The sequence below is a fragment of the Lactococcus lactis genome (genome assembly GCF_029023865.1).
GTDB lineage: Bacteria > Bacillota > Bacilli > Lactobacillales > Streptococcaceae > Lactococcus > Lactococcus lactis.
Genome location: NZ_CP118969.1, coordinates 461,187 through 691,872, shown reverse-complemented (window position 1 = coordinate 691,872; position 230,686 = coordinate 461,187). Strand labels below are relative to the sequence as shown.

Genomic DNA, 230,686 nt, shown 5'->3' with positions numbered 1-230,686 from the left:
GTTCTATGATTTTCGGAGAGCAAGAAAAAGTACAAGTTGTTACTTTTATGCCTAGCGAAGGACCAACTGATTTGCATGCTAAAATCGAAGCTGCCATCGCAACATTTGATGCTGAAGATGAAGTACTTGTCCTTGCTGACTTATGGAGCGGTTCTCCATTTAATCAAGCAAGTGCAGTGATGGGTGAAAATCCAGAGCGCAAGATTGCTATCATCACAGGCCTCAACCTGCCTATGCTTATCCAAGCCTACACAGAACGCATGATGGATGCGTCTGCCGGGGTGGATAAAGTCGTAGCAAATATTATGAAAGAAGCCAAAGGCGGTATTAAAGTACTACCTGAAGAACTTCAACCTGCTGAAGAAACTGCTGTTGCAGCTGCTCCGGCTGCTGTTCAAGGTGCGATTCCTGAAGGAACAGTCATCGGTGATGGTAAAATTAAAATTAACCTCGCTCGTATTGACTCACGTTTGCTTCACGGACAAGTTGCAACTGCTTGGACTCCAGACTCAAGAGCAAACCGCATCATCGTTGTTTCTGACACCGTTTCTAAAGATGAACTTCGTAAGAAGCTCATTGAACAAGCGGCTCCAACTGGTGTAAAAGCTAACGTTATACCAATTAAGAAAATGATTGAAGTTGCTAAAGACCCACGTTTTGGTGACACTAAAGCCCTTCTTCTTTTCGAAACTCCACAAGACGCTCTTGCAACAATCGAAGGTGGCGTACCAATTGAAACATTGAACGTTGGTTCTATGGCTCACTCAACTGGTAAAACAATGCTCAACAAAGTTCTTTCTATGGACAAAGATGACGTTGCTACTTTTGAAAAATTGCGTGACCTCGGAGTTAAATTCGACGTACGTAAAGTTCCAGCTGACTCTAAATCTGACCTCTTTGGTTTGATTAACAAAGCTGACGTACAATAATCAGAATATGCTCGTCTGATATTCTGATTACTAAAATTGAATATTAGGCAGCCAAATAATTAAGGAGATATAAAAAACATGGAATACGGTGTTTTATCTGTAATCTTGGTCATTGTTGTTGCCTTCCTTGCTGGTCTTGAAGGTATCCTTGACCAATGGCAATTCCACCAACCAATTATCGCCTGCTCGCTCATCGGTATTGTTACCGGTCATGCTTCTGCAGGGATTATCCTAGGTGGTTCACTTCAATTGATCGCTCTTGGTTGGGCTAACGTTGGTGCCGCTGTCGCACCCGATGCTGCCCTTGCCTCTATCGCATCATCTATCTTGATGGTTCAATCAAATAACTTTGACTTGACTCACATCATGGGTACTATCGTTCCTGCTGCTATCTTGCTTGCAACTGCTGGTCTTGTATTGACTACTCTTGTACGTATGCTTTCAGTTGTGCTCGTTCACCAAGCTGACCGTGCTGCTGAAAATGGTTCATACTCAGGTGTTGAAATGTGGCACTTCATCGCGCTTATCTGTCAAGGTTTGCGTATTGCTATCCCTGCTGGACTTCTTTTGGTTATCTCACCAGATGCTATCCAAAAAGCTCTTGCTGCTATTCCTCCAGTTATCTCTGGCGGTCTTGCTGTCGGTGGTGGGATGGTTGTTGCCGTTGGTTATGCTATGGTTATCAACCTTATGGCTACTCGTGAAGTATGGCCATTCTTCTTCCTTGGTTTCGCTCTCGCACCAATCTCTGAATTAACATTGATTGCAACTGGTGTCCTCGGTGTTGTTATCGCTATCGTTTACCTTAACCTCCAAGCTTCTGGTGGTTCTGGAAATGGTACTGCATCTTCATCAGGTGACCCAATTGGCGACATCTTGAACGACTACTAAGAAAGGAGGATCTAAAAAATGTCTGAAAATAAAGTAACTCTTGATAAGAAAATCCGTCGTAGCGTTATGTGGCGTTCAATGTTCCTCCAAGGTTCTTGGAACTACGAACGTATGCAAAATGGTGGTTGGGCTTACTCGCTCATTCCAGCATTGAAAAAACTCTACCCTTCTGGCGAAGAAGCTAAAGAAGCTTTGAAACGTCACTTGGAATTCTTTAATACTCACCCATACGTTGCCGCTCCTATCATCGGTGTAACTCTTGCCCTTGAAGAAGAACGTGCTAACGGTGCTGATATCGATGATGCCGCTATTCAAGGGGTTAAAGTTGGTATGATGGGTCCTCTTGCCGGTATCGGTGACCCTGTCTTCTGGTTTACAGTACGTCCTATCGTTGGTGCGATTGCAGCTTCATTGGCTACTGGTGGATCAATTATCGCTCCACTCTTCTTCTTCATCGTGTGGAACGCTATCCGTATCGCTTTCTTGTGGTACACTCAAGAATTTGGTTATAAATCAGGTTCTGCAATCACTAAAGACCTTGGTGGAGGACTTCTCCAAACTATTACTAAAGGTGCATCTATCCTTGGTATGTTCGTCCTTGGTGTATTGATTCAACGTTGGGTAACAATTAACTTTAATGGTCCTAACGCTGTTGTTTCAAAAATTCCTTTACAAAAAGGTGCTTATGTAGAATTCCCTAAAGGTTCTGTATCTGGTACACAACTTCATGATATTCTTGGTCAAGTTGGTAACAAACTTTCTCTTGATCCTACAAAAGTAACTTATCTTCAAGATAACTTGAATCAATTGATTCCTGGTCTTGCTGGTTTACTTATCACATTCCTTTGCATGTGGTTGCTTAAGAAAAAAGTTTCTCCAATCGTTATTATCTTTGGTCTCTTCGTCGTGGGTATCCTCGGTCGTTGGGCTCAAATCATGTAATCGATTTGGTATAAAAAAATCAATCTTTGGATTGGTTTTTTTATTTTATTTTTCTCTAATAAATTGAAGTATTTAAGGCAAGTAAAGTGTTTTTATGGTATAATGGTTTTTAGATTATTAATCTAGGAAATGGAGAGAATCTGTGGCTCAATCACTAAATACTAAGGCTGATTATTCAACAGAAGGAATTGCTTATTTAGGTTTTGCTGAATATGGAAAAATTCTGATTGGTGATGTTGCTTTTGAGTTTTATAATGACCGAAATGTTGAAAAAAATATGACTTTTCCTTGGACGGCAGTGGCTCGTGTTGAGGGTGATGTTTCAAAATCCCTCAAAGGTGAGGTAAAAGTTGGTCGACAATTTTCAATCGTTTTACAAAATGGCTCTAAGGTTCGATTCTCATCGAAAAACTCAGGAACTGTTTTAAAATGGATTCGTCATTATTTAGGAAACGATAAAGTGGTTAAATCCCCTAGTTTCCTCGGAACTTTTAAAAATGCTTTTAAGAGAAAGAAGAAAAAATAAAAATCCCAATCTGGGATTTTTTTGTTAGTTAGAGCAAGAACATTCATTAGTTGTGCAAGAACAGCTTGACTCATTTTTTATTAATCCAACTTTTTGTAAAATTTGTTGGCGGTATGAGGGTCGTCCGATGAAACGTGTGACTTTACTGAAGATGTAACAAGATAAGAGTGTGACAAAAAAATTTGGAAGGGCAAGATAAGTCACGACTGCTAATAGCATAACTACAATATCAATACCAAAGAGCGTTTTATCTATTTGCACTTTCCACTTGTTTTCAAAAAGCCGCGCAAGTAGAATAGAGCCTCCAAATGTTCCTTGTGATAGAACAACTAAACCTGCACCAATTCCTGAGAGGATTCCGTCTATAATTCCCACAGTAATCAATGAGTCCATTTGAAAGCCAGTAATTCCTATTGCTTCATAAATCATCATCCATCCGCTCATGGCCAGCGCTCCAGGAATGGTCAGTAACAATTCCCGCTGCTCAAGTAGTTTCCAACTCAAAAGAAAGAGTGGAATATTGACTGCAAAAAAAGTCAAAGCTGGATTCATTCCGAAAACAAAATGAATAAATACTGAAAATCCTGCGATTCCATTGCTAGCCATCGCGTTAGGAACGACAAAAAGTTGAATAGAGAGGATATAAAGGCCTATACCAACTAGTAGTATGAATAGATCTCTGAGAAATAGTCTATCAATTTTTACTCCGATTAAAGTCATTTTACCTCCTTTATTAGTTTTTTCTTATAATCTAATGATAACATTTTTATATTTATTCTTTAAACCATATCCCTCGTTGGGCCTATTTTTATTATCTTCTTTAGTTCTTGATATAATATAGATATGTTATAATACAGGTATAAACGAAATGAGGACGATTTTGGCAACTAATAATTCTGAAATATTTTATGAAACAAAAGGAACAGCCTATTTAGGTGTGGTTGAAAATGGAAATATTATCTTGGGTGATGCTGGTTTTGAATTTGAATATAAAAATCCACGCCGAGGACAAAATATTTTCTTTACTTGGTCAAGTATTAAAAGCGCCGAAGTTGATGTTTCAATCAGTGGAAAACTTGGTCAGCAGTTTTCTTTGATTTTAGACACTCAAGCTAAGGTACGATTTTCTTCTAAGGATTCCGGTTCTATTTTGAAAAAAGTTGCTGAATATGTGGGTAAAGAAAATATTGTCAGAGCACCTAGTTTGCTTGACCCTTTCCGTCGCGCTTTCAAAAAGTAATGATTGATTTTAAAATGATGATTTTAAAAATTTTTGACAAAGTAATTCACAAAATGGTAAAATAAATCTAGAAATGGGTCTTATTAAATTTTTTTAGAGAGCTTGTGGTGCTGAAAACAAGTAAAATGAAATAATGACTTTCTACTTCTGTTAATTTTCTCATGAAAATGAGAACGTCTGCTTACGTTACAAGTGACTTGAGTTCTATTTTTACTGACAGCTTGAATATCAGTTTTCGTCAGTAAATAAATAGATAATTTAGGTGGAACCGTGCGATTACCGCGCCCTAATTCTTTTTGAATTTGGGCGCTTTTTTTCTACTGACAGAACTTTTTCTAAAATATTCTTGTCAGTAAGTTTTATATAAAAATAAAGGAGAGCTTATGCTTGATATTAAAAAAATTCGTGCTGATTTTGACGGTGTTGCTGCAAAATTAGCCACTCGTGGTGTTGAAAAAGAGAAACTTGAAAAACTTCATGACTTAGACATTAAACGTCGTGAACTCATTGTAAAATCTGAGGCTTTGAAAGCTGAACGTAATAGCGTTTCTGATGAAATTTCTCAAGTAAAACGTGCAAAAGGCGATGCCAGCGCACAAATTGCTGCAATGCAAAAAGTTTCTGCTGAAATCAAAGCCATTGATGCTGAACTTGCTGAAATCGAAGAAAACTTGAATGAAATCATTATCATGTTGCCAAATCTTCCTCATGAAAGTACACCAATTGGTGCTGATGAAGATGATAATGTTGAGGTTCGTCGTGTTGGTCAAACTCCAACTTTCAATTTTGAACCTAAAGCTCACTGGGATTTGGGTGAAGATTTAGGAATTTTGGATTGGGAACGTGGTGGTAAAGTCACTGGTTCACGCTTCCTATTCTACAAAGGTGCTGGCGCAAGACTTGAACGTGCACTCTATAACTTCATGCTTGATGAGCACGGTAAAGAAGGTTATACTGAAATGATTACTCCTTATATGGTTAATCAAGAGTCAATGTTTGGAACGGGTCAATATCCTAAATTTAAAGAAGATACTTTTGAATTGAAAGATGACCGTGGTTTTGTTTTAATTCCAACTGCTGAAGTTCCTTTGACTAACTACTATCGTGGGGAAATTTTGGATGGCGCAGAATTGCCAATCAAATTCACAGCAATGAGTCCTTCTTTCCGTTCTGAAGCTGGTTCTGCTGGTCGTGATACTCGTGGTTTGATTCGTTTGCACCAATTCCATAAAGTTGAAATGGTTAAATTTGCTAAACCTGACCAATCTTATGATGAACTTGAAAAAATGACAGCAAACGCTGAAAATATTCTGCAAAAATTGGGTCTTGCATACCGTGTCGTGGCTTTGTCAACTGGTGACATGGGATTCTCTGCTGCTAAAACTTATGATTTAGAAGTTTGGATTCCTGCACAAAATACTTACCGTGAAATTTCTTCATGTTCAAACTGTGAAGATTTCCAAGCCCGTCGTGCCCAAATTCGTTATCGTGACGAAGAGGGTAAAGTTCAACTCCTTCACACTTTGAATGGTTCTGGACTTGCTGTTGGACGTACTGTGGCTGCTATTCTTGAAAATTATCAAAATGAAGATGGCTCAATCACTGTTCCTGAAGTCCTTCGTCCTTATATGGGTGGACTTGAAGTAATTAAATAATTAAAAAATCTACTGACAGAAATTTTTTTGGCTTGTTAGTAGATTTTTTTGTTTAATATTACTGACAGAAATTTCTGTCAGTAACTTTCAAAATATAATCCTAAATTAAAATCTTTAAATATTTTTGATGACAATGCTGTCAGTAAATGCTATAATTAGTTCAATTTACTGACGGAGGGCTTTGATAAATGAATAAAATATTTCCTAAAAAATTACAAGAGGGGGATGAAATCCGTGTGATTTCACCTAGTTCTTCTTTGACTCGGACTGGAAAATTTGAAGATAAATTAAAAGCAAAAGCTCGTCTTGAAGCACTTGGTTATCAGGTTACTTTTGGTCAGCATATTTTAGAAAATGATTTGCTTGAATCAAGTTCGATTAATTCACGTCTTGCAGATTTCCATGCAGCATTTTCAGACCCGAATGTTAAAGCTGTTTTATGTACAATTGGTGGCTTTAACTCTAATGAACTTCTTCCTTATATTGATTGGAACGTTGTAAAAAATAATCCTAAAATTTTCTGTGGATTTTCTGATATCACTGTTCTTCACCAAGCGATTTTCGCTAAAACTGGCTTGGTCACTTACTATGGTCCAGGTTATATCGCCTTTTTAATGGATGAATTACAAGACTTTCAAACTAATTCTTGGAAAAATGCAGTCGCTGGTCAGTCAACTTATTCTTTAAATGCCAGCGATTTTTACACGAGTGATGCTTGGTATGACCCCACTCAAGCTCGTCATCTTCTGCCTGCTGCTTGGAAAATATATAACCATGGCAAAGCGACAGGGGAAATTATTGGCGGAAATCTAAATACCTTGATGCTTGTGACAGGAACCAGTGCTCAAGTCAAATCCAGTCACCCAATTGCTTTTTTAGAAAATGCGGAGCAGGAAGATTTCTATGATTGGGACCGAGAATTAGCTCATTTTCTGCAAATTTATCCAGATATTGCTGGGCTTGTCATCGGTCGTTTTCCTAAGGAAGAGGGGATGACTGAGGAAATTTTACACTTTATTTTAGATAAATATCCCCACTTAAAAACAATTCCAGTCGTCTATGATGTCGATTTTGGACATACTCAACCTATTTTTACTTTTCCTCTGGGAGGGCAAGCAGAAATTTCCACACAGCCTTTAAGAATTGAAATCTTAGAAGGCTAGAACATCAAAAAGGAGAGTCACATGACTGAAGTTTATTTTATTCGACATTCGCTTAGAGATAATGCAGCCTATGACGATATGGATGTTCCGCTGACTGCCGAGGGTGAAAAACGCGCACTTATCTTGGCTGATGCTTTTGCAAATGTATCAATCGAGCAAATTTTTTCCAGTCCATTTCAACGTTCTGTTCGTACCCTGAATCCTCTTGCTCACTCTAAAAATCTTGAAATTCAACTCATTTCTGATTTTAGAGAAAGAAATGTTGGCCATGAAATAGCTGATTTTTGGCCCTTTGCTAAGCGACAATGGAATGATTTTGATTATAAATTTGCTGACGGAGAATCATTACGTGAAGTTCAAAATCGTAATATTTCAGCCCTTGAACAGATTTTAACAACTTCTAAAAATCAAAAAGTTGCAATCGGAACACATGGTACTTCTCTTTCTACCATTTTAAATTTTTATCAACCAGACTTTCAGTTTCAAGATTTTCAATCTTTAGCTGGAAAGATGCCCTATGTCATCAAAATGGACTTTGCTGAAAATAAATATCTGACCCACCAAGTCATTGAAATTGATTATGAGCAATAAAAAAAGTTACTGATAGAACTGCCAGGATATTCGTAATGTACTAAAGTACAAACGACTATCCTATGACAGCAATTCTTGTCAGTAACTTTTTATTTTACAGTTCAATAATGTTTCCAGAATTCAAGTAAACAATCCACTCACAGAGATTGACCGCATAACCGGTAATTCGTTCTAAGTAAACCAGTGTCAACAAGTATTCTTTACCTGTTGTTACTGTTTCAGAGTTTTCTTTCATTCCGTCAAGAATTTTTTCTTGAATTTCATGACTCATACTTTTGATGACATATTGTTGTTCAGCAATTTCATGAGCCCGTTTATCATTGCCTTGAATATAAGCATTGAGTGAAGCATCAACGATAGATTTAACTTTTTCACCGAGTAAGCTAATATCTTCTTCAACCACGTGAATTCTTTCTTCACCTTTAAGTGAAATGGTTGCCTTAGCAATAGATGCAACGTGGTCACCCATTCTCTCAAGGTCAGATGATGCTTTTAGAACGGTGATGATTGTTCTTAAATCGCTAGAAACCGGTTGTTGAAGTGCAATCATTTCTAATGATTGATTTTCAAGACTTTTTTCTTGGTCATTAATGGCATGGTCGCCTTCAATGACTTGTTCAGCCAAATCACGATCATGGCTAACAAAGGCACGAACGGCCTTATTCAATTGAGCAGAAACTTGCGTGCCCATTGAGTAAAATTGATTATGAAGTTTATTAAGATCTTCTTCAAATTGTGTACGCAACATAATTACCCCTCTTTGTTTTTATAGTAATGTTATTATGATACATTCATTTAAATCAACGCTATTTCGCTTTCTTTAATGAATGCTAATGAAATGTCTCGCTTCGCCTTTTGGCTAGACGGTCCATTCCATTTTAAAGTCAGCATCAAAGGCTGTCAGTAAAATTTATCCAAATTTACCAGAAATATAATCAGAAGTTTCTTGTTTTTCTGGATTTAAGAAAATACTTTTCGTATCATTATACTCAATCAGATTTCCGTCTAACATAAAGGCGGTACGGTCTGAAATTCGTGATGCTTGTTGCATACTATGTGTAACAATCGCGATTGTATAATCTTTTTTAAGTTCAAGCATGGTTTCTTCGACACGAGCCGCTGAAATTGGGTCAAGGGCTGATGTTGGTTCGTCCATTAGGATAATTTCGGGATTGACAGCAAGGACACGTGCGATACAAACCCTTTGTTGTTGCCCACCTGAAAGTCCAAGTGCTGAACTGTGCAAAATATCCTTAACTTCATCCCAAATATTTGCTGCTTTGAGTGAGTTTTCCACCACTTCATCAAGGAGTGCCTTATCTTTCACTCCTTTTAAACGCAATCCATAAACCACATTTTCATAAATTGAAAATGGAAAAGGATTGGGTTGTTGGAAAACCATGCCAATTTCTTTACGTAAATCCACAGTATCAACTTTAGGACTGTAAATATTTTTACCTTTATAATCAATGGCTCCAGTAATTGTTACTGTTGGAATCAAATCATTCATTCGATTGATTGAACGTAAAAGCGTTGATTTTCCACATCCTGAGGGACCAATGAGCGCTGTAATTTCATTCTTGTAGAATGTCATGTTTATCGTATTCAACGCTTTTTTCTTGCTGTAATAAAGCGATAAGTCGCTGACGGTTAAAACTGCTTCTTTTTCCATATTTTACCTTTTTATAAGTTACTGATACAACTACTAGCACATTCGTAATGTACTAAAGTACAAACGACTGTCCTATGACGGACAAGTTTTTCGACAAATCAAGAATCCGTCAGTAGTTTTTTTACTAACGAAAATTCCGTCAGTAATTTTAAACTTTATTTTCTCTTAACCAAAGTGACCAGAGACATAATCTTCTGTTGATTGCAAACTAGGTTGAGTAAAAATTGTGCTTGTTTTATCATACTCAATCAAATCTCCTGAATAGAAGAAAGCTGTATTGTCAGAGGCCCGAGAAGCCTGAGCCATATTGTGAGTCACAATGATAATCGTATAATTTTCTTTAAGTTCCATCATTGTTTCTTCAATTTGCATTGTTGAAATTGGGTCAAGAGCTGACGCTGGTTCATCCATCAAAATAATTTCTGGTTTTACTGACAATGCTCTTGCAATACATAAGCGCTGTGCTTGTCCACCGGACATGGCAAGTGCTGATTGATTAAGATTATCTTTTACTTGATCCCACAAAGCAGCTTGCTTCAATGAAGTTTCAACAATCTCATCCAGTTTTTTCCTGTCTCTCACGCCATCACGACGATGAATGAAGGCAATATTTTCATAAATTGATTTTGGAAATGGATTAGGTCTTTGGAAAACCATCCCAATTTGCTTACGAACTTCAAAAACATTCACTTTATTTTCGTTAATATTGACCCCTTCATAATTGATTTCGCCAGTCACCCGAGCGCCATCAATCGTGTCATTCATGCGATTCAAAGCACGTAAATAGGTTGATTTACCAGAACCTGAAGGGCCAATAAGTGCTGTGATTTCATTTTTAGGAAAAGACATTGTCACGCCATGGATTGCTTCTTTTGTTCCGTTATAGAAAACACGCAAATCATTTGTTGATAATGCAATTTCTTCTTTCTCAGGCACCATAATTTTGCGCTGAGACCAGTCATATGTTGTTGCCATAATTATTCTTTCTCTATAAAATCTTTGATTTTCTTAGTTAGAAGATGTTAACTTCTTGTGAATTCGATTTCCAAGGAAACGTGCCCCCAAGTTAAAGAGGAGAACAAAGATAATCAATACTGCTGAAGCTCCTGCAGAAATTTGTTGTGCTGTTGAAATCGTTCCTTCGGTATTAAGTGCCCAGATATGAACAGCCAAAGTTTCAGCTGGTCTGAAAAGTGAGAGTGGCGAAGTCAAGCTCATCGGATTCCAGTTTGCCCAGTTAATTGGTAAGTTCGTTTGTCCAGCAGTGTAAATCAAAGCCGCAGCTTCACCAAAAACGCGTCCTGAAGATAAGATAACCCCAGTAATGATTCCGGGCACAGCAGCTGGTAAAATGACTTGTGTTGCCGTTTCCCAACGTGACATTCCGAGTGCCAAACCACCCTCACGTTGTGAAGTTGGAATTGCTCGAAGTGATTCTTCAACATTCCGAGTCATCAATGGTAAGTTGAACACAGTCAGTGCCAAGGCACCTGATAAAACTGAGAATCCAAGACCAAATTGTAATACAAAAATTAACATCCCGAAAAGTCCAACAACGATTGAAGGAAGTGAAGATAAAACTTCAATAGCTGAGCGAACAACACCAGTTAACCAATGTTTTTGATTCGCATACTCAGACAGATAAATTCCTGCGCCAAGTGATAAAGGAACAGAAATAATCAAAGTGACAATCAAAAGATAAACAGAGTTAAAAAGTTGGACTGCAATCCCACCACCTGTCAATGGATTTGACGCGGTGATGATAAATTTAGGATCTTTAAAGATAACTGGCAAACCTTTAATTAAAATATAAGCCAGTAAAAAAGCGAGGATAAGGACAATGATGCCAGAAAGGACGTAAAGGACACCAGTGGCAATCTTGTCAGAGCGTTTAGCGTTCATTATTTAAGACTTCCTTTCTTAGCAATAGCACGCATTGCGAGGTTGAAAAAGAGTGACATAATCAAAAGGAGTAAGGCAAGTGACCAAAGTGCATTCAATTGAATACCAGGTGTTGCATTTGGAATTCCTGATGTCAAGATTGAAGTCAAGGTTGAAGCTGGTGAAATCAAATCTTTTGGCATCATTACAGCATTACCTACCACCATTTGAATAGCAAGAGCTTCACCAAAAGCACGCGCCATTCCAAAGATAACAGCGGTCAAAATCCCTGGTGTTGCGGCTCTTAGAAGAACACGCCAAATTGTTTGCCAACGCGTTGCACCAAGACCGAGTGACGCTTCTTTATAATAAGAAGGGACAGCTTTCATAGCATCCACAGTCATTGAAGTTACAGTCGGTAAAATCATGACAAAGAGTACAAACACACCTGACAAGAGACCCAAACCAGTTCCACCAAAAACATTACGAATGGCTGGAACAACAACAGTCAAACCAATGAAGCCATAAACAACTGAAGGAATACCAACAAGAAGTTCAATGACAGGTTGCAAAATTTTCTTACCATACTTTGGTGAAATTTCTGTCATATAAATTCCCGCACCAATCGCAAATGGAGTGGCAACAAGGGCTGAAAGTACAGTAACAATCAATGACCCCGTAAACATCGGCAATGCGCCAACTGCAGGTTTACCGTCAGGGCCAAGATTACCCGGTGACCAATTTGTTCCAAAAAGGAAACGGAAAGGATTAACACCATCTGAATAGAAAGTTGACAGACCTTTTTGAGCAACAAAGACAAGAATTGCACCTACAACGAAGACAATAAGGGCAATACATAAGAAAGTTAAACTCTTACCAAATTTTTCAAGTCTTGAATTTTTATTGCTTGAAAGCAATTTTTCTTTGATTTTTGAATTTTCCATAGGGACCTAACTATTTTTGTTAATTTGCATCTATCTGATTAATGCAAATGAAGTTATTGATTAAACTTATTTTGACTAATTTTTTTACTGACGGAGGATAAGTTTAATTTCCATCAGTAATTATTTAATTTTTTCAACATTTCCTTTAGCATCACGGTCAACCTTCATTTCAGAAACACGGATATAACCAAGCTGCTCTAGGGTTTTCTTATCATTTTGAACGTATTCGATAAATTTATTTTCGATTGTGTTCTTACGAGATTTGTTGGTGTACATATGCTCATATGACCAAATTTTCCATGCATTAGTTTTTACATTGTCATAATTTGGCGCAACACCATCAACATTAACCGCCTTTACACCGGGTTTATTGGTGTAACTGAAAGCAACATATGAAATAGCCCCTGGCGTTTGCCCAACTAATTGAACAACAGAACCTGAAGCATCTTGGGTTGGACCATTCACTTCTGTGGCACCATTCAAAGCATATTTATCAAAATTTACTCGCGTTCCTGAACCAGCAGTACGACCAATGACCGTAATTTTTTGGTCTTGACCTCCTACTTCTTTCCAGTTGGTAATTTTACCAGTGAAAATATCAATCAGTTCTTGTTGAGTCAAATTTGAAACTTTTAACTTTTTGTTGATAATTGGTGCGAAACCAATGACAGCAACTTTATGGTCAATAATTTTATCAACTGCTATTCCTGATTTTTCTTCAGCGAAAATATCAGAATTCCCAATCTGGAAAGAACCAGCCGCAACTTGAGCCAATCCGACACCAGAACCACCACCTTGAACCATAATAATTTCATCAGGATTTTGCTTCATATATGCCATAGAAGCATGTTCAACCATGGGTTGCAAGGCAGTTGAGCCACCTGCTGTGACCTGTTTATTTCCAGAACCACAAGCTGCCAATGCAAACAAACTCACACTGGCCATCAAAGCAATAAAAATTTTCTTCTTCATAGCTTAATTATACCATAATGGCCTATCAATGAGCGGTTGATGATAGCGTTCTTATGTAAATGTTTTGTAAATAATACGGGAAAATGCCCAACTCTGAAAAAGAGTGAGCAATTTCCTGTCTTTTAGGGAAAGAATTATGAAGAAAAATTTAAAGATAGTCTCTCATCAGTTCATCCTGTTTATGTTCACTGATAAAATTTTTATAAAAAAGGAGTCAAACTTTTAAATTTTAATTTATGAAGAAGAAAATTTTTATTGCTTTGAATCCTATGGTTATAAACTAATTTATTAATTGTTAAATTTACTGACAGACATAAATTATTTTGAACTTGACTTACTGTCAGTATTATTTTTTAGTGATATTTCCGTCAGCGTCACGTTCAACTTTCATGTCACTGATTGGAATGTATCCCAATTTTTTGATATCTTTGTTGTTTTCTGCCACATATTTAATGAAAGCTTTATCTGCTGCAGTTTCTTTCTTAGTATTGGTGTACATATGTTCGTAAGACCAAACTTTGTAGTCATTAGTTACAACATTTGCTTCTGTTGGCTCAACACCATCAATTGAAATATCTTTGATGTCTTTACTTGTATCAACATAAGAAAGTGCCACATATGAAATCGCTCCTGGTGTTTGACCTACCATTTGAACAACTGAACCTGAAGCATCTTGTGTTGGGCCTTTAACCTCTGTTGCTCCACCAAGTGCGAATTTATCAAAGTTTACGCGAGTTCCAGAACCCTCAGTCCGTCCGATAACCGTAATTTTTTGGTCTGAACCGCCCACATCTTTCCAGTTTGTCACCTTACCTGTGAAGACATCTTGCAATTGTTGAGAAGTTAAGTTTTTAACATCAATTTTTGCGTTAACAATCGGTGCAAAACCAACAACCGCTACTTTATGGTCAGTAATTGCAGAAGCATCAATTCCTGATTTTTCTTCAGCAAAAATATCAGAGTTCCCAATCTGGAAAGAACCAGCTGCAACTTGTGTCAAACCAACACCAGAACCACCACCTTGCACAGTCACTTGAACACCAGTATTTTTTGCCATAAATTCTGTTGACGATTGTTGTGCTAATGGTTGAAGAGCAGTTGAACCTCCAGCAATAATTTTTCCTGACAGAGCTTTGTCAGAAGAACTTGAGCTACTAGATGATGAGCCGTTTGATGAACCACAAGCTGCCAAAGTTAACAATGCACCAGCAGTAATAAGACCAACAAGAATTTTCTTTTTCATGAGAAGTTTCTCCAATTAATTTCTAAATAAGTTGTTAAGCGTTTTTGCTTACAAAACTATTCTATCATCGAAAGAAGGCACTGGGTGTAAACACTTAGTAAATACAAGGTAAATGGATTGTAAACGATATTTTTATCTTGAAACTTTTTTACTGACGGTAAATCTGTCAATAAAATATGACAAAGAAGGCATATTTTCGCTGTAAATAAAAGAATTATCAGCAAGCTGACAATTCTGTCAGTAAAAAAATCACTGACAGATTTATCAGTGATTTCTTTAACGGTTGTAAGCTTTAATTTGTCTTGCAATATCCCGATTTTGTTCTTTACGTTTGAGCGTTTCACGTTTATCGTAATCTTTCTTACCACGGGCAAGCCCCATCAAAACCTTAGCAAAGCCATTTTTCAAATAAACTTTTAAAGGAATAAAAGTAATTCCTGTCCCTGATAATTCCTTATCAATCTTAGCAATTTCTTTTTTATTTAGTAATAGTTTTCGCGTACGCAATTCTTCAACATTAAAAATATTGCCCTGCTCAAAAGGAGCAATATGAACATTTGATAACCAAACTTCTCCATTACGAACTCTGGCAAATCCATCTTTTAATTGAATTTTTGCCTGACGAACAGACTTAATCTCCGTTCCTGTCAGCACAATTCCTGCTTCAAAAGTTTCGTAAATTTCATAATCATGCCGAGCCTTTTTGTTCTGAGCTAAAGGCTTATCTTCTGTATTTTTTACCATGCCCTCATTTTACCACAAAATGAACATTTATTTAAGGATTTTTAATGACAGATAAAATCTCTCTGACCAACAACTCATAAGCCCTTGATGTAAAATGTAAACCATCAGCTCTCAACAAATTTTTAGGATTTTCAGACCTCTTCATTATCTGAAAAATATCAATCACCTTAAGCGATTTTTCTTTGCCTAAATTTAATATGACTTCTCTAAAAAGTTCAACCTCGGAAAGCTTACTATAATGTGTCGGTTCATCATCATTATAAAAAGGAGGAGTAATTAAAACCGTTCTTTCTACACCCAACTGCGAAATCATTTTTAATAAATTTTCGCGAAATTCTGCCGGTCGAATCAAATGATAAGGCGAAGCATCATTTGCCCCAAAGAAAATAAAATTTAAGTCCGCTTCTTCCTCTAGAACGTATTTTAGACGTAGAAGTCCACCATAAGTATCATCTCCATTAATTCCATGAAGTACCACTTTCAGCTTGGGCTCATTTTTCTCAATTAATCTTGCAATAATATTTGACGAACCCCCTTCATCCATTCCAAAACCATTGGTAATTGAATCTCCAAAAATTGTAATCTTCATTTTAGGCATCTCTTTCAAGTATTTTCATCATTTTACCATAAAAATTTACTGACTCATATCCAGAAAATAAAAAATATCGTAGAAAATCTACGATATTTATCTTTTTAGGCTAATTTTTCAGCAACTGCGGCCAAAAGTTCAGGAATTCCTGCTGCTTTTGAACCACCAGCCATGGCCATATCTGGTTTTCCACCACCACGACCATCAACAAAAGGTGCTAATTCTTTAACTAAATTACCTGCTTTTACATCTGATGACTTAGAAGCCACTAAAAGACTTACTTTTTCACCAATTTTAGCAACTAAAACAAGAACATCTGAAAGCTCTTTTTGTTTCCAAATATCTGCCAAATTACGCAAACCATTAGCGTCAGGAACAGTTACTTCACTGGCGATAAAGTTGAGAGAACCAGCTGTTTGCACATTTTTGAAAATTTCATCTGATTGACTTGCTGCAAGTTTTCCAGCCAAAGCATCATTTTCTTTTTGAGCTGTTTTAAGCTCATCTTGTAAGCTAGTAACTTTTGCTAAAACTTGTGAAGTTTGCGGCGCTTTAACCATTGTTGCTACTTCATTCAAAGTATTTTCAGCATCTTTAAAGGCTTCATAAGCTTTTTGACCTGTTACAGCAATAATCCGGCGAACACCAGAACCAATTCCTTCTTCTTTAACAATCTTGAATAAACCAATTTCAGAAGTTGTTTGTGTATGTGTTCCACCACAAAGTTCGATAGAGTAGTCACCAATTTTTACAACGCGAACGTTTTTCCCATATTTCTCACCAAAGAGGGCCATCGCTCCCATTTCTTTGGCTGTAGCAATATCAGTTTCAACTGTTTCAACTTTTAATGATTGCCAAATTACTTCATTAACTTGACGTTCAATCTCAGCCAATTCTTCTTTAGTCACTTGTGCAAAGTGCGTAAAGTCAAAACGTAAGAATTCAACCTCATTAAGTGAACCAGCTTGTAGTGCATGATTCCCAACAATATTATGCAAAGCAGCATGAAGTAAGTGAGTTGCTGTATGATTTTTCACAACAGCAGCTCGGCGTTCTTTGTCAATCTCTAAAGTATAGCTTTCACCAACTTTAAGTGGTGAAAGAGTTTCAACAGAATGAAGATTTTGGCCATGAGGCGCATGTTGTACATCTAATACATTAGCCACAACTTGACCCTCTGCATCTTTAATTACTCCATGGTCAGCCACTTGACCACCCATTTCAGCATAAAAAGGAGTCACATCAAAAACAAGTTGAGCTTTCCCAGAAACTTCATCAACAATTTCATCGTCTTGAATAGCTACAAGTAATTTTCCTTGAGTAGTCTTATCTTCATAAAGGAATTCTGATTCTACTTCGATAGATGACAATGTTTCATTTTGAGCGCCCATTGAACCACCTTTGACAACAGCAGCACGTGCACGCTCTTGTTGAGCTTTCATGGCTACTTTGAATCCTTCGTGGTCAATTTTGAATCCTTCATCTTCTGCCAATTCTTCTGTCAATTCCACAGGGAAACCATAGGTATCGTAGAGGCGGAAAATATCTGCCCCTTCAAGTCTATCTTTTCCTTCAGATTTAAGATTTACCAAAAGTTCATCAATCAATTTTTGACCCGCATCAATCGTGCGGTTGAAAGTTTCTTCTTCACGATCAATAATTTGCATGATGAAGTCTTCTTTTTCAAGCACTTCTGGATAATAGGATTGCATGATTTTCCCAACAGTCGGAACGAGTGAAGCCAAGAATTTCCCTTGAATTCCCAATTTTTTACCATGCATAACCGCGCGACGAAGTAAGCGACGTAAAACATAACCACGTCCTTCATTTCCTGGCAAAGCACCATCACCGATAGCAAATGAGAGTGAGCGAATATGATCAGCAATCACTTTGAAACTCATATTTTCGCTGTCTGGACTATATGTTTTTCCAGATAGTTTTTCAATTTCACGAATGATTGGTAAGAATAAGTCTGTATCAAAGTTTGTTTTTCCGCCTTGAATAATGCAAACCATTCGTTCAAGTCCCATTCCCGTATCAATATTTTTTTGTGGCAATTCAGGATATTCTGAACGAGGGATTGATGGATCGGCATTAAATTGTGAAAGAACAATGTTCCAGATTTCAATATAACGGTCATTTTCAATGTCTTCCGCCAACAATTTTAAGCCCACATGTTCTGGGTCATAAACTTCTCCACGGTCAAAGAAAATTTCTGTATCTGGACCAGAAGGACCAGCACCAATTTCCCAGAAGTTATCTTCAATTGGCACAAGATGTGTTGGGTCTACCCCAACCTCAACCCAACGATTATAAGTATCCATATCAGCTGGGTAATAAGTGATGTAAAGTTTTTCTGCTGGGAATTCAAACCATTCAGAACTTGTCAATAATTCCCAAGCAAAAGCAATCGCTTCTTTACGGAAATAATCCCCAATTGAAAAGTTACCGAGCATTTCAAACATAGTATGGTGACGTGCTGTTTTACCAACATTCTCAATATCATTTGTCCGGATAGCCTTTTGAGCATTAGTCAATCTAGGATTTTCCGGCACTACTGAACCATCAAAATATTTTTTTAGCGTTGCTACTCCTGAATTTATCCAAAGCAAAGTTGGGTCATTTACAGGAACAAGACTTTGAGAAGGTTCCACAGTGTGACCTTTTGATTTGAAAAAGTCGAGGAACATTTGGCGAACTTCTGCGGAAGTCATGGTTTTCATTATTTTCTCCTTTTATATAAAGTTTAAAGTCTAACAATAAACTTATTTCATATACTTTGTTAAAATTTTCACAATAAAACAATAAAATTCTACCGTAAACAAAGGGGCGTATACAGTTATACCGCGGTACCACCCTTATTCACGATAGAATTTCTATCATCTTAGTTCGGTTGTTAAAGCAGTTATCGCTGCTATAAGCACTTTTTTTAACTTGCTCATTCTCACCATTTAGAGCTCTCTTTAAAGTTAATTTCTATTATCTAAATTATTTAGATGATGAAGAACTTGATGTTTGTGTAAATTGTGAGAAGAGTGATGCAAATGCAGATTCTTTCACAGTTACGTTATTCTTTTTGAGGTATTTAGCAATAACTCCACTTACAAATGTTGTATCTTGTTCTTTTTCAGTTTTAATGACATTTTGAAGTTCTTTTTTGTACTTGTTCATGTCAGTTCCTTTTTCAGATGTTTTTACCATTTCGACAATATAGTATGAAGTAGCACCTGTTGATGAACTTGTTGATTCAATGACATCTGAAAACTCGCCATTTTTCAATTTGAAAGCAGCTGTTTGAACTTCTGTTGGAACACTTGTTGAAGTTGAATTAAATGTTACTTTGCTTTCAGCATTTGTTTTTTCAAAGCTTGCTTTACCAGCATCATCTTTTTTAGCGGCATCCAACGCTTTTGTTGCTGCATCTTTTGATGTTTCAGAAACAACATAAGCTGTTACATCTGGATGGTAAGATTCCCAAGCTTTTTTAAGATTAGCATCTGTATATTGAGTTTCTTTGATTTCATGGTCAATCGCTGCTTGTTCAAGCATTTGTGTACGCATGTATGGTGTGAAACTTGCTTCAGTCAAGCCTTGTTGTTGCAAAGCAGATGAAAATTGGCTACCATATTGGTCTTTAATTGACTTAACTTTTTTGCTGACATCTTTATCGGTTACTTCTTTTCCAAAGTCTTTAGTAAAAATTTTGTCAAAAGTTAAATTTTGAAGTAATGTATTTGTCGGTTGTGATGGAAATTGTTTGGCTTCCTTGTATAAATCAGAAACGCGAATGGTATCACCTTTCATTGTGATGATATCCTTGCTTGCTGAATCGCTACTTGAGCAACCAGATAAGGTTACCAATGCGGCTCCGGCAAAGACAGTAGTCATAACTAATCCGAGTTTTTTGAATTTCAAGATATTCTCCTTCGCATGATTCGATGTTTGTAGTTAATGTGTCCTAAAACATCCTTTTATTTTTAACTTGTTGCAATTATATCATAAAAAATTAAATAAAGCTTTAAATACACCAAAAAATGAATCAGCAAATTGACAACCTAAAAGTTTAATTTATGCTTTTTTTATCATCAACAAGCCATCTCCAAGTGGGAGAATACTTGTTAAATATTTCGGATTATCTAAGACCTCATCAAAAAGCTTGCGTAAGCCACGCTCTAGCGCCCGCTGATTTCTTTTGATTTCCATAATTGGGGTCAATATTTCTCCACCTTGAAAAATATCATCCATTAAAATCACTCCATTTTCAGATAGTAGATCTAGAGCAATTGGTAGGAATTCGATATATTTTGATTTAGCTGAGTCCATAAAGATTACATCAAATGAGCCCGATAACTCTTTCAAAATATCTGCAGCATCACCCTCTTTAAGAATAATTTGGTTTCGATGGTCATACTTGCCCAGATTTTTTTTGGCTAACTCAATCATTTCAGGATTACGGTCAATTGTTACAATCTCCGCATTTGGAACCTCTTGAGCCATTATGAGAGCCGAAAAACCAATTGCTGTTCCGATTTCGAGAATTCTTTTTGGCTGCAACAAACTCAACAACATTTGAAAATAAATAACTGTCTCATGTGGGATAACTGGAATATTATTTTCTTTAGCAAATTTCAGTACTTCTGCAAGTTCTCCGGTTATTTGTGTTTGACTTGAACGCATCCATTCTACTAATTCTGCTTTGACAACTGGTCGATTCATCATGGGGTTACTTGTACGTTTATATGTTTCAACCATTTTTAAAGATGAACTCCTTTTTCAACTAATTTTTCTAATTCACTCAATCGATTTTTAAAAAGCTCAAAGGCGGCATCTAAATAATCGGTAGATTCCATATCAACTCCAGCTTTGGCAATTACTTCTAAAGGATAAGCTGAGGAACCTGCCTTCAAATATTCAAGATATTTTTGACGATCCTCATCTGAACCATGAACAACTTTTTCAGCTAAGAAAGTTGCCGCAGCAAAACCTGTTGCGTATTGAAAAACATAGAAATTATAATAAAAATGCGGAATTCTAGCCCATTCATACTGAATTTCTGGATTTTCTTTGACTGCTAAATTATAGTATTTTTCATTTATTTCGCCATAAAGTGAGTTTAAGTATTCACTTGTTAAAACTTCACCGGCAGCATCTGCTTCATGAATTTTTTGTTCAAATTCGGCAAATTGACTCTGACGGAAAACAGTTCCACGGAAACTATCAAGCCAGTGGTTCAAAAGGGCGAAGCGCTCCTTATCATCTTTACTTTCCTTTAATAAAGTTTCAGTTAAAATATTTTCATTTGTAGTTGAGGCAATTTCAGCTAAAAAGATTGGATAATCCCCATAAACATATGGTTGGTTTTCACGCGTGAAAGCACTATGCATTGAGTGCCCCATTTCATGAACTAAAGTAAAAAGATCATCTAACGTTTCTTGCCAATTTAGAAGCATAAAAGCATTGGTATCATAAGATCCACCTGAATAAGCACCCGAACGTTTTCCGATATTTTCTTCGACATCAATCCATCTTTGTTCAAAAGCTGCTTTAACTTTTCCTTTATATTCTTTACCAAATATCGCTAAAACTTCTTCTGCTTTTTTCACTCCATCTTCATAGTTAAATTTATAATCTAAATTAGATAATGGAGTATAGATATCATACATCTTTAAATCAGTAATTCCTAAAATTTTCTTGCGTAGTTCAATATAACGATGTAAAAGTGGCAAATGTTGATGAATGGCCTCCATCAAAACATCGTAAACTTTTTCTGGAACAAAATTATTAGCCAGAGCAGCTTGACGGGCTGAATCATAAGAGCGGATTTGGGCATTAAGATTATGGACTTTTACATTAGTCTGTAAGGTCTTTGCATAAGTATGCTGATATTGTTCATAATTACTATAAAGTGCTTTGTAGGCTGCTTTTCGTACTCCTCTATTCTTACTTTCCATTAAGGAAGAGTAATTTCCATGCGTGAGTTGGATCATCTCATCAGATTCATTTTTGACCATAGGTAACTTAATATCCGCATTATCAAAAATTTCAAAAGTTTCTGAAGGACTTTCAAAAATTTCACCAGCCGCAGCCAATAACTTTTCCTCTTTTTGACTAAGAATATGAGCTTTTTTTGCAAAAAGGCGCTCAAACATATGGTCATAGTTTTTTAATTTTTTAAGCTCCCCCAACCATTTGTTATAGACTTCTTTTGAAATTTTCAAAAACTCAGGTTCATAGAAGGCATAGACCTCTCCGAATTTCACATAGAGGGCTGTTGCTTTTGACTGATACTCCTGATACTTAGCCTCTATGGTATCTTGGTCATTTTTCATTGAAGCATAAACATATAGTTTTTCAACTTGTTGAGAAATGGATAACATTTTTTCGGTAATTATCAGAAGACTTTCAGCTGAATCAAGTAAATGACCGGGGTCTGTCTCTTCAACGAGTGAAAGTTCACTTTTTATTCTAGTTAACTCTGCTTCCCATTCTTTATCTGTTTTATAAATTGTTGTCAAATCCCAAGTTAATTTTTCAGGAATTTCATTTCTGTTCTTAGCCATGAAGATCACTCCTTTTTACTCAAATTAATTTTTATTCACATTAAAAACTTATTAGCAGAATTTCATTCATTCATATCCTTCTTCTGCTTTTTCATTATAGCATAGAAACGGGGAGGATAGACTGCCTTAAAGCTATTTTGCTGAAAATTTATTAAAAAGTTTTCATAATAAAGATTAATATTCTGCTTAATTTGAGTAAATTTATGTAAAGGAATTTTATCATCAAAAACTTCAAGTAAGTTCAATCCCAAAGGAGCAATAAATGAACGTTCAAAAGTCAAATTCAACAAATTTTCACCTCTTTGGTAATATTTTTCCTGAAGTTTCAACCATTTTGGTGAACAATAATAAAGTTGCTGACGAATAAATTCTGCTAGTTTAAGATCAACAATAAGTGGTATTGTCAGTAACTTTTGTGATAAAAAAGGCAGTCGTAATTGCTCAATAAGTCGTCCTTCCCCAAAAGGAATTTCTTCTTGTAAATAAATAATTTTTCCACGCAAATCTTCATGAATCAGGGATTTTAATCTCATCTTCTGAGCTTTGAAATCTAACTCCCAATAATAGAAACCTCTATTTTCTGAAAAATAGACTAGATTTTTTTGAAGTTCTGTTATTTGCTCTTTTAACCATAAATCTTGCCCCATAAGCCAAAGTACCGTAAAACCGTGGACTTGATAATTCTCTGTCCTTTCTTTTAAACGTTTCGTAGAAAGATGAGAACATTGAATTTCAATAGCTATTTTATCATTTACCAATAAATCTGGCCTCTGCTTAAATTCAGGAATATAAGCTTCAATTTCCACCTTATCAGTTTTTTTAAACCGTTGATAGAGTGCTTTTTTTAATCCTAAATGTTGTTCAGATTCGTTTTCAAGCCATAAGTCGCAAGCTTTGAGAGATTTATGAGCAAAGTGAGTCATCTTTATTTCACCATTTTTTATAAATAACTCTGATTTACAAGAAGGACAAAAATATTTTCCTGTCAGTTCTTTTACTTCTATTTCTAATAAGTTTACTACTTGTCCATTTTCATCAATTGCTGTCAACATATCTTACTATACGAAAAAAGTATTTATTTGTAACCAAAAAAGTTACTGACAGAAAGTTGTCAGTAACTTTTTATTATCTTTGATTCCAAAAATAGCCAATTTGTGAAACAATAGCAATACTCAAAAAGATAGCCACAATGATTCCTACTCGTATCATATGTTTTTTCTTTTCATAATTTAAAACAGCAATAAATTCACGAATAAAAGCTGGAACACGATAATACATAGCTGTCTTTCCACCCTTCCCACCTTGAGCTTCAAGTTTTAACATTGCTGCAAAAAGAGCTGCTCGAAAAACATGGTAATCAGAAGTGAAGAACAGAAATTTTTCCCTAATCAATTGAGAAGAAAAAACCAGGTTTTCGTAAGTTGTTCTTGATTGATCTTCAAGCATTGTCCGCTCAATCGGAAAACCAAGAACTTCAACCGCATACCGTTGCATAGCTCTAGCTTCAGAAACTTTCTCATCAGGACCTTGTCCACCTGAAAAAACTAAAATTGTTTCATTATCGCGGACAGCTTTGACCGCTGCCAAAATTCGATTTCCTAACAATTTACCCACATGTTCTCCCTGAATTAACCCTGCGCCTAGGACAACATAGTAATTTGCTCTTTGTTTTCGAACACGCCGACCATAGACCCAACTTGATAAAAAGAAAATTCCAAACTGCCAAGCAAGATAAATTGAAAGAATGGGATAAACCATTCCTAATATTTTTAACCAAATCCAACTATCCGGTAATCTGCCCATTGAAAGATGAATCCAGTCAACTACTAAAAAGGTCAACACAACAATAGGCAATAAAAGATTCCCTATCGATTTTGATTCTCTGCGCCACATCTTTATTGTTAACACAACGATACTTATAGGTACAATAATACCGATTATCATTGGTATGATTAAGAACATCACAACTGCTTCAGCAATAAGTAATAATAAAAGTACATTTTGATGCAATTCGGTTAATACTAATCCTGAACCAATAATTCCATTAATTGTAATCCACAAAAAGAGCAAAGCAAAAAATGATAAACGCCCCAATCGTAACGTTCTTAAATCCTTCAGTTTTCTAATTTTCCACCAAAAAATAAACGTCAATACTGCAAAAAGTATTGTTGGGATTACCCCAATAATAAATAAACCATTCTTTATATCCATGCTGTTATTATACCTTGACTTGAAGCAAACTGTCAATCAATTGCGCCAAGTCTTCTTTTGAATAAATTTTGTAAACTATATCTTGTATTTAGCCTAGATTTAATAATAAAAAATGACCTTTATGAAAAGTCATTTCAATTTAAAATTTTTTAACGTTCTTTTTATTCATAAAAGAACACTTTAATATAATTGATTGCTTGTTTATTATGAGGCATTTCAGCATGTGATGTATCTTTGCCCTTAATAAGATAATGAACTACAGAATTTCCATTTTTCATCAGTAAACGATAGATTGAAAAACTATCCGCCCAAGGAACTGTACCATCGGTTTGCTTTTCACTATCGTAATCTCCCGCAAGCAACACCGCTTGAATACTTTTATCAACTCGTTCATAATTTTGCAACCAATAATCATAATATTTCGTCTTAACTTTAGGACCATCCGTCAAAACTTGGGCTAGCGTTTGATCCGGTTGTGGAGTACTGGCATTAAATTGACCATCAAGAGAGACCCATTTTTTTATTGGAGGAAGGCTACGGTCATATCCATATTCAATTAAATAACGGTAAACACCTGAACCTCCTGCAGAATATCCTAAAACATTCGCATAAGGAATATTATAATGCTTACCAAGATAAGACATAATCGCTTTTAAAGAACCCTCGTACTTCAAAGAATTATTGGTCCCTTTGACCCTTCCCACTTCTATCGTTGGATATGTATTATGCTTATCAATTTTACCAGTCACTTTAAGTGAATAATTATTATCTGTATCAACGACGATTGTCAGTCCCTTTCTAGCCCGAGTATCTCGATCAGAAGTTACATCATTAACCATAGTATTCATAGTTGATGCTTTGCCATCAGAACCTGTAATATAAATAGTAGGATAGACCGGACGATTATCATCCGCTAAAGGTGGGTGGGGAGCTAAAATAAACCGCCCAATAATAACACCAATTATAAATACACCAATAAAACTCACAATAAGAGAAATATTTTTTTTCATGCTTTGCTTCTCACATATTTCTTTAGATTACTCACATTTTTTACATTCAATACTCTTTCATTTGATTTTAGCATAAATTAGCCAAAGCAGTAATTTTTTTATCTTTAGATATGCATTATATTTGTTTCATTGGCTTGCGACTAAAGCTGTGAGTAAAAAAGACCCGTCATTTACTGACGAATCTTAATTTTTTAAAGTACTGCCAAAACAGCGAAGTTAATCAAGAATAAAAGTGCAACAACCCAAATGACAGGTTTTACTTCTTTCACTTTTCCTGTGAACAGTTTGACCAGAATGTAAGTGATGAAACCAGCTGCAATCCCATAAGAGATTGAGTAAGCAAGTCCCATAAATACTGAGGCAAAGAAAGCAGGAATTGCTTCAGTCAAATCACCCCATTTAATTTCTTTAAATGAACCAAGCATCATCATCCCAACAATAATCAAGATTGGTGCAGTTGCTTGTGTTGGAACAATTGCAAGAAGTGGTAAGAATAAACTTGAGATAGCAAACATAATTGCCGTTACAACAGATGCAAGACCAGTACGTCCCCCTGCACCAATTCCGGCTGCAGATTCCACATAAACAGTTGTATTTGATGTTCCGAAAATTGCTCCGATTGGAGTGGCAATCATGTCAGCAAACAAAGCTTTATCCATTTTAGAAGAGAAACCATGACTTGTTTCCATATCTTTCAAATCTTCATCTGTAAAGATTCCTGTTGCGCGACCTGTTCCAATAAAGGTACCAATTGGGTCAAAGATAGATGTCAATGAGAAAGCAAGGACTGTCATCAAAACTTCAATATAACGTGATGAGTCTGAGAATAAAGAGCCAAAACCTTTTGGACCAAAAGCAGCACCAAAGGTTGTTCCCATTTGATTGATAGCTGTTCCTAAGTTGTTTTCAGCAAATAAAGTATTCACATCAACTTTAACTACACCAGTCAAAAGAGCTAAGATAGTCGTTACTAAGATTGAAAGTAAAATTCCTGCACGCCATTTACGAATAACAAAGAACATTGTCACTACAATCCCAACAAGTGCGACTAATACGCCTGGGTTATTAAAAGTTACAAGTTCTGGAACAATTGATGAATTTGCTGTAATAGTTCCATGGTTGTTCACATAAGTTCCTGGGTCAGCGATAAAACGCAAAATTCCTGCATTTTTAATCCCAATATAGGCAATGAAAATACCGATACCACCACCAATTGCGTGTTGTAAACTTTCAGGAATTCCAAGAATGATTGCTTTACGAATGGAAGTAAAAGTAATAATAATATTGATAATCCCACAAATGAAAACCATTGCCAAAGCTTCTTGCCAAGTATAACCAAGCGATAATACAACAGTGTAAGCAAAGAATGCATTTAGACCCATTCCGGGTGCCAAAGCGTAGGGAACATTAGCGATTAAGGCAATTGCAAGTGTCCCAACAATAGAGGCCAAAATAGTTGCTAAGAAAACTGCTTGGACAGGCATTCCTGTTGTACCCAAAACTTGTGGGTTAACAAAGAGGATATAACTCATAGCAAAGAATGTAGTCAAACCAGCCATTATTTCACGGCCAACTGTTGTGCCGTTTTCTTCAAGTTTAAAGAACTTGTTCACGAATAATTTCTCCTTTTAGGGTCTGTGATTAAAATTTCAACCCTTTGATAAAAAGTTGTCTTTGCTTTTTAAGCAAACACGTCATAAAATAAAAAACATTATATTATTATTCTAATCAGTTTTAGTTAAGGAAACAAGAAATTTAGCATAAAAACTACTCTAAATCCTTTAATTGTTCGGTAATGACGAACAAGTTTTTTAAAAAGTACTTTCTTGTTCGTAGAACATGGTAGAGTTCCGCTCCTGCTTCTAACTATGATATAATGAATGAATTGACAAATAAATTTTAGAATAAGGGGAGTTTGAATGGAGAACTACAAAGAACGTAAACTGATTGCAATTGATTTAGATGGTACTACTTTGCAGTCTGATGGACGTTCAATCAGCCGTTATACCAAATATATTTTTAAACAGGTAGAATCACTCGGACATATTATCTGTATCACAACCGGACGCCCTTTTAGAATGTCTTTAGATGTCTATCGCGAGCTTGAGTTGACAAGTCCAGTCATTAATTTTAATGGGGCTTTGATTTCAATGCCTAATGATAAAAACTGGGAACATACAAAATCTTATTATATTGATCGTTCCTTCATTTTTGACCTTTTGAGGCACCAACAAAATTTTAATCTCCATTTCTTTGCCGTTGAATATCGTCGAAAGTTCTTTCTAAACACTTTCCGTAATGTCGAGCCCAAGCTCTTTGGTGTAGAAAAATTTCAACCCTATAATCGACTTCGTGCAGACCGAGTTACTGAAAATCCTCATGCTGTACTCCTTTCCACTCGCCAAAAAGATAAATTAGCATTGGCAGAGGAAATGAAACGTCATTATAATGGCAAGATTGATGTCGGCGTTTGGGGTGGACCGAATGGCATATTAGAAGTTGTTCCTAAAGGGATTTCCAAAGCTTCTGGTCTTAATCATCTACTTAAAGTTCTTGATATTCCTTTAGAGAATCTTATTGCTTTTGGAGATGAACATAATGATATTGAAATGTTTAAATTAGCTCCCAATGCTTATGCTATGAAAAATGCCTCTGCTAGACTCACTCCTTATGCCAGTGAAATTCTTCCTTGGACAAATGATGAGGATGGTGTAGCTAGACAGCTTGAAAAACTTTTTTTAACCCCGAATAAATAAATACCAATCGATGATTGGTATTTTTATTTTTACAAAATAATTTTTAAATGACAGTCTGTCAAATTCTTTTGACAGCTCCTTTTTTTGAAAATGTAAATAAATCGGCATATAATGAAAGAGCATACATCTCTAGGAGATGTCTAGTTTTTAACAAAGATTTCAAAATACTAAGGAGTGCTTATGAAAGTTTCAATATTCTCCACTTGTGTGATGGACCTGATGTTTCCACAAGTTGGAATTGCCATGGTTGAAGTCCTTGAACGTTTGGGGATTGAAACAGATTTGCCAGAAGAACAAATTTGTTGTGGACAACCGACTTATAACTCAGGGTTAGTTAAAGAATCCATGCCAACAATCAAAAATCAGATTGATGCTTTTGAATCTTCTGATTATGTCGTTGGGATTGCTGGTTCTTGCTCAGGGATGTTTACAGAATATCCCCATATGTTCGATGAAGGTGACCCATATAAACAAAAAGCAATTGATTTAGCAAATAAATCCTATGAATTCACCCAATTTCTTTATCGGGTTTTAGGTCTTGAAGATCTTGGTGCCACATTTAATGGTGAAAAAGCAACTTATCATCGTTCTTGCCACATGACTAGAATTCTAGGTGAACGAGAAGCTCCATTCATTTTATTGGATAAAGTCAAAGGGCTTGAAGTTCTTCCTCTTCCTCATTTGGAAAATTGTTGTGGCTTTGGCGGAACTTTTTCAGTTAAATCTCCTGAGATTTCAGAGATGATGGTCACTGAAAAAACAAACGATATTCTATCAACTGGTGCTGAAATCTTAATTTCTGCTGACTTAGGCTGCTTGATGAATATTGGTGGAAAATTGAATCGCGAAGGTAAAAAAATAAGAGTGATGCATATTGCTGAAATTTTAAACACAAATGTCGATTTAGAAAGAATAGATGCTGTGAAAAACCCAGCATTTATCAAAGCATAGGGGGAGAAAATGGGACTTTCTACAAGTACAAAAACTTTCGCTGAACGTTTAGAAGAGAGTAAAAAAGACCAGTTTGCTAAAGCTGCGGTAGCCAAAGCGCAGGATGCCCAATGGGAGAAAAGAGAATCTGCGCGTGATGAGCTTGGAAATTGGCAAGAATGGCGTGATATTGCTGAATCCATTCGTCAACATACTTTAAAATATTTGCCCCATTATCTGACAGAGTTTTCAGATAATGTTGCGGCTCGTGGCGGTCATGTCTTCTTTGCGGCTGATGCTAAAGAAGCCAATGATTATGTTAAACGGATTGTTCTTGAAAAAAACGCAAAAAAGATTGTCAAATCAAAATCAATGGTGACCACGGAAGTTGACATTGACCCAATGCTCGTTTCGCTTTCTGATGATATGGATATTTTGGAAACAGACTTGGCTGAATTTATTTTGCAAGTCGCTGATTGGGATGAGCCTTCACATATTGTTTTTCCAGCCTTGCACAAAAATCGTGATCAAATTCGTGAAATATTTGCTAAAAAATTAGGCTATGAAGGTGATAATAATCCAGTTAATTTGGCTCGCTGTGCTAGGGATACCATGCGTAAGCTTTTCTTAAAATCTGAAGTCGGAATTACCGGTTGTAACTTTGCCATTGCCAACACTGGTGACATTAATTTATCTACTAACGAAGGAAATGCTGATTTAACAATTTCAATTCCTAAGACACAAATTGTTCTGATGGGAATGGAACGGATTGTTCCATCAATCAAAGAAGCTGAAATTTTAGATAATATGCTTGCTCGTTCTGCCGTTGGTCAAAAACTGACAACTTATGTCACTTTTGCCGGTCAACAGGCCGACGACGAATCCGATGGTCCTGAGGATTTTCATGTTGTCATTGTTGATAATGGACGCTCAAATGCGATTGGAACTGCTTTTGAAGCTGTTTTACAATGTATTCGTTGTGGTGCTTGTCTGAATGTTTGCCCAGTTTATCGTCAAATTGGTGGACATGCTTATGGTTCGATTTATCCTGGACCAATCGGTTCAGTTCTCTCTCCCGTTTTAGGAGGTTATGAACAATATGGTGATTTACCTTATGCTTCAACCTTATGTGGTGCATGTACTGAAACTTGTCCGGTAAAAATTCCTTTGCATGAACTTTTAATTGAACATCGCAAAGTGATGGAAGATGATCTTTCAATGCATCATGATGGCTCTTTTGTCAATTTTGAAATGAATACGATTGGGAAAGGAACAAGTAGCCCAGCACTATTTGGGATGGCAATAAATATGGCTCACACTGGTCTTAATATGTTACCCAAAGCTAAGGAGGTCAGCGTTGAGGGTTCTTTATTTAACTATGGCGCCGTTAGAAAAGCTCCTGCTCTAGCTAAAGGTTGGACAGATGTCCGAGACTTGCCAATTGCTCCGCCACATAAAGAACAATTTCGTCAGTGGTATAAAAAACATAAGGCAGGTAAATAAATATGACAGGAACTATTGAAAATCGAAGTAAATTTTTAGAAACTTTATTTGAAAAACGTGGGGGTGTAGAACTTCCATTTGAACCTTATGTTCCAATTTCAGATTTGCCTGAGACACATTTGGCTCATTTAACTACTGAGGAATTATTGGATATTGCTAAGGAGCAAGCCAGCCGAGTTTCTGCTAATTTAATCGAAACCTCTTCTTTTGAAATGAATGAAGTGATTCGCCAATTAATTGAAAAATCTGGTGGCGGACAAGTCATGATTCCTTCAACAGATGAATTTGAAAAATTAGGAGTGAATGTTATTTCAGACCAATTGGTGAAGTGGAAAATTGGTAAAGAAAATCGTGATGAAAATATTAATGCCGCTCAAAATTCTAATGTCGTCGTGGCTGTTCCTAAATTTTTCCTCGCTGAATCAGCAACGATTGTAGTCGAATCAGAAGCTGGCCAAGGGCGTTCTTTACACTTCTTACCCACTCATTATATTTCTGTAATTCCACTAAGTCGTATGGTTCCTCGTTCTACCCAAGCTGCGGCTTGGTTTGATGAACATAAGAAGCCTGGGTCAACCCTTCATTTTATTTCTGGCCCCTCAAATTCTGGTGATATTGAGATGCAACTTGTGGTTGGACTTCATGGTCCTTTGGAAATTAATTATGTGATTGTCAAAGATTTATGAAAGGAAAAAACTCTGCTGACAGCAGAGTTTTTTTATTATTTTTACTGACAGATGTGTTGTCAGTAATTTTTTCTTAATCACGATTTCCACCTGCGATACCGAAGATACGGAGCAGGAAGAGGAACATGTTGATGAAGTCAAGATAGAGTGAAAGTGCCATTGAAATTGCCCAACCATCACTTACTTGTCCATTGTTTGCATTATAAACCTGTGTAATTTTTTGATTATCCCAAGCGATAAGCCCTGCGAAAATCACAACACCTACTAGGCTAATAAGGATTGTAAGGATTGTACCACCAATGAAGAAATTAAGGAACATCGCTACAATCAAACCCCAGACTGCAACACCAAATGCTTTACCCATTGCCGATAAATTACGTTTAGTAAATCGTCCATAAACAGATAAACCAAAGAACATTGCTGCTGCCGTAACAAAGGCTAAAGTAATATCAGTGGCGGTATACATCAAAAGAGTGAAGCTAATCAAGAATCCCATAAATGCCGCATAACCGATAAAAATCGGTAGTGCCATTTTTGAGTTTTTCATTGCTAACCCTTGAAGTGATACTACCATCACTAAAGGAATAATCCAGAGTACAAGGAAGAATAAACTTCCACTTTGGAGAATTGCTGTCATGTTATCTAAGAAAAATGTAATCATTATCCAAGAAACGAGTGCAGAAACTAATACTCCTGCTCCCATCAACGCATAAATTTTACTGAAAAATGCATTCAATCCATCGCTTCTTTGGTCAAAGATAACATCATTATCATTCATATTTTTCATTATATTTGGCCTCCCTTTTTAATTTAATTCTAAGACTATTTTACCAAAAATTGGGCTTTTTGTCATCAGTCTTAGGTCCTATTTTTTAATAATATATAGTTATTTATTCTGATTTAATAAACCAAAATACTATATTATCAACATTCCATTAATCTAACTATATTTTAACATATTTTGGAACGTAACATAAAACGTAACACTTAGAAAATGTTACGTTCGCTATAACTTGCACCGCCGTGCGTAAAATTGAGAATCATGACCAGGCACTTATTTAGTGCTTTTTTATTATGCTCAAAGAGGGACTTGAACCCTCACGGTTTAATAACCAACGGATTTTAAGTCCACAGCGTCTGCCAATTCCGCCATTCGAGCAAATCTCCGCCTAAACACTAAACGGAGACACTATTATTATAGTATAGTATGAACTTAATACATTATAAGTAAACGCATACAAAAAACTTGACTATGATTAATTTTTCTGATATTATTACTTTCGTAGGTAAAAGATTTGGCTTATCCATTTCTTGGAATACGTTTACATTCCGCTAGCGCTGGGTTAGCGGTCTTTTTATATTTTAAAAGCCACTCAGAAGGGTGGCTAAACTCTAGAAATAGGATGAAATCTCACAAACATCCCTACTATATTATAACATATTATTATTGACAATTGTTCATAAAATTGATAATATTATAAAAGTTATTGCAAGTTAATCTAGTTCCGCACTATATTATTCATACCTTGCTCTAATCACTTTTCGGCACTGGCTTAATGCTAGTGCTTTTTTGATATAAAAAAGCCGCTCCGAAGAGCAGCTAATGAGGAGAGTAAAACTCTTCATCGATGTCCAATAATATTATAGCACAAAAAAAGCGCCCCAGTTAGGAGAGGGACGCTTAGGAGTAAATTTATGAAAAATTATATATTTTTGGGTAAATACAGTATATATCTACTTCCTTAACTAGAACAAAAAAACCCTGTTTAAGGGCAGACGTCATCTTATATAGGTAAGATGAATTCATTATACTACTTTTTGTATTCGTTTTCAAATAAAAAACACCGTCACTTATTCAAAACGATGTTCTCGGAGTTATTTATAACCTTAATGTAAAAGGATAAAATTATTATACAATTTACTGTTTCCGTTGTAAAGAAAAACGCCCTCGCTTTGGAAAAGAGCGCTTTATCTCTCCCAAAATACTTAGTTATTTGTATTTGTATTTGGAATAGCATTTACGATAAGGATATTATACTAATTTATCTTAAGAAAAACAGTAACATTTGTTAACGAAAAAAGACCCCCGATTAAGGGGTGTCAGTGTTAGAAATTAATTATAACAAACTTCTTAACGAGAACAAAGAAAAACGCCCCGGAGGGCGAAGAAAATGTTATTTTAAATCATTAATAGTAATATCATTTTTTGCCATAATTGTTTTTATTACCTCTATTCCGATTTCCGATAAAAACTTATTTTTACTTCCTGATGTAAACTCTTCCTCACTTAACTTATACAATTCTACTAATTTCGGGATTAAATAAAAATAAACATAAATCGGTATACTGATTTCAGCATCAACACTTCCCAATAACGAAACAACATTTGACAACCTCTGAACAGTTATTTGTAGTTCTTTGGGATTATCTAATTTCCCTAAATAAAAACCAGCAAATCCTTCATTAGTCTGCAGAACCAGTTGAATAGAAGTTAGAGGGTATCCATTTGTTATGAATGCCTTAGCAATTATCAGTTCTGCAACTTGATCGCTTTGTCCTTCAAATTTATTTTCCTCAGTAACTACAGTACCTGTAAACCCGGTAATACTATCCAAGTTAATTTCTTCATTTAGTTCGAATTCATTTTTTATATATTTATAAAAAAGCCATTGAAATAAATCAGATTCAGATTGAAATCGTGCAGGGATCGGTTCTAAAGATCCAAAGCCAATCAGTTTTTCTACTCTCTTCAACTCATAGTAATCAAATGTAGCTATAATACAGTAAACTTCTTCTTGAGATTCAATAAAAATAGTGTCTACTTTAGAAATATTGAGGCGCTCTTCCCTAGGAAGGAGTTCTCCCGTTATTTTATCCTTTAATAGCCGTGTCCCTGATTCTATTGAGGCAGTAGATACTATAAAAGATAAATTATTTTTACCATCAAAAGTAATTTCTTCTACATCTGAAAAATGATCCCATTTATACAAATAATGTTTGTCATCATGAGGAACGCTCTCAGGAATATTCTTTACTGCAGTTAATGGCTCCCAATATCTATGCTCTGCATTGACTATGTTTTTTTGTACATCATCAAGATTTGAAAATTCATTGGATAATTTTAAAAGAGTATATTTCTGGTTTTTACTCAACTGTTTTGACACGTCACTCTCCCCTAATTGTTAATGGCTTAACATCATAACTACAGTAATATTTGAATGCTTTTTTTATTAAATTTAAAAAATAATTTTCATTAGTAAAAGCAGATTCAACTTTTATTTTACCAGTAGCCTTCTTTATCAAAAGAACACTTACGTCAACGGTAACTGAAGCCTTTTCGGTAGAAACTTGAAAATCTCTTAAAATATCGCATAGAAATTTCTGTTCTACAGATTTATAATCAACATTATTGTAAGTAAATCCGGCATCTAATTCTATTTTACACATTGTGGCATTAGTGCTTATTTGAATTTGTGGTTTAGTAAAGTCTATAATCTTTTTTTGAAACCAACGTAATTGTGTTTCAATTTTTATACTTAAAAATTGTGGTTCTTCTTTTTCTATAGTAAAATCAAGGTTGTTAATCGGCGTTTTAGCTTCATTATAAAAAGTAATGTATACTTTAGGACGTTTAAAGAACGAAAATAATTCAACAAAGATAAGTACAATTATAAATCCAACAGAAACATAAAATGATAAAACTGCTGTTAAAATGATATCTATAATATGTTTGCTAATTCCGAGATTTTTAAAGAAACTTATAATATTGATAGAACTCAAGTGATAAGTATATATAGCAGGTATTGTTCCCAAAAATGTGCAAACTAAATCAAAGGATTTATCCTTTATTTTATTTTTCATTTTTTACAGTACCTGTAAATAAGAATTCAATCAAAGAGAATACTTCCTCATATAAAGCTTCCGGAAAATTATTTGATAACCCGATATTTCCATTAGAATATATAACTACTTTATTTCTAGCAGATTCTATACCTAGTTCAATTCTGCTAATTCGTTGACCCGTTTCTTTCAAAAACTCAAAAGATCGAGTAACCTCTTTTTCGCTTTCAATTAATTCTTTAATCTGACCTCTACTTTCAACTGCCTCATCACTTTCATCAGCATTTTTAAAAGAAAAATCACTAAATAAAACCAAAGGATTTGAAGAGCACACCAAAAGTAATGCTAAAAACTTATAATTAGTCATAACTAATGGATCAAAAATCCCATTTTGATATAACTCTCCAATCTGGTCTCCATTGCTAAAGTATGTATCGGGAGAGTATCTAACGAAAGTTAAATCAAATTTACCGCCATTTCGTATGGGAGCATCTTCATGATTCGAAAATAACTTTGATATTTTATTAACTTTCTCTGGAGAAACAGCTTTCATTAAATGTATTGGCTTATATATTTTCATGTTCTCTCTCCTTTCACTTCTTATGTTAATTGTACCATTTTTATCTGTGTAAACCCATGTATTTTACTATTATTTTTTGTAATTGTCAATAGACCCAAACAAAAAAACACCCGCCGAAGCAGGGTTATACTTTAGTTTGTTCTTTAATAAAGTGTCTAATTAAAGTAGAAGCTTCAAATAGTGTAGATAATATAAAAGAAATTCCCCCTATCAAAAGAATTTGATTAGACTGCTCAAATTCGCCGAAAGCTAAAACCTCAATACTTAGTATAATAACAACAAGCCAAGTTCCTTCAAATTTCATATTACTACCACCATTTTTTAGTTTTATTAAAAAGTATATCATATTCTGAAAAATAAAAAAAGTACTGACTAAAATCAGAGTTTATTCCTATGATAACTAGTAACTTAACTTATGCTATACTTAAAATAACTAAATTAACTCTATAGGTGGAATTATATATGTTCATTTTTTATGTTTTTGTAGCTGCCTTAATATGGGCTGGAGTGTCATACTGGTTACATAAAAACAAGCCGCTAAAGAATGCTGGTGAAGTGCAGCAGGTATATTTGATTATAACAAGCATAAGTGTGATTATTATAGCGCTAATCATCCTCGTTTTTCTTATTTATATGATGGTATCCAGCAAATCATTAGATAACTTATCCTGGGCTATCATTTGTATATTAGTTATCGCTGTTGCCGCATTGTTCTTCAAAGAAAATAAAATTTAAAAAAGCCTGGCCAAAGCCAGGGTTTATTTTATAGTTTATTCAAATTTAATAGATATTGAAATATTTATTTTAAGAACAGAACCATTAAATCTTCATCAAAATATTTGTCTCCAGTTTTTAAGGCATTTATTTCAACCCCATATTTCTCAAAACCTAGATGCCCATAAAGTTTTACCGCTGAAATATTATTTGAAACAACTGATAACCTTATTTGTTCTAAATCAGGATATTCTTCTTTTACTTTATTAATTAAGGTAGATAATAATAGTTTGGCTAGACCTTTATTTTGGTAATCTCCATGAATGAACATTCCATATATATCACCCTTATGTCTGTCCTTTTCACCAATTTCTTTATGAAATGAAACCATTCCTATTAATTCTTTTCCGTCAAAAATTCCCATAAAGAATTTGCTGGAGTTTGGCGATATTCTTTCTATAATTTCTTGTTCTGAGAACTTCACTTCTCTCTCGTAAGTAGACCCAAAAGATTCAGAGGCTGCCTTTAAAGCATTCAATCTCAATTTTTGATATGAACTCCAATCACTTTTATCAATTAGCCTTATTTTCATAATCCACCCCCGTTGTTAAGTGTATTTTACCATAAAACAAAAAAGCCCGCTGAGAACGGGCTTTAAAAACTGATTTCTTAACTACTATTATATCATAGCCCTTTAGGGGACTTTTTATTTGTTTTATATTTTGTACTACAATTAAACTAAACTTACGAGGCTATTTTTCACGATATTCTCGCATATAATTTTTCATATATTCAGGATTCTTTGTTTCCCATTTTTTACGAACTTTCTTACGAGCTTCTTTTCTACATTCTGCGCTACAATATCTTTCTTGCTTGGCTGTATTGAACAAATTTTTGCAAGTTTTGCACCGAATAACGCTCATTTTTATCCCCCCTTTCTTCTTGTTAAACACATACTCAAGAAAAAATATGTACAGTGACGGCGTGAAGTACGGAGTGACCCAGAGGGAGGGGGATATGCCCCCATAGTTTCTTTAAAAATATTTTCAGATTTAAAAAATAAAATTAATAAATAATAAATTAATATAAAAAATAAAATTAATAAATAATAAATTAATATAAATATTTTTTTATTATTTATTTTTATTAATCATAAACCTTTTAGTAAGTTGCTCCATGCTTGCTTAGTTCGTTCCGTCTTGTCGGTATCGACTCCGTACTTGCTTTCATATTCAGATTCAATCTGTTGCATAGCTTTTTGTTTAGCAGTTTCAATTTCTTTGTCACGCTTTAACTTATTATCATTGTAATTTCTTTCGGCAACTTGTTTCATAAATCCATTAATCTCATCACGTTCGGCGTTCGCCTTATCTCTCATCTTGTCAAAGGCTTCTTTGCTCCGCTGTCTGCTCGTCTCCTCTCGTTCTTTGCGTTCAATCTCTGCGCCTTTTCGGATGTCCTCAACCCAGTTGCCTGTATGTTGTTTGCTGTTGTCTTTGATTGTTTCTGTCATGGTGTCCCTCCCCCCTTATTATGCGTTCATATCATCAAGAAATGTGTTGCCAAGATATTTAAAGTTATAAACATTTCGGACTGAGTTGTTTCGTTTATACTCTACCGCTCGCGTTATTCTGGTACCGTTTGACGCGACTAAACAGTCAGCGTCTTTATAAACATCATACTGCGCAATACGTAACAACTCATCAGCTTTATGGTAGACCGCATTAGATTCATCAGCCAATGACTTGAGTTCTGCCATTAGCTTAGCGCCCTTAATATTCAACTCATCTTGTAACTTATCGGCAGCCTTTTCAATATCTGAGACCAATTGATTATAATCATCTTTAGTCACTAATGGAGTGCTTTCCAATTTGTCTAACTGTTTTTGATACAATTCAATAGCGTGTTGAGACGTTGAAATATTCCCCTTGGCTTTATCATAAGCTACTAAGTCAGCGGTCTCCTCGGCTTTGATTAATTCCTCATTAGCGATTTTCAAGGTTCTTTCCGCTTTTTCTTTATTATTTTTAAACTTCTCAATTTCCAATAAATTACCGTCTTTTTGATTGATAAGTTCTGCTTCAATTTCTTCAAATGTTTTCATTATGGTTTCTCCTGTATTTATTTGTTAGTAAATATATATTATAATCGGAACTATTGATAGTTCCTGTAATTCCCTATGTTTATTAGGTTGATAGCTGTTTTTATAAATGAGTTAAAACAACTGATTTTGGTGGGTGTCTTACCCTCATTATCTCTCCTTTATTATTCTGGTACTGTACCAAGTGGCCCACGTTTTACGACTTTAATCGCCACAACATGACTTCCATTAAATACGGTAGTGCCTAGTTTAAATAACTGGTCAGGGTCATCTTGCCATTTGCCAATGACTTTCATATTATCCAGTGTCTGATTAAAGACAAATGCTGATGAATCATTTACTGTATAAACCATAATTACTTTGTCGCTCATTTTTTTATCTCCCTATGTTTAAACTCGTTTTATTGAAACAATATTTTTTATGTTAAATAAATAGCCACCTAGCCACTCCGCATTTTTATCAACTAAAAGTGCATGACTAAATTTCTCAAATTCCTCTTCATCATAAGGAATATTAAATGGCATTTTTTCTTTGACTGTAAAGACTACTGTCTTTGTAAAATTAAAGCTCATTATCAAACCTCTTTTTCTAAATTGGTATAGCTTTTTCTATTTGATGACTATTGGTTTCTAGAATCGTTCTCTAGACCACACTTTTTTTGCGTGGTCAACCACGTTTTTACCACGCTTATAATTCGCTCTACTAAGCCATTGACACGCAAAATACACTTTTTTATAAAATCTCTATAATATAATATTAAAAACAATAAACTACTCCATAATTGGTATACTTAAAACATTAATATACAATCAATAAAATATTATTTCTTAAAATAAAAAGTGTTTTTTGCGTTTTTTGCGTGGTCATTCCTTTAATACCGCTATTTATAGCCCTTATTATTCCGTGGTAAAATCGTGGTCAAAGCGTGGTCATTATGGTGGCTCATACATTGTTTCAAGAAATGCGGCGACTGCTTTTGATGCTCGACGTGGATTTCCTATTGCAATTACTCTAAAAGTACGACGCTCACCCTCAAAAGTTGGTAATTTCCTTGTAGTTTCAAAATATCCAATGATATCTAGAGCTTCTTTTCTTCGCTTAGGACTTCCAGCACCATAATAGGTTTCTTTCAATAGCTTCTGAACCTCATCCGTTTTGATTATCGTCTTGTTACCTTTGATGTGCTCCTCAATAATATAAATTTGTACATCGTCAAAATCAAAGTGATCACTACTGAAGTTATCCATCTCCACTTGCTTAAAATTGAACTTAAATTTATTTTGTCTCCAATAAATAAATGAAGAATATAAAGCAGCCACTCCTGCAAGCCCCGTTGCTTCTCGACTGGTCTCAGATACTCGCTGTTCAGTGAAAGCCTCCCAGTAGGGCGAAAAGATTGATTCACGTTCGCTATCAGTTTCCCCTTTAGGACGATTCTTAAAAGCAATGTTCACAGCCCTGCTATTCATCTCAGAAGAAAATAAGACTTTTTCATTTGAATCAATAGACAGCACACCAGTAAGATTAATATCCGCATAGTTTTGACCGATACCTCGACCACGATATGTACTTTCAGTAGCCAGTATTTTCAAATAACGTTCTAAACTCTTTCCAATTTCTCCTGATTCAGTCACCAGTAACATTTCTCCGCCATCAAATCCAGCCCAAGCCATTGCAGCCGTTGCCTTATTTGAGAGTTCGTCTAGGTTGACATGTTTCGTATCAAAAATTGATGAAATTACTTTATGACGCAAGCCTTTCCCAGTACGTGTCCCAGATTTACTCACAAAGAACCTTGTCTTAGTAATCTCACGACATGCCACCAGCATTTGATAGATTGGCTGTAGTTGCGCATTATGCAAGCTGTCTACATCATCTATCACCATTCCTAAGTAATTAGCGTTCAAGATTGACATCTCAATTACATCAGAGAGCTGACAATCAAACACTTTAAAGTAACATTCATTGTCTTTGATAGAACAATTTTTTAAAATTTTCTTTTGATGTAGATCCATTTGAAAGTCATGACAAGCAATAATGGATGCTTTTATTTCTTTAAGAGGTTTTAGCTTTATCTGTTCATCTATAAAAGATATAATTTCTACAACTTCACTAGCTGTAAAGTCAGAACGCTTGCCTAATTTATACTCATGAGCAATATCCATCTCTGACAATCGTTTGAATTGTGAGGTTGAAATATCATATAAGTACCCATTATGCAAAGCAAGCTTTCCAAATAGATAATCTAAAATCACATTGACAAAACGAGGTATACTTTTACTTGATTTTAATGTAACTACTTCTTTATCTTCTCCATCGTCAGTTTTTTCAGCTTTTTTATTAACTCCACCGTAGAAAATAGATACAGTATTTTGACCGTTGTTTAAATGCAAACTAGGTCTTTTAATTCTTTTATTTTCTCCTGTAGACTTTACTGACAGATAAGGATATTCATAAATATCACGATGCAAGATATGGACTAAATCAAGACTTTGAGGAATCTTAGCGCCATCAATGTTTCCAAATTTTTCCCAGGGAAGATTAATCACCTTTTTTAGATTATTTTCTAACCGTTCCCATGCTTTGCGTTGTTTTTCCAAATCTCCGTAATCAGTTTTAACTTCTGTCACTTCTTCCCCCTATTCAGCCAATGAATCCATCAAGGATTCCAATTGACTTTTTTTATACCAAACAGTACGATCTCCATCTTCTAAAACCACTTGCTTTAATCCGTGTGCCCGAAGTTTAGCTAAATATGTGGTTGAAATGTTCAGTTCTTTCAATAATTCAGCTTGTTGCACGTATGGGAACAAGCGACTTTGTTCAATTCTTGCCTCAACTAATTTATCAACATGGCTTAATACTGATTGAGTCAGTTCCTGCTCTGCTTCAAATGATAAGATACTCATGATTCCCCTCCTCGTTTAAGTCTTATATGCAACTTTGGAGCTTTAGATTCATTGACAATTAATATTTTTTTTACTTCAGCACGACTAGGTTTAACCAACCAAGTAGGTAGTATTTCTGTGCTTATAACGTCCATTTTTATAAATTTCATGCTTTATCTCTTTTCTTGATTTCGGCTTGTTTTTTCAGTTTCCAACTTTGTGCAAACTCATGAGATACTTTGATACAAAGAGGAGCTTTATTTTGATTGAAAATAATTACTGTTTTTTTGTTTTTTACGCTTTTTAAAAAAACTTGATGTCCAATTTCAGAATTCATTTTTACAGAGAGAATTAAAAAATGTTTATTTTCAAAAGTTCGTGCTTTCTCTAAATCTTCTATTTTGAAAGTAGATGATTGCGTGCCTGGGTCTTGTTCAGTAATATCTATTGTTGCCATATTCTTACCCCTTAACCATTTCTACTTGAATGTCATTTTCTAAAGTTGTGAAAGTCACTACTGATTGACCGTCAAACAAGCGGTAGACATACTCGTTAAGTTGGATAAAATGTCTTGCTTTAGCTTTTAATAAGTCCATGAGTTCAAAGGCGATTGAATCATCTAGGATATAAGTTTCTTTGGTTACTGGTTTATTCATGTTGAAAATTCCTCTCATTATGGTAAAATAAGAGCATGAAATCACGTTAGTGCGTGAATCATGCTTTGTTATTAAAAGTCTTTACTTTGGTCGGTTGGGACTTTTTTGTTGTCATTATAGCTTTAATAGCAACTTTGAGTGGTTCGTAATCGGAACCAGCTTCAATCATTGCTATTGCGATACTTTCAAGCATTTTGTAACGTTCCATTTCCACCGAATCAAGGAGGTCTAGGAGCGTTTTTTCTTTTCTCCAGTCAGTATCTCTAGCTTGAATTTGCTTCTTGGTCAGTCCTGTTACTGTTGTAGCAAGCAAACTTCTAATAATCGTATGCCATGTATTACCATGTCGTGAGTAATGATTCCACTCAGAAATAGCTTGATGAAGAGTAATTCCTTTCGGCTTTTCAACTGCTCTTGCAATTTTTCTTGCATAGAGTTCCTTCTCCATTTCATCAAATCGTTTTACAAGAGCGATTTTAAAATTTCTAACTACTTCTGTATTATCTAGATAAGTAATCATCAACATGGCTTGATTTCTATTAAGTTGATAGATTTTTACTTTTTGACCTCGACTATCTGGCAAGGTCGATATTTCAAATATCAACTTACCGAATTGCTCAAAATCTTTTTTATGTTTATTGATGAGTAAACGTAACGATGTCCTTTCGATTCCTGCATATTCAGCAATAACGATATGGTTAGTCACAACTTCCGCTTTACTCATGTCAGGACTGGTTAAAAATGCTAAGTCTTTCATTATTAAATTTCTTTCTAGCGTTTAATACGCAATATCGTATCTCAACGACTGACTTCATACTTTCAATTTTGCGCACGGCCAAGTGCTTTTGGTTTCTTTTTAATTGATGATTCTAGTAATCTTTAGCAAGCCAATTTGTTATTTTTTGATAAACACTTCTTTTTACTCTAGAACCACTGGTTTCAATTTTTTTATAAGTTTTAAAAGAAATATTTAATTGAGTATAGACTTGCTTTTTTGTCAATCCCAAATCTGCACGCTTTCTGCGTATAGCTTTTGCTATTTCTAAGGTAATTTCATTCATAAAAACATTCCCCTTTCCGTTTAATTTCGTTTAATTTATTGTCGATAAAATTATTATAGTTTAATTTAGTTTAATTTGCAAGCAGAAAGTTATACGTAATTGAATTTTGTGTTATAATTTTTTGAAGAGGTGTTAAATATGTCAAATAGGATTAAAGAATTAAGATCTAACTCTGGGTTAACGCTTAAACAATTAAGTGAAGCTGTAGGTATTGGAAAATCTACACTTGCAAGCTATGAGTCTCGTGGGGTCACCCCAAGGGTAGATAAAGCAAAAATTTTAGCTGATTATTTTGATGTATCTCTTGAGTACCTACAGGGTAACAGTGATGATAAAAATAATCTCACGACATGGTTAAAAGGTATGGAAAAATCTGAAAATGATCCTGATAATCAAGAAGAACATAAAGGAGAAGCCGTTCTAGCTCAGTTTATTGGAGAGAAAAGGGTTCAAAAAGCAAAAGAGAACTATATTAAGTCTTATGATGATGTAGATGGCTGGTTGGACTACAGAAATTTGTTATATTCATTAAGCTTTTTATATAATTCGGAAGAGGGGGATTTACTAAGTAATTTTATGCTACTTAGTCCTTGGGAAAAGAAGACGGTGTTAGAGCTAACAAAAAATCTTTCTAATGGTGCTCCAACCAATAATTCTAAAGATGATTCCGAACCTCTTCCTTTCTGATTTCATGTTCTCAATTTTGCGCACGGCCAAATGCAAAGAGGAGAATCAACATGAACAAACTAAATATAAAAGAATACAAAACAAAAAGCGGAGAGGTGCGTTATATTCTCCGTGGCGCTTATATCGGTACTGATGTGCTGACAGGTAAGCAAGTGCGGACTTCCATTACTGGGCGTACAAAAAAAGACATAAAAGTTAAACTTTCACGTCTTCAAAATGAGTTCATAAAAAATGGTTGTACTAAAAAAATTAAAGTCTTAAAAACTTTTGATGAAGTTGCAGCAGCATGGTTTGATTTTTATAAAATAAATAGAAAATCAGCAACTGTCAAGCAAACAGAAAAAAATTTAAGATTATATCTTATCCCAGCATTTGGGAAGTATAAGATAGATAAACTCACAACTGCCATTTTACAGCATCAAATTAATATATGGGCAACTATCGCTAGTAAACCTTTAAACGGGCGTCAGGCACGAAAAAAAGGCGAAATGAGCGATTATAAGAGATTATATACTATAATCAATAGAATTATGAAGTATGCTATTTCAAATGGCCTTATTTCATCCAATCCATGTTTAACTGTTCTAATGCCTAATGTCAAAGTAGAATCTACAAAAAAAGAAATCAAGTTTTTTACTAAAACTCAACTTCAAAGTTTATTTGATTATTTAAATCAACAGGTTTCTTCTCAATGGAAAATGCGACTGTTAAAAACTCTTTTACCTTTTCTAGCTTCAACCGGTCTCAGAATTGGCGAAGCAGTTGCATTGAGCTGGTCTGATATTGATTTCAAACAGGGAACTGTTACGGTATCAAAAACGGTAAATGACAGCAATCAAATTCAATTGTCTCCCAAAACTGAAACAAGTAACCGAACAATAGATATAGATAAATCTACACTAAATCTTTTATCTAAATGGCAGCTTGAAATAAAAAAAGAGTTCCTCAAATATGGAAATCCTAATCAGCCTTTGCTTTTTCCAAATATCAATGGCTCTGTGCTTAATAGTCGACTACTTAGAAATACTTTACTTGATTGTTTTGAGAATGTGGGCCTACCAAATATCGGCTTTCACGGCTTTAGACATACTCATGCTACGCTCTGTTTAAGCGCAGGAATGAGTTATAAAGCTATCCAAACTAGGCTAGGTCATTCAACATTACAAATGACTATGGATATCTACGCTCATCTTGAACCTGAAACAGCTAAAAATGAACTCAGCTTATTTGAGAAATACCTTAATTATTCAAACCAAGCGTAACAAAAAACGTAACATTATTTCCAAAGAAACTCTTAAACCCTTTTATAATCAGGCTCACACAGACTTTATATCATAAGTCTTAGGTCTGATTTTTTATTTCTATTATTTACTGACAGCCTTTTATTCACTTTTAGGAACAAGGGTTGTCAGTGCTTTTCGATAAACCTTGATATCTAATGGAAGCGGATCACTTTTATCCCCATCAATTCTTGAATATGGATTATCTTTCTTTTTCTTTGAATGTGTGAGAATCTCTAAATGGTCAGTATCAAAATGAGTCATTTCAAGAAAATCATCAAATTTTCCTCGGCGAAGTTTGTTCAAATGAAAAAGAATGTTAAATAAATTGATTTCTTTTAATGAATAAACACGGATAAGTCCATCATCAACTTTAGCTTTGGGGGCCAAAGCTTGCATTCCACCAATTGTATCTGTCATTGTAATCAATAATAGTTTCGTTCTTAATGACTTGGTTTTACCATTATATTTTACTTTAATTCGATAGGTTTTATTATAGCGAATAACTTTATAAGCATCTTTTAGATAAGCTAAAGGTCCAAATTTTTTCTTCTCAGAGCCGCTGACATTTTGGGCAATATCTGCTAAAATCCCTAATGTTAAACTTGATGTCATATAATCATTATTGACTTTGGCAATATCAAATTTTTGAATTTTGCCTTGACTTAAATTATTAAGTGCTTCTTCTAATTTTTGCGGAATATGAAGTGATTTTGATAAATTATTAACCGTACCATTAGGAACAATGCCTAGAATCGGTTTTGCTCCTCCTTCAAATACTCCTCCACAAATTTTATTGATGGTTCCATCGCCACCTAAAGCAACCACAAGGTCTGTTTGGTCTTGACTGGCTTTTTTAGCAAGACGGATTGCATCCTCTGGGCTTTCTGGATTGATAAATTCAAGTTTAGAGGCTGAATTTTCTGGTCTTGCAAAAAAGTCCTTAATTGTTTTCAAAACTTTGTCTTCATCATTATTACCAGATTTTTCATTATAAAATACTTTTACATTTTTCATAAAATACCTCCTTATTTTAGTGCAATGGAATTTATTGCTTACATACTAATTTTATCATATTATGAAAAATCTCTGACAAGACTTGCTTTATTTTACTGACAGACTTATTTCTAAATAAAAAACCTATCAATGGATAGGTTTTATTTTTTACTTTTTTAATCAATACTGAAATAAGGTAAACGTTTAAAATGCTTACGGCGATTCCATTTGTACTTGAGGTTAACTGACCCTTCAAGGGTAGCTACATATTTATCAACAGCAGTAACAATCCAACTTTCTTTATAGCGTGGCGGATTGATTGTCGCACCGAACATATGTTTGATGATTATGTCTTTTTCAAGAGCTGACAAGGTTGTCAGTTTACGCGCATTACGGTAGGCGATATGAGGATGCACATAGGCATGGCTCTTAGCAAATTTTGTATTGCGCCAATCATAATAGAAAAGGTCATGCAAAAGTCCAGCTCTAGCTGTAGCTTTAGCATTGAGGCCACGTTTTTTCGCAATGAGATAGCTGACATAACTTACTCTTAAGCAATGTTGCAAGCGTGTTGAAGTATAGTGATGTGTAATCCCATCAAGCTTTTTAAGCTCATCCATTTCTAATAGATGACCGACATAACTCATATATTCTGCGTCGTTAAACCACGGCTTTTCTTCTAAATTCATGACTTGATTATAACACGATAATTCTCTTTGTCAATACGATTTACTTAGTTTTTAGATTAAATTTTTCTTTTTAAATGCTTAGAAATTTATTTTTAATGCTTGTAAAATTTTGAAAATTTGCTATTTTACTTGATTTCCATTTTTATTTATTTATTATTTTAGTAAAAAATATTTTTTCTATTTTTTCTAAAAAAGTAAGGCCGATAGTTTACAAAAACTCAAATTTCCTGTATAATTGATAGGTATTAGAAAAATCTTGGAGGGTGTAGTGTGCCCACCTGGGACATCACATCAACCGCTTTTCTATGAAAAGTAATAAAAGGAGACAAAAAATGGCAAACATTAAATCTGCAATCAAACGTGCTGAATTGAATAAAGTAGCAAACGAACGCAATGCACAACAAAAATCTGCAATGCGTACTCTTATCAAAAAATTTGAAGCTGCACCTACTGAAGAACTTTACAGAGCTGCTTCTTCATCAATTGATAAAGCTGCTTCAAAAGGCCTTATCCATGCTAACAAAGCATCACGTGATAAAGCACGTCTTGCTGCTAAACTTGGCTAATTAAAAATGTCTGTCTCTTTGGCAGATTTTTTTATATCAAAAAGTACTGATAGAAACAAAAAAATACTGACAGCAATTTCTGTCAGTATTTTTTTATTTATTAAAGATTGCAAAGTCTTGTTGAGTTAAACCAATTAAAGGGTCAAAATTTCCTGACAAAATAAGTGCTTCTGTCAAGCTTCCCTTATCCAGTGTTTCAATTTCTTCATCTTCAAATAAAGAAATTTCTTCTACTTGTGCTGGCATTTTTTTACTGACAGAACGAATTTGCCCTTGTAATTCTACTGGCGCTGCAGGCTTCTTCTCTTTGTCAGATATTTCTTTTTTGTCAGTAACTTTTTCACTCACAATTTCTACTGACAGATTTTTAGCCGCTGGATTTTCTCCCATAAATCGCTCAATCAGATAGGTCTTTCGATTCGCCCCTTCACGCGCCACCGCTTGTGCAAAAGCTCGTTCTTCACCAAGTAAAATCAGACTTTGTTTAGCCCTTGTAATTGCCGTATAAAGCAAATTTCGCTCTAACATCCGTGAATACGAAGAAACCATCGGCACAATAACTGTGGAAAACTCCGAACCTTGAGATTTATGAATGGACATAGCATAAGCCAGAGTAATTTTATACCACTCCGCTCTTGGATAAGTCAATTCTTGACCATCAAAATCCATCACCAACTCATCTTGTTTACTGTCAGTATATTTTGCTGCAATCAATTCTACGATTTGTCCCAAATCTCCGTTAAATACATTGGCCTCAGCATCATTTACTAAATGAAGAACTTTATCTCCTTCACGAAATTTCATATCACCCAAAGCGAATTCAAGTCGGTCGTTAAGCGGATTAAAGAGATTTTGCAAAAGAACATTCATTGCATTAATTCCGGCCATTCCTTTATACATAGGCGCTAAGATTTGTAATTCAAAAGGATTATTCCCTCTTTTTTGCCATGCACTTGCGATTTGTTCAACCATCTGAGGAACAAAATTAGCACTGACCTCAAAATAAGAACGGTCAGGTTTTTTCGCCGTGAAATCACTTGGCAATTGCCCATCTTTGATGTGGTGAGCTAAATCAGTAATGGTAGAATCATCCCCTTGACGAAAAATCTTATCCAATTTTACTGACGGAATTTCTGGAATTTTTAGTAAATCCGCAAAAATTTGTCCTGGCCCCACAGAAGGAAGCTGGTCAGCATCTCCAACAAGGAGAACTTTCATTGAACCAGGAATCGCTTGAAAAAGTTTATTAGCTAACCAAGTATCAACCATAGAAAATTCGTCAACAATCAAAAGAGCACCAGACAATTCATTTCCAAGAGCATCTTCTGCTTCATCTTGTCCCAAACCCAAATGGCGGTGAATCGTCGCTGCTGGAAGACCAGTCAACTCATTCATCCGTCTTGAAGCTCGACCAGTCGGTGCTGCCAGTAATATAGGAAAGACGTCATCATTATAATGGTCTGGGTCCAAATCTAGCTGATGAATACGGGCATAAGTTTCAATAAAACCATTGATAATTGTTGTTTTACCAGTTCCTGGTCCACCAGTCAAAATGAAAAATTGCTGATTCATTGCACTAATAATGGCTTGCTTTTGCAAATCATCATAAGTAATTTCTAAATCTCTTTCAACTTCAGCCAATACTGTCAGTAACTTTTCATCAGCAAAATCTTTACCCGAACGATTAGTTAATGCTGTCAGTGATTTCCGAATCCCGTCCTCAGCGAAGTACAAGGAATTCTCAAATATTTTTGTTCCTTCTTGTTGCACTTTTCCATCAACAATTAAACCATTAATTTCCTCCGCAACAGCAGACGGATTGACCTCGACATTACGAGCTTCTTCAAGTAAGTCTATCGTCATCTCAAGTAAATTTTTGGCTTCAATGTAAGTATCACCTGTTGATTGCGAATGTGTATTGACCTCATGCATCAATGCCGCTCGAAATCGATTAGGGCTATCCGCTTCAATTCCTAAACTACTTGCAATCTTATCAGCTGTTTTAAAACCAACTCCCTTAACATCTTCCACAAGCTGATAAGGATTTTCCTCAATTTTTTCAATCGTTTCTTCTTTATAAAGTTCATAAATTTGAAAAGTGATTTTGCTTGGTAAGCCATATTCTGCAAGCTTGGTCAGCACTTTTTCCATTCCATGATTCTCACGTAATCGTTTGATAAATGAATTTTTTCTGGCTATAGTCAATAGACCATCCAATTTTTCCGGCGCTTCTAAAATTGAATCTACCGTATTTTCAGGAAAAGTTTCAACAATTTTTTCTGCCGTTTTCTTACCAATTCCAGGAAATTTATCTGAAGAAAAATATTTAACTAAACCAGCACCAGAAGTCGGCACTGCTTTTTCATATTGACTGACCTGTAATTGTTCCCCATATTTAGGATGCTGCGTCAATTGACCATAAAATGTATAAGAATCTCCTTCAACCACATCCCCAATTGTCCCGTTAACCACAATTTCAAAATCATCATATTCAGCATTAGTTTCATCAATTTCAATGAGTAGAACTTTATAAAAATTACTGGGATTGGAGAAAAATATTGCCTCAATCGAACCAGTAAAATAAGTTTTTTCAATCATAGCTGTTTATCCCAAATTTTTAAGTCAAAATGGCCAGCATTTGATTCTAAAACAGTGACCGTATTATTGGCTAAACCACCAACTGAACGTAATTCAGCAATTGGAAAGCCAGCTAAATGACGCATTCCAGCCGTTCCAGAAGCCCCGTGACCAACTAAAAGTACATTGTCCATTTTAGAATTCAACAAATCCTGAGCCAAAGAATCAAAGCGATTCAAGACAGAACTCACAGATTCAGCTCCAAAAACACTTCCATCAAATTGATCCAACTCAAAACGTGAATCATGCATTTCTTTAGGATATTTAGCAATTGCATCGCTAATGAACCAACCCTCTAATTCCCCGAAATTCCATTCTGACAATCGTTTGTCAGTACTCACACTTTGATTTGTCAGTAAATCTGCCGTAATCAAAGCTCTTTTTTGTGGACTCGACAAAACCTTGTCAAATTCAATTGGTTCTAAAAACTTATGAACTCGTTCAATCGCTTCATAAGATTCTGGCAATAAAGGTGAATCTCCTTTTTGTCCTTGCAAACGTCGCGCCAAGTTCCACTCCGTCTTACCATGTCGTACAAAATAAATTCTCACCTTTACACCTCTCCCAATGAATAGACTGCATAATTTCCTAATAAACGAACCTTTACTCCCAAACCTGATAGTTCTTCAAGAGCATAAGGAATTTTTAAATTATTTTTTTCATTATTTACTAAATCAATATTAAAAAAGTACTGACCTAGCCTTGTTCTTAAAGGACGTGATTCAATTTTTGTCATATCAATATCACGCCAAGCAAAAACAGAAATCGCTTTATGAAGCGCTCCTGGCAGGTTATCAGGTAGAGTCAAAGCCAAACTCACCTTCTCACCTGTTTTTAGTAAATCAAATGATTTTTTCTCTTTTCCCAATAACCAAAACCGAGTAGAATTTCCTGCTAAATCCTGAATATTTTTGGCAACAATCTCTAAATCATACATTTTAGCCGCGTAAGAATTAGCAACAGCTGCAATTGGCAAATCTGGATGATTTTTCACAAATTCAGCTGCTGCTGAAGTAGAATCCGTAATTTCAACCTTTGCCTGTGGATAATGCTCTCGTAAATAATTTCGTGTTTGTGCAAGCGCTTGAGGGTGGGAATAAATATGTTCAATTTTCCCCTCTTTTGAACGAGCCAGCAAATTTTGTGAAATTGGCAAAACAAATTCAGCCACAACTGTCGCCTTAGAATCATGAAAAATTTTATCAATACTCATATTCACAGTTCCTTCAGTCGAATTTTCAATAGGAACAAGAGCAAAATCACATTTTCCTTCATCATAAGCTTCAATAACATCCAGAATACTATCATAAGCAAATAATTCTTCTGATACAAATGCTGTCTCAGCCACCACCGAACAAAAAGAGCCACGAGGTCCTAAATACGCAATTTTCATCTTAATTTATCCCCCATTTTTCACGAATCTCTTCTACAATTTGCTCAGGACTCTTATCAGTAACATCAATCGTTAAATCGGCCACTTTTGCATAGTCATTTTTTCTTTTTTCAAATAAAAGTTGAGCGGCCTTTTTATCCTGCGCTAGAGGACGAACATTCTGCAAATCCATCGAAATTCGTTCCCAAAGCGTTTCAAAATCAGCGGTCAAAAAGACAACTCCAGCTTCTCTATCAAGAGCCTCTGAATTCTTTGGATTTTCAATTATTCCACCACCCGTTGCAATAATTATATTCTTTTGCAGCGCAAGTTCAAAAACCTCATTTTCAATTTTACGAAAATCAGCTTCCCCAAATAATTCAAAAAATTCAGCAATTGGCATCTCAATTTCTTCTTCAATTAATTGATCCAAATCAGTAAAGTTTTCTGTTAAAAGTTTTGCTACTGTGGACTTTCCCGCACCCATAAATCCAATTAAAATGATACTCATTTTTTACTTCCAATCACTTAAGTTCAAATATTTTCCGACAATTGTTCTAAATCGTCAAAGAAACTTGGATAACTTGTTTGAATTGCTTCGGCACGTTCAAGCTCAATTTCCCCATTTTTAACCAAAAGTGCTGCAATTGCAGCCATCATTCCAATTCTATGGTCACCTAAAGTATTAATTGAATTTTCTGGAGCATGGAGTTTCGTTCCACCTTGAATAATCATTCCATCATCTGTTGGTTGAATTTTGGCCCCCATACTATTAAGAGCATTCGCGACAACAGCAATTCGGTCAGTTTCTTTTACTTTAAGCTCAGCCGCATCTCGAATAATTGTTTCGCCTTGAGCTTGCGTTGCTAAGAGAGCAATGATTGGCAATTCATCAATTAATCTAGGAATTAAATCACCTGAAATTTCAGTTCCTTTCAATTGACTAGCTTTTACTTTTAGAGTTGCAGACTTTGCCACATTATCTTGCTCTAAAATTTCCAACTGTCCACCCATTGCTTGAATGACTTCGATAATTCCAGTTCTTGTTTCATTAACTCCAACGTTTTCTAAAATAAGTTCTGAATTTTCAACAACCAAGGCCGCAACCAACCAAAAAGCTGCCGAACTAATATCTCCAGGAACTACTACTTTTTGACCCACAAGTTTTTGTCCACCAGGTACAAGAATTGTTTTATCAGAAACCTTTAGTTCTCCACCAAATTGAACTAACATTTCTTCCGTATGTGAGCGTGTTTTTTCCTTTTCAACAACTTTCGTCAGCCCTTCTGCCTGTAAAGCAGCAAAAATTACAGCTGATTTTACCTGAGCCGAAGCCACCGGAAGAACATAGTCAATTGCCTTCAAATGCGTGCTTCCTTTAATTGTCATCGGTAATTTAACCTTATCGGTTTGACCAGCAATTTCTGCCCCCATCAATTGTAAAGGAGTTGCTACACGATCCATTGGTCTTTTTGATAAACTGTCATCACCAAACAAAGTAGTTTCAAAAGGAAGGCCTGCTAAAATTCCCGATAAAAGACGAGTTGAAGTTCCGGAATTTCCCATATCCAGTGCTTTTTCAGGAGCCTTAAGTTCTGAAATTCCTTTACCGTGGACAGTAATCACCTCACCCTTATCTTCAATCTCAACTCCCATCGCACGGAAAGCTTCAATAGTAGATAAGACATCTTCTCCACGTAAAATATCATAAATAACAGTTTTTCCTTTAGCAATAGAGCCAAACATAATACTACGATGTGAGATTGATTTATCTCCTGGAACTTTTAAACGTCCTTTTAAGCCTTGCGAATTTATCTTTAATTTCATTATATTATCCTAAACATTTTTTAGTATTTATTATAGCATAAAAGGGCGCTCAGAGCCCTTTTATTTTCAACAATTTTTTCTAAGATTTTAAGACTAAGAAAGTCCTATCTTTAATCTTTATCAAACAACTGTAAAATCAGTTGCTTTTTCAATAATTTCTCGTGCTTCTTTTAAATCTTCCGCTCTCTTAAATGAAATTTGAAGTTGACCATGAATATCTTCGCGATTTTCTTCATTAATTTTTACATTTGTTATTGAGAAATCTTCTAGTAAGCCTAAAACCTTTAAAACAACTCCTTTTTCATCGGGAACCGAAATAAATAAATCATAAAAGTTTGGCAAAGCCCCTTTATGAATTTCCATGGCTTGACGAATTTTTTTACCTTGTTCAAAAAAGTGTTCTATAGCTGCAGAATCTTTATTAGCAATTTTTAAAGCAATTTCATCTAATTGTTTTTTGAAATTTTCTATTCTATCAATCGTAATTTCTGGATTTGATAATAAGACACTTGTCCACATCAAACTGTCAGCCTCTGCAATTCTAGTTAAATCTCTAAAACCACCAGCCGCTAAATGTTTCACTAAAGGATGTTCTTTTGAAAAATCATCTGACTGCCAAACAAGGGCCGAAGCCAAAATATGCGGGAAATGAGAAACCTGCCCAGTGACTCGGTCGTGCTCTTTTGCATCTAAAATAATAAATTTGGCATGAAGTCCTTTAAGTAAATCACGTAATTCTTGGTTTTCTTGGGTCAAAACATAATAAGCATTTTCAAATAAATTAATATCTGCCGCCATTACTCCTGATTTATGAGAGCCAGCCATCGGATGTCCACCGATAAATCGTACTTTGTCTTCATCAAAAAGTTGATTTGCCAGTTCAACAATTTCGCTCTTGGTTGAACCTGTATCTGTAATCAAAAGACCTTTTTTTAAATTCAAAGTTGCTAGCTTTTTCAAAAGCTCCAAAGTGGTTATAATTGGAACAGCCAAAATAATAATATCTGCTTTTTGAGCTCCTTCAACTAAGCTAACTTTAGAATCAATAATTCCGCGCTTTTGAGCAATTTCTTGAATGTTCTCACGATCAGAGCCAAGAATTTCAAAATCAGGATGAGCTCTTTTTATCCCTAAGGCAATTGAACTTCCAATGAGACCAAGTCCAATGATTAATATTTTTTTCATTTTTATTCTTTCGTTATTGTCACAGACGTCCCATTTCCAATTTCAGAGTTAATTGAAATTTCAAATTCTAATTTATCTAAAATTAATTTAGATAAATAAAATCCAAGACCTGTTGACTTTTGTTGAATCCGACCATTATATCCAGTAAATCCATGTTCAAAAAGGCGAGGAAGGTCTTCTTTTAATATCCCAATCCCACTATCTTGAATGATTAATTCACCAGTTTTAATTTTAATTAGAATCCCACCTTCTTTGGTATACTTTACAGCATTATTCAGTAATTGCTCAACAGCCAGACTCAACCATCTTTGGTCACTATTGACTAACCATTCACCTTCAATTTGGATTGAAAGGTTTTTCTGAATAAAAAAGCTACTATATTTTTTGACTAATTCTTTCACAAGTGAAGCCATACTCACTTTTTCAAATCTGAAATCAGTAGCTAAATTATTAATTCTTTGATATTCCAGAAGAATTTTTAGATAATTTTCTAAAGAAAAAACCTGATTCTTCAGCTCCTCACTATTAACTTGAGTTTGAGTCATTAAATCAATAGCTGCCAAAGGGACCTTCATCTGGTGCGACCAGACCCTGATAATATCTTCCATTTCACGCTCAGCAAGATTTTGTTGTTCTAACTTTTTTTGCAACTCTTCGTTGTCTTTCACTACTCTCTCAATAGCTTCACAGTTTGCTTTCCATCGAAAATAGGATGAGATAAGGTAAATAATAAAAATAATGACAGCAAATAAAGTACTGTTAACAAATGCCATCATTGGTAGATGCCAAAGCCAAAATGTCACAATATAAATAGCTGACATAAGCAAAAAGACACCAATTTGTGGAATTTTAGACTTAAAAAATTTAAACCAGAGCATAACCACTTCCTCTTTTTGTCATAATATGCTTATCAAAGCCAATTTCACCAAGTTTTTTGCGTAAACGAGTCATTTTTACATTTAAAGTATTTGCATCAATAAATTCATCTGTTTGCCACAACTCTTGTAGAATTTTTTCCTTGGTCACCACTTCACCATTTCCACGAAAAAGAAGAGTTAAAATTTTATTTTCAGAACTTGTTAGCTCAATTTCTTCGCGTTCACCTTCTTGAGTTGAAATCAAAGTATTTTCAGATAAAACATAACCAGCAAATTCTAACTTTTCAATCCCTGAAAAAGAATAACTTCTGCGCAGTAAAGCTTTTATTTTTGCATTTAAAATTTCTAATGAAAATGGCTTAGTTACAAAATCATCAGCTCCTTGATTCATGGCGGTTACTTGATTCATATCATCCGATGCCGAAGAAATAAAGATAATAGGAATTTGGGAAAGTTTTCTTAATTCATTTGTCCAATAAAAACCACTATAAAATGGTAGCCCAATATCCATTAATACTAAATCTGCTTCAAATTCCATAATTTCTTGTTTTACTGCTCGAAAATTGGAAACACTTCTGACTTGAAATTCTTTTTCTAAGGCAATCTTAATTGCTTTCACAATAATTTCATCATCTTCTACAATAAATATTTTAGTCATATTCACTCCTCATTTGTTTTCAATTTTGCTATCATTTCTGTATCACTCACTCTTTCATACCAAAGTTTTCTTGTTTTCGAGAGAAAAGCAATTAAAACATCTAGTAGAGGTAAAAGACTCAATCCTAAAAAGAGTAAAATAAGTAAAAAGTTTTGTCCCAATTGATCCTGAGGTATTGTACCTGAACGTTGAAGAAAATATTCTGCTGAGACAATCAAAGCAAAGTTTCCAAAAGATAAAAATTGGCGCAAAGCAATTCTGAAACGATTTTTAGCTTTTATTTGAATTCTCAATAATAATTGACCTGGCGTTGCTTTGAGAACTAGCGGGACAAGTCCTAAAATTATTAATTCTGAATAATAGCCTGTTGGAAGAAATAGACTTCCAATGATAAAAATAAGAACCAAATCAACTAAAAAGGCAATGAAACGTCTTGAAAGACTAACTCTTGAACTTTCAACCTTAGTTGCATCCAAATCTGGTAAAAATCGACTAAAAATAACCGCAATTCCAAATCCAATTAAACTTCCAAGCGTATTAATCATTAAATCATCAACATCAAACAAACGATAAGGTCGAGGATATAGTCCAAAAAGAGCTGACCTTTGGATAAGTTCAAATGATAAAGTTAGCAAAAAGCTTAAAACAAAAGTTTGTTTAAATGAGCGTTTAAATAAATATCTTAAATAAAGGCCAAAAGGCAAGGTTAAAAGTAGATTAAAAAATGGTTGGATAAATGTTGAATCTTTTAGAGCTGCAAGCCAAGTTGAAGGTTCATTTATATTAAAAGGACTATATAAAATAAATTGACGAACAAACTCAAATGGAACTAAGTTTTGCTTTGGACCTGTCATTTTTGCTACTTCACTCACAGGAGGAAGCGGGAAAATTGTCATGGCATAAGCGCAAATGAGATAAAGAATAAATGAAAAATTGACAAAAAAGCGCCAAAAATTAATCCGACCATACCGACGATATTGTACAATCAAATATGGAATTAATGATATAAATAAAAATATAAAAAAGAGAAGAACTCCAATTTGAATTGAATGAAGATAGATCGTCATATTTTCCTTTCCCTAAAGGTAACTATTTTTCTCTAACAAAAGATACATTTAGTGCCGAGAAAACCATTGTTTTTGTTCCTTTTATTATATCAAAAGTAGCTCTCTTTTGTAGCTTTTTCCTTCCCTTGTTTCTTCTATATGGATTTAAACAAAAAAAGAGGCATATTTATGCCTTCTTTTTTATCTTTCAACAATTTTGTAGCAAACACGACTCGTTGCCTTATAGATGAGGTAGTAAATAATTGCAAGGATTGCAATTGTTGCTAAGGAAATAGTAAAAATAACTGAGCGGTCATTAATGTCAAACAACATTATTATTTTTTCAATCATTAAATATGCACCAGCAAAATGGGCGATAGTGATAACTAATGGTAGGAAGAATATCAAACGAACTTGTGATTTGATTGTTTTTTGAACTTCTTCTTTTGAAAGTCCCACTTCCTGGAGAATTTTGAATGAGCGTTTATCTTGTGCCCCTTCTGAGAGTTGCTTGTAGTAGATAATTAATGCAGCTCCAAGAATGAAACTAATTCCTAAAACAAAACCAACAAAGACAAATCCTCCAATTTGAGCGCGCTGATCTTGCAAAGCTTCACTGCTATATGAAATCGATAAATCTTTATTATCTTTAAACTCTTCCTTGAAAGCTTTAGTAAATCTTTTTTCATCAACAGGTTTGATATCAAAGATGATTGATGTTGATGCAAGATTTGAAAATCCTTGATCATCACTAATTGTTTTATTGTAATTAGCGAGTCCTTTATCAAAAGCTTGATTATTAGCAAAGACAATCATCATAACCTTAGAAGAAACCGTTACAACACTGCTTGATGGAAAATCTTTAACAGAATTAAGCGTGTCAGCAACTTGATAAGTCTCTCCATACCATTGAATTGATTTGATCTTACTATCAAATGACGTTTTATTTTTCGATATGTCCACAAGTAAGACTTGATTGTCTTTTAAAGAAGGAATATCTTTATTTCCTAAAGATTTAAGTGTTTGAGCAGTTGTTAAGGTCGCAAAATATGAATTTTTATCAAACATCACTCCTTGCTTATTTGAAGTAATAAATTGATCTTTAGACGACTTGACTCTATCGGCTTGTAAATCTTGAGCATAGTACATATCAGATAGATTTTTGATTTCTATATTTTTGCTAGCTGCGGCACTTTTAATTCGTTCAATGTCTTGTTTTACATCCGTATTATTTGCAACCGAATAAGTCTTTGCTTCTCGGGTATAGTAGGTTTTTACTGAGTTCTCAGTTCCAAGAAAAACACCTAAACTGACAACTACGGTCACAATTGTCATAGATAACAAAATAGTGATATTCCCTAGACCAACAGCATTTGCTTTCATTCGATAAAGCATAGAACTTGTTGTAATGAAATTATTTGGTTTATAGTAACTTGGACGTTTCTTTTTCAATTTAAGGTACCAAACGGTAAAACTAATATAGAAAAGATAAGTACCAAAGATAACAAGTAAAACGGCAATAAAGAATTTCATTATTGCTGCCATTGGGTCTTCAACCGTTAAAGCGATATAGTAACCAGCTCCTAAAAGAATGACTGCGGCAATGGCGAAAAATAAATTTGATTTTGGTTCTTTTTCACCTTTTGACTCTTCTCTTAGAAGATCAAGACTTGAAGAACGCCAGATAATCCAAACTCCGATCATCATTAAAACTAAAAAGAAAACAAAGAAGAGAATGGCAAGTAATAAAATTGCTGTGGGACTGATGACTAGATTAAAATAATTTCCTCCAATCATATTTACAAACACTAAGAAGAGAAATTTTGAAAAAGCAATCCCACAAATCGTTCCAACAATAACCGTAATGATATAGCTTAAGAGTAATTCTAAAAATGCGACTCCTACAATTCTTGTTTTACCAAAGCCAAGAATATCATAAAGTCCAAATTCTTTAGAGCGCTGAGTTTGTAAAAAGCGATAACTATAAACTAAGATAAGAACTGCAAAAATAGATAAAACAATCAATGCAAATCCCATCACTTGTGAAAGAGAACTCCCTCCTTTTAATTTACTAATAGAGGGAGATAAAGCGATTGATGCTGTGACGAAAATCATTACGAACATCGTAACTGAGGCCATTAAAAAAGGTGCAAAACTTTTAAATCCCTTTTTGATGTTATTGGCCGCAAGTTTTAAACTAAGCATTTAAGGACACCTCCTCATCCTCTGATGCTCCCAAGAAAGCAGTCATTGAAAGAGTAATTTCTTTTGCAAATTCAGTTGAGCTTTTTTCACCACGATAAAGTTGATGGTAAAGAACACCGTCTTTTATAAAAAGAACACGTTTCGCATGGCTTGCAGCTAAACTTGAGTGAGTAACCATGATAATGGTTTGACCACTATCATTAATTTCTTCAAAAAGGTTGAGTAAGTCTTCTGAGTTTTTAAAGTCCAAAGCCGCTGTGGGTTCATCGGCAAGAACTAAATCAGGTTGGCTAATCAAGGCACGTGCTACAGCAACCCGCTGTTTTTGTCCTCCTGAAAGTTCAAAAGGTTGTTTTTCTAAGAGATTTTCAATGTTTAGTTTAGGTGCGAGAATTTTTAGTCTACTCTTCATTAATTCTACGCTTGATTTTGATAAAACGAGTGGAAGGTAAATATTGTCTCTGACGTTAAGGGTATCAAGTAAATTGAAATCTTGAAAGACAAAACCGAGATGATCACGTCTAAATGCAGAAATTTCTTTATCTTTAATAGCCGTAATGTCTTCTTTATTTAAGAGTACTTGTCCAGAAGTTGGTTTTTCAAGAGTTGATAGGATATTCAACAAGGTTGTTTTTCCTGAACCAGATTCCCCCATAATGGCAATATATTCGCCTTCTTCTACACCAAAATCAATGTCAACTAGGGCTGTGGTTTCTTCTTTTGAAAATCTTGTTTTAAAAATTTTCTTGAGATGTTTTACTTCGAGTAACATGTTTTTCTCCTATCTTATCTTTCAATTTCGTTCTTTTTATTTATTTTAGCTAAACGTGTTCGCATTGCCTTCATGGAATAAAGGAGGCAAGCGCCCATTAGTGAAGACAAAATAACTGTAATGGTCATTAGCATAATATTAATTTGCAAAAATGTCATGTTCTTTCCTCTTTCTTTCTGAGACTATTTTTATGAGTTATTATTTAATTTCTTAAGGGCTTCTTTAGGAACCTCTAACTTTTTAACTTCTTCCCAAGAGGTTACTCCTTTAACGGAATTAACTGTTAACTTCAGGTAAGCTTCTTTACGGAGATTGTGGTCTGCCATAAATGTAACTCTCTTTTCTTTTCCATCTTTTTGATAGGATTTTATATCATAATCATATTCTTTAAATTTTTTTCCTGAATTATCACTGACTTCTTTTTCTTTTCCGTCTTTTGTGATTTGAACGTAGTAGGTTCCTCCACCATAACTTACTTTGTACCATGCAAAACCTGCTCCACCGACGAGGATGATAAGTGCTATTATTCCAAAAAGTATTTTTTTCATTTTGTTCTCCTTATGTTTTCTTGATAAATTCATTGTAACAAGAAATGTACACCTGAAAACTTACAAATTCGTAAGTTATTTATTTTATAAAAAAAGCCCAAGATAGGCTTTGTTTTTTTTAATATTCTGACAAGCGCTTTTTGTAACTGGCTACAGCGTCTCTTAGTTCATTCATTGTATCTGAATTAAATTTATCACAGATTTCTTGAGCGACTACCGTTGCTACTACATTTTCCATCACAACTCCTGCTGCTGGAAGAGCGGTTGGGTCAGAACGTTCTACACTTGCTTTGTAGGGTTCATGGCTTTCGGTATCAATAGACATCAAGGGTTTATACAATGTTGGAATAGGTTTCATGACTCCACGGACGATGACTTGTTCACCATTTGTCATTCCTCCCTCAAAACCGCCTAACTGATTACTTGAACGAGTGTAGCCTTTATCCTCAGACCAGATGATTTCATCCATCACTTGACTTCCCGGTCGTTTTCCTGCTTCAAATCCAAGTCCAAATTCAACTCCTTTGAAGGCATTGATAGAAACAACCGCAGCAGCAATTTTTGCATCCAACTTTCTGTCATATTGGACATAAGAACCAAGACCTGCCGGAACTCCTTCTACTCTGGTTTCAATTATTCCACCAATTGTATCTCCAGCTTTTTTTATTTGGTCGATGTAATTGCGTAATTCTTCTGCTTGACTCTCATCAAAAATAGACAAATCGCTAAGGCCAGCTGTCTGACGAATCTCTTGAACACTTAAATTTTCTGGACTTGTAATTTCTCGTCCGCCAAAATTTACGACATGATTAGCTATTTCAATTTCTAATTCGTGAAGTAGTTTTTTTGCCACAGCTCCAACCGCAACACGCATTGTTGTTTCACGCGCTGACGAACGTTCTAAAACATTTCGTAAATCTTCAAATTCATATTTCATTCCGCCAACTAAATCGGCATGTCCTGGGCGTGGTTTGGTCAAACGACGTTGCTTTTTAATTTTATCTTCAACATCTTGGGCTGCCATAATCTGTTCCCAATTCTTGAAATCACGGTTTGTAACATTAAGTGTAATCGGGCTACCAATTGTTTTTCCGTGTCGAACGCCTGAAGTAATTTCAACTTGGTCAGACTCAATTTTCATCCGTCCGCCACGACCATAGCCGCCTTGACGACGTTTAAGTTCAATATTAATATCTTCTGCTGACAATGAGAGACCGGCTGGCACTCCTTCAATAATTGCTGTAAGTCTTGGGCCGTGAGATTCTCCCGCTGTAAAATAACGCATTTTATACCTCCATTTTTAGTAACTTTTTACTTATTTCATTTCAAAAATTTGAATAATATCTGTTAATTTATTAATTTGCTGTGAATTTTTTGCTGAAAGAAAATTGATTGATTGAATGCCACTATTATGGGCTGCTTCAATATCAAGGATTCGGTCACCAATATAATAGGTTTCTTCAGGCTTTAATTTATACTTCTCAAGTAAATAATTGATTGCTTCAGGATGAGGTTTTCTTTTAAATCCATTTTCAGAAGTGACTATTTCTAAAAAATAGGGGGAAATTTCCAGCTGATTAAGCAAATCATAAGCATTTTTCCCTTTGTGAGTATAAATGAAATTTTGAATATTTTCTTTTTGAGTCCAATCTAAAATGGCTTTTGCACCAACCATTAATTTAACTTTGTCATTTTTAGCTGTTGAATTTGTCGTGAAATCTTCTTTTATTTCTTGAAAAGGAACGGGTTGTTCTTTTAGTAAAGCATTGACTGACTGACCTTTTATAAAATTATATACTGTTTCTCGGTCAAATGGTAGGTTAAAGTTTGCAAATGATTCGGACAAGGCTTCTAAAAACACCTCATAGCTATCAATTAGTGTTCCATCTAAATCCCAAATAAATGTCGTCATTAGATTAGACCTCCATTAATTTTTGATAAATCGGTAGGAGTTGGTCAATTGTTTCTATCATTTCCGCTAGAATTATTGAGTCCTCTTTGCCGTTAAATCTTTCTTTAGGCCAAACCCGTCCAATTTCCAATTCAGATTTTTTTACTTTTCCTAAGCGTTCAGCGGCTTCTCTAAATGCTGACAAGGGATAAGTTTCTGCTTTTGTATGGTCCTTTGAGATTACGTAATCTTCTGTCAGTAACTTTTCTACTGACAGATTTGTCAGTAAGTTGGCGTATTCTTTTTGCTTTTTAGGCTGGTCTATCATTGATAAATAAATAAAAACGTAATCTTCCCAAATTCCTAATTGAAAATGGGCTTCCATTTTATAACCACGGACTTTTGTGGAAATTGCTGACCAAGTATTTTCAGGCGCATTTGCTGTTCTTCTGCGATGTTGAGCGATGTGAAAGTAAAATTCTTGATTTGGAATTTTTACTGACAGCTCTGTCAGTAACTTTTGACCAATTTCAGAAAAAACAGGTTGAATTTCAGAACGAATCTCAGTCATTCTTGGTTCTAAACCTTCTATTTTAAAAATTTCAAATGATTTTTGAGTAAACATTTTAGAGTGATTATCCTCAATTTTCTAAGTTCTTTTATAGGTATTACTGCTTAGTGAACGCGCAGACGGAAGGCAGTGAGCGTGAAGCCCTGTTCCATATTACTAGCTACTTTATAAAAATTTAATGAATATTATTCCGGTCAGCATAATTAGAATCCCAACAATTTGCCAAATTTGAATGCCATATTTACTTGAGCGCCACCAACCAAATTGTTGAACCAACATACTGCCTAAAATTTGTCCAATCAAGCCCATCATAATTGTCAGCCCTGCACCAATTTGCGGAACAGCAACGACTGTTGCAAAAACAAATGAGGCTCCTAAAAATCCACCAATTCCATTCCAAGGTTTTGCTTTTTTTAATTCTGAAATTTTTGGCAAACGGTGGTCAATAAAAAGAGACACGATAAAAATAGCTAAAAATCCAATGAAGAACGAAACAAAGGCTGCTTGTGCAGTATTTTCAAGTAAAACTCCCAATCGGCCATTAATTGCTTGTTGAGCAGCTGACATTGCCCCAACGATGACCGCCCATATCCGCCAGCCTAGTAAGTTAGTTTGGTTCGTTTCTGCTTCTTTTTCTTTTAAATTAGGAAGAACAACCGCGACAATAACACCAGCTAAAGTAATAATAATTCCCAAAAAGCGCATCAGAGTCATCGGAAGTTGCATGGCATGAAACCAGCCAAATGAATCAATAAGTGTCCCCATCAATATTTGACCCAAAATAGGTAAAATCACTGTTTGGACAGCTCCTAATCTTGGAAAAAGTAAAACATTAGACGTTAGGAAAATCCCACCAAGAACTCCACCAATCCATATCCATGCTGGGTGTGAGCCAACAAATTGAAAACTAGGAAAAAGTGTTTGACTTGTCACTAGAGTGATGATTCCTAAAAAAATCGAACCAACAAAGTTGGAAATTCCAGAGGCTAAAAATGGTGAGCCAACAATTTTTCGTAAATCTGCATTGATTGGATTTTGATTAGCAAGTAAAAAACCGCCAACTAAAGCAAAAGCTAGGTAAATATACATCGTTTCTCCTTTAAATAAGTGTTTTTACAGCTTTTATAAAAGCTGGGAGTTTTTTAATGCTACCACATTTTTGTAATTTTTAGATAGGGTTCCTCTCCGAATAACTCAAGTTATTTTTTGAGATAGTCTTTCATTTCTTCAAAAGTCACTTCATTAATTTTAGCGGTGCCAATTTCAGGAACAATAACGGTTTTGATGATTCTTCCTCGTGCTTTTTTATCATGAGTTAATGCTTTAAACAAAAGCTCTTCATCCCAAGGTTGATATTCGTCAGGTAAACCAAATTTTTTGACCATCTTTCGGATCTGGTCAGTAATCCCTTTGGGCATAAGACCTTTGAGTTCGGCAATTTTACTGATTTGAACCATTCCAATAGCAACTGCTTCTCCATGCATCACTTTGCCATAGCCTGCAGTATTTTCAACAGCATGTCCAATTGTATGACCAAAGTTCAAATAGAGCCGTACACCATTGTCTAATTCATCATCAACAACCACTTTTCGTTTTACTTCACAAGACCGATAGATAATTTCTTCAATCTTATCAAGCTTTTTTACCAAATCATCCGCTGACAAGTCTGTCAGTAAATTCCAGAGGTCTTTGTCAGCAATTAGGGCGCACTTGATGACCTCCCCCAGTCCTTCACGGAATTCTCTTTGACCGAGCGTTTGCAGAACTTCTGGGTCAATTAACACGCCGTCAGGCTGTGTAAAAGTCCCAATCATATTTTTAGCCATTTTGGAATTAATTCCTGTTTTCCCACCAATAGAACTATCCACTTGGGCGGTCAAACTTGTTGGAATTTGTAAGAAATGGATGCCACGCATGTAAGTAGAGGCTACAAAACCAGCTAAATCACCTGTTACTCCACCACCGAGTGCAATAATTCCGTCAGAACGAGTCAATCCAAATTCGGCACAAAAGTTCCAAGCATTTTCGGCTGTCAGTAAATTTTTACTAGCTTCTCCTTCCGGAAATTCAAAAGTTGCCACTTCAAAACCTACTTTTTCAAGTTGGTCAACAACTTTTTGACCATAAAGTCCATTGACATGATTATCAGAAATCAAAACAATTTTTTGCTTCTTCCACAATGAAGAAACCCAAGTTCCAATATTAGCCAAGGCCCCATTTTCGATGATGACATCATAGGGATGTTCTGGTAAATTCACATTTAATTTCATGCTTCTTTCTCCATTTCTAATGTAATTTCTGCAACAGGCATTTTTTTACCTGTCCATAAATAAAAGCTTTCCGCCGCCTGTCCAATGAGCATGCCAAGTCCATTTTCAGTTTGAGCTCCTTGCCCTTTTGCCCAACGTAAAAATGGTGTTTCTCTAACTTTATAAATAGCATCTACCACCAAAAGTTTTTCAGGAAGAACTAAGCTCTTTTCCAGCGGCAAAGATTCTCCATCCATTCCAACTGAGGTTGCATTTACTAATAAGTCGGTCTGTTTCAACTCTTTTTGTAATCTATCAGCTTCAGATAAGTCTGTCAGTAAAATTTCAATCCCTGTTTTTACTGACAGCTTTTCCAACTTCTCTTTTAGCGGAATATATGAGGCCGATTTTCTTGCTGCGACCACAATTTTTTTAGCTCCAGACAAAGCTGCCTGAGCAATAATTGCAATTGCTGCACCCCCTCCACCAAGAATAAGCATTTGTTTATTTTGGATATTGAAATGATATTTTTCTAAACTATTGAAAAATCCTATGCCATCTGTATTGTGTCCAATTAATTTCCCTGATTGATTGACTACTGTATTAACAGCTCCAATTAATTCAGCTGCCGGACTCAATTCATCCATAAATGGAATAATTTCTGTTTTATAAGGCATTGAAATATTAAGTCCATACATGTCCAAAGTACGAACATTATCCACAATAGCTGGCAATTTTTCAGCCTCAACTTCCCATGCTAAATAAACACCATTTTCATTCGTTAAATCAAAAGCCAGATTATGAATAAATGGTGACAAGCTGTGTTTAATTGGGTTTGCTACAACAGCAGCCATACGAGTGTAGCCGTTAATGTTCATAAAAATTCTCCAAAATTACTGATGAAACTACTAATATATCCATAATTGCGCAAGACGCAAAAGGCTCAACTATGCTAGTGTCTTTGTCAGTAAATTCTATTGTCATTGACATATCAATCGATAAAAAAAAGGACTGACAGTTTTGTAAGTCCTATTTTATCATAAAGTTAAGCTTCCTTGCGACTTCCAAGAACGCGTTTCAAAATGCCAATAATTGCCGGTAGTAGTGACACAAAGACAATGGCAATCATGATGATTTCAAAATGTTTTTTAACAAAAGGAATTCCACCAAATAAATAGCCTGCACCTAAGGCAACAATAACCCAAGCAAAACCACCGATGAAGTTAAAGAAAATAAACTTTTTATGTGGCATTTTACCAGCACCAGCTGTAAATGGAACAATCGTCCGAATGATTGGCATGAATCGCCCTAAGAAAATGGCCCAAGAACCCCATTTTTCAAAAAATTGATGAGCTTCTTCCATATATTCTGGTTTTAAGAAGCGAGAAAGCCATTTATGTTTTGGAATGACATCCCCAAATCTTCGACCAATTTCATAATTCAACAGATTAGCAATGAAGGCAATAATCCCCATCACCAAAATCAATAAGCCAATAGATAATTTTCCGTTTGACATTGCTGCCAAAGAACCAACAAAAAATAAAATGGAATCCCCAGGCAAGAAGGGGAAAATCACTAATCCTGTTTCAATAAAAATAATCGCCCCTAAAACAACATATATCCAAATATGACCATTAGGCATCTGGGCAAAATTAGCCATCCAGTCATTAAAGAAACCAAAAATCGAAAGTTGTACAAACATAATATTCCTTTTCAAAAGTTAAAAATTCTTACAATAGTTTTGTTTACTTAAATAGAATACATCCATAAAGAATTCATTCAAGCACTCGTTCAATTTTACAACAAAAAGGGCCTTTTGACAATAACAACTTTCTTATAATTTATCAGAGAAATCTCAAAACTAATGGTCAAACAATGTCAGAAAACCTAACATCAGCTTGCTTATAAGCAACTTTTGTGGTATAATTTTTCCAGAATAAAATAAACTGAGCTTAGCTCCTAATAAATATAGGAAACTAAAAGAATGTTATTCCAACACTTATTTAGAAGAACATTTTTTTAATTTTCATTTTTTTATATTTAAAAGAAGACAAGCTCAAATCTCATATTCGAGGAGACAAAATGAAGAAATTATTTTTCGCTCTGGCAATGATGCTTGCCACTGTTACAGCTTTCCTAGTCGCACCTTCGGTTAAGGCCGAGACAACTGTAAAAATTGCATCCGATAGCTCATACGCTCCATTTGAATTTCAAAATGGTCAGAAAAAATGGGTAGGGATTGATGTTGATATCATGCAAGAAGTTGCTAAAATCAATGACTGGAAATTAGAAATGTCATATCCTGGTTTTGATGCAGCTCTCCAAAACCTTAAAGCTGGACAAGTAGATGGTGTAATTGCAGGAATGACAATCACTGATGAACGTAAAGAGACTTTTGATTTTTCAAATCCTTACTATACATCAGCATTAACCATTGCTACAACTAAAGACTCTAAACTTTCTGATTACAGTGATCTTAAAGGTAAAGCAGTTGGAGCAAAAAATGGGACTGCTGCACAAACATGGCTTCAAGAAAATCAAAAGAAATATGGTTACACAATCAAAACCTATTCTGACGGTGTTCATATGTTTGCCGCTCTAAGCTCTGGTAATATTGCTGGAGCAATGGACGAAGTTCCAGTTATTTCTTACGCTATGAAACAAGGGCAAGATTTAGCAATGAACTTCCCATCAATCTCCCTTCCAGGAGGCTATGGTTTTGCCGTAATGAAAGGCAAAAATTCAACGCTCGTCGATGGTTTCAATAAAGCACTCGCTGAAATTAAATCAAACGGAGATTATGATAAAATCCTCAAAAAGTATGGGATTACTGCCACTAAAAAAGCAACACCTAAAAAAGATGTTTACACCATTGCTTCAGATAATAGCTTCGCTCCATTTGAATTCCAAAATGATGATAAACAATTCACTGGTATCGACGTTGACTTGCTTAACGCTATTGCTAAAAACCAAGGTTTCAAACTAAAATGGAATTTCATTGGTTTCCAAGCAGCTGTTGACTCTGTTCAATCTGGACATGCTGACGGAATGATGTCAGGAATGTCAATCACTGATGCTCGTAAACAAGTTTTCGATTATGGTAGTCCTTACTATTCTTCAAACTTAACTATTGCCACATCAAGTACAGATGACTCTATCAAGTCATGGAAAGACCTTAAAGGTAAAACACTTGGTGCTAAAAACGGAACTGCTTCTTTTGATTATCTTAATGCCCATGCAAAAGAATATGGCTACACTGTAAAAACTTTCACTGATGCAACAACCATGTATTCATCATTGAATAACGGTTCTATCAATGCTCTAATGGATGACGAACCCGTCATTAAATACGCCATTAAACAAGGGCAAAAATTTGCCACTCCAATTAAACCAATTCCTGATGGACAATATGGATTTGCTGTTAAAAAAGGAAGCAATCCAGAGTTGATTGAAATGTTTAACAATGGTTTAGCAAATCTCCGTGCCAATGGTGAATATGATAAAATCATTGATAAATATTTAGCGAGTGATGCTAAAACAATCCAATCAAGTGCAAAAGAAAATACTTTCTTTGGTATTTTACAAAATAACTGGGAACAAATTGGCCGTGGTCTACTCGTTACTCTTGAACTTGCCATTCTCTCATTTATCTTAGCAATGATCGTCGGAATTATCTTTGGACTCTTCTCAGTAGCTCCAAGCAAGATTCTACGTACAATTGCACGCATCTATGTTGACCTTAACCGTTCAATTCCGCTCTTAGTATTAACAATCTTTATCTTCTACGGAATTCCTAACCTGTTACAAATCATTACGGGTCATCAATCACCACTTAATGAATTTACAGCGGGTGTTATCGCCCTTACTTTGAACTCTTCTGCTTATATTGCAGAAATCGTTCGTTCTGGTGTTCAAGCTGTACCTTCTGGACAAATGGAAGCCAGTCGTTCACTCGGTGTGACTTACCTGACATCAATGCGCAAGGTTATCTTACCTCAAGCCATTAAAATTACAATCCCTAGTTTGATTAACCAATTCATCATCACATTGAAAGATACAACATTAGTTTCAGTTATCGGACTTGTTGAATTGCTCCAAACAGGTCAAATTATCGTGGCACGTAACTTCCAAGCCTTCCGTGTTTATGGATTAATTGGTTTAGTTTACATGATTGTCCTCCTCTTCTTGATGTGGATTGGACGTCGCGTAGAAAAAAGAATGAAATAAGGAGAACATACTAATATGGGAATCAATACTCAAATCGAAGTCACTGATCTTCACAAATCTTTTGGAAAAAACGAAGTTCTAAAAGGAATTACAACAAAATTTGAAAAAGGTGATGTAGTCTGCATCATTGGCCCTTCAGGTTCTGGAAAATCAACTTTTCTTAGAGCTTTAAATGGGCTTGAAACAGCTACTTCTGGCGATATTATTATTGACGGATTTAACCTTACTGATAAAAATACAAATCTTAATCTTGTTCGTCAAAACGTTGGAATGGTTTTCCAACATTTCAACCTTTTCCCAAATATGACTGTGATGCAAAATATTACTTATGCTCCAGTTGAACTGAAAAAGATGTCAAAAGATGATGCAGATAAAAAAGCAATTCAACTTCTTGAAACAGTTGGCTTGTTAGATAAAAAAGATGCAATGCCTGAAATGCTTTCAGGAGGTCAAAAACAACGTGTTGCTATCGCCCGTGCCCTCGCAATGAATCCTGACGTTATGCTCTTTGACGAGCCAACCTCAGCACTTGACCCTGAAATGGTTGGTGATGTTCTAGCCGTTATGCAAAAATTGGCCGAAGAAGGAATGACAATGCTTATTGTTACTCACGAAATGGGCTTTGCACGTAAAGTTGCTAACCGTGTAATCTTTACGGATGGTGGAGTTATCTTGGAAGATGGTACACCAGAAGAACTCTTTGATAGCCCAAAACATCCCCGTTTACAAGACTTCTTATCAAAAGTTTTGAATGCATAAAATAGAAAAATCCCATTAAAATTTAAATGGGATTTTTTTATTTATTCATACTCTATTTTATTATAAATACAAGTGTTTTTGAAAAAATAAAAACCAGAGCTCTGGTTTTTATTTTTTTACTATTTTCAAAAATTTATAAAACTTATTAAATCCTGTAATTGTTCCAATAGCAACTACACCGCCAGCAAATATTCCAGCTGTTCCTGCCACTTGTATTTCCAAATTATGAGCAGACACGTTTGGATATTTAGACTGCTCGTTATTTATTGCTACAACAGATGATTGAGGCATTTGGGAAATCTCTGTAGGCATTTTTAAAGGCAGTTTAAGTGGTGAATCAATCTCTTTGTTTACTTCTTTGAAGGTATCATTTGATTCACTATTAGGTTTCTCGTTTTTATGAATTGCTTCTTTTTTTATAGTCTCTTGTTCCTGTGGTTGATCTACTGTTGTTGAATCCTTGCTAGTTTGTTTACCTTGTTCATTTTTTCTTTCTGCTGTAGAACTCTGCTTACTTGAATTGTTATCACTTGTGGTAGGTACAACAACTTTTGAAACGATGAGTGTAAAGTGCAACTCTTGATTTTTATATTTCTCACCTGAGATTGCATCTTTTAAAGTAGCATATTGCTGACCATCAGTTGTCACTACTTTCGAAATATAGTAATTGTCCGGTAAATTAGGGAGTTCAGGCATAATAACTGCTTCATTTATCTCACCTTCAGTATCATTAATTGTTGGCAGTAAAATCGACTGGTCTACCACATCAGAACTATATTGATAATTAAAATGTGCTTTTCCAATAGGAAGCTTCTTATAAGTAACATTAATTACATTATTTTCCGAATCATTATTTGCCACAACTAAAGGAGGGGCAGACACAAAAATATACCCGGGTATTTCTGGCGTAAGGAAAGAAAAGGTATTTATATCAACAATATCCCTGAGCTGTTTACCTAACACCTTAATTGTATCTCCCACATTAGCTTTTATAATGGAAGGGGAAAAATTTGTTATTGGTTGGTTGGTATCTTGATCAAGATAGTTAACCTGAACACTCTGCGTTCCTTTATAAGCATTAAACTCATCTTCTGTACTCGAATAGGTCAAACGTCCAAAATTACCTCCAGTCGAGCCAATTATTCCCAGTGACATTGAACGAGCAACTGTTATTTTTTCCGAAAGAGTTGTAGCTTTCCCCCTATTTTCTGACGAGATTGTATATGTTAATTCCCCTGTTACATTCTTATCATTAGTAAGTGTGCTACTTGGCTGCCAGTCTATTTTCATATTTTCAGTAATTGTACTTCCAGTATTTGGAACTGAAGTGGTTGGATAAGCCTGTTTAATTAACTCCCCCAAATTATTTGTCTGACGAATTGAAACATTGTTAGATGCCGCGTTTTCTGTACCAGATCCGTCTAAATCTACATCAGAGTTTTGATATAGATCTCTACCCATGAAGATTGAATCTGACAGGCCACCAATACCCAAATACTTTCCAACAACATTTGAAGTCCCATCGGCAGCTAAATTTGATTTCAAATTATTTGCAATAAAATCTGTAGATTTTGGTGTTAAGATAAATCCTAGAGAATCACCAGCAGCAAAAGGGTCTGTACTAGAATTAGCTTGTAATGAAAAATTACCCGAAAAGCTGACTTTCTGAGTCATATCAATCGCACCATTAAATAAAGCATATCCAGCAGATTTAGACTTATTATTTACTAAATTCACTGAAAAGGTAGACGTTTCTACAGTCTCAGCTGACCCTATATTTGTCCATAACGCCGAATTCTGATTCGACTGCGGAGGATAGATATGGTTTCCAGTATCAAAACTCTGATCTGGAACTAGCTGAGAAATTGTAGTATCTGCCTGAACACTCTTGTAGAAAGCATCATTTAAAAAATGGAATGACAGTGAATAAGTGAAAATTATTATAAAAAGAATCAATTTTGAACAAAAATTAATTTTCTTTATTAAATAAGAAGTTGTTAACTTAAAATATTTGTCGTTATTGTTCAAACTTAATTCCTTTCTTATAAATTACTGTAATTGACTTTCACTCACTAACTGCCTTGATTTAAGAAGAGCACTCTTTTCATTCATAATTAAATCACGAACTTGCAAATCTTGAGATTCTAATTCTAATAAGTTAATCGCTTCTGATAAATTCTTAACTTCTTTATCTTCTATACATCCGATGATATAATTCAAGCTTCGCGAATTAAGATATTTTTCTGGTAGTTGAGGCACCTCTAAAATTTCTTCTTTTAGAATCTGGTTTATTTTTTTTATAATTTCATTTTCTTTTTTTTGATATTTTTTCAAAAATAATCTTTTAACCATTCTTTTCCCTAAAGGAAAATGGTCTCTCATCCATAACCATCGGGAGCCTATACGTATACCATTACCTAACACCAGGGCAACAAAACTGATTGAGAACATTCTTACAAAAACTTCTGTGGCACCTGTTTTTGCTGCTACTCTCCCAAACATACCAGATTTTTCGGTCATAAACCAAACAATTAAAATCGAAGAAATGAGAAATCCTAGAAAAATTGCTTGCCACTCAACCTGACGGGCGACTCGTCGTTCATAATTTTGTTTCAGCTCATCTGAACTTTGCAAAAGTTCTTCTAGCTTTGTTAGTACATCCAATAGCTGATGACAATAATCAAGAATCACGTTGCCCCTCTCTAATTTGCAGTATTTTATTTAAAGAACTCCATCAATTTTAATATGTTTGTCTTTATTTTGCAATCTTATTCCCTTAAAATAAAAAAACACCCGTAGGTGCTTTTTATCTATGAGACGAAACATTCAACCGGTTAAGCGCTCGGTGGAGTGCTACTTCCGCTCTATTTATTTCATCTGATTTCTTCTCAGCTTTAGCAACTTCAAGTGCTTTTTCAGCTCGAATTTTTGCACGTTCCGCACGTGATACATCAATATCACGATTACGTTCTGCAGAGTCTGCAACAATTGTTACAAGACTATCTTTTATTTCGATAATTCCACCATTTACTGCAATATAATCAACATGTGTTTCATCATCTGGACGACGAACTTTAAGTTCATCAATTTCAAGTCCAGCAATCGTTGAAATCATATTTGGCAAAATACCAATTTCACCATTCGTAGTTCGAGCAGTAATGTAATTTGCATGGTGATCGTAAATCATACCAGCAGGGGTAATTACTTGAAGTGTCATGACGTTTTCAGACATTCGATTCCTCCAATTTTTTCTATGAAAATTTAAATTACAAAGATAAAAAATACTTTTCTAAAAACAAAACTCTAACAGTCACTCAAATTTTACAATTCAATCAACTTTTACTGACAGAATTTTTTGTCAGTAATTTTTTTAGTCAATAGAGTATTTTCACTTTCTCAATTCATCAGAAATCGAATTAATAACCCATTGATTTTGCTTTTTCGAGTACATCTTCAATTGGACCTACACCACGGAAAGCATCTTCAGGGACTTCGTCATATTTACCTTCCAAAATTTCTTTGAAGTCATGAACAGTTTTGTCAATTGGTACATATGAACCAGGTTGACCAGTAAATTGTTCCGCAACGTGGAAGTTTTGTGAAAGGAAGAATTGGATACGACGTGCACGTCCAACGAGAATTTTTTCATCGTCAGACAATTCATCCATACCAAGAATGGCAATAATATCTTGCAATTCTTTATAACGTTGGAGGACACGTTGAACTTCCATTGCCACTTCATAGTGTTCTTCACCAACAATTTCAGGTGTAAGCGCACGTGATGATGAAGCAAGTGGGTCAACGGCTGGATAAATACCCATTTGTGTCAAACGACGTTCCAAGTTAGTTGTTGCATCCAAGTGAGCGAAGGCTGTAGCTGGCGCTGGGTCAGTATAGTCATCGGCAGGGACATAAATCGCTTGGATAGATGTAACAGAACCCTTCTTAGTAGAAGTGATACGTTCTTGCAATTGCCCCATTTCAGTAGCAAGTGTTGGTTGGTAACCAACGGCAGAAGGCATACGTCCCAAAAGGGCAGAAACTTCTGAACCAGCTTGTGTGAAACGGAAGATGTTGTCAATGAAAAGCAATACGTCTTGACCTTGAACATCACGGAAATATTCCGCAATTGTCAAACCAGTAAGGGCAACACGCATACGTGCTCCTGGTGGTTCATTCATTTGACCAAAGACCATGGCAGTTTTTTCAATAACGCCTGATTCTTTCATTTCCCAGTAAAGGTCATTCCCTTCACGAGTACGTTCCCCAACACCAGTAAACACAGAAATACCTCCGTGTTCTTGGGCGATGTTGTGAATCAATTCTTGAATAAGGACGGTTTTACCAACTCCGGCACCACCGAAAAGTCCGACTTTACCACCTTTAAGATAAGGTGCAAGCAAATCGACAACTTTAATCCCAGTTACGAGAACTTCGTTTGCAGTTGACAATTCGTCAAATGTTGGAGCTTTTTTATGGATAGGATTACGTTCTGCATCAGTAGCAAATTCTTCCCCACCGTCAATAACATCACCAAGGACGTTAAAAACACGACCAAGAGTAGCTTCCCCAACAGGAACGCTGACTGCTTTACCTGTATCAAGGACTTCAAGTCCGCGAGTCAAGCCATCAGTAGATTCCATAGCGATTGTACGAACTGCACCATCACCAAGTTCCAAAGCAACTTCAAGAGTAATTTTTGTTTTTAGGCCATTGACATCTTTGTAGACAATCAAGGCATTGTTAATCTCAGGCAATTTGGCATCAGAACCAAATTCCACGTCAACGACGGGACCGATAATCTGAGTAATTTTACCAGAACTCAATGTTTTTCCTCCTGTTTTTATTTTCTGTCAAAGAACAGAATTTCTATTCATTTTTATGTTTGTCAGTAAAAATTTTACTGACAAAAACAATTAAGATTCAAAGGCATCACTGACAGAATTCCTATCAGTAAATTAAAGCGCTGAGGCTCCTGCAACGATTTCCGTAATTTCTTGCGTAATCGATGCTTGACGAGCACGGTTGTATTGAATAGTCAAATCATTGATAACAGAGTGAGCATTATCAGTTGCAGTACGCATTGCTGTCATACCTGCAGCATGTTCTGCTGTCTTAGCATCAACGATTGAACCATAAATCATACTTTCAGCGTATTGTGGCAACAATTGGTTTAAGATTGTTTCACGATCTGGTTCTAATTCAAATGTTTCAAGAGATGGTTTTTGTTGACCTGATTCTTCAAAAGAAATAGGCAACATTTTTTCCATACGTGCATCACTTACCAATGAGTTCACATGATGATTATAGCAAACATAGAGTTCATCGAATTCTTCTGCTTGATATTCAGTTACCGCTTCTGTAACAATCGCTCTAACTTCTTCAAAAGTTGGTTGGTCTGAAAGACCACGAAGGACATAAGAAACTTTAACATTGCGTGCTTTGAAGAAATCTGCTCCAGTACCGCCAAGTGCAAGAATAGTATATTCACTTTCATTAGCATGACGTTTACGGATAGTATTCATGACAGATTTCAAAATATTTGAATTATAGCCACCGACAAGTCCACGATCCGAAGTAATTACAAGATAGCCAGTTTTTTTAACTTCTCGTTTTATCATCATCGGATTTTTTGCAGGCTCATTGTCAGAGGAAACCAAGTCAGTTGTAATCTTACGAACTTTTTCAGCATAAATTTGAAATGCTTTGGCATGAGATTCAGCTTTTTGAAGTTTCGCAGCGGAAACCATTTGCATGGCTCCAGTTATTTGACTTGTTTTCTTCGTTGAGGCAATCTTAGTTTTTATTTCATTAAGTGAAGCTCCCATTAGTTAGCCTCCTTATTAATAATTCGTTGTATTTTTGAATGCTTTAATTGCTTCGTCGAGTTTTGCTTCTTCTGGCAAATCTTTAGTTTCAGTAATCACGTTCAAGAGTTCTGCATAATTTGCATCGAAGAAATCGAACATTTTTGTTTCAAAATCAAGAACATCATCAACTGGAACATCATCAAGATGACCATGAGTCAATGCATAAAGAATTAAAACTTGTTTTTCTACAGCCAATGGTTTGTGCAATGGTTGTTTCAAAACTTCAACGGTACGACGACCACGATTCAATTTTGCTTGAGTCGCTTCATCAAGATCAGAACCAAATTGAGTAAAGGCTTCAAGTTCACGGAATGACGCAAGGTCAAGACGCAAAGTACCAGCAACTTTCTTCATGGCTTTGATTTGTGCAGCACCACCAACCCGAGAAACTGAAGAACCAGCATCGATGGCAGGACGTACACCTGAATAGAATAAGTCATTTTCAAGGAAAATTTGACCGTCAGTAATAGAGATAACGTTTGTTGCAATATAAGCTGAGATATCTCCGGCTTGTGTTTCAATGAATGGCAGTGCAGTCATTGAACCACCACCAAGATCGTCAGATAATTTGGCAGCACGTTCCAAAAGACGTGAATGTAAGTAGAATACGTCACCTGGGTATGCTTCACGACCTGGTGGACGGCGGAGCAAGAGTGAAAGTTCACGATAAGCAACCGCTTGTTTTGATAAATCATCATAAACAACTAAGACGTGTTTACCGTTGTACATGAATTCTTCACCCATTGCAGCTCCAGCATAAGGAGCGATGTAAAGAAGTGGTGAAGGTTGAGAAGCTGACGCAGTTACGACGATTGTATAATCCATCGCACCGAGTTTGCGGAGCGTTTCAACTTGTGTACGAACAGTTGATTCTTTTTGTCCAATCGCAACGTAGATACAGATCATATCTTGACCCTTTTGGTTCAAGATTGCATCAATAGCGACTGATGTTTTACCTGTTTGACGGTCTCCGATAATCAATTCACGTTGTCCGCGTCCAATTGGAACGAGGGCATCAATCGCTTTAAGACCAGTTTGCAATGGTTCAGAGACTGATTTACGTTGCATAACACCAGGAGCTTTTGCTTCAACAGGACGAGTTTTACCAGTATTAAGTTCTCCAAGTCCATCAACAGGTTGTCCAAGTGGATTTACAACACGTCCGATGAGTTCTTCACCAACTTGGATTTCCATGATTTTACCTGTACGTTTTACAGTGTCACCTTCACGAATTGAGAGGAAATCACCAAGTACGATAATACCAACGTCTGTCGCATCCAAGTTTTGCGCCATACCAAGGACACCATTTGAAAACTCAACAAGCTCACCGCTCATCGCATTTTCAAGGCCATAGGCACGGGCGATACCGTCACCAACATAGGTAACGACACCAGTTTCAGCAACTTCAAAATCTGGTGTGAAATTTTCAATTTGTTTTTTAATCAGTGAGCTGATTTCATTAGCTTTAATTGCCAAAAATATGCTCCCTTCTAGAAATTTTTACTAGTTCAAGGCTATTTAGCTTTAAACTGCAGTTATACCGTTTGAGCATGATAGGTAAGATTTGAAATCACCTTTATATGTTCTCAAAAGTTTAACAGTATGAGTTTGAAAAATTTTCCACTGAGTTTTGAGCAGAGAAAGAAAATTTTTCTATCCTGATTAGAGGATTTCAGCGGCGATTTTAGCCAATTGTGTTTTTAGTGAGGCGTCAATAATTTTTCCACGAGAATTCACAATGAATCCACCGAGAATTTTTTCATTGACTGTGTTAATTACTGTTACTTCATTTAGGTCAAATTTTGCTTTCGCCATAGCTGTAAATTTTTCAATCTGAGCATTTGTCAAAGCAATGCTTGAAACCACCTCAACGTCAGCAATCTTAAACATATCATCTGCTGCATTTTTAGTTTCATCAAGTATTTCACCCAAATCTCCTAAACGACCATTTGAACGAACGGTATTAAGGAAATTTGACATTACTTCTGAAGAAGTTTGAAGTAAAGTATCAATCAATTCAGATTTTGCAGAGAATGAATAAACTTCGCTACTTAAAAAAGCAGCTAAGTTATCTTCTTTGAAAAGTTGAATCATTTCGCTAACTTCAGAAAGAATTGCTTCAAGTTGTCCTTTTTCTTGGGCAACTTCTAGTAAAGCTTTACTGTATTTTTGTGAATTTACTTTTGTCATCTTATTCTCCTAACTTAGCGAGATAAGAGTCGATTAATTCCTGTTGTGCAGAAGCATCTAATGATTGTCCAATAAGCTTTTCAGCAATTTGAACTGAGATGTCCGCAACATCGACTTTAACTGTGTTAAGAGCTTCTTTGCGTTCTTGCTCGATATCTTCTTGCGCACGTTTTTTCAAACTAGTTGCTTCTTCATTTGCTGTTGCAAGTACTTTCGCACGGTTTTGTGAGGCAGTATCGTTTGCAACTTGAATGATGTTAGCAGCTTCTTCTTTTGAACGTGCAAGTTCTGCTTGACGTTGTTTAACCAAGTCAGCAGCTTGTTTGTTGTTCGCTTCTGCTGCATCGATATCATCAGATATTTTTTTCGCACGACTTGCAAAAACACTAGTAATTGCATTCCATGCAAAGAGGCGCAACAATACCAATAAGATAATAAATGCACCAGATACAACGATGATGTTACCGAGAACGGTATTCGGAGCAGCTTCTAATAATAATGTTGACAATTTCTACTCCTTTCTTAATGTTCTGCTATAATTTTGTGGCTAATGTACAAGTTTGTCAAAAGGACAAAGACATAAGCTTGGAGGGCTGAAATGAAAAGTGAAAAGCCAATCCATGCAACTTCAAGAATCCACGCAACTGGAAGCATCCACATGGTTGATTGAATCATACCGGCGATAAGACCAAGCATGATTTCACCCGCGAAGATATTCCCATAAAGCCGTAAACCAAGTGAAAGTGCATTTGTAAATTCTTCCAGAATATTCATTGGAAGAAGACCTTTCGGATCTTTCCAGAAGGCAACTTTGAGGTAACCTTTAAAACCGAATTTTTGTACACCCAGTGTATTTGACATTACAACAACAAGTAGTGCAAGAGTCAAATCGACTGTTGGATTTGCAGTTGGTGATTTCCAAAGGGAAACATCACCTGGCGTACTAATTTTGGTTACTAGCCCAATGCAGTTGGCAATAAGAAGGAAAGAAAAGAGGGTAAAGTTCATGAGCGCAAAGCGTGGTGCTTCATGAGGGCCGACGTTATCTTTGGAAACTCCATTGACAAAATCAACAACCCACTCAAGAACATTTTGTTTACCTTTGGGTTTGAGCTGCATATTGCGACTCGCCCAGAATACCAGACCGAACACAATGAGGACAGTCACAAAAGTCATTACTGTGATTGTTCCATCAAATGGAATTGGCCCAATATTAAAGGTCCATGTTGATTCCATACCTGTTCTTCCTTTCTGTTTTTAAAATTTTGTTGAGAAAAATTTTAACGGAAAAGGAATGCCATAGCAAGGGCGATGAAGAATGTACCTTCGACGAAGGCAATACCCATGAACATTGAACCACGAAGTTTTCCTTCAAGTTCTGGTTGGCGTGCAACGGCTTGGAGGAAGTTTGAAACGATAAGTCCATCACCGATAGCGGCTCCGAGTGCTGCAAGACCGATAGCAATTGCTCCAAGAGCGGCAAGTGTAATTGTCATTATAGACCTCTTTCTATATTGCGATTTCGCAAATTTATTTTACTAAGAAATTCTACTACTATTCGTAGTTTTTGTCAAAGACAAGCATGAGAATTTCATCATTTCTCTCATTTTTGTCTTTGTAAGCGTTTGATAGACAAAATTTTTAAATTTTGTACTGAATAAACAGAGAAAATTTTTTAGATTAGCTCAAGCGTTCTTCTTGTTTATAATTTATTGGGAGCCATTTTAATACAGATTCGATTTTTTGGGTCCAATAATACCATTCATGAACGCCATCTGAGCTTTCATAAGTAATATCGAAACCTAGTTTTTTCAACTCGGCTGTCGCGTATTCATTTCCTGGAAAAAGAAAATCTTGTTTCCCACACCAAGCATAAAGTTTGGGTTTGTTTTCTTGTTTTCTATCTGCCAAAGATAAAATTTCATTATCTGACCCTTTAAAAGTTTCCCAATTTCCAAAAATTCCTCCCCAGTAAGCTGGATTTTCTTTGAAATTTTCTTCCATTCCATCAAAAGTCAAAACGCCAGACAAACTAGCCGCATAACTAAAATGGTCAGTTCCTAATGCGAGACGATAAGCTCCATATCCTCCCATTGATAAACCAGCGATAAAGCTTTTTTCTCTTTTTGTGGATAGATTTGGGAAAAAATTGTTAATTACTTTGGGAAGTTCATGAGCAATCGCATCAAAATAATTCATACCATATGTGGTGTTCACATAAAAACCAAGATCCGTTGAGGGCATGACAATTGCTAAATTAGTATGCCGAATCAATCGTTCAATTCCTGAACGAATTATCCAAGAATTCTCGTTTCCGCTCATTCCATGCAAAAGATAAAGCACCGGAATATCTGTTTGGGTAAAATCTTCCACTTTACTTGATTCAGGATAAATAACATTAACTTTTCGATTCATCCCAAGAACTTCTGAATAGTATTCGATATTAATTACTGCCATAAAATATCTCCTTAATAAATTTATGTTGTTGTCATTTGTTGACAACTCTCTACCTATTAAAAGTGGATTTTCTTCAATCCCTTAATTTTGAAATTTCCTTTCTCTTTTATTCTGACCTTCTTTCACTTTTTTTCAAAGTGTGCGCTGTGAAGTCATTACTCCATTTTATTTTTGGGGTACATTAGAAATCAAATAATGGTAGTATTTTTACGTTTCTACAGGCCTTCAACGTCTTCTTTATTGTAACATTTTATAGATGTCTTTTGCTCACTTTTTCCTTTCATTTATCTAACTGTTCGGATTCGCCACTGTTGATTGATTTGCATTAGTTTAAGCGCTCCCTTTTGATCGGTTCTCAGTATTCTGATTTGGTTTTTTTTTAATGTTTCTAAAGTTTCTTGATTGGGATGTCCATATCGATTTTTCTCTCCAACCGAAATGAGGGCAAGTTTGGGATTAATTTCTTTAATAAAGTCAGAGTTTGAACTTGTTTTACTGCCATGATGACCTACTTTTAAGACATCAACTTTCAATTTAGGATAATTCTTGAGCAGTTCTTTTTCTCCTTCTTGTTCTAAATCCCCTGTAAATAGAAATTTTGTATGATAAAAATTTCCATAAGTCACGATAGAATCATTATTATCCCCTTTTCCTGTATAACCATTTGATAAAACTTGTAAAGCACTATCAAAGATTGGAATTTTATCTCCAACTTTACTGATGTGAATCGCAATATTTGCTTTCTTCAATTTTTCTACAAAATGATTATTTGTCAGTTCACCGGGGCTAACCCAAATTTCTTTTATTTTTATTTTATCAGCTAAATTCAAAAAATCTCCAACATGGTCAGCGTCCGTATGCGTCAAAATGAGCTGGTCGATTTGACTTACTCCAACAGATTCAAGATATGGAATGAGTGTTTTTTCGGCATTTGTTTGACTTTGAGGTTTTTGCCAACTTTCTTGCGGAAGGGCTAATCGTCCGCCTGTATCAATCAAAATTGTTTCTTTATTAAATTTATCTTGCAAAAAAATACTATCTCCTTGACCAATATCAACTGCTGTGATACTGGGGTAAATTGGATTTTTACAAATAAAAAAACTACAAACAATTAGGCCAGCAAAAATTATTTGTCTTCTTTTCTTAAAGAGATTATCAATTAACAAACCGATTAGGAAAAATAAGATTAATAATTCAATTGGCCGGGGATTCCCTAAAACCAAAGGATAATGTAAGGGTAAATCAACCTCATGAATTAGCCATTCTAGAATTTGAAAAATATGATTTATATTAAAATTATAGCCAATTAGAGACAAGAGAAAAGTTCCTAATAGTAAAGGCAATAAGATTACATCAAATAAAAAGCCAAAGCCAATCGTCAGTAAAATTGAAAAAGGCTGAAAGATATGAAAATCCAAAATGAGTAAAGGTAAAACACTCAAAGAAATCACTGATGATTCTGTCAGTAATTTTCTTATTCCTTTTAGTTCTGAAAATTTATGATTAATCATTGAAATGACAAAAGCATAAAATAAAGTTAGTTGTCCTCCTGTTGTCAGTAAAAATTTAGGACTGACAATCATCAGAAGAAAGGTTGTCACTGCTAGGTTATCTAAAGGATTTAGACGAATATTTTTTTGAAATAAAGCTCGTAATACTGAAACCGAAAATCCTGTCATAAATGCATAAAAAATTGAAAAGGGAATTTGCCAAATATTTAATTTTTCTCTCGTTATTCCTAGTCGAAGAATAATTCTACGAAACCAATCAATGAAAAAATTAACTTGCATTCCCAATAAGGCAAAAAGATGAATAATTCCTAATGAACTGTAAATGTCTCCTATTTGATTAAAATCTTTACTTAAAAAGCCAAAAAGTAAGCCAGTCATATAATCATTCATTGGCTTTGGAAAATGAGTTTGTGACCAGACAATTGCTTTTCGTCTTAAAACACGGAGGTCAAAAGTGTCGTTTAAAACTATTTTATTAATTTTATCAATCGTAATTTGCCGATAAATATCCTGGCTCGCTAAATACTTTTGATTATCGAATCCATTAAAATTTCTTTGTTTTTCTGGAATTTGAAGGTTTCCTGTGAAACTCAGCTGACAATTTTGACTTAGATTTTGATAAAATTTTTGTTCTTTTTTACTTTTTAGAGTCTCGTAAACTTGATAATTTTGGTCTCTTTCTTTTCCTTGAAAACTTAGTAAATCACCATTAACTTGGATAGTGTCGGGGATCATTGTAATTTTGGAAAGAGTGGTTGGCTGATTTTCACTATTCTTAATCGTATCCATTTTTACTACTAAGAAAAAACTTCCCATAACTAATAAAAATGGGATGACTAAATAATATTTTCTATATGAGGCAAGTAAACTTGAAAAAATGAACAAAATGAGACAAAGTAAATTAAAATTGAAGATTAAAAAATACAAGATAACAGAAAGATAAGCTAAAAATATCAAAGGAATTTTATTCAAAACACAACTCATCTTTCAATTTTTCTAGTGTTTTATCTCCAAAACCAGAAACTTTTCCCAAGTCTTCAAGTGATTTGAAATCACCATTTTTCGTCCGAAAATCGATGATGTCTTGAGCTTTTTTCTGACCAACACCTGTTAATTTTTGTAGTTCAGTCAAATCTGCTTGATTGATATTTATTTTTTCAGTGGTTGTTGAGACTTGACTAGTGACCGAATTAGCAGAGCTATCAGTATTTTCTGTGCTTGAATTTTCACCAATTTTTGGGACATAAATTACTTCTTCATCTTTTAATTTTGCTGACAGATTAATTGATTTCTGGTCAGCTTGGTCAGTAAAACCACCAGCTTCCTTAATTATATCAACTAGACGTTCATCTGACGAAATTTGATAGACATTAGGCTTTGTTACCGCACCTTTTAAATCAACCATAATTTTACTGACAGATTTTTCATTAGGTTCACTAAATTTACTGACAGAGCTTTGCCTGCTGACAGAACTTAAATTTTCTACTGACAGATTTGTAGTTGGCTTTTGACCGTTGGTTAAAACGTAAAAAATCCCACCAGCAATGAGCCCACAAACAACTAAAACAATCATTTTCCAATATTCTTTTACTTTTTCTAAAATCTTATCCATACTTTTATATACGAAAAAACTCTTGGAAAGTTTCCAAGAGTTGAATTATAAAATATTTTTTATTTAAAGATGAATCGATAAGCCAAAATTATTAGAATGATAATGATGACAAGAGCCAGACGCAGTGGAGAATTTCTCCGCCATGGATTTTTCTTTTCACCATTTTCACTGACCAGTTTGTCAGTTGTTTTTTTCTTCGAATTTCGACCTGTCAGTCCTTTAAAAAGTTGACTCATAATTTTTTCATCACTGTAAGAAAGAACATTTCGCGCATAAATTTTCTCACCCGCTTTTGCTATGGCAAGTGTTGCTAAAAGTTGTAATCCAAGAGCAATCCAGGCTTCTGTCGTTGTTGAATATTGAATAGCCAGTCGGCTAGTCATCAATGTTGGACTGATAAATGGAATAAAACCAAGAACTTTCAAAACAATATTCCCCGGAACAGTCGAGCCAGCAATTCCCCCAATATAACCAATCATCGCTAAAAAAGCAATTGGCTGAGTAGCTTGTTGCACCTGAGCTTGTTCATTAACCAGAGATGCCACAATTGACGCGAGAATTAAATAACCTAAAATCCCAATTAAAGACATGGCTACCAAATAAATTCCGAAACCGAAAGTAATCCCTGAAAGCATGGTACCAATTGCTTTAATCTGATCTAAATTTTTGATAAAAGGATAAGCAATTCCAAAACCAAGCACATAAATTCCAAGCTGAGTCGCTAATAGTAGAATTACACCAATAATTTTCCCATAATACTGTACGTTTGAGCTAGTGGCCGCGAGTAACGTCTCCATAATTCGACTAGATTTTTCATTACCAATTTCCTGTCCGATGATTCCCACATACATCATCATCAATGTGAAAATTAAAATCGAGGCAATGGAGCCAATTGCAATATTCGCGCCAGTCTGTCCATCACCTGTTGACTTTTGTCCAGAACTTGTTTGTGTTTTCATTGTAAACTTAGCTGGACTAAGAAGTTCTTGAACATCGGCGGCTGACAGATTGAGACGTTGTGCTGTTTTTGAAATATTAACTTGAGTCAGTGCAGTTTGAAAACTTGATTGGTCAAATTTGACACTTGATTTATTATCAGTGACAATGGTATAAGCTCCATTATCTTCGGTTAAAAATCCATCAATTTTTCCGGAAGAAAGGTCTTTTTTAGCGTCATCTAAAGAAGACTCGTTACGAATATCTGCTTTTAAAGTGTCATTTTTAGAAAGAATCTGAGTTAGAGCAGGATTATCGACTACAACCATTTTTGGACTTTGATTAGCCCCGCTACTGATGACTAAACCGATAATTAAATAAATCGCTCCTAGCAAAAATGGTGAAAGGACAAGTGCCCAAAAGCCCACTCCTTTGACACGACTTCGGTAAATATTTTTTGCAACAAGCCAAGTTTGATTTTTCATTTTATTTCCTCACTTCTTGCACTTAAATTTTCTTGATTGTTCTCAGCTGCTTCCATTCGGAAAATTTCATCTAGTGACGGTGGAGACTGAACAAATGCTTGAACATAGCCATCTTTAGCCACTTTTTGGAAAATTTCACGTCCAACTTCTGCCTCAGATATTTTTATTGAACGACCACTTCCTCTTTTTTCAATTGATTCAACTCCTGTAATTACAGAGAGCTCTTCATTGCGCAGATCAGACTCCAAATAAATACGGGTACGGCCATAAGAAGCTCGAATGGCTTCAACCGTTCCATTTAAAATTGTTTGACCGCCTTTTAGCATTAACAAATGGTCAGATAAAAGCTCAACATCACTCATATTATGGTTAGAGAAAATAACCGCCGCTCCCTTATCACGACTCCGTTTAATCTCATTTCGCAAGAGTTCTGTATTCACTGGGTCAAGCCCTGTAAATGGCTCATCCAAAATCAAAAATTCAGGCTCATGAATCAAAGTGGCAATGAATTGAATTTTTTGGGCATTCCCTTTAGAAAGGGTTTGAACTTTGTCGGTTGGTTTACCAACGACCTCTAAACGTTTCATCCAGTCTTGTAGCTTTATCCGGGCATCTGCTCGTTTCATTCCATGGAGTTCCGCAAAATAAAGAATTTGGTCTTCAACTGTCATCTTTTGATAAAGACCACGTTCTTCGGGTAAGAAACCAATTTTTTGCTTGATTTCTTGCGTAATCGGTCCATCTTGCCAAGTAATTTTCCCTTGGTCAGCTGATATAAAATTAAGAATCATCCGAAAAGTCGTTGTTTTCCCAGCACCATTTTGACCAATTAAGCCCATAACTTCACCTGGTTTAACAACCATATTGAGATTATCAACAGCGATTTTATCACCAAAGCTTTTTCGAACTTTGTCAATCTTTAATGTCATAATTTTCCTTACTCTTCCTTTTTTTCTAATTATATCATTTTATTTTCACTTTTAACCTCCTTTTCCCTCTTAGGTAAGACAAAAAATGTCTTAATTTTGTCATTTTAATTTTCTTTCTTCATTTGACCTCTAAATCCTAAAAAACTTAGGCTCAAAAGGAGCATGCTTGCAAAAAAAGCAGGTCCAGCAGAACTAAAACTACTCATACCCCACAGCCATCCTTGCCCCTGAGCTAAATAAACTCCTGTGTTGATTAAGTCAATTAGAAAAACTAAACTCAGAATGAACCACAAAACTTTTAAGCTTTTCATTTTCCGAGATTTTATCCCCAGATGCCAAATCCAAAAAGCAGCAAAAGTAAAGATTAAACTTCCAAAAAGATAAATGAGCTCAACGGATTGAAGCCAGTAAAAATGCCGACTCTCAAGGCTAAAACCAATAACTGTCAATAGTCCTGCAAAAATCAGGACGGGGATAAAAATGGACCAGATAAATTTGTTCATTTTTTCTTCCTTTCTACTTTTAATTTATTTAATTTTATTTTAATATTTTTCTTACCAAACACAAAATGTTTTACTTTTTCAATAAAATAATAAAAAATCTTGACTAATTAGCCAAAATTTTTTCTAGTTCATTCTCTGACAAATCTGTCAGTAATTTTATCGCAGTAACTTTATCAGTAGTTTGGAGAGAGCGTTCTAACCAAACAATACCATACCATTGTTCAAACTTATAACCCGCTTTTGGAAAAAGTCCAATTTGTTCAAAACCAAATTTTTTATGAAATGCAACACTTGCTGGATTTGGATAGGTAATACAAGCATAAGCACGCTGATAATTAAGTACCGATAAAGCTGTCAGTAACTTTTGATAAAGGGCACTACCAGCGCCATGTTGCCGTTCATTTTCATCTAAATAAATTGATAATTCAACCACCCAATCATAAGCCGCCCGTTCTCGATAAGCGCCAGCATAAGCATAACCAATGATTTTGTCATTTTCAATCGCCACAATATAAGGATAGCGACTTCCTATTTTTTCAATTCGCTTTTCAAATTCTGCAATCGTTGGGACTTCATACTCAAAAGTAATGGCAGTTTTTTCAACATAAGGTTTATAAATTTCTAAAAGTCTTTTAGCATCAGACTTTTTCGCTAATCTAAACTCCATTTCCTTCTCCTTTACATTTTTAACTATTATACACCATTTATTAATTACTGACAGAAATTTCTACACATTTTTATTTAACATTTTTTTATCAGAGATAAATAAAAAATTACTGACAGCTCTGTCAGTAAAAATTTTCCATAATAAAAAAGCTGGATGCTCCAACTTTTACATCTTAACCAACAATTGTCACAATGACTAAACCAATCAAAGTTAGAATCACAACAAATCCTGCATTTACAATTGTAAAATATTTTACAAATCCTCGCGTTTCACCACGCGCATTCATTCTAATAACTTTGTAAGCAATCAGCGTTGCCATTGACGAAACAATTGTACCAATTCCCCCAATATCAGCTCCAAGCACCAAAGAAACAGCATGAGGAGTGAACGGAGAAATCAAAATTGGGGCCGCGATATTAGAGATAAATTGACTCATAATCACAGTTCCTAAAAAAGAAGCCTGCGGTCCAACTAAAGTATTACTGATAAAATCAGTCAACACACTGATATTAGCAATATTTCCTACAATCAAAAAGAAAAAGATAAATGTAAATAAAAGATGATAATCAATTCCTTTAAAAAGTCTCGGACGATAGATTAATACAACCAAAGCAACAATTGCTCCAGCAAGATAAAAATTCACATAGCCAAAAACCGAAGCTGCCATCAATAACATCAAAACAACAAAAATAGAAGTTTCAACTTTATTAAATTGCGTCACTTTAGTTTCAATCACCAAAGGCTCATTATCAATGAATTGACAAGCAATCATCAAAATCAATAAACCCAAAATCCATAAAGCGCCTGTTCCTTTAAAAAAGTCCAAATTAGTTAAAGCGGCACCACCATGATGTGCTGCTACTTTATAAAAAGAATACAAATAAAGATTATGCGGATTACCTTGCGGAAGTAAGGCAGAACCAATGTGACAGGCTGGAACAATCAATGCTGCTCCAATATAAACTGACTTTCGGTTTTTAATTTCTTTAGTAATCGCTAAATAGAGCGGTAAAACCGTCAAAATTGTTAAATCATTTGTAAAAAAAACGGCTAAAAAGAAGGTAAGTAGCGTCGTAAATCGAACGAGCTGACGCGTTGTTGTACTTCTTTTAACTAAGGATTGTCCCAAATACTGTAACAAACCTGTTTCTTTAAAACCACCAATTACAAGCATCAAACCTGAAACTGTAACGATGACGTGATAATTAAAGAAACGCGTTGTCACTCCACCCAAACTAATGGCAATAATTGCAATAATAAACGAAATCAGAAAAACTTTGTCCACTAGAAACCAATTTTTAATAGCCGTCCATACTTTTTGGGATTCGCGCTGAGTAGCTGAATGTTCCACTACTTCTCCTAACTAGCATATAAAATTTTGCACCACAATAAATTATAACATCTAAAGATGACAGTGACAAGCTTTTTCTCATATAAAAGTAAATTAATTTCAAAGGGACTTTTTCAAGTAGAAAATACATTTATTATCTATATATTCCATATAAAATTTCATCAAAAAATCCCCCTGACTAGGAGGGATTTGAAAGAAATTAAGCTACTCGCTATAGCTTATTTACGTAACCATGACTTTTAGGTAAACGCTTTCCTATAAGGATAAATATATTTTATCATTTTGTGTATCCGTTTGCAAGAATTAACTGAAATAGATTTAATCTTTTTTTATATTAGAAGTCATATAAGACTTTTTAACTTTTACAGAAAAATTTCAACTACCATTTTTCTAAGACCAAAGCCATTTCCCAAAAATCAGCCTCCATTTTACTACTAATCAAAAAAGCCTCAAGCATCTGTTCTTGCTCTTGTTCATCACTTTCTTGATAAAGCCGATTAATAATATCACACTCTTTTGCGATTTGGACGGTAGCTTCTTCACTCGCATAGGTTTCAATCCATTTTTGATACAAAGGATTGGGCGACCCCACCTTAATTAATCGTAAACCAATTTCATGATATAGCCAAGCACAAGGCAACATTCCCGCAATTGCACTATTAACAGAGCCATCAATAAGCTGACGATACATATGAGAAACATAATGATAAGCAGTGGGAGCAACCGGCGTTTCTAAAATTTCTTGTTCACCAATCTCTAATTCTTTAAAAAATCCCTCGCGAACAAAAATCTCTCCATTTTTTAGTTCTTCGGCATTTAATCTTAAATGCGCTTGAATCTCTTCACTAGCAGATTTCTTGGCAATAAGAAAATATAACTTACTAAAATGTTCAAGATAATAACGGTCTTGCAACAAATAATAGCGAAAAACCTCAGGAGCTAATTCTCCACTCACTAATCCTTGAATAAAAGGATGCTCAAAACTTCTTTCCCAAAATATTGATGATTTTTCTCTTGCTAATTCAGTAAATAACATTTCATTTCTTCCTTCATAATATTAAAAACATATGCCTATTCATTAAAATAAACTTGCCAATGTCGATGACAATTTGGATTAAAAGCGGAGCTGCACTTGATACACTCTCCTCGCGAATAATCATTAAAATTTAATTTTGTTCCACAATGGCCACAAAGTACTGGAAAGTCTTCTTTATCAGTAGCCCTAAATAAATGATTCTCTAATTCATCGTGACAATGATAACAAGAAAAATACTTTTCACAGTCTGAACATTTTAGGGCGACAATATCATTTTCTTGATGATAATGAGTACACCTGCCTTCCTCATCTATCACTTTCCCCCAGATTTTTTCTCGCAATAAAATTCACCTTTCATTACCAATCAACTTTCACAACTTCGCCACTTTTAAAAGTTTGTAATTCTCCTGATTTTGCTTTTAAAATCAAGCTTCCGTCATCAGAAATTCCTTCTACTTGTCCATTAACAGCTTTTGTTCCCAATTTTAAAGTCACATTTTTACCAAACAACAATGACCTCTTTCGATACTCATCAATTAAATCTGGCTGTCTATAATTTGCGAAATTATTTATCACTTCTTTAGCCATTTCTGCTAAAAGCTGATTTCTGTCTATCTTAAACTCAGGATTTATTCCCTGAGCCTTTTCGGATAAATCTGCTGGAAAATCTTTTGTTGACAGATTTAAGCCAATTCCCATAATGAAATTTCCAGCAGAGCTTGATTCTAAATCTAAAGCAGCTTCAGTGATAATTCCGCCAACTTTATAGGTCCCCAAATAAATATCATTAACCCATTTGAGTTGAAAGTTTTTATCTTTATAAAATTGTTCAAGGACCTTGACAACGGCCACAGCCGTACTTGTCGTCAATAATCCTATTTTCAAAATATCATGACTGGGGTTGGGTAAAATAATACTAAAATATAATCCAGTATCACTTGGAGAATAGAAATTTCGGCCACGCCGACCGTGTCCCTCCGTTTGATTATTTGCAACAAAAATAAGAGGTTGTTTGACCTCATGTGAAGACAAATATTGCTTCGCTAACTCTTGCGTAGAAGTCACCTCATCAAAAACAAAAATTTTATCTTCAAATTTCATTCCACTATAAAAATTTATCGTATCTTCATCTAATGAATTATTTCCAACATACTTATAGCCCAAATTTTTACGACTTTCGATTTGATTGCCCTTGCGCTTTAAAGTATTAATTGCTTTCCAGATACTTTCTCGACTAAGCTTTAGCTCCTCAGCTAATTCATCACCCGAAACCCAGTTTCCTTTTTGTTGAAGAAGTTTTAACAAGACAAATTGTTTTGTTGTTCGCATAATTATCACTTTCTAAAATACATTTCAAAGCCTCCTTCTTTTCTAAGACGTCGCACGATAAGAACAGTCAAAATGGCTTTGATACAATCACCAGGAATAAAAACTAAATTAGAAATCAACGAAGTAATTAATGGAATATTAGATTGAATAGATAGCCAGATTGCTCCGACTAGATCAACAAAAATAACTCCAAACACTAAAACAATGATTAATTCTCCAATCCAATTCTTTGAAGCTGTAATTTGCAATTTCTTAAGGAAAAAACCTATTAAAAATGGTGTAAAAAGCCAAGCCATTCGGTAGCCTCCCGAAGGCCCTAAAAAGCTCGCTGCTCCGCCATTTCCACCCGTTAAAACAGGTAAGCCAATTAAAGCTAAAGTAAGAAATGCTCCTACCGAAATTGTACCATATTTGGGGCCAAGAAGTCCCCCAGCCATCATTATTCCCATATTTTGCAAGATAATTGGGACAGGAATAAAACCAATTGGTATTCCTGGTAAAAATCCTAGAATAATAATAAATGCAGTCATAAAGGCTGAATACGTTAATGTTTTGACTTTTTGATTCTTAGTCATATTTGCTACTCCTGATTTTATATTTTACAATAAAAGAATTTTTTATTATACTGATATCATATCAAATAGTAACCCTAAAATCAAGTTTAGGTTAACTGTTAATTTTATTATTTGCTTTTTTATTCACACAAAGGAAAATTTTAGATGGAAAAAAATAAATTTAATTTTTCAAAACTGGCCGCACTTTTTACTGATTATCCAGCTCTTAAAATAGACGAAATTTCATATAGCTACCAACAAATCAATGATTTAATACAAAGAAAATTAACAGATTATAGCCACTCCTCTAAAACTGTTATTACTCTAATAAATGATAGTCCCTTGAATTTTATTATTGATTTTCTCGCAATTATCGAAAGTGGAAATTATCCACTTGTCGTGGATAAATCTTTTAAGAAAAAGTCTTTTGAATTCGGACTTATCCCTGAGGATACTTTGTTCTTAGCAAGCACATCTGGGACAACTGGACCGCCCAAAATCTATTATCGTAACTGGGAATCTTGGAAAATGGGTTTTGAAGTTTGTGATGATTTATTTCATTTGAGCAACTCACAAGCTCTTGCAACTACTAGCCCACTCACTACTTCATTAGGACTTCATACACTCATGTGTGCTTTATATCTAGGAAAAACCTTCCTAGCAATTACAAATCCTTCACAATTTATAAATATTACGGAAAACTATGCTCTCTTTACCGTCCCAACCTACCTCTTAAATAACCTCAATGAATTATTTGCTTTAACTTCTCCAGAGATTATTTTTTTAGGTGGAGGAACACTCAGCCCAGAGGCAATTAATAAAGTAAGAAAAAAACTTCCGCAAACTCAAATGATTGAGTTTTATGGAAGCTCTGAAACAAGTTTTATTTCATGGCAAGCAGTTAATGATGGTAAAAAAACATCATCTGTAGGAAAACTCTTTCCACACGTAGAGCTCACTTTAGGACCAAAATATCGTCTTACAGTTAAAAGTCCTTATTTATTTTCTGGCTATCTTAATCAACCTTATCCACAATCATGGACAACTGATGATTTAGGAACCTTAAAAAATAATCATCTTTATTTATTTGGACGTCGGTCTGACATTATCGAGCATGGTGCAAATAAAATTTTTCCAGAAGAAATTGAGCGTATGGCAAAAGATTTATGTGAAGACTGCATCGCTTTTGGAGTTTTTGATGAAAGATATAGTCAAAAAATTGCTCTACTACTCTTAAATCCTATCGAGAAAGAGAAATTAATCAAAATACTAGCTCAAAGACTTCCTAAATACAAACTTCCTCAAATATATTTAGAAACTCCCACTCTTAATTTTACTAAAAATCAAAAAATATCTAGAAAAGAATTAGAAAAAGAATATTTTAGAGGTGTCTATCATGAGCTTTAAAAATCCCGTCGGTATCATAGCAGCAAACCGTTTACCTATAGGAAAAATCAATGGTTTTTATAAAAAAATTTCTCCTGAAACTTTATATCAAAATATAATTAAACAACAGTTTAATAAAAATCCACTTCTCAAAAAAGCTGATATTGACTATATTATTTTGGGAAATGTGACTAATCAAGGAGGAAATTTAGCTCGACGTTGTGCCTTAAAAGCAGGATTTTCTAGCCAGGTCCCAGCTTTTACAATTGACCAGCAGTGCGGTTCTGGACTGACAGCTATGATTAGCTCTGCAAACTACATTATTTCTGGTGAAGCTTCCATTATTTGTACAGGAGGGGTAGAAAGCACATCTCAAGCCAATATTGTTCTTGATTCAGAGAGTTATCAGCCAATTAAGCGATTTAAAATGGCTCCTGAACCCTATGAAGATTTCGACATGGGAACACTTGCCGATATGACAGCCCTAAAATACAATATTTCTCGTAGTGTTCAAGACCTTTACGCTCTAAATAGTCATAAAAAAGCGTCTCAAGCTATTGAAGGAAAACTTTTAGAAAATGAAGTTTTCCCCTATCAAGATGAAGAATTTACAATAAGTAGCGATCAAACTGTTCGCCCTAAATCCTCAATGGAAGCTTTGAGCAAATTAACCCCTGCTTTTACCACTAACGGAACAGCCACTGCTGGAAACTCTTGCCCAATAAACGATGGTGCTTCTTCAATCATATTGTCATCCACTAATAATCCTTTTGATTTTCAAGGCTATTATTTAGGACAAACAACTATTGCTTTATCTCCATCAGATTTCTTATTAGGCCCAATAAAAGCAACTGAAAAACTTTTACAGAAATTTAACCTTAAACTTAATGATATTGAGGCTATCGAATTAAATGAAGCCTTTGCCAGTCAGGCCATTTTATTCCAAAATTATTTTAAGCTTGATGATATAAAATTAAATGCTTATGGTGGTGCCCTTGCATTTGGTCATCCTTACGGTGCAACTGGTGGCATTCTAATTTCTCGACTCTTAAATCGCCTAAACCAAGTGCAAAAACCATGTCTTGGCATCGCAACTTTGTGCGTAGCTGGAGGTATGGGAATCAGTGTACTGATAGGTAATCACTGGTATCAAAAATGATTTTAATCGCTCAAAAAAGTCTTCCAAGACATTTTAAATTAGAGGGCCAAAAAAATTTTCTCTCCTTACTTCCACAATTGTGGCAAGAATTAGAAGGAATTCCCTACAGTCTTAAAAATGGAGAAAATTGGTTACTATCCGAAGAAATTATTCGCTATCCATCTTCTAATTATTCATTTGATAAACTGAAACTTTATTTACTAAGTGAACACATCACTCGTCATTCAAAAAAATATATAATCAATCTAAGTCTTGAAATAACTAGCAATACAAAGTTATTGGCACAAATTAACCTAAGTCTATTATCTGAGGATTCCTGGAATGAAATTATACAAAAAAATCAATAAGGCTGATTTAATTGATTATCTTCAATCAGTTAAAGATACCAATTCTTTACACTACGGTAAAAATCCCATTATACCTGGAAATTTTTTATTATTTATTTTAGAAGAGATGTATCAAGAGTTCTATTCTGTGCCTTTATCATACTTAAAAGCAAATTTCTGCTCACCAGCCTATTTGAATGAACGCTTTTGTTTTATATTTAATCAAAACGCTTTTCAAATTACTGACAGAAATCAAACATTAATCCTAAAAGGAGAATGGAAGCAATGAACAAACGAACAATTTTGATTACCGGTGCAACAAGGGGAATCGGCTGGGCAATTGCTCAGAAAGCTGCTCAGGCCAATCACAAAGTCATTTTAACTGGCCGTGACCCACTTAGTTTAAAAAGTAGAGCTGAAGAATTGAAAAAAAATTTCCCAAAACAGAAATCCAAGCTATTCCACTAGATGTTTCTAATCGCTCTAGCGTTGCTAATGCAGCCAAATTAATAAAGGATATTGATATTCTAATTAATAATGCTGGAATTACTGCTGATAGTACTTTTAAGAAAATGAGCCCAGAAATTTGGGATGAAGTCATTTCTGTCAATTTGACTGGTGTATTTAATAGTACTCACGCTTTGCTTGATAAAATCAATCAAGGTGGACAAATCATTACACTAACTTCAAAATCAGCTTTATTTGGTAACTTTGGGCAAGCAAACTACGCGGCGTCCAAAGCCGGCATCATTGCTTTTACGAAAACACTAGCTAAAGAATTGCAAAAAAGTATGATACGAGTAAATTCTGTTTCTCCTGCTGCCTTAACTGATATGACTCTACCAGTATTAAAAAGTTTAAAAGAAACTTATGGTCAGAATATCCCTGATGAATGGAAAATGGGTTCAAGCTCTGATGTCGCTAATTTTATTATTATTGATTTAATTGAAAGCGAAATGACAGGCAAAATTTTTTCCGTTAACGGCTCTGAGATTGGCTATTGGCAAGAACCTACATTTCATAAACTTTAATAAGGTATAGAAAGAGAATTAAATGACTTGGTATCACGAATTAGGAATAAAATATCCTCTTTTTCAAGGTGGAATGGCTTGGGCTTCTAATGCTGAATTAGTAGCTGCTGTTTCAAACAATGGAGCTTTGGGAATTATTGGTAGCGGCGGACGGACAGCAAATGAACTGAGAAGAATGATAAGAAAAACAAAAACTCTCACTTCACAGCCTTTTGGCGTTAATTTAATGTTACTCGATAAAAATATCAAGCAACTTTTAGAAGTGATTTGTGAAGAAAAAATATCAGTAGTGACAACTGGTGCAGGGAGTCCTAAAGAAATTATTGATACTATAATTGCTAATAATATCAAACTTTTCCCTGTGGTTCCCAATAAAGAAATTGCCCTAAAAATGTTAAAACTTCCTATCTCCGGAATCATTGTAGAAGGAAATGAAGCAGGAGGTCACGTGGGGATCCAAAACTTGGCGTCACTTCTCAAAGAAATTGCTCCAATCTGTCCCTTACCGCTCATCGCTGCTGGTGGAATTTATAATCACCATACTGCTTCTTTGGCTAATATTTTAGGTGCAAATGGAGTACAAGTTGGCACCGCCTTTTTATTGGCAAAAGAATGTCAAATTTCACCAATTTACCAAGAATTAATCTGCAAAGGTGAAGAAAATGGAACAAGTTTAATCTCAGATAAGAATGGCCATCTGACCAGACTATTAAATATCTCATCAGAATATCCTTTAAATAAATCATTGAAAGCCGCAGTAGAAAAAGGTGATTTAATCAATGGTGCATTTATGGCTGGTAGCTCTTCTGCTTATCTTGAAAAAATTGAGCCTGTTGAAAATATTATTCAACGAATTATGAAAAAATAAAATTTAGATTAATCCTCTTTATTATTTAAAGTGATTCTATCAGAGTTTTCATTGTACCTATTTTCTCTAATATCACAAACTAAGTAAGATATAAATCATAAAAAAATACTCCCCAAAATCAAGGGAGCAGTTTTTTTATTTTACCCGATAGAACCCTCCATTGAATAAGAAATCAAGCGATTTAATTCAACAGCGTATTCCATTGGCAATTCTTTGGTAAAGGGTTCAATGAAGCCCATGACAATCATATCAGTTGCTTCTTTTTCTGTAAGTCCACGACTCATCAAATAATAGAGTTGTTCTTCTGAAATTTTTGACACTTTCGCCTCGTGTTCCAAGGCGACTTGTGAATTATGAATTTCATTGAATGGTACGGTATCTGATTTTGATAAATCATCCATTAAAATTGTGTCACATTCAATATGAGAAGCAGATTTTTTAGAATTTTTTCCAAAAGTAACTTGTCCACGGTAATTGACTGCTCCACCATTTTTGGCAATAGACTTAGAAATGATTGAACTTGAAGTATTTGGTGCGTTATGAATCATTTTAGCACCTGTGTCTTGATTTTGGTTTGCTCCAGCAAAAGCGATTGAAAGCATTGTTCCACGCGCTCCTGGTCCATTCAAATGAACGGCTGGGTATTTCATGGATACTTTTGACCCTAAGTTTCCGTCAATCCATTCAACCGTCGCATTTTTTTCTGCAGCAGCACGTTTGGTAACCAGATTATAGACGTTATCTGACCAGTTTTGAATAGTAGAGTAGCGCATATAACCACCCTCTTCAACAAAGATTTCAACCACTGCTGCATGAAGTGAACTTGCAGAGTAAGTTGGTGCAGTACATCCTTCAACGTACTGAATAGACGCCCCTTCTTCAACAATAATCAATGTCCGCTCAAACTGTCCTGATTTTTCGTTGTTAATACGGAAATAGGCTTGAATCGGAATCTCACATTTGACTCCTTTAGGAACATAGACAAATGACCCACCAGACCAAACGGCAGAATTTAAGGCTGCCAATTTGTTATCCGTTGGTGGAACGAGTTTGCTGAAATATTTTTTGAAAATTTCTGGATAGTCACGTAATCCTGAATCAGTGTCAGTGAAAATAATTCCTAATTTTTCAAATTCATCTTTCATATTATGATAAACAACTTCTGATTCATATTGAGCAGAAGCTCCTGCCAAATATGAACGTTCAGCTTCTGGAATACCAATTTTTTCAAACGTGTCTTTGATTTCTTGAGGAACGTCTTCCCAAGAACGCGCAGCTTTTGCTGATGGTTTTTGATAATAAACAATATCATTAAAATCAATACCAGAAAGATCTGGGCCCCATTTTGGCATGTCCAATTTTTTAAAAGCTTCAAAAGATTTCAGACGAAACTCTAACATCCACTCAGGTTCATTTTTTGTTTCAGAAATTTCGCGAATAACTTCTTCGGTCAAACCTAAACCTGTTGTGAATTCAAGTTCTGCATTATCGTGAAATCCAAATTTATATTCTTCGAGGTCTTTGACGACTTCTTGTGTACTATTTTCTGTCATTTTTCTTCCTCTTTGGCATATTTATTACTGACAGACTTGTCAGCTTTGCTGACAAATCCTTCATCCATTGATAAAAAGCTCAATTCAATCGCTTTTTACTGACAGACTTCTCAGTTTTACTGACGAGTTTTTATTTACTGATAAAAAATCTGTCAGTAACTTTTAGCTATTCGCCATGAATTACTGTTTCTTGTGCTTCACCAACATCAATGGCTTTTTTTAGGGCATTCCAAGCCAGAGTGGAGCATTTTACTCGAGCTGGAAATTTACTAACCCCTGCAAGAAACTGAGCATCTCCAAGTTTTTCTTGTCGTTCGTCAGTTTCACCGGTCACCATTGCTGAAAAAATAGTTGCCAGCTCTTTTGCTTCTTCTTTTGTTTTTCCAAGAACAGCAACGGTCATCATTGAAGCTGAAGCTGTTGAGATTGTGCAGCCATGACCGCTAAAAGCAATGTTTGAAATGGCATCATTTTCAAATTCAACAGTCAGGCGAATCACATCACCACAGGTTGGATTGTTGAGGTCAACCATACATCCTGTCTGTAATTCTCCAGCATGACGTGGATTTGATGAGTGGTCAAGAATTACTGCACGATATAGATTATCTAATTTAGATAAAGCCACATTTTCACACTTTCTTTATTTTAATATTGATAAAAATAAATTCTAAAAGTTACTGACAGCCTTCTTTAATGACTTATAAAATTTCTGTCAGTAACTTTTTGATTATTCTTTTTCTCTAATCATCCGTTTTTATTCCATTTTTACGAATATAACGAAGGACGAGGTTTGCTGCAATTACCACAGCTAAAATGATGATGATAAATAGAATGAGTAAGCCAATCGAACCCTGAACGAGTGAACGAAATAGGCTTAGTCCTCCTGAGGCATAGATAAATCCCCAAGCTAAGTATCCTGGAATCGCAGCCAATGTGTATTTATACCAAGACCAATTTGTTAGGCCAGCGCCAAATTGAACAGCAGTTTGAAAACCGACTGTTAAAAAAGACAGAGGAATAATTGGCCAACCCATTTTTTGAATGGCTAAAATTCCAGCGGAAGTCTCTGAATTTTTCTCAAGTTTTTTGCCCCACTTCGTTTTCAAAATTCCATGATAACTCAATTTTCCTAACCAAAAAGTACATTGAGCTCTAAAGAAAACAACAACAAATAAAAATGTGGTTGCCAACCAAAGTGGGAGGGAGGCGACCCAATTAAGCATATTAATCAAGGTTGAAAAACTCCTTTGTTTTTTTAAGTGCTTCAACTAATTTATCACAACCTGCTTTTGTATTATAAAGATAAAAGCTTGCTCTAGCAGTTGCCGGAGTTTCGAGATAATTCAATAAAGGTTGAGCACAATGGTGACCAGCTCTTACAGCTACCCCCTCCATATCAAGGGCAGTTGCGACATCATGTGGATGAAGTCCTTCAATATTAAAAGCAATTAGACCGCCTCTTTTTACATTATCTTTCGGTCCATAAATCTTTAAGCCTTCAATTTCTTGAAGTTTTGGCATTAGGTAATCAATCAATTCAATTTCGTGCTGATGAATTTGGTCAATCCCAAGCTCTTGAATATAATCAATCGCAGCTCCTAAAGCAATAGCACCCGCAATATTAGGTGTGCCAGCTTCAAATTTCCAAGGAAGTTCTGTCCATGTTGAATGACTTTCATAAACAAAATCAATCATTTCTCCCCCAAATTCGACAGGTTCAAATTGATTTAGAAGTTCTTCCTTGCCATAAAGTACACCAATTCCGGTTGGTCCCATCATTTTGTGACCTGAGAAAGCAAAGAAATCGACATCCATTTTTTGAAGGTCAATCGCCATATGTGGTGTAGATTGTGCACCATCAACCACCATGTAAGCACCGTGTTCATGAGCAATTTTGGTAATTTCTTCTACTGGATTAATTGTCCCTAATACATTAGAAACATGAGCAATCGATACAAATTTAGTTTGATTAGTGATTTTTTTACGTAAATCATCCATATCTAGCTGACCATCTTTAAGATAGACAAACTTTAAGATTGCTCCGGTTTTCTTAGCAACTTCTTGCCAAGGAACAATATTAGAATGGTGTTCCATAATCGAAATGACAATTTCATCCCCTGCTTTTAAGATTTGCCCGGCAAACTGAGCAACCCAGTTGATTGAAGTTGTTGTTCCTCTAGTAAACAAAACTTCTTTTGTTGATTTAGCATTGATGAACTGACGGACTTTTTCACGCGCCGCTTCGTATTTTTCAGTTGCTCGTTCTGCCAAAGTATGAACACCACGGTGGACATTAGCATTATCATTTTCATAATAATCTTTTATTGCAGCCAAAACCTTCAAAGGTTTTTGAGTCGTTGCCGCATTGTCCAAATAGACCAAAGGTTCATCATTAACAATTTGATTCAATACTGGAAAATCTTTATTGATGCCTTCAAGCATTACATGCCCAGCTTTCTTTCAATAGTTTCAATAAATTCTGCTTGGACTGATTTGACAGGAATTTCACTGACAACTGAACCAAGAAATCCTCGAATAACAAGTCGTTTAGCAGTTTCTTCATCAAGTCCACGAGATTGAAGATAGAATAAATCTTCCTCATCTACCTGACCAACAGAAGCTGCGTGACCCGCAGTTACTTCATTTTCATCAATCAAGAGAATTGGATTTGCATCTCCTCGTCCTTTATCAGAAAGCATTAAAACATGAGAAGATTGTTGGGCATCCGCATTTTTCGCCCCTTTGATAATATGACCAATGGCATTAAATGTCAAAGTTCCTTTATCAAGAATTACACCATTTTGCAAGATATGACCAACCGAATTTAGACCAAAATTAGTCACTCTTGTATCAATTCCTTGCGTTTGATGACCTGTTGAAATCCCAACCACTTTAATTTGTGAATGAGAACCATTCCCTTTGAGGTCACTATCAAAGTCAGCAACAACATTTCCGTCATTCATGACACCAACAGACCAGTCAACTGTTGCATTATCACCAATCAATCCGCGACGAACAACTGAAGCTGTAACATTTTCTCCTAAACGGTCAATGGCTGCAAATTTGACTTGAGCCCCTGCTTTTGCAATTACTTCAACGACAATATTTGCTTTTACCTTTGAGCTTTGCTCGCCACTTGTTTCCAAACGTTCAAGGTAGTCAACTTTGGCATTTTTTCCAACGATAATTAAAATTCGTTTATTAAAAGGAACTTCTGATGAACCCTCTTGCATCAAAATTGATTCAATGGGTTCAAGAACTTCCACACCATCTGGAACATAAAGAACTAATCCAGAATTAAATGTCGCAGTATTTGCTGCTGTTAAACGACTTTCATTAAATGGAACCACAGAACCAAAATTTTCCTCAATCAGTTCTGGAATTTCGGTTAAAGCTGAATTGAAATCTGTGAAAATTACGCCTTGTTCAGCCAAATTTGGTGTCATTTGTTCCATAACTGTTTGACTTCCGACTTGAACAAGCAAAGGATGATTTGGAATTTCCGTAAAAGTAGGAACAGATCCAATTTCTTCGTTTTCAGAAATTGTTAAATGGTCTAAGCCCCAACGATTAATTTTTACTCGTTCAATATTAGGTAATTCTAGATTTTCAAATTCAAGTGCAGCTTTTTGACGTAAATCTGATAACCAAGCTGGTTCAGCATGCATTTGTGAAAAGTTTAAGATTTCTTGATTCATAATTAATATTAGCAAGTTTGCATTTTCTTAACTGAGTTCACTAATTTGCAGACAAAACATTCTGTCAGTAAATTAATGAACTTTAGACTTACTGACAGCTCTGTCAGTAAGCAAAAATAACTTACTATCTCCTTTCCTTAAACTTCTTCTTTATATTCTAATCCAAGTTCCTCAGCGATATTGACATATCCTTCAGTTTCTAGACGTTTAGCTAGTTCTGCGCCACCTGTTTTCACCACACGACCATCCATCATAATGTGGACAACATCTGGTGTAATATAATCAAGCAAACGTTGATAGTGGGTAATAATCAATGCCCCAAATTTCTCACCACGCATTGAATTAACACCTTTAGCAACAACTTTTAAAGCATCAATATCAAGTCCTGAGTCAATTTCATCAAGAATAGCAAAAGTTGGTTCTAACATCAAAAGTTGAAGGATTTCATTACGTTTCTTTTCACCACCAGAAAAGCCTTCATTGAGATAGCGCTCAGCCATTTCTTCTTTCATGCTCAAAACTTCCATATTTTTATCCAATTTTTTGATAAATTCCATAACAGAAACTTTGTCATCCTCAGCACGTTTAGCATTCATTGCTGCTCGCAAAAATTCTGCATTCGTAATTCCTGGAATTTCAGATGGATATTGCATGGCAAGGAAAAGTCCAAGACGAGCTCTTTCATCAACGCTCATTTCTAAAACGTTTTGACCGTCAAAAAGAACTTCTCCTTGTGTCACGCTATAATTAGGATTTCCCATAATTGCAGCAGATAATGTTGATTTACCAGTCCCATTAGGTCCCATAATCGCATGGATTTCATTGGTGTTGATGACTAGATTGACCCCTTTGAGAATCTCTTTATCTTCAATCGCCACATGAAGATTTTTAATTTCAAGTGTAGCCATTTTTTCGCTCCTTTGAATTGTCAATTGTATTTGACATTTATAGTCTCTATTCTAACAAAAAATTGACAAAATTTGTTATTTTCGCATACATTATTTTTATTAATCGCAATATAAATAATAAATGACAACAGGCATTTTTAGATATCAAAAAACCTCTAAAATTAGAGGTTTTTCTTATTTTTTATTTCGACTTCTACGATAATTTTGAATTGGGAATTCTTGTGTTGGTTCATCAATTTCCTCATCTATCATTGAATGATTTTCAATATCTTCTTCGTTTTCATCTATATCTGCATCTTCATCAGAATGGAGAACTTTATCACGATAACTAGAATTTCCAACAAATTTCAGTGCTTTTAAGACTGGCTGCCGATTTTCGCCTAGAATTCCAACAAGTTCAATAAATATTTCCAATCCAAAGAGACAAGCAATCACTAAGAGAATCCCACCGATACGACTTGAAAATTGCAAAAGAATGGAGATAAATGCAAATATTGATGCAATTCCATAAATGACTAGAACAGCTCCACGATGAGTAAAACCAAGTGCCATTAGGCGATGGTGAAGATGTCGTTTATCAGCCGTTGCAATCGATTGACGATTAAGTTTCCGACGAACCATTGCCATAATTGTATCCGTAATTGGTACTCCTAAAATTAGTAAAGGAGTCAAAACGGCTACAGCCGTTGCATTCTTTAATCCTTGCAAAGAAGCAACCGAGATGATAAAACCAAGGAACAGTGCTCCCGTATCTCCCAGATAAATAATCGCTGGATGATAATTATAAGGAAAGAATCCCATAATTGCAGCCACCATTATAAAAATAGTAATCGGTAAAAATACATTTGGACTTGGTAAGAAAAAGTAAGAAACAATTCCCATTGTTGTCAGTGAAATAATTGATACTCCACTTGCTAGTCCGTCCAATCCGTCAATTAAATTTATTGCATTAGTAATCGCAAGTATCCAAAAAACGGTAAAAATAAAGGATAACCAAGCAGGAAAGATTAGTAAAGGCCCCCCGAAAGGAATTTTTAAATTATCAAAGCGGGCGTTGGTAAAGAACCAGATAAAACTCGCCGCAACTGTCAATCCTAAAAGTTTCATTTTAGGTGAAATTTCTTTTATATCATCAATCAAACCAGTCAAAACAACAATTCCAGCACCAACAATAAAGGGCCAAATGTAGCTAAAATAGCTGACTAGCTGAATTGGCTGATGACTTGCGCCATGTACTGGAGGTTGCGAATGAATGGGAGGCTGGTTATGAACAATATGTGGCAGAATAAACAAGGTCGCAATCGCAAAAGCAATGAAAATGACCAAACCTCCAGCAGAGGGCATTGGTTTTTTATTCACACGACGCTCGTTTGGCTTGTCCACCGCACCAATTGCTTTGGACACAAAAGTCATAATTGGCGTTAAAATCACAGAGATACCAAAAGTGATAATAATAACAATTAGAAACTTAAGTGCAAAGGGGATTTCTTTTAATGTATCAACCATATTTAGATTTTTCTAAGAACATCTAAAGCACGTGTCGCGATAAGACATTCACCATACTCCTGCAAAAATTCTCGACTCATTTTTGTTGCTTCCCCATATTCCATCATTCGTGAACGGGTACTTTCAACATGCATCTTGCCTTTTTCTTTTTGATTATCCAAAACAACAAGATAAAAATTGCCATCATAACGATAAAACTCTGATTCTTCATCAGCAAACTTCACATTTTTTATTCCTGTTAAGACAGACATAATATCTTCATAACGAATAGAGTAATAAATAAAATCTGGCTCTTGTTCAGCTTCGTCTTTTTTTGTTCCTGGTAAACCAAGCCCAGGTTTAAAATCAGTAATTCCTCGCTCGCGCGCCATATCTGCCCCTATTTCATTTAATTTATTATAAAAACCAGTCATCAATTCTTCAAACTCTTCTGGGTCATCTGGAATTTCTCCACCTTCACCTAGCATCGCTTCTTCATGAACAATCATATGAACACCTTGAGGAAAAGGTTGGATTTGGAAAGTTAACATTCCCACATTTCCAAAGCGATTTTCTAAACCAAGCTCATCAACCAATTCATAGAAAAATTGTTCAATGACTTCTTGATTTCCGAAAAAGTCTGATAATTTGATATCATAATCTGTCAAATCATCAAAAGACAAGGTGATTTTTATAGTATTTTCGTTTATATCCTCATATTTCATTTTGTTTTCTCTTTTCTATAATTTGTCTTCTATCACTTTACCAGTCTTATTAGTATTATACCACAGACCAGAAAAAAAACAGCAGACATGCCGTTTTTTTGATATTCTCTTTAACTATAAGCTTTTAAATTATAGGACTTTTGCTAAAAAGTCTTGTGTTCTTTTTTCTTTTGGTGAATCAAAAACTTGAGCCGGTTTTCCTTGCTCAACAATTGTCCCATCAGCCATGAACAAAACTCTGTCAGCAACTGTTTTAGCAAATCCCATTTCATGGGTTACAACAACCATTGTCATGCCTTCTTTGGCAAGTTCTTGCATCACGGCTAAAACTTCACCAACCATTTCAGGGTCAAGTGCTGATGTTGGTTCATCAAAAAGCATCACATCTGGGTTCATGGCTAAAGCACGAGCAATAGCTACCCTTTGTTGCTGCCCACCTGACAATGCTTGTGGATAAGCCTCTGCTTTATCTGAGAGTCCAACTCTTTGAAGTAAATCTTCCGCCGTTTTTTTAGCTTCTTCTTTGGTCATTTTACCCGTTTTAACTGGAGCCAAATATAGATTTTCAAGGACTGTCATATTAGGAAATAGATTAAATTGTTGAAAAACCATCCCCATTTTTTCTCGGTGTTTGAAGACATCCACTGATTTATCAGCAATATTAACTCCTTCAAAATAGACTTGACCATCTGTTGGCTTTTCTAATAAGTTCATCGTTCTTAAAAAAGTTGATTTCCCAGAACCAGAGGGGCCAATCATCACAACAACTTCACCTTTTTTTATTTGGATATCAAGTCCTTTTAAGACTTCATTTTTTCCAAAATATTTATGCAGATTTTTTATTTCGATTAAATATTCATTCATTATTTTGCATATCCTTTCCCGAGTTTCTTTTCAAATAAAACAAGTAAGCGACTGACAACAAAAGTGACTACAAAATAGTAGAGAGCTACAAATAACATCGGGCTAATGGTTTGATAAGTCAAATTTGCTACTGTTTGTGCACCATTGAAAACTTCCATTACCCCAATTGTATAAAGAAGCGAGCTATCCTTGATAATTGTCACAAATTCATTGCCGACGGCTGGTAGAATGTTTCTCAAAGCCTGAGGTAAAATAACGGTTGCCATCGCTTGTCTTGGCCGAATTCCTAATGAATAGGCGGCTTCTTTTTGACCAAGAGGAACAGCTTCAATTCCAGCCCGAACAATTTCCGCCATATAAGCCCCCGAATTCAGTGAGATTACAATTATCCCTGGAATCAAGCGCCCCAAATCTTGTTGTAAAATCCCAACTTGAAAGGTTGGTAAAGATAGACTTCCCATTAAGCCAAAACCAAGCATGATTTGAACGAGCATTGGTGTTCCACGGAAAATTTCAATATAGATATTTGCCAACCAGCGCAATGGAGCAATTTTAGAAATCTTGGCAAGGGCTGTGACAATCCCTAAGAGTGTTCCAATCAAAACCACGAAAGCTGAAATCAAAATTGTGACAATCATCCCGTCATTAAAATAGGGCAGATATTTCGGTAAAAAATCAAAGTTCATATTTTCTCTTTTCTGTTTTATAATTTCTATTTTTATAAAAAACAATAGCATAATTATAATATAAAAAGTATAAAAATACAACAATTAATGTATAATAATTAATTGAAAATAAATAAAAACTCCATAATTGGAGTTTTTTTATTCTGTCAGTAAATAATCATTCTTCTTTCAGTACTGATTGAAAGTCTGTCAGCAGCTACTAACTCATGAATTTCTCCATCAATTTGGACTGGTTGACTTTCTGCTAATTCTACAGAAAACTGAGAACTCACTCGGTGTAAAAATAAGGGATGTTTTAAATGCATTCCACAAAGAACACTTGGAATTAATGAAAAAGTCCGTAATAAATGATGTTTATTATATTCAACAAGGTGAATATCTGCATTTTCATTGGTGGCCTCAGGAGAAATTTTTACTCCACCTCCAAAGTATGGATGTTTGGTAAAAGTCATCAGAAAGGCATTTTCTAGTGAAATTTCTTGATTTTCTACTTCAATTAAAGCTGGAAATGGTTTTTTAGTTATCAAAACGTGCAAGGCAGTCAAAATATATGAAAAACTTCCCAATTTCAATTTGTTAAGCACTTGTTTAAGCTTTCCTTCATTGGCAGATTTCACGATAGTTGCATCTAAACCAATTCCAATATTATTTAGAGCATAGCCACTCAATCCTTTAGATTGATAATTCATGATAAAAATCTCATGATTAATTCCTCTACGAGCAGCTTCAAAAGATTCAATTGGGTCAAGCTTCAACTTTAAGCTTCTGGCGAAATCATTGCCAGAACCTGAAGGAATATAAGAAAAGGCCTCTTCTTCTGGAAGTTCATTAATGACAAGTGAAATGGTACCATCCCCACCAATAATAACTAAGTGGTCATCCGGATTTTTAAGGTCTAATATTTGTCTGACCAAAGCGCCTTCTTCTCCAGCAGCTTTAGTTTTAAAAAGTCGATATTCATAATTATTTTTTTCCAAATATGGAATCAAAGTCTCCAAAGTCCGCGCACCTTTACCTGCACCAGAATTGGGATTTGCAAGGAGATAATAAGTCATAGAATTATTTTACCAAAAATGACAGATATTTTATGTTTTTAATGATTTTGTCAGTAAATTTAATAAAAAAATTACTGACAGAAATTCTGTCAGTAATTTTTATTTATTTTCTAGATTTAAAATTAGTTTTCCACAGTTTCTGTTTCAACTTCTTCTACTTCTGGAGCATTTGTTAAATCAGCTAAAGGTTCAATGTTACGGTAACGGAACATACCTGTACCAGCAGGAATAATCTTACCGATAATAACATTTTCTTTCAAACCAAGCAAGTGATCTTCTTTACCACGAATTGCGGCATCAGTAAGGACACGAGTTGTTTCTTGGAATGATGCAGCTGACAAGAATGAATTTGTTTCAAGAGAGGCTTTAGTAATACCCATCAAGACTGGACGACCAGTTGCAGGCATTTCACCATTCAAGAGTGCAGTTTCATTCAAAGCTTCAAAGTCAGAAATATCCATCAAAGTACCTGGAAGGATATCAGTTGAACCATTATCCATGACACGAACTTTACGAAGCATTTGGCGAACCATTACCTCGATGTGTTTGTCACCAATTTCAACCCCTTGTGAACGGTAAGTTTTTTGTACTTCACCGAGCAAGTAAGTTTCAACTGACAAGGCATCACGAACTTGAAGCAAGTGTTTAGGTTCGATAGAACCTTGAATCAAAGGTGCACCACGGTGAATAAATTCACCTTCTTCAACCATCAAGACATCAGCCATACCTACAGTGTAGCTACGAGTGTCTGTTTTACCTTTAACAGTAATTTCACGAGTACGTGTAGCAGGATCTTCAACGATTGATTCAACTGTACCAGTTACTTCAGTGATGATTGCTTCCCCTTTAGGGTTACGTGCTTCAAAGATTTCTTGAACACGAGGCAAACCTTGAGTGATATCTGAACTTGACGCAACACCACCCGTGTGGAATGTACGCATTGTCAACTGAGTACCAGGTTCACCGATTGATTGAGCGGCGATTGTACCAACAGCTTCACCAACTTCAACAGCATCACCTGTTGCCAAGTTGATACCATAACAATGTTTACATACACCATGTGGAGTTTTACATGTAAATACTGAACGGATAGTTACTTCTTTAACACCAGCATCAATAATTTTACGGGCAACATCTTCAGAAATCAAAGTGTCGTCAGCAATAATCATTTCACCAGTTTCTGGATGAAGCACTGATTTACGAGTATAACGACCTACCAAACGTTCAAAGAGTGGTTCAACCATTTCTTTACCAGTAGCAATATCAGAAATTACAAGTCCACGGTCAGTTCCACAATCGTCTTCACGAATGATAACATCTTGGGCAACGTCAACCAAACGACGAGTAAGATAACCAGAGTCGGCTGTCTTAAGGGCCGTATCGGTCATCCCTTTACGGGCACCGTGAGTTGAGAAGAACATTTCCAAGACAGAAAGACCCTCACGGAAGTTTGAGATGATAGGCAATTCCATGATTTTACCATTAGGAGCGGCCATCAAACCACGCATACCAGCAAGTTGAGAGAAGTTAGAGATATTACCACGGGCTCCAGAGTCCATCATCATAACGATTGGGTTTGTCAAATCTTGTTCATCAATCAATCGTTTTTCAAGGGCTTCTTTTGCATCACGCCAAACACCTGTAACAGCGTTATAACGTTCATCATCAGTAATCAAACCACGACGGAATTGTTTAGTGATTTGTTCCACACGTTTGTGTGCAGCATCGATGATTTTATGTTTATCTTCAACAACAGGGATATCAGCGATACCCACAGTCAAACCAGCCAAAGTAGATTGGTGGTAACCAAGGTCTTTCAAGCGGTCAAGGTACTCAGATGTAGCTGTTGTACGGTAACGTTTGAAGACTTCAGCGATGATATTTCCAAGATATCCTTTTTTGAATGGACGAACAGTATCAATTCCAGCCAAAACTTCTTTGATATCTTGACCAGCATCCATAAAGAAACGGTCATCAGTTGAAGTTGTCAAGTTAACATCAGTTGGTTCGTTCAAGTAAGGCATTCCTTCAGGAATGATTGAGTTGAAAATAACTTTACCAACAGTGGTTACCAAGATTTTATCTTTTTGGTTTTCAGTCCAAGGTTTGTTGAGTGATTTTGTTGCGATACCGATACGAGTATGTAAATGTACATAACCATTACGCATTGCAATTTCAACTTCTTCAGGAGTTGCAAAAATCATTCCTTCGCCTTCACGACCTTTTTCTTCCATCATAAGGTAGTAGTTACCAAGGACCATATCTTGAGATGGTGTAACAACTGGTTTACCATCTTTAGGGTTCAAGATATGTTCAGCAGCAAGCATCAAAAGACGTGCTTCAGCTTGTGCTTCTTCAGACAATGGCAAGTGAATGGCCATTTGGTCACCGTCAAAGTCGGCGTTGTAGGCTTCACAAGCAAGTGGGTGAAGACGGATGGCTTTACCATCAATTAAGACTGGTTCAAAAGCTTGAATCCCTAAACGGTGAAGCGTAGGTGCGCGGTTAAGAAGAACAGGGTGTTCTTTAACAACTGTTTCAAGTACGTCCCAAACATCAGAATCTTGACGTTCAACTTTACGTTTAGCCGCACGAATATTAGCAGCCAATTCTTTCTTAACAAGTTGAGCCATTACGAATGGTTTGAACAACTCAATCGCCATTTCACGCGGAACACCACATTGGTACATTTTGAGTGTTGGACCTACAGCGATAACTGAACGTCCAGAATAGTCAACACGTTTACCAAGCAAGTTTTGACGGAAACGTCCTTGTTTCCCTTTCAACATGTGTGAAAGAGATTTCAATGGGCGGTTACCAGCACCAGTGATTGGACGACCACGACGACCATTGTCAATCAAAGTATCAACAGCTTCTTGAAGCATCCGTTTTTCATTTTGAACGATAATATTTGGAGCATTAAGTTCCATCAAACGTTTCAAACGGTTATTACGGTTAATAACACGACGGTATAAGTCATTCAAGTCAGATGTGGCAAAACGTCCACCATCTAATTGAACCATTGGACGCAAATCTGGTGGAATAACTGGTAATACATTTAAGACCATCCAAGATAATGCATTTCCTGATTTTCTGAAAGCTGACAAAACGTCCAAACGACGAATAATTTTTACACGACGTTGTCCAGTAACTGTTTTGAGCTCTTCTTTGAGTTCAGAAACTTCTTTATCAATATCAACATCGTTCAACAAATCTTGAATCGCTTCAGCACCCATTTTTGCAACGAATGAACCAAAACCATTTTTCAAAAGTTGTTCACGATATTCACGTTCAGTCAAGAGTTGTTTCTTCTCAAGATCAGTTTCTTTAGGATCAATCACAACATAACTTGCAAAGTAAATCACTTCTTCAAGTGCACGTGGACTCATATCAAGAGCAAGTCCCATACGTGATGGAATTCCTTTGAAGTACCAAATGTGTGAAATTGGAGCAGCAAGCTCAATATGTCCCATACGTTCATGACGTGATTTTGCAGTTGTTACTTGAACACCACAAAGTTCACAGACTTGATTTTTGTAGAAAACACCTTTAAGTTTTCCACAAGCACATTCCCAGTCTTTTTGAGGACCGAAAATACGTTCATCAAAGAGTCCTTCACGTTCAGGTTTTTGTGTACGATAGTTAATTGTTTCTGGTTTTTTAACTTCACCGAATGACCAGTAACGAATTTTTTGTGGAGATGCGATACCAATACGCATACTCTCAAATTTATTTACATCAACCAATTCTTTCTCCACTTCTAATAAATTTAACGCTAGACGATTATGAGATTAGAGATTTACTGACAGAAATTTTTGTCAGTAAATCTATCTCAAAATATTAATTACAAAATCTTATTTTTCAGTATTAGCGTTAATCAAAGCTTCTTCTTCAGCTTCTGCTTGTGCAACAATAGCTTCCTGTGCTTCAAGCATTTCAGGAGTAATTTCTGTATTATCTGGACGAGTCATTACTTCATCTTCATCCAATTCACGTAAGTCAAGAACATTACGGTCAGCATCAAGGACTTTCATATCAAGACCAAGTGATTGTAACTCTTTAACCAATACGCGGAATGATTCAGGAAGACCTGGTTTAGGAATACGTTCACCTTTAACAATAGCTTCATAAGCGCGCGTACGTCCAATCACGTCATCTGATTTGTAAGTCAAGATTTCTTGAAGAACATTGGCAGCACCATAGGCTTCAAGTGCCCAAACTTCCATTTCTCCAAAACGTTGTCCACCGAACTGCGCTTTACCACCGAGCGGTTGTTGTGTAACGAGTGAGTAAGGACCAACTGAACGAGCATGGAGTTTATCATCAACCATGTGGTGAAGTTTAATCATGTACATGACACCGACTGAAATTCGGTTATCAAATGGTTCACCAGTACGTCCGTCATAAAGGACTGTTTTCGCATCATCAGCCATTCCAGCTTCTTTAACAGTATCCCAGATATCTTCATCAGATGCTCCATCAAACACTGGAGTTGCAATGTGAATTCCAAGTGTACGAGCAGCCATACCTAAATGGAGCTCCATAACTTGTCCGATATTCATACGTGATGGTACCCCAAGTGGGTTCAACATGATATCAATAGGTGTACCATCTGGTAAGTAAGGCATATCTTCCATTGGAACGATATTTGAAACAACCCCTTTATTACCATGACGTCCGGCCATTTTATCCCCAACGTGAATCTTACGTTTTTGAGCAATGAAGACACGAACAAGTTTATTCACACCTGATGGCAATTCATCACCATTTTCGCGTGTAAATACACGAACGTCATGAACAATACCGCCACCTCCGTGAGGAACACGAAGTGATGTATCACGAACTTCACGAGCTTTTTCACCAAAGATTGCACGAAGCAAACGTTCTTCTGGTGTTGGATCAGTTTCACCTTTAGGAGTTACTTTACCAACAAGCAAGTCGCCATCTTTAACTTCAGCACCAATACGGATAATTCCTGATTCATCAAGGTTTTTGAGTGCTTCATCCCCAACGTTTGGAATTTCACGAGTAATTTCTTCAGGGCCAAGTTTTGTATCGCGTGTTTCTGATTCATATTCTTCGATGGCAATTGATGTATAAACGTCGTCTTTAATCAAACGTTCTGACATGATTACCGCATCCTCGAAGTTATAACCTTCCCAAGTCATATAAGCAACAAGTGGATTTTGACCAAGGGCCATTTCTCCATTTTCCATAGAAGGTCCATCAGCAATGATGTCCCCTTTCTCAACTTTTTCTCCAAGTCGAGCCAATGGACGTTGGTTATACGAAGTCCCTGAGTTTGAACGACGATATTTTGTAATATTGTAAATATCAAGTTCACCAGAAGTACGACGAACACGAATTTCATTACCATCAACATACTCAACAACACCAGCATGTTTTGCAATAAGCGCAGCACCTGAGTCACGAGCAGTTTGATGTTCCATACCAGTACCAATCCAAGGTGCATGTGGGTCAATCAATGGAACTGCTTGACGTTGCATGTTGGCACCCATGAGGGCACGGTTGGAGTCATCGTTTTCCAAGAATGGAATACATGCAGCAGCAACGGCGATAACCTGTTTAGGTGAAACGTCCATATAGTCTGCTGTTGAAGCTTCAACTTCAATATTGTTACCAGTATGACGAGCCATAACTGTTTCGTTAGCAAAGCGGCTATCTTCAGTCAATGGTGAGTTTGCTTGGGCAACAGTATAGTTGTCTTCTTCATCGGCAGTTAAATATTCAACTTCGTCAGTAACCACACCGTTCACACGGTCAACACGACGGTATGGTGACATGATGAAACCATATTCGTTTACTTTGGCATATGATGACAAGTTGTTAATCAAACCGATGTTTGGTCCTTCAGGTGTTTCAATAGGACACATACGGCCATAGTGAGTATAGTGAACGTCACGTACTTCATATGAAGCACGGTCACGTGAGATACCACCAGGTCCTAAGGCAGAAAAACGACGTTTGTGTGAAAGCTCAGATAAAGGATTGTGTTGGTCCATAAATTGTGACAATTGTGATGAACCAAAGAATTCTTTAATTGAAGCTGTTACAGGACGAATGTTAATCAAACCTTGTGGTGTGATGTTTTCATTTTCTGAAGATGACATACGTTCGCGAATCACACGTTCCATACGTGAAAGTCCGATACGTACTTGGTTTTGAAGCAATTCACCTACTGAACGGATACGACGGTTACCTAAGTGGTCAATATCGTCCACTTTACCAATTCCTTCAGCAAGACCAAGCCAGTAGCTGATATTTGAAATCACATCGGCTGGTGTCAAGACACGGCATTCTGCATCAGGATTACCATTTGAGAGCAATGTAACAACACGTTCTGGATCTTTAGGTGAATAAACTTTGATACTTTGCAAAGTAATTGGTTCTGGAATTACAGCGTCGTCAGATGGTTCAACAACAAAGTTTCCAAGACCGTTATCAAGCAATGGTTCGATTAAATCAAGCACATCACGAGTAACAAGAGTATCTGTATTAACAAGAATTTCACCAGTTTCTGGGTCAACAATTGGTTCAGCCAAAGTCAAACCAAGCAAACGATTTTTTAGCGCTAATTTCTTGTTAAATTTATAACGTCCAACAGGTGCGAAGTCATAACGTTTTGGATCGAAGAAACGAGCAACAAGCAAGCCACGTGAGCTATCTGCTGTTTTAGGTTCTCCTGGACGCAAGCGGTCATAGATGTCTTTGAGCGCTTCTTCTACACGCGTGTCAGCTGGGTTTTTATGAACATCTTTTGCAATAGTATCTGTTAAAAGTTGAGTTTCTCCCAACAATTCAAGGATTTCTTCATCTGAACCAAAACCAAGCGCACGAAGCATAGTTGTAAAAGTTAATTTACGTGTACGGTCAATACGAACATAACCAATGCCTTTAGCATCTGTATCTAACTCAAACCAAGCTCCACGGTTAGGAATGGTTGTATGTCCAAAACTTTCAAGACCGTTTTTATCAGCTTTAAGATGGAAGTATGAACCAGGACTACGTACCAATTGGCTAACGATCAAACGTTCTGAACCGTTATTGATAAATGTCCCCATTTCAGTCATGAGTGGGAAGTCACCAAAGAAGACTTCTTGTGTTTTTAATTCACCAGTTTCTTTATTTACAAGACGGAAGGTTACATAGATAGGTGCTGAATAGTTTGCGTCATGTGCGCGAGCTTCTTCAACAGTGTATTTTGGGGTTTTCATTTCATAACCAACAAATTCGAGTTCCATTGTACCCGCAAAGTTGTCGATTGGAAACATTTCTTTGAAGACATTTGCAAGACCTTCATCGAGGAAGTTTTTATAACTTAATGTTTGAACTTCGATGAGGTTTGGCAAACCGATTACTTCTTTAATACGTGAAAAACTGCGTCTTGTACGGTGTTTACCGTATTTTACGTCATGTCCTGCCAAGTGTTTTCTCCTCTATTTTTTAGATTTGATTAAAAAAGTCTGTGTTTTTGATGAATTTTTAATTAAAAAAACCGAAAAGTCTGTAGTTTGTCTTTTTTATAACTTTTCTGGTTTATTCAATATAAAAGACGCCAAAAAAGCAACGAAAACAGTAGTGTTTCGTTGCTTACAAAGCCTATGGGGACAATATATCCCACAGATTTTGCTGACAAACCATTATTTCTATTATACTATTTTATATGAAAATTTTCAAGCTTTTTCTAGTTTAACGGTCTATTTTTTCAATGATGCTTTTAAATGCTTCTAATTCTGAACGAGATAATGATTGAACTAAAGAAACAAAGGTTTCATTTCGTCTTTGCCCTTCCAGTTCTGCCAGCATGATATAAGACATTTGATTCCCTATGAATGTTGATAAAAAATCTACCAATATTCTCTTTTCTTCTTCCAGAGGAGAATCTGTCAGTAGAAAAAGGGTTCCCAATCTCAAATGATTTCCTTCTATAGGTAGAAAGCTGAGAAATTTATTTGGAAATTTGCTCGAAATTTCTTTCACTGGTTCTAAAATTGATTGGGCCATTGGTAGGCTTGCGCTCATTTCGTAGTGATTTAATAGTTGACTAGAGATATCTTTTGATATTTTTTGATAGATAAAAAAATTTTGGAGGTTTACATCATCCTGATAAGAATTATCAGAATCAGTAAAACCATAACCTAAACAATTTCGTTTGGTATCTATGATAAAAAGGCTAGACTCTAAAACTTTGGCACTTTTCTCTACCACCTCTTGATAAGCTAATGGTTTTCCAAGGTCAATAAATGATCTTTTCAAAATAATATTTATGTCTTGGATTTTGTCATAAATTTCTTTCAATTTTTCCCTTTCTCTTCTCAAAAAGCATTTTGAGTATTCCTATGATTACTTTTATAATACCATATAACGCTATAGATGTCAATTTTGTTAACGAATTTGCAACAATTAATTTTTTAACTTAAATATTGCTATTTTTTTAAGTTTTAGGTATTTTATATCTAATAACTATATGACATAATGTATTTGTTACAAATATTAAAAATATTTATTCAATACATGTTGAGGTGATTTTAATGTTCTATGACCGTCTAAAAACTTTAGTTATTGATTCTCAGAAATCTTTCAACCAGGTCGAAAGAGAGTTGAGATATCCCAGAAACGCCCTTGCTAATTATCGCTTGGGAAAAGAACCTTCTGCCAAAAGATTGACAGAAATTGCTGATTATTTTAATGTCACAACTGAATACCTTCTTGGTAAAGATGACAAGTACAGTTATAATAAGGCAAAGCTTTTGTTTGAATATCTTACATTAGATAATAAACAAAACTTGTTAAATTATATTCAAAATCGAATTGATGAGCTTGAACTTCTTGAAAGAGAGCCCATTTCTTTGAGTACTGAACAATTTGTATTTTGTGGTGATAATACTTGGGCGCTACAAGAAAGCCGCAAAACAATCAAACTGCTCACAAAGCAACTTCCTGATGATTACGATGCAGTTTTTGAACTCGTTGGGGGTCCTTTAGATGCGGAAGCTCCTGGTAATGGAGATTTACTTTTTGTAAAATTTACTGACGCAAATTTTGCAGAGCTGATCCATAATTTCTTGTTGCAACATGACCATTTTGCCAAGCTTTCAGTAAAAGATGAAAAGCTTACTTGTCTAAGCCGTGATGCTGGAAGCCTTGCCGAAGTCCCTGAACTTTTTGGCAAAATTGCTAAAATTTATCGTTTCAGAACTATTTAATTACGAGTTTACATTAATTTTCAAATTGCTGTTAAAAAGTGCTGATGGAATTCGTCAGCGCTTTTTTGTAAGTGTGATATAATATAAAAAATATCCATAATAGGAGGTCGATATGACAAGGATTCAAGATGATTTATTCGCTACTGTTAATGCTGATTGGTTAGAAAATGCAGAAATTCCTGCTGACAAACCAAGAATTTCAGCTTTTGATGAATTAGTACTAAAAAATGAGAAAAATTTGGCTAAAGATTTAGCTGAGTTATCACAAAACCTACCTACTGATAATCCAGAATTGCTTGAAGCAATCAAATTTTATAATAAAGCAGGAGATTGGCAAGCAAGAGAAAAAGCGGATTTTTCTGCCGTAAAAAATGAACTTGCTAAAGTTGAAACTTTAAATACTTTTGAAGATTTTAAAAATAATTTGACTCAACTCGTTTTCCATTCACAGGCTCCTCTTCCATTTTCTTTTAGTGTTGAACCTGATATGAAAGATGCTATTCACTATTCTCTTGGATTCTCTGGTCCGGGCTTGATTTTACCTGATACCACTTATTATAATGATGAACACCCTAGAAAAAAAGAATTACTTGATTTTTGGGCTAAAAATACAAGCGAAATTTTAAAGACATTTGATGTTGAAAATGCAGAAGAGATTGCAAAGTCTGCCCTTAAATTCGATGCTCTTTTAGTTCCGTCAGCAAATACTTCTGAAGAGTGGGCAAAATATGCTGAACTTTATCATCCAATTTCTACTGACAACTTTGGCAGTAAAGTTAAAAACCTGGATTTAAAATCTTTAATTAAAGATTTAGTAAAAACTGAACCTGATAAAGTCATTGTTTATGAAGACCGTTTTTACGAATCATTTGATTCACTTGTCAATGAAGAAAATTGGTCGCTCATTAAAGCTTCGATGCTGACAAAAATTGCACGTGGCGCTACTTCTTTCTTCAATGAAGACCTTAGAATTCTTGGTGGAGCTTACGGACGTTTCCTTTCAAATGTTCAAGAAGCAAGAAGTCAAGAAAAACATCAACTTGATTTGACTGAGTCTTATTTTAGCCAAGTGATTGGTTTATTCTATGGTAAAAAATATTTTGGTGAAGCTGCTAAGGCCGATGTCAAACGGATGGTCACTGCGATGATTAAAGTTTACCAAGCGCGTTTGTCTAAAAATGAGTGGCTCAGTCAAGAAACAGCTGAAAAAGCCATTGAAAAATTGGATGCTATTACTCCTTTCATTGGTTTCCCAGATAAATTGCCTGAAATTTATAGTCGTTTAAAAACAACTTCTGGCTCTCTCTATGAAGATGCCCTTAAATTCGATGAAATTTTGACTGCTCGAACTTTTGAAAAATTCTCAGAAGATGTTGATAAAACAAGCTGGCATATGCCTGCTCATATGGTCAATGCTTATTATAGTCCTGATAGTAATACAATTGTTTTTCCAGCAGCAATTTTGCAAGCTCCTTTTTACTCTCTTGAACAATCTTCATCACAAAATTACGGTGGAATTGGCGCTGTCATTGCTCATGAAATTTCTCATGCTTTTGATAACAACGGTGCCCAATTCGATAAAGAAGGAAATTTGAACAAATGGTGGTTAGATGAAGATTATGAAGCTTTTGAAGAAAAGCAAAAAGAAATGATTGCACTCTTTGACGGCGTAGAAACCGAAGCTGGTCCAGCAAACGGAAAACTCATTGTGTCAGAAAATATTGCTGACCAAGGAGGAATTACAGCGGCACTGACAGCAGCTAAAGATGAGAAAGACGTTGATTTGAAGGCTTTCTTTAGTCAGTGGGCTAAGATTTGGCGCATGAAAGCAAGTAAAGAATTCCAACAAATGCTTTTGTCAATGGATGTTCATGCACCCGCTAAACTTCGTGCCAATATTCCTCCAACAAATCTCGAAGAGTTTTACGAAACTTTTGATGTTAAAGAAACTGATAAGATGTATCGTGCACCAGAAAATCGTCTTAAAATTTGGTAATAGTTAATTGAATACAAAAAGTACTTCTAAAATATAGAAGTACTTTTTATTTATTAGAGCAGTTCATCTTCAATAATTATTTTCCCTTGAGCTGTAAAAGAAATTCCCTCTTTTTTTAGAAGTTCCATTTGCTCACTTTTAGCAGGCTCTGGCAATCCAATTGTTCTGTCAGAACGCACTACACGCCACCATGGCAGTTCATATTTTTTAGACATCGAATGCAAAATTCTAGAAACCTGCCGTGCACCATTTGGCAATCCAGCTAAAGCTCCCACATCTCGATAACTCATGACCTGCCCCTCTTTTAAATTTAGAATAACTTCTAAAATCTTTTTTGTATTTTCGGTAATTTCTGCCATTTATTATCCTTTTTAACTCTTATTAATAAGTCTGTCAGTAACTTTTTTACTGACAGACTTATTTTTTATTAGATATGTAATTTTCGACGAAGTGACAAACCTCTTGGACCAAACCATTTTTCTAGAAGTCCAAGTTTAGCAGCAAACCAGAGATAAGTATAAAATCCTGCACCACCGGCAATGGCAGCAATAAATACTGAGGCAATTCGACCTGGGCTCTTACCGAAAATAAAACCTAAAATGATTTCAACAATAATAACCACAATAGCCATAAATCCTGTCAGTAAAGTTGCCCCTTGAATTCCGCGAACTGTATTCTTAATTGAAAAATGAGTTAACTCATGTAGTTTTCTAATGAATAAGAAAACACCAACTAAGAATGAAACAGTGGTCGCAAGTAAAGGTCCATAAGTATGGAAAATAAGAATCATTGGAACTTGCAAAACTAATTTAATGACAAGAGTCAAGGTAAAGATTCGCATTGCCAAACGTTTATGGTCCATTACTGTCAGTGGAGGATAGACAATCATATAAAGTCCCAACAAGAAGGTTTGTAAAATAGCAAAGACAAACAAACTACTTTGTAATCCAGAAGGAATTTGGAAGAAAATTGTATAAATCGGTTTAGTCAATAGTGACATTCCAATCACGGCCGGAAGCATAAAACCAACGTATAATTGGAAATTATAACCTACTAACGTTGCAAGTTCACGCCGATTCCCTTGAACATAATGCTCTGTAATCAGAGGGTCTGAAACAGAACCAAGCGTCAATGCGACACCCAACAAGACCATCGTTAATTTATCAGTATTTGCTGAGAAATAACTCATCAGAACAAGCAATTCATTATGACTATAGTTTGTTACCCAAGGCATCATATTCATAAAGGTTGAGTTATCAATAATTTTAAAAATTTGAATAGCTGAACCAATGACAATAAATGGAATGGCTGTGTGTAATGTTGATCTAAAAATTTCTAAAGCATTAATTTTAGATTTTACAGGACCAGGATTAATTAATTTATTAAGATTTCCTGATTTCTGTAAGTAATAGAATAATACAGCGTAGGAACCTAACATCCCAATAAAAGCAGCCAAGGTAGATTGTGTCACGGCATTTTGCCAATTATGCGAACCTAACTTCATGATAGCAAAAGTTGCTGCTAGCATCCAAATGACCCGAACAATTTGTTCCAAAAGCTGACTCATAGCATAAGCTTTAACCTGATTCAGACCTTGGAAATATCCTCGAATAACTGACATCGATGGGAAAATCAAAACAGCCAATGCTAAACTTTTCATGACTGGAATTAAATCTGCGCTATCCTTACCGCCAACAAGGGCTGAGAGTGGACCTGCAAGAAAGAACATGAGCCCTGACGCAACAATTCCAAGAACCAGCATCACTCCGAGCATTTGCCGAACGAGCCGGTAAGCCATGTTAGGGTCATCTAATGTATTATAGCGAGCCACTTCACGCGCAATTGCCGCCGGAATCCCCACTGTTGAAATCAATAGGAAAAGAGCATAGATATTATAACCCATACTAAAGAGGGAGTTGGCCTCATTACCAAAACGCCCCATCCAAGCATACCAAGGAATAATATAAATTACCCCTAGTATTTTCCCAATCATGTCCGCACCAGTCCGCCAAGCAGCACCAGAGAGCATCTGATCTTTTGATTTTGCAGCCGTTTTTGGTGACTGCTGACCTGTATTCATTATTTTTTCTGAATCTTCCATTGTTCCATTTTACCCTAAGTTCTGTATTTTGACAATAAAAGAATGGTTTTAGATCATTAATTCACGATATCATCTATTACCATCTATAAACAAATGGGACATGCACCAGCTCTTGGCTTGTGCTATAATATAGGGTAATGGGATTTTTCCCTTAGTTTCCTTGTTTTAGAAAGGTATCGCGAATTTAGCGATAAATAGGCATTCCTCACATGATTAGGCTTGAACAAGTTATAGAAATACTAAAAAAAGATAATAATTTCCGTGAGATTTCTTCTGCTGGAGAATATTATTTCAACTGGCCAAAGGAAGTAAACTTTGACCAACTCTCTTATGATTCACGAAAATCAACAGAAAATACCCTTTTCTTTGCCAAGGGTTTGAATTTTAAAAAAGAATATTTAACAGACTTAGAAGCTGCTTTTTATGTTTCAGAATTTGATTATGAAGTAGCTCTCCCAGCAATTATTGTCACTGATGTTAAACGAGCAATGGCTTTAATCGCTGCAAGCTTTTATGATTTTCCACAAAATAAACTCAAAACCTTAGCTTTGACTGGTACAAAAGGAAAAACCACTTCTGCTTATTTTGCTAAAGCAATACTTGACAAAATGAATGGTGGCAAAACTGCACTTTTATCTACTGCCCAAACAACTTTGGATGGAAAAAATTATTTTAAATCAGAATTGACAACTCCTGAAAGTCTTGATTTACTAGAAATGATGGCAAAAGCTCTGACAAATGGAATGACACATTTGGTCATGGAAGTTTCAAGCCAAGCTTACAAAACAGAACGGGTTTACGGTTTAACATTTGATGTTGGAGTTTTCTTAAACATTTCTCCTGACCACATTGGCCCAGTTGAACATCCAACGCTTGAAGATTATTTTTACTGCAAACGTCAACTTCTCAAAAATTCACGTTATTTTGTTGCTAATTCCGAAATGAATCACTTTGCTATCATTAAAGAGGAACTTAAGGAACGTAAAATTCCACATGCTTTCTATGGTGCTGATTCTGAAAATAAAATTATTGAATCAAAAGGACTTCATTTTGTTACTGACGGTTCTGTCAGCGGAGCATTTGACATTCGCTTATTAGGACGCTTCAACCAAGAAAATGCCTTAGCTACAGCATTAGCAACTAAAGCTTTAGGCGCTTCATTAGAAAATATCCATGACGGTTTAGCTCTTGCTGTTGTTCCAGGACGCATGGAACTTCTTACTGCCAAAAATGGTGCCCACATCTATATTGATTATGCTCACAACGGCCTGTCATTAGAAAATCTTGTTGAAGTTGTTGAAGAACACCATGCTGGTCAGCTTGTTCTAGTCCTTGGTTCAACCGGAAATAAAGGCGAAAGTCGCCGGAAAGATTTCGGACAAGTGATTGAAAAACATCCGCGACTTGATGTCATTTTAACTACTGATGATTCAAATCGAGAAGACCCTAAAATAATTGCTGACGAGATTGCTTCTTTTGTCAGTCGCACACTTGATTTTGAACTTGACCGTGAATTGGCAATAAAAAAAGCTGTCAGTAAAACTAAAAGTACTGACGATGCTGTGATTATCGCTGGAAAAGGGACTGATATGTTCCAATTAAAAGACGGAAAACGTCAACCTTATATTGGAGATACAGCTGCTGCTCAAAAATATCTCTAATTTACTGACAAAAGTTCTGTCAGTAAATTAATCATAAAAAAACGACTCAATAGGAGTCGTTTTTTCTTTTTCTTCTGACTAGGCAAAAGAATTAACAACAGCAAGAATTCTTTGTAATTCCGCATGAGTTTCATAACTTACAGTATCCGAATAAAGTAATGCTGAAAGATCCCGTGAAGAATAGCCAGCTTTTTCACTTACCTCATCAATATGCAAATTTTTTTCTTTCATTTTGTACAAAATAGCTTCTTTAAAATTGTTTGTAATTTCTTCTTGTTGAAATTGCGAAAGATTGTTAAATTCATCACTTGAATAATTGACCAAATTTTTCGAATTCATCTGCATCGCCTCTTTTATATTTATTTAGTAAAATCAATGACCATTCGGCCTTCAATTTTTCCTGCCTTCATTTCATCAATAATATCATTGATTTCTTCCAGTTTGCGTGTCGCAACAATTGGTTTTACCTTACCTTCTGCTCCAAATTGAAAAGCTTCTGCCAAGTCAAGTCTTGTTCCGACAAGTGAACCTGCAACCTCCACTCCGTCAAAAACAACTGTTGGAACTGATAAAGTCATCTCAGTATTGGGAAGTGCCACAGCAACCATTTTGCCCATAGGTTTCAAAGAAGCAACCGCTTGTTCAAAAGCAATCCTTGCAACAGCACAAACTATTGCACTTTGCACCCCTAAGCCGCCAGTTATTTTTTTAATTTCATCAACTGGATTTACATCACCAGAATTGATAATCACATCAGCTCCAATTTTTTTAGCTAAATTTAATTTATCTTGATTAATATCAACAGCAATTACTTTTGCTCCAAAAACATTTTTAGCATATTGAATTGCTAAATTTCCAAGTCCTCCAGCACCAAAAATTACTTGCCAATCACCAGGTTTTACTCCTGATACTTTGATTGCTTTGTAAGTTGTTACTCCAGCACAAGTAATTGAGCTAGCTTCAATTGGGTCAAGTCCGTCAGGAACTTTGACAGCATAATCGGCAACAACAATTGCTTCTTCAGCCATTCCGCCATCAACTGAATATCCTGCATTTTTAACTTCTCGACAAAAAGTTTCATTACCAGATACACAGTATTCACAGTGACCACATCCTTCAAAGAACCAAGCCACTGAAACCCGATCACCAACTTGAAGCGAGCTTACATCAGCTCCAATTTCTTTGACAATTCCAATTCCTTCATGACCAAGAACAGTCCCTGCTTTGTTGCCATAATCACCTGCTGCAACGTGCAAATCGGTATGACAGACTCCACAATACTCCATGTCAAGCAAAGCTTCATTAGGTTTGATTGCTCGAAGTTCCTTTTCAACAAGGTCCGCATAACCATCTGGATTGTGTCTTACTACTGCTGCTTTCATAAGAAAGTCTCCTCTATATATAAAATTTTGTAAACGCATTCTTTTGTTTTATTATATCACTTTTCACTTCATTTTGTATCATTTAAAGTAACAAAAACATCTTGGTTCTTTTAATGTAATCTTTGAACCATTCGTTATCAATTTTTATGAGTCATTTGTGATTTTTTTTCTTCTTTTACGTATAATATAGTAAGAATGAATTTAGAAGCTAAATTAAAAGAAATTTTTGGTTATGACAATTTCCGAAATGGTCAGAAACAAATTATTGAACAAGTCCTAGATGGACAAGCCACTCTTGGTATTTTACCCACAGGAGCTGGAAAATCAATCTGCTATCAGTTACCAGCTCTTATTCAACCAGGGCTTACTCTCGTAATCTCCCCACTTATTAGCTTGATGAAAGATCAAGTCGACCAGCTGAATATTGCCGGAATTCCAGCAACATTTATTAACTCTACCTTAGAGGATTCCGAATCTTATCAAAGAATGCGACAGGTTGAAAATGGCGAAATCAAGCTTCTTTTTGTAGCACCAGAGCGTTTTTCATTAGACTATTTCAATGCCTTTTTACAAAAACTTCCAATTGATTTAGTTGCCATAGACGAAGCACACTGCATTTCACAATGGGGGCACGATTTCAGACCCAGTTATGTCGATTTTGCCTCTCATCTCCAATATTTACCAACAAATCCTACCGTCTTAGCCCTTACGGCTACTGCGACACCAAAAGTTGCAGATGATATTCAAAAACTTCTTTCAATTTCCCCCAGTCATACTATTAAAACCGGTTTTCTTAGAGAAAACTTACGTTTTGAAGTAGTCAAAGGGATGGATAAGAGAACTTTTCTTAAAAATTATCTTAAAAATCAAGAAAGTGAGGCTGCTGGAATTATCTATGCCAGCACTCGTAAAGAAGTTGAAGAAATTTGTGAATGGCTCAACCATAATCATTTCAAAGCCGTTCGTTACCATGCTGGACTGAGCGAACAGGAACGTCAAATAAATCAAGAACTTTTTCTCTTTGACGAAGTACCGATAATGGTTGCCACTAATGCTTTTGGCATGGGAATCAATAAACCAAATGTTCGATTTGTGATTCATTATGCCCTTCCCGCAACAATTGAAAGTTATTATCAAGAAGCTGGGCGAGCAGGACGGGACGGGCTTGAATCTGATGCTATCCTCCTTTTTTCACCAAATGATTTACGAATTCGTAATTTCTTGATTGAGCAAGGTGAAGGTGATGAAGCGCACAAGGAACATGAATACGAAAAGCTTCGACAAATGCAAGCATACACAAGTGCCGAAACCTGTTTGCAACGCTATATCTTGCAATATTTTGGTGATGAAGGTGAAGATTGTAAAAAGTGTAGTAATTGTCTTGATGAAAGAGAACTTCTCGATATTACAATTGATGCTCAAAAAGTCCTATCTTGTGTCGTCCGAATGGGTGAACGTTTTGGTAAGACGGCCGTAGCACAAGTTTTGATTGGTTCTAAAAATAAAAATATTGCAAAATGGAATTTTGAATCTCTATCGACTTTTGGAATTATGAAAAACCATTCCCAAAAAACCGTGGGTGAATTAATCGATTTTCTATCTGCTGAAAGTTATTTAAACATTACATCAGGTAAATTCCCACTTCTCCTTATTTCAGCCCAAGGATTAAAAGTCCTCAAAGGACAAATCAAAGTTTATCGCAAAGCTAGCTTAATTATTGAATCGAAAACAAAAATCTCTCATCATTTTGATGAAGAATGTTTTGCAAGTATTCGTGCACTTCGACTTGAACTAGCCAAGGAAGAAGGCGTCCCTCCTTTCATGATTTTTTCTGATAGTGCCCTTAAAGAAATGGCTCAAGTTCTGCCGGATAGTCCAAGTAAATTTTTACAAATTTCTGGTGTCGGACCTGTTAAACTCGAAAAATATGGAAGGCTTTTTATCGACAAAATATCTGAATATAAAAAAAGCTGAGCAAACTCAGCTTTTATTTTTTTAAAATAATTTTATTACAAGTTATTTTTCTTTCTATAGTTGCGCATCATGAAGTAGGCAATTACACCAAAGATAAGTGGCCCACCAATCATTGAAATAAATGATGTCAACATTTCAGATAATGCTTTACCAGTTTGGTCAACAGCTGGTAATTGAACATAATTCACAATTGGTTGAATAATTGTGAAGAAGTTAGCCCCACCAACAACAACTAAGACCAAAATTGTCAAGAAGTTCACAACAAAATTTGATTTAAAGAATTCAATTGGTTTAACAATATTTTTATTCTTCTTGAAGTACCAGAAAGCAATAACGATGAAGAGATAAGGCAAAGTCATAGAAACATTAGCCATATAAGTCAAAATGAGGAAGAATTGACTTGCTCCACCTTGTGAAGTCAAGAAATTCAAAACAATAATTAAGGTAACAATTGCAAATTGAATCCACATTGCAAATTTTGGCATTCCTTCTTCATCAAGTTTTCCTAATTTACCGGGCCAAAGTTTTTCTGGTGTACCAGTAATCAACTGTTTGATTGGACTATAAGTCAAGGTAAAGAAGGCACCCATGTAAGCAAGAAGCATAGAAAGACCAATATAGCGGGCGAAAATACCACCAAGCATATCTGCTCCGGAAGTAGAAAGTCCAAGTGCATGACCAACCGCTTCACCAAGGTTTTGCAAAAGCATGTAAGGAACAGTCCCAAGGTTCATTGATCCATCTTTAATGGCTGGAATCCATTGTGAATAATCAACAAAGAAACCAACACTAAGAATAGCAACAGCATAACCAACAGCAATAATAAGTGCTGACGTGATGATTCCTCGTGGGAAGTTTTTCTCAGGCTCATGAGTTTGGTCAACTAAACCAGCAATTGATTCAACCCCACCATAAGCAAAAATGGCAAAAACAAGAAAGGCAATAAAGGCAACAATACTACCATCAAAAGTTGGATTAGGAGATGAAGTAAAAGCAGCAAGGTTAATTGGTGTTGCTGGATGACCATTAACAACAAGTACAAGAACAGCACCAAGAATTAATATAACATTGAGTGAAAGAACGGCAACCCCCGCAATAGAGGTGAATTTTTTAATGGTTTCCACACCTTTTGAGACCATAAAGGTAATCAATGCCATCCAAACTACAGCTGCAATTGAAATCCAAAGTAATGAAGGGGTGTGTGTTGAGTTACCAAAAATCAAATTGACCATTGGAATCAAAATTTTATTGGCAACACTTACCATCCAGATAACATAAGAAGCATACCACATGAATGTTCCAACGAAGGCGAAGGTAGGGTTAACTGCCTCACTCATCCATGAATAAATTCCTCCTTTTTCATCTTTAAATGCTGAACCCATTTCCGTTACCATAAAGGCAAAAGGGAGGAAAAAGAGCAGGGCTCCAATAATATACCAAGGAATGGCGCCGTAACCCATTTGGTAGAAAGCGACAGGGATATTCCCAAAACCGAAGACTGTCGTAAATATCATCAACTAGAGTCCTACGAGTGAGAGTTTACCTTTTGTGTTTTGTGACATAATCTTTCCTTTTACATTAATTGACTTATAATCAGTCAATTTTATTTTTAAAGTCTTGAATAATAGCTCAATTTTACTAACAAAGTTGTCAGTAAAATATTTAGAAACAGAATAATATTTTATACAGTAGCAGAAAGTTATCGAAAAGTAGCAATTAGTCTGAAAATTATAAGATAAGCGCAAAGCAAGCCGCTCATGAAGATTTTTAATCAAAAACCTTCTTGGGCGACTTGTTCTTTTATTATCGAGCTTAAAAACTAATTACTCTCTCTTTTTCTTTTATTTTACTACTTCATTGTTCAAACGAATGATTTCAAGCAAAGTATCTACAGCTTTTTCCATTGTTTGTACAGAAACAAATTCAAAACGTCCGTGCATGTTTTCACCACCTGCAAAAAGGTTTGGTGTTGGAAGTCCCATAAATGAAATTTTAGACCCATCAGTTCCACCACGAATTGGTTCAATAATTGGGACAATATCAAGATTTTCCATTGCTTTTTTAGCAATATCAATAATTGACATATCTTTTTCAATGATTTGAGCCATGTTGTAGTATTGGTCTTTAATAACTGGTTTCACACGGTTTTGACCAAGTTCAGCATTCATTTTATCTGCAATCTCTTGCATCAAAGCTTTACGTTCGTTGAATTTACCTTCTTCATGGTCACGAATGATATATTGAGCTCTTGCTTCTTCTGGTGTACCATCAAGTTTTAAAAGATGGAAGAAACCTTCACGGCCTTCGGTTTTTTCAGGACGATCAAATTCTGGAAGTGCATTGTGGTAGTCAATTGCTAATTGCAATGCATTAACCATTGTATTTTTTGCTGTCCCTGGGTGAACATTTTTACCTTGGAACTCAATCACTGCACCAGCTGCTGAGAAAGTTTCATATTGAAGTTCTCCAAGTGGTCCACCATCTACAGTGTAAGCAAAGTCAACATCAAAGTCAGCTACGTCAAATTTATCAGCACCTACACCAATTTCTTCATCAGGACCAAATCCAACACGAATTTCACCATGTTCAAAATCAGGATTAATATTCAAAAGATAGTCAGCTAAAGTCATGATTTCAGCTACACCAGATTTATCATCTGAACCAAGCAAAGTTGTTCCGTCAGTATGAACTAAAGTTTGCTCTTTGTAGTTTTTAAGATTTGGGAAATCTTTTGGATCAAGTGTAAACTCAGTATCACCAAGTTTAATCACAGATTCACCATCATAATTTTCCAAAATTTGTGGGTTAACACCCTCTGCGTTGAAATCAGCAGTATCCAAGTGAGCTAAAAGTCCAATTTTGCGCACTTTTTTATCTGTATTTGCAGGAATTGTACCGATAACATAACCATTTGATTCAAGATAATGAACTTCTTTGAGACCAAGGGCTTTCATATCTTCACCCATTTTGTGGGCAAATTCTACGAGCGCTTGAGTTGAAGGTGTTGTTGTGCTGTTTTCATCTGAACGTGTATTTACTTTAACATATTCAAGAAAACGTGGTAACAGTTTTTCGTACTTCATTTGTTCTCCTTAAATTTATTCTAATAGCCTATTTGTCTCCAAGTGAGATGAACGGCTCAATAGCTGTGGTTTGTTGAATTTGAGCAATAATGAAAGATTTAGCATCAGCATATTTCTGCTCTGGAATCACTTGTTCTGAAAATTTCAAAAGACATTTGTATTCTTTTTCCGAAATTTTTTCAATATACTTATATTTCTCCAGCACATTGACAAAAATATCCGACTTAGATTTGACAACTTCTTTACGCATAAATTTCAAAAGAAAAGTAGTCATATACTTAAGTGCATATTCTGGGTCAACATCGCCAATCATTTGATAAACCTCTGTTTCAAGCGGAGTTAAAGGTAAATTTTTGGCCACTTTATCAAAATAATTGGCAAGTGATTGTGGAATTTCAGTATTCTGTGGATATTCTTTGTAAGAAAAAGATGTCATGAAATTCAAGATAACTTGATTCGTTTGATTAGTCAAAGATTGATAAAGCATACTTTGGGATAATAACTTTTCAATCCGTGACTCCTTTTCAATAAAAATTGGAGCTTCGTAGATGTTTTTCTGTGGTTCAGCAATTTTGTCTTTTAAAGTTTCCCAATCAAACTCACTGTCATTAAAAACATGAAAGCCCAGCGAATAACGTTTATCAGAACGTAAGATTAACCCAGCAGCAATAAATGAGTCAATTTGCCGGTCAATATTTTTTACGTCAGCAAAATCTTTATGAATCTGTCTGAGCATGACTTCATCATGTTGTGCTAAATATTCTATCAAATCTTTAAAAAAGGGCTGACTTGTCAGCCGATTTTCATTATAGATTTTAATAGTCATTATTTATTGAAGCTTTCAGTCAATTGTGGAACAACTTGTTTTTTACGTGAAACAGCACCAGCAAGGAAGGCGTGGTCATCTGCAAGTGTAAAGTTGAAAGCTGCTTCTGATTTTTCTGGATGTGCACCCAAAGCAATGATTTCAGAGTTTGAGTTAACAATGTCAGTAATCATAAAGACAAAGTCATCGTATCCATTTGCTGTCATTGAAGCATTAATAGCTGCTTTAATATCTGAAAGACGTTCTAAAACTTCTGGAATATCAACTGTATTAACTTGTGCAATACGAACATTTGAACCATTCAATTCAAAAGTTTTTGCATCAATATCAATCAATTCTTCTGCTGTTTTAGTAGATAAATTTGTTCCAGCTTTGAGCATTGCAAGTCCATATTCTTCAAGGTTAACACCAGCAATTTCAGCAAGTTCTTTAGCAACTTTATGGTCTGTTACATGAGTCGTTGGAGATTTCAAAAGCAAAGTATCTGAAATCAAACCTGAAAGTAAAAGTCCAGCAACTTCTTTAGGGATTTCAACATTTGCTTCAAGGAATTTACGGTAAACAATTGATGACGCAGAACCAACAGGTTCAACAGTCATAAACAAAGGAGCTGCTGTATTAAAGTTAGCCACACGGTGATGGTCAACTACACCATAAATTGTTAAGTCTTCAATATCAGAGATTGATTGTTGGAACTCATTGTGGTCAGTCAAAATTACTGTATCCACACCCTCTTCTTTTGCTGATTTTACTACACGTGGAGCTTTCACGCCAAAGTAGTCCAATACGAATTGTGTTTCTTCATTTGGAGTTCCAAGGGCAACTACTTCAGTGTTAAGGGCACCATTTGGACGGTGGTTGCTCAAATATGAAAATCCATATGATGAGCCGATAGCGTCAGTATCAGGTTTTTGATGACCAAAAACAAGTATTTTATCAGACATTTTTTTACCTCATTTTAAAAATTTTAATTTCCCACTTAAACTTCTAGTTTTAACTAAAAATTATTTGGGCTATCATCCCTTAAATTATACCAAAAAATGGCTGATTAAGCACATTTTCATTTTCATTTAGGACTGATTTTATTTGATTGTTCGTTTTGTAACAAAAAAAATGAATCTGAATAACTTCAAATTCATTTTTATTTTTTATCTTATACGTTCTAAGTAATCTTGATAAGATTCTGTATTCATGATTTCTTTAGCATTATGAACACGATCTTTTGTTGGAGGTTTCACACCTTCAAGCGGATATTTCCAACCTAATTCACGCCATTTAAATTCACCCATTGTATGGTAGGGTAAAATTTCAAATTTCAAGACATTTTTTAAAGTTTTTACAAATTCACCTAATTGAACTAAATCTTCATCAAAATCACTTTCACCAGGAACAAGAACGTGACGAACCCACATTGCATTACCACGGTCTGATAAATACTGTGCAAAAGCTAAAATATTATCGTTTTTATTAGCTGTCAATTCTTTGTGTCGTTCTGGATTTATTTCTTTAATGTCTAATAATACTAAGTCGGTATAATCTAGTAACTCATCAATTTTTTCGGTTACATATTTATCAGTCAAATATGGTTGAGCCGCTGTATCAAGTGTTGTATGAATACCGAGAGATTTTGCATATTTGAAAAGAGCTAATACAAAGTCAATTTGAAGGAGCGCCTCACCACCAGAAACGGTAATTCCACCTTTCTCTCCCCAAAAACCTCTAAAACGAAGTGCCTCATCCATGACATCTTCTACGGTACGCTCTGTCGCTTTATCTGACTTTAATGCCCAAGTATCAGGGTTGTGACAATATTTGCAACGCATCCGACAGCCTTGCATGAAAATAATAAAACGGACCCCAGGGCCATCAACAGAACCAAAAGATTCAGTTGAATGAATCAGGCCAGTAACTTTTTTAAGTTCATCTATATTCTCTGACATCATCTTCTCCAATTCAAAACACTATTTCACACCCCTATCATACCGCAATTCATTGATTTTATCAAATCAAATTCTGTCAGTAAAAGTTACAGATAAGGGCTCTGTCAGTAAAAAATTTTAGTAAATTATTTCTTGTCAGCACCTAGATGTAAGGGCTTATCTAAATAATTATCAGTTTTATTCTATAAAAAAACTGACAGAATTTCTGTCAGTAATTTTTTTAAATTTCTGTTTCTTCTGGTTCGACATCAAATTCAACACGAAGTTTAACCACACGTTTTCCAGAGACTTCTAAACTTGTCAGTGAAAAATGATCTTCATCATTATCTACTTTGCAGACAATTTGTTGTCCTTTGGCTGGAATTTTACCAGTTGTCGCTAAGAAATAACCTGCAATTGTATCAACGTCATTGCTTTCAAGATGTGTATCAAATTCTTCATTGAAGTCATTCAAAGTCATTTTCCCTTGGACAACATAGAGATTTTCACCGATTTTGAAGACTTCTTCTTCAGCAATATCGGTTTCGTCATCAATTTCACCAACGATTTCTTCTAGTAAATCTTCTAAGGTAACTACGCCTTCAACACCACCATATTCGTTTAATAATACAGCCATTTGATTCTGAGTTTTACGCATTTGACGCATTAAGTCATCAACAAAGATTGTTTCAGGAACAAACAAAGGTTCTTGAAGAATTTCTCGTAAGTCAATATCATCAAAACCATGGTCAAAAGAATATCTTAAAAGTTTTTTCACATGTAAAATTCCCAGAATATTATCTTTATCATCATCATAAACTGGTACCCGTGAATAAGTTTCACTTAGAATAGCGGTAATATTTTCACGTGAATCATCATTAATATCAATCATGAAAGCATCCGTTCTTGGAACCATGATTTCACGCGCAACCAACTCGTCTAAGCTGAACACCCCAGTAATCATTTCACGCTCATTAGCGTCAAGTGCTTCATCATTTGTATTAAGCAAATACTCAATTTCATCTCGAGTCATCCCTTCATCCAAATCATCAAATTTCATTGGAGTCAATCGGCTTAAGAAATTTGTTGAACTTGCCAAGAACCAAACGAAAGGTTTCATCACTTTTCCCAAAAATTGGATAGGTGGTGCGACTCTTAGGGCCAGTTTTTCTTTAAGGTTTTGGGCAATTCGCTTCGGATAAAGTTCACCAAATACGAGAGAGACATAGGTTAAGACAGCTAAAACAATAATTTGAGCCAAAGTTTTAGCTAGAGCTGTTCCACCTAACAGTGGAGCTAAACGTGAAGATAAGGCTTCGGCCAAACTAGCCCCCGCTAAAATATTAATCAAAGTAATCCCAATTTGAATCGTTGAGAGGAAATTACTTGGTTGATTAAGGATATTAACAAGGTTGATATATTTCTTATCACCTTCGCTAGCCTTTTGTTCTACTTTCGTCCGGCTGAGACTGACCATGGCCATCTCACTGGCTGAAAAGAAGGCATTTAAAGCTGTTAAAAAAATAAGTAAAAGAATCTGCAAGAGTATCGATACACTCTCGGGATCAGGGTTTGACATTAGTGCTCCTTGAGAAAAATATTATAGTGTTTATTTTTAACACTCAAAACTTTGCCAACTCAAATTTAATGAAAATGAGAGTTAACAATTTAGATAGAATCATTATATCATATTTTTGTTCTCATCTTGAAATAATTTTTCTTTGTTCGGCTTTATGATTATTATAAAGGCTATTGGCAAATTTAACAATCTCTTTGACTAAGCAATAAGCAGGAACAGCGATAATCATTCCTAAAATTCCATACAAACTTCCAGAAATTAACATGAGAATCATAACGGTTACTGGATGAACTTTAACAGCTGACCCCACAATTTTAGGATAAACCAGATTTCCATCAAGCTGTTGCAAAACAAGGACATAGATAACGGCAATAAGTGCTGTTACTGGTCGATTAAAGGCCACCGTTACTATCATCGGTAAAACACCAATATATGGACCCGCATAAGGAATGAGATTTGTTACTCCAGCAAAGAGTGCGAAAAGAAAGGCATAAGGAATTCCAAGAACCATGTAACCAATAAAGACGACAATAAAGACAAGCAAGGCATCAAGCGCAACTCCTGAAATATAACGTGAAATCGTATGATTCATATTTTCAAGAAGTTCAAAGATATTCAATCTATCTTCGGTCAAAACATTTTCCTTCAAAAACGGAATAATCTTTTCACCATCTTTAAGCATATAGTAAAGTAAGATTGGTACCAAAATCATTACCATAACAATGCTTGTAATGATACCAACGATACTTCCAACACTAACCGTGATACTATTAAGCAAATTGTGCAAAATATCAGTATACGAAAGATTTAATTTCTCAACAAGACTATTAACATCAAGTTGGTCGTAGATTTGAGCGAATCGTGGATTATGTTGAAGCCCTTCAATCCAAGCCCTAACTTGTGGATAAGCTTTCCCAGTTGCATTAATTAGACTTGTCAACTGTGAAATTAAGCTTGGAATGACTGAGGCAATTGCAAAAATAATCATTCCTAAGATTAATAAAAGAACAATAAAAATTCCTAATACCTTTTTTATTCTTAACTTCTCTTCCATGAAAGTAACAACAGGATTAAAAACATAATATAAAAAACCTGCAATAATAAATGGGACAAATAAGAGCGTCAACAATGTTTTAATGGGTTGAAATACAAAATCAATCTGAGACAAGAGAAAGATTAACAAAGTAACGGCTAATATTTCCACTGTCCAGAAGAATAATTTACTATTTTTGAACATAAATTTCCTTTATTTAATATATTTTTGTCTTTCTTAAAATAAATGATTGAATAATTGTTATTTTAAATAACTTATTTCTGCTATTTTTAGACTATTTATATTATAATAAATCCAAGGCTTTTAAGCAAACTAATCTTTAGGAGAAATTATGGAAATTAGAGTAACTCGTGATACTATGTCTGATATTTATTTTGATGCTTTACGGATTCGTAATCAAGTTTTTGTCAAAGAACAAGGCGTTCCTTATGAACTTGAAGTTGGAAACGCTCTTGAAGAGGCCTCTTCTGTTCATTTCGTTCTTTATGACGATGGTCTTGCCAAAGGTACCGTTCGTTTGCTTGCTGATTTGGATGAAAAAAAAGCGCTAATTCAACGAATGGCAATTTTAAAAGAAGCAAGAGGTCATGGTTATGCAACTCTTCTAATCAATCGTCTGATTGAGTTTGCTAAAGAAAGCAAATTAAATAAATTAGAACTTCATGCACAACTTTCTGCCAAAGGTTTATATAGCAAACACGGCTTTAATGAGGTAGGACAAATCTTTGAAGAAGCTGGTATTCAACATATTCAAATGGAAAGAACTGACTTCGGTAACTAATAGTTGAGAATACTTCTGTTATCTAGTTTGATAAAAAATAATAAAAACCTGACTAATGTCAGGCTTTTATTTTATAATTTATTCTTATAATTATTTGACTTCAGTGACCTGACCTGTTTTATAATCTACTTTAAGATTTGGTTGAACATTTGGAATAAAAACATGTATCTCGAGTGAAAAATCATCAGATTTTGCTTCTATTTCAGTTCCTGATGGGACAAGGTTACTTCCATCATAGAGTGCTTTCACTCTATACTTGATGATCATATTCTTATCTTGAACTTTATGAATCATATTTTCAAAATATTTTTGTCCCTTGGAACTTGAATCATTAGCTTCACTCGCCCAAACCGTTTGAGTAAATATATTTTCCATATTTGACCCGCTATCATTGAAATCTTTAACGCCACCTATTAGTTTGCTATTTAGCAAAAAACCTTTAGTATAAGCTTTTTTATAGAAGCCTTTCAAGTTAGATTTTTGTCCCCAACCAAATTGAGGAATCACTTTTTCATCTTTATTATCCTTTTCATTATTTTGAATAGATTTTGGGAGAACTGCTTCACCCAAATAAGGACGCCCTTGAATATCTATTTCATTCTTAGCGTATGGGTCTACAACATTAATAATTGCTAAATCATTGTTATTATTATTAACGATAAATGAACCGTGATCAAATTTTATGTTATCTGTTTTTAATTGTTCTTTTATTGAAGAAGTCAGAACACTTTTTGCGAGTTCTTCTGAGGGTGTCTTATCTTTTTGACTCCATTTATGATTACTTTTATCCATATCAGATTGACTGTTAGCACAGCCCCCTAAGATAAAAATGCTGACAATCAGTAATGGGATAATTTTTTTGTTCTTCATTTTCATTTATTCCTATTATTTTTTTCATAAAGGTAATCCTAAGTAAAACAAATTAAGTATAACCATTCCTTTATTATTTGTCAAGAAACAAAAAAACTCCACTTTATAGACATTGTGTGCTGCATATAGTGGAGTTATATATTTTATTAAAACATAAATAATTATTTCAAATATTAAATATATCAGATTTCATTTATTGTTCGCCAAAGGGATCTCTAATATTTACCGCTGCTTGTAGTCGGTCCAGAGGCTCCCCAAAAATTCCGGCAAAGTCAGAATCATCCGCAACTTCCGGTAACCAATCTGCTCGTTTAGTCGTTTGTGAACGATAATAGGCATTTCTATAATATTCACCTGAAGGGGTCAGATAAACCATTTGTACGCCATCAATAGTTTGTCCAAACATTCCTGCACATCCATTGACTGGATCGTTAGGATTACCGCTCGTAACCCAATCTAGCCATCCCGCTTCAATCGTATGAACTCGATATTTTAGAGCTCCGTGGTCAACACGCGCATAGAGCATATCATGTTCATGATTAGGTAAGCCAGCGTATCCATCACTATTTACCGGATTAAAGTTAACAACTGGAGATAACCAATCGCCTCCTTTAACATGCAATCCATAAGTTACATTAGGATTAATTCCTGGTGTTCTACCCGTATAGTGGTAGACATAAAAGAATGGTTTTCCTGCCATTACCCAACGTTTATCATGATTTTGAATCGTCTCTCCTAAGTCATGCCAAGCGGTACATTCAATCCAATTTTGATTATCAATACAAATACCAGTATGGCCATTTTCTCCAGCAGACTGTCCTTGTTTCCCCCAAATAATAATATCGCCTTTTTCCATATTGAAGGGTTCATTTTCAGCTTTTAGCGTAATACCATTTTGAACTAAATATTCATGCAATGTTTCGGTACTCGGAATGTATCCAAAATCAGAGCATCCAGCTTTTCGTAGTCCATAATAGACAGCACCTGAACAATCACAAGTTCCATCAGAAAAGTCGCGCGAACCTTCCATAGAATAGGTGCTTTTCCCTATTTTCTTTTTTAGTGCATTAATTGCTGCATCAATATCCATTTTTATTCTCCTTTTTTAATTACAAACATCTATTTATCCAATTCTTTTAGGTTTTATATACAATCATTGGCCTCACCTCCTTTCGTTAAATTTATAATATTTATCAAACGACTATTTATCATTTTTTGTTTTTGACGCTTTCATCGCTTCATCTCCAATTTTTGCGGAATGAGTAAAACTATTATTCTTCCACCAGGTTATTAACGACACAATGATTGTGATACTGATTGAGATCAAATCTTGTACTTGTGAATCATGAATTGGCAAAGGTGAATATCCTAGTGTCGTCAAAATTTGATTGATTAAAGCCAGGATTAATATAACTGTTCTTGTGATTGTTCCTATATCCGGTCCATTATTGTTCATCGAGCTGCTCCTTTTTATATTTTTCAAAAATTTCTTCCGCATAACTATTTCCGCCTAAACTGATATACTCATCATAAATTTGGCAAACTACTTCTAAACTATATTGATGATCAATCGCACGAATCAATTCAAGTCGCTTGACATTCATTCTCATTTGCTTCACATCTTTATGAATAGAGCCTAAAAAATATTTTGCTAGTCCACTAAGAATTCCAAAGAATATAAGAATAGTACTCCAATGATTAATTACAAATAAAAAAGTTGTTAACGGGTCTTTCAAAATATTATTCATGTCTCCTCTATCTGGGTTTAATAAACCTCTTTATTTTTTGATGACTTTATTATGCCAAGAAAAAGCGGAAAAAAACGGGAAACTTTTGGGAAAAATAGTAGTAATACCGCCCTGCTTTGTTTAAGCATCATTTTATGTTTGTTTGTATTAGTTTTATAAATAGGTTATAATAAATGTAAAAAATTTTGGAACGGAAGATGGCTCATGACTGTACAGGAAAGAAAATCTTTGAAATTTTATCCTCTAAAGGATTATAAAATTACAGTAAATAATCGTTCATCAGACTCAATTGACGTAGAAATCAACAACGATGATACGATTTCAATTAATGATAAAATTTATAAATTGGAAAAAAGAAACTATTTTTTGATGGAACACGACGGTAATTTGCTTGCCTTTCATTCACGTAAAGAGATTTTAGGCTTATTATGGAAAAGGAAAATTGGAATTTGGTTAGTAGTAATCTTACTCATAATTTTATTAATGAAATTTTTATAAAAAAGCTCAGCCTATCGCTGAGCTTTTTTTTAAACAAATATTAAACCAATAACGATTGGACCAAATTTTATCAATAGAGCGAGTGCTATTGCTGCAAGCACAGCCGCTCCTACTTTTGAAGAAGTCTCTTCAACAAAGCCAGAAAAGAATTGAGCATAAAATGCATTTTGAGCACTTTTAGATTTTACTTCACTATCTTTTGCGTTAGTGATTTTCTCCAATTTGTCATAGGCATCTTTTTCGTCATCATCACCAGAGTCATCAATCGTCTTTTTATTCATATAAACGTCAATTGTAAGTTCAACTTCTCCAGTTTTACCCTCTTTTTCACCTTCAAAGTCAATTTTGACTTCTAGTCCAACATTGCCTTTTTCTTTTCCTTAAAAGGAGCTGGAGTAATTTGGAAGACACCACCTTCAACGATTTCTCCTAATTTATGATAAAGTTCAGTTTTAGCATCATCACCTGAAAGTGAGAGTGCATCTCCGAAATCCTTTAGTTGTTCATAAAAAGAATTACTGATTTCACCTTTTGAAATGTTAAAACTTGTTTCATTATCGCCCTCACCGATTGATAACTTCTCACTCAATTCAGTATAAATATGGAAAGGTTCTGCATCGAAATAAGCATCTTGTTCTAATTCAATCGTAGCTTTAATCACTTCCGAAAGCATTGGCCAGATGATTCCAATAGCCGCTAACTTTTGGAAGAACCAATCTGGATATTTTGAGGTGTTTTTATAAACATATTGCATGCCTAAATCAACTTGGGAGACGCCAACCTGGTCAATTCCTACTGCACCTTCACCCGAGCCAACAGTATATTCAAAGAATTGATCAAACGCCCAATCTTGAGGCATGGCAAATCCCAAATTACCACTATAGCCAGTAGACATATCAGAAACAAAGGCATAGACAGCTGTCTTTTGGTCTATTACACGTTGACATACATTTCGTGTTCCATAGACACCTACGCGGAATCCAGAACCTGTCAAAGTACCAAATACACCTTCAAAGTAAGGAATGACTGTACCGGCAATATCTCCATCTTCTACATCGACATCAACCGCAAAGTAAATAATCGTTCCATAAGGTACGCCTAATTTAATTGCTGCTTTAGCTGCTGCAATAGCATCACTAGTTCCTTGTTCTTTATTGAAGTATTTCACTTCAGGATAGTTGTCTTGATAAATAGGAAATATTGAAAGTCCAGAACCTAAAATATTATCAATTTCTTCCGAAGTTAAATATTTATTTCTTTCATCTGAGCCCGAACCAACTGAACCTGTCAAATAACGGCCAACATATTTTACTCCATTATCTACTAAGGTCTTTACTTGTGCTGGAGTTAGCTGCGTCGAAGTATCGGCGCCAATCGCAGTACGATTTGTATCTCCCGAGCTAATGAGCAATCCTTTAAAGGTTGTAATATCCGCAATACCTGCTAAAGCATTACGCGAATCATATTCCATAAATGATGCAAATTTGGAAATTTCTGTGGCTAACTTGTCTGTAAAGTTCCCATTAAAAGGACCTTTTTTATAGAAACCATTAACATACAAGCCATATTGCAAAATCTCTACAAATCCTCCAGAATCTCCGACTTGTAACGTAGGAGTTAACTGGGTTGTTGTATTACCATAATTTCCATTCGCAAAGGGTTGCCCTTCTGTTGCTTCCGATTCCGGTGGAAGTCCTTCTTCAGATTGCAAGGCATAAATTAAAGCAGTATTGGTTGCACGCTGATAAATACCATCACAAGGCAAAATTCCAAAATAGATATTATAATTGACGTTCAACCATTGTTGCATGGTTCGTACTGTTTTATCACCTCCAGAAACGAGTACAAAGGCACTCATGTCAAAAAGAGCTTTAGCCCATTTAGAAGTGAACTTCCCATCACCGTTAGGAAATCCTGCGTCACTTTGTAATTCCTTGATGGCTTTTAGAGTATATTCTGTAAACTCTCCACCAGATTCTACTGGACTAATTCCTTTACACCAAAAGGCATATTGAATCAAACGTACAACATTTGATTTATAGCCAATTTCCAATTTTGGCACGATTTTTGAATCAAATCGATTAGATGTATCAGTCCCAAAGTTGTCTGAGAGTTCTGTGATACCAAGCTCATGTTGCAACGCACGAATGAGGGCATAAATAGTTGGCCACCCAGTTTTACCGTCTTCTTTTACTTTCTCAAAACCCGGAACATTCCCATAGTTATTATTCAACCATTGTTGGGTCTCTAGTACCATTTCATCAGCCATTTGCTTTACCTCTAAATTAAGTAATTTACTTAATCCTTTCTTTTTAATAGGTTCATTATGACATGAAAAAGCGGAAAAAAACGGGAAAATTATGGGAAATTATTCCTCATTGAGTGGGGTAGTTAAATTTTTCCTAAGCTCTTTTTTAAATTTTACATATTGCTTTCGAGCAGTACTTTCTTCAACACAAACACGCTTGCCCACGTTTACCCAAGTTAAGTGGTATTTAAAACGGGCAATAATAATCTGTTTAATCAGTAAGTTCTCTATTGAAGCCATCATCCCATCTAAGACCTCCTTTTGAACACATTTTTTTTGATAATCTCGATTACTTTCAAGCATGTGCTCATTCTTTATAGATGTATTCGTTTTTTTTATATAATTGATTTTCACCTCCAACATTCCAGTTATATAATCACTCATCAACTCATCAAGCGGATCTACCATTGTCCCCTCCTTAATCATTTTTGTTACTATGTTCTAAAAGTAATTTAATTCTGTATCAGTTCCTTATTCAAATTCCTATTTTTCAAGTGTTACACGCGCTAGATACCTTTTTGATACCATCCCTTATCATGGAAGCTCAATTTTATAAACCCCTTTTATTTTTCTTAACTATAGGGCAACTTCCTATTCTGGCAAACTCTATTCGCCTCCAGAAGTAAATTGATTATGACCATACTGTTTGACACTAGTCCATCTCGTATTATTGATATTCTCCTCTTTCTTTCTAAGATTTTAATAAAAATACTGTATAATTAGTGTATTATTAAAAAATCTATAAATATTGGTAAATTATTGGTGATAATGTTTCTGATACACCGACTCACCCCTATTTATTTTTTCTCAACTTTAATGCCTTTAAACTTTGCTAATACAGATATAAATAAATAATTTACTAAAAAAGACGATTATTTATGATCTCTATCATCTAATTCTTGGATTTATTATAATACTGTTTAAACAGTATGTCAAGAAAAATTACATATATTATATTAAATTCCATTGATTTATACTGTTTAATTCGTTATAATAACGGTAGAATAAATTTCAAGAAAGTGATGAAATAATGGGAAGAGGAACTTTAACACCTCAAGAAGAGGAATTAAAAAAACTTATTTCTAATAATATTAGACAAAAAATAAAAGAAAAAGGAGTTTCGCAAGCTGAATTTGCTAGAAAAGCTGGAATTCCTCCAACAACATTATCCGGCTATATAAAAGGAGTCACGAGACCTAATGCGGGTAATCTTCAAAAAATTTCTGATAGCTTAGGAATATTAAAATCTGATATTGATCCTTCATATAAAAAAGGCTACTCTTTAGAGGATTGGCAAAGTAAGCAAGAACAAACTTCAACTGTGGCCGAAATAGTGGAAGTCAGCAAGTCTCTAAATGATATACGGCAGGAAAAAGTTCTTAGTTTTGCTAAAAATGAAAAAAAAGAGCAAGAAAAAGAAAGTACAAAAATTGTTGCTTTGAAAAATGGAGAACAAAACCAAACTGTTGATCTGGCTGATTTAGTAGATGATAGCAAAGTTGATTGGGATAAATGGGTTTCATTTGACGGCAAACCTTTGACTGATGAAATAAAAAATGCCATGAAACTTGCTCTTGGGAAACGTTTGGAAGATAAGGATAAATAAGGAGGTTTTCTATGGGCAGACAGGAGCTTTTAGACTATCTCCTCAAAGAAATTGAAAAATGTGGCTTTGAGATTTTTGCAGTAGATACTTTTCCAATAGCTGCGGTGGTTAATGTGGATAACAAAATAATGGTTTATAATTTCAAGGATGCTTCTCCTTTTGAAGTCGCTCATGAACTGATCCATATTCTTAATAAAGACAATCATCGTGGAGAATACTTCGACGCAATAAATCCGCAAGAGGTAAGAGCAAACCATGAAGCGATTCTTCTTCTCTGGGAGATATTTGAAGCTAATGGCGGAAGTTATGAATATTTTAATGTCTTTGTTGATACGACAGATGCACCTTTTGAATTAGCTTATTCAATTATCAGCAAAGAATATTCGGAAATGCACCAAGCAATTACTGAAATATTTGAGGATGAAATCAAAGTCACTATTAATAAACAGGAAATGCATGACTATATTGTTGATTATATTAGCTATTTTGATGTGATTGAATCGGTTAATATTTATCAATTTTTGGACCATTACCATCTGAATCATTGTTTGTATGAGTTGGCGGAAAAAGAATTTCAGAAGATATCCTATGGATAGAACTGGCATAATTTGAATACATTGGCTTAAAATCTGAAAATAGTGATGTCAGAAAAATATATTGAGTAATTGGATATAAAAAAGTTACTAACATACTGTCAGTAACTTTTTTTATTACTGACAGCCTGTCAGTAATTTATTTCATTAATTGAGCAACTCTTTTTTTTAGTTCTGGTAAAAGTTCAGGCTCAAACCACGGATTTTTGGCTAACCAAATATTATTTCGTGGGCTGGGATGAACAAGCGGAAAATATTTTGGTAAGTAAGCTTCAAAATCACGAATCACTTCTGTTGTTTTTGCTGATGATTTTAAATTTAAATAATACTTTATGGCATAAGAACCTACTAGAATAAAAAGTTCAATCTCAGGCATTTCTTCTAAAAGTTCTTTATGCCATTTTTGAGCAAAACCTGCCCGAGGTGGCAGATCACCTGATTTTCCTTTTCCAGGAAAATAAAAATCTAAAGGCAAAATAGATATTTTATTTGACTCATAAAAAGTGGTTCGGTCAATTCCAAGCCAATCACGCAGGCGGTCACCTGACGGATCATTCCAAAAGAGTCGTGATTCTTGTGCTCGAATACCTGGCGCCTGACCAATAATACAAATTTTTGCTTCTTTATGGACAGAATAAAGCGGCTCTATCCCTTCTTTTGTATATTCTTTGTTCTGTGGGTCAGCTTTAATCGCTTCAAAAATTTCCTTAAATTTATCCATTTTCTTTCCTCAAAAGCGTAATCTAAGTTTATAGATTACGCTTTTTATTGTAAAACTTACTGACAGAAAGCTTATCTAATAAATATTTCTAAGATAAATTCTGTCAGTAAAATGCGACCGGAGGAAGCATTTTATCGGTGAATAAAGGAACTGGCAGTGAAGCTGACAGTTTTATCAACCCTCTACACTTACTGACAAGTCTTTTAATTACAAGTCTAAATTTCCATCAGTCTTATTTTTCCAATTTTGCTTTCAAATACTGACCAGTATAGCTGTCAGCAACTTTTGCAACTTCTTCTGGTCTTCCTTTAGCAAGAATTGTTCCACCACCAGCACCACCTTCTGGACCTAAGTCGATGATGTAATCTGCTGTTTTAATAACGTCCAAATTATGTTCAATGACAACAATCGTATTTCCTTGTTCAACCAAACGGTCTAATACTTGAATCAGGGTCGCAATATCTTCACTGTGCAAACCAGTTGTTGGTTCATCCAAGATATAAAAAGCTTTACCATTTGAACGTTTTTGTAATTCAGAAGCTAATTTCATCCGTTGAGCTTCCCCTCCTGATAAAGTAGTTGCCGGTTGTCCAAGCGTCACATATCCCAAACCTACATCAACAATCGTTTGGAGTTTACGTTCAATTTTTGGAATATGACGGAAGAATTCCAAGCCATCAGACACGCGCATATCGAGTACTTCCGAAATATTCTTCCCTTTATAATGAACTTCTAAAGTTTCTGAATTGTAACGTCTGCCATGGCAAACTTCACATGGAACATAAACATCCGGCAAGAAATGCATTTCAATTTTGATGATTCCATCACCAGAACAGGCTTCACAACGTCCACCTTTAACATTAAATGAGAAACGTCCTTTTTTATAACCACGAATTTTTGCTTCATTTGTATTGGCAAATAAATCACGAATGTCATCAAAGACGCTGGTATAAGTAGCCGGATTTGAACGTGGAGTTCGACCAATTGGACTTTGGTCAATATCAATCAAACGCTCAATTCCTTCATAACCAGTAATTTTTTTATGCTTACCAGGTTTCTCTGAGTTGTGATTCAATTTTTGAGCTAATGATTTCTTTAAAATACTGTTAACTAAAGTTGATTTACCAGAACCAGAAACCCCAGTTACAGCCGTCATAACTCCCATTGGAAACTCAACGTCAAGGTTTTGCAAGTTGTTCTCACTTGCACCTGTAATCTTGACCATTTTTTTCTTATCAATGGCTCGACGTTTTTCGGGAACTGGAATGGCTCTTTTTCCTGACAAATATTGCCCTGTCAGTGATTTTTTATTTTTCATGACTTGTTTTGGTGTTCCAGAGGCAATAATTTCACCTCCTAAATCACCTGCCCCAGGCCCAACATCAATAAGCCAATCGGCTGCCATCATCGTGTCCTCATCATGTTCAACGACAATTAACGTATTCCCCAAATCACGCATCTTTTGTAAAGACTCAATCAGTCTGTCATTATCTCTTTGATGTAAACCAATGGAAGGTTCATCCAAAATATACAAAACGCCTGATAAATTTGAACCAATTTGTGTCGCTAAACGAATGCGTTGTGACTCTCCACCAGAGAGTGTTCCGCTTGAACGAGATAGCGTAAGATAATCCAAACCAACATTTTTCAAGAAAGTCAAACGGTCTTTAATTTCTTTCAAAATAGGTTTTGCGATAATTTCATTATTTGCAGAAAGAACTAAACTTTTCACATAATCAAGCGTATCGCCAATTGACAGAATTGAAAATTCAGCAATATTTTTCTCTCCCACTTTAACAGAAAGTGCTTGATCATTTAAACGATAACCATGACAAGTCGTACAAGTCAATTCAGTCATGTAAGAACGCGCCATTTCTCTAGCTGACTCGCTCATTCCTGAACGATAACGCCGCCAAAGATTAGGAATGACCCCAACAAAGGTCATATCTTGGTCACGTAATCCAAAATCTCCTTCGTGCAGAAAATGGAAAAGTTTATCTCCATTTCCATATAAAACAATTTGTTGTTCTTTTTCTGACAGTTTTTCCCAAGGCCTATCTAAATCAATGCCGAATTGCTCCATTGCTTGCTCTAAAAGAGCAGGGTAATAAGTTGAGGCTTTCCCATACCAATAGATAATTGCTCCCTCACGCAGTGTTTTGCTTGTATCAGGAATCAATAAATCGACATCGGGTTCCAATTTAACTCCTAAACCATCACAATCTGGGCATGAGCCAAAAGGAGCATTGAATGAGAAGAGGCGTGGTTCAAGTTCTGGAACAGTAAATCCACAAACTGGACAGGCATAAAATTCACTAAATAAAAGCTCTGAACCATCCATTTTATCAACAATAACATAACCCTCAGCCTGATGAAGCGCAGCCTCTACAGAGTCAAAAAGACGCGAACGAATTCCTTCTTTTACAACAATCCGGTCAATGACAATTTCAATGTTGTGCTTTTTATTTTTATCAAGTTCTGGAACTTCTGAAATATCATAAACTTCGCCATCAACACGAACACGAACATAACCATCTTTTTGGATACGCTCAAACATTTTAACATGAGTCCCTTTTTTGGTACGTACGACAGGAGCGAGAATTTGTAAACGTGTTTTTTCAGGGAGTTCAAGAATTTGTTCAACAATTTCTTCAACTGACTGTGCCGAAATTTTTCCATGACCATTCACACAATATGGCGTCCCAACACGGGCGTATAATAGACGCAAATAGTCATTAATTTCCGTAACCGTCCCGACTGTTGAGCGAGGATTTTTAGAAGTTGTTTTTTGGTCAATAGAGATTGCTGGCGACAAACCATCAATTGAATCAACATCTGGTTTATCCATATTTCCTAAAAACTGTCTGGCATAAGCTGACAAAGATTCAACATATCGACGTTGACCTTCTGCATATAAAGTTTCAAAGGCCAGAGATGATTTCCCAGACCCTGAAACCCCAGTAACAACAACTAATTTATCTCTTGGAATTTCAACATCTATATTTTTTAAATTGTGCTCACGTGCACCATGTATTACTATTTTATCTTGTGGCATTTATTTTCCTTTTATTATTTTGTTTTGATTGCAGATATTGGTGTCTTCTCCATAGTGAAGGTGTATATTCATGTTTTTTTATTTTTTAAAATAATGTTCTACTTCATCTTCGAGTGCTTGAATATCATGTTTGACTTGCTCACCCATTTCATGATTAGATTTTTCGATAGCCTCCATCGTATTTCTAGCCATCTTTCGAGCTTCATTCATTATAGAACGACAACCTGCGTCATCATTATCTTTCATTTTTTCATCATACTCTACATGAATTTTTCTTGTAAATTCATTGATGTCATGCATTAATGTCTCAAAATTTGAGCGGACCTTGATCTGAGTATTTTCAAAATAAGGCTTACGGTCATCAATCACCAGATTTAAAAGCATCATTTGATAATTTAAATCTGCTGCATTACGATCTCTTGACATCGTATTCTCATTAATACGAATAATGCGTCGCTGATTACTAGAGTCATTTGTACTTTCAAAATGACGTTGTTCTAAGCGGTCCATGTTAAGTTGAATTGTTACTCGCATCAACACTTGTGAGATATGAAGATAATCATAAAACCATTTAATAAAATCGTCTTTTTGCTTATGAAGCATTTCGATAGATAGAGTGGTTGAATGACGTCTTTTTCCAGCTTGATATTCCGCAAAAGCAATAACTGCGGTTACAATTATTGCAAGACTTGAAAGAATCGTAAGTGAAGTAATCATACTCTTATTATACCACGAATGGCAAGCTAGCTCTTAACTTTGGCTACGTTAAATGGTATAATCTGACTATGAAATTATATTTAGTCAGACATGGTGAAACGCGAAGTATTCAGCAAAATTTGCTGACGGGTTGGTTGAACAGTCCTCTCACTGGCACAGGAATTCAACAGTCCGAAATTTTAGCTGACAAACTTTCGTCAGTAAAATTTGACTTGATTTTATCATCAGATTTACAAGGTGCTAAGGAAACTGCAATGATAATTTCTAATAAAATAGGAGCCTTACTACTCTTTGAACCTTTATTACGTGAACGAGGCCTTGGAAAATTGGAAAATCAAACAAAAGAAAATCGAGATTGGGCACAACTTAATATAGAAAATGAAGAAAATCTTACTTTAGGTATTGAATCTCTTGCTTCTATTCATGAACGTGCTAAAATATTTTTAGAAAAACTTCCTCAACTTTTTCCTTCTGCTCAAAATATTCTCATTGTTTCTCACAATGGAATGATCAATCAATTTCAAAAGATTTGGGAGCCTACTCATGAATTTACTCCTTTTGAATTTCTCACTATTTTAGAAAAAAACTTATGAACCAATATTTTACTTACATTTTACAATGCTCAGATAAGACTCTCTACTGTGGCTATACCACTGATTTAGAAAAAAGACTCGCCACTCATAACTCTGGTAAAGGGGCGAAATATACAAAAACAAGATTGCCAGTTAAGCTGCTTGCCTCTGTTGATTTTGATAATAAAAATGATGCCATGTCTTGTGAATGGTGGTTTAAACATAAACTTGTTCGCAAACAAAAATTGTCACTTATCAAAAATGATTTAATCAAAGAAAAGTTTATTGAATACCTAGAGCTCAAACAAAAGAAAAACATTCTTTTAAAATGAATGTTTTTTATTATTATGCTTTTTTCTTTCGGTAAGTAAAGTAAGAAAGGAGGCAAATCACTAGAGCAAAGACTGACAAAGTCCATGGATTAGTGACAATTTGCATGATGAAGATAATCGTTAAAGCAATAAGCACAACAAGTGTTGCCAACTTAACAAACCAATTCGTTACTTCTTTATGTTTAAAATATAAAACAAGAGCAGCGACTAAAAGGAGAATCCAAACAATTGAAATCGTAAATGAAATCGAACCAGCCACAAATTGCCAGAATCCATCACCCAAAATTGCTGACAAAAGTACACCAATAAACAAAACAAATGATGAAACTAAAATCGCATTCGTTGGGACTTGATTTTTAGATAATTTGCCCAATCTTTGACCCACATAAGAATTTGAACCTTGAATGCGTGAATAGAGTGAGCGTGAAGTGGCATAAATTGCTGAGTTAACCGCTGAGAAAATTGCAATAACAATAATTACGAGAACGATTTTATCAGTGTGTGGAATTCCTACTCGAGCAAAAATTGTAGCAAATGGACTTGCTGCATCTGGATTTGAAACTTCGCTCCATGGTAATAAATGCAAGAATAAAAAGATTGGAATAACATAAAAACTAATAATCCGAATTAAAACACCTCGAATAGCTCTCGGAATCGCTACTTTTGGATTTTCCGTTTCAGCAACTGTAATTGCTGCCAATTCAGAACCACCAAATGAGAAAATAACAACTAATAATGAAGTTAAAAATCCTGAAAAGCCATTAGGAGCAAAGCTTGGTGCTGTACTTTTAGTCGATACTTTTTGAGCGGTATCAGCAACAAAACCAAGATGAGCATCATTAATAACTAATAAATAAATTCCGAGTGCAATTAAAATTAAAATAACAGCGACTTTAATAAATGCAAGCCAATATTCCGTTTCGGCAAAAGCTCTAACTGACCAGAGATTAATTGCTGTTCCAAGAACTGCTACAATCAGGGCGAAAACCCATAATGGCACTCCAGGAATTAGCATGGCAAGGAAAGTTGATACCCCTGCTTCTTCTGCAATTAGGACGGCCATCCAAGTTGCCCAGTAAACCCAGTCCGCAAAATGCGCCCAGTGGTCCCCAATAAAAGGAGCAACAACTCCGGCCATTCCAGCCTTATGTTCATCTTGATGGATGACCATTTTCCCAACACCATACATGACAACATAAAGTGTCAGTCCAGCTAAGATGTATGAGAGTAATACACTTGGCCCAGCCTGTGCAATGACTTTTCCAGAACCTAAAAATAGTCCTGAACCAATCGCTCCCCCAAGTGAGAGCATAACAATGTGGCGAGTCTTTAAAGAAGACTTCAAGCCTGTAGAATTTTCCATAAAATTCCTCTTTTCTAATGTGTGAAAGCAAAGCTTTCTTTTATAAGTTCCCTTCCATTCATCTAGCAAAACCCTGCTTGGAGTCGGTCTTTACGATTAATTTTACTTTAGAGTCGAAAGAAAGGGTAAAAAAATTAAAAAAGAAAGACCAGATAGTTTTTACTATCCGGTCTTCTTTGAATCCCGGCGCAGAAACTTGAGTATACTCAAAAGTTGTATCTACGCCAATTGCATAAACACAAACTATCTGCACCAAAAATAAAAGACTTTAGATTGTTGTGTTGTCATGCGGACTCCTTTTCTTAATTTTTTTATAATTATACTTTTTTATTGACAATAATGCAAGGCTCAGCCTAAAAAAATACTGACAGAAATTTTTTAACTCTGTCAGTATTTTTAAGATAGTCTAATATTTCTGTCATAGGATAGCTGTGACTGCTTTAGCAGTTTACAGATATGCTAATATTTCTGTCAGTAACTTTTCATTTTAACATTTGGTCAATGATTTCGTGGGATTTTAGAATATTTTCTTGTTTAAGTTCTGTCAGTAATTCTTGACGATTTTGACCATCAAATTTTTCAACCGCTAGAACCATGGCAGAAATAATTTCATCAAAACCACGATTGTATGTCGCACTTTGCCAACCACTTATTCCAAATTTTTGACGGTCAATTCCTGTAAATTTTTCAAGTTCGCACAGTTCTGACAAGCGAAGGCTTTCTCTAGGACTTTCTACTGTAAATTCTTCAGTAAAGGCACCAGCTTCTAAGTTCATTGTGGCAATTCCACTCGTTGTCGCTGTTTCTAGCATAACAATTGCTCTTGTTAATTGCCCGTCTTGATTCTTCTTTAATGAATAATTGACTTCTAAAATCTCATCATCTAGCAAATAAATCAAGGTGTCCAGAGGGTGAATAAAAATATCGTACATTAAAAATGTAATTTTTTCACTGGCAGAATTTGCTAAATTTTTACTTACTTTCACCATATTTTTATCTGGGAGAGCTTTTAATTTAGCTGTTTGTGGTGCAAATCTGCGATTAAAAGCGACGACAAATAAAGTATTATTTTGGTCAGCAATTTTTTGCAATTCTTTTACTTCGGCTAATTTTTCTGAAACAGGTTTATCCATTAAAACAGGAACTCCCGCTGACAAATATCTTTTAGCTAACTCAAAATGTTGGGAAGTTGCCGCATGAATAATAACCAAATCCACAGTTTCTAGTGCTGACAAGTCCTCTGTCGCATATTCAAATTTATAATGTTTGCGAACTTCTTCAGCTTTTTCCCACTGACGAGAATACAAAATAAAACGATGGTCCGCCTGCATTTTCGCATAAACTGGTAAATAAGCCTTATTTGCAATATTTGATGTTGCCCCAATGACTCCAATAATCATACTTTTTCCGTTCTCCTTAACCTCTTATTGTTTATTTTTTATGCGAATCACCTGAATAAATTACAATGACCATTCCCTGATTGAATGAAACTTTCATTTGGTCACTGATAAATTCATTACTAGCATAGATTTGACTAAAATTATCCTCTGCTTTCAAAGGATATTTTGCTTCTTCAATGGCTAAACTATCCTTTGTTTCTACTTGAACAAATCCAACATATTGGTAAGTTAGCTTTCTCTTTAGTAAATGCTGACCAGGCAACAAATAGGTCACCAAATTTTGTCGGTCAACTAAAGTCATTTTTGGAGCGAGGGCTTGATATTTTGGTCGTGTTGCTAAATAAGCATTGGTCAGTAAATGGTCCAAACGTCCACCTAAAGCACCAGCAATTACAATTTCCGCATCAGCAAAATACTCTAAAACAAGATCTAAAGCCGCTTCTAAGTCTGTCAAATCTTTTTCAGCAGGCAATTTAATCAATCTGTCAGTACTGACAGAAATTTTTTCAAGTTCAATTTTACTGACAGAATCAAAATCACCAATTGCTAGAGCCAATTGATAACCTTTTTCCACTAAAAATAGTGACCCTCTATCCACACCAATATATTTATCAAAACTTTCATTAGGTATAAAATCTGTCAAACCAGCCACAATCAATATTTTCATCTCTCATCCCCTGAGCCTGAAATCTTGCCACGACTCAATCGACTCTCTAATTTCTCAATATTTTCACTCGCAATTTGTTCAAGAGAAATTCCTAGATAACGTGCACTCGTTGCTACATACCAAAGAATATCACCAAGCTCCTGACCGATGGCCTTTTTATCATTGGCTGACAGCTTTCCCTTTTGGTCACGGATAACTTTTTTTACCTTGTCAGCCACTTCACCTGCTTCACCAGATAATCCCAAAACTTTATCCACAAATGCAAAATCTACTTTATTTTGACTCTCTATTTTTTCATTCAAATCAAATTTGATAATTGCTTTTTGGTAAGCATCTAAATCCATTTTCTCCCCTTTAAGATTACAAAATTACTTTTTAAATTTTTTTCTCATTTTCACTTCCATAAAAATATCAGCTAAAATTGCCAAAACCATTTCCTGATAGTCTGCTTCGTCAATCAGAGCATGACGTAAACAACCTTGTTCATAATAAAGGTCACAAAGTTGTCTAAAAAGTCTGTGGTATTGTGCCACTTCATCTGGCAATCCTCGCATATTTTCATAAGCCATGTTGACAAATAATAAAAGCATCACCTCTTCATCAAGATTTTCTGGTTTGATTAAATATGAACGATAAGCACTAATGACAAACTCTGCAATAAAATCGGCCACAAACTGCGAACCAAGATAATCATATTTATAAATCTCATAAGTCATCAAAGCTCTTTCAGCCATTCGCTCAGCTAACTGCCTTGTTGCCAAATCTATCATCGCTTCATATTCATCATCCGACCACTTCATCCGAGGTTCTTCTTTATTTTTCATAAGTTAATTATATCACAGTCTTGCAAAGGCTATCATTCTCCAAATTTACAAAAAAGTGTAATTTTTATATTTTTTTAGTCTTATAAATAAGTTTTTTGTAAAAAATTTTACTCACATGACTTTTTTATCACAAAAAACACATTTAAGGCTTGCTTAACCCAAACTAAAAATGTTATACTCCTAGTATCATGAAAAAAATATTAATTACAACGACACTAGCCCTCGCACTGCTCTCATTAGGGGCCTGCTCTAAAAAATCTGATGCTTCACACAAAAGTAGTTCATCTTCTACTTCATCTTTCTCTTTCCCATCATCAACGTCTTCTTCTTCCAAAGTATCTTCGTCTTCAAAAGTTGAAACTCCTACAGGAAATGTCGATAGTTCATTTCAAAAAGCTGTTGATGCTACACAACCAACAGTAGCAACGATGAAGGAAACTTACAAAGATACCTAGTCAGATATTACAGCAACTGCCGAAGCCCCTCAAACGATTGTTTATACCTATACCTATCGAAACCAAATAGCACCTACAGCCACAAAAGAAGCTGTAGCTAAACAATTAGCCACAGCTACAGCCTCAGAATTCAACCAATTTTCTGCCGTTTTTCCTAATTTTAAGGAGCGTTACATTTATCTAAATTCAGACAAAAGTGAACTCTATAATATCTTAGTCACTAAAGATGATGTTGCTGCAGCCCAAGCTTCTTCCGCTTCCTCTTCAAAATAATAAAAAAACCTCTTAAAGTAGAGGTTTTTTATTTTTATTAAGGTTGGATACGGTTAATCATACGTGGGAATGGAATTGCTTCACGAATATGTTCTGTCCCAGCGACAAAAGTAACCATACGTTCAAGACCAAGTCCGAAACCAGCATGAGGAACTGAACCAAATTTACGAAGTTCTAAATACCAATCATAATCTTTAGGATCTAAACCGAAATCAGCAATTTTCTTAAGTAACAAATCATAATCAGTTTCACGTTCTGAACCACCAATGATTTCGCCATAGCCTTCTGGAGCCAAAAGGTCAGCACACAAAACGCGTTCTGGGTTACCAGGGACTGGTTTCATGTAGAAAGCTTTAAAACTTGCAGGATAGTTGACGATAAATGTTGGAACACCATAGTAATTTGAAATCCATGTTTCATGAGGCGAACCGAAGTCATCCCCATGTTCTACATGCTCATAATCTGTATCTTCATCATTTTCGTGTGCTTGCAACAAATCAATAGCCTCATCATAAGAAACACGTTTGAAAGGTGTATCAATATACTTTTGCAACATGCTTGTATCACGTTCAAGTGTTTCAAGAGCATAAGCAGCATTATCCAAAACACCTTGAATCAAAGCTTTCACATACGCTTCTTGAATATCCAATGATTCATCATGAGTAACAAATGGATATTCTGCATCCATCATCCAAAATTCTGTCAAATGACGACGAGTTTTTGATTTTTCAGCACGGAATACTGGTCCAAAGTCGAAAACACGTCCAAGAGCCATTGCTCCAGCTTCAAGATAAAGTTGTCCTGATTGTGACAAGAAAGCAGAATTACCAAAATAATCTGTTTCAAAGAGTTCTGTTGTGTTTTCAGCAGCATTTCCTGAAAGAATTGGACTATCAAACTTAATGAAGCCATTTTTCGCAAAGAAATCATAACTTGCATAGATGATTGCATTACGCACTTGCATCATTGCCATTTGACGTTTTGAACGCAACCATAAATGGCGGTTATCAAGGAGGAATTCAACGCCGTGTTCTTTTGGCGTAATTGGATAATCATGTGATTGACCAATCACTTCCAAATCAGTCACATCAAGTTCATAACCAAATTTTGAACGTGAATCTTCTTTAACGACACCTGTCACATAAACTGAAGTTTCTTGTGAGAGATGTTTAATTTCATCAAATTTAGCTGTTCCTTCTTCTTCACCAAATTTTTCAATCATATTTGGTTTGAAAACAACAGCTTGGAAAAATGCTGTTCCATCGCGAAGTTGAAGAAATTGAAGTTTCCCTTTACCTGATTTGTCAGCAACCCAAGCGCCGATTTTTACTGTTTCACCAACGTGGTCCTTGACGTCGATGATTGAAATTAAGTCTTTCATAAATAAGTCCTTCTATATTTTAATTTTATAATTTTTAAATAATACTTTTATAACTTTTCAAGCCAGATTTCTTTTAAAGTTTTTAAATCTTCTTTGAATTCTTTAGTGGTTTGGAGCTCATCTTTTTCTAATTCTTCAAGAACTTCCAATTCAAAATCAGCTGTTTTTGCTGCTTTTTCAATGGCATAAGGTAAGCCAATTCCCGTTTTTTTGGCAAATTCAAAACGATTTTTTACACCTGCTAAATCTGGTGCTATATCAATATAGCGTTCATTCGTTTCGAGATTCTTATAAGCAACAACTGCTCCAACTTTTTTTGAAAGTTTATAGGCCGATTTTGCTTCTTTCTTATCGATCATTCATTCATCCAATCTTTTAAACGTGCCACTGCAACTTCTAAATTTTCAAGACTTGTTGCATAGCTCAAGCGCACATTTTCTGGAGAACCAAAACCTGCTCCTGTAACCAAGGCGACACCTGCTTCTTCAAGAATAGCAGTTGTAAAATCAGTCACATCACTATAGCCTTTCATCGCCATTGCCTTAGTCACTTTCGGGAATAAATAGAAAGCACCATTTGGTTTTACAAGTTCAAATCCTGGAACCTCAGAAAGTTGACCATAAATGATATTTAAACGTTCTTCAAATGCTGCATGCATTATCTCAAAACTATTATCTCTTTCTTCAAAAGCTTCTATTGCTGCGTATTGAGCGACAGCAGTTGGATTAGAAGTCGTTTGGCTCGCAATCTTAGTCATCGCAGAAATAATTTCTGGATCACCTACAGCTAGTCCAATCCGCCAACCAGTCATTGCAAATGTTTTAGAAACACCATTAATCACTGTCGTTCTTTTCCGAATTTCATCAGATAGACTTGAAATTGCTGTAAATTCCGCTCCATTATAAACTAAACGATGATAAATATCATCTGCCAAAATTAATAAATCATGAGCAAGAGCCCACTCTCCAATGGCTGTTAATTCTTCTTTAGAATAAATCATCCCTGTTGGATTAGAAGGTGAATTGAGTAATAAAATTTTACTTTTACTTGTTCTTGCTTCTTCTAATTGCTCAACCGTAACTTTAAAATTATTCTCTTGCTTGGCTTCTACAATTACCGGATTTCCTCCAGCCATTTTCACTTGGTCAACATAAGAAACCCAGTAAGGAGCAGGAATGATTACCTCATCGTCAGGGTCAACAGTTGCCATAAAGTAAGCATAAAGGGCAAACTTTGCTCCAGCTGTAATCAATATTTCATTTGGTTGAATTTCATAATTATAAAAACGCGTCCAATAATGTTGAACTGCATTTTTTAATTCTGGAAGTCCACCAGCTTGTGTATAAAAGCTCGCCTTGCCATTATCGATTGCTTCAATAGCTGCTTGACCAATTATTTTTGGTGTTGGAAAGTCTGGCTGACCAAGTGTCAGGTCAATAATATCTCGCCCTTGTGCTTTTAATGCTTTTGCGCGATTTGCCGCAGCAAGAGTGACGGACTCATCCATTTTTAATACAAAATCAGAATTTTTTTTCATATCAACTCTTTTCCTGACTCAAAGTCATAAACTTTAAAACCATTGCTATTATTTACTTCCCAAGCCGGTTTCCCTTTGTAAAGCGCTAAGACAACTGATTTCGTATCTTTTGTCGTTAAGCTTGCTGGTGAAACCCCTTGCGATAATTTAACTTCTTTAATTTTACCAGATTTTTTTGGAATTAGAATTCCAATTTCTTGATTCGCTTTATTAAGGCCAACAATTGAATAAGTCACGGTGTCAGTTGCAGCAATATCAAATCCTGTCGCTTTAACTAAATCTGTTTTTTCTGTGGCAATGTCAATCGCTTGCGCTCGAACGGAATGATAAGGATTTAGACTCTTCCAAAAGAAAAGACTGATAGACAAATAAATGGCTAAAATTATCACTAAAATTCCAATTATAATTTGCGAATGTCGAGTCATTTTTCGCTTTTTCATATTTTTCTTCTTTCAAAATTTGAGAAAATCTTTTTTCAAAGATTATTTGAAGGCTTATTAGTAAAATTTCTCATGATTAGGAAAAAATAATTTGTCCAATTTCCCATTTTAAGTTTTTGCTTAAACATGTTTTATTATATCAAAAAATTCTTGATTTCGCTGATTGTGTCTAGTAAATTCAGCATTTTTACAGGTAAAGTTTCTGAAAGATTTTTTCGCATTCTTTTGGCGTAAGATTTTCCTGCAAGTCTTTTATCTAATACGACAATACTTGAGTACTGATTTTTACGACGGTTTACCCGACCAATGGCCTGACGTAATTTTAAAGTTGCCATTGGAACATTAAAATCATAGAAAGGATTTTCAAACTTTTGCGCATATTTTTTAGTTAAAATATCATCAGGCGTTGCAAAAGGAAGTCTTGGAATAACAAGAATCACTTGATTTTGCTTATCAAAATCGACTCCCTCCCAAAAAGAACCCAAACCTAATAAAATTTTTCCTTCACCTTTATCAAACTTTTTCTTGATTTGGGCTGGACTCCCATTAATATCTTGTGCTAAAATCTCAAACCCTTCAGCAGATAATTTCTCAGCAACAAAAGTCAAAGCCATTTTTGAAGTAAATAAGACCACCATTGGCAAATTCAATTTTGAAAGTTCTCCAATTGAATTTGCTGTGTAATCTGCATAATCAATTAAACTTAGATTTTTGATATTAGGCGCATCTGTCACCGTCAGCAATTGCTGATTAGTGGCTTGATTTCCTTCAATTTTGAAAAAGCGATAGTCTGTAAAACCAAGCAAGTCAGGAAATGACGGTTTGTCTTTAGATAATGACAATGTCGCTCCCAACATAAAAAGTTTGGTATTTTTAGGAATCAATCGTTCAAAATTATAAAAATCTTGGTCACTCGCATAAAGCATCCCATTTTCACGCCAGACAATTTGATTATCAGCTTCTAAAAGTGCTGACAGATTTCTCAAGCCAAGTTCATCAGCATCTATCTTTATTTTATTTAAATCAAGCTCTTTTTTATTAAGCTGAAAAACAAGACTTTCTTGAAGCCTTTTGGTCAGCTGGGGATTTTCACTTGTTTCAGCATCAATTTTTATCAGTTCGTCAGTAATTTTTAAAGATTTTTGACCCGCATTTTCCATGATAGGAAATAATTGTTGAGCCTCATCAACAACAAGAACACGATTTTCCAAAAAAGTTTCAGGATAGTCAGCTAAACGTTCAATCAAATAGGCATGATTCACCACTTTAATTTCAGCCTGTTCAGCTTCTTTTTGGGCTTTCAACCAAAAATCTTGTTCATAATGAAGCTGTTTTGTATTGACATAGCCATCATGGCGAATGACTTCAAAATAGTCATCATTAGTCATGACTTTTGAAACTTCATCCAATTCGCCTGTCCTTGTTTCTGTCAGCCAAATTAAAATTTTCATTTTAAAAATTTCAAAATTTTTGCCGTCAGTATTATTTAATAAAAGCTCAGAAAATTTTCTCAGAGAAATGTAATTTTTAGTCCCAACAATCTTGGCCATTTTTAAACCAAATGTTTTCCCAAGTTTTGGTGCCACATCATTTACTAATTGCTTTTGGAGAACTTTGGTTGCTGTTGAAACGACCAAACCTTTTCCTGAGGCCAAAATTGGCAGTAAATAACCATAAGTTTTTCCAAGTCCTGTCGGTGCCTCAATAAAACTTGCTTGTAAATGTGTAAGCTCTGTTTCCATTAAATGAGCTAATTTTTCTTGTTTTGAGCGAGAAGCTAAGCCCAATCTACTGATATTTTCTGAAAAATTTGCTGACAAGTCTGTCAGTGGACTTTTTTTACTGACAGAAGCCCTAAACTTACGCGTCGCAATATTATGAACCACTTTAAAGCCAGCTGGTCGAATTTTTGTTTTATCCAACTGCTCTTGTAAAAAAGTTTTACTTTCAAAAAGTAAATTGTCCGAATGTCTAAGCAACTCTTCCAAAACGCTTCTTGGTAACTTTTGGATTTTTGCTTCTATTTTCAGCAATAATTCAGCTGTAGCATACGCATCCGAAACTGCGGCATGCGGATGGTCATGCGCTAAATCTAACTTTTCGCTCAATGATTCTAAACCATATTTTTCAAAAGTTGGATAAAAAACACGCGCCAAATCGACTGTATCGACACGCAGCATTTCATTAAATTCCAAGCCAGCATTAAGAAAACTTTTTTCCAAAAGTCCATAATCAAACCTAGCATTATGAGCAACAAAAACACTGTCTGTCAGTAATTCTCGCACTTTTCCAGCAACTTCTGAAAACTCAGGAGCCGTCTTTAACTGTTTATCTGACAAACCTGTCAGTTCACTAATCCTTGGAAGCAAAGGTTCATGTGGATTGACTTCAGTGGAAAAAGTTTCAACAATTTCTCCATCTTCAACAAGAACAATCCCAATCTGTATAATTTTATTTTCACTACTATGAGCATCGGTCGCTTCCAGATCCACCACAGCATATCGAGTCATATTTTTCACCTATTTCTTACAGTTTTCTTTAAGTTCATAAGTCATCAAAATTTGCTGACAGAATTTCAATAGAGAACTTCTATTTCTGTCAGTAATTTTTTCCACTATTTTAAAGAAATTCACTTCATCAATTATACCATAAACCATTTTTTAACAGTTTTCTTTTTACAAATTGACAAAATAAGAGTAAAATTAAAATATAGATAAAAACTTATGAAGGAGTCGCCTATGTTAGATAACTATAAGAAAATCCTTGTTGGTATTGATGGTTCGGTAGAAGCTACTAAAGCTTTTGACAAAGCAGTTGCAACAGCACTTCGTAACGATGCTGAACTCGTTATCGCTAACGTCATTGACCTTCGTGCCTTCCAATCTATCTCAGCCTATGATTCAGTTGTTGCTGATGATACACACAAAGGTGCTGAAAACCTCATTAATGACTTTGCTGACGAAGCAAAAAAAGCTGGCGTTAAAAAAGTCAAAACTCGTGTTGAATTCGGTTCTCCAAAAGTCATGCTTGGCCAAACTCTTCCAAAAGAAGAAGAAATTAGCCTCATTGTTCTTGGAGCTACTGGTCTTTCTTACATTGAACGTATCTTTATCGGTTCAGTGGCGGATTACATTATCAAAAATGCACCATGCGATGTCCTCGTCGTTCGTCAATAAAATAAAAAAGCGGAGCCTCTTAAAGCTCCGTTTTTTTATACCTCAAATACAATCTACACTCGTTTAACTTCTAAAATATGAGGAGTAATTTTATCCATTTCAATAATAGTAATTTTCAAATTATCAAATTCGAAAGTCTGACCCACCTCAAGTGGCTCATTTTGCTCTAGTGAATAATTTGTAATAAACCCACTAATCGTTTTACTTAAATTATTTTGAGCCAAATCAATATTAAACAGTTCTTCAAATTCAGATAAAAGCAATTTACCATCTACCTGATAAGTAGTCGGAGAAAGCTTTATTACCAATTCTTTCTCATGATCTTCTTCATCCTGAATATCACCAACTAACTCTTCAAGAATATCCTCAATTGTCACAAGTCCACTTGTCCCACCATACTCGTCCAATAGAATAGCAAAATGTTTATGCTCTTTTTGCATCTCTGAGAGTAATAACTTTACGGGAATAGTATCAATAAATATAATAGGTTCTTGCATGATTTTCTTTATTTCTTGACCAGGAGCAGTTAAATACTCTTTAATCAAATTTTGGAGCGTAACATAGCCTAGAATATCATCTTTAGTTTTAGCAATAATAGGGAAACGAGTGTGCCCTTTTTTAATCGCAAATTTTAACGCTTCTTCAATCGAAACATCAACGGGAATCGTCTCCATATCTAATCTCGACACCATGATATCCTTAGCTATCAAATCATCAAATTCAAAGACATTGTTGAGATATTCGTACTCTTTTTCGTTGATTTCCCCTTTAATAAAACTTTGATTAGCAATTAAAATTAACTCTTCTTCCGAATGGATTTCATCACCTTCAGTAGCCAAACTTAAATTAAACAATCTACCAATTGAACTTGCTGAAGCATTCAATAACCACACGAAAGGATAGGTAAGTTTATAAAAATAATGGAGCGGAGCAGCAACCGTTAAAACAACTCCTTCAGTTTTTGTAATACTTAAAGATTTTGGAATAAGTTCTCCGATTACCACATGAACAAAAGTAATTAATAAAAAGGCTAAAATAATAGACAAGCTGTCTAATAACGCAGAAGGTAGAGGAACATAAGACAAGAGGGGAGCTAAAATACTATGCATTGTACTTTCACCTACCCACCCAATTGCTAACGAAGTCAAAGTGATTCCAAGTTGACAGGCACTTAAATAAGAATCAAGGTGATTGACGATATTAAGTGCTAATTTTGCCCTTTTATTATTTTCTTTTTCTAATGTTTCTAAACGACTTTTACGTATTTTTACCAGCGAAAATTCAGCCGCAACAAAAAATGCCGTAAGAAAAATCATTAAAACTATTATAAATAAATTTAAAATCACTATTTTTTCCTTAATTTCTCTCTATTATTTCTCGAATTTCTTTTTAGGATTGCTATACTTAAAACTAATATTTAAAAATACTTCTTGAATTCAAAGAACTTAATGAATATCCCTCCTATTTACTCGATTAAATATTTATCAATTTAACTCTAAAATATCTTCCTCATTGACAATAGGAAAGTTTTTAAATTCCTTCTCATTTTTCAAGGATTCTGACAAACTTATTTTCCTGATTCTTTGATTACCATAAGTTGAAAAATAATAACTTAGAGTTTCTGAGCACATATATGCCGAATAACAAGTGAAATCACTTGCTCCATGCTCAGTTATAACAATTCCTTTTGGAATACTTACAGATTCTAATATATGGTGACAAAGCGTAATAGCGGCTAATTCATTACTTGGTTTCTCAGCGTAGTTTTTAAATAAGCCGTTCTAACAAATCTTGAAGGAGGCGTAAAATCTCCTGGAAATCCAAAAGTACCTGAACCTTGACTAAATGGTTTTAATGTCTTTCCTAATAGTTCGATACTTTCTTTTTGATTAGGTGTAAAAGAAAGATAATTTCTTAAATTAGTTTCGTGCCATTGGTAATCTGGACTATTTGTCATCACTCCAATTGAATCTTTTATAATTGAAAGTCCACCTTGCCTTGGTTCAATAATCAAACTTTGACCACTAGAATCAGAAAAAATAAAATGTAAAGGAGGCGTAAGACCTAAGGTTGGATTAGTATCATTAATAATAACAAATTTTTTATCAAATAAATCAATGATTTCTTCTAAATTACTCGCTTGAGTGAGGACCGTTGGAATAACCATATCAGGTGAAATTCCCTTTTGATTTTTTTTGATATTCTCACTATATTCAGCATAGCCTGGGAAATATAAAGTCGCACCCATTAACCCTTTTTCGTTGATTCCATCAAAGAGTACTGGATGACCCTCTTCCATCGCACCCATCCCTAAACAAGCATAGGATGTTTCAATTGTCTCTTCATTAGAGTGGGCAATTCCTATCTCCTTGTTTCTTGGAATAAAAAGAATTTGTTCCGCCATTTCTATTTGAAAATCCATTGTACGAGAAAGAAAATGTTTATTATCTTGACTCTCTAGTGTAAAACTACTACATCCAATCATCTTTTGTACCTCCAATGTATTCTATTAACTTAATTATACATCAATTAGCAAAAGAGTTCAAAATCACTTTTTTATGATTTATAATTTAAATAAAGACTTTGAAAATGCTCGATATAATCCTTCTCAAGCGAGAGCCCTTCACTTAAGTAGCCCTCAAAAGAACCAAAATTTTCATTCATTATTTCTCTGGCATGAAATAAATAGTTCTTATCCACAGTAAGAGCAATCTGTAATCCCTCGATTTGGTCTTCAGTGAGTTTTTCTTTCAATGAATTGATAATTTCTTGATTCACCTCTTTGCGAGCAATATTCGTTTTGAGATAATCCTTCATAATCTCCTCATCAGAAGCTCCTGCCAGTCTTAAAAGCAAGGCAGCCGCAAATCCAGTTCTATCTTTTCCAGCAAAACAATGAAAATAAACAGCTTGTTTTTGCTCTAAAAGATCCAGTAAAAAAGCTCGATATCCTTCTAAAGCAGACTTACTGATGACGATACTTTCATAAGTTTTCATCATCGCCTCACTAATATCTGTGGCATTAATAATCATATCCTGTAAAGAGCCATTATTTCCTGAAGTTTCAGAAGCTAAAATATCTATATTTTCATATTTAATTCCTTTGAGTTCAACATCTGGTTGAGTAGTGACCTCTTCTTGCCCTCTAAAATCATAAATTTTCCCAATTTGGAATTTATTCGTAAGAATTTTTTTATCCTCAGCTGTTAAATCGGTCAACTGACCTCCTCTAAAAAATATATTCTTTTTTAGTCCGGATTCTTTTGAGTTTTGTGCCTGAATATCTCTAAAATTTACTAGCATATTGCCCCCTCGATTAATTATTAGTTAGGCTTATTATAGCATTTTTAAATGAATTAATTTTTAAATTCGTAAGTTCAAATCTTAAAAATCATCAAACAAAAGAAGCTCAAATCATAAATTTGAGCTTCTTTGACTTTAGAATTACGAAAACTAAAGTGAGGGTATTTTTACAAAAAAACTTGTAAACAAAAGTTAAGTAAAACTATTTGGTGGCTAACTTATCAGAAGAAACACCAATTTCTGACCAAGTATTCATTGCACCATAATCAAGCGTCATTCCAACTACACGTTTGTTAACCGGCGTATAACTTAACGAGAAGTTTGTTGGAACAACATAAGCTTTTTTATTCATATCTTCTTGATATTTAACGAAAGCTGCTTTACGGTAAGTTGGATTTTCAGACTTGGCAGAATCAATATCATTTAAATCTTTAGTAATTTCTGAATCATTAAAGTGACCAAAGTTATAAGGTGCTGCTGCTGAGAACAAATCTTGTTGAGAAGGTTCTGATGACAATGACCAAGAACCGTCAGTGATATCCCAGTCATTTGCTCCTGGAGGAGTCGTCATATGGTCGACCCAAGAATTAAATTCCATCAATTTACCGTTATAAAGACTCACTTTTACCCCAATTTTCTTCCATTGTTGGATATAGTTTTGGGCAATGGTTTCAGCGTTTGCATCACCTACACGAGCCGCATAAACAAGCGATAATTCTTTTCCATCTTTTTCACGGTAGCCTGTAGATTTATTCAATTTCCATCCGTCTTCATCCAAAAGTTTATTAGCTTTATCAAGATCTTGTTTTTCATATCCTTTAACTGATGAACTCGTAAATTGTTTAAAGATAGGTGGAATCAAACTATTTGCAGGAGTTGAAAGTCCGTTTGAGAACTTATTATCCACTTCTGCGACATTTCGAGCATAACCAATGGCTTGACGAACATTTTGGTCTTGCAATGGCGTTTTACGATCTTGGACATTAATTGAATTTTTAGCATCATAGTGCCCTAAGTTATAGTACATTAAGGAAATATACATCGCTTGTTGTCCTAAAACCTTGTATCCCTTTAAGTTTTTCACTTGCTTATACTGGCTACTAACCATGCCGTTAATAATATCATATTTACTTGATGAAAGTGCTGCGACTGATTTTGCTGTTGATACAACTTCATAAGTAATTGAATTTAGTTTTGGTTTTTCACCCCAATAGTAAGGATTTGGGACATATTTAATAGATTCACCAGCAACAACATTTTCCGGTTTAAAAGGCCCTGTAACTAATGGTTTCGTTGTCGTTTTTGGACTAGAAGCCAAATCTTTAGGAGCGACATCTTTCAAATATTGATAAGGCGCTACCGTTTCAAGGAAGTAACCATTTCCTGATTGAGTCATCCCCGGTTTCATTTCTTTAAATTGAACCTTGATGACTTTTCCATTTTCACCATCAGGGAAAGTGATCCCTGAGATTGTTTTAGCTTTACCCGTATGATAATCACTCAAGCCAACAATATTTGCCAGAGAATCAGTCCAACGGTCGGAACCATAAGCAGGATTAGCAATCGTTTCATAGGTAAATTCATAATCTTTAGCCGTTACTTCTGAACCATCAGACCATTTCAAATCTTTACGAAGGGTAATCGTTGCCGTTTTAGACTCTTTATCTAGAGCAACATCGGCAGCTCCTCCCTTAATAAATTTGAATCCACTGTCTGTGAAGAACAAACCATCTTGACCTCCACCAGGACCAGACATTGTAGCAAAAGTTGCATCATTAGAAAGTCCCGATAACCATTGTGCTTTCATTGGAGAATCACTTTGATATGCGACTTTTAAATTTCCACCTTTGATTGCCTTGTCTGGATTTTGATAAGCAACGTCAAAGTTCCCCGCTTTTAATTTTTTTGTACTTGTACTTGAGCTTTGATTAGAACCACAAGCACTTAGGAGTGTAGCTGCTAAAACTACACTACTTGCCAATAAAGTTACTTTTAATTTGTTCATCTTAGTTTCTCCAATAATTTCTTTTTATTTCTTGCTTGCTTCAATATAATATTTAATTTATCATATCCATTTTTAATAGATAAACATTTTTATCACTCTTGAATGTTGTTTATCTTGTAGCTTGTCTTTGGTCAGCCACTCGTCTTAGTGCATTTCCGATAAAGATAATAGCAAGCACCACAATTAGGATGACCACTGTTGCTGGAACCCAAGTCCAAGGCTTATCAGTCATTGTTTCTGGATTAGTCGCTTCATTTATCATTGTTCCCAAAGATGGTGTCCCCGCTGGAAGTCCAAAACCTAAGAAAGAAAGCCCTGTTTCTAAACCAATATTTCCAGCAAAAACAAGCGTTGCTTCAGCAATGACTAAGGTGGACAAGTTGGGCCATATTTCCCGAAACATAATTTTAAAATCAGAGGTTCCCGAAGTTTTTGATGCTCGAACATAATCTCGATTGACTTCCGTCATTGTTCTTGCCCGAATCAGACGCGTTGTCCCTATCCAACTAAAGATACTGATAATCCCAATCAAAGACCAAGAATTAAACCGTGGGATGATAGTTACAAAAACAATAATGATCATCATTGATGGTAAAATCATGACAAAATCAGTGAAACGCATGAAGATTAAATCAAACCTTCCGCCAAAGTAGCCCGTAATTACCCCTAAGATATTTCCTACAACTAAAGTAATGAGTGTAACTGCAAAAGCGATATTGAAAGAGTTTCGTGCAGAAATCATTAACATCATGATAATATCTCGTCCACCATTATCAGTTCCCAGTAAATGTCCATTCGTCAGCGGTGCCAGATATTGGTCCATGATATTCACATCAACATAATTTGATTGTTTTAAAAACATCGAGTAAATATAAACGATTAGAAAGACAGCAACTAGAAAAATTGTTGAAATCATCGCTAATTTATCTTTTTTTAGTTCTTCTTTGATTGAGTGAACTAATGATAAAGAATTTTTGTGTTTTTTTTCTGTCATTTTCACTCCTTATTGAATCCGAATTCGTGGGTCAACCATTGCCATGATAATATCCGACAGGAGGGCTCCAAGAAGTCCCAAAAAACCATTTAATAAAATCAAAGCCGTAATCATTGAATAATCTCGCCCAGATATTGAAGTAATAAAAAGTTGTCCTAAGCCAGGATAGCCGAAAATTGTTTCAGCAAATATTGCTCCTCCCAAGAGTCCAGTAATCACAAATCCAAAATTAGAAGCAATTGGTAATGAGGCATTTCTCAAAATATGACGTCTAAAAATCACTTTTTCCTTAACCCCTTTGGCTCGAGCCGTTCGTACATAATCTTGTGTTTGTTCATCTAAAATTCCTGAGCGGAAGTAAGTAAAGATTCCAACTGTTCCAAAGACCGCCAAACTAAAAGCCGGAAGAATCATGTGATAAATCTTACTAAAGAAAACAGGAATTATTCCCATCGCATCTGGACTTACCGTCCCACCTGTCGGAAACCAATTAAGACTATAACCAAAGATAAAGATAATCAAGAGATAGAATACGTAAGGTGGAATACCAAAAGTAATTGAATTATAGGTCAACCACAATTGGTCTTGCCATTTTCCTTCATTTCGAGCTGCAACTATCGACATCGGAATAGCAAATAAGTAAGTTAAAATAACTGACAAAAGTGACATCCAAAAAGTATTAATCGCTCTATGTCCAATGACAGTCATCACAGGCTCTTTGAGATTATAGGACATTCCTAAATTCCCATGTATGGCATTCCCTAGCCACCTGAGATACTGCTCCCACCAAGGGTCATATAAACCTGCTGCCCGTCTTAATGCTTCAACTTCATGTGGGTCGGTATGAGGACCAATCAACCCTGAAAAAGGATCACCAGGCATCAATTTAGCAAAGAAGAAAACAAGAATACTCAAGATAAATAATTGAGGGATCATCAATAAAATACGTCTAATAATTACTTTCCACATTTTCCCCTCCTTTTGGCAAAGCAGCCCAATGACTTTCACTTAATTTTTTTAAGGGCAAAGCGTGTCCATCTTTGTCATAAAAATTTGCTTTTTTATCCTCAAAGTCTTGTTCAACTTTTAGACGGTTTTTCCGATTTTCCGCTCTTCTTGTAACATCAATCGAAGGGATAGCAGATAAGAGTCGTTTAGTATAAATGTGCTGTGGCTCATCAAAAATATCTCTTCGTGTTCCTTTTTCGACAATTCGACCGTTGTGCATGACTGCAATATTATCAGTCATATGGCGGACAACCCCTAAATCATGAGAAATAAAAAGAAATGCAATTCCCAAGTCCTTTTGAATGAGCTTCATGAAATTCAAAACCTGAGCTTGAACAGATAAGTCTAATGCTGAAACTGGTTCATCTGCCACAATTAACTTAGGATTAGTAGCAACTGCCCGTGCGATTCCAATTCTTTGTTGTTGACCTCCAGAAAATTGGAAAGGATACTGTTCTAAAGCTTGTTTAGGTAGTCCAACAATATCCAATAATTCATGAATCCGTTTATTTTCCGTATTAGCATCTATTTTTTCAAAATTTCGAATAGGCTCCGCAATGATATCGTAAATTGTTTTCCGTGGATTCAAACTCGAAAATGCATCTTGAAAAATCATTTGAACATCTTTATTGTATTTGAGCTGGTTTCTTATCTTTTTTTTGCTGACATCTTGTCCTTTGTAAATCAATTGTCCTGATGTCATTTGTTCTAAACCAACAATTGTTTTGCCAATCGTTGATTTTCCAGAGCCAGATTCACCAACTAAACCGACAGTTTCTCCTTCATGAATCGTTAAATCTACTCCATCAACGGCTAAAACATTATCTGTCACTCGATTAAAGAAACCAGATCGAATAGGATAATAAACTTTTAAGTCCTTTAAATTAAGAATTTCGCTCACTTTTTACCCCCTTTCAATTTTTGATCTGGAAATTCAAATTTTTTCCAAGCCTGACCTCGAACAAAATGATTTGAAGAAATTTCAGTCATTTTTTCCGAAATTACTTTTTGAGCTTCTTCTTTCATCCAAGGCACTCGAGCGAGAAATAAATCTTTGTCATACTCAATTTCTGACAGAGAAGGCACAGACCCTGGAATCACATATAAATCATCCGAAACTGTTTCGGCAGATGGATTTGAACGCAAAAGTGACCGGGTGTATGGATGTTTGGGATTTTGAAAAAGCTCTTCAACAGAAGCTTTTTCGACGAGTTGTCCGGCATACATCACCGCCACTGTATCAGCAACTTCAGCAACAACCCCTAAATCATGAGTAATTAGAATAACCCCAGCATTCTTCTTCTTTTGTATTTCTAAAATCAAGTCTAAAATCTGAGCTTGAATGGTAACGTCTAAAGCAGTCGTTGGCTCATCAGCAATAATCAAATCTGGGTCATTGGCAATGGCTATTGCAATCATTACTCTTTGTCTCATCCCGCCTGAAAGTTGGTGGGGAAATTGATTAACGACTCTTTTAGGATTTGGAATTCCTACTTGTTCTAAAAGTTGAAAGATTCTACTTTCATACTGATTTTCTGGATAAACATCATGCACGGCCAGCATTTCCTTGATTTGCTGCCCAATTTTCATCAATGGATTAAGCGCAGTGAGTGGATTTTGAAAAATCATTCCAACTTTACTTCCTCGAATACTTGCCATGGAGTCACCCGTTTTACCAATCACTTCTTCCTCATCCAATAAAATGGAGCCTGTAATTTGAGTTTGATTTGGGTTGTGTAATCCCATAACAGCAGTTGCCAAAGTTGATTTCCCAGAACCTGATTCCCCAACAATGGCTAAAACTTCACCACGTCTAAGCCTTAAATCAATATCATAAATTGCTTTTTGAAATTTACCAGCAATCCGAAAAGCAACACTCACTTGTTTTGCTTCCAAAATATTTTCACTTTCCACATTTACCTCCATTCTGTATTCTTATTTATACTAAATGTCTTTTATTGAAAACAAATTACTTTTGTTTCGAAACAAGGACTTACGGTATTATATTCTTTTTTATTAATTTTTGCAACAATTTAGTATATTCGGAATAAAAAAACACTCCCCTAATGTCATAATTAAGAGAGTGTCTGCTTAAAATATAAAAAATCTGCTAGAAAACCAGCAGATTTTTTAAGATAATTATTTAGCCAAAGCTTTTTTTGCTTCTTCAGCAAGTGCAGTAAATGCAGCAGCATCAGCGATTGCGATGTCAGCAAGCATTTTACGGTTTACTTCGATATCAGCTAATTTCAAACCGTGCATCAATTTGCTGTATGAAAGACCATTCATACGTGCAGCTGCGTTGATACGTGCAATCCATAATTTACGGAAGTCGCGTTTCTTTTGACGACGATCGCGGAATGCGTAGTAGTATGAATTCATGACTTGCTCTTTAGCAGTCTTGAAGAGTTTATGTTTAGCTCCGTAGTAACCTTTAGCGAGCTTTAAAATACGTTTACGGCGTTTGCGAGTTGCAACGCTACCTTTAACACGTGCCATGTGTGTTCTCCTTTAATTCTTAGTAGATTTCAATTTTGTCATAATGACAAATTTATTTTTTTATTGAGTTGGAGCAAGAAAATTAGATGACTTATTTCATTGTCCCTCTTAGTCGCTTACGCTCTTGCGAGGATTGCTCCAATGCAGCGAACAATGTTCGCTTAACGCATTGTCGCAACCATACGACGGATACGTTTGAAGTCCCCTTTAGAAACCATAGAAGATTTACGAAGTTGACGACGTTGTTTTACAGTTTTACCGTGGAAACGGTGAGAAGTGTAAGCACGGAAGCGTTTAAGACCGCCGTTACCTGTACGTTTGAAACGTTTAGCAGATGCGCGGTGAGTTTTTTGTTTTGGCATTGTAATTCTCCTTAATTTATATCAGTTGGCAGAAAAAATTATTCTGCACCTCTATTCTTTTTAAACATTCGTTTTCAATGAATAGAGAGGTGAAAGGTTAACCTTTCAGATGGTTGTCTTGTTAAGACCTATTTTTTAATAGGTGCAAGTTGCAAGAACATTTGACGACCATCCATTTTGGCTCTTTGTTCAACAACAGCAACTTCTTTTGTTGCTTGCGCGAACTTGTCCATTACTTGACGACCCACATCTTGGTGAGTAATCATCCGACCTTTAAATCGGATTGAAACCTTAACTTTATCGCCTTTTTCAAGAAACTTGATGGCTTGACGAAGCTTTGTATCAAAGTCGTTTTGGTCAATTACTGGTGACAAACGGACTTCTTTTACAGAAACAACAGCTTGTTTTTTCTTTGCTTCTTTTTGTTTTTTCTTTTGCTCAAACATGAATTTTGTATAATCCATGATTTTTGCAACAGGTGGTTCTTGGTTTGAAATTAAAACCAAGTCCATGTTAAGATTTTCAGCTTGCATTAGCGCCTCAGACGTTGGTGTGACACCTAATTGTTCACCCTCAGCGCCAATGAGACGAACCTCACGAGCACGGATTGCACCGTTCATCATAGGTTTTCTATTGTCTTGTTTAGCTATGTTCGTTCTCCTTCTAATATGATGTGAAAGTTGACTAAGATTTAGGCAACTTCTTTTTTAAAGAAAAACAAAAGCGGAACGACAATCTCGCCCCGCTCATGAAAACATTCGTTTTTGAATAATTCCATTCGTTTGCCCAGGGCTATAACCTCTAAGGCGAGAAGCGGGTGCTTCTGCTTTTCAACTCTATTATTCTATCAATTATTTAAAGACTTGTCAAGTCCTAATTTTTTTTATTATTTATAGTGAAATTTATCTCTAATTCTGGTTATAATTCTAATTTTTTGACACTTATAGAATACAATTTTAGAATATGGCTTTAATCTTGTCAATTCAGCATTTTTTCTATAATTTCAAACACCATATCATTCAATAAAATGAAAATAAAATGATAAAATAATTATAATAAACTAAAATTATCGAAAGGAGAATAAAATGTCAGATATTCAACTCATTACAATTTTTGGTTCTGTTGCAAAGTTTAAAAATCAAATACAAGGTTTATAATCCTTCTTGTTCTTAAGCTAATATTCCCATTAATACCTTAATCTCAGTAGATACCGAAAATCCGAAGAGCGTTCCATTTCTTCGGTTCTTTTTGTATATTCCTCGAATTGTTTCCATGCCCTTAATCGTGGTTGAGGCAGTTCGTAGACTTCGATAAAATTTATTGCGTCGTTTGATTGGTCGATGGTCTTGCTCAATGAGGTTATTGAGATACTTCACGGTTCGATGCTCTGTCTTAGTATATAAACCGTTACTCTGTAACTTTCTAAATGCAGAACAAATAGAGGGCGCTTTATCCGTGACAATTACTCTTGGTTGACCAAACTGTTTATGTAGTCGTTTCAAGAACGCATAAGCAGCTTGAGTATCCCGTTTCTTGCGTAGCCAGATGTCTAAAGTCAATCCATCCGCATCAATTGCACGATAGAGATAATGCCAACGACCTTTGATTTTGATATAAGTTTCATCCATTTTCCACGAATAGAAGGACTGTCTATTTTTCTTTTTCCAGAGATGATAGAGGACTTTACTGTATTCTTGTACCCAACGATAAATAGTTGTGTGACAAACGTTAATCCCACGATCATAAAGGAGTTCTTGAATTTCACGATAGCTTAGATTGTAACGTAGATAATAACCATCAGCGACAATAATCACATCTTTTTGAAATTGTTTACCTTTAAAATAGTTCATTGATATATCCTCGCTGTCATTTTTATTCATTTTACACTAAAATAGACTTATCAGAAAACTTTGCAACAGAACCCAAGGACTCTCCCAAAAATTTTCTGTCAGTAACTTTTTGTCAGTAAAATTTTAATTTTTAATTATTTTCCTTCAAGGTAAACCATGAGAATACTGATGTCAGCAGGATTTACCCCTGAAATCCGACTCGCTTGTCCCAGCGTTTCTGGATTTATTTTTTTGAATTTTTGACGGGCTTCAGTAGCAATTGAGTCAAGCTTATCCCAATCCATATTTTTAGGAATTCGTTTCGCTTCCAAGCGATGCATTTTGTCCACTTGGTCCATTGCTTTTTTGATGTAGCCTTCATAAGTAATTTCAGTTTCAATCAATTCAATGACAGTACGGTCAATCTTTTCTGGTGCTTGTCCGATAAAATCGATGACTTCATTGTAGTGAACTTCAGGTCGTTTCAAAAATTCTGCACCGGTCAGCGCATCTTTAATTAGTCCAAAGCCCAATTTTCCTAATTTTTCTTGTGTGTCAGGCAAAGGTTTGAGTTTTTCTGAATTCAATCGTTTCATTTCACGGTCAAATTGAGCCATTTTTGCTTGGTAATGTTCCCATTGTTCATCTGAAACAAGGCCCACTTGACGGCCAATTTCAGTCAAACGGCGGTCAGCATTATCATGGCGAAGAATTAAACGGTATTCTGCACGTGATGTCAAAAGACGATATGGTTCCAGCGTTCCCTTAGTTACCAAATCATCAATCATTACCCCAATATAGGCTTCACTACGTTTTAAGATAAATTCAGGCTTTCCTTGAACTTTAAGTGCTGCATTTATTCCAGCTACTAAGCCTTGCCCTGCTGCTTCTTCATAGCCTGAGGTCCCGTTGGTTTGTCCCGCTGTAAATAGTCCAGAAACCAGTTTTGTTTCAAGTGTTGGACGGAGTTGATGAGGCATCACCACATCGTATTCTATAGCATAACCCGGACGCATCATTTGAGCATTTTCAAGTCCTGGAATTGATTTAACTAAATCAAATTGGACATCTTCAGGCATTGAAGTTGAAAGTCCACCGATATAGACTTCTTCTGTATTCCGTCCTTCTGGTTCAAGGAAGAGTTGATGACGAGGTTTGTCAGCAAAGCGAGTGATTTTGTCTTCTATTGAAGGACAGTAACGTGGTCCTACTCCTTTAACAATTCCTGAAAAAAGTGGTGCTCGGTGTAAATTATCACGCAAAATAGTATGACTATTCTCAGTAGTATAAGTGAGCCAGCATGGAATTTGATCTTTTAGATAATTTTCATCAGAGCTCATAAAACTAAAATGATTAGGCGCTTCATCACCTGGTTGAATTTCTGTTTTGTCGTAATCAATAGAACTCGCCAAAACGCGTGGAGGAGTTCCGGTTTTAAAACGACCAATTTCAAATCCAATTTCACGTAAATTATCTGCTAGACCAATTGATGAAAGAGAGTTATTGGGTCCTGAAGAATATTTAAGTTCTCCAATAATAATTTCACCACGCAAAGCTGTTCCTGTAGTGATAATTACTGCCTTAGCACCATATTTAGTTCCTGTCGAAGTCTTGATTCCGATGACTTTTTTCTTTTCTTCATCAAGAATAAGTTCTTCAACCATTCCTTGACGGAGTGTCAAATTTTCTTGGTCTGAAACTGTATTCTTCATTGAAGCGGCATATTCATCTTTATCGGCTTGAGCACGAAGAGCTCGAACTGCTGGACCTTTTCCGGTATTAAGCATCTTCATTTGAATATAAGTCTTATCAATGTTGCGACCCATTTCACCACCGAGCGCATCAATTTCTCTGACAACAATTCCTTTAGCTGAGCCACCAATTGATGGATTACATGGCATAAAGGCAACCATATTAAGATTAATCGTCATGAGTAATGTTTTAGAGCCCATCCGTGCAGCTGCTAGTGAAGCTTCAACCCCTGCATGTCCTCCTCCAATGACAACAACATCATAATTTTCTTGAAAATTCATTTTTTACTACGAATTTTTTAAATTCGCCTTTCTTTATATTTTGATAAAAGTTTTTGCAAAAATACTGACAGAATTATTAATCATTCTTTTACTGACAGCTTTTATAGCCCTTAATAAGCCTTGTTAAAAGCTGTCAGTAAATATTTTGCAAATAAAAAAGCCAAAGCTGTGAAAAATATGTCAAAAAATCCTCTCATCAGTTACTGACAGAAAATAATCACAATTGATTTTTCTGTCAGTAACTTTTAAAAGTCTCTTGTCATATTTTCCCGAGCTTTGACCATCGAGTTCTTATCTAAGATAATGATATTTTAACTCATTTTAAACATTTTTTCAAGACTATTTTCTTATCATTTTAAATCTTAGACTGTTTTTAAAAGATTTCTTCCAATTCACGGTATAAAACTTGCTCAATGATATCTTGAGCAGACATATAATCATTAAAAAGAATGATACGATCTTTCTTCTTGTCAGTAGGATCATATTGACCTGCGTAATCAATTTTACCATTAGCTAATCTTACTGGAATAGCACTCCCTTGTGGATAGATGCCTAGAAACTTCCCTGAGTTAATTCCTTCACCTATCAACTTCAAATAAGGTAGCTCATTTTCTGAACTCACTCCTTCCAAAGTTAAGTCATATTGTTGACCCTCAAAAGTTGCCGAAGGACCTGAAATAACAAGAGTTTTAGTTTTCTTAGCAATTGAGCTATTCTTCCAAAGACCTGATAGTGTTATAAAATTTTCTTTTTTGATTTCTTTGGTGTTTATTTTGATTCCTGTATTATTTGTTTTTGTTTTATTTTCAGTCGAATTTTGTGTGCTTGCTGTTGAATTCGATAGTGAATGCTCTTTAGATTGTTCCTGAACATTATGAAATAATGCCAGTCCAAGAACTGCGATAAGTAATATTAAAAATCCATCTAATATAATTAACGGTTTCTTCATAGCGCCTCCTAACATTAGATTTATATTATAAAATAATTATAATATAATTTCAAGTTTCTTACCAATGAAATGCTTACGATTATTCTATCAGAACAAAAGAAAGCTTACTCAGTCAGTAAACTTTCTCATTTTTTAATTTTCAGTTTTCATGGAACAGAAACGTTCTGGGAGTTCTCCAGATTTTTTACTATAACCTGAGCGCTTTTTCTCAAGCGGAATCGCATGCCAGTCTTCCAACAAAGCAATGCTGTGATAGCGCTGTAAATAACCTACACAGTCTTCACACCATTCTTCATCTCCGTTTTTCCAAAATGCTGTTTGCAAGCCAGACTTGCTAGTGAATTCTTTAAAATTCTCAGCCATTTCAAACCATTCTTTTTTATAATATTTTAAAGCTTTATAAAAATCATCAAACTCATCTACTGAAACTATATCTTCTTTCCAGCCGTCGAAGAACCACCATGGTTCATCGGTGCCGTACATTGTAACTACTCTATACATCTCTTCTTCTTTCCGCTGATTTTTTTCTTTGTATCTTTGCATACCTATTCTAGCGGATTTTTTTCTTTTTCTAAAATAATTTGCTTAATACTTTGATCTTTGTAATTAATAAACTTTAAACCAGATCTGCTTCAATTGTTTTAAGGGAAAAATCCCAAAATTCTTGAAGTCGCTCTTTTTGTTGCGTTAAATGGAGAATTCCAACAACAGCTTCAAAACCTGTTGATATTCTGTAAGTAACAACATCGGTATTTTTGGCCGTCGTTTTAGAATGAGCATTGCGCCCTCTTTTAAAATAAGTCAATTCATATTCAGTCAAAAAATCAACTTCATCCATTGCAGAAATAATTTTTGCTTGTGCTTTAGCTGACACAAATTTCGTTGCATTTTTTTGAAGCATGGCGGGCTTTGTCAGGCCTTTATCTAATAAGTACTCACGCACAAAGACCTCATAAATCGCATCCCCAATATAGGCCAATGCAATACCATTCAAAAGTTCTGCTTGTTGCTTATTCACGATGCCACCGTACCCCGTCTTTTGTATCTTCAAGAACAATCCCTTGAGCTTTCAAAGCGTCACGAATTTCATCTGACTTCGCAAAATCACGGACTTCTCGTGCCAATTGTCTTGCTTCAATCATGGCTTCAATTTCGCTGTCCAAACTTTGCTCAAATTTAAATTTAATCCCTAAAATTTCTAAAACTTGGTCAAAAAATTCTTTGACCTCAGGCCCACCGTTTCCTTTATTAACCCAAGAAACAAAGTCATAAAAAACAGTCATTCCATTGGCAATATTGAAATCTTCATCCATGGCAGCAACAAAATCATTTCTGAAAGTCGTAAGTGCTGACAAATTAGACTCAGCTTGCTCATCCAAATGACGATAAGCATTTTCAATTTTTTTGATATTATTTTCAGCTTCTGTCAGTGCATCATCAGTAAAATTGACTGGTCTTCTATAATGAGTAGTTGCTAAAAAGAAACGTAAAATTTGTGGATTAACTACTTGAAGGAGTTCATGAACAGTTGTGAAATTGCCTAGTGATTTAGACATTTTTTCACCATCGACATTTACGAATCCATTGTGCATCCAATAATTAACAAACTTTTGCCCAGTTTTTGCTTCAGATTGTGCAATTTCATTTGTATGGTGTGGAAATTCTAAATCTGCTCCTCCACCATGAATGTCAATTGTTTCGCCTAATAATGAGGTTGACATGACTGAACATTCAATATGCCAGCCCGGACGACCAGCTCCCCAAGGCGCTTGCCAAGAAACTTCATCAGCTTTCGCAGATTTCCAAAGAGCAAAATCGGCTGGTGATTCTTTAAGTTTTGTTTCTTCATCCGTACGTCCAGAAGCGCCCGCAAGTAAATCTGCAAGATTTTTATTCGCTAATTTAGCGTAATCTTTAGATTTAGACACACGGAAATAAACGTCTCCTTGAGAAACATAAGCAAATTCTTTATCCACTAGTTCTTGAATAAACTCAATCATCGCTTCGATGAATTCTGTTGCTTTCGGATTTTGACTGGCTCTTTTAACATTTAAAGCATCAGTATCTTCATAAAAAGCAGCAATATAACGTTCAGAAAGTTCTTTAGTACTGATATTTTCATTAGCTGCTGCCTTGATAATTTTATCATCAACATCTGTGAAATTAGAGATATATTGAACTTCAAATCCTCGAAATTCCAAATATTTTCTAACCAAATCAAAAGCAACAACAGAACGAGCATTTCCTACATGGATGTAATTATAAACGGTCGGTCCGCAGACATACATTTTTACTTTTCCAGGTTCAATCGGCTGAAAATCTTCTAGCTGTCGACTATAAGTATTATATATTTTCATTCTATTTCCTTCTTAATCTTCATCATAAACAATAGAGGTGATAAGAGAACGTATTGGTAAATAGAGCAATGGAATCCCCGTATAAGCAGGATATCCAATACTCGAAATCACAATAGCAAGTGCAGACATCACAATCAAATCCCAAGGTTTACGTGACTGATGCCTGCTGATTATTATTTCATTCAGGCGGTAAGTATATTTGATAAGCAAAGAAGCAAACCGTGAGGTCACAATAATATATAAAACATAGATGATTGTGAAGTATGCGGGATGAATTCCATTATCAATTTGGGTCATAAAGGGAAAAAGTGAGACAAGCATGAGAAAAATTGTATAAGCAAAAATCTGCCAACCACTTATTTTCTTTATGCGTCCAAAGAACTTACTAAATTGAAAATAATAAGAAACAACAACCAGAAAACTCACAAAGAAAATAATGAGTGAGCTGCTTGTTTCACGAAAATCATACTGATTATTGCCAATAAGTTTTGGTAAAGGAATTTCTAAAACCATAATCGTTGCAATGATAGACATAACAGCATCCGTAAATGATTTTAAAGTTGCAAGTAAATGTCCCTCATAAATGGCTACTTTTCTCTTTTTCACTTCTCATTTCTCCTCACAAATGTGATGAATGATAGCTTGCTTCTCTTTTTTCTTCAAGGCTTATGATGCGCTCGACATCTTTTTTACCTTTAACTCGAACAACTTTTGCAGGTATTCCAACAACAGTTACTTCTGGCGGAACATCTGTTACCACAACAGCACTCGCCCCTACTTTTGCATTTTCTCCAACTTCAATAGGACCTAAAAGTTGAGAATGGGCAGAAATTAATGCCCCTTGTCTAATTGTTGGATGACGTTTCCCTTTATCTTTTCCTGTCCCCCCCAAGGTAACTCCATGATAAAGCTTGACGTCCTTTTCAACAATGGCAGTTTCGCCAATAACTAATCCAGAACCATGGTCAATAAAGACGCCATGGGCAATTTCTGCTCCTGGATGAATTTCAATTTGAGTCCAAAATCGCCAAAATTGTGAGTGCATCCGAGCCAAAAGTTTCAAATGATGACGCCAAAGAAAATGTGAAATTCGGTGAGCTGCAAGAGCTTTTACTCCTGGATAGGTCAAAAAGACTTCCAGGGCAGTTCTAGCTGCCGGATCATTTTCTTTGGTCACTCGAATTGCTTCAGACCAAAAACCTTTCTTTTTTTCGTTCATTTTTTCCTACTTCGTTAAAAAATACTTATAGTAAATTATACCATAAGCATTGTGGGCCTTGTTGATTCAAAAACGTGTAATTGACTAAATCAAGCTTTCAATTGATTTAATCTCTTGTTAATTCTTCCCAAGTGACCATTGAATTTTGAACTTCTTCTTGTGAGTAGTCCAAAGGATTTACAGTAATTCCTAGGCTTTTTCCTAAGTCATTTATGGCTTCATCTTCTCCATTTAATAATTCATCAATTTTTAAAAGTAGAACTTGTCCATTATTTTCCTTAAAGGCTTGACTAAAGTAGGCTTCATTGTGCCATTTAGCCAAACTATCTAAATTATCAAACAAAGGAAGATATTCTTCATTGTCCTGATTGATTAGATTAGGGAAAGTTCTCTGACCACTTGTTGTGACGAAAGCTGGAACGAAATAATATTTTTCTCTTTGTTCAGCCTCAAGATTTTCCGGACTAAAAACTTTATTCAAAATTTCAGTATAATGAACTAAAAATTGCATTAATTCTGGTGTCCCAAAGTAAACGGTGTTGCCTTTAGCTTCATCTTGAGGTAATTTAGGATTGATTGCTAAAATATCAATATCCGTTTCCATTAATTGGTCTAAAATTTCAATTAATGAGTGCAATTCCCATTCCGTCTCAAAGTCTGTCAGTTCTGACAGGAAAACTTCAAGTTCTTCTTCTGTTGTAAAAACAGGTAGTGCCTTATGGTCTTCAATCGGAACAAAGAAAACTGATTTTGGTGCCAATACTGGAAATTGATGAAAAGCATAGACCAATGAGAGGTCTTCCATAAATGAGCCTGGATTTGCTAATGAAACTCGCAAACGTTCATCTAGTTCTGGATTGAGATTATAATTTGACATATTTTTTTGCTGACAGACCTGTCAGTGATTATTTACAAGCTAAATAAACAAATAATTTACTGACAGAAATCCAAGCATGAATAATCACATTTCGGTTATCATCTATCCATTAGCCATCTATGACTTCTGGATAGGCTAGCATTTTAATCAGTAAATTTTATTTTATTTCAAGGTCTATTTTTACAGCTTTTCCATTTTATGATTGAGCTTATTCTGGTTTTTTAGTTGAGAGTTCTGGAAACTCTTCATCAATATGTGATTTACGTTCACGGAGCTCAAAACTGTGGTTTCCAACTTTATTTCCCTGATTATTACGGTCATTATTACGACTGCGACGGTCACCATTTTCACGGCGTTCTCTTGGTTTACGCTCAGGTTCAACATAACCTTCTGGTTTCTCAACTAAAGCACGCATTGATGCATCTACGCGACCCTTGTCATCAATTTTCATGATTTTAACTTTGACAGTGTCACCTAATTTCACAACATCTTCAACATTTTCTGTCCGAGCCCAAGCCATTTCAGAAATATGCACCATTGCATCTTGCTTACCAAATAGATTTACAAAAGCACCAAAACTTTCGATACGAACCACTTTTGCATCGTAAATTTCACCAACTTTTGCTTCACGAACAAGTTCAGCAATAATTTCTTTAGCACGATCAATCGCTGCTTGGTCAGAAGAGAAAATTGAACAAAGTCCTTCGTCATCAATATCAATTTTTACGCCCGTTTCAGCAATAATTTTATCGATTTGCTCGCCACCTTTACCGATGACAACTTTAATCTTATCGACAGGAATTGTAATTGTATCAATTTTAGGTGCTGAAGGTGCTAACTCTTCACGAGGTTGTGCAATTGTTGCTTCAATTACATCAAAAATTTGGAAACGTGCAGTTTTTGCTTGTGCAAGAGCTTCGGCAAGAATTTCTGGTGTAATTCCTGAAATTTTAATATCCATTTGTAGTGCAGTAATCCCGTCACGAGTTCCCGCAACCTTGAAGTCCATATCACCAAAATGGTCTTCAAGCCCTTGAATATCTGTCAAAACAGTATAATTTGTTCCGTCAGAAATCAAGCCCATCGCAATCCCAGCAACTGGTGCTTTGATTGGTACACCACCAGCCATCAGTGCAAGTGTTCCTGCACAGATTGAAGCTTGTGATGACGAACCATTTGATTCTAAAACTTCAGCGACCAAACGAATGGCATAAGGGAATTCCTCTAAAGAAGGCAATACTTGTTCTAAAGCACGTTCACCGAGCGCTCCGTGACCAATTTCACGACGTCCAGGTGCCCCGTAACGTCCTGTTTCCCCAACAGAATACTGTGGGAAATTATAATGATGCATAAAACGTTTTTTATATTCATCATTCAAACCATCAATGATTTGTGCTTCATTCATTGGTGCCAAAGTCAATGTTGATAAAGCTTGGGTTTGACCACGAGTAAATAAACCTGTCCCATGTGTAATATTACGTGGGGTAAAGTCAATTTCAGCATCAAGCGGGCGAATTTCATCAATTTTACGTCCATCAGGACGGATTTTATCTTCAGTAATCAAGCGACGAACTTCCGCATGTTCCATTCCTTCAAGAATTTCAGCAAGATCACGCAAAATGATTGATAGATTTTCATCGTTCTCATATTTTGCACTGTAAACAGAAATTATCGCCTCTTTAACTGCTTTTGTCGCAGATTCACGCGCCAATTTTTCTTCAATTTGAACTGCTTTTTGCAAATCTGAATTGTAAGCTGCAATCACTTCGGCTTTTAAATCTTCATCAACATGCAAAAGTTCAACTTCAGCTTTTTCTTTTCCAACTTTTGCAACAATTTCATTTTGAAATTCAATTAATTCTTTAACAGCATTATGTCCTGCCAAAAGTGCACCAAGCATCACTTCTTCTGAAAGTTCCTTGGCCCCAGATTCAACCATATTGATTGCGTTGATATTTCCCGCAACAGAGAGCTCCAAACTTGATGCCTCTTTTTCCGCAACAGTTGGATTGATGATATATTCTCCATCAATATAAGCAACTTCAACACCTGCAATTGGTCCATCAAATGGAATATCAGAAATTGCAAGCGCTAAAGAAGAGCCAAACATTGCTGCCACACGACCAGAAGCATTTTCATCATAAGAAAGAACAGTATTAATTACCTGAACTTCATTACGAAAACCTTCAGCAAACATAGGACGAATTGGGCGGTCAATTAAACGAGCAGTCAATGTCGCATCAGTCGACGGACGAGCCTCACGTTTGTTGAAACCTCCTGGGAATTTACCAGCAGCATACATTTTTTCTTCATAGTTCACTTGAAGTGGGAAGAAATCACCCGTAGCCATTTTACCCATTGTAGCGGCTGTTAAAACAGTTGTATCTCCATAACGTACAACAACAGCACCATTTGCTTGTTTTGCAACTTGACCTGTTTCAACAGTTAATGTCCGACCTGCAAATTCGATTGAAAATGTTTCTTTTGCCAATGTTTTTCTCCTTGACTTGAAATGCTATGAACTTTCTCTAACAGTCCAGTCTCCTGCTTTTGTAATATATTTTAGCTTTATGTTTTTCTAAACAAAAATCAATCTGTCATTACTGAACCTCTTGTCAGTAATTTTTCACTGACAAAACTTTTTTATTTTCTGTCAGTAACATTTTTACTGACAGATTCACTTTTGTATAGAACTACACGTATGTCCCATTATACTATATTTTAAGTAAGAAAAAAAGGCTCATAGAGAGCCTTTTAGACAATTTTTAGTTCATTAGTTAGCGGCTTTTACAGCAACTTCGCCAGAGACTTTAAATTGGTTTGCAGCTGGAAGAGCTTTGTAAGTATCAAGTTGTTCTTGAGTTGCAAAGTAAAGATTTCCAGTGATTTCAGATTGGATTGATTGACCATCAGTCCCTTTCATGTCGCGTGCCATAATTGAAGCATCTTTACCGACATAAACGTCACCTTTGATATTACCACCTTCAAGATCGAAAGCAGGTGAGTTAACAATCAAGCGTTTAACTGTCAAAGTATAAGATTTAGTGACTTGGTGTTGATCATTTTGTTTAATCATTGCAAGTGTACGTTGAACAGCTGATTTTTCATTGAGGAAAGTACCATCAATTGTAAGGTCTTTACCTGAAGCATCAACATCAGCGTTAGTAGCTACAAGCCAAGCACCATTTTTACCGAGTGCTTTTTTCAATACTGAAACATCAGCAGTACCAGTTGTTGCCCCAGTTTCTGTATCTGTACCATTTCCTTCAAATGAATAAGTTACATTTCCGTGAGCGCCAGCTGTAATTCCACCAGGTTTGAATGAAACAACATCGCCTTTAACAACTGAAGTTGTACCAGTTACTTTAACTTTTTGAGCATCTGGTAATTTATTGTAAGCATCAAGAAGGTCTTGGCTAGCAAAAGTCAAGTTACCATCAATTGTTGCTTGTCCTTCAACACCTGTACCAGTTTGTCCGTGGAAGCCAGTTGCAAATACATCAACATTCCCTTTAACAGTACCATTTGAAATATAGAAACCAGGAGATTTCACTTCAATTTTATCAACTGTCAAAGTATAACGGTCAGTAATTTTGTGGCTGCTATCTTGATTGTAGATTGCCAATTTACGAGCGACTTGTCCGTCACCTAAGAAAAGACCTTCAACAGTCAAAGTTTTCCCAGAAGCATCCATATCACCTTTAGTTGCATTCAACCAAGCTCCATTTTTAGCAAAGCCTTTTTGCAAATCAGAGAAGTTGTTTGTTCCTTGAGTTGCACCAGCAAAAACTTCTGCTTTTGATGATTGTTCTGTTTTTTTATCAGAGCTACTTGAAGAGTTATTACTTCCACAAGCGGCAAGTAAAGAAACTGAGAGTACTGAAACTGCAAGAAGTGAGATCACTTTTGTTTTTTTCATTTTTAATTCCCCTAAAAATAAATAATTTGTTCGTAACACTTACCTTTCACGAACCTTACAGAACCATTGTAACACTTCGCTTTTGTAAACGCAAGACTTTGCACGAACTTTCACAAACTTTACATTCTCGTTTTTTTGAAAATGTTTTCAATCGCTTATACATCAAGCATTAAAGCGCTTTTTTAATTTATTAGAATTTTAAGTTTGTGAAATAATTTTTTGCTTGAAAGAATTATTCAAAATACTCTCAAATTTTATTTTCAGATTAATTCACAAAGATATTTACAGATATAGACTATGAAAATCACCATTATTTTGCTAAAATAGAACTATATTATTTCATAAAAGAAAATGGAGAGAAATCGTGGTTTACTCTGATTCACACTTAAAGCTTTTTGCCTTAAACTCAAACCCTGGTCTTGCTGAGAAAATTAGCCAGTTTACAGGAGTTCCTCTAGGAAAACTTTCTTCAAAACAGTTTTCCGACGGTGAAATTATGATTAACATGGAAGAAAGTGTCCGTAGTCAAGACATCTTTATTGTTCAATCAACAAGCTGCCCTGTTAACGATCACCTTTGGGAATTACTAATCATGATTGACGCATGTAAACGTGCTTCTGCTCGTACAATTAACGTTGTTATCCCATACTTTGGATATGCTCGTCAAGACCGTACTGCGACTTCTCGTGAACCAATCACAGCCAAATTAGTTGCTGATATGATTGTTAAAGCTGGAGCTGACCGCTTATTAACCCTCGATATTCACGCTGTCCAAGTACAAGGTTTCTTTGATATACCTGTAGACAACTTGTTTACTGTCCCACTTTTTGCTGACTACTACCGTAAGAGTGGATTATTTGGTGATGACGTGATTGTTGTTGCACCAAAAAATTCTGGGATTAAACGTGCACGCTCACTTGCTGAATACTTAGAGTCAGCAATTGCCATTGTTGACTATGAAGATGATGACAAAAACCGTGAAAACGGATATGTTATCGGTAATGTTTCAGGTAAAAAAGTTATTCTTATCGATGATATTTTGAACACTGGGGTCACTTTTGCCAACGCTGCAAATGTTGTACGCGAAGCGGGAGCAAGTGAAATTTATGCAGTTGCCAGCCACGGATTATTTACTAGCGGAGCCGCTGATGTTCTTGAAAAAGCAGATATCAAAGAAATTTTGGTCACAGATTCTGTTGTGACAAACCATCGCAAACCTTTAAATGTAAAATATTTGAGTGCAGCTGAATACTTAGCCAGTGCTATTCTTCGTATCCACGAAGGACGTCCAGTTTCTCCACTTTTTGAACATGAAAAACCTCAAGATTAAAGGAATTCTTATAGAAACACTTTAAGCAATTGAAAAATACCAACACTAAGTTGGTATTTTTATTTTTGATATATTAATTTATAAAATAAAAGTCATCTCAATTGACGACTTTTTCTTTTCTTTATTTAATAACCATTACGTTGCAAGAGGCATGGTTAACAATATACTGTGTTGTTGAACCAATGATAAAACGATCAATCGCATCAAGACCAGTTGACCCAATTACAACTAAATCGATATTATTTTCGTTTGCATAATTAATAATTTCTCTTTTAGGGCTGCCAGTTAAACGTACAATCTCAAAATCAACTTCTGTGCCTTTAAGATATTCTTGAACTTGCTCTACAACATAATCAGAATGCTCTTGTACACTTTTATACAAGGTCATTGTGTCTAAATGTACTGGAATATTTGCTAACTTATCATTTAAAACATACAATATTTTCAGATGTGAATGATTTAATTTTGCTGTGCCAACCGCTTCACGAAGGGCATCATAAGCTTGTTCTGAACCATCTACTGCAACTAAGATATTTTTATATTCTTCAACCATAATAAAACCTCCCTAAGAATATTATATAATTATTATTAGAAATATACCATCAATAAATCACATTAATTGATCTGAATAAGATTATAAGATATTTAAAGAATAATCTCATTGCTTTTCATATAAAAAGAATAAAAAAATGGTAAAATAGAGCTTACAGGTAAGGGGACTTTTAATCCTGATGGAATTAAATCATTTCCTTATAAAATATCCAGCAATTACTATGAAAGGTAGGAAAATCAAATTATATATTTAGATAACGCTGCTACAACACCTCTACTTCCTGATGTTATCACCGCAATCTCAGAAAGTTTATCCGCTAATTTTGGAAACCCCTCTAGCATTCACAGTCTCGGACGTGCTTCAAGTCAGATTGTTCGTAAAGCCCGTGAAACTGTGGCAAATGCTCTAGAAGTTCCAAGTCGCAATATCATTTTTACTTCTGGTGCTAGCGAAGCAAATAACCAAGCCTTAATTGGTTATGCACTGGCTAATAAAGATAAAGGAAATCATATCATCACAACAGCTATTGAACATCCTTCTGTTCTAAATACTGTTCAATATCTTCATGACCGTTATGGATTTGATGTTAGCTTTGTAAAACCAAAAGCGGACGGAACATTCCCAGCTTCACTTATAGAAGAAAACTTGCGTCCTGATACAATTTTAGTCAGCATGATGTGGGCTAATAATGAAACAGGCCAACTTCTTCCAGTAAAGGAAGTCGGAGAGCTCTTGAAGCAACATCAAGCAGTTTTTCATGTTGATGCTACTCAAGTAATGGGAAAATTTTCAGTGCATCCTCTGGATGTTTCGGCTGATTTCCTCTCAGCATCAGCGCACAAATTTCATGGACCAAAAGGGGTCGGCTTCTTGTACTATAACGAAAAGCTACATTTTGATGCTTTGATTCATGGAGGAGAACAAGAAGAAAAAAGACGGGCTGGTACAGAAAATCTCCATTCTCTTGTTGGTTTAGCTAAAGCCTTAGAACTTGCCCTTGAAAATATTGAATCAAATTATCAAGCAGTTGAAAAACTTAATGAAACTTTACTAACTAAACTAGAAGAACAAAAGATTTCATTTTATAAAAATAATTTTGGTCCAAGTATGCCTCATGTTCTAAATCTTGCTTTTCCGAATGAAAATCATGATTTACTCTTGACCAAACTTGATTTAGCTGGTTTCGCAATCTCAACTGGTTCTGCTTGTACAGCCGGTACAATTGAACCTTCCCATGTTCTTGAAGCTGTTTACGGGAAAAATTCTGAAAAACTAAAAGAAAACATACGTATTTCTTTTTCAGAAATGAATACAATTGATGAAGTTAATCTCTTCGTTGAAAAACTTAGTTCTATTTTAAAAAAATAAACAATTTATTTAGGAGACTCACAATGGCATTTATCACCGAAAAACATTTGGAAGGTAGCAAATATGTTTATCAACTTGCGCCTACTGTTAAAAAATTCACTTTAAAAGATACAACTTTTATTCAAACTAAAATTGGTAATTTTGAATTTAAAAGACTTCTTGAAGAAGTTCCAAATTCAAACGAAGGATTTTTATTAAAAATTATTGTTAATCCAGATTTAAGTGGTTTTAAACTTTCAATTACTGACAAATCCGGTTTACGAAATGTTGATATTTTTAAAAATGCGAGTGAAATGATTCAAAATAAATTTTACTTCCAAATGGATGCACTTGTTGACCGCGGTGTATTTACAAAATCAGAAATTTAAAAAACTCCCCTTTTGGGAGTTTTTATTTTAAGAAAAATTTTTTAAAAAAAAGAACTGTCATAAATGACAGCTCCAATTTGCTTAGATTTATAATTAAGCTTTGATTTCAGCAACGATACCTGAACCAACAGTACGTCCACCTTCACGGATAGAGAAAGTAGTACCTTGTTCGATCGCAACTGGGTGGATCAATTCAACGTCGATATGCACGTTGTCACCAGGCATTACCATTTCAGTTCCTTCTGGAAGTTTAACTGAACCAGTAACGTCAGTTGTGTGGAAGTAGAATTGAGGACGGTAGTTGTCGAAGAATGGAGTGTGACGTCCGCCTTCTTCTTTGCTCAATACGTAAACTTCACCTTCGAAAAGTTTGTGTGGAGTGATTGAACCTGGTTTAGCAATAACTTGACCACGTTCGATTTCGTCACGTTGGATACCACGGAGAAGTGCACCGACGTTATCACCAGCAAGACCTTCAGTAAGTGTTTTACGGAACATTTCGATACCAGTAACAACAGCTTTTTTAGTTTCTTCTTTGATACCAACGATTTCAACTTCGTCACCAACTTTAACAGTACCACGTTCGATACGTCCTGAAGCAACTGTACCACGACCAGTGATAGAGAATACGTCTTCGACTGGAAGAAGGAGTGGTTTGTCAGTGTCGCGTTCTGGAGTTGGGATGTATTCATCAACGATGTCCATCAATTCTTCAACTTTAGCAACCCATTGTGGTTCACCGTTCAAAGCACCAAGTGCTGAACCAGCGATTACAGGAATATCGTCACCTGGGAAGTCGTATTCGCTCAAGAGGTCACGAACTTCCATTTCAACGAGTTCCATCAATTCTTCATCATCAACAAGGTCAGCCTTGTTAAGGAAGACGATAAGGTATTTAACACCAACTTGACGTGAAAGCAAGATGTGTTCACGAGTTTGTGGCATTGGTCCATCAGTTGCAGCAACAACGAGGATTGCACCGTCCATTTGGGCAGCACCAGTGATCATATTTTTAACGTAGTCCGCGTGACCTGGAGCGTCGATGTGGGCATAGTGACGTTTTTCAGTTTCGTACTCGATGTGAGCAGTGTTGATTGTGATACCACGTTCGCGTTCTTCTGGAGCAGCATCGATAGATGCGAAGTCAGTCGCTTTAGAGTAACCTTTGTCAGACAATACTTTAGAGATTGCAGCTGAGAGGGTAGTTTTACCATGGTCAACGTGTCCGATAGTACCAATATTAACGTGTGGTTTGCTACGGTCGTATACTTCTTTAGCCATTTTAAAAATGTCTCCTTTGGGGAATTTGTTTTATTATAGGTAGTCTGCATAAAGCAAACTACCGTTCTTTATCATTATACTTAAAATAGTTTTGAAATGCAAGTCTTATCAGCTTTTAATCGCATTTTTTCAAGAAGTTTTTTCATATATCTAGCTTTTTTATCTATGAAGTAGTAAAATAGTTCTAGTATTGCTCTTCTCTTTTTGAGCACTGTTAAATATTTTATTTCAAGGAGACCACAATGGGCTTAACTTTTAGAAAACGTGATGATTTTGATAAAATGATGGACGATTTAGGCGTCTCAACTGTTGATTTAGTGACTGATGATGATAACAAAAGCGTTCCTTCTCCTGAAAAAAAGGAAGATCCATTTGCTAAATTTTTGACTCCAAAAGAAAATAATAAGGAGAAAGACCCAAACTAATTGAAAAGTCTTCTTTTTCTTGTTACAATTAGTTAAAAATATTTTTATTGAGGAACTTATGGCATATAAAAAACCACAAAAAAGTACTTTCCAAAAAGTAACCATGGTTGTTGTGATTATCATGGTTGTTCTTACGCTTTTCAGCGTACTTGCATCAATGCTTGCAGTATTGTAATTATTAATTTTAAAATAAAAAGTTACTGACAGTTTTGTCAGTAACTTTTTTTATTTATTAATCTTCAAAACCTTCTTCAAGGATTTCAGGGAATTCTGTTTCAACGATATGTGCACAATGTTCACAAAGCATTTTGAGATGTTCATTAGCATTGTGTCCAACTGTTTCATCTGTTCTACGGCAACGATCACAAACTTCTCCAGCCGCATGTTCAACAAGAACTGCAAGATCATCAAATTTCATTGCAGACTCTGGGGCATTATTTACTGGTTCGTTGGCAACTACAAAGTTTGATACAATCAAAAGTTGAGCAACATTTTCATCAATTGCCGTCAATAAAGTACGCACAACTTCATTTGGATAAATAGTTACTGTTGCTTCCAATGATTTACCAATCAATTTTGCTTCACGAGCACTTTCCAAAGCTTTCAAAATCTTATCACGGAAATCAAGAAATTCTTGCCAGTTTCCTAACAATTCTTCACTTCCAGGAATTTCTGCTGCTTCTGGCATTTCTGCAAGATAAGCAAAATTTTCTGGTTCATGTTCCAAGTAAGTCCATGTTTCTTCTGCCGTGTGTGGCAAAATTGGTACAAGAATTTTCACTAAATCTTTCAAAATAACATACATAACTGTTTGCATTGAGCGGCGTTCTGGTGAATTTGCTGCTTCAATATAAACAACATCTTTAGCAAAATCAAGATAGAAAGATGACAAATCATTTGTGATGAAATTAATGATTGATTTGTAAACAGTCATAAAGCTATAGTTATCATAAGCTGTACGAATTTGTTTTACAAGTTCATTAAATTTCACAAGCATATATTTGTCTACTGGACGAAGTTCTGCAAAATCAATTGCATCTTCTTTTGGATTAAAATCAGATGTATTAGCGATTAAGAAACGCAATGTATTCCGGATTTTACGGTAAACTTCAGAAACTTGACTGAGAATATCCATTGACACACGAACATCTGATTCAGTATCAATTGATGCCACCCAAAGACGGAGAATGTCAGCACCAAATTTCTTAGTGACATCTTTTGGCACGATTGTATTTCCAATTGATTTAGACATCTTACGTCCTTTACCGTCTAAAACAAATCCTTGTGAAAGAACTGCTTTATATGGTGCAACGCCATTTACCGCAACTGAGGTTGTAATTGATGAATTAAACCAACCACGGTATTGGTCTGAACCTTCAAGGTAAAGGTCTGCAGGGAAGCTAAGGTAGTCACGTTCGTTAAGGACACCATTCCAAGAAGAACCTGAGTCAAACCAAACGTCCATGATATCTTTTTCTTTTGTAAATTCACCATTTGGTGAAGCTGGATGAGTGAATCCTTCTGGTAAAAGGTCTTTTGCTTCACGTTCAAACCAAACTTTTGAACCAAATTCAGCAAAAAGTTTGGCTACATGTTCAGTTGTTTCTGGTGTGATAATTGGTTCTCCATTTTCACCATAGAAAATTGGTAATGGAACTCCCCAAGCACGTTGACGTGAGATGACCCAATCGCCACGGTCACGAACCATATTGAATAAACGAGTTTTACCCCATGGAATTACCCAATCTACTCTTTCAACTTCATCTAAAATATTTTGACGGAAGTCATCGATTGAAGCAAACCATTGTGGTGTTGCACGGAAAATTACTGGTTTTTTAGTACGCCAGTCATGTGGATATGAGTGAGTGAAGAATTCGAGTTTCAATAAAGCATCTTTTTCTTCTAGCCATTTACTGACAACTTTATTTCCTTCATCGTAGAAAAGTCCTTCAAGTCCAGGAGCTTCATCAGTATAATAACCACGGTTATCAATTGGTGAAAGAACAGGCAATTTATACTTACGACTTGCAAAGTAGTCATCTTCACCATGTCCTGGGGCAACGTGTACAAGGCCAGTCCCAGAATCAAGAGTAACATAATCTGCATTCATGATTAAAGTTTCACGGTCATAGAATGGATGTTTTGCAACCATATATTCTAATTCAGAACCTTTAATCGTTTGAAGGACTTCTGGATTTTCCCATTCTAATTTTTCAGCAACAGCTTCAAGCATTTCTGAGGCAATCACAAATTTACGACCATTAACTGCTACAACTGAATAATCATAGTCAGGATGAGCAAAGATTCCCAAATTTGATGGAATTGTCCATGGTGTTGTTGTCCAGATTACAAATTCTACATCTTCTGGTAATTTACCTTTAGTATCTTTAGCTTTAAATGCCACAAAAATTGATGCTGAACGAACATCTTGATATTCGATTTCAGCTTCAGCCAGTGAACTTTCTGATGAAGGTGACCAATAAATTGGTTTTTGTCCTTTATAGATATATCCTTTTTCAGCCATTTTACCAAAAACGCGAATTTGAGCTGCCTCATATTCTGGCAATAGTGTCAAATATGGACGGTTCCAATCAGCAAGAACACCAAGGGATTTGAAATCTGAACGTTGCATATCTACTTGTTTCATCGCGTATTTACGACATTCCTCAAGATAATCAAGCAAATCCATTTCTTTACGCTTCATGCCTGCTTTAGCAAGTTGTTGCTCAATTGGCAAACCATGAGTATCCCAACCTGGAACATAAGGAGCACGAAATCCTGCCATTGATTTATAACGAACAATAATATCTTTTGAAATTTTGTTCAAAGAGTGTCCGAGGTGAATATTTCCGTTCGCATAAGGAGGCCCGTCATGAAGCATAAATGAGGGTTTTCCTTCATTTAATTCTTGACGTTTCTCATAAAGTGTCGCATCTGCCCAGTCTTTTTGCCAGTTTGGTTCTTTATTTGGCAAGCCTGCACGCATTGGGAAAGCTGTTTTCCCCAAATTCAAAGTATCTTTGATTTTCATATTTTCTTCTTTCTTTCGATTTTGTTTTTATTGAATAAAAAAAACGATTTTTCGCAAAGGACGAAAAACCGTGGTACCACCTTCATTTTTTCTGTCAGTAAAATTTACTGACAGAAACTCTTTTGCGTAACGTGCAAGACGCTTGAACTTACTTTTAGTTCAGTCCAAGATTTTTCTAAAAATTCTTTGAGAAAATAAATTCTGTCAGTAACTTTAGAAGTCCAATCAGCTGATAATAAGAAAAATAGGGAATACGAGTCTTCCATCATCACTCGCTTGCTTGAATTATATTTTTTCTTATCTTGGTCTGATTATTAATTTTTTAATTCGCTTAAATCAGTTGTTTCTTGATTATCTTTTTCAACAACCTCAGCTGTTTCAGCTGGTGCTTTTGAATCTAATTCTGGGAAAATTTCTGAATCATCTGCTTTTGGAGCTTCAACTTCTGACTCTTCGTTAGAATCATCAGTAGTATTAGCTTCGTCAGTAATTTCTACTTCTTCTTTTACTTCGTCAGGTACTTCGGTTTCAACAACAATTTCCTCTGAAACAATTGTTTCTGTTTCATCAGATGTTTCATTTGCTTGTGTAATATCTTCATCTGTTAAAGGTTTAATTGCTTGGGTTTTTGCCAAAGTAGATTCAGCATTTTCCAAATGTTCTTCAATGATTGATTGCAATTTTTCTTCAGGATTGATTGCATAATCTTGAGTAGGTCTAAAGATTTCAGCCCAGTCATCCGATTGAATAGACGCAAGTTGATTTTCAATAATTGAAGTCATTCGTTGGTGATAGAGACGCATTTTACGTTTCAAATCATCAGTATCACGTACTAATTTACGCGCATCATCAGAAGCAGCATTCAAAATAAATCCAGCTTCTTTTTTTGCCGCTTCAATAATTAAAGAACTCTTTTGTCCTGCATTTGCAATAATATCAGCAGATTCTTTTTCAGAATTAATTCTAAGCGTATCAGCTTCACTTTTGGCTTGTTCACGGAGATTATCAGCAGCATCTTGAGCAACAACAATTGACTTGTTCAGTGAATCTTTCATGTCATCAAAATATTTCACGCGTTCGCGTAACGCCTTTAATTCACGTTCTTGATCTTTAATTGTTTGAGCGAATTCATCATAATCTCGAACAACGATATCCAAAAATTCATCAACTTCATGTTTACTGAAGCCGCGAAATTGTGGATTAAAAGTTTTGTTTTGAACATCTAAACTATTTAATGTCATCAATCACTCCTCTTTATCCTTAGAAAATCTTATAAATCTGATTTTCATCTTAGAATCTATTTTTTTCGATTTCTTATAAGTTCTATTTCAACTCTCTGTTTTCCTTTTTTAGTAAAATCTAAAATCCTTAATATTTTGATACGCCCAAAACCTCGAACGCTAATCAAATCATCAAGACCAACAGAGAAATCTTTTTTATCAATTTCTAGGTAATTAACCTTAACCTTCTTTGATTCTAACATATTTGTAGCAATATTGCGAGAAATTTTGAAAGCGACTGCAATCATTTTATCAACTCTTAAGTTATCCACAAGAACAACTTCTCTGACAGCTTTATCTGTTTCTTCAACTAAGTTTTCCAAAGAAATTTCTTGAATTTTGACCGCTGCTCGCCCAATTTTTTCTATTGCTTTAAAACTCTCAACAAGATGTTTACTGACAAAAACTTGAATTTTATTGTCACTAACAATAATATCACCCAATTCTTGCCGTTTAACACCAGCCTGTCCCAAAAAAGTTCCAAGGACTTGGGCATGTGAAAGTTCTACAAATTTTGAAGCATAATTAATTTCAAGTAAGGAAATATCAAAATCTTCTCTGTCAAGAACATAAAAATCTGGCGCCAAAATTATTTTGACTAATTCCGTTCTTGCTAGTTCCTCACTAGAAAAAATTTGAACATTTCTCTTATTTGCCAGAGTTTTTAAAATATCCACTTCTCGGGGATTAAGAAAAAATGTACTTATCACCGAATAAGATTCTTCTACTCGATTTATCCATTCTAAACAACGATCAATAAAATGCCGTTCCTTTTCTTGAAAGTGTTGATAGACATTTTCAGTAATCAATAGAATACTCCGTTAAATACAATAACAATAAATCTTTGAATAAATTTCAAAACAATAAAAGCAATAACGATTGAAAAATCTAATCCCCAAAATTGTAGAGGTAAATTTTCAAATAAACTTAAGTAGGGACGAGAAACTTTAACAATTATACGTCCAAACCAAGTTCCATAAAGAGTTGGTATCCAACTCATTAAGGCGTAAATAACTAGAATAATTGAATAAACATCAAGTAAGCGTAAAAGCCAATTTATTATTGTAAGTGTAATAAGCATTAGTAAATATCGTAACTTTCAAAATTTTGACCAGCTAAGATAGACATTTCTTTCGCTGCATCGACTGTGATATTTGCTGGAGTCATCAAGAAAATTTGACCACCAACATTTTGAATATCACCATCAAGAGTAAAGACCACCCCAGTCATGAAGTCAATTGAACGACGCGCTTGGGCGTCACCCATAAATTTAAAATTGACAAGGACACATTCACCGTTTTTCACGATGCGTGCTGATTCCATGATGTCTGCATAGGCACGTGGTTCTTTAATTGCAATAGTAGAAACCGTTGCAGCCACTGATTGAGATTGTGAAACGGTTTGTTGTTGTACGATTTTTTCAGGCATAGGTTTTGTGAATGTTGAACCAGCGCGTTTTGGCGCTGCTGTTTGTGTTTGTGCTTTTGAAGTTGATTGTGCAGGACGACGAGTCTGATATTCCGGCTGTGCTTTGCGTTCCTCAACCTTTGGTTTTGGCGTAGATGCCACCGTTGGCCTAGATTCTTGCACAGGACGTGCAGGTTCATTGAACTCTTCATCATCCTCTACAAAATAATCACGTAGATTATTCATCCAATCTTTAAATGCCATATTTTCCTCCGTTGTTTACGTTAATCTTAAGACTTATAGATTTTTAAAAAATTCTGTACCGATTCGAACAAAAGTTGCACCATTTTTAATGGCAATCTCATAATCTCTGCTCATTCCCATACTTAATTCAGTACAAGGAATTCTGGAAAGATTCATTTCGGATATTTCAACTTGTAATTTTTTCATTCGTCCAAAAATGTCATTACATTCACTTTCAGTCGCATCAAACGGAGCCATTGTCATCAAACCAACAATCTCAATATTTTCCAATTCAGAAAACTCAGGTAATATTTCCATAAGTTCATTGACAGAAAATCCATGTTTACTTTCCTCGCCAGAAATGTTAAGTTCAATAAAACATTTAATGGTGTGTTCAGCACGTTTATTTATTTCCTGAGCTAATTTCAGAGAATCTAAAGCGTGGAAATAATCAACATAATTAATAACTTGTTTAACCTTACGTCTTTGTAAATTACCAATCAAATGCCAAGTAATTTCTAAATCCTTAAGAGCTTCGTATTTTTCCAAAAAAAGTTCTGTTCGATTTTCCGCTAAATGTGAAACTCCATTTTCAAAAACTTCACGTGCAAGATTAGCATCAACAGATTTGGTCACAGCGACGACTGAAACTGACTGATTAGAATAAGAAGACGCAGCCTTTGCCGCATCTACATTACTCAGTATTCTTTTAACATTCTCTTTAATCGTCATTGGTTAGTTTTTACGGAAGAATGGTGGTGTGTCAAGGTCTTCATCTGTTGTTGGAACTCCGCCGAAACTTGTTACTGAAGAAGTATCACGTGTGTTACTTACGTTTTGACGTGTTGAAGTTTCACGACGAATATCCCAATCTCCAAATGCAGAAGATTGATTTTGCCCTTGCGGAGCTGCTTGCGTTTGTTGTTGACTTTGCATTGGACGGCTTGTTTGAGCATGTTGCATATTAGAATTGTGAGTCAAGTTAGGTTGACGACGTGGTTCAGGTTGCAAACCCAAAGCTTCGTCAGCATCTTCCTTAGCAACACCAGTTGCAACAACTGTTACACGGATTTCGTCTTTAAGGTTAGGGTCAATCGCTGTACCCAACATAATATTAACATCATTACCAGCTGCTTGGATAACAATTTCTGAAGCATCTTGTGCTTCAATCAAACTCATATCCATACCACCAGTAACATTCAAAAGAACATTTTCTGCGCCTTCGATTGTAGTTTCAAGAAGTGGTGAGTAAATTGCTTTACGAGTTGCTTCAATCACGCGTTCTTCACCAGTCGCAACACCGATACCCATAAGGGCATCACCTTTGTTTTCCATTACTGTTTTAACATCGGCAAAGTCAAGGTTAATCATTCCTGGGTTAGTAATCAAGTCAGTTACCCCTTGAACACCTTGACGTAAAACATTATCAGCTTCACGCAAAGCTTCAGTTAAAGGAGTTTTCTTATCAACAATTTCAAGCAAGTTATTGTTTGAAATAATGAGAAGTGTATCAACATTTGCACGAAGAGCTTCAATTCCTTCAGTTGCAAAGTATGAACGTTTTGATCCTTCAAAACCAAATGGACGAGTAACAACACCCACAGTCAAAGCGCCAAGTTCTTTAGCAATTTGTGCGATAACTGGTGCAGCACCTGTACCAGTTCCACCACCCATACCGGCAGTGATGAAAATCATATCTGAGCCTTCAAGGGCTTGTGATACTGTTTCAGCTGATTCTTCAGCTGCGCGTTTACCAACTTCAGGTTGCGCACCAGCACCCAAACCGCGAGTCAATTTTGGCCCAAGTTGAATAACTGTATCTGCTTTTGAGCTACGCAATGCTTGTACGTCAGTATTAGCGGCGATAAATTCAACGCCAGAAACACCTTCTTCAATCATGCGGTTGATGGCATTACCACCACCGCCACCAACACCGATAACTTTAATTACAGCACCAGAAGTTAAGTCTGTATCAAATGAAAATTCCATGTTTTTATTTCTCCGTTTTTTACTTTCAGATTAATCAAAGAGATTGCCAAAGAAATTTTTGGCACGGTCAACGAGACCTTCTTTTTCTTCTTCAGGCTCAGAAGCTTTTTGAGCTACTACTGGACGTGCCTGAGGTTCAACGTAGAAATCATTTTCTACGTCAGCAACTGTTGTTGCTTGTGGTGTAATTGTTGGAACAGGAGCAACATAAGTTTCTTCTGTCGTCGTATAAGCATAATCACCAGAAAATGCTTGAGATACTAAAATATCAATATCACTACGATTTCCAATGTAATCAACAACACTAATCACTTGAGCAAATGCTGGATTACGTAACCCCATTTCGCCTGGAACAAAAAGACGAGCATTTATTCCTAAGATTTTTGTTGCTAAATCAACAACACCAGGCATTGCAGCCGTTCCACCGACCAAAATCAAACCTCCAGGAGTTTCTGAAGTATGTCCGTGTTCCAAATCTTGACGTACACGATTAAAAACTTGAGTCATACGTGCTTCAATAATTTGTGAAAGATAATATTCTGTAATTTGTTCTGGCTCTTCTTTACCTACAACATCAACAAGGAAGTACTCATCTTGGCTAGCACGTTCTGTACTTGCTTCACCATAGTTGACTTTCAAATCTTCCGCTGCAGAAACAGAAGTGTTAAGAACTGTTGAAATATCTTTAGTTACATAATCGCCACCTTCGGGGCTAGTATGTGTAAATCTTAATGATTGTTCTTTAACGATGCTAACTGTTGTTTGTCCAGCACCCAAATCAACCATGATTGTTCCAAACTCACGCTCACCTTCTGTAAGCACGTATTGTGCCATTGCTAAAGGAGCAATTACAATATTGTCAACGAGCAGTCCTGCGCGTTCAACAACTTTGCGAACATTATGAACAAGAGTTTTAGGTCCAGTGTAAACAACCCCACGAATCTCAAGACGTACACCAAACATTCCACGAGGGTCTGAAATACCTGTAAATCCATCAACTGTAAACTCTTTCGTTTCAACAGCAATAATTTCTCTTTCAGGAACAATCCCACGCATCAAAGCATTTTGAACAACTTGAATAACATCGTTATCCGTGATTTCTTTAGTATCACTGACAATAGGAACCATTCCTTGGCAAGGTTCCATTTCGAGGGAATTCGCTGGGATGCTCACGTTAATTCTATCAATCGTGATTCCTGCGCGTTCTTCGGCAGCATTTACAGCTTTACGCAATGCTTGTGCCACCTTCTCAATATCTACAATAATTCCATTTTTAAGGCCATCGGATTTTGCATTTCCGACACCGATTATATTCATTTCACCTGAGACGTATTCAGCAACAAGCACCTTTATTGTGTTTGTCCCGATATCTACGCCTGTATAAAGTCCACTTTTGGCCATAAAAGCGACTCCTTTCCCTCACACATCACGATTCATATTTTTTTAATAAATTAGGTAAGTGTAAAGATAATTTTGTATACAATTACACTCATTAATTATTTTAACATAAAATCACAGTAAAACAAGAGTTTAGCTGTGATTTTTTTCGTTTTTTATTGAATTATTCTCTACTTTTTTTACTTATTGAAAAAATTGCGATTGTCCCGTCACCTGTATGAGTTACAATTGTTGGACTAAGTGGACGAACATCGACATCACTAATCCCTTTTTTTTGCATAGCTTGTTTTTTAATTTCTTGTGCTATTTCATCTGTTCCAGAATAAGAGATAAGTAGGCGGGGATAGGCTGTATCCATCTCTTCAAGACTCTTTTCAAGGAGTTGATTAATTGCTTTTTTCTTTCCTCGAACTTTGGTCACTTGCCGAAGTCTTCCCTCAGGGTCAACATCAAGAAGAGGTTTGATATTTGCCATTGTTCCAACGAGAGCAACAGCTTTAGGAATTCTTCCACCTCTTGCCAAATGGTTTAAGTCGTCAACCATGAAGTGACTTTGTAAACGTGGAATAATATCTGACAAAACTTCAAGCGTTTCTGTCAGTGTTTTTCCAGAGTCACGCAACTTTACAGTTTCTTCAACAAGGAAACCTTCTCCAGAAGCTGCTGCCAGTGTATCAACAACAGTGATTTTTGCAGATGGGAATTCTTCTAAAACCATATCTTGAGCAATCAGAGCTGATTGATACGTCCCAGAAAGTCCTGACGAAAAAGCAAGGTAAAGGAGTTCTTCATCTGCAGATGCAAATTTTTTAAAAACTTCTAAAAATTGTCCTGAATTAATTTGGGACGTGTGGACAGTAGCTCCTTTTTTTATTGCTGCAAGAAGCGTGGAATTATCTAATGCGGCTTCACCTATTGTTTCATAAGTTTCTTCTCCAACAGTTACAGTCATTCCCAAAACTGTAAGATGATGTTTTTTAATATAATACGGACTCAGGTCTGCTGTTGAGTCTGTCATGATTTGAAAAGTCATAATAATCCTTTCTGCTGTTTCAACTTGCTGATAATATCTTGAATTTACTGACAGATTAGTCACACGTTTGGGCTTTAATGATTCCAAGCGCTAAAGCTTTCATCAGTATTTTTTATAGTCGATTTCTAAAAATTTCGTACATCAAAATACTTGCTGCTACTGATGCATTTAAACTTTGAACGTGTCCTGTCATTGGAATTGTAATCATTTCATCAACTTGTTTTTTGAGATTTTGACCAATTCCATGTCCTTCATTTCCGATAATCAAGGCAACTTTACCTTTGGTATTCCACTTACTGTAAACTGTGCCGTCCATGTCCGTTCCAAAAACCCAGAAATTAGCAGCTTTAAGTTTATCCAAGGTCTGAGAAAGATTAGTAACACGGACAATAGGGACGTGTTGTAAAGCACCCGTTGAAGCTTTGACAGCCGTTGGAGTAATTCCAACGGCTCGGTGTTTAGGAATAATAATTGCATCGACTCCTGTAGCATCAGCTGTCCGAGCAATTGACCCTAAATTATGAGGATCTGTTAACTCATCTAAAATTAAAATTGTGGCATCAGATTTCTCGGCTAATGCTGGGAGAATCTTTTCTAAATCTGCATAAGCAAATTCGGACACTCTTGCCATAAAGCCTTGGTGAACACCGTTTTCTGTTAATTTATTTAATTCTGTTTTGGGTGTCCATGAAATATTAACTTTTTTAAGTCGTGCTAATTCTTTTATTTTTTCAACATTTTTACCACGTAAATCTTCTTGAACGTAAAGTTTGTTGACAAGGTCTCCATTTAAAGCTTCCGTGACCGCATGTAGTCCGTAAATCAAATCTGTATTTTCCATGAAATCATTATATCATTTTTAGACAAAAAAACCTGACTCAATTCGTTACTCTGGCTCATTATGTATCTGACAAAAAAATTATGTAAAACACCAAAAGTTCCTCTTCTGATGATTTACATAATTTTTTAGTGTGATAATAAGCCTTTTAATTGCTCGTTTTTTCTATATTAATATAATTTTTTATGTCTTTTTGATAATTTGAACTATCCCAAGAAATTTCTGGATGATTAAAATATTGGGCAAGTAAATAGGCGATATAAGGACCAGTAGTTAATCCAGATGACCCCAAAGCGCTGGCAAAAGCTAATGAAGAAAAGTCAGGGTGCGGACCAAAAAAAGGCGAAAAATCTGAAGAATAAGCACGTGTTCCCACACGATAATGATATGGAAAGTCAATTAGTTTTGTATCTGATAAGTAAGATTTGACCCCCTCTGTCAAGCTTTCAAAAGCTTCCTGACTCTCTGACAAATCCCAACCCTCTTCATTTTCATGGGTTGCTCCCAAAAGAACTTGACCATTTTGAAAAGGAATGATATCTGCAGCCCCTTCTAAAAATAAAACTGGCCAATTTTTTGTTTCAAAATCCGTTTGAAATGAAATTAATTGTCCTTTTTGTGGCTTGACATCCACTTGTGTGCCAATTGATTCCAAAAGTTCTTTTAAAGCTGGCCCCGGGCATAAAACTAAATCATCTACCACTTCCGTCACACCTTCATGAATGACTTGCCATTTATCTAACGCTCGAGCAATTGTTGCCCGCTCTGAATAAAATTTGACCTCTCTTTTTTGAGCTCGCTTTTTTAATGACGATAAGTAAGCTTTTCCATCTAATCTTGCACCTCCTGAAAGATACAAACTTTCTCTTGGTTTTAATAATGGAAATAAAGCAACAGTTTCTTCCTCCGAGAGTCTCTTAATCTCACCCATCTCGGGAGCTTCTTTTTTTCTTTCAATTGCCAACTTTTCTAACTCAATTAAGTCTAATTTTTGTCGCAAAAAAAGAGTGCCACATTTTTCATAAACATCTTCAGTTAACTCAAAATCATTTTTCATTTTTTCAAAAAAAGCTGCACCATCTTTTGCCAATTGATACCATTTTTTATTTCTTCTTTTAGAAAGCCAAGGAGAAATAATCCCAGCACTTGCTTTAGTTGCCTGATTTTTTTCATCATCAAAAAGACTAATATCAAATTTATCAGTATCTAAATAATTGGCTAAGGTCATACCGATTATTCCGCCACCAATAATTGCAATTTTTTTCATCACATTCTCCTTTTTTCAATGAAATATAGAAAAAATCAAGACTATCTAGGCTTGATTTTATTTTTTGTTTTAAAAGTTCTAACTCTCTAAAGTATATCACTTTTGCATAAAAGCATGAGAAACTGTGCTTTAGTCTTCTAGTTTCCATGACAAAAAGTTTTTTTCTTGCTCCTCATAGGTCATCGTAAAATAAGGTTGTTTTTTATTTAATTTACGAATTTCTTTTATTTCGGAGCAGGATAATTCAAAATCAAAAATATTTATATTTTCTGCTAAATGTTCTTTTAGCGTTGAGCGTGGAAAAACAATAATTCCCTCTTGAATATGCCAACGCAAAATGATTTGTGCGACTGTTTTATTATATTTTTTAGCCATTTTTTTAAATATTTTTTCTTCAAGTAAGTTTTTATCGCCATGTCCCAGAGGATACCAACTTTCAATTTTTGTACCATAAGGTTTCAAAAATTCCTGTAATTCTACTTGTTGATGATAAGGATGAGTTTCTACTTGAATGACACTCGGTTTGATATCAGCAAAATTAAATAAATCAACTAATCTTTCTCCATCAAAATTTGAAATTCCAATTGATTTCACCTGTCCCTCTTTTACAGCATTTTCTAAAGCAATCCATGCTTTTCGATAATTTCCAACCTGTTGATGCAATAAGAGTAAATCAATTTGTTCAACTTTTAGGCGTTTTAGCATTCGCTCAATTGCTTCTGGCGCTTGCTCATAATCAGAAGGCCAAAGCTTGCTTGTAATCCAGATTTCAGAATTTGAAATTTCTGAGTCTTGAATTGCTTGACCGACAGAAGTTTCATTTTGATAAGCGTGTGCCGTATCCAGATGACGATAACCTAATTCCAAGGCAGTTTTTACAATATTTTGCGTTTCTGTTCCTTCTGGAAGCTGATAAAGTCCCAAACCGAATTGGGGAATGACATTGCCATCATTTAATGTTAATTTTGTTTGCATTTTTTCTCCTTTTATTTTTTATTATTGTCTGGTCTAGTAAAAATTAAGACAAGAAGGCCTACTGATAGAAAAGCGGTGATGAATCCCATGACCAAATGATAATAAGCACTTAAGTCAACAATATTTGAGCTAAATAACACAACAATAGATAAACCAACAGGTCCTCCAAGTTGATGCATCATATTTGTCAAACCTGATGCAGCTCCTGATAATTCTGGACTGACCTCTTCTACTCCCGCTGCCGTCAGCGGAGCAAGAAGCCAACCTTGCCCTAATCCAATAATCATCATTTGAAAAATCATCGCATAGAAATATCCCCATTCTGGTTGCGAAACTAATGACAAAATCATTCCTGTCAGTAAAATCACTTGTCCTAGGATCATTACTTTACTATTTCCTAATGCTCTAGTTAATCTAGGAAGAAAAAGAGCCGCGATAAAATTTACGATTGTTAAAGGAAGAAAAGCAAGTCCGGATTGCAATGGTGAAAAATGATACATTTTTTGCATAATCTGCGGCAGAATAAACCAGTAAGTCAACATTGCCATCATAAAGGCAAAGCGTGCAACATACGAACCCGTCCGTACTTTATTTTTAAATAATTCTAAAGGAATTAATGCATAAGTTAACATTTTTTCCCAAAGTATAAATAAGATAATTAAAATGAATGAGAGGATAATGATGAACAAATTACTTACCGTAATTCCGAAAACAAATAGGACTGAGATAAGGACTGACAGAAAACTTCCCAAAAAGTCAATTTTGCTAGCTTTGATATCGCTTTGATGAACATTAACAAGAGTTAGATTAATTAATAATAAACTAAAAGGAACATTTAATAAAAAGCCAACACGCCATGAAAGAGCCGAAGTGAGCCAGCCGCCTAGAATAAGTCCAAAACTTGAGCCAATTCCCGCAGTTGCTCCATAATATGAGATAGCTCTAACTCTTAAATCCCCTTTATATGTATCCATTAATAAAGCTAAACTTGTTGGAGCAAGAATAGCCGAACCAATCCCTTGAACTGCTCTGGCAATAATCATCATTTCTGAAGAAGTTGACAAACCGACAACTAAACTAGAAAATCCAAAAATGAAAAGTCCAAGAAGGAAAATTATTTTTCGCCCTAATAAATCACCCAGGCGTCCTGCTAATAAAAGAAAACCACCAAACGTAATCGTATAAGCATTAGAAACCCAAGATAAAGTTGATTCATTCATTTTTAAATCTTGAGAAATTTTTAAGCTACTTGTAAATATTATTGAGTTATCCATTAAAATAAGGAAATAGGAAAACAAAATAATAAAAAGGATAAGACCAAATGTTTTTTTATTTTTCATAGATTTATTTTAAAATAAAAATTCACTGATTAGAAATGCTTATTTTAGTTATTATTATGCTTTGCGAGCATAATACTGACAAAAAAGTTACTGACAGAGCTTTCTGAGAATAGCTGTTGAGACTTAAGTCTTTACAAATATGCTCTAATTTCTGTCAGTAACTTTTTATTCATTATCTTGAAGATATTGCTTAATAAATGCTCTTGTAAGAGGAGTCAGTGGAATATTTTTTTTCCAAGCAAGCACACTTAAAGTTTTCACTTCCGGACTCAATGGAATAGCTTTTAAATCAGGGTAATCTCGAATAAGCGCCCCTTCTGTAACAACTGCTTCACCAATTCCTGCACGAGCAATTTCAAAAAGATGAAAACCGAGATTAAAGCCGCCAATAATTTCTAAATCACTCACTTGGCAGCCTGCCCAATCGGCTATAAATTGACGAACTTCTGGTCGTTCTGAAATTAATATTCTTTGCTTTTTAAATATTTCTGGACTTACTTCATCTAATTCTGCAAGTTCTGAATCGGATTGAGTGAGCATCATCCAACGTTCAGGAAAGCCAATTTTTTCAACATTATATTTTTCAGTTGATGTTGGCTCTAACAAAAAACCAACATCAACTAGTCCGTTGTCAATCTTCCATTTGATATCATCAGCATTTCCTGACAAAATTGTAAAAGTAATTGACGGATATTTATTTGTCAGTCTTTGGAGCGTTTTAGCGATACTGGAAGTTGTCCAGCCTTCTAAAGCACCGATCGTCAGATGGCCAGATAATTCTGCATTTTTTCGGTCTTCAAAAACTTGTACTGTTTTACTGGTCAGCTGTAAAATTTCCTCGGCCTTAATTTTAAGAAATTGTCCATCTTCAGTTAAGATCAGTTTTTTCCCATCACGCATAAAAAGTTGTGTATCTAGTTCGCGTTCAAGTTCTTTAATTTGTCTAGATAATGTTGGCTGCGTAATATATAACTGTTCAGCAGCTTTGGATACTGTTCCAGCAGTTGCAACTGCCCAAAAATATTTTAATAATCGAAGTTCCATTTATTCTTTTCCTATTTAAATCTTGATTGTTTCTTTTGAACTTTGGTTCAAATTAATTTCATTTGGCAACATCACTTCATCATAATTTTCAATTTTGAATGTCAAATAATCCAAGGCAGATTGCTTTTCAATAATTTCTGTTCTCAATTGTTCAACCTGGTTCTTCAAAATTTCAATTCTTTCTTCTTTCGTTCCGGGATTTCCCTCATTCACTAATGCCATATAACGGGTCAAAGGTTCAACTTGCACACCTGCATCTCGCATGTGTTTGACAAATTTCAAAGTTCTAATATTAGCTTCTGTAAAATTTCTTATTCCAGATTCTGTCCGTGTAATTTTAGGAATCAGCCCAATTCTTTCATAATACCTTATATTATCTGTTTTTATCCCTGATAATTCAGCAGCTTTTTTTATATTCATTCTTTTATTTTAACACTTGAAGTGAACTTTAAGTCAATAAAAAAACATTTAACCTAAAGTTAAATGTTCTTTGTTTGCAAATTAAGCTAAAGCACCCATTGGGTCCCATGGTAGAAGTACTTGAGGTTTCTCTTCGTAAGCAGCCAATTCTTCTTCAGTTAAAAGGTCTTTACGGACAACAATTTGATAAGTATATTCATCCATCCATTCATCAGAGGCAACAAAATATCCTTTTTGACCCGCATCTTTACCCCATGAATTTTCAACTTTCCATTTAGTTGAATTTCCGTCAGCATCTAAATCAACACCCGCTAAAACCATGGCATGCGTCATCAACGACTCACCATAGTCAAGACGTCCTGCTTTGCTTTGAGTAAATTCAATATCCAATGAAGATTTGAAATCATAAGAATCCATTGTCAAAAGTCCGGCTGAACGATTTGATTCTTGGCCCACGTCACAACCAAACCAAACTGTTTCACCAGCTTGCATTTGGGCAATGGCCAATTTTTTAAAGCGGTCCATTTCAACATTCAAATGTTTCACTTCTTTACCACCGACAACATTTCCAAGAAACTCAACTGTGTAGCTCTTATTATAAGGTTTGTCAGCAGTTGGAGCATTGATTACTGACACATAATTATTCAAATCAATTCCAACATATTCATTGTAAAATTCTTTTGGACTACCAATGAATTTTTTGTATTCATTATCTTTATTACGGAAAGCAAATTCAAAATTTTGTGGTGGCAAACCTAAAGTTACCGCAAGGAAATTAAAGACTTCTTGTAAAAGTTCTTCTTTAACTGCTTTAACATCTCCACCTTGCTCAATTGTATAACGCAAAATTTCAGCATCTTGACGGAGTAGTTTATTCAAGTATTGATTCAATTCACGTGAGCTACTTGAAGCTTGTGATTCAGGATAAACAGCTTTGGGAACAATTCCATATTTTTCAAAAATTGCAACCATCATATCCCATTGACCACCATCTTGTTGTGGTGTTTGTAAAAGGAATTTCAAACGACGATCGTCCATTTCAATATCACCAATAATTTGTTCCATGAACCAGTTTGATTTTTCATATTTATCCCAGAAGAAAGTGTAAGCTTGTGAAAACTCAAAATCTTCTGTTTTAAATTCATTGATAAATTTATGACGGAAAGTGTTCAAAGCAGCAAACATCCAGCAACGACCAGATTGTTTTTGATTCGTTACAGGGTCTTTTGTCAAGTCAATTGAAAACTCAGGCAAATTTGCTGCATGTGAACCACGGACTTCGAGTGATGAAAGCAAACCATTTTTAGTCACGGCATTTTCCACCGCACGCAATTTTGTATTTTCTGCAAAATTTTCGTAGAGTTTTTGTGTGAAATCTGATGTTACTGTCATAATACCTCCCAATAAATCGAAACTTCTGACAAAAGTTTCGATAAAAATAATCATTATCAATTTTGAATAATGATATTCTATTATTTTTTACATTCTTCTATTATAATCTAAATTATCAAAAAAATCAGCTAGGAAAGCTGATTTTCTAAATCTTTCTTTGCTTCTAAAAGCCATGGGTGGGCAACTTTCAATCCATCATCAATAATGAAATTAATATAATAAAGTGCCGCACTTTGCAAATTTACTGACAGAGCTGTCAGTAATCCCTGCCTAAATGGCGCATTATCTCCACCATCCCAGCTAATTTTGTCAGCAAGAAAAACAATCAAGTCCAATTCTGTAAAATTTTTTCTTAGGGTAGTATGACATTCAATTGCTGACAGAACTTGTTCGTCAGTAATTTTAAAATGTTGACTCGCCAAATACTTAGAAAGTTTCTGATGAATAATTAATGGAAATTCACGCTCTTCTGTCAGTAATTCGATATTAAAAATTTCTGCTTTTTCTACTCTTTGATCATTTGGATAAATTCCACCAATATCATGTAAAAGTCCTGCTATAAAAGCTTGAGAACGTCTTTCATTAGAATCAGTTAATTCTTCTGTCAGTGCCTCAGCCGTCCTTGCCACTGCTAAACAGTGCTCAAACAATTGGTCATTATTCAAAAAAATATTAACTTCCTCAATTAAGAGTTCTAACCTTTTATCCTTGATTTCTCCCATTTCACTTCCTCTTAGTTCTCATAAAAAGAAAAATCTATCAAAAGATAGATTCCAATTTTATACCATTTCTTCGAGTAAACGAATCAAGCCCTCAGCTGATTTTTTTCCTGCTTCAATAATAAATTTATCAAAATTAACATTAGCATCATGGTCAGCAGTATCAGACATCGCACGAATAATTACAAATGGTTTTCCAAGTACTGTTGCAGCTTGAGCAATAGAAGCCCCTTCCATTTCAACGGCTAAAACATCCGGAAAATGCTCTTTAATCTCAGCAATTTTACTAGAGCTACTGATAAAACTATCTGAACTAGTAATCAATCCAACATGCACATTTTCTAAAACTTTTTTCAATTCAGAAACAAAATATTTACTTGATTCAAAATATAAAGGTTGTTGAGCCATTTGGCCATAAGCATAACCAAAAGCAGTAACATCAACATCATGATAAGCAAGTTTATCGGCAACTACAACATCACCAATTGCTAAACCTTGAGCAACTGCTCCCGCTGATCCAGTATTGATAATGGCGTCGACATCAAAAATGTCAACCAAAAATCCAACTGCCAAAGCAGACATCACTTTACCAATTCCAGATTGGACAAGGACCACTTCATGCCGGCCAATTGAACCTGTATGAAAAACTAAACCATGACGAGTATGTTTTTCTGCATTTTCTAAGTTTTCAACAAGTATGCGAATTTCTTCATCCATCGCACAAATAATTCCTATTTTCATTTTTTTTACCTTTTTTCTAATCTTTTTACTCTCTAAAAGTAGTACAAAAAGAAAGCTACTGCCAATAGAACAACAATTAGTGTAACGATGAAAAGCCATTTATTAATTGCTTTTCCACGTTTTTGAGCCTTGGCATTTTCAATTCTTCGACTTTTATAAACAGCATTTTTGCTTAAATTTTTCTCAATACTATCGTATTTTTCAGCGATTTCAGTATCTTCTTCAAGCTCTCTTTGCAATCTGCGTTCAAGATTTTTCTTATCCTGTTTTGCTTGTTCAATTACTTCGTCTGTTAAAAGAGGTTTAGGCATTATTTTCAAGCTCCTTTTTCAAATATTGCATTTCCCAATACCAAATAGCCATAATTGTTTTTGCATCCGCAATTTGTTCAAGTTCAATCATTTTTTTTGCTTCGCTTAAAGTGACTTCAATTTGTTCCAAAAACTCACCGTCATCAGCGGGTTTTGGATGTTCCACTTTTGTTAAATTTGATGAGAAATAGACATATGTTTTCTCTGATGAAAAACCGGGTGTCCCATAAAAAGCTGTAATTTCTGTCAAATCTTGCGCCAGATATCCAGTCTCTTCTTCGAGCTCTCTTAAGGCCGCAGCTTTGGGATCTTTTTCTTCACCTTTTTCAAGTTTTCCTGCCGGAATTTCAAAAATAAATTTTTCCAATGCTTTACGATATTGACCAACTAAAATCATCTTATTGTTGTGAACAGGTGCAATCGCTGTTCCTCCATTATGAAAAACAAGTTCTCTAAAACTCTCTTGTCCATCATGCAAAGAAACTACGTCTTTTACAACATGAAAAATCTTCCCACTAAAAATTTCTTCTCTAGCTAAAGTTTTTTCTTCAAATTTTTTATCATCAAAATTTAACATTGTGTCCTTTCTTCCGAAAACTTTTTAAAATAATTTAAAGAATAGTTTTCTCATCAAAATCGAAGGAAAGAGCTTCAGGAGAAACTCTTTCTTTTATTTGTTAATTATTGACCACGATAATGTGGCATTTTTTTAGCACGTTCAAGTTTATTCACTTGTTTTCCACGTCCAATTTCGACTGCTTCATCTGGTACATCTTCTGTTACAACAGATCCTGCTGCTGTTAAGGCATTTTTACCGATATGCAATGGAGCAATAATTGTTGAATTCGAACCAATAAAGGCAAAGTCATCAATTTCAGTATTGAATTTATTTTTACCATCAAAGTTTGCTGTAATTGTTCCAGCACCAAAGTTCACTTTCTCACCAACCGTTGCATTTCCAATATAAGTTAAGTGACCAGCTTTTGTACCTTTACCAAGCGTTGAACCTTTAATTTCGACAAAGTTTCCAACATGAACTTCTTCGCTCAAAACAGTTCCGGGACGCAAATGAGCATAGGGTCCTACATTACTTCCAACACTCATTCTGCTTTCTTCAACCGTTGAATTACGAACTTCACAATTTGAATGAATTTCTGAATTTTCAATACGGCTACCATTTGTAATCAAAACATTTTTACCAATAAAGGTATTTCCTTTTATTGTTACATTTGCTTCAATCACAGTTTCTTCACCAATCGTTACTTCACTGTCAATATAAGTTGTCGCAGGGTCAATAAGAGTTACACCATTCACCATATGTTGATGATTGATTCGTTTGCGCATCGTCAACTCAGCTTGTGAAAGGGCAACACGGTCATTAACTCCTAAACTTTCGTCAAAATCATCAAGGATATGAGCCGCTACCGTTTGACCAGATTTTTTGAAAATTTCAATGACATCTGTTAAATAATACTCTCCTTGGGCATTATCAGTTGTGATTTCATTCAAGGCTTTGAAAAGTGACTTATTATCAAAAATGTAAGTCCCAGTATTAATTTCGGTAATTGATTTTTCAAAATCATTCGCATCTTTTTGCTCAACAATCTTTTCTACTGAGCCATTTTCATCACGAATAATTCGTCCATATCCTGTTGGATTTGGTGCAATTGCTGTCAAGATAGTTGCTGTTGCATTTTGTGCAAAGTGATAGTCAAAAAGTGCTTCTAACGTTTGTCCAGTAATTAATGGTGTATCACCAGCAATAACAAGAGTTGCTCCATCTTCATTTGCCAATAAATCCGCAGCAATCCGAACGGCATGACCCGTTCCCAATTGCTCAACTTGTTTCACAAATTGAGTCCCTTTAGGTAAAGTTGCAATCACACGATCCGCTTCATGACCAACAATCACTACATTTTTAGCAATTTCTACCTCAGAAACACTTGTAAGAACATGAGCAAGCATTGATTTTCCAGCCACTTGATGTAAGACCTTCGGAAGTGCTGATTTCATACGAGTTCCTTTACCAGCCGCCAAGACAATTGCGAATTTATTCATAGATTTCTCCTTTATTATTACAAATAAAATAAAATGTTTACCTAATTATACCATAATCAAGGGGCATTTTCGTTATCTTTTTAATTCAAATCCTCTCAATATGCGCTAAATATGCGAGCTAGTACTCAGACTTAGAAAAAATCTGATTTATTTTACGATGCTACTAAAGTGATTTATTATTACTTTTTATGATAAAATGGACGAAAAGAAAAGAAGGGATTTTATTTATGAAAACAATAGGTTTTATTGGAGTTGGAAAAATGGCAACAGCTATTATTTCTGGACTTGACAAAAATAAATTCAAAATCATCATTTCCGGACACAATTTAACAAAAACTCAAAAACAAGCGGAAACCCTTAATGTTACGGCTGCAAGTAATCATGAAGAACTCGTTCAAGAATCTGATTTTATCATTCTATCAGTTAAACCTCAAGTACTTCCCTCTGTTTTAAGTAAATTAATCAATCATTTAACTAAAGACAAAACATTAATTTCAATTGCAGCGGGACTCACTTTATCTGACTTGAAACATCTGGCTGATTCAGAAAATCAACCAATCATCCGAGTGATGCCAAATATCAATGCACAAATCGGTCAGTCAACATCGGCCATTGTCAAAAATGAATTTGTTGATGATTCTGCTTATGCTACAGTTCAAGAAATTTTTAAATCAACTGGTTCTGTCCATGAAATTGCTGAAAAAGATTTTTCAACATTTGCAGCAATTGCCGGTTCAAGCCCTGCTTTTATTTATATGTTCATTGATGCCATGGCACGTGCCGGTGTATTGCATGGTATTCCTAAAGATCAAGCCACAGCAATTGTTGCCGAAACGGTTCGTGCTTCAGCTGAAATGATTCTCCAAAGTGGTGAAAATCCTTGGTCATTAGTCGATAAAGTCTCAAGTCCTGGTGGAACTACTGTCGCTGGTGTGGTAAGTTTAGAACAAAACCATTTTATCGGAACAGTTATTGATGCTATTAGCGCTACTATCGAAAAAGAAAAAAATCTTTAAAAATAAAAAATGCCATATGGCATTTTTTTATTAACGACGAAGTCCCAATGAAGCGATAAGTTCACGGTAACGTTGAACGTCTTTTCCACGAAGGTATCCAAGAAGGTTACGACGGTGACCAATTTTTTTCATCAAACCACGTTGTGTTGCGTGGTCTTTTTTATGAGATTTGATGTGGTCGTTAAGGTGGTTAATTTCCCAAGTCAATACAGCGATTTGTACTTCAGGTGAACCAGTATCGCCTTCTTTACGAGCGTATTGAGCGATGATTTCTTGTTTTTTTTCTTTTGAAATTGCCATGAGTTTTTCTCCTTTATTTGTATTGCCCAGTCCGAGTGACAGCTTGGCAAGCATGAAACCAAGAACGGGTTGTAAAAAACTACTCTACCATGATACACTTTTTTGCCTAATTTTACAAGCTTCTTGTAAATTAACTTATTTATCAAAAAACTAGGAACACGAGATTCCTAGTTTATTTTTCTCAACTACTTGATGACGTTGTTGAAGATTCTTTGCTGCTATTGTTGTTATCTGTTGACGGCTGACTTGTTGTAGAACTTGAAGTACTTGAAGTTGTGCTTGACGAAGTTTCAGGCGTCGTTGTTGATTCAGAAGTTGTTGAACTTGAACTTGGAGCAGTATAGACGCTATAAGTGATTACAATTTCTTGAGTTGGATCAACGGACGCTCCAACAGTCGGATAAACAGAATATACATAACCGTCGGCTTGTTGATTCGTTGTTGCTTGAGGGTCTAGTGTAATATTAGTGAATCCTGCAGCTTTTAAGGCAGCTTGATACTGTGAATAAGTCATATATTGACCGTTCGGTTTATAATCCGGAACTTCAACTTGTTTTCCACTTGAAACTTCAAAGGTAATTTTTTCACTCCCTTTGGTATCAAAACTAGAACCTTTTTTAGGGCTTTGTTTAATGATTGTACCTGCTGGGTAAGAATCACTAGGAACGGAAGTTTGAGTGACTTGGCTTTCATCAATACCATAATCCTTAAGTAATGTTGCCATCGCCTCATCAATCTTTTCACCGACAAAGTCCTTCATTTTGATGATATCTTCATTTCCCGTAGAAACATAAATATCAACGGAGCTATTAGATCTCACGGTTGTTCCACTAGTTGGATCAGTCTTGATAACATTTCCTTCAGCAATCGTTGAACTTTGTTGTTTATGAACTGTTCCCACTTTTAGTTTTGCATCTTTAATTTTGCTTTTTGCTTGGTCAAGCGTCGAGTTTGTCACATTAGGTATCTTAACATTAGTTGGTGTTGAGACAACCCAAGCCAAAGTAGCACCGCCAACAACTAAAAGAAGGATAATAAGACCAATAATCAAGCCTTTTTTAGATTTTTTGTTTTTATTTACTACTTCTGAGCTTGCAGCTTTTTCATCTGTTTGTGAATCATTATCTTCTTTTTTATCAATCAGAGGCTTGGTGTCATAAGGATTAATTAGATTGGCAGGCATAATTTTTGTTTCATCATGGTCCTTATTGAAAACTAATTTTTCTTCCCCACGACGATCAAGACTCGTTGAAGTTGCCACATCAGTCATCATTTCTTCTACATCAGTATAGCGATTTTTAATATCTTTCGCTGTAGCTTTAATGACAACATTTTCCAAAGCTTGCGGAACTTCTGGATTGAGATTGATGATGCTTGGAATACTCTCTTGGAAATGTTTTAGAGCGATAGCAACTGCAGAATCTCCATCAAATGGAATTTGACCTGTTAAAAGTTCAAATAAAATAATTCCAATCGCATAAATATCTGATTGAACAGTTGCATTTGAACCACGCGTTCGCTCTGGTGATAAATAATGAACCGAACCAAACATTGTATTTGTTTGAGTAAGTGAAGTTTCAGAGAGTGCTTTCGCAATTCCAAAATCCGTTACTTTTACAGTTCCACTACTGGAAACTAAAACATTTTGTGGTTTTAAATCCCGGTGAATAATACCATGTGAATGGGCCATGTCCATTGCTGATAAAATTTCAGTAATAATTTCAATAGCTTCATCATTGGCTAAAGGTGCATTTTGATTGATGTATTGTTTAAGTGTCATGCCGTCAACAAATTCCATGACAATGTATTGTTGACTTTCAAATTCACCAACATCAGAAATACCTACGATATTTGGATGTGAAAGTTCTGCCATGGCGAATGCTTCTCGCTGAAAACGAGCAATCGCGATATCATCGTTTTCAAAATTTGAACGTAGCACTTTTATTGCAACTAAGCGGTCACCAAGAAAAGTATCTTCACCTTGATAAACGTTCGCCATTCCGCCACGTCCGATTTCTTTGATAATCCGATAACGATCGGCAAAGATTTTACCGATTTGAATCATCAACTAACCTCCTGCGTTGGTGTTTCGCTTTCTGACGTTTCATCATACTTAATCAAAACGACGGTAATATTATCCAAACCTCCATGTTCATTGGCTAAACGAACTAAAGCTTCAGATTTATTATCTAAAGTTAAATCTTCCCGCTCTAAAACTTCCATAATTTCGGTAGTTGAAACCATGTTTGTTAAACCATCGGAGTTCATCAAAATAATGTCCCCTACTTGAAGTTCTAAAACTTGAATATCTGCTTGAACTTCACTAGTTTGCCCAAGTGAACGAGTAATGATATTTTTATTCGTATGAACTTCAGCTTCCTCTTCGGTAATTTGCCCTGCATCTACAAGCTCTTGAACTAAAGAATGGTCTGTGGTTATTTTATTTAATTCACCATCGCGCATTAAATAAGTTCGGCTATCACCTACATGGGCAGAAACGAGCATTCCTGCTTTAATAACCAAGGCTTCAAGAGTTGTTCCCATTCCTTGGTATTCATCAAGTTTTCCAAGGCTGGCAATATTTTCATTTTCATTACGAACTTGATTTTTTAGCCAAATCTCAAGAGTTGCTTCTGGTGTTCCCGCATCAAAAAATGTCTCTGACCAAAGTTTGCCGAGATCTTCTACGGTAAGTTTACTTGCGACATTACCTGCTTTGTGTCCTCCCATGCCATCAGCTAATAAAAAGAGCTGATAACCTGCACGGTTGACATAAGTACCGGCATAGTCTTGATTAGTACTACGTTTTGAACCGATATCTGATAAAATACTGTATTCCACTTTTTCTCCTTAACAAGAATAAAGTTTTATTTTTAGGTCTAAAAATTACTGACAGAATTAAAAAAAATATTTGTCAGCAGTTATTCGCCTATTTTCTTAAATTTCGCGATGAAAAAGCCATCTGTATGATACATTTCTGGAGTAATAAAAATACATCCTTCTTTAATCATATCTGCCTTATCGCTAGAAATTTCAACTTGTTCAAAATTAGGATGACTTTCTAGAAATTGACGAACAACGTCAAAGTTCTCTTCATCAAAAATTGTACAAGTACTGTATACCATTATACCACTTTTTTTCAGGCTTTTCGAGGCGCTGTTCAGAATTTCTAGCTGAATTTTTTGTAAATCAACAAAATCCGAACTTTCTTTTCTGTAGCGAATATCTGGTTTGCGTCGAATTAATCCAATACCTGAACACGGAGCGTCCACAAGAATTCGGTCAAATTTATCTGAACCAAATTCTTCAAAAATCATTGTCGCATCGGCTTTTTGAGTAGTAATTTTATCCGCAACATGTTGACGCTCTGCATTTTGATTAATTAAATCAAGTTTATGATCATATAAATCTAGTGCTGTGATATGGCCACTTGTTAAATATTGAGCCATATGAGTACTTTTACCACCAGGAGCTGCACAAGCGTCAAGAACTTCTTCTGTTCCTTCTAAATCAAGTTGAGGGGCAACTAATTGACTTGTTTCATCTTGAATCGTAATTCTGCCAGATTGAAATTCTTCTGTCATTGCAAAATTTCCACTGTCAGCAATTAGAGCACTTTCTGTCAGTAGAGAAGCACGAGTTCCTGAAATTTCTACGGTTGGGTCAATTTTTCGTAAGCTAACGTGACTTGGCTTTTCAAGACTTTCTAAAATTTCTCCTGTTCTTTTTCCACCAAATTGACGAACCATTTTATCCAATAAAAGTTTGGGCATTGAATATTTTGTTTCCCAATCCTTTGGTTCTTCATTTCGATGTTCAGAACGCATGAAATTACGTAACACAGCATTGATAAAGTTAGCCGTCGCTTGACCATCACGACGTTTAGCGATTTTGACTGCTTCATCTACTGCTGCCGAAGTTGGGACCTTATCCATAAATAAGATTTGATAAACTGTAAGCAATAGGAGCATTTTTGCCCAAGGTTTTGGTTCTTTTTTCAAGAAGGGAGTAATATGCCACTCCAATAAATCCTTTTTAGAAACCACTCCATATACAAGGGCAGTCACAAAAGCTTTATCAACTGTGGATAGTTCAGAATCTCGCAAATTTCGATCCAATGAAATATTGGCATAAGCATCATTGCCAAAAATGTCATTCAATACATCGAGTGCGGTTTGTCTTGCATTTTTTGTCATAGAGCTATTATGGCATACTGTGTCAATAAATGTCAATAGATACCGCTAAACCTTGTTTTGTGGGATTTATAAAAATTATTGTACTAATGAATACCTATGAGTTACTTCTAAAACGTAACTAAAAACGTAACTAATTTTTGTCGGGCAAGAGGCTGTATATCTAAGATATACAGTTTTTTATTTTAATTAACGTAACTAAAAAAACTCCTTTTAGAAGTTTCTACTATTTTAATATACATTTTTATGGTTCTTGCTGGACTCGAACCAGCGACCGAACGGTTAGCTACCAACTGAGCTAAAGAACCGAAATGTACGCATTTATCGTACACTCCGTATAACAGTCTAGTACTGCTATCCTCTCACTTATATTATATCATATTTTGCGACCATCAAAAATGAGGGTCACAAACTCACAAACCGCATAATACCAAATATTGCTGAGGTCAGGGATAATGAAGATGTTGCATAAAGTGAAACAGCTGGATTTAATTCGGAAAATAAAGATGTGCGAATCTATGGACGATTAAATCGCTATGTATCAATGTATATTGTGGTTTTACGGACTATTAATGGACGATTAGGTTTAATTTGGAAAATAAAAAAAGCGCCTTGGGTAGAGACGCTTTTAAAAATATGTTTTTAGAATAAACTTATGAAAAAGTATATTTTTTGGAATATAAAAATTATATAACTTTCTATTTCCGTTGTCAAGAAAAAAACACCCTCGCTTTGGAAAAGGGCGCTTTATCTCTCCCGAAATACTTAGTTATTTGTACTTGTATTTGGAATAGCATTTACGATAAGGATATTATACTAATTTATCTTAAGAAAAACAGTAACATTTGTTAACAAAAAAAAGACCCCCAATTAAGGGGGATCAGTGTTAGAAATTAATTATAGCAAACTTCTTAACGAGAACAAAGAAAAACGTTCGACAGAAGTCAGGGTTAATTTTTATAATTTATTCGCATTTAATCGACGTTGTAATTCTCTCACAGAATCAGAAACTGGGCTGATAGTTCCGTCTTGCGTTGTTCCAAGATGCTTCTGTAAAGCTTTGATAGTTCCTTGACCAAATAATCCGTCTTGGCCAATTCCTAGGAATCTTTGCAATGCTTTTACCACGTTTGAACCTGTCAGCGATGAATCAAACTGAGCAGCATAAATATTTTGGTTAAAGGTTTGTTTATACTGGTGACTGATTACTCCGTCTTTACCAGCCGTATCAAAGTATTCTTGTAATCGTTTAGCAGTCGCATTTCCAAACTGGCCATCAACATTTAATGTAACCATTTGAGGTTTATTGTCAGTATTTCCAGAACCTGAACCAACAATTCGATAAAAGTGATGTGGTAAGCGAGTGCTCATATAAGCGTCATTCGTATCAACCGCAATTCCATTGTGAGTGTAAGAACAGTGAATGAATGAGCCATTGCTCAAAAAGATACCCGTATGTCCATCCGAACCAGCCGAACCTCCTGGAGTACCTGAAATGAAGATATCGCCACGCTGGACTTCTCCTCGACTGATTTCTTTCAGCTTCGTTCCTGACATTCCAAATAAGGTTTCAGTATTTCCCATTGAGCCAGCTGACAAAAAGCCACCAGCAATCATGGCAAAGAACACTGACGAGCTACAATCATAACTGTTTGGCCCCATTCGTGAAGCCATCGAGTAAGTAACTTTACCTTTTCGTGCTTGCATCCAAGCAATCATATTTTCAATACTTGGCATTATTCGCCTCCTTCTGTGAATTCATGGTCAGCATCAGATGCCTTAACTACTTGAACGCTATCTCCATTTTTCAAACTTTTTGTAAGTTCAGTTCCTTTTTTAGCTGCATGAGTGAAGTCGTTATTCTTCCACCAAGCCCAAAGTGCAAAAACTGTTGTGATAACTGTGCTGACAGTATTATCGTCAAGCGGCAATGGATTAATACCCAATGCTGTTAGAATTTGGTTAATGATAGCTAACCAAAGCAAAACTGTACGTGTAAGCGTTCCTTTATCAATTGTTTTCATGTTCTTTCTCCTTTAAATTATTTTAGTAATTATATATCCAATAATGGTTACGGCAAGAGTAAGCATAAAGCCCCAAGCCCACTTATTATTGGCTTCCATTTTTTCTATAAGTTTTGCATTTGATTGGGCTATTAAAAGCGCTCGTTCTGCTTTATCTCTAACTGTTTCATAGTTATCCAACTTTGTTTCAATTCGAGCTAATCGTTCGAGTACTTCTCGCCATGCTTGCTCCTCCATAACCCCTGCTTTCTATTCTTTACTTGCTCCACCACTTATTTCTTTGGATTTGTCCAAAATTTGATTGAAAAATTCTGTTAGTTCAATCCTTTGGGTTTCCTCACTGAAAAATTCATTTGCGTTAAAAACAGTTACTTCCAATTTGAAAGACCCATCTTCATTAACATTTCCTTTAATATTACCTGTTGGAACATCAGCTGTTCCAGTCTCTCCTACATACTGCAAGATGTTTGATTTTAGTATTTTCATTGTTTCTCCTTTATTCAACATAGTACGAAATATAAGCACCAAAATAAACAGAATCTCTACCCCAGCGATAACACCTCACTTCTCCCGTGGAATTAATGGAAATTTGAGCGGTTGCACCAGCTCCCTGAGCAGTAGCAGGCATGGAAATATCGCTTGGGGGTCTAGCGTTTGTTGGAAGTATTCCCAAAAGCGTTCCACCGCTCGTGATGACAGGGAACCCATCACCGTTACCACCGTGGATATTCATCGTAACTCGATTGTTTTCACGTTTCCACTCAGCTCTACGTCCACCGATATTTCCGATTTGAGTCCAGTTTACATCGGAGGACAACTTGACACCGGCTGGTGAGATACTCGCAGAAATTCCCGTGCTGTCAGTTAAGGACATGCCTTGAAAATTCGTACCGACTGATATTGTTCGTCCTGTTGAATTCTCGGTGTAAACCATGATAAGCCCCTGGGTGCTATCCAAACCAATAGAGTTTGTTGTGTTAACAGAGGAATCTGTTCGGGTAATTATTAAATGGTCATTTTCAATATTCGTGCTCCCAGCAACGGTTCCATTTTTCCAACTCGTTTCAATAACTCCGTCTGTGAACTTCCCGTTTTTCACTTCTAAATCTGTACCATTGATTTTTTCTGCAGTGATAGAATTCGCATCGATGTTATTTGCACTTAGAAAGTTAATCATCCAGTGAGTGCCGTTGTAGTAATATTCTGTATTAGGCTTGATAACCGTTCCATCACTCGCTGTAAGGTCTGCGGTACCTGAATATTTCCAAGTCAAGCCTTTAAAACGTGTAGTTGGCTCAGTATCGGAAACGATTTTACCAGGGTCACCGTCAGTTCCTTTATCACCATAAACCGCTTTTTGTTCCACAATATCTTGCGTCAAAGGCGCTAAATTAAATGTTGTTCGAGTAATAGACCAGAGGTATTTGTTGGTAGACGTTGTTGTGGGCTGTGTTGTTTTCCACACACTATTTTCCCAAGGGTCTACTGGTTTAGCTGGCGTAGTTGTAACTTGATATTTCTGCTCACTGCTTACAATTCCTCTTCCATTATTTCCGTCAATTCCCTTAAATACTGTCCAAGGCGCATATTTAGTAGGGTCTGTGGATGCTGTAGCTGTGAAATCTGAATACTGACCTATATAGCTTGGATAATCACTAGTTTTTACTTCACTTTCACTTAGCATGTATGGAGTAGCGATTGAGCCTGGTTCTAGTTTCATTCCATATACTTCAAAAATGTGGGTTTCATTAACAACAGTTGCTACATCAAACCAACGTGGACGAGCTGTAGTAACACCATTTGGAACAATCGTCGTAAAACTGAAAAAGTAGTATTTACCATCAGTTGGAACTACGAGCTTACCTTTAGTAGGGTATGAATTAGTAGTTCCATAAAACGCAAACCCTAGTGAAAAGTTATTAATATCTACCGTTCCAGTATTTTTTATATAACAACTAACTGTGATAGCGCCACCAGCTTTTACATTTATTGTAGGTGCGTAAGCAAAACCGCCTTGACTACCAATATTTCCTCCATTATTAATTACTTTAATTCCATTATTAGAACCAACTGATAGCGAACTACTGACTCCCGCAGACTAATTTTGTGCATTGAGATTGTTTTGAGTGATTTTTGTATTATTTAACAAATTCAAATTCGGATAAACAGTCGTGAAACCGTCCGTGCCGTCTGCGCTCCATGAATAGGCTGTATGAGTTATTGTCCCATCATTAACGTTACTTAATGTGAGGCTATTGCTTGCTACTATCGTCATCAGTCACCTCCGCCCAAATTTCAATAATTGGAGTGGAGATACCATAAGTCCGCCAGATTTGTTCAATCACATCACTTGCGCTTGTCGCTTCAAAGCTAACTTGTGTGATTTCTCCCCCAAGTTCAATATTGGCATAAAATGTACTTTTCATTATTGATTCACCTCGCATGTATATTGGGCTTTGACATTGATATCAGTCGCCGCAACACTAATTGTTTTACCAGTTTTATATTGATTGCCTGTACCGCCAAAATTAGCATTTAATACGCCATTGTGGTCACGTTGAGACCATTTATAAGTATAGGTTTTTCCATCTGTATCAATTTCAGCACCAGATTGAAATACTCGGCAAGTAAGTGTTGTTGTACCAGAACCGTTTTTAAAAATGCTACCTGCTGTACTATCAATCGTACAAGTTAATGGGTCTGTATAATCAAGAAGAGTAACGATACCACTAACTACCGTACCTGCTGTACCACCTGCTTGGTCAATGATAACTGCCTTAAAAGTTTGAGCATTTACAATTGCCGTTGGTAGAACTGTTAATATTCCTTGAGAAGTTGTATTTGTACCAGCAGTTACATTTGGTGTTTGACCAGTTGTAGATGAAGTACATAAGTGCCAACCTAATCCAAGGTTTGAGTTATAGCCAGCTGAACCAGTTGTAGTTACAGTACTATCTGCATAACCGAAGAATATCTTTTTGTTTCCATGTGATAAAGTTCCACCTTTATATAAATCAGCGTTAACTGTTAAGCTTGCAGGCTTAGAATTATAGAACGCTCCACCATTTCCAGCATAAACATTCGCAAGAATAGCTGATTTAGCAAGTTGTACAACAGTTAAATCTAAAACAGCTGAGAATGGAACATTTAAACCTGTATTTGGGTCAACCCATAATCCAGAAGCGGTGAATCGTGATGCTGAGTTAGCAATTGGGACATTGACTTTTGTTGTCAACACACTATGTGCACTTCCACTCACATGTTGAGTATCACTATTAGTAGTTGAAGTAATAGTATTTGTTGTTGTTCCATCAGTACGTGTCCAAGTAATATTTCCTGAAATCCCACTAACAACAGAAGTTGTACTACCTGCTTTAGTAAGGTTGAGCGTTAAAACTTGTGGAGTAGTCGCATAACTTGGTGACCATGTTTGAGCTGTTGCATCATAAGTTTGAGTAGTCACCCCACTCGCTGTGATGAAAGCGTTGAGTTGCATCCCATCTGATAAATCTGTGATTGTGATTTGCCCACTTGAGACAATTGACATATTTTATTCCTCCTATTTAATTAAGTGGTTCTGCAGTGCAATCAAATGTAGCTCTCTGCCAAACATCACTATTTGTGATTGTAATTGATTTATGACTTGTTTGATGAGCAAGATTCCAAGCGGTATCTACTGTTCCATCAGCGTTAGTTTTAGACCATATATAAGCAAATTTTGTTCCCTCACTATCAATTTCCTTATTATTTTGATAAAGTATCGCAGTGAAAGTTGTATTAATGGTATTATTTTTAAATTGATATCCATTAGATGAATCAATAACTAGATTAATCGGGCTAGTTCCATCGTCCACATTAGTGATAGTCACCGACTGACTAGCGACTACTTTACCCGCAACCGTTGCTTTAAAGCTATAAACTGCTTTTTCTGAAACGCCACTTGCATCGACTGTAATTTCTTGAACATTTGCGACAACCGTTCCATCCTTAGCCCATGAATAACTATCCGCAATTGTTTCTTTGTCATCTGACCCAAAATATATATGAGCGCCTAATGTAGTCGTTCCTGTTCCATTTTTAAATTGCAAGCCATTGGTAGAAGTGATATCAGGACGGTAAGGAGTATTAGCATTGATAATTTCTTGCATTCTAGCAGTTAGATCATCAGATACTTCACTTTTCAGCTTGATGTAATTAGAAAACATAATTTTGTTACTTGTAGGATTAGTGAAACTTATTTCTAGTTCACTCACTCGTGCTGACAAGAATAATCCAACATTTCCATCTGAATCAATGAAATTCTTATCTTGAATTCTGACTGTATCTCCAATATGCAAAGGCATACCGTCTCCAGTACTTGAAACAGTCAAGTTACTTGTGGCTGTCACTTCATAAGTCACTAATGGATAAGCATATTGTTTCAGCTGACTTAAAGCGTAGCCCCACATGGCATTTACTGTGGTATATTCGGTTGATGCATTTTTATTGGTAAATATATCACCGCTCGAAGATTTAAGTTGTGAAGGAAACATTTGAGCAGACAAAGGAGCTTTAGCGTAACTTTCACCAGCTCTTTTATAGAATTCTTCTTGCCCTTCTGAATTCGTAACTGACCAGGAAGAGTTTTTCCAACTTAACCCATCTTTCCCAGTGACATAAAGCGAATTAAATATCTGAGACTTTTCAACTTTTCGATTAACCCCTGTAACATTTTTACCAAAGGATAAAAGCACATCATTTCTATTTTGGCCAACTCCTTGAACATCGCCACCATCATTTTTCTTATAAATATTGAGTGTGATATTATCAAGCGTTCCATCTCTTTTTAATTTTGTGACAAACTCAAATTCGGCATCAAAATTTTGAATGACTGAAATTAAACGAGCAAGTTTGGTGTCTTCCGAATCATAATTAATGACCCTTGTATCATTTTTAACCTGATTAATACCAAGTGAGATTTTTGCAAAATTGATAAGTCCTAATTGGTCAAAGTACCATTGGATATTGTGACTGGCGGTATTTTTTAAATCCTTAACTTCTTCATTTCGCATTTCAAGGTTTAGGCTTAGACAATTGAAAGTGATTTTGTCATCATCTTCTTCGACAATGACAGAATCAAAAAGGAAATCCTCTCCCTCATACTGAAAGCTGAAATAAGCTCGTTCATTTAACAGTTGAACATAATCTTGAACCACTCCATTTTTTATTTTATTGACCGTGAAATCAAAAGTTGATGTCCCCTGTGCTAAGTAGCGATGAAAATTATCATCTTTAAAATCAGGAGTTTCCGAGTCGTCATTACTGAGGAAACCCACTCGTTTCAATGTATGGTCATGAATTGAGATTAACATTATAAGATTCGCTCCTTCCACTTGATTTCAACTTTAGGCGGGCTTGTTGTGAAATTTGAATACACAATATCTAGCCTTTGGCTTGCTCCTGGAGGAATTGAAAAGAATTCTGAACCCGTGATATAGTCTGAGTTCGCCCCTAAGTCATTAACTGTGATTTTTGATTTTTCCATATCAACTTTTATTTCATCTTCTGGTTGGTACTTATTAGGAATATCGACAGTGTACTCATTGTTTAGATTCATGAGTTTAAATGAGCGAAGACTTGTATCTGCTAACATTTGATAATATCGTCTTTTCCCGATCACGACATAAACATAAGCAAGTTTGGTAGATGCTGGCACACCATCCATGAGATAAGTTTCAGCCATCGCTCGCCAGTAGAAAGAAATCTTATTGCCTTGTTTAACAATCGCCTGTCCGCCATGACTTGCAGCAAAAAGTGGAGACCCATTTTTATCTGGTTTTCCAGTAGTCGCTGAGAATGTATGATTTTTGAAAAGCTTCAATTTTTTATCTCCACCAATCAGCCAAAAGTTCAAGGTAGCATTTTCACCAATACCCCCTTTATAGATTTCAAAGCAAGCAAGAGGCTGTTTGTTTTCATCCGCAAAATGAATTTGAAAACGACAGCACTGTTCAAGATTTTTCTGAATATATAATGTATTGAAATTAGCATGCCAATCTTTAACATAATTACCCAAATCATCTTTAGGTACTTCATATCTTAAAACCCCTGCGTTCCAAAGCGAAGATTGCGCCATTGCTCCAATTCGAATCCCATCGTCTTTCCAAGCAATGGTACTATTTAATGGCATACCATCAAGATTTGTTGGCCATGAAGTTGTCCAGCTTGTATCTGGAACAAAGTTAGTTTCAAAATCAGACTTAGTTTTAAAATCACAAACCAGCTTCTGACTTTTAGCCGTGGTTGTATCAGCTTCATCTGGATTACCAATTTCGAGGATTCCATTTTGTCTAACGAATGCTAAATAGCCTGTTTCAGATGTTGGGGTAACTTTAATTGTGGGATAGATAGGCAATGTCCCGTTATTATTAATCAATACCGAAACTGAGTGATCAGCATTATTTATGATGGTTCCATTTTCTCCGCCTGAGTTATCATTATTCAATACTTTAGTATAGACTGATTCTGCGTACCCTTTAGGCACTAAAAATGTAATTGTTCCCGTAGCTTGCTCAAAAGATTGTTCGCCATCAGGTACAACGTACCAGACTTTATTTGGTTCATCGTTAAAAATTAATGGAACAGGTTCCTTAACATTTAGATATTTTGCAAGTAATTCTTTTTTTGCATTTATTTCCTCAAAAAATACACCATCAATAATATAATCGAATGAAATTGTTTTTGAACCTAAAGCATTATAAAGAAACTCTGCACCTTGAAGTCTAGGACTAGTTGTATTAACCCAATTTGAACCAATATTTCTTTTGATATTTGTAACAGAATAAAACAATTTTGATATGTCAATTCCGTCAAGTGTTATTTTCATTGTTTTATTCACGGATTATGACCTCCAATCAAAGTTTGAATAAGAGTGTCTTTCTCTTGATTCTCAGAAATTAATTTTGTTAGTGTTTTAGCAGCATCCTTTTTATCGAAAACAGAAACTGATGGCCGATTTGCTAAAGATTGAATTGCTTTAATAACATCATTATTAGTACCACTGTCTAGAATAGCTTTTAAAATAGCACTCAACAGTTCAGTATTGTCAACAACTGGAGTATTAACTACTAACTGTTGTTGTACTGCTCTCATATCTCTAAATATCTTCGCATCAGCCGGAATTCCGCCTGTACCTTTGGCATATTTCGGAATTAATTGAGCTGTTTTGCTAGCTTTCAAAACACTTGAACCCTTAGGTAAGTTTAAAACGACATCTCGACCTTCGGGAATGAAGCTTTGGCCTGTTGGTAAAGTAATCAATTCTTTATATAGCGAACCTTTTTGATCATTAACCATTGCGAGTCCGCCTTGGTGGTAATTAGTACCCGTTGCATGTTTGGTTATTTTTTCATATATTTCTTGAAAAATATTTTTATGAGTGGTAGTTAAAGTTGTATTCTTCTCTTTAGGAAGGCTATCAATAGCTCTTTGAGCTTGGGAGACTCCATCTCCTGTAAGATTTTGAGCAAGAAGTTTTTGCTGTTTAGGAGATAATGAATTCCATTGAGTAATCGCATCGGCCGCGCCTTTTTTCTTACTCAATACATCCGCATTGTTTGCGAACATTTTCTTAACGTTTTCTGGCATGGCATCCCAGGCTTTTAAAGCACTTGCGGCTGCCCCTTTTTTGTTTTGGAAATCTTTATCGTTACCAAGAAGCTTTTTAACATTTTCTGGCATAGAGTTCCACGTATTCAATGCTTGAGCTGCGTTTCCTTTTTTACTCAAAAAGTCTGTATCATTCCCCAATAATTTTTTAGTTTGAGCAGGAAGTGTATTCCAACCAGTTAAAGCTTGTTGGGCAGTTTCTTTATTTTGTAAGAAATCTTTATTATCACCAAGAATTTTCTTAACAGAATCTGGCATTTCATTCCAAATTTGCATATTCTGCTTACTGTCTGCAATCGCAAGCAGCCCTTGTTGATTATTGACAACTAGATTTTTTTGTTCAGGAGAAAGTTTGTCCCATTGCCCACTTGCAATTAAAGCTTCTGCGACTGCAAATCTAGCATTCGTTGTTAAATTAGCGTTCTTCAAGATGAACTGCATATTATCCCAACCATCTTTACCCTTGAGAGCTTCTGCGATTGCTTCTGGAATATTCGTTTTAATTTCCCCTGTTTTAGGGTCAAAAATCATAGTATTCCAAGCATCATTTGCTTTTTTAGTGTCGTTTGACATCCCTACGGCATACTTGGCTAAAACATTACCAGAATCGGCAGTTTTCTTATTAACATCGCCAAGTTTTGCGAGGAGATCATCTAGCCCAATACCTGTATTTTCTGTATATGTCCGTATTTCATTTTCTGCGTTTGTACGCCATTCCGAGTACCCAGCTTCGCCCTGTTTTAAATTACCTCGTAAAACTTCCTCAGCTTGGGCAACTGCCACACCATACTTGCTTAACTTATCAACTCTTTCTTGCTCTGCGGCAGCCATATTTTCGTTATAGGTATCTTGAGTGATTATTTTACCGTCAAGCAGTTTTTTTTGGTCTGCGGCTTGTTGATCATATTCTTTATTCGCTTGTTCTCTCATCCCTCTCATGTCATTGATAACTTGTTGAGCCTGAGATTTAGACATATTATTGAACTCGCCATTGAGAGCCTTCATTAAAGTATTCTTTTTATCGCCCGTTATTTTAAGTGCATCAGCTTCTGATTCGAAAATCACTTGCATATTAGAACTTACACGAGCTTGTTCGTCAACGGTCAATGCTCTATTTTTTTCGTCACGTTTGTTGGCATTGATATAAACTTGTGAAATATCATTTGCAGCAGCTTCTACAACAGACTTAGCACTTTCACCCCTTTTTTTCATTTCAGCAATTTGCTCTGCTGTATATCCTGTCCGCTTCATCGCTTCTTCAAGTTCTTTAGTTGATTTATCAATATCACCTTTTGTTCCTTCGGAAAGTGAATTGATAGCATCTTTAACTTTTTGAGCTGAATTTTGGCTTCCGGTACCGAACTCTTCCATTGCTACCTTGGCTTTGTCAATCCTATCTCTAAAGTTATCGATTTTATCTACCGTTTCTTTTGGAACTTCAACTTGGCCAAAGAACTTAACTCTATCTTTTGCTTCATCTACAGCTTTGCTTACGCCGATGATTAACCCCGCTAGACCAGCTACACCTAAAACACCTACAGCCACTGGGCTTAATCCAGCCAGTATTGGGGATATTCCACCAAGAGAAGCAGATAGTCCCCCTCCCCCAGATATCGCAGCAGTTGCTCCTCCCGCTTCAGTAGCAATCCCTCTAAGTGCAAGTTTGCCTGCCCCTTTTGCACCAAGATATTTCAAGCCATCAATTACGCCTTTTGTTGCATCTGTCATTTTTTCTAACGCTTTGGTGGTAGGATATACAGCTGCCGCTGCTATTGCCATTTTGATGATGAATTGTTGTGTTTCTGGACTTAGCTTTTCGAATGAACCAGCTAAATTATCTATTTCTTTAACGATTGGCACGATTGAAGGCAAGAGTTTTTGACCTAAATCAATTGATAAAACTTCCAAAGTCGCTTTAGCTTTATTAAAAGCATTCTTATCAGAATTGTTCATTTGGTCTGCAAGCTTTTTAGTATAACCAGTTGCATTTTGTGTTTCTTTGGTTAAGTTGCGTAATGCATCTCCGCCTTGGTTAATCAGCACGTTCATACCTGTTTGAGCTTCTACACCAAACGCTTTAGCAACTAATGAACTTTTTTCTGCATCTGTCATACCTTCGGTATGTTTTTTGATGGTATCCAGCATATCAGGTAAACCGATATTTCCTTTTTTCCACTCATCGATATTAATGCCAAGTTCTTCAAAAGCTGCCGAAGATTGTTTAGTAGGTTTTAACAAGCGAGATAGAGCACCACGAAGTGATGTACCAGCTTTTTCGCCTTCGATACCATTATTTGAAAGCAATCCTACTGCAGCAGCGGTTTGTTCAACATTCATACCTAAAGAGTGAGCTACGGGCCCGACATATTCCATTGCTATTCCCATGTCTTCAAATCCTGCAGATGTTTTATTGGCTACAAATGTCAAACTATCCGTTACACGTTGGGTATTTTTCATCATGGATGCTGTATCTTCAGTCTTTAAACCAAACTGTTCAAGAATGGCAGTTGACGCAGACATTACCGTTCCGAAATCTTCCCCTGATGCTCTTGAGGCATCTAATACTGCTGGCATAGCCCCAACGGTTTGATTAAAATCATAACCGCGTTTAATCATTTCTTCCATACCATCATTGATAGATGAGGTATCGATACCGTATTGTCTAGCCCATTGTTTAGATTTATCTGATAAGGTATCCATTTGCTTAGAAAGAACATTTGCTGGTGTTCCATCTGATAACAAAGCTTGGATTTCAGTCATCTTGCCATTGAAATTAGTTGCTGCTTGAATTCCTTTCGCAAATGTTGCAGTTATAGCAATTGAAGCAGGCATAGCTTTTGAAGCAATTGAACTTAAACCTGAGCTTACTTTTCCTAGTCCAGAAGACATTTTAGGCAAGATAGAGGTTTGTTTATATTGCTCAATCGCCGCATTTTTTAATTGAGCCTGGTATTGCATTAATTGTGCATTTGCACGAGAAATATCAGTCGCATATTTTTGAGTGCTAGAGCTTGCTTTTCCGTCAATTAGTGAACCATTGTAAGATTTTTTTAGTAAATCTAATTGCCTTTTTTGCGCCTCAATAGATTTTGTTAGAACTTCCATTGGGCTTTTAACTCCGTCAACACCTTTCCCAAATGTTGAAAATGATGTTTGAGAAGTTTTTAAATCATTTTTTAAGGCTGCTAATTGCTTATTAACTCCAGTAACACCCTTTGCGAAGCTGGAATCATCAAAGCCCATTTCAATTATCATTTTACCTAAAGGTGTATCTGCCATGGCTTTCTCCTTGAACTTTTATCGTTAATTCAAGGATAAACAAAAAACGCCCTTAAAAAGTAGCGTTTTTATATTAGTTATCCATTAAAAACTTGTCGTTCCATAGTTACTAGAATCTCACCGTGACTATTCCCTGTCATTATACCTTCTTGTCGCCATGTGTTTTCCACCATAGATATTACTTTCCAGCCTTGTCTAGCAAATGCGTTTAACATTTCCTCCATAGGTTTTTTTTTGTATCTCCAATCATCATACGATCACGAAACTTCAATACCTTATATTCAAACTTAGGAAGATTGGTGTAAAATTCTTTAATTCTTTCGTTTTGTATATCTTTATCTTTATTGGATATTTCTATTTTTGTTAATTCTTGTAGAGCATTTCTTTGGCTCTGTAACTCTTCTAAATCTATATTTACATCTTTTAAAAAATCTACAAAATTAATCTGAGAGTGCAAAAGAAAATTATAACTTAAAAGTTTACTTACTATTTCTTTAACTCCTTCTTGAGTTATGTCTATAGCAATTACATTTTTACTATTTTCTATGAATTTGTTGTATAAGTCTTTGTCTGCGAATATAGGTTTTTTTATATTAATTGCAGTCTCTTTAACCTCATCAAAAAAATATCTAATTTCCATATCATACTCCAGTATTTTTTATTTAATTATATCTCTTTTTTAAATAAAAAAACAGCTCATAAGAGCTATTTTTAATTTAATGACTGCCCAAATTCCCAAAGCGATAATACTTTTTCTTGTTTAGGCTCATCTACGCTACCATCTTTTGATATAATTTTTGCACCAACCACAGAAACAACTGTAGAAAAATCATTACTAAGGATATCTGCCAAAGTATATGAACCAGTCGATACTAGCGTTTTTACAAAGTCTAGAAATTCAGAACGAGCTTCTGAGACTGTCATTGTTCCTTTTTTTCGTCACCCGTAACTTCTTTTGAACCAGTAATCGTTTCAAAAACATCTTTAATGAAATTTTGCAATCCCCAAGCAGGTACACTTGCCAAAATTGATTCTTCTGTTACCTTTGAACTATCGAATAAACCAGCGATGAAATTAATCCGTTTTTTATAAACGTCTGAAATAGACATCTTATCCACGTTTTTTTCAATTTCAACTGCCATATCCCAATAATCAAGAAGTTTTTGACCGCTAACATGTTCTTGAGTAACAGTAAACTCACCATCTTTATCACGAAGAGTAATTGATAACTTAGTCATTTATTTCACCCTCCTGCTACCATTAAAGCATCAGCTTTAATTTCTGCAATACCAGTTGCATCAGTAGGAGCTCCAGTTCCTACAAAGGTAGAGTAGTACAATCCGTTGTCATCAGAACCAATGGCAAAGCTAATAGCTTCTGATGGAAGTTCACCTTGTTTACCTTGTACTGTATTAAACTCAAGACCATCAGAAGAGAACATTCCATCCACAAATGCCATTAAATATGGATGGCCTTGAGGTGTTACATCTTCCAATAGAATCGAACAATATGGAGAAGTGCGATCTGCAGTAGCTTTGTATACACCATTAGAAGATGCAACAATTCCAAGCACTGCATTTTTAATTTTTTCAGGGAAGTCCATGATATCGAACTCAACTTTACCATCTCCAACTCCTTTTCCTGAAATGGAGTATACTTTATTTGAAGAATAAGATTTTACGGCATCAACCGCTAATCCTGATACTTTAGCGGAAACCATACCACCATTATCTTTTTTCCCCTCGATAACAAACTGAGTTTTATCAGGAACTGCAGTTTTACCATCTTTTATCCGAATTGTTAAACGTTTAAAACCAATAGGTACTGACATTTTTTTCTCCTTATTTTCAATAATTTTCGTAAAGATTGCTATTGCCTTCATAAAACCGAGCATCCACATATCTTTTTGTATCGCTAAAATATTCATCTAGTCCGCCATTCATCTGAAAGAATCCTTTTGTTTTTAGAATATTTTCAACTGTATTTTGTAATTTTTTTACTGTTAATCGGTCAATTGCCTCTATGCTGACTTGATAAACAAAATGTTTAGCTAGTGAATCATTGCTACTCATAGCTGTTTGTTCTGGTGGACCAGTCGGAGTAATTGTTATACTTGTTGAGCTTTCAGATAAATTTTCATATCTTGAATAACTTTTAAGCCCACCTGTTCTTTGAATTGCTAGAATATCAGAGTCATTAGCTAAAGCTTGCATAAGTTCACTTAGCATATCATTCATTTTAGCAACTC

232 protein-coding genes, 2 tRNA genes, 2 pseudogenes and 1 other annotated feature (2 of these 237 only partly in view) are annotated in these 230,686 nt (G+C 35.4%); of the genes and pseudogenes, 41 read left to right on the top strand and 195 right to left on the bottom strand.

What is annotated here, in order from left to right; genetic code table 11:
- The 4 genes from PYW37_RS03635 to PYW37_RS03620 form a co-directional block, all read left to right on the top strand.
- On the top strand, positions 1 to 929 hold the 3' portion of the coding sequence (locus tag PYW37_RS03635; protein WP_003130898.1) for a PTS sugar transporter subunit IIB. Its footprint begins 61 nt before the window's first position; the window shows 929 of its 990 coding nt (coding positions 62-990); the start codon falls outside the window, past its left edge; the stop codon is at positions 927 to 929.
- 78 nt (positions 930 to 1,007) lie between these two features.
- Entirely contained in the window at positions 1,008 to 1,820 is an 813-nt protein-coding gene (locus PYW37_RS03630) for a PTS mannose/fructose/sorbose transporter subunit IIC (protein ID WP_003130897.1), read from the top strand.
- Positions 1,821 to 1,838: 18 nt separating this feature from the next.
- Positions 1,839 to 2,762, top strand: a complete 924-nt coding sequence (locus PYW37_RS03625) for a PTS system mannose/fructose/sorbose family transporter subunit IID (RefSeq protein WP_023189725.1) — start codon at positions 1,839 to 1,841, stop codon at positions 2,760 to 2,762.
- A 142-nt stretch (positions 2,763 to 2,904) separates the two neighbouring features.
- Positions 2,905 to 3,288: a DUF956 family protein gene (locus PYW37_RS03620; RefSeq protein ID WP_003130895.1), complete on the top strand. Its 384-nt coding sequence runs from the start codon at positions 2,905 to 2,907 to the stop codon at positions 3,286 to 3,288.
- A gap of 24 nt (positions 3,289 to 3,312) precedes the next feature.
- Here the strand turns inward: PYW37_RS03620 and PYW37_RS03615 are convergent, their stop codons facing one another.
- Positions 3,313 to 4,008, bottom strand: coding sequence for a YitT family protein (locus PYW37_RS03615; protein ID WP_025016964.1), 696 nt, complete (start codon positions 4,006 to 4,008; stop codon positions 3,313 to 3,315).
- Positions 4,009 to 4,168: 160 nt separating this feature from the next.
- On the opposite strand from PYW37_RS03615, the gene PYW37_RS03610 reads away from it, so the two are divergent.
- The 4 genes from PYW37_RS03610 (at position 4,169) to PYW37_RS03595 (ending at position 7,937) form a co-directional block, all read left to right on the top strand.
- Positions 4,169 to 4,528 carry a DUF956 family protein gene (locus tag PYW37_RS03610; protein ID WP_232238902.1) on the top strand — a complete coding sequence of 120 codons (360 nt, stop codon included), beginning with the start codon at positions 4,169 to 4,171 and terminating at the stop codon, positions 4,526 to 4,528.
- A gap of 383 nt (positions 4,529 to 4,911) precedes the next feature.
- Positions 4,912 to 6,183 (top strand): serine--tRNA ligase, encoded by a 1,272-nt coding sequence (gene serS, locus PYW37_RS03605; protein WP_003130891.1) that lies wholly within the window; start codon positions 4,912 to 4,914, stop codon positions 6,181 to 6,183.
- 188 nt (positions 6,184 to 6,371) lie between these two features.
- Positions 6,372 to 7,346 carry a S66 family peptidase gene (locus tag PYW37_RS03600; RefSeq protein WP_023189728.1) on the top strand — a complete coding sequence of 325 codons (975 nt, stop codon included), beginning with the start codon at positions 6,372 to 6,374 and terminating at the stop codon, positions 7,344 to 7,346.
- A 21-nt stretch (positions 7,347 to 7,367) separates the two neighbouring features.
- Entirely contained in the window at positions 7,368 to 7,937 is a 570-nt protein-coding gene (locus tag PYW37_RS03595) for a histidine phosphatase family protein (RefSeq protein ID WP_023189729.1), read from the top strand.
- Positions 7,938 to 8,031: 94 nt separating this feature from the next.
- On the opposite strand, the gene phoU is transcribed toward PYW37_RS03595, so the two are convergent.
- From phoU to PYW37_RS03510, 17 genes are all read right to left on the bottom strand, one after another.
- Positions 8,032 to 8,685: a phosphate signaling complex protein PhoU gene (phoU, locus tag PYW37_RS03590; RefSeq protein ID WP_003130887.1), complete on the bottom strand. Its 654-nt coding sequence runs from the start codon at positions 8,683 to 8,685 to the stop codon at positions 8,032 to 8,034.
- Between the two features lie 162 nt (positions 8,686 to 8,847).
- Positions 8,848 to 9,609: a phosphate ABC transporter ATP-binding protein PstB gene (gene pstB / locus PYW37_RS03585; RefSeq protein WP_003130886.1), complete on the bottom strand. Its 762-nt coding sequence runs from the start codon at positions 9,607 to 9,609 to the stop codon at positions 8,848 to 8,850.
- A 165-nt stretch (positions 9,610 to 9,774) separates the two neighbouring features.
- Positions 9,775 to 10,584 (bottom strand): phosphate ABC transporter ATP-binding protein PstB, encoded by an 810-nt coding sequence (gene pstB, locus PYW37_RS03580; RefSeq protein ID WP_003130885.1) that lies wholly within the window; start codon positions 10,582 to 10,584, stop codon positions 9,775 to 9,777.
- A gap of 33 nt (positions 10,585 to 10,617) precedes the next feature.
- On the bottom strand, positions 10,618 to 11,511 hold the full coding sequence (gene pstA, locus PYW37_RS03575) for a phosphate ABC transporter permease PstA (protein WP_003130884.1): 894 nt from the start codon (positions 11,509 to 11,511) through the stop codon (positions 10,618 to 10,620).
- A complete protein-coding gene (pstC, locus tag PYW37_RS03570) occupies positions 11,511 to 12,434 on the bottom strand; it encodes a phosphate ABC transporter permease subunit PstC (RefSeq protein ID WP_003130883.1) in 924 nt (307 codons plus the stop codon). The genes pstA and pstC overlap by 1 nt, the downstream gene beginning before the upstream one ends.
- 120 nt (positions 12,435 to 12,554) lie before the next feature.
- Positions 12,555 to 13,406, bottom strand: a complete 852-nt coding sequence (locus PYW37_RS03565; RefSeq protein ID WP_017864882.1) for a phosphate ABC transporter substrate-binding protein — start codon at positions 13,404 to 13,406, stop codon at positions 12,555 to 12,557.
- A 346-nt stretch (positions 13,407 to 13,752) separates the two neighbouring features.
- A complete protein-coding gene (locus tag PYW37_RS03560; RefSeq protein WP_003130880.1) occupies positions 13,753 to 14,649 on the bottom strand; it encodes a phosphate ABC transporter substrate-binding protein in 897 nt (298 codons plus the stop codon).
- A 276-nt stretch (positions 14,650 to 14,925) separates the two neighbouring features.
- Positions 14,926 to 15,393, bottom strand: a complete 468-nt coding sequence (smpB, locus tag PYW37_RS03555) for an SsrA-binding protein SmpB (protein WP_003130878.1) — start codon at positions 15,391 to 15,393, stop codon at positions 14,926 to 14,928.
- Positions 15,394 to 15,424: 31 nt separating this feature from the next.
- On the bottom strand, positions 15,425 to 15,982 hold the full coding sequence (locus PYW37_RS03550) for an SGNH/GDSL hydrolase family protein (protein ID WP_023189734.1): 558 nt from the start codon (positions 15,980 to 15,982) through the stop codon (positions 15,425 to 15,427).
- A 104-nt stretch (positions 15,983 to 16,086) separates the two neighbouring features.
- Positions 16,087 to 18,705, bottom strand: a complete 2,619-nt coding sequence (gene alaS / locus PYW37_RS03545; protein ID WP_021722158.1) for an alanine--tRNA ligase — start codon at positions 18,703 to 18,705, stop codon at positions 16,087 to 16,089.
- A gap of 265 nt (positions 18,706 to 18,970) precedes the next feature.
- Positions 18,971 to 19,897: a peptidylprolyl isomerase PrsA gene (locus PYW37_RS03540; protein ID WP_010906107.1), complete on the bottom strand. Its 927-nt coding sequence runs from the start codon at positions 19,895 to 19,897 to the stop codon at positions 18,971 to 18,973.
- 153 nt (positions 19,898 to 20,050) lie between these two features.
- Entirely contained in the window at positions 20,051 to 20,734 is a 684-nt protein-coding gene (locus tag PYW37_RS03535) for an O-methyltransferase (protein WP_010906108.1), read from the bottom strand.
- A gap of 2 nt (positions 20,735 to 20,736) precedes the next feature.
- On the bottom strand, positions 20,737 to 22,542 hold the full coding sequence (pepF, locus tag PYW37_RS03530) for an oligoendopeptidase F (protein ID WP_096824296.1): 1,806 nt from the start codon (positions 22,540 to 22,542) through the stop codon (positions 20,737 to 20,739).
- Positions 22,543 to 22,604: 62 nt separating this feature from the next.
- On the bottom strand, positions 22,605 to 23,594 hold the full coding sequence (locus tag PYW37_RS03525) for a competence protein CoiA (protein ID WP_023188580.1): 990 nt from the start codon (positions 23,592 to 23,594) through the stop codon (positions 22,605 to 22,607).
- A 73-nt stretch (positions 23,595 to 23,667) separates the two neighbouring features.
- A complete protein-coding gene (locus PYW37_RS03520; RefSeq protein WP_012898312.1) occupies positions 23,668 to 24,753 on the bottom strand; it encodes a YdcF family protein in 1,086 nt (361 codons plus the stop codon).
- Between the two features lie 161 nt (positions 24,754 to 24,914).
- Complete coding sequence (locus PYW37_RS03515) at positions 24,915 to 25,763, bottom strand: alpha/beta hydrolase (protein ID WP_023188579.1); 849 nt, start codon at positions 25,761 to 25,763, stop codon at positions 24,915 to 24,917.
- Between the two features lie 191 nt (positions 25,764 to 25,954).
- Positions 25,955 to 27,376 (bottom strand): NCS2 family permease, encoded by a 1,422-nt coding sequence (locus PYW37_RS03510; protein ID WP_012898314.1) that lies wholly within the window; start codon positions 27,374 to 27,376, stop codon positions 25,955 to 25,957.
- A gap of 306 nt (positions 27,377 to 27,682) precedes the next feature.
- Here PYW37_RS03510 and PYW37_RS03505 point away from each other — a divergent pair, with 306 nt between their 5' ends.
- From PYW37_RS03505 to PYW37_RS03490, 4 genes are all read left to right on the top strand, one after another.
- Positions 27,683 to 28,519, top strand: coding sequence for a Cof-type HAD-IIB family hydrolase (locus PYW37_RS03505; protein ID WP_003130402.1), 837 nt, complete (start codon positions 27,683 to 27,685; stop codon positions 28,517 to 28,519).
- 180 nt (positions 28,520 to 28,699) lie between these two features.
- Positions 28,700 to 29,470 carry a (Fe-S)-binding protein gene (locus tag PYW37_RS03500; protein ID WP_023188577.1) on the top strand — a complete coding sequence of 257 codons (771 nt, stop codon included), beginning with the start codon at positions 28,700 to 28,702 and terminating at the stop codon, positions 29,468 to 29,470.
- Positions 29,471 to 29,479: 9 nt separating this feature from the next.
- Positions 29,480 to 30,952 carry a LutB/LldF family L-lactate oxidation iron-sulfur protein gene (locus PYW37_RS03495; protein WP_003130400.1) on the top strand — a complete coding sequence of 491 codons (1,473 nt, stop codon included), beginning with the start codon at positions 29,480 to 29,482 and terminating at the stop codon, positions 30,950 to 30,952.
- A gap of 2 nt (positions 30,953 to 30,954) precedes the next feature.
- A complete protein-coding gene (locus PYW37_RS03490; RefSeq protein WP_003130398.1) occupies positions 30,955 to 31,638 on the top strand; it encodes a LutC/YkgG family protein in 684 nt (227 codons plus the stop codon).
- A 73-nt stretch (positions 31,639 to 31,711) separates the two neighbouring features.
- On the opposite strand, the gene PYW37_RS03485 is transcribed toward PYW37_RS03490, so the two are convergent.
- From PYW37_RS03485 to PYW37_RS03395, 19 genes are all read right to left on the bottom strand, one after another.
- On the bottom strand, positions 31,712 to 32,425 hold the full coding sequence (locus PYW37_RS03485; RefSeq protein WP_023188576.1) for a Bax inhibitor-1/YccA family protein: 714 nt from the start codon (positions 32,423 to 32,425) through the stop codon (positions 31,712 to 31,714).
- A gap of 288 nt (positions 32,426 to 32,713) precedes the next feature.
- Positions 32,714 to 32,797 (bottom strand) — tRNA-Leu (locus PYW37_RS03480).
- 1,015 nt (positions 32,798 to 33,812) lie between these two features.
- The gene (locus PYW37_RS03475; protein ID WP_025017188.1) at positions 33,813 to 34,802 is read right to left on the bottom strand and encodes a hypothetical protein; all 990 of its coding nucleotides are present in this window, start codon (positions 34,800 to 34,802) and stop codon (positions 33,813 to 33,815) included.
- Between the two features lies 1 nt (position 34,803).
- Positions 34,804 to 35,499 carry a hypothetical protein gene (locus tag PYW37_RS03470; RefSeq protein ID WP_025017189.1) on the bottom strand — a complete coding sequence of 232 codons (696 nt, stop codon included), beginning with the start codon at positions 35,497 to 35,499 and terminating at the stop codon, positions 34,804 to 34,806.
- Entirely contained in the window at positions 35,489 to 36,058 is a 570-nt protein-coding gene (locus PYW37_RS03465; protein WP_025017190.1) for a hypothetical protein, read from the bottom strand. The genes PYW37_RS03470 and PYW37_RS03465 overlap by 11 nt, the downstream gene beginning before the upstream one ends.
- A gap of 124 nt (positions 36,059 to 36,182) precedes the next feature.
- Complete coding sequence (locus PYW37_RS03460; RefSeq protein ID WP_074453863.1) at positions 36,183 to 36,404, bottom strand: hypothetical protein; 222 nt, start codon at positions 36,402 to 36,404, stop codon at positions 36,183 to 36,185.
- Positions 36,405 to 36,857: 453 nt separating this feature from the next.
- Positions 36,858 to 37,364 (bottom strand): GNAT family N-acetyltransferase, encoded by a 507-nt coding sequence (locus tag PYW37_RS03455; RefSeq protein WP_010906208.1) that lies wholly within the window; start codon positions 37,362 to 37,364, stop codon positions 36,858 to 36,860.
- A 160-nt stretch (positions 37,365 to 37,524) separates the two neighbouring features.
- Positions 37,525 to 37,695, bottom strand: coding sequence for a hypothetical protein (locus PYW37_RS03450; RefSeq protein WP_032943667.1), 171 nt, complete (start codon positions 37,693 to 37,695; stop codon positions 37,525 to 37,527).
- Between the two features lie 227 nt (positions 37,696 to 37,922).
- Entirely contained in the window at positions 37,923 to 38,285 is a 363-nt protein-coding gene (locus PYW37_RS03445) for a hypothetical protein (protein WP_044009709.1), read from the bottom strand.
- 18 nt (positions 38,286 to 38,303) lie between these two features.
- Entirely contained in the window at positions 38,304 to 38,876 is a 573-nt protein-coding gene (locus PYW37_RS03440; RefSeq protein ID WP_010906211.1) for a hypothetical protein, read from the bottom strand.
- 161 nt (positions 38,877 to 39,037) lie between these two features.
- Positions 39,038 to 39,244 (bottom strand): hypothetical protein, encoded by a 207-nt coding sequence (locus PYW37_RS03435; RefSeq protein ID WP_025016966.1) that lies wholly within the window; start codon positions 39,242 to 39,244, stop codon positions 39,038 to 39,040.
- Positions 39,245 to 39,262: 18 nt separating this feature from the next.
- The gene (locus PYW37_RS03430; protein WP_010906213.1) at positions 39,263 to 39,445 is read right to left on the bottom strand and encodes a hypothetical protein; all 183 of its coding nucleotides are present in this window, start codon (positions 39,443 to 39,445) and stop codon (positions 39,263 to 39,265) included.
- A gap of 360 nt (positions 39,446 to 39,805) precedes the next feature.
- Positions 39,806 to 41,503, bottom strand: a complete 1,698-nt coding sequence (locus PYW37_RS03425; RefSeq protein WP_032943500.1) for a hypothetical protein — start codon at positions 41,501 to 41,503, stop codon at positions 39,806 to 39,808.
- 9 nt (positions 41,504 to 41,512) lie between these two features.
- Entirely contained in the window at positions 41,513 to 41,782 is a 270-nt protein-coding gene (locus PYW37_RS03420; RefSeq protein WP_025016968.1) for a hypothetical protein, read from the bottom strand.
- A complete protein-coding gene (locus tag PYW37_RS03415; protein ID WP_023163719.1) occupies positions 41,779 to 41,931 on the bottom strand; it encodes a hypothetical protein in 153 nt (50 codons plus the stop codon). The genes PYW37_RS03420 and PYW37_RS03415 overlap by 4 nt, the downstream gene beginning before the upstream one ends.
- Positions 41,928 to 42,218, bottom strand: a complete 291-nt coding sequence (locus tag PYW37_RS03410; RefSeq protein WP_025016969.1) for a hypothetical protein — start codon at positions 42,216 to 42,218, stop codon at positions 41,928 to 41,930. Before PYW37_RS03410 ends, PYW37_RS03415 begins: the two co-directional genes overlap by 4 nt.
- A gap of 4 nt (positions 42,219 to 42,222) precedes the next feature.
- Complete coding sequence (locus PYW37_RS03405; protein WP_025016970.1) at positions 42,223 to 42,417, bottom strand: DUF1655 domain-containing protein; 195 nt, start codon at positions 42,415 to 42,417, stop codon at positions 42,223 to 42,225.
- A gap of 58 nt (positions 42,418 to 42,475) precedes the next feature.
- Positions 42,476 to 43,174, bottom strand: a complete 699-nt coding sequence (locus PYW37_RS03400; protein WP_025016971.1) for a Rha family transcriptional regulator — start codon at positions 43,172 to 43,174, stop codon at positions 42,476 to 42,478.
- 112 nt (positions 43,175 to 43,286) lie between these two features.
- Entirely contained in the window at positions 43,287 to 43,478 is a 192-nt protein-coding gene (locus PYW37_RS03395; RefSeq protein WP_023164583.1) for a helix-turn-helix domain-containing protein, read from the bottom strand.
- A 138-nt stretch (positions 43,479 to 43,616) separates the two neighbouring features.
- Here PYW37_RS03395 and PYW37_RS03390 point away from each other — a divergent pair, with 138 nt between their 5' ends.
- Positions 43,617 to 44,165 carry a helix-turn-helix domain-containing protein gene (locus PYW37_RS03390; protein WP_052484080.1) on the top strand — a complete coding sequence of 183 codons (549 nt, stop codon included), beginning with the start codon at positions 43,617 to 43,619 and terminating at the stop codon, positions 44,163 to 44,165.
- A gap of 50 nt (positions 44,166 to 44,215) precedes the next feature.
- Positions 44,216 to 45,427 (top strand): tyrosine-type recombinase/integrase, encoded by a 1,212-nt coding sequence (locus tag PYW37_RS03385; protein WP_025016973.1) that lies wholly within the window; start codon positions 44,216 to 44,218, stop codon positions 45,425 to 45,427.
- A 120-nt stretch (positions 45,428 to 45,547) separates the two neighbouring features.
- Here the strand turns inward: PYW37_RS03385 and PYW37_RS03380 are convergent, their stop codons facing one another.
- On the bottom strand, positions 45,548 to 46,462 hold the full coding sequence (locus PYW37_RS03380) for a diacylglycerol/lipid kinase family protein (RefSeq protein WP_015426912.1): 915 nt from the start codon (positions 46,460 to 46,462) through the stop codon (positions 45,548 to 45,550).
- Positions 46,463 to 46,617: 155 nt separating this feature from the next.
- A complete protein-coding gene (locus PYW37_RS03375) occupies positions 46,618 to 47,130 on the bottom strand; it encodes an HD domain-containing protein (RefSeq protein ID WP_003132795.1) in 513 nt (170 codons plus the stop codon).
- Positions 47,131 to 47,462: 332 nt separating this feature from the next.
- Here PYW37_RS03375 and rpsT point away from each other — a divergent pair, with 332 nt between their 5' ends.
- On the top strand, positions 47,463 to 47,696 hold the full coding sequence (rpsT, locus tag PYW37_RS03370; protein WP_010906113.1) for a 30S ribosomal protein S20: 234 nt from the start codon (positions 47,463 to 47,465) through the stop codon (positions 47,694 to 47,696).
- Between the two features lie 93 nt (positions 47,697 to 47,789).
- On the opposite strand, the gene recD2 is transcribed toward rpsT, so the two are convergent.
- From recD2 to PYW37_RS03270, 20 genes are all read right to left on the bottom strand, one after another.
- Positions 47,790 to 50,294 (bottom strand): SF1B family DNA helicase RecD2, encoded by a 2,505-nt coding sequence (gene recD2 / locus PYW37_RS03365; protein ID WP_025016974.1) that lies wholly within the window; start codon positions 50,292 to 50,294, stop codon positions 47,790 to 47,792.
- The gene (locus PYW37_RS03360; RefSeq protein WP_010906114.1) at positions 50,291 to 50,884 is read right to left on the bottom strand and encodes a histidine phosphatase family protein; all 594 of its coding nucleotides are present in this window, start codon (positions 50,882 to 50,884) and stop codon (positions 50,291 to 50,293) included. Before PYW37_RS03360 ends, recD2 begins: the two co-directional genes overlap by 4 nt.
- Before the next feature lie 2 nt (positions 50,885 to 50,886).
- Positions 50,887 to 51,726, bottom strand: a complete 840-nt coding sequence (gene pheA, locus PYW37_RS03355) for a prephenate dehydratase (RefSeq protein ID WP_023188548.1) — start codon at positions 51,724 to 51,726, stop codon at positions 50,887 to 50,889.
- A 1-nt stretch (position 51,727) separates the two neighbouring features.
- The gene (locus tag PYW37_RS03350) at positions 51,728 to 52,216 is read right to left on the bottom strand and encodes a shikimate kinase (RefSeq protein WP_023188547.1); all 489 of its coding nucleotides are present in this window, start codon (positions 52,214 to 52,216) and stop codon (positions 51,728 to 51,730) included.
- A gap of 23 nt (positions 52,217 to 52,239) precedes the next feature.
- On the bottom strand, positions 52,240 to 53,532 hold the full coding sequence (gene aroA, locus PYW37_RS03345) for a 3-phosphoshikimate 1-carboxyvinyltransferase (RefSeq protein WP_023188546.1): 1,293 nt from the start codon (positions 53,530 to 53,532) through the stop codon (positions 52,240 to 52,242).
- 120 nt (positions 53,533 to 53,652) lie between these two features.
- A complete protein-coding gene (locus PYW37_RS03340; RefSeq protein WP_010906116.1) occupies positions 53,653 to 54,717 on the bottom strand; it encodes a prephenate dehydrogenase in 1,065 nt (354 codons plus the stop codon).
- A 2-nt stretch (positions 54,718 to 54,719) separates the two neighbouring features.
- Positions 54,720 to 55,595, bottom strand: a complete 876-nt coding sequence (locus PYW37_RS03335) for a sensor histidine kinase (protein ID WP_023188545.1) — start codon at positions 55,593 to 55,595, stop codon at positions 54,720 to 54,722.
- Complete coding sequence (locus PYW37_RS03330) at positions 55,582 to 56,253, bottom strand: response regulator transcription factor (RefSeq protein ID WP_003132782.1); 672 nt, start codon at positions 56,251 to 56,253, stop codon at positions 55,582 to 55,584. Before PYW37_RS03330 ends, PYW37_RS03335 begins: the two co-directional genes overlap by 14 nt.
- Before the next feature lie 2 nt (positions 56,254 to 56,255).
- The gene (locus PYW37_RS03325) at positions 56,256 to 57,320 is read right to left on the bottom strand and encodes a VanZ family protein (RefSeq protein ID WP_023188544.1); all 1,065 of its coding nucleotides are present in this window, start codon (positions 57,318 to 57,320) and stop codon (positions 56,256 to 56,258) included.
- 180 nt (positions 57,321 to 57,500) lie between these two features.
- Entirely contained in the window at positions 57,501 to 59,504 is a 2,004-nt protein-coding gene (locus PYW37_RS03320) for an FtsX-like permease family protein (protein ID WP_025016976.1), read from the bottom strand.
- The gene (locus tag PYW37_RS03315) at positions 59,497 to 60,276 is read right to left on the bottom strand and encodes an ABC transporter ATP-binding protein (RefSeq protein ID WP_012898329.1); all 780 of its coding nucleotides are present in this window, start codon (positions 60,274 to 60,276) and stop codon (positions 59,497 to 59,499) included. The genes PYW37_RS03320 and PYW37_RS03315 overlap by 8 nt, the downstream gene beginning before the upstream one ends.
- Before the next feature lie 14 nt (positions 60,277 to 60,290).
- Positions 60,291 to 60,434 carry a hypothetical protein gene (locus PYW37_RS03310; protein ID WP_014570691.1) on the bottom strand — a complete coding sequence of 48 codons (144 nt, stop codon included), beginning with the start codon at positions 60,432 to 60,434 and terminating at the stop codon, positions 60,291 to 60,293.
- A 30-nt stretch (positions 60,435 to 60,464) separates the two neighbouring features.
- On the bottom strand, positions 60,465 to 60,824 hold the full coding sequence (locus tag PYW37_RS03305) for a YxeA family protein (RefSeq protein WP_025016977.1): 360 nt from the start codon (positions 60,822 to 60,824) through the stop codon (positions 60,465 to 60,467).
- 118 nt (positions 60,825 to 60,942) lie between these two features.
- The gene (gene aroC / locus PYW37_RS03300; protein WP_023164466.1) at positions 60,943 to 62,109 is read right to left on the bottom strand and encodes a chorismate synthase; all 1,167 of its coding nucleotides are present in this window, start codon (positions 62,107 to 62,109) and stop codon (positions 60,943 to 60,945) included.
- Between the two features lie 30 nt (positions 62,110 to 62,139).
- Positions 62,140 to 62,736, bottom strand: coding sequence for an HAD family hydrolase (locus tag PYW37_RS03295; RefSeq protein WP_023188540.1), 597 nt, complete (start codon positions 62,734 to 62,736; stop codon positions 62,140 to 62,142).
- A gap of 4 nt (positions 62,737 to 62,740) precedes the next feature.
- Positions 62,741 to 63,340, bottom strand: a complete 600-nt coding sequence (locus PYW37_RS03290; RefSeq protein ID WP_017864905.1) for a DUF1054 domain-containing protein — start codon at positions 63,338 to 63,340, stop codon at positions 62,741 to 62,743.
- A gap of 111 nt (positions 63,341 to 63,451) precedes the next feature.
- Positions 63,452 to 64,375 (bottom strand): DMT family transporter, encoded by a 924-nt coding sequence (locus PYW37_RS03285; RefSeq protein WP_023188539.1) that lies wholly within the window; start codon positions 64,373 to 64,375, stop codon positions 63,452 to 63,454.
- A gap of 110 nt (positions 64,376 to 64,485) precedes the next feature.
- Positions 64,486 to 65,556: a 3-dehydroquinate synthase gene (aroB, locus tag PYW37_RS03280; RefSeq protein ID WP_003132771.1), complete on the bottom strand. Its 1,071-nt coding sequence runs from the start codon at positions 65,554 to 65,556 to the stop codon at positions 64,486 to 64,488.
- Positions 65,553 to 66,413 carry a shikimate dehydrogenase gene (locus PYW37_RS03275; RefSeq protein ID WP_012898335.1) on the bottom strand — a complete coding sequence of 287 codons (861 nt, stop codon included), beginning with the start codon at positions 66,411 to 66,413 and terminating at the stop codon, positions 65,553 to 65,555. Before PYW37_RS03275 ends, aroB begins: the two co-directional genes overlap by 4 nt.
- 167 nt (positions 66,414 to 66,580) lie before the next feature.
- Positions 66,581 to 67,237 (bottom strand): VTT domain-containing protein, encoded by a 657-nt coding sequence (locus tag PYW37_RS03270; protein ID WP_003132768.1) that lies wholly within the window; start codon positions 67,235 to 67,237, stop codon positions 66,581 to 66,583.
- Between the two features lie 380 nt (positions 67,238 to 67,617).
- Between PYW37_RS03270 and PYW37_RS03265 the strand changes: the two genes are divergently transcribed.
- Together PYW37_RS03265 and PYW37_RS03260 are read left to right on the top strand one after the other, a co-directional pair.
- The gene (locus PYW37_RS03265) at positions 67,618 to 69,762 is read left to right on the top strand and encodes an amino acid ABC transporter substrate-binding protein/permease (RefSeq protein WP_025016978.1); all 2,145 of its coding nucleotides are present in this window, start codon (positions 67,618 to 67,620) and stop codon (positions 69,760 to 69,762) included.
- Positions 69,763 to 69,777: 15 nt separating this feature from the next.
- Positions 69,778 to 70,521 (top strand): amino acid ABC transporter ATP-binding protein, encoded by a 744-nt coding sequence (locus tag PYW37_RS03260; protein ID WP_003132766.1) that lies wholly within the window; start codon positions 69,778 to 69,780, stop codon positions 70,519 to 70,521.
- A gap of 108 nt (positions 70,522 to 70,629) precedes the next feature.
- Here PYW37_RS03260 and PYW37_RS03255 read toward each other — a convergent pair whose 3' ends face one another.
- The 22 genes from PYW37_RS03255 to PYW37_RS03150 form a co-directional block, all read right to left on the bottom strand.
- Positions 70,630 to 72,549: an L-type lectin family protein gene (locus PYW37_RS03255; RefSeq protein WP_025016979.1), complete on the bottom strand. Its 1,920-nt coding sequence runs from the start codon at positions 72,547 to 72,549 to the stop codon at positions 70,630 to 70,632.
- A 21-nt stretch (positions 72,550 to 72,570) separates the two neighbouring features.
- Complete coding sequence (locus PYW37_RS03250) at positions 72,571 to 73,212, bottom strand: hypothetical protein (RefSeq protein WP_023188537.1); 642 nt, start codon at positions 73,210 to 73,212, stop codon at positions 72,571 to 72,573.
- Positions 73,213 to 73,327: 115 nt separating this feature from the next.
- Positions 73,328 to 73,753: a F0F1 ATP synthase subunit epsilon gene (locus PYW37_RS03245; protein ID WP_004255278.1), complete on the bottom strand. Its 426-nt coding sequence runs from the start codon at positions 73,751 to 73,753 to the stop codon at positions 73,328 to 73,330.
- Positions 73,754 to 73,937: 184 nt separating this feature from the next.
- Positions 73,938 to 75,347: a F0F1 ATP synthase subunit beta gene (gene atpD / locus PYW37_RS03240; RefSeq protein ID WP_025016980.1), complete on the bottom strand. Its 1,410-nt coding sequence runs from the start codon at positions 75,345 to 75,347 to the stop codon at positions 73,938 to 73,940.
- Positions 75,348 to 75,479: 132 nt separating this feature from the next.
- The gene (locus PYW37_RS03235) at positions 75,480 to 76,349 is read right to left on the bottom strand and encodes a F0F1 ATP synthase subunit gamma (protein ID WP_025016981.1); all 870 of its coding nucleotides are present in this window, start codon (positions 76,347 to 76,349) and stop codon (positions 75,480 to 75,482) included.
- A gap of 15 nt (positions 76,350 to 76,364) precedes the next feature.
- Entirely contained in the window at positions 76,365 to 77,867 is a 1,503-nt protein-coding gene (gene atpA / locus PYW37_RS03230) for a F0F1 ATP synthase subunit alpha (RefSeq protein WP_004255265.1), read from the bottom strand.
- A 186-nt stretch (positions 77,868 to 78,053) separates the two neighbouring features.
- Positions 78,054 to 78,581 (bottom strand): F0F1 ATP synthase subunit delta, encoded by a 528-nt coding sequence (locus PYW37_RS03225; protein ID WP_012898339.1) that lies wholly within the window; start codon positions 78,579 to 78,581, stop codon positions 78,054 to 78,056.
- Between the two features lies 1 nt (position 78,582).
- Positions 78,583 to 79,089 carry a F0F1 ATP synthase subunit B gene (atpF, locus tag PYW37_RS03220; RefSeq protein ID WP_025016982.1) on the bottom strand — a complete coding sequence of 169 codons (507 nt, stop codon included), beginning with the start codon at positions 79,087 to 79,089 and terminating at the stop codon, positions 78,583 to 78,585.
- A gap of 14 nt (positions 79,090 to 79,103) precedes the next feature.
- Entirely contained in the window at positions 79,104 to 79,817 is a 714-nt protein-coding gene (gene atpB / locus PYW37_RS03215) for a F0F1 ATP synthase subunit A (protein WP_004255255.1), read from the bottom strand.
- 44 nt (positions 79,818 to 79,861) lie between these two features.
- On the bottom strand, positions 79,862 to 80,077 hold the full coding sequence (locus tag PYW37_RS03210) for a F0F1 ATP synthase subunit C (RefSeq protein ID WP_004255250.1): 216 nt from the start codon (positions 80,075 to 80,077) through the stop codon (positions 79,862 to 79,864).
- A 184-nt stretch (positions 80,078 to 80,261) separates the two neighbouring features.
- Positions 80,262 to 81,038, bottom strand: a complete 777-nt coding sequence (locus tag PYW37_RS03205) for an alpha/beta hydrolase (protein ID WP_023188533.1) — start codon at positions 81,036 to 81,038, stop codon at positions 80,262 to 80,264.
- Positions 81,039 to 81,322: 284 nt separating this feature from the next.
- Positions 81,323 to 83,533, bottom strand: a complete 2,211-nt coding sequence (locus tag PYW37_RS03200) for a DNA internalization-related competence protein ComEC/Rec2 (protein ID WP_025016983.1) — start codon at positions 83,531 to 83,533, stop codon at positions 81,323 to 81,325.
- Complete coding sequence (locus PYW37_RS03195) at positions 83,514 to 84,161, bottom strand: ComEA family DNA-binding protein (RefSeq protein ID WP_023188531.1); 648 nt, start codon at positions 84,159 to 84,161, stop codon at positions 83,514 to 83,516. The genes PYW37_RS03200 and PYW37_RS03195 overlap by 20 nt, the downstream gene beginning before the upstream one ends.
- 59 nt (positions 84,162 to 84,220) lie before the next feature.
- Positions 84,221 to 85,582, bottom strand: a complete 1,362-nt coding sequence (locus PYW37_RS03190) for an ABC transporter permease (protein WP_025016984.1) — start codon at positions 85,580 to 85,582, stop codon at positions 84,221 to 84,223.
- The gene (locus PYW37_RS03185) at positions 85,579 to 86,511 is read right to left on the bottom strand and encodes an ABC transporter ATP-binding protein (RefSeq protein ID WP_025016985.1); all 933 of its coding nucleotides are present in this window, start codon (positions 86,509 to 86,511) and stop codon (positions 85,579 to 85,581) included. Before PYW37_RS03185 ends, PYW37_RS03190 begins: the two co-directional genes overlap by 4 nt.
- 104 nt (positions 86,512 to 86,615) lie before the next feature.
- Positions 86,616 to 87,014: a hypothetical protein gene (locus PYW37_RS03180; protein ID WP_025016986.1), complete on the bottom strand. Its 399-nt coding sequence runs from the start codon at positions 87,012 to 87,014 to the stop codon at positions 86,616 to 86,618.
- Between the two features lie 103 nt (positions 87,015 to 87,117).
- Positions 87,118 to 87,681: a GNAT family N-acetyltransferase gene (locus PYW37_RS03175; protein ID WP_004255233.1), complete on the bottom strand. Its 564-nt coding sequence runs from the start codon at positions 87,679 to 87,681 to the stop codon at positions 87,118 to 87,120.
- Between the two features lie 172 nt (positions 87,682 to 87,853).
- Complete coding sequence (locus tag PYW37_RS03170; protein WP_012898345.1) at positions 87,854 to 89,032, bottom strand: SLC13 family permease; 1,179 nt, start codon at positions 89,030 to 89,032, stop codon at positions 87,854 to 87,856.
- Between the two features lie 379 nt (positions 89,033 to 89,411).
- Positions 89,412 to 90,068, bottom strand: coding sequence for a thiaminase II (tenA, locus tag PYW37_RS03165; RefSeq protein WP_012898346.1), 657 nt, complete (start codon positions 90,066 to 90,068; stop codon positions 89,412 to 89,414).
- A 35-nt stretch (positions 90,069 to 90,103) separates the two neighbouring features.
- On the bottom strand, positions 90,104 to 90,409 hold the full coding sequence (locus PYW37_RS03160) for a CHY zinc finger protein (protein WP_012898347.1): 306 nt from the start codon (positions 90,407 to 90,409) through the stop codon (positions 90,104 to 90,106).
- A gap of 16 nt (positions 90,410 to 90,425) precedes the next feature.
- Positions 90,426 to 91,397, bottom strand: coding sequence for a biotin--[acetyl-CoA-carboxylase] ligase (locus PYW37_RS03155; protein WP_023188526.1), 972 nt, complete (start codon positions 91,395 to 91,397; stop codon positions 90,426 to 90,428).
- Between the two features lie 5 nt (positions 91,398 to 91,402).
- A complete protein-coding gene (locus PYW37_RS03150; protein ID WP_004255224.1) occupies positions 91,403 to 91,972 on the bottom strand; it encodes a biotin transporter BioY in 570 nt (189 codons plus the stop codon).
- A 144-nt stretch (positions 91,973 to 92,116) separates the two neighbouring features.
- On the opposite strand from PYW37_RS03150, the gene PYW37_RS03145 reads away from it, so the two are divergent.
- From PYW37_RS03145 to PYW37_RS03115, 6 genes and pseudogenes are all read left to right on the top strand, one after another.
- On the top strand, positions 92,117 to 93,358 hold the full coding sequence (locus PYW37_RS03145; protein WP_025016987.1) for an AMP-binding protein: 1,242 nt from the start codon (positions 92,117 to 92,119) through the stop codon (positions 93,356 to 93,358).
- Complete coding sequence (locus PYW37_RS03140; protein ID WP_025016988.1) at positions 93,348 to 94,496, top strand: acetyl-CoA C-acyltransferase; 1,149 nt, start codon at positions 93,348 to 93,350, stop codon at positions 94,494 to 94,496. Before PYW37_RS03145 ends, PYW37_RS03140 begins: the two co-directional genes overlap by 11 nt.
- Entirely contained in the window at positions 94,493 to 94,843 is a 351-nt protein-coding gene (locus tag PYW37_RS03135) for a hypothetical protein (protein ID WP_004255217.1), read from the top strand. The genes PYW37_RS03140 and PYW37_RS03135 overlap by 4 nt, the downstream gene beginning before the upstream one ends.
- On the top strand, positions 94,818 to 95,111 hold the full coding sequence (locus tag PYW37_RS03130; RefSeq protein WP_015426950.1) for a hypothetical protein: 294 nt from the start codon (positions 94,818 to 94,820) through the stop codon (positions 95,109 to 95,111). The genes PYW37_RS03135 and PYW37_RS03130 overlap by 26 nt, the downstream gene beginning before the upstream one ends.
- Positions 95,099 to 95,853: pseudogene (locus PYW37_RS03120) on the top strand (SDR family NAD(P)-dependent oxidoreductase). Before PYW37_RS03130 ends, PYW37_RS03120 begins: the two are co-directional and overlap by 13 nt.
- Before the next feature lie 22 nt (positions 95,854 to 95,875).
- Positions 95,876 to 96,721 carry an NAD(P)H-dependent flavin oxidoreductase gene (locus PYW37_RS03115; RefSeq protein WP_025016989.1) on the top strand — a complete coding sequence of 282 codons (846 nt, stop codon included), beginning with the start codon at positions 95,876 to 95,878 and terminating at the stop codon, positions 96,719 to 96,721.
- A gap of 140 nt (positions 96,722 to 96,861) precedes the next feature.
- Here PYW37_RS03115 and sufB read toward each other — a convergent pair whose 3' ends face one another.
- The 14 genes from sufB to PYW37_RS03045 form a co-directional block, all read right to left on the bottom strand.
- Positions 96,862 to 98,274, bottom strand: coding sequence for a Fe-S cluster assembly protein SufB (sufB, locus tag PYW37_RS03110; protein WP_004255207.1), 1,413 nt, complete (start codon positions 98,272 to 98,274; stop codon positions 96,862 to 96,864).
- Between the two features lie 166 nt (positions 98,275 to 98,440).
- On the bottom strand, positions 98,441 to 98,899 hold the full coding sequence (gene sufU / locus PYW37_RS03105; protein WP_023188517.1) for a Fe-S cluster assembly sulfur transfer protein SufU: 459 nt from the start codon (positions 98,897 to 98,899) through the stop codon (positions 98,441 to 98,443).
- A 115-nt stretch (positions 98,900 to 99,014) separates the two neighbouring features.
- A complete protein-coding gene (locus PYW37_RS03100) occupies positions 99,015 to 99,497 on the bottom strand; it encodes a hypothetical protein (RefSeq protein ID WP_010906139.1) in 483 nt (160 codons plus the stop codon).
- Between the two features lies 1 nt (position 99,498).
- On the bottom strand, positions 99,499 to 100,716 hold the full coding sequence (locus tag PYW37_RS03095; RefSeq protein ID WP_023188516.1) for a cysteine desulfurase: 1,218 nt from the start codon (positions 100,714 to 100,716) through the stop codon (positions 99,499 to 99,501).
- Entirely contained in the window at positions 100,716 to 101,972 is a 1,257-nt protein-coding gene (sufD, locus tag PYW37_RS03090; RefSeq protein ID WP_021722250.1) for a Fe-S cluster assembly protein SufD, read from the bottom strand. Before sufD ends, PYW37_RS03095 begins: the two co-directional genes overlap by 1 nt.
- A gap of 137 nt (positions 101,973 to 102,109) precedes the next feature.
- Positions 102,110 to 102,880, bottom strand: coding sequence for a Fe-S cluster assembly ATPase SufC (gene sufC, locus PYW37_RS03085; RefSeq protein ID WP_004255181.1), 771 nt, complete (start codon positions 102,878 to 102,880; stop codon positions 102,110 to 102,112).
- A gap of 174 nt (positions 102,881 to 103,054) precedes the next feature.
- Positions 103,055 to 104,386 carry a glycosyltransferase family 4 protein gene (locus PYW37_RS03080; RefSeq protein ID WP_021722251.1) on the bottom strand — a complete coding sequence of 444 codons (1,332 nt, stop codon included), beginning with the start codon at positions 104,384 to 104,386 and terminating at the stop codon, positions 103,055 to 103,057.
- 2 nt (positions 104,387 to 104,388) lie between these two features.
- Positions 104,389 to 105,090 carry an adaptor protein MecA gene (locus PYW37_RS03075; RefSeq protein ID WP_004255173.1) on the bottom strand — a complete coding sequence of 234 codons (702 nt, stop codon included), beginning with the start codon at positions 105,088 to 105,090 and terminating at the stop codon, positions 104,389 to 104,391.
- A gap of 129 nt (positions 105,091 to 105,219) precedes the next feature.
- Complete coding sequence (locus PYW37_RS03070) at positions 105,220 to 105,954, bottom strand: amino acid ABC transporter ATP-binding protein (RefSeq protein WP_023188515.1); 735 nt, start codon at positions 105,952 to 105,954, stop codon at positions 105,220 to 105,222.
- Positions 105,954 to 106,640 (bottom strand): amino acid ABC transporter permease, encoded by a 687-nt coding sequence (locus tag PYW37_RS03065; protein ID WP_004255158.1) that lies wholly within the window; start codon positions 106,638 to 106,640, stop codon positions 105,954 to 105,956. The genes PYW37_RS03070 and PYW37_RS03065 overlap by 1 nt, the downstream gene beginning before the upstream one ends.
- Positions 106,641 to 106,786: 146 nt before the next feature.
- Positions 106,787 to 107,695, bottom strand: coding sequence for a diacylglycerol/lipid kinase family protein (locus PYW37_RS03060; protein WP_039115860.1), 909 nt, complete (start codon positions 107,693 to 107,695; stop codon positions 106,787 to 106,789).
- A gap of 122 nt (positions 107,696 to 107,817) precedes the next feature.
- On the bottom strand, positions 107,818 to 111,441 hold the full coding sequence (gene rpoC, locus PYW37_RS03055) for a DNA-directed RNA polymerase subunit beta' (protein WP_025016991.1): 3,624 nt from the start codon (positions 111,439 to 111,441) through the stop codon (positions 107,818 to 107,820).
- A gap of 108 nt (positions 111,442 to 111,549) precedes the next feature.
- Positions 111,550 to 115,140: a DNA-directed RNA polymerase subunit beta gene (rpoB, locus tag PYW37_RS03050; protein WP_017864927.1), complete on the bottom strand. Its 3,591-nt coding sequence runs from the start codon at positions 115,138 to 115,140 to the stop codon at positions 111,550 to 111,552.
- A 265-nt stretch (positions 115,141 to 115,405) separates the two neighbouring features.
- Positions 115,406 to 116,014, bottom strand: a complete 609-nt coding sequence (locus PYW37_RS03045; RefSeq protein WP_023188513.1) for a GAF domain-containing protein — start codon at positions 116,012 to 116,014, stop codon at positions 115,406 to 115,408.
- Positions 116,015 to 116,247: 233 nt separating this feature from the next.
- On the opposite strand from PYW37_RS03045, the gene PYW37_RS03040 reads away from it, so the two are divergent.
- Both PYW37_RS03040 and pepO read left to right on the top strand, forming a co-directional pair.
- On the top strand, positions 116,248 to 116,922 hold the full coding sequence (locus tag PYW37_RS03040) for a helix-turn-helix domain-containing protein (RefSeq protein WP_017864929.1): 675 nt from the start codon (positions 116,248 to 116,250) through the stop codon (positions 116,920 to 116,922).
- A gap of 112 nt (positions 116,923 to 117,034) precedes the next feature.
- Entirely contained in the window at positions 117,035 to 118,918 is a 1,884-nt protein-coding gene (gene pepO, locus PYW37_RS03035) for an endopeptidase PepO (RefSeq protein ID WP_059232544.1), read from the top strand.
- A gap of 53 nt (positions 118,919 to 118,971) precedes the next feature.
- On the opposite strand, the gene PYW37_RS03030 is transcribed toward pepO, so the two are convergent.
- Both PYW37_RS03030 and PYW37_RS03025 read right to left on the bottom strand, forming a co-directional pair.
- Positions 118,972 to 119,277 carry an MGMT family protein gene (locus PYW37_RS03030; protein ID WP_003130332.1) on the bottom strand — a complete coding sequence of 102 codons (306 nt, stop codon included), beginning with the start codon at positions 119,275 to 119,277 and terminating at the stop codon, positions 118,972 to 118,974.
- A 68-nt stretch (positions 119,278 to 119,345) separates the two neighbouring features.
- Positions 119,346 to 121,019 carry a putative polysaccharide biosynthesis protein gene (locus PYW37_RS03025; RefSeq protein WP_025017174.1) on the bottom strand — a complete coding sequence of 558 codons (1,674 nt, stop codon included), beginning with the start codon at positions 121,017 to 121,019 and terminating at the stop codon, positions 119,346 to 119,348.
- 209 nt (positions 121,020 to 121,228) lie between these two features.
- On the opposite strand from PYW37_RS03025, the gene PYW37_RS03020 reads away from it, so the two are divergent.
- Entirely contained in the window at positions 121,229 to 122,680 is a 1,452-nt protein-coding gene (locus PYW37_RS03020) for a UDP-N-acetylmuramoyl-L-alanyl-D-glutamate--2,6-diaminopimelate ligase (RefSeq protein ID WP_003130330.1), read from the top strand.
- A 78-nt stretch (positions 122,681 to 122,758) separates the two neighbouring features.
- Here PYW37_RS03020 and PYW37_RS03015 read toward each other — a convergent pair whose 3' ends face one another.
- Both PYW37_RS03015 and adhP read right to left on the bottom strand, forming a co-directional pair.
- Positions 122,759 to 123,019, bottom strand: coding sequence for a hypothetical protein (locus tag PYW37_RS03015; protein WP_012898367.1), 261 nt, complete (start codon positions 123,017 to 123,019; stop codon positions 122,759 to 122,761).
- A 20-nt stretch (positions 123,020 to 123,039) separates the two neighbouring features.
- Positions 123,040 to 124,062, bottom strand: a complete 1,023-nt coding sequence (gene adhP, locus PYW37_RS03010) for an alcohol dehydrogenase AdhP (RefSeq protein ID WP_012898368.1) — start codon at positions 124,060 to 124,062, stop codon at positions 123,040 to 123,042.
- A 195-nt stretch (positions 124,063 to 124,257) separates the two neighbouring features.
- Between adhP and recQ the strand changes: the two genes are divergently transcribed.
- Positions 124,258 to 126,036, top strand: a complete 1,779-nt coding sequence (recQ, locus tag PYW37_RS03005) for a DNA helicase RecQ (RefSeq protein ID WP_023189053.1) — start codon at positions 124,258 to 124,260, stop codon at positions 126,034 to 126,036.
- A gap of 35 nt (positions 126,037 to 126,071) precedes the next feature.
- Here recQ and yjeM read toward each other — a convergent pair whose 3' ends face one another.
- From yjeM to PYW37_RS02970, 7 genes are all read right to left on the bottom strand, one after another.
- Positions 126,072 to 127,550: a glutamate/gamma-aminobutyrate family transporter YjeM gene (yjeM, locus tag PYW37_RS03000; RefSeq protein ID WP_232238903.1), complete on the bottom strand. Its 1,479-nt coding sequence runs from the start codon at positions 127,548 to 127,550 to the stop codon at positions 126,072 to 126,074.
- 327 nt (positions 127,551 to 127,877) lie between these two features.
- Entirely contained in the window at positions 127,878 to 129,119 is a 1,242-nt protein-coding gene (pepT, locus tag PYW37_RS02995; protein ID WP_025017175.1) for a peptidase T, read from the bottom strand.
- 28 nt (positions 129,120 to 129,147) lie between these two features.
- Positions 129,148 to 129,945 carry a DUF1803 domain-containing protein gene (locus PYW37_RS02990; RefSeq protein ID WP_023189056.1) on the bottom strand — a complete coding sequence of 266 codons (798 nt, stop codon included), beginning with the start codon at positions 129,943 to 129,945 and terminating at the stop codon, positions 129,148 to 129,150.
- Positions 129,945 to 130,889, bottom strand: coding sequence for a manganese-dependent inorganic pyrophosphatase (locus PYW37_RS02985; protein ID WP_003130319.1), 945 nt, complete (start codon positions 130,887 to 130,889; stop codon positions 129,945 to 129,947). Before PYW37_RS02985 ends, PYW37_RS02990 begins: the two co-directional genes overlap by 1 nt.
- A gap of 204 nt (positions 130,890 to 131,093) precedes the next feature.
- Entirely contained in the window at positions 131,094 to 131,888 is a 795-nt protein-coding gene (gene pflA, locus PYW37_RS02980; protein WP_003130318.1) for a pyruvate formate-lyase-activating protein, read from the bottom strand.
- Positions 131,889 to 132,105: 217 nt separating this feature from the next.
- Positions 132,106 to 133,443, bottom strand: coding sequence for a hemolysin family protein (locus tag PYW37_RS02975; protein WP_021722264.1), 1,338 nt, complete (start codon positions 133,441 to 133,443; stop codon positions 132,106 to 132,108).
- A 121-nt stretch (positions 133,444 to 133,564) separates the two neighbouring features.
- The gene (locus PYW37_RS02970; protein WP_023189057.1) at positions 133,565 to 134,680 is read right to left on the bottom strand and encodes an AI-2E family transporter; all 1,116 of its coding nucleotides are present in this window, start codon (positions 134,678 to 134,680) and stop codon (positions 133,565 to 133,567) included.
- Positions 134,681 to 134,828: 148 nt separating this feature from the next.
- Here PYW37_RS02970 and PYW37_RS02965 point away from each other — a divergent pair, with 148 nt between their 5' ends.
- Entirely contained in the window at positions 134,829 to 135,278 is a 450-nt protein-coding gene (locus tag PYW37_RS02965) for a GNAT family N-acetyltransferase (RefSeq protein ID WP_025017176.1), read from the top strand.
- A 90-nt stretch (positions 135,279 to 135,368) separates the two neighbouring features.
- Here PYW37_RS02965 and PYW37_RS02960 read toward each other — a convergent pair whose 3' ends face one another.
- The 4 genes from PYW37_RS02960 to PYW37_RS02945 form a co-directional block, all read right to left on the bottom strand.
- Positions 135,369 to 136,148, bottom strand: coding sequence for a DNA/RNA non-specific endonuclease (locus tag PYW37_RS02960; RefSeq protein ID WP_050428201.1), 780 nt, complete (start codon positions 136,146 to 136,148; stop codon positions 135,369 to 135,371).
- A gap of 193 nt (positions 136,149 to 136,341) precedes the next feature.
- On the bottom strand, positions 136,342 to 137,238 hold the full coding sequence (locus tag PYW37_RS02955) for a peptidoglycan amidohydrolase family protein (protein ID WP_032943636.1): 897 nt from the start codon (positions 137,236 to 137,238) through the stop codon (positions 136,342 to 136,344).
- Positions 137,239 to 137,349: 111 nt separating this feature from the next.
- Positions 137,350 to 137,604 carry a phage holin gene (locus PYW37_RS02950; protein ID WP_023189062.1) on the bottom strand — a complete coding sequence of 85 codons (255 nt, stop codon included), beginning with the start codon at positions 137,602 to 137,604 and terminating at the stop codon, positions 137,350 to 137,352.
- Positions 137,594 to 137,896 carry a hypothetical protein gene (locus PYW37_RS02945; RefSeq protein ID WP_025017161.1) on the bottom strand — a complete coding sequence of 101 codons (303 nt, stop codon included), beginning with the start codon at positions 137,894 to 137,896 and terminating at the stop codon, positions 137,594 to 137,596. Before PYW37_RS02945 ends, PYW37_RS02950 begins: the two co-directional genes overlap by 11 nt.
- A 204-nt stretch (positions 137,897 to 138,100) precedes the next feature.
- Between PYW37_RS02945 and PYW37_RS02940 the strand changes: the two genes are divergently transcribed.
- Positions 138,101 to 138,394 carry a hypothetical protein gene (locus tag PYW37_RS02940; protein WP_025017162.1) on the top strand — a complete coding sequence of 98 codons (294 nt, stop codon included), beginning with the start codon at positions 138,101 to 138,103 and terminating at the stop codon, positions 138,392 to 138,394.
- Between the two features lie 29 nt (positions 138,395 to 138,423).
- On the opposite strand, the gene PYW37_RS02935 is transcribed toward PYW37_RS02940, so the two are convergent.
- The 3 genes from PYW37_RS02935 to PYW37_RS02925 form a co-directional block, all read right to left on the bottom strand.
- A complete protein-coding gene (locus PYW37_RS02935; RefSeq protein WP_032943638.1) occupies positions 138,424 to 138,675 on the bottom strand; it encodes a hypothetical protein in 252 nt (83 codons plus the stop codon).
- 71 nt (positions 138,676 to 138,746) lie between these two features.
- Positions 138,747 to 140,663 carry a glycoside hydrolase domain-containing protein gene (locus PYW37_RS02930; protein WP_052484082.1) on the bottom strand — a complete coding sequence of 639 codons (1,917 nt, stop codon included), beginning with the start codon at positions 140,661 to 140,663 and terminating at the stop codon, positions 138,747 to 138,749.
- A gap of 99 nt (positions 140,664 to 140,762) precedes the next feature.
- Positions 140,763 to 141,110: a DUF722 domain-containing protein gene (locus PYW37_RS02925; protein ID WP_023189066.1), complete on the bottom strand. Its 348-nt coding sequence runs from the start codon at positions 141,108 to 141,110 to the stop codon at positions 140,763 to 140,765.
- A gap of 622 nt (positions 141,111 to 141,732) precedes the next feature.
- Between PYW37_RS02925 and PYW37_RS02920 the strand changes: the two genes are divergently transcribed.
- On the top strand, positions 141,733 to 142,308 hold the full coding sequence (locus PYW37_RS02920) for a helix-turn-helix domain-containing protein (protein ID WP_023189067.1): 576 nt from the start codon (positions 141,733 to 141,735) through the stop codon (positions 142,306 to 142,308).
- Between the two features lie 11 nt (positions 142,309 to 142,319).
- Entirely contained in the window at positions 142,320 to 142,904 is a 585-nt protein-coding gene (locus tag PYW37_RS02915; RefSeq protein ID WP_023189068.1) for a hypothetical protein, read from the top strand.
- A gap of 136 nt (positions 142,905 to 143,040) precedes the next feature.
- Here PYW37_RS02915 and PYW37_RS02910 read toward each other — a convergent pair whose 3' ends face one another.
- The 3 genes from PYW37_RS02910 to PYW37_RS02900 form a co-directional block, all read right to left on the bottom strand.
- Complete coding sequence (locus PYW37_RS02910) at positions 143,041 to 143,622, bottom strand: uracil-DNA glycosylase family protein (RefSeq protein WP_023189069.1); 582 nt, start codon at positions 143,620 to 143,622, stop codon at positions 143,041 to 143,043.
- Between the two features lie 232 nt (positions 143,623 to 143,854).
- Positions 143,855 to 146,677, bottom strand: a complete 2,823-nt coding sequence (gene uvrA / locus PYW37_RS02905; protein ID WP_017864935.1) for an excinuclease ABC subunit UvrA — start codon at positions 146,675 to 146,677, stop codon at positions 143,855 to 143,857.
- A gap of 78 nt (positions 146,678 to 146,755) precedes the next feature.
- A complete protein-coding gene (locus PYW37_RS02900) occupies positions 146,756 to 147,394 on the bottom strand; it encodes a hypothetical protein (RefSeq protein ID WP_025017163.1) in 639 nt (212 codons plus the stop codon).
- A gap of 68 nt (positions 147,395 to 147,462) precedes the next feature.
- Between PYW37_RS02900 and PYW37_RS02895 the strand changes: the two genes are divergently transcribed.
- Complete coding sequence (locus PYW37_RS02895) at positions 147,463 to 147,987, top strand: histidine phosphatase family protein (protein ID WP_015426995.1); 525 nt, start codon at positions 147,463 to 147,465, stop codon at positions 147,985 to 147,987.
- Entirely contained in the window at positions 147,984 to 148,298 is a 315-nt protein-coding gene (locus tag PYW37_RS02890) for a GIY-YIG nuclease family protein (RefSeq protein WP_023189071.1), read from the top strand. The genes PYW37_RS02895 and PYW37_RS02890 overlap by 4 nt, the downstream gene beginning before the upstream one ends.
- Positions 148,299 to 148,311: 13 nt before the next feature.
- On the opposite strand, the gene PYW37_RS02885 is transcribed toward PYW37_RS02890, so the two are convergent.
- The 5 genes from PYW37_RS02885 to PYW37_RS02865 all read right to left on the bottom strand — a co-directional run bounded on the left by PYW37_RS02885 (position 148,312) and on the right by PYW37_RS02865 (position 152,552).
- A complete protein-coding gene (locus PYW37_RS02885; RefSeq protein WP_023189072.1) occupies positions 148,312 to 149,661 on the bottom strand; it encodes an amino acid permease in 1,350 nt (449 codons plus the stop codon).
- A gap of 482 nt (positions 149,662 to 150,143) precedes the next feature.
- The gene (locus tag PYW37_RS02880) at positions 150,144 to 151,061 is read right to left on the bottom strand and encodes a Gfo/Idh/MocA family protein (protein ID WP_003130304.1); all 918 of its coding nucleotides are present in this window, start codon (positions 151,059 to 151,061) and stop codon (positions 150,144 to 150,146) included.
- Between the two features lie 31 nt (positions 151,062 to 151,092).
- Positions 151,093 to 151,728 (bottom strand): thiamine diphosphokinase, encoded by a 636-nt coding sequence (locus PYW37_RS02875; protein ID WP_025017164.1) that lies wholly within the window; start codon positions 151,726 to 151,728, stop codon positions 151,093 to 151,095.
- Positions 151,725 to 152,072 (bottom strand): nucleoside triphosphate pyrophosphohydrolase family protein, encoded by a 348-nt coding sequence (locus PYW37_RS02870; RefSeq protein ID WP_003130302.1) that lies wholly within the window; start codon positions 152,070 to 152,072, stop codon positions 151,725 to 151,727. The genes PYW37_RS02875 and PYW37_RS02870 overlap by 4 nt, the downstream gene beginning before the upstream one ends.
- 24 nt (positions 152,073 to 152,096) lie before the next feature.
- The gene (locus PYW37_RS02865) at positions 152,097 to 152,552 is read right to left on the bottom strand and encodes a hypothetical protein (RefSeq protein WP_023189074.1); all 456 of its coding nucleotides are present in this window, start codon (positions 152,550 to 152,552) and stop codon (positions 152,097 to 152,099) included.
- Between the two features lie 188 nt (positions 152,553 to 152,740).
- Between PYW37_RS02865 and PYW37_RS02860 the strand changes: the two genes are divergently transcribed.
- On the top strand, positions 152,741 to 153,007 hold the full coding sequence (locus tag PYW37_RS02860) for a hypothetical protein (protein WP_023189075.1): 267 nt from the start codon (positions 152,741 to 152,743) through the stop codon (positions 153,005 to 153,007).
- A 310-nt stretch (positions 153,008 to 153,317) separates the two neighbouring features.
- On the opposite strand, the gene asnS is transcribed toward PYW37_RS02860, so the two are convergent.
- From asnS to PYW37_RS02830, 6 genes are all read right to left on the bottom strand, one after another.
- Entirely contained in the window at positions 153,318 to 154,661 is a 1,344-nt protein-coding gene (gene asnS / locus PYW37_RS02855) for an asparagine--tRNA ligase (protein ID WP_023189076.1), read from the bottom strand.
- A 47-nt stretch (positions 154,662 to 154,708) separates the two neighbouring features.
- On the bottom strand, positions 154,709 to 155,020 hold the full coding sequence (locus tag PYW37_RS02850; protein WP_003130296.1) for a GIY-YIG nuclease family protein: 312 nt from the start codon (positions 155,018 to 155,020) through the stop codon (positions 154,709 to 154,711).
- Positions 155,017 to 156,198, bottom strand: a complete 1,182-nt coding sequence (locus PYW37_RS02845; protein WP_003130293.1) for a pyridoxal phosphate-dependent aminotransferase — start codon at positions 156,196 to 156,198, stop codon at positions 155,017 to 155,019. Before PYW37_RS02845 ends, PYW37_RS02850 begins: the two co-directional genes overlap by 4 nt.
- Positions 156,195 to 156,638, bottom strand: coding sequence for a cell wall elongation regulator TseB-like domain-containing protein (locus PYW37_RS02840; RefSeq protein WP_003130291.1), 444 nt, complete (start codon positions 156,636 to 156,638; stop codon positions 156,195 to 156,197). Before PYW37_RS02840 ends, PYW37_RS02845 begins: the two co-directional genes overlap by 4 nt.
- A gap of 134 nt (positions 156,639 to 156,772) precedes the next feature.
- The gene (locus tag PYW37_RS02835) at positions 156,773 to 159,148 is read right to left on the bottom strand and encodes an ATP-dependent DNA helicase DinG (protein ID WP_023189077.1); all 2,376 of its coding nucleotides are present in this window, start codon (positions 159,146 to 159,148) and stop codon (positions 156,773 to 156,775) included.
- 9 nt (positions 159,149 to 159,157) lie between these two features.
- Positions 159,158 to 159,295 (bottom strand): hypothetical protein, encoded by a 138-nt coding sequence (locus tag PYW37_RS02830; protein ID WP_023189078.1) that lies wholly within the window; start codon positions 159,293 to 159,295, stop codon positions 159,158 to 159,160.
- An 81-nt stretch (positions 159,296 to 159,376) separates the two neighbouring features.
- On the opposite strand from PYW37_RS02830, the gene PYW37_RS02825 reads away from it, so the two are divergent.
- Positions 159,377 to 159,814, top strand: a complete 438-nt coding sequence (locus PYW37_RS02825) for a universal stress protein (protein WP_010906159.1) — start codon at positions 159,377 to 159,379, stop codon at positions 159,812 to 159,814.
- A gap of 53 nt (positions 159,815 to 159,867) precedes the next feature.
- Here the strand turns inward: PYW37_RS02825 and PYW37_RS02820 are convergent, their stop codons facing one another.
- The 22 genes and pseudogenes from PYW37_RS02820 to PYW37_RS02715 form a co-directional block, all read right to left on the bottom strand.
- Positions 159,868 to 161,160, bottom strand: a complete 1,293-nt coding sequence (locus PYW37_RS02820; protein ID WP_023189079.1) for a hemolysin family protein — start codon at positions 161,158 to 161,160, stop codon at positions 159,868 to 159,870.
- 138 nt (positions 161,161 to 161,298) lie between these two features.
- A pseudogene (locus tag PYW37_RS02815) lies at positions 161,299 to 162,236 on the bottom strand (choloylglycine hydrolase family protein).
- Positions 162,237 to 162,370: 134 nt separating this feature from the next.
- Positions 162,371 to 163,117 (bottom strand): tyrosine-protein phosphatase, encoded by a 747-nt coding sequence (locus tag PYW37_RS02810; RefSeq protein ID WP_012898406.1) that lies wholly within the window; start codon positions 163,115 to 163,117, stop codon positions 162,371 to 162,373.
- A gap of 202 nt (positions 163,118 to 163,319) precedes the next feature.
- Complete coding sequence (locus PYW37_RS02805) at positions 163,320 to 165,122, bottom strand: oligopeptide ABC transporter substrate-binding protein (RefSeq protein WP_096824294.1); 1,803 nt, start codon at positions 165,120 to 165,122, stop codon at positions 163,320 to 163,322.
- 109 nt (positions 165,123 to 165,231) lie between these two features.
- Positions 165,232 to 166,116: a murein tripeptide/oligopeptide ABC transporter permease OppC gene (gene oppC, locus PYW37_RS02800; RefSeq protein ID WP_003140250.1), complete on the bottom strand. Its 885-nt coding sequence runs from the start codon at positions 166,114 to 166,116 to the stop codon at positions 165,232 to 165,234.
- 9 nt (positions 166,117 to 166,125) lie between these two features.
- Entirely contained in the window at positions 166,126 to 167,085 is a 960-nt protein-coding gene (gene oppB, locus PYW37_RS02795) for a murein tripeptide/oligopeptide ABC transporter permease OppB (protein ID WP_010906163.1), read from the bottom strand.
- Positions 167,066 to 168,025, bottom strand: coding sequence for a murein tripeptide/oligopeptide ABC transporter ATP-binding protein OppF (gene oppF, locus PYW37_RS02790; RefSeq protein WP_010906164.1), 960 nt, complete (start codon positions 168,023 to 168,025; stop codon positions 167,066 to 167,068). The genes oppB and oppF overlap by 20 nt, the downstream gene beginning before the upstream one ends.
- Complete coding sequence (gene oppD / locus PYW37_RS02785; RefSeq protein WP_096824293.1) at positions 168,022 to 169,038, bottom strand: murein tripeptide/oligopeptide ABC transporter ATP-binding protein OppD; 1,017 nt, start codon at positions 169,036 to 169,038, stop codon at positions 168,022 to 168,024. Before oppD ends, oppF begins: the two co-directional genes overlap by 4 nt.
- A 225-nt stretch (positions 169,039 to 169,263) precedes the next feature.
- Positions 169,264 to 169,623 (bottom strand): 50S ribosomal protein L20, encoded by a 360-nt coding sequence (rplT, locus tag PYW37_RS02780; RefSeq protein WP_003132352.1) that lies wholly within the window; start codon positions 169,621 to 169,623, stop codon positions 169,264 to 169,266.
- A 161-nt stretch (positions 169,624 to 169,784) separates the two neighbouring features.
- Positions 169,785 to 169,985: a 50S ribosomal protein L35 gene (gene rpmI, locus PYW37_RS02775; protein WP_003132353.1), complete on the bottom strand. Its 201-nt coding sequence runs from the start codon at positions 169,983 to 169,985 to the stop codon at positions 169,785 to 169,787.
- A 128-nt stretch (positions 169,986 to 170,113) separates the two neighbouring features.
- On the bottom strand, positions 170,114 to 170,608 hold the full coding sequence (gene infC / locus PYW37_RS02770) for a translation initiation factor IF-3 (RefSeq protein ID WP_003132354.1): 495 nt from the start codon (positions 170,606 to 170,608) through the stop codon (positions 170,114 to 170,116).
- An 86-nt stretch (positions 170,609 to 170,694) separates the two neighbouring features.
- Positions 170,695 to 170,820, bottom strand: a sequence feature (ribosomal protein L20 leader region).
- 334 nt (positions 170,821 to 171,154) lie between these two features.
- Entirely contained in the window at positions 171,155 to 171,835 is a 681-nt protein-coding gene (locus PYW37_RS02765) for an IS6-like element ISS1S family transposase (RefSeq protein ID WP_025017110.1), read from the bottom strand.
- Positions 171,836 to 171,969: 134 nt separating this feature from the next.
- Positions 171,970 to 173,847, bottom strand: a complete 1,878-nt coding sequence (gene mnmG, locus PYW37_RS02760) for a tRNA uridine-5-carboxymethylaminomethyl(34) synthesis enzyme MnmG (protein WP_023189777.1) — start codon at positions 173,845 to 173,847, stop codon at positions 171,970 to 171,972.
- A gap of 373 nt (positions 173,848 to 174,220) precedes the next feature.
- Positions 174,221 to 174,796, bottom strand: coding sequence for a DUF6287 domain-containing protein (locus PYW37_RS02755; RefSeq protein WP_023189776.1), 576 nt, complete (start codon positions 174,794 to 174,796; stop codon positions 174,221 to 174,223).
- A 132-nt stretch (positions 174,797 to 174,928) separates the two neighbouring features.
- Complete coding sequence (locus PYW37_RS02750; protein ID WP_014570710.1) at positions 174,929 to 175,297, bottom strand: DUF1033 family protein; 369 nt, start codon at positions 175,295 to 175,297, stop codon at positions 174,929 to 174,931.
- Positions 175,298 to 175,412: 115 nt separating this feature from the next.
- On the bottom strand, positions 175,413 to 175,814 hold the full coding sequence (locus PYW37_RS02745; RefSeq protein ID WP_003132362.1) for a Mini-ribonuclease 3: 402 nt from the start codon (positions 175,812 to 175,814) through the stop codon (positions 175,413 to 175,415).
- The gene (cysS, locus tag PYW37_RS02740; RefSeq protein WP_023189775.1) at positions 175,807 to 177,153 is read right to left on the bottom strand and encodes a cysteine--tRNA ligase; all 1,347 of its coding nucleotides are present in this window, start codon (positions 177,151 to 177,153) and stop codon (positions 175,807 to 175,809) included. The genes PYW37_RS02745 and cysS overlap by 8 nt, the downstream gene beginning before the upstream one ends.
- A 12-nt stretch (positions 177,154 to 177,165) precedes the next feature.
- The gene (locus PYW37_RS02735; RefSeq protein WP_023189774.1) at positions 177,166 to 177,759 is read right to left on the bottom strand and encodes a TMEM175 family protein; all 594 of its coding nucleotides are present in this window, start codon (positions 177,757 to 177,759) and stop codon (positions 177,166 to 177,168) included.
- A 13-nt stretch (positions 177,760 to 177,772) separates the two neighbouring features.
- On the bottom strand, positions 177,773 to 178,372 hold the full coding sequence (cysE, locus tag PYW37_RS02730) for a serine O-acetyltransferase (RefSeq protein ID WP_025017109.1): 600 nt from the start codon (positions 178,370 to 178,372) through the stop codon (positions 177,773 to 177,775).
- A gap of 106 nt (positions 178,373 to 178,478) precedes the next feature.
- Entirely contained in the window at positions 178,479 to 179,249 is a 771-nt protein-coding gene (locus PYW37_RS02725; RefSeq protein WP_023189773.1) for a hypothetical protein, read from the bottom strand.
- A 208-nt stretch (positions 179,250 to 179,457) separates the two neighbouring features.
- Positions 179,458 to 181,740 carry a polyribonucleotide nucleotidyltransferase gene (gene pnp, locus PYW37_RS02720; protein ID WP_025017108.1) on the bottom strand — a complete coding sequence of 761 codons (2,283 nt, stop codon included), beginning with the start codon at positions 181,738 to 181,740 and terminating at the stop codon, positions 179,458 to 179,460.
- A gap of 282 nt (positions 181,741 to 182,022) precedes the next feature.
- Positions 182,023 to 183,168 (bottom strand): hypothetical protein, encoded by a 1,146-nt coding sequence (locus PYW37_RS02715; protein WP_010906169.1) that lies wholly within the window; start codon positions 183,166 to 183,168, stop codon positions 182,023 to 182,025.
- A 364-nt stretch (positions 183,169 to 183,532) separates the two neighbouring features.
- Here PYW37_RS02715 and PYW37_RS02710 point away from each other — a divergent pair, with 364 nt between their 5' ends.
- Positions 183,533 to 184,498, top strand: coding sequence for a ribose-phosphate diphosphokinase (locus PYW37_RS02710; protein ID WP_012898422.1), 966 nt, complete (start codon positions 183,533 to 183,535; stop codon positions 184,496 to 184,498).
- A 121-nt stretch (positions 184,499 to 184,619) separates the two neighbouring features.
- On the opposite strand, the gene PYW37_RS02705 is transcribed toward PYW37_RS02710, so the two are convergent.
- A complete protein-coding gene (locus tag PYW37_RS02705; protein ID WP_023189771.1) occupies positions 184,620 to 185,051 on the bottom strand; it encodes a universal stress protein in 432 nt (143 codons plus the stop codon).
- Positions 185,052 to 185,291: 240 nt separating this feature from the next.
- Between PYW37_RS02705 and PYW37_RS02700 the strand changes: the two genes are divergently transcribed.
- Positions 185,292 to 186,419 (top strand): cysteine desulfurase family protein, encoded by a 1,128-nt coding sequence (locus tag PYW37_RS02700; protein WP_025017107.1) that lies wholly within the window; start codon positions 185,292 to 185,294, stop codon positions 186,417 to 186,419.
- A gap of 23 nt (positions 186,420 to 186,442) precedes the next feature.
- Entirely contained in the window at positions 186,443 to 186,787 is a 345-nt protein-coding gene (locus PYW37_RS02695) for a DUF1831 domain-containing protein (RefSeq protein ID WP_012898424.1), read from the top strand.
- Positions 186,788 to 186,880: 93 nt separating this feature from the next.
- Here the strand turns inward: PYW37_RS02695 and tuf are convergent, their stop codons facing one another.
- Complete coding sequence (tuf, locus tag PYW37_RS02690) at positions 186,881 to 188,068, bottom strand: elongation factor Tu (RefSeq protein ID WP_003132374.1); 1,188 nt, start codon at positions 188,066 to 188,068, stop codon at positions 186,881 to 186,883.
- 242 nt (positions 188,069 to 188,310) lie between these two features.
- Here tuf and PYW37_RS02685 point away from each other — a divergent pair, with 242 nt between their 5' ends.
- Positions 188,311 to 188,493: an SPJ_0845 family protein gene (locus tag PYW37_RS02685; protein ID WP_023189769.1), complete on the top strand. Its 183-nt coding sequence runs from the start codon at positions 188,311 to 188,313 to the stop codon at positions 188,491 to 188,493.
- A gap of 58 nt (positions 188,494 to 188,551) precedes the next feature.
- Positions 188,552 to 188,668, top strand: coding sequence for a DUF4044 domain-containing protein (locus PYW37_RS02680; protein ID WP_014570713.1), 117 nt, complete (start codon positions 188,552 to 188,554; stop codon positions 188,666 to 188,668).
- A gap of 57 nt (positions 188,669 to 188,725) precedes the next feature.
- Here PYW37_RS02680 and ileS read toward each other — a convergent pair whose 3' ends face one another.
- From ileS to glmU, 21 genes are all read right to left on the bottom strand, one after another.
- Positions 188,726 to 191,524, bottom strand: coding sequence for an isoleucine--tRNA ligase (gene ileS, locus PYW37_RS02675; protein ID WP_025017106.1), 2,799 nt, complete (start codon positions 191,522 to 191,524; stop codon positions 188,726 to 188,728).
- Positions 191,525 to 191,838: 314 nt separating this feature from the next.
- Positions 191,839 to 192,765: a DivIVA domain-containing protein gene (locus PYW37_RS02670; RefSeq protein WP_023189767.1), complete on the bottom strand. Its 927-nt coding sequence runs from the start codon at positions 192,763 to 192,765 to the stop codon at positions 191,839 to 191,841.
- A gap of 56 nt (positions 192,766 to 192,821) precedes the next feature.
- A complete protein-coding gene (locus tag PYW37_RS02665) occupies positions 192,822 to 193,613 on the bottom strand; it encodes a YlmH family RNA-binding protein (RefSeq protein ID WP_012898427.1) in 792 nt (263 codons plus the stop codon).
- A complete protein-coding gene (locus PYW37_RS02660; RefSeq protein ID WP_010906174.1) occupies positions 193,610 to 193,885 on the bottom strand; it encodes a YggT family protein in 276 nt (91 codons plus the stop codon). Before PYW37_RS02660 ends, PYW37_RS02665 begins: the two co-directional genes overlap by 4 nt.
- Positions 193,885 to 194,475, bottom strand: coding sequence for a cell division protein SepF (locus PYW37_RS02655; RefSeq protein WP_003132390.1), 591 nt, complete (start codon positions 194,473 to 194,475; stop codon positions 193,885 to 193,887). Before PYW37_RS02655 ends, PYW37_RS02660 begins: the two co-directional genes overlap by 1 nt.
- Positions 194,476 to 194,508: 33 nt before the next feature.
- Positions 194,509 to 195,186, bottom strand: coding sequence for a YggS family pyridoxal phosphate-dependent enzyme (locus PYW37_RS02650; RefSeq protein WP_003132391.1), 678 nt, complete (start codon positions 195,184 to 195,186; stop codon positions 194,509 to 194,511).
- 3 nt (positions 195,187 to 195,189) lie between these two features.
- The gene (ftsZ, locus tag PYW37_RS02645; RefSeq protein ID WP_003132392.1) at positions 195,190 to 196,443 is read right to left on the bottom strand and encodes a cell division protein FtsZ; all 1,254 of its coding nucleotides are present in this window, start codon (positions 196,441 to 196,443) and stop codon (positions 195,190 to 195,192) included.
- Between the two features lie 30 nt (positions 196,444 to 196,473).
- On the bottom strand, positions 196,474 to 197,844 hold the full coding sequence (ftsA, locus tag PYW37_RS02640; RefSeq protein WP_023189765.1) for a cell division protein FtsA: 1,371 nt from the start codon (positions 197,842 to 197,844) through the stop codon (positions 196,474 to 196,476).
- 160 nt (positions 197,845 to 198,004) lie between these two features.
- The gene (locus tag PYW37_RS02635) at positions 198,005 to 198,874 is read right to left on the bottom strand and encodes a DegV family protein (protein WP_012898429.1); all 870 of its coding nucleotides are present in this window, start codon (positions 198,872 to 198,874) and stop codon (positions 198,005 to 198,007) included.
- 112 nt (positions 198,875 to 198,986) lie between these two features.
- Positions 198,987 to 199,715 carry a 23S rRNA (guanosine(2251)-2'-O)-methyltransferase RlmB gene (rlmB, locus tag PYW37_RS02630; RefSeq protein ID WP_012898430.1) on the bottom strand — a complete coding sequence of 243 codons (729 nt, stop codon included), beginning with the start codon at positions 199,713 to 199,715 and terminating at the stop codon, positions 198,987 to 198,989.
- Between the two features lie 145 nt (positions 199,716 to 199,860).
- Positions 199,861 to 200,979, bottom strand: a complete 1,119-nt coding sequence (locus PYW37_RS02625) for an NAD(P)/FAD-dependent oxidoreductase (protein WP_023189763.1) — start codon at positions 200,977 to 200,979, stop codon at positions 199,861 to 199,863.
- A gap of 129 nt (positions 200,980 to 201,108) precedes the next feature.
- Positions 201,109 to 201,954, bottom strand: a complete 846-nt coding sequence (locus PYW37_RS02620) for an aldo/keto reductase (protein ID WP_023189762.1) — start codon at positions 201,952 to 201,954, stop codon at positions 201,109 to 201,111.
- An 11-nt stretch (positions 201,955 to 201,965) separates the two neighbouring features.
- Positions 201,966 to 203,294, bottom strand: a complete 1,329-nt coding sequence (locus PYW37_RS02615) for an MFS transporter (RefSeq protein ID WP_025017105.1) — start codon at positions 203,292 to 203,294, stop codon at positions 201,966 to 201,968.
- Between the two features lie 165 nt (positions 203,295 to 203,459).
- Positions 203,460 to 204,338 (bottom strand): LysR family transcriptional regulator, encoded by an 879-nt coding sequence (locus PYW37_RS02610; protein ID WP_025017104.1) that lies wholly within the window; start codon positions 204,336 to 204,338, stop codon positions 203,460 to 203,462.
- Positions 204,339 to 204,353: 15 nt separating this feature from the next.
- Entirely contained in the window at positions 204,354 to 204,758 is a 405-nt protein-coding gene (locus tag PYW37_RS02605; RefSeq protein ID WP_023189759.1) for a MerR family transcriptional regulator, read from the bottom strand.
- Between the two features lie 81 nt (positions 204,759 to 204,839).
- Positions 204,840 to 206,150: an aminopeptidase C gene (gene pepC / locus PYW37_RS02600; protein WP_025017103.1), complete on the bottom strand. Its 1,311-nt coding sequence runs from the start codon at positions 206,148 to 206,150 to the stop codon at positions 204,840 to 204,842.
- A 128-nt stretch (positions 206,151 to 206,278) separates the two neighbouring features.
- Positions 206,279 to 206,872 carry a bis(5'-nucleosyl)-tetraphosphatase (symmetrical) YqeK gene (gene yqeK, locus PYW37_RS02595; protein WP_025017102.1) on the bottom strand — a complete coding sequence of 198 codons (594 nt, stop codon included), beginning with the start codon at positions 206,870 to 206,872 and terminating at the stop codon, positions 206,279 to 206,281.
- A 57-nt stretch (positions 206,873 to 206,929) separates the two neighbouring features.
- The gene (locus PYW37_RS02590; protein ID WP_023189755.1) at positions 206,930 to 207,610 is read right to left on the bottom strand and encodes a 5'-methylthioadenosine/adenosylhomocysteine nucleosidase; all 681 of its coding nucleotides are present in this window, start codon (positions 207,608 to 207,610) and stop codon (positions 206,930 to 206,932) included.
- A gap of 32 nt (positions 207,611 to 207,642) precedes the next feature.
- Entirely contained in the window at positions 207,643 to 207,921 is a 279-nt protein-coding gene (gene macP, locus PYW37_RS02585) for a cell wall synthase accessory phosphoprotein MacP (protein ID WP_003130796.1), read from the bottom strand.
- The gene (locus PYW37_RS02580; protein WP_012898439.1) at positions 207,914 to 208,498 is read right to left on the bottom strand and encodes an NUDIX hydrolase; all 585 of its coding nucleotides are present in this window, start codon (positions 208,496 to 208,498) and stop codon (positions 207,914 to 207,916) included. The genes macP and PYW37_RS02580 overlap by 8 nt, the downstream gene beginning before the upstream one ends.
- A 104-nt stretch (positions 208,499 to 208,602) precedes the next feature.
- Complete coding sequence (glmU, locus tag PYW37_RS02575; protein WP_025017101.1) at positions 208,603 to 209,979, bottom strand: bifunctional UDP-N-acetylglucosamine diphosphorylase/glucosamine-1-phosphate N-acetyltransferase GlmU; 1,377 nt, start codon at positions 209,977 to 209,979, stop codon at positions 208,603 to 208,605.
- A 227-nt stretch (positions 209,980 to 210,206) separates the two neighbouring features.
- Here glmU and proC point away from each other — a divergent pair, with 227 nt between their 5' ends.
- Positions 210,207 to 210,995, top strand: coding sequence for a pyrroline-5-carboxylate reductase (gene proC, locus PYW37_RS02570; RefSeq protein WP_012898440.1), 789 nt, complete (start codon positions 210,207 to 210,209; stop codon positions 210,993 to 210,995).
- A 30-nt stretch (positions 210,996 to 211,025) separates the two neighbouring features.
- Here the strand turns inward: proC and rpsO are convergent, their stop codons facing one another.
- The 23 genes from rpsO to PYW37_RS02460 all read right to left on the bottom strand — a co-directional run.
- Positions 211,026 to 211,295, bottom strand: a complete 270-nt coding sequence (rpsO, locus tag PYW37_RS02565) for a 30S ribosomal protein S15 (protein WP_010906184.1) — start codon at positions 211,293 to 211,295, stop codon at positions 211,026 to 211,028.
- A 181-nt stretch (positions 211,296 to 211,476) separates the two neighbouring features.
- A complete protein-coding gene (gene pknB / locus PYW37_RS02560; RefSeq protein WP_025017100.1) occupies positions 211,477 to 213,360 on the bottom strand; it encodes a Stk1 family PASTA domain-containing Ser/Thr kinase in 1,884 nt (627 codons plus the stop codon).
- On the bottom strand, positions 213,360 to 214,136 hold the full coding sequence (locus tag PYW37_RS02555; protein ID WP_025017099.1) for a Stp1/IreP family PP2C-type Ser/Thr phosphatase: 777 nt from the start codon (positions 214,134 to 214,136) through the stop codon (positions 213,360 to 213,362). The genes pknB and PYW37_RS02555 overlap by 1 nt, the downstream gene beginning before the upstream one ends.
- An 80-nt stretch (positions 214,137 to 214,216) precedes the next feature.
- Positions 214,217 to 215,491 (bottom strand): 16S rRNA (cytosine(967)-C(5))-methyltransferase RsmB, encoded by a 1,275-nt coding sequence (gene rsmB / locus PYW37_RS02550; protein ID WP_014570715.1) that lies wholly within the window; start codon positions 215,489 to 215,491, stop codon positions 214,217 to 214,219.
- Positions 215,492 to 215,735: 244 nt separating this feature from the next.
- A tRNA-OTHER gene (locus PYW37_RS02545) sits at positions 215,736 to 215,796 on the bottom strand.
- Between the two features lie 649 nt (positions 215,797 to 216,445).
- Positions 216,446 to 217,225: a peptidoglycan amidohydrolase family protein gene (locus tag PYW37_RS02540; protein WP_058222357.1), complete on the bottom strand. Its 780-nt coding sequence runs from the start codon at positions 217,223 to 217,225 to the stop codon at positions 216,446 to 216,448.
- The gene (locus tag PYW37_RS02535) at positions 217,225 to 217,512 is read right to left on the bottom strand and encodes a phage holin (RefSeq protein WP_010905390.1); all 288 of its coding nucleotides are present in this window, start codon (positions 217,510 to 217,512) and stop codon (positions 217,225 to 217,227) included. Before PYW37_RS02535 ends, PYW37_RS02540 begins: the two co-directional genes overlap by 1 nt.
- Before the next feature lie 12 nt (positions 217,513 to 217,524).
- Positions 217,525 to 217,749 (bottom strand): hemolysin XhlA family protein, encoded by a 225-nt coding sequence (locus PYW37_RS02530; protein WP_023189750.1) that lies wholly within the window; start codon positions 217,747 to 217,749, stop codon positions 217,525 to 217,527.
- A 12-nt stretch (positions 217,750 to 217,761) separates the two neighbouring features.
- Positions 217,762 to 217,998: a hypothetical protein gene (locus tag PYW37_RS02525; protein WP_023189749.1), complete on the bottom strand. Its 237-nt coding sequence runs from the start codon at positions 217,996 to 217,998 to the stop codon at positions 217,762 to 217,764.
- Positions 217,999 to 218,008: 10 nt separating this feature from the next.
- Positions 218,009 to 219,232 carry a hypothetical protein gene (locus PYW37_RS02520; protein WP_155384503.1) on the bottom strand — a complete coding sequence of 408 codons (1,224 nt, stop codon included), beginning with the start codon at positions 219,230 to 219,232 and terminating at the stop codon, positions 218,009 to 218,011.
- Positions 219,233 to 219,610: 378 nt separating this feature from the next.
- Positions 219,611 to 219,787 (bottom strand): hypothetical protein, encoded by a 177-nt coding sequence (locus PYW37_RS02515; RefSeq protein ID WP_155384504.1) that lies wholly within the window; start codon positions 219,785 to 219,787, stop codon positions 219,611 to 219,613.
- On the bottom strand, positions 219,765 to 219,938 hold the full coding sequence (locus PYW37_RS02510) for a hypothetical protein (RefSeq protein WP_023189746.1): 174 nt from the start codon (positions 219,936 to 219,938) through the stop codon (positions 219,765 to 219,767). Before PYW37_RS02510 ends, PYW37_RS02515 begins: the two co-directional genes overlap by 23 nt.
- Entirely contained in the window at positions 219,938 to 221,059 is a 1,122-nt protein-coding gene (locus PYW37_RS02505; RefSeq protein ID WP_025017258.1) for a hypothetical protein, read from the bottom strand. The genes PYW37_RS02510 and PYW37_RS02505 overlap by 1 nt, the downstream gene beginning before the upstream one ends.
- A 16-nt stretch (positions 221,060 to 221,075) precedes the next feature.
- A complete protein-coding gene (locus PYW37_RS02500) occupies positions 221,076 to 222,863 on the bottom strand; it encodes a phage tail spike protein (protein WP_044009714.1) in 1,788 nt (595 codons plus the stop codon).
- Positions 222,863 to 224,389, bottom strand: coding sequence for a distal tail protein Dit (locus PYW37_RS02495; RefSeq protein WP_155384505.1), 1,527 nt, complete (start codon positions 224,387 to 224,389; stop codon positions 222,863 to 222,865). The genes PYW37_RS02500 and PYW37_RS02495 overlap by 1 nt, the downstream gene beginning before the upstream one ends.
- Positions 224,386 to 228,438: a phage tail tape measure protein gene (locus PYW37_RS02490; RefSeq protein WP_052484085.1), complete on the bottom strand. Its 4,053-nt coding sequence runs from the start codon at positions 228,436 to 228,438 to the stop codon at positions 224,386 to 224,388. Before PYW37_RS02490 ends, PYW37_RS02495 begins: the two co-directional genes overlap by 4 nt.
- 77 nt (positions 228,439 to 228,515) lie before the next feature.
- Positions 228,516 to 228,653 carry a hypothetical protein gene (locus tag PYW37_RS13305; protein WP_159101068.1) on the bottom strand — a complete coding sequence of 46 codons (138 nt, stop codon included), beginning with the start codon at positions 228,651 to 228,653 and terminating at the stop codon, positions 228,516 to 228,518.
- A complete protein-coding gene (locus PYW37_RS02485; protein WP_032944888.1) occupies positions 228,647 to 229,078 on the bottom strand; it encodes a hypothetical protein in 432 nt (143 codons plus the stop codon). Before PYW37_RS02485 ends, PYW37_RS13305 begins: the two co-directional genes overlap by 7 nt.
- Before the next feature lie 71 nt (positions 229,079 to 229,149).
- Positions 229,150 to 229,362 carry a hypothetical protein gene (locus PYW37_RS02480; RefSeq protein ID WP_023189087.1) on the bottom strand — a complete coding sequence of 71 codons (213 nt, stop codon included), beginning with the start codon at positions 229,360 to 229,362 and terminating at the stop codon, positions 229,150 to 229,152.
- Positions 229,359 to 229,676, bottom strand: a complete 318-nt coding sequence (gene gpG / locus PYW37_RS02475) for a phage tail assembly chaperone G (protein WP_023189088.1) — start codon at positions 229,674 to 229,676, stop codon at positions 229,359 to 229,361. Before gpG ends, PYW37_RS02480 begins: the two co-directional genes overlap by 4 nt.
- Positions 229,677 to 229,681: 5 nt before the next feature.
- Positions 229,682 to 230,338, bottom strand: coding sequence for a major tail protein (locus PYW37_RS02470; RefSeq protein ID WP_159101069.1), 657 nt, complete (start codon positions 230,336 to 230,338; stop codon positions 229,682 to 229,684).
- Entirely contained in the window at positions 230,286 to 230,675 is a 390-nt protein-coding gene (locus PYW37_RS02465) for a hypothetical protein (RefSeq protein ID WP_023189090.1), read from the bottom strand. Before PYW37_RS02465 ends, PYW37_RS02470 begins: the two co-directional genes overlap by 53 nt.
- Positions 230,672 to 230,686 carry the 3' portion of an HK97 gp10 family phage protein gene (locus PYW37_RS02460; protein ID WP_023189091.1) on the bottom strand. Its footprint extends 390 nt past the window's final position, so 15 of the gene's 405 nt are visible here — the last part of the coding sequence; its start codon lies off the right edge, out of view; the stop codon is at positions 230,672 to 230,674. Before PYW37_RS02460 ends, PYW37_RS02465 begins: the two co-directional genes overlap by 4 nt.

Bases quoted from the DNA above. Each gene is read 5' to 3' on its own strand.
- macP (WP_003130796.1), bottom strand. From the start codon at position 207,921: ATGCCTAAACCTCTTTTAACAGACGAAGTAATTGAACAAGCAAAACAG.
- PYW37_RS03260 (WP_003132766.1), top strand. From the start codon at position 69,778: ATGGGAATCAATACTCAAATCGAAGTCACTGATCTTCACAAATCTTTT.
- PYW37_RS02885 (WP_023189072.1), bottom strand. From the start codon at position 149,661: ATGGAAAATTCTACAGGCTTGAAGTCTTCTTTAAAGACTCGCCACATT.
- PYW37_RS03385 (WP_025016973.1), top strand. From the start codon at position 44,216: ATGAACAAACTAAATATAAAAGAATACAAAACAAAAAGCGGAGAGGTG.
- PYW37_RS02875 (WP_025017164.1), bottom strand. From the start codon at position 151,728: ATGAAAATATTGATTGTGGCTGGTTTGACAGATTTTATACCTAATGAA.
- PYW37_RS03350 (WP_023188547.1), bottom strand. From the start codon at position 52,216: ATGAGTATCATTTTAATTGGATTTATGGGTGCGGGAAAGTCCACAGTA.
- PYW37_RS02960 (WP_050428201.1), bottom strand. From the start codon at position 136,148: ATGAAGAACAAAAAAATTATCCCATTACTGATTGTCAGCATTTTTATC.
- PYW37_RS03335 (WP_023188545.1), bottom strand. From the start codon at position 55,595: ATGCTCTGGTTTAAATTTTTTAAGTCTAAAATTCCACAAATTGGTGTC.
- PYW37_RS02615 (WP_025017105.1), bottom strand. From the start codon at position 203,294: ATGAAAAATAAAAAAACATTTGGTCTTATCCTTTTTATTATTTTGTTT.
- PYW37_RS02655 (WP_003132390.1), bottom strand. From the start codon at position 194,475: ATGGCATTTAAAGATTGGATGAATAATCTACGTGATTATTTTGTAGAG.
- PYW37_RS03340 (WP_010906116.1), bottom strand. From the start codon at position 54,717: ATGAAAAAAATATTAATCATTGGACTTGGTCTCATTGGAAGTTCAATT.
- PYW37_RS02590 (WP_023189755.1), bottom strand. From the start codon at position 207,610: ATGAAAATAGGAATTATTTGTGCGATGGATGAAGAAATTCGCATACTT.
- PYW37_RS03600 (WP_023189728.1), top strand. From the start codon at position 6,372: ATGAATAAAATATTTCCTAAAAAATTACAAGAGGGGGATGAAATCCGT.
- PYW37_RS03285 (WP_023188539.1), bottom strand. From the start codon at position 64,375: ATGTATATTTACCTAGCTTTTGCTTTAGTTGGCGGTTTTTTACTTGCT.
- PYW37_RS03445 (WP_044009709.1), bottom strand. From the start codon at position 38,285: ATGACAGAAACAATCAAAGACAACAGCAAACAACATACAGGCAACTGG.
- PYW37_RS03130 (WP_015426950.1), top strand. From the start codon at position 94,818: ATGAAATTATACAAAAAAATCAATAAGGCTGATTTAATTGATTATCTT.
- PYW37_RS02465 (WP_023189090.1), bottom strand. From the start codon at position 230,675: ATGAATGATATGCTAAGTGAACTTATGCAAGCTTTAGCTAATGACTCT.
- atpB (WP_004255255.1), bottom strand. From the start codon at position 79,817: ATGGAATCAACATGGACCTTTAATATTGGGCCAATTCCATTTGATGGA.
- PYW37_RS03400 (WP_025016971.1), bottom strand. From the start codon at position 43,174: ATGAAAGACTTAGCATTTTTAACCAGTCCTGACATGAGTAAAGCGGAA.
- PYW37_RS02715 (WP_010906169.1), bottom strand. From the start codon at position 183,168: ATGAAAAAAACAAAAGTGATCTCACTTCTTGCAGTTTCAGTACTCTCA.
- PYW37_RS03040 (WP_017864929.1), top strand. From the start codon at position 116,248: ATGTTCTATGACCGTCTAAAAACTTTAGTTATTGATTCTCAGAAATCT.
- PYW37_RS03405 (WP_025016970.1), bottom strand. From the start codon at position 42,417: ATGAATAAACCAGTAACCAAAGAAACTTATATCCTAGATGATTCAATC.
- phoU (WP_003130887.1), bottom strand. From the start codon at position 8,685: ATGTTGCGTACACAATTTGAAGAAGATCTTAATAAACTTCATAATCAA.
- PYW37_RS02650 (WP_003132391.1), bottom strand. From the start codon at position 195,186: ATGACGATTAAAGAGAATGTTAAAAGAATACTGAGTAATGTAGATGCG.
- cysE (WP_025017109.1), bottom strand. From the start codon at position 178,372: ATGAACGAAAAAAAGAAAGGTTTTTGGTCTGAAGCAATTCGAGTGACC.
- pstC (WP_003130883.1), bottom strand. From the start codon at position 12,434: ATGGAAAATTCAAAAATCAAAGAAAAATTGCTTTCAAGCAATAAAAAT.
- PYW37_RS02925 (WP_023189066.1), bottom strand. From the start codon at position 141,110: ATGGTAGATCCGCTTGATGAGTTGATGAGTGATTATATAACTGGAATG.
- ftsA (WP_023189765.1), bottom strand. From the start codon at position 197,844: ATGGCCAAAAGTGGACTTTATACAGGCGTAGATATCGGGACAAACACA.
- PYW37_RS03015 (WP_012898367.1), bottom strand. From the start codon at position 123,019: ATGAATTCGAAAAATTTGGTCAATTATTCAAGTGATGAATTTAACAAT.
- adhP (WP_012898368.1), bottom strand. From the start codon at position 124,062: ATGAAAGCAGCAGTAGTAAGACACAATCCAGATGGTTATGCGGACCTT.
- PYW37_RS02670 (WP_023189767.1), bottom strand. From the start codon at position 192,765: ATGACATTAAATAGTTTAGATGTTCAAAACAAAACTTTTAATCCACAA.
- rlmB (WP_012898430.1), bottom strand. From the start codon at position 199,715: ATGGAAAATACAGATTTGATTTACGGACTACATGCGGTCACGGAAGCT.
- aroB (WP_003132771.1), bottom strand. From the start codon at position 65,556: ATGAAATTAAATGTGAATTTACCAGAACATCCCTATGATGTCATCATC.
- PYW37_RS02500 (WP_044009714.1), bottom strand. From the start codon at position 222,863: ATGTTAATCTCAATTCATGACCATACATTGAAACGAGTGGGTTTCCTC.
- PYW37_RS03235 (WP_025016981.1), bottom strand. From the start codon at position 76,349: ATGGGAGCTTCACTTAATGAAATAAAAACTAAGATTGCCTCAACGAAG.
- PYW37_RS02825 (WP_010906159.1), top strand. From the start codon at position 159,377: ATGTTAGATAACTATAAGAAAATCCTTGTTGGTATTGATGGTTCGGTA.
- PYW37_RS02610 (WP_025017104.1), bottom strand. From the start codon at position 204,338: ATGGAACTTCGATTATTAAAATATTTTTGGGCAGTTGCAACTGCTGGA.
- PYW37_RS02765 (WP_025017110.1), bottom strand. From the start codon at position 171,835: ATGAACTATTTTAAAGGTAAACAATTTCAAAAAGATGTGATTATTGTC.
- PYW37_RS03315 (WP_012898329.1), bottom strand. From the start codon at position 60,276: ATGTTACTCGAAGTAAAACATCTCAAGAAAATTTTTAAAACAAGATTT.
- PYW37_RS02480 (WP_023189087.1), bottom strand. From the start codon at position 229,362: ATGACAGTCTCAGAAGCTCGTTCTGAATTTCTAGACTTTGTAAAAACG.
- cysS (WP_023189775.1), bottom strand. From the start codon at position 177,153: ATGAAAATATATAATACTTATAGTCGACAGCTAGAAGATTTTCAGCCG.
- PYW37_RS02605 (WP_023189759.1), bottom strand. From the start codon at position 204,758: ATGAATATAAAAAAAGCTGCTGAATTATCAGGGATAAAAACAGATAAT.
- PYW37_RS13305 (WP_159101068.1), bottom strand. From the start codon at position 228,653: ATGTTAAACGCATTTGCTAGACAAGGCTGGAAAGTAATATCTATGGTG.
- PYW37_RS03595 (WP_023189729.1), top strand. From the start codon at position 7,368: ATGACTGAAGTTTATTTTATTCGACATTCGCTTAGAGATAATGCAGCC.
- tenA (WP_012898346.1), bottom strand. From the start codon at position 90,068: ATGTTATTTACTGAATTAGCAAGAGAAAAATCATCAATATTTTGGGAA.
- PYW37_RS03150 (WP_004255224.1), bottom strand. From the start codon at position 91,972: ATGACTAAGAATCAAAAAGTCAAAACATTAACGTATTCAGCCTTTATG.
- PYW37_RS03030 (WP_003130332.1), bottom strand. From the start codon at position 119,277: ATGGCAGAAATTACCGAAAATACAAAAAAGATTTTAGAAGTTATTCTA.
- PYW37_RS02930 (WP_052484082.1), bottom strand. From the start codon at position 140,663: ATGGCTGATGAAATGGTACTAGAGACCCAACAATGGTTGAATAATAAC.
- PYW37_RS02870 (WP_003130302.1), bottom strand. From the start codon at position 152,072: ATGGATTTAGATGCTTACCAAAAAGCAATTATCAAATTTGATTTGAAT.
- PYW37_RS02810 (WP_012898406.1), bottom strand. From the start codon at position 163,117: ATGCTAGTAAATTTTAGAGATATTCAGGCACAAAACTCAAAAGAATCC.
- gpG (WP_023189088.1), bottom strand. From the start codon at position 229,676: ATGACTAAGTTATCAATTACTCTTCGTGATAAAGATGGTGAGTTTACT.
- PYW37_RS03450 (WP_032943667.1), bottom strand. From the start codon at position 37,695: ATGAGCGTTATTCGGTGCAAAACTTGCAAAAATTTGTTCAATACAGCC.
- ileS (WP_025017106.1), bottom strand. From the start codon at position 191,524: ATGAAAATCAAAGATACTTTGAATTTGGGGAAAACAGCTTTCCCAATG.
- PYW37_RS03200 (WP_025016983.1), bottom strand. From the start codon at position 83,533: ATGAGTTGTGTTTTGAATAAAATTCCTTTGATATTTTTAGCTTATCTT.
- PYW37_RS02920 (WP_023189067.1), top strand. From the start codon at position 141,733: ATGGGAAGAGGAACTTTAACACCTCAAGAAGAGGAATTAAAAAAACTT.
- PYW37_RS02750 (WP_014570710.1), bottom strand. From the start codon at position 175,297: ATGTATAGAGTAGTTACAATGTACGGCACCGATGAACCATGGTGGTTC.
- PYW37_RS03325 (WP_023188544.1), bottom strand. From the start codon at position 57,320: ATGACGATCTATCTTCATTCAATTCAAATTGGAGTTCTTCTCTTTTTT.
- pepF (WP_096824296.1), bottom strand. From the start codon at position 22,542: ATGGCTAAGAACAGAAATGAAATTCCTGAAAAATTAACTTGGGATTTG.
- rsmB (WP_014570715.1), bottom strand. From the start codon at position 215,491: ATGACAAAAAATGCAAGACAAACCGCACTCGATGTATTGAATGACATT.
- PYW37_RS03065 (WP_004255158.1), bottom strand. From the start codon at position 106,640: ATGAACTTTGATTTTTTACCGAAATATCTGCCCTATTTTAATGACGGG.
- pstB (WP_003130885.1), bottom strand. From the start codon at position 10,584: ATGGCAACAACATATGACTGGTCTCAGCGCAAAATTATGGTGCCTGAG.
- proC (WP_012898440.1), top strand. From the start codon at position 210,207: ATGAAAACAATAGGTTTTATTGGAGTTGGAAAAATGGCAACAGCTATT.
- PYW37_RS02755 (WP_023189776.1), bottom strand. From the start codon at position 174,796: ATGAAGAAACCGTTAATTATATTAGATGGATTTTTAATATTACTTATC.
- PYW37_RS02530 (WP_023189750.1), bottom strand. From the start codon at position 217,749: ATGGAGGAGCAAGCATGGCGAGAAGTACTCGAACGATTAGCTCGAATT.
- PYW37_RS03465 (WP_025017190.1), bottom strand. From the start codon at position 36,058: ATGAAAATATATAAGCCAATACATTTAATGAAAGCTGTTTCTCCAGAG.
- recQ (WP_023189053.1), top strand. From the start codon at position 124,258: ATGAATTTAGAAGCTAAATTAAAAGAAATTTTTGGTTATGACAATTTC.
- PYW37_RS02540 (WP_058222357.1), bottom strand. From the start codon at position 217,225: ATGCCAAGTATTGAAAATATGATTGCTTGGATGCAAGCACGAAAAGGT.
- PYW37_RS02830 (WP_023189078.1), bottom strand. From the start codon at position 159,295: ATGGTTTATGGTATAATTGATGAAGTGAATTTCTTTAAAATAGTGGAA.
- pepC (WP_025017103.1), bottom strand. From the start codon at position 206,150: ATGACAGTAACATCAGATTTCACACAAAAACTCTACGAAAATTTTGCA.
- PYW37_RS03205 (WP_023188533.1), bottom strand. From the start codon at position 81,038: ATGGCAGTAATTAATATCGAATACTATTCAGAAGTTCTTGGGATGAAT.
- PYW37_RS03440 (WP_010906211.1), bottom strand. From the start codon at position 38,876: ATGAAAACATTTGAAGAAATTGAAGCAGAACTTATCAATCAAAAAGAC.
- PYW37_RS03295 (WP_023188540.1), bottom strand. From the start codon at position 62,736: ATGACGACATTTATTTGGGATTTAGATGGAACACTAATTGATAGCTAT.
- PYW37_RS02890 (WP_023189071.1), top strand. From the start codon at position 147,984: ATGAACCAATATTTTACTTACATTTTACAATGCTCAGATAAGACTCTC.
- oppB (WP_010906163.1), bottom strand. From the start codon at position 167,085: ATGTGGAAAGTAATTATTAGACGTATTTTATTGATGATCCCTCAATTA.
- PYW37_RS03025 (WP_025017174.1), bottom strand. From the start codon at position 121,019: ATGGAAGATTCAGAAAAAATAATGAATACAGGTCAGCAGTCACCAAAA.
- PYW37_RS03070 (WP_023188515.1), bottom strand. From the start codon at position 105,954: ATGAATGAATATTTAATCGAAATAAAAAATCTGCATAAATATTTTGGA.
- PYW37_RS03115 (WP_025016989.1), top strand. From the start codon at position 95,876: ATGACTTGGTATCACGAATTAGGAATAAAATATCCTCTTTTTCAAGGT.
- PYW37_RS02910 (WP_023189069.1), bottom strand. From the start codon at position 143,622: ATGGATAAATTTAAGGAAATTTTTGAAGCGATTAAAGCTGACCCACAG.
- PYW37_RS02625 (WP_023189763.1), bottom strand. From the start codon at position 200,979: ATGAAAAAAATTGCAATTATTGGTGGCGGAATAATCGGTATGACCTTA.
- PYW37_RS02945 (WP_025017161.1), bottom strand. From the start codon at position 137,896: ATGAATAATATTTTGAAAGACCCGTTAACAACTTTTTTATTTGTAATT.
- PYW37_RS03380 (WP_015426912.1), bottom strand. From the start codon at position 46,462: ATGAAAAATGTAAAAGTATTTTATAATGAAAAATCTGGTAATAATGAT.
- PYW37_RS03100 (WP_010906139.1), bottom strand. From the start codon at position 99,497: ATGCTTAATTGGGTCGCCTCCCTCCCACTTTGGTTGGCAACCACATTT.
- PYW37_RS03460 (WP_074453863.1), bottom strand. From the start codon at position 36,404: ATGATATACTTTTTAATAAAACTAAAAAATGGTGGTAGTAATATGAAA.
- PYW37_RS02935 (WP_032943638.1), bottom strand. From the start codon at position 138,675: ATGAATAAAAAGACGATTGATGACTCTGGTGATGATGACGAAAAAGAT.
- PYW37_RS03375 (WP_003132795.1), bottom strand. From the start codon at position 47,130: ATGAATTTAGAAGAAAAGCCGTGGTTTAACGACGCAGAATATATGAGT.
- PYW37_RS03180 (WP_025016986.1), bottom strand. From the start codon at position 87,014: ATGAACAAATTTATCTGGTCCATTTTTATCCCCGTCCTGATTTTTGCA.
- tuf (WP_003132374.1), bottom strand. From the start codon at position 188,068: ATGGCTAAAGAAGTATACGACCGTAGCAAACCACACGTTAATATTGGT.
- PYW37_RS03630 (WP_003130897.1), top strand. From the start codon at position 1,008: ATGGAATACGGTGTTTTATCTGTAATCTTGGTCATTGTTGTTGCCTTC.
- PYW37_RS02950 (WP_023189062.1), bottom strand. From the start codon at position 137,604: ATGAACAATAATGGACCGGATATAGGAACAATCACAAGAACAGTTATA.
- PYW37_RS02520 (WP_155384503.1), bottom strand. From the start codon at position 219,232: ATGAAACTAGAACCAGGCTCAATCGCTACTCCATACATGCTAAGTGAA.
- PYW37_RS03320 (WP_025016976.1), bottom strand. From the start codon at position 59,504: ATGCTTAGTTTAAAACTTGCGGCCAATAACATCAAAAAGGGATTTAAA.
- PYW37_RS02725 (WP_023189773.1), bottom strand. From the start codon at position 179,249: ATGTCAAATTATAATCTCAATCCAGAACTAGATGAACGTTTGCGAGTT.
- PYW37_RS02685 (WP_023189769.1), top strand. From the start codon at position 188,311: ATGGGCTTAACTTTTAGAAAACGTGATGATTTTGATAAAATGATGGAC.
- PYW37_RS03525 (WP_023188580.1), bottom strand. From the start codon at position 23,594: ATGTTGACAGCAATTGATGAAAATGGACAAGTAGTAAACTTATTAGAA.
- PYW37_RS02705 (WP_023189771.1), bottom strand. From the start codon at position 185,051: ATGGTTGAAGAATATAAAAATATCTTAGTTGCAGTAGATGGTTCAGAA.
- PYW37_RS02985 (WP_003130319.1), bottom strand. From the start codon at position 130,889: ATGTCTGATAAAATACTTGTTTTTGGTCATCAAAAACCTGATACTGAC.
- PYW37_RS03265 (WP_025016978.1), top strand. From the start codon at position 67,618: ATGAAGAAATTATTTTTCGCTCTGGCAATGATGCTTGCCACTGTTACA.
- PYW37_RS03415 (WP_023163719.1), bottom strand. From the start codon at position 41,931: ATGAAATTTATAAAAATGGACGTTATAAGCACAGAAATACTACCTACT.
- PYW37_RS03435 (WP_025016966.1), bottom strand. From the start codon at position 39,244: ATGAGCGACAAAGTAATTATGGTTTATACAGTAAATGATTCATCAGCA.
- pepT (WP_025017175.1), bottom strand. From the start codon at position 129,119: ATGAAGTACGAAAAACTGTTACCACGTTTTCTTGAATATGTTAAAGTA.
- PYW37_RS02970 (WP_023189057.1), bottom strand. From the start codon at position 134,680: ATGTTCAAAAATAGTAAATTATTCTTCTGGACAGTGGAAATATTAGCC.
- rplT (WP_003132352.1), bottom strand. From the start codon at position 169,623: ATGGCACGTGTTAAAGGTAGCGTTGCAACTCGCAAACGCCGTAAACGT.
- PYW37_RS02865 (WP_023189074.1), bottom strand. From the start codon at position 152,552: ATGAAAAATAAAGAAGAACCTCGGATGAAGTGGTCGGATGATGAATAT.
- yjeM (WP_232238903.1), bottom strand. From the start codon at position 127,550: ATGATATTTACGACAGTCTTCGGTTTTGGGAATATCCCTGTCGCTTTC.
- PYW37_RS02485 (WP_032944888.1), bottom strand. From the start codon at position 229,078: ATGGAAATTAGATATTTTTTTGATGAGGTTAAAGAGACTGCAATTAAT.
- PYW37_RS02680 (WP_014570713.1), top strand. From the start codon at position 188,552: ATGGCATATAAAAAACCACAAAAAAGTACTTTCCAAAAAGTAACCATG.
- PYW37_RS03505 (WP_003130402.1), top strand. From the start codon at position 27,683: ATGGAGAACTACAAAGAACGTAAACTGATTGCAATTGATTTAGATGGT.
- PYW37_RS02490 (WP_052484085.1), bottom strand. From the start codon at position 228,438: ATGGCAGATACACCTTTAGGTAAAATGATAATTGAAATGGGCTTTGAT.
- PYW37_RS03455 (WP_010906208.1), bottom strand. From the start codon at position 37,364: ATGAAAATAAGGCTAATTGATAAAAGTGATTGGAGTTCATATCAAAAA.
- rpsO (WP_010906184.1), bottom strand. From the start codon at position 211,295: ATGGCAATTTCAAAAGAAAAAAAACAAGAAATCATCGCTCAATACGCT.
- PYW37_RS02955 (WP_032943636.1), bottom strand. From the start codon at position 137,238: ATGGATATTGATGCAGCAATTAATGCACTAAAAAAGAAAATAGGGAAA.
- pknB (WP_025017100.1), bottom strand. From the start codon at position 213,360: ATGATTCAAATCGGTAAAATCTTTGCCGATCGTTATCGGATTATCAAA.
- PYW37_RS02965 (WP_025017176.1), top strand. From the start codon at position 134,829: ATGGAAATTAGAGTAACTCGTGATACTATGTCTGATATTTATTTTGAT.
- rpmI (WP_003132353.1), bottom strand. From the start codon at position 169,985: ATGCCAAAACAAAAAACTCACCGCGCATCTGCTAAACGTTTCAAACGT.
- PYW37_RS03290 (WP_017864905.1), bottom strand. From the start codon at position 63,340: ATGTTTACTCAAAAATCATTTGAAATTTTTAAAATAGAAGGTTTAGAA.
- PYW37_RS03485 (WP_023188576.1), bottom strand. From the start codon at position 32,425: ATGAAAAATATGAATGATAATGATGTTATCTTTGACCAAAGAAGCGAT.
- rpsT (WP_010906113.1), top strand. From the start codon at position 47,463: ATGGCAAACATTAAATCTGCAATCAAACGTGCTGAATTGAATAAAGTA.
- PYW37_RS03625 (WP_023189725.1), top strand. From the start codon at position 1,839: ATGTCTGAAAATAAAGTAACTCTTGATAAGAAAATCCGTCGTAGCGTT.
- PYW37_RS02695 (WP_012898424.1), top strand. From the start codon at position 186,443: ATGGCATTTATCACCGAAAAACATTTGGAAGGTAGCAAATATGTTTAT.
- PYW37_RS03395 (WP_023164583.1), bottom strand. From the start codon at position 43,478: ATGAATGAAATTACCTTAGAAATAGCAAAAGCTATACGCAGAAAGCGT.
- PYW37_RS03310 (WP_014570691.1), bottom strand. From the start codon at position 60,434: ATGACATTTTTGCAAATTAATATTATGCTAATGACCATTACAGTTATT.
- oppC (WP_003140250.1), bottom strand. From the start codon at position 166,116: ATGACAGAAAAAAAACACAAAAATTCTTTATCATTAGTTCACTCAATC.
- PYW37_RS03195 (WP_023188531.1), bottom strand. From the start codon at position 84,161: ATGGATAAGATTTTAGAAAAAGTAAAAGAATATTGGAAAATGATTGTT.
- PYW37_RS02525 (WP_023189749.1), bottom strand. From the start codon at position 217,998: ATGAAAATACTAAAATCAAACATCTTGCAGTATGTAGGAGAGACTGGA.
- PYW37_RS03075 (WP_004255173.1), bottom strand. From the start codon at position 105,090: ATGAAATATGAGGATATAAACGAAAATACTATAAAAATCACCTTGTCT.
- pstA (WP_003130884.1), bottom strand. From the start codon at position 11,511: ATGAACGCTAAACGCTCTGACAAGATTGCCACTGGTGTCCTTTACGTC.
- PYW37_RS03410 (WP_025016969.1), bottom strand. From the start codon at position 42,218: ATGGCAACAATAGATATTACTGAACAAGACCCAGGCACGCAATCATCT.
- PYW37_RS03500 (WP_023188577.1), top strand. From the start codon at position 28,700: ATGAAAGTTTCAATATTCTCCACTTGTGTGATGGACCTGATGTTTCCA.
- PYW37_RS03515 (WP_023188579.1), bottom strand. From the start codon at position 25,763: ATGAAAAAAAATATTTCTCTTATTGTGAGTTTTATTGGTGTATTTATA.
- PYW37_RS02580 (WP_012898439.1), bottom strand. From the start codon at position 208,498: ATGTTAAATTTTGATGATAAAAAATTTGAAGAAAAAACTTTAGCTAGA.
- PYW37_RS03420 (WP_025016968.1), bottom strand. From the start codon at position 41,782: ATGAGTATCTTATCATTTGAAGCAGAGCAGGAACTGACTCAATCAGTA.
- PYW37_RS03430 (WP_010906213.1), bottom strand. From the start codon at position 39,445: ATGAGCTTTAATTTTACAAAGACAGTAGTCTTTACAGTCAAAGAAAAA.
- PYW37_RS03060 (WP_039115860.1), bottom strand. From the start codon at position 107,695: ATGACTTATTATCTCCTTGCAAATCCCAATTCTGGTGCAGGTAAAGGT.
- PYW37_RS02535 (WP_010905390.1), bottom strand. From the start codon at position 217,512: ATGAAAACAATTGATAAAGGAACGCTTACACGTACAGTTTTGCTTTGG.
- PYW37_RS03560 (WP_003130880.1), bottom strand. From the start codon at position 14,649: ATGAAAAAGAAAATTCTTGTTGGTCTTATTACTGCTGGTGCATTGTTA.
- PYW37_RS03020 (WP_003130330.1), top strand. From the start codon at position 121,229: ATGATTAGGCTTGAACAAGTTATAGAAATACTAAAAAAAGATAATAAT.
- PYW37_RS02470 (WP_159101069.1), bottom strand. From the start codon at position 230,338: ATGTGGATGCTCGGTTTTATGAAGGCAATAGCAATCTTTACGAAAATT.
- PYW37_RS02895 (WP_015426995.1), top strand. From the start codon at position 147,463: ATGAAATTATATTTAGTCAGACATGGTGAAACGCGAAGTATTCAGCAA.
- pheA (WP_023188548.1), bottom strand. From the start codon at position 51,726: ATGAAAATTGCGTATTTAGGACCTCGTGGCTCTTTTTGTTCGGTGGTG.
- PYW37_RS03305 (WP_025016977.1), bottom strand. From the start codon at position 60,824: ATGAAAAAAATACTTTTTGGAATAATAGCACTTATCATCCTCGTCGGT.
- ftsZ (WP_003132392.1), bottom strand. From the start codon at position 196,443: ATGGAATTTTCATTTGATACAGACTTAACTTCTGGTGCTGTAATTAAA.
- PYW37_RS03135 (WP_004255217.1), top strand. From the start codon at position 94,493: ATGATTTTAATCGCTCAAAAAAGTCTTCCAAGACATTTTAAATTAGAG.
- PYW37_RS03275 (WP_012898335.1), bottom strand. From the start codon at position 66,413: ATGAACATTAACGGCTACACTCGTATGGCTGCTGTTGTAGCAAACCCA.
- uvrA (WP_017864935.1), bottom strand. From the start codon at position 146,677: ATGCCACAAGATAAAATAGTAATACATGGTGCACGTGAGCACAATTTA.
- PYW37_RS02620 (WP_023189762.1), bottom strand. From the start codon at position 201,954: ATGCAAACAAAATTAACATTAAATGATGGCAATGTCATTCCCCAATTC.
- PYW37_RS02510 (WP_023189746.1), bottom strand. From the start codon at position 219,938: ATGAAAAGTACATTTTATGCCAATATTGAACTTGGGGGAGAAATCACA.
- aroC (WP_023164466.1), bottom strand. From the start codon at position 62,109: ATGCGTTATTTTACAGCGGGAGAATCTCACGGCCCAAGACTTACAGCA.
- aroA (WP_023188546.1), bottom strand. From the start codon at position 53,532: ATGAAATTAAAGATAAATTCGCAAGGCTTAAAAGGACGTTTAAAAGTT.
- asnS (WP_023189076.1), bottom strand. From the start codon at position 154,661: ATGAAAGACTTAATTTCAATCATCGACGTCAAGGACCACGTTGGTGAA.
- PYW37_RS03175 (WP_004255233.1), bottom strand. From the start codon at position 87,681: ATGGAGTTTAGATTAGCGAAAAAGTCTGATGCTAAAAGACTTTTAGAA.
- alaS (WP_021722158.1), bottom strand. From the start codon at position 18,705: ATGAAAACCATGACTTCCGCAGAAGTTCGCCAAATGTTCCTCGACTTT.
- PYW37_RS02860 (WP_023189075.1), top strand. From the start codon at position 152,741: ATGAAAAAAATATTAATTACAACGACACTAGCCCTCGCACTGCTCTCA.
- recD2 (WP_025016974.1), bottom strand. From the start codon at position 50,294: ATGATTGAAAAAACTTATTTTACTGGTTCGATTGAGGCAATATTTTTC.
- PYW37_RS02975 (WP_021722264.1), bottom strand. From the start codon at position 133,443: ATGTCAAACCCTGATCCCGAGAGTGTATCGATACTCTTGCAGATTCTT.
- PYW37_RS02805 (WP_096824294.1), bottom strand. From the start codon at position 165,122: ATGAACAAATTAAAAGTAACTTTATTGGCAAGTAGTGTAGTTTTAGCA.
- PYW37_RS03330 (WP_003132782.1), bottom strand. From the start codon at position 56,253: ATGACTAAAATATTTATTGTAGAAGATGATGAAATTATTGTGAAAGCA.
- smpB (WP_003130878.1), bottom strand. From the start codon at position 15,393: ATGGTAAAAAATACAGAAGATAAGCCTTTAGCTCAGAACAAAAAGGCT.
- sufB (WP_004255207.1), bottom strand. From the start codon at position 98,274: ATGACAGAAAATAGTACACAAGAAGTCGTCAAAGACCTCGAAGAATAT.
- PYW37_RS02635 (WP_012898429.1), bottom strand. From the start codon at position 198,874: ATGACTTTTCAAATCATGACAGACTCAACAGCAGACCTGAGTCCGTAT.
- PYW37_RS03145 (WP_025016987.1), top strand. From the start codon at position 92,117: ATGGAAAAAAATAAATTTAATTTTTCAAAACTGGCCGCACTTTTTACT.
- PYW37_RS03470 (WP_025017189.1), bottom strand. From the start codon at position 35,499: ATGAAAAATAAAATAAAGGATAAATCCTTTGATTTAGTTTGCACATTT.
- PYW37_RS03225 (WP_012898339.1), bottom strand. From the start codon at position 78,581: ATGACAAAAGTAAATTCACAAAAATACAGTAAAGCTTTACTAGAAGTT.
- PYW37_RS02990 (WP_023189056.1), bottom strand. From the start codon at position 129,945: ATGACTATTAAAATCTATAATGAAAATCGGCTGACAAGTCAGCCCTTT.
- PYW37_RS03550 (WP_023189734.1), bottom strand. From the start codon at position 15,982: ATGAAGATTACAATTTTTGGAGATTCAATTACCAATGGTTTTGGAATG.
- PYW37_RS03565 (WP_017864882.1), bottom strand. From the start codon at position 13,406: ATGAAGAAGAAAATTTTTATTGCTTTGATGGCCAGTGTGAGTTTGTTT.
- sufD (WP_021722250.1), bottom strand. From the start codon at position 101,972: ATGAATCAAGAAATCTTAAACTTTTCACAAATGCATGCTGAACCAGCT.
- sufC (WP_004255181.1), bottom strand. From the start codon at position 102,880: ATGGCTACACTTGAAATTAAAAATCTTCATGTGGCGATTGAAGATAAA.
- PYW37_RS03095 (WP_023188516.1), bottom strand. From the start codon at position 100,716: ATGCTTGAAGGCATCAATAAAGATTTTCCAGTATTGAATCAAATTGTT.
- PYW37_RS03615 (WP_025016964.1), bottom strand. From the start codon at position 4,008: ATGACTTTAATCGGAGTAAAAATTGATAGACTATTTCTCAGAGATCTA.
- PYW37_RS02660 (WP_010906174.1), bottom strand. From the start codon at position 193,885: ATGCTTATTACACTTACAATAATAAATTGGCTTTTACGCTTACTTGAT.
- PYW37_RS02915 (WP_023189068.1), top strand. From the start codon at position 142,320: ATGGGCAGACAGGAGCTTTTAGACTATCTCCTCAAAGAAATTGAAAAA.
- PYW37_RS03270 (WP_003132768.1), bottom strand. From the start codon at position 67,237: ATGTTTGTACAACTTTCGATTTTTGGTTTCTTTAATGACTGGATGGCT.
- PYW37_RS02845 (WP_003130293.1), bottom strand. From the start codon at position 156,198: ATGAAAAAAAATTCTGATTTTGTATTAAAAATGGATGAGTCCGTCACT.
- PYW37_RS03210 (WP_004255250.1), bottom strand. From the start codon at position 80,077: ATGACAATTACACTTGCCGCTCTTGGAGCAATTGCTATCGGTCTTGCA.
- pepO (WP_059232544.1), top strand. From the start codon at position 117,035: ATGACAAGGATTCAAGATGATTTATTCGCTACTGTTAATGCTGATTGG.
- PYW37_RS03490 (WP_003130398.1), top strand. From the start codon at position 30,955: ATGACAGGAACTATTGAAAATCGAAGTAAATTTTTAGAAACTTTATTT.
- PYW37_RS03495 (WP_003130400.1), top strand. From the start codon at position 29,480: ATGGGACTTTCTACAAGTACAAAAACTTTCGCTGAACGTTTAGAAGAG.
- serS (WP_003130891.1), top strand. From the start codon at position 4,912: ATGCTTGATATTAAAAAAATTCGTGCTGATTTTGACGGTGTTGCTGCA.
- PYW37_RS02835 (WP_023189077.1), bottom strand. From the start codon at position 159,148: ATGACTCGATATGCTGTGGTGGATCTGGAAGCGACCGATGCTCATAGT.
- pstB (WP_003130886.1), bottom strand. From the start codon at position 9,609: ATGGAAAAAGAAGCAGTTTTAACCGTCAGCGACTTATCGCTTTATTAC.
- PYW37_RS03535 (WP_010906108.1), bottom strand. From the start codon at position 20,734: ATGGTTGAAACATATAAACGTACAAGTAACCCCATGATGAATCGACCA.
- PYW37_RS02505 (WP_025017258.1), bottom strand. From the start codon at position 221,059: ATGTCAATTGTCTCAAGTGGGCAAATCACAATCACAGATTTATCAGAT.
- glmU (WP_025017101.1), bottom strand. From the start codon at position 209,979: ATGAATAAATTCGCAATTGTCTTGGCGGCTGGTAAAGGAACTCGTATG.
- PYW37_RS03520 (WP_012898312.1), bottom strand. From the start codon at position 24,753: ATGGATATAAAGAATGGTTTATTTATTATTGGGGTAATCCCAACAATA.
- PYW37_RS03245 (WP_004255278.1), bottom strand. From the start codon at position 73,753: ATGTCTGAAAACGTCATGACACTTCAAGTAATTACCCCTGCTGGTATG.
- PYW37_RS02840 (WP_003130291.1), bottom strand. From the start codon at position 156,638: ATGAAAAAGCGAAAAATGACTCGACATTCGCAAATTATAATTGGAATT.
- PYW37_RS03080 (WP_021722251.1), bottom strand. From the start codon at position 104,386: ATGGTTGATACATTAAAAGAAATCCCCTTTGCACTTAAGTTTCTAATT.
- yqeK (WP_025017102.1), bottom strand. From the start codon at position 206,872: ATGGGAGAAATCAAGGATAAAAGGTTAGAACTCTTAATTGAGGAAGTT.
- pflA (WP_003130318.1), bottom strand. From the start codon at position 131,888: ATGATGTCAGAGAATATAGATGAACTTAAAAAAGTTACTGGCCTGATT.
- PYW37_RS02900 (WP_025017163.1), bottom strand. From the start codon at position 147,394: ATGATTACTTCACTTACGATTCTTTCAAGTCTTGCAATAATTGTAACC.
- PYW37_RS03390 (WP_052484080.1), top strand. From the start codon at position 43,617: ATGTCAAATAGGATTAAAGAATTAAGATCTAACTCTGGGTTAACGCTT.
- PYW37_RS03140 (WP_025016988.1), top strand. From the start codon at position 93,348: ATGAGCTTTAAAAATCCCGTCGGTATCATAGCAGCAAACCGTTTACCT.
- infC (WP_003132354.1), bottom strand. From the start codon at position 170,608: ATGATGAACGGTGCAATCCGTGCTCGTGAGGTTCGTCTCATTGGCGCT.
- PYW37_RS02515 (WP_155384504.1), bottom strand. From the start codon at position 219,787: ATGACGATAGTAGCAAGCAATAGCCTCACATTAAGTAACGTTAATGAT.
- PYW37_RS03155 (WP_023188526.1), bottom strand. From the start codon at position 91,397: ATGCGAACAACAAAACAATTTGTCTTGTTAAAACTTCTTCAACAAAAA.
- PYW37_RS02850 (WP_003130296.1), bottom strand. From the start codon at position 155,020: ATGATCGATAAGAAAGAAGCAAAATCGGCCTATAAACTTTCAAAAAAA.
- PYW37_RS03190 (WP_025016984.1), bottom strand. From the start codon at position 85,582: ATGAAAAATCAAACTTGGCTTGTTGCAAAAAATATTTACCGAAGTCGT.
- mnmG (WP_023189777.1), bottom strand. From the start codon at position 173,847: ATGAATTTTCAAGAAAATTATGATGTTGTTGTCATTGGAGGAGGACAT.
- PYW37_RS03185 (WP_025016985.1), bottom strand. From the start codon at position 86,511: ATGACATTAAAGATTGACAAAGTTCGAAAAAGCTTTGGTGATAAAATC.
- PYW37_RS02880 (WP_003130304.1), bottom strand. From the start codon at position 151,061: ATGATTATTGGAGTCATTGGGGCAACATCAAATATTGCAAATAAGGCT.
- PYW37_RS02940 (WP_025017162.1), top strand. From the start codon at position 138,101: ATGACTGTACAGGAAAGAAAATCTTTGAAATTTTATCCTCTAAAGGAT.